Annotated in this window: 210 protein-coding genes and 5 pseudogenes (2 of these 215 running past the window's edge); 114 read left to right on the top strand and 101 right to left on the bottom strand. The window is 61.9% G+C overall.

What is annotated here, in order from left to right; translation table 11 throughout:
* The 3 genes from BXE_RS35640 to BXE_RS35630 form a co-directional block, all read right to left on the bottom strand.
* Positions 1-661, bottom strand: partial view of a quinone oxidoreductase family protein gene (locus BXE_RS35640; RefSeq protein WP_011492979.1) — the 5' portion only. 305 nt of this gene lie to the left of the window's left edge; 661 of the gene's 966 nt are visible here — the first part of the coding sequence; it begins with the start codon at positions 659-661; its stop codon lies beyond the left edge, outside the window.
* Between the two features lie 176 nt (positions 662-837).
* The gene (locus BXE_RS35635) at positions 838-1,668 is read right to left on the bottom strand and encodes an AraC family transcriptional regulator (RefSeq protein WP_040124304.1); all 831 of its coding nucleotides are present in this window, start codon (positions 1,666-1,668) and stop codon (positions 838-840) included.
* A 130-nt stretch (positions 1,669-1,798) separates the two neighbouring features.
* A complete protein-coding gene (locus BXE_RS35630) occupies positions 1,799-2,743 on the bottom strand; it encodes an AEC family transporter (RefSeq protein ID WP_011492977.1) in 945 nt (314 codons plus the stop codon).
* Between the two features lie 125 nt (positions 2,744-2,868).
* Here BXE_RS35630 and BXE_RS35625 point away from each other — a divergent pair, with 125 nt between their 5' ends.
* Positions 2,869-3,735: a LysR family transcriptional regulator gene (locus BXE_RS35625; RefSeq protein WP_040124306.1), complete on the top strand. Its 867-nt coding sequence runs from the start codon at positions 2,869-2,871 to the stop codon at positions 3,733-3,735.
* A gap of 12 nt (positions 3,736-3,747) precedes the next feature.
* Here the strand turns inward: BXE_RS35625 and BXE_RS35620 are convergent, their stop codons facing one another.
* Positions 3,748-4,413 (bottom strand): VC0807 family protein, encoded by a 666-nt coding sequence (locus tag BXE_RS35620; protein ID WP_011492975.1) that lies wholly within the window; start codon positions 4,411-4,413, stop codon positions 3,748-3,750.
* A gap of 239 nt (positions 4,414-4,652) precedes the next feature.
* On the opposite strand from BXE_RS35620, the gene BXE_RS35615 reads away from it, so the two are divergent.
* Positions 4,653-5,189, top strand: coding sequence for a GNAT family N-acetyltransferase (locus tag BXE_RS35615; RefSeq protein WP_011492974.1), 537 nt, complete (start codon positions 4,653-4,655; stop codon positions 5,187-5,189).
* A 92-nt stretch (positions 5,190-5,281) separates the two neighbouring features.
* Here BXE_RS35615 and BXE_RS35610 read toward each other — a convergent pair whose 3' ends face one another.
* Positions 5,282-6,019 (bottom strand): GNAT family N-acetyltransferase, encoded by a 738-nt coding sequence (locus BXE_RS35610; RefSeq protein WP_011492973.1) that lies wholly within the window; start codon positions 6,017-6,019, stop codon positions 5,282-5,284.
* A gap of 108 nt (positions 6,020-6,127) precedes the next feature.
* Between BXE_RS35610 and BXE_RS35605 the strand changes: the two genes are divergently transcribed.
* Both BXE_RS35605 and BXE_RS35600 read left to right on the top strand, forming a co-directional pair.
* Positions 6,128-7,651 (top strand): PLP-dependent aminotransferase family protein, encoded by a 1,524-nt coding sequence (locus tag BXE_RS35605; RefSeq protein ID WP_011492972.1) that lies wholly within the window; start codon positions 6,128-6,130, stop codon positions 7,649-7,651.
* A gap of 245 nt (positions 7,652-7,896) precedes the next feature.
* A complete protein-coding gene (locus tag BXE_RS35600; RefSeq protein ID WP_040125135.1) occupies positions 7,897-8,229 on the top strand; it encodes a hypothetical protein in 333 nt (110 codons plus the stop codon).
* Between the two features lie 43 nt (positions 8,230-8,272).
* Here the strand turns inward: BXE_RS35600 and BXE_RS35595 are convergent.
* A pseudogene (locus BXE_RS35595) lies at positions 8,273-8,620 on the bottom strand (aminoglycoside phosphotransferase family protein); the annotation flags it as partial.
* A 105-nt stretch (positions 8,621-8,725) separates the two neighbouring features.
* Between BXE_RS35595 and BXE_RS35590 the strand changes: the two are divergent.
* The gene (locus BXE_RS35590) at positions 8,726-9,313 is read left to right on the top strand and encodes a flavin reductase family protein (protein WP_011492969.1); all 588 of its coding nucleotides are present in this window, start codon (positions 8,726-8,728) and stop codon (positions 9,311-9,313) included.
* A gap of 24 nt (positions 9,314-9,337) precedes the next feature.
* Here the strand turns inward: BXE_RS35590 and BXE_RS35585 are convergent, their stop codons facing one another.
* On the bottom strand, positions 9,338-9,823 hold the full coding sequence (locus BXE_RS35585; RefSeq protein WP_040124309.1) for a GNAT family N-acetyltransferase: 486 nt from the start codon (positions 9,821-9,823) through the stop codon (positions 9,338-9,340).
* A gap of 368 nt (positions 9,824-10,191) precedes the next feature.
* Between BXE_RS35585 and thrS the strand changes: the two genes are divergently transcribed.
* Positions 10,192-11,400 carry a threonine--tRNA ligase gene (gene thrS, locus BXE_RS35580; RefSeq protein WP_049782328.1) on the top strand — a complete coding sequence of 403 codons (1,209 nt, stop codon included), beginning with the start codon at positions 10,192-10,194 and terminating at the stop codon, positions 11,398-11,400.
* A 244-nt stretch (positions 11,401-11,644) separates the two neighbouring features.
* Here thrS and BXE_RS35575 read toward each other — a convergent pair whose 3' ends face one another.
* Positions 11,645-11,917 carry a hypothetical protein gene (locus BXE_RS35575; RefSeq protein WP_040124310.1) on the bottom strand — a complete coding sequence of 91 codons (273 nt, stop codon included), beginning with the start codon at positions 11,915-11,917 and terminating at the stop codon, positions 11,645-11,647.
* A 212-nt stretch (positions 11,918-12,129) separates the two neighbouring features.
* Positions 12,130-12,939, bottom strand: a complete 810-nt coding sequence (locus BXE_RS35570; RefSeq protein ID WP_011492965.1) for a hypothetical protein — start codon at positions 12,937-12,939, stop codon at positions 12,130-12,132.
* A 233-nt stretch (positions 12,940-13,172) separates the two neighbouring features.
* On the opposite strand from BXE_RS35570, the gene BXE_RS35565 reads away from it, so the two are divergent.
* The 3 genes and pseudogenes from BXE_RS35565 to BXE_RS35560 form a co-directional block, all read left to right on the top strand.
* The gene (locus BXE_RS35565; RefSeq protein WP_011492964.1) at positions 13,173-14,300 is read left to right on the top strand and encodes an aminotransferase class V-fold PLP-dependent enzyme; all 1,128 of its coding nucleotides are present in this window, start codon (positions 13,173-13,175) and stop codon (positions 14,298-14,300) included.
* Positions 14,301-14,517: 217 nt separating this feature from the next.
* Positions 14,518-14,811, top strand: a complete 294-nt coding sequence (locus tag BXE_RS48305; RefSeq protein WP_011492963.1) for a WYL domain-containing protein — start codon at positions 14,518-14,520, stop codon at positions 14,809-14,811.
* Between the two features lie 176 nt (positions 14,812-14,987).
* Positions 14,988-15,410: pseudogene (locus tag BXE_RS35560) on the top strand (ATP-dependent nuclease); the annotation flags it as partial.
* A gap of 127 nt (positions 15,411-15,537) precedes the next feature.
* Here the strand turns inward: BXE_RS35560 and BXE_RS35555 are convergent.
* Entirely contained in the window at positions 15,538-16,506 is a 969-nt protein-coding gene (locus BXE_RS35555; protein WP_011492961.1) for a DUF5655 domain-containing protein, read from the bottom strand.
* A 666-nt stretch (positions 16,507-17,172) separates the two neighbouring features.
* On the opposite strand from BXE_RS35555, the gene BXE_RS35550 reads away from it, so the two are divergent.
* Positions 17,173-17,628, top strand: coding sequence for a hypothetical protein (locus BXE_RS35550; protein ID WP_011492960.1), 456 nt, complete (start codon positions 17,173-17,175; stop codon positions 17,626-17,628).
* A gap of 77 nt (positions 17,629-17,705) precedes the next feature.
* Here the strand turns inward: BXE_RS35550 and BXE_RS48300 are convergent.
* Both BXE_RS48300 and BXE_RS35545 read right to left on the bottom strand, forming a co-directional pair.
* A pseudogene (locus tag BXE_RS48300) lies at positions 17,706-17,818 on the bottom strand (methyl-accepting chemotaxis protein); the annotation flags it as partial.
* Between the two features lie 36 nt (positions 17,819-17,854).
* A complete protein-coding gene (locus BXE_RS35545) occupies positions 17,855-18,688 on the bottom strand; it encodes an AraC family transcriptional regulator (protein WP_040124316.1) in 834 nt (277 codons plus the stop codon).
* Between the two features lie 466 nt (positions 18,689-19,154).
* Between BXE_RS35545 and BXE_RS35540 the strand changes: the two genes are divergently transcribed.
* Positions 19,155-19,508 (top strand): hypothetical protein, encoded by a 354-nt coding sequence (locus BXE_RS35540; protein ID WP_011492957.1) that lies wholly within the window; start codon positions 19,155-19,157, stop codon positions 19,506-19,508.
* Positions 19,509-19,577: 69 nt separating this feature from the next.
* Here the strand turns inward: BXE_RS35540 and BXE_RS35535 are convergent, their stop codons facing one another.
* The gene (locus BXE_RS35535) at positions 19,578-20,693 is read right to left on the bottom strand and encodes an NADH:flavin oxidoreductase/NADH oxidase (RefSeq protein ID WP_011492956.1); all 1,116 of its coding nucleotides are present in this window, start codon (positions 20,691-20,693) and stop codon (positions 19,578-19,580) included.
* A gap of 39 nt (positions 20,694-20,732) precedes the next feature.
* Positions 20,733-21,521 carry an SDR family NAD(P)-dependent oxidoreductase gene (locus BXE_RS35530; protein WP_011492955.1) on the bottom strand — a complete coding sequence of 263 codons (789 nt, stop codon included), beginning with the start codon at positions 21,519-21,521 and terminating at the stop codon, positions 20,733-20,735.
* A gap of 231 nt (positions 21,522-21,752) precedes the next feature.
* Between BXE_RS35530 and BXE_RS35525 the strand changes: the two genes are divergently transcribed.
* The 4 genes from BXE_RS35525 (at position 21,753) to BXE_RS35510 (ending at position 25,908) form a co-directional block, all read left to right on the top strand.
* A complete protein-coding gene (locus BXE_RS35525) occupies positions 21,753-22,661 on the top strand; it encodes a LysR family transcriptional regulator (RefSeq protein WP_011492954.1) in 909 nt (302 codons plus the stop codon).
* Positions 22,662-22,871: 210 nt separating this feature from the next.
* The gene (locus tag BXE_RS35520; protein WP_011492953.1) at positions 22,872-23,618 is read left to right on the top strand and encodes a glucose 1-dehydrogenase; all 747 of its coding nucleotides are present in this window, start codon (positions 22,872-22,874) and stop codon (positions 23,616-23,618) included.
* Between the two features lie 53 nt (positions 23,619-23,671).
* Positions 23,672-24,505: an alpha/beta fold hydrolase gene (locus BXE_RS35515; RefSeq protein ID WP_011492952.1), complete on the top strand. Its 834-nt coding sequence runs from the start codon at positions 23,672-23,674 to the stop codon at positions 24,503-24,505.
* Between the two features lie 56 nt (positions 24,506-24,561).
* Positions 24,562-25,908, top strand: a complete 1,347-nt coding sequence (locus BXE_RS35510; protein ID WP_011492951.1) for an LLM class flavin-dependent oxidoreductase — start codon at positions 24,562-24,564, stop codon at positions 25,906-25,908.
* A 116-nt stretch (positions 25,909-26,024) separates the two neighbouring features.
* Here BXE_RS35510 and map read toward each other — a convergent pair whose 3' ends face one another.
* Together map and BXE_RS35500 are read right to left on the bottom strand one after the other, a co-directional pair.
* Complete coding sequence (map, locus tag BXE_RS35505; protein ID WP_011492950.1) at positions 26,025-26,792, bottom strand: type I methionyl aminopeptidase; 768 nt, start codon at positions 26,790-26,792, stop codon at positions 26,025-26,027.
* Positions 26,789-27,001 carry a ParD-like family protein gene (locus tag BXE_RS35500; protein WP_011492949.1) on the bottom strand — a complete coding sequence of 71 codons (213 nt, stop codon included), beginning with the start codon at positions 26,999-27,001 and terminating at the stop codon, positions 26,789-26,791. Before BXE_RS35500 ends, map begins: the two co-directional genes overlap by 4 nt.
* A 141-nt stretch (positions 27,002-27,142) precedes the next feature.
* Here BXE_RS35500 and BXE_RS35495 point away from each other — a divergent pair, with 141 nt between their 5' ends.
* Both BXE_RS35495 and BXE_RS47960 read left to right on the top strand, forming a co-directional pair.
* The gene (locus BXE_RS35495; RefSeq protein ID WP_148223042.1) at positions 27,143-27,535 is read left to right on the top strand and encodes an MFS transporter; all 393 of its coding nucleotides are present in this window, start codon (positions 27,143-27,145) and stop codon (positions 27,533-27,535) included.
* Positions 27,536-27,584: 49 nt separating this feature from the next.
* On the top strand, positions 27,585-27,719 hold the full coding sequence (locus BXE_RS47960; RefSeq protein WP_267886396.1) for a hypothetical protein: 135 nt from the start codon (positions 27,585-27,587) through the stop codon (positions 27,717-27,719).
* Here BXE_RS47960 and BXE_RS35485 read toward each other — a convergent pair.
* The 11 genes from BXE_RS35485 to BXE_RS35435 all read right to left on the bottom strand — a co-directional run bounded on the left by BXE_RS35485 (position 27,713) and on the right by BXE_RS35435 (position 39,754).
* Positions 27,713-29,197 carry a DHA2 family efflux MFS transporter permease subunit gene (locus BXE_RS35485; RefSeq protein WP_011492947.1) on the bottom strand — a complete coding sequence of 495 codons (1,485 nt, stop codon included), beginning with the start codon at positions 29,195-29,197 and terminating at the stop codon, positions 27,713-27,715. The genes BXE_RS47960 and BXE_RS35485 overlap by 7 nt on opposite strands.
* A gap of 192 nt (positions 29,198-29,389) precedes the next feature.
* On the bottom strand, positions 29,390-30,067 hold the full coding sequence (locus tag BXE_RS35480; RefSeq protein WP_011492946.1) for a glutathione S-transferase: 678 nt from the start codon (positions 30,065-30,067) through the stop codon (positions 29,390-29,392).
* A gap of 73 nt (positions 30,068-30,140) precedes the next feature.
* Positions 30,141-31,364 carry a dienelactone hydrolase family protein gene (locus BXE_RS35475; RefSeq protein WP_011492945.1) on the bottom strand — a complete coding sequence of 408 codons (1,224 nt, stop codon included), beginning with the start codon at positions 31,362-31,364 and terminating at the stop codon, positions 30,141-30,143.
* Positions 31,365-31,407: 43 nt separating this feature from the next.
* Positions 31,408-33,048 carry an AMP-binding protein gene (locus BXE_RS35470; RefSeq protein WP_011492944.1) on the bottom strand — a complete coding sequence of 547 codons (1,641 nt, stop codon included), beginning with the start codon at positions 33,046-33,048 and terminating at the stop codon, positions 31,408-31,410.
* An 87-nt stretch (positions 33,049-33,135) separates the two neighbouring features.
* On the bottom strand, positions 33,136-33,531 hold the full coding sequence (locus tag BXE_RS35465; RefSeq protein ID WP_011492943.1) for a RidA family protein: 396 nt from the start codon (positions 33,529-33,531) through the stop codon (positions 33,136-33,138).
* On the bottom strand, positions 33,528-33,971 hold the full coding sequence (locus tag BXE_RS35460; RefSeq protein ID WP_011492942.1) for an acyl-CoA thioesterase: 444 nt from the start codon (positions 33,969-33,971) through the stop codon (positions 33,528-33,530). Before BXE_RS35460 ends, BXE_RS35465 begins: the two co-directional genes overlap by 4 nt.
* Positions 33,968-35,176 (bottom strand): acyl-CoA dehydrogenase family protein, encoded by a 1,209-nt coding sequence (locus BXE_RS35455; RefSeq protein ID WP_011492941.1) that lies wholly within the window; start codon positions 35,174-35,176, stop codon positions 33,968-33,970. The genes BXE_RS35460 and BXE_RS35455 overlap by 4 nt, the downstream gene beginning before the upstream one ends.
* A 1-nt stretch (position 35,177) precedes the next feature.
* Positions 35,178-36,029 (bottom strand): enoyl-CoA hydratase family protein, encoded by an 852-nt coding sequence (locus BXE_RS35450; protein WP_011492940.1) that lies wholly within the window; start codon positions 36,027-36,029, stop codon positions 35,178-35,180.
* Between the two features lie 25 nt (positions 36,030-36,054).
* Positions 36,055-36,615 (bottom strand): MarR family winged helix-turn-helix transcriptional regulator, encoded by a 561-nt coding sequence (locus BXE_RS35445; RefSeq protein WP_007178468.1) that lies wholly within the window; start codon positions 36,613-36,615, stop codon positions 36,055-36,057.
* Complete coding sequence (locus BXE_RS35440; protein ID WP_011492939.1) at positions 36,612-37,385, bottom strand: SDR family NAD(P)-dependent oxidoreductase; 774 nt, start codon at positions 37,383-37,385, stop codon at positions 36,612-36,614. Before BXE_RS35440 ends, BXE_RS35445 begins: the two co-directional genes overlap by 4 nt.
* Positions 37,382-39,754, bottom strand: coding sequence for a bifunctional salicylyl-CoA 5-hydroxylase/oxidoreductase (locus BXE_RS35435; protein WP_011492938.1), 2,373 nt, complete (start codon positions 39,752-39,754; stop codon positions 37,382-37,384). The genes BXE_RS35440 and BXE_RS35435 overlap by 4 nt, the downstream gene beginning before the upstream one ends.
* 384 nt (positions 39,755-40,138) lie before the next feature.
* On the opposite strand from BXE_RS35435, the gene tcuA reads away from it, so the two are divergent.
* From tcuA to BXE_RS35415, 4 genes are all read left to right on the top strand, one after another.
* Entirely contained in the window at positions 40,139-41,620 is a 1,482-nt protein-coding gene (gene tcuA / locus BXE_RS35430) for an FAD-dependent tricarballylate dehydrogenase TcuA (protein ID WP_011492937.1), read from the top strand.
* 47 nt (positions 41,621-41,667) lie between these two features.
* A complete protein-coding gene (locus BXE_RS35425; RefSeq protein ID WP_233518995.1) occupies positions 41,668-43,164 on the top strand; it encodes an MmgE/PrpD family protein in 1,497 nt (498 codons plus the stop codon).
* A gap of 162 nt (positions 43,165-43,326) precedes the next feature.
* Positions 43,327-44,721 (top strand): MFS transporter, encoded by a 1,395-nt coding sequence (locus tag BXE_RS35420; protein WP_011492935.1) that lies wholly within the window; start codon positions 43,327-43,329, stop codon positions 44,719-44,721.
* Positions 44,721-46,166, top strand: a complete 1,446-nt coding sequence (locus tag BXE_RS35415; RefSeq protein WP_011492934.1) for an MmgE/PrpD family protein — start codon at positions 44,721-44,723, stop codon at positions 46,164-46,166. Before BXE_RS35420 ends, BXE_RS35415 begins: the two co-directional genes overlap by 1 nt.
* Before the next feature lie 31 nt (positions 46,167-46,197).
* On the opposite strand, the gene BXE_RS35410 is transcribed toward BXE_RS35415, so the two are convergent.
* Together BXE_RS35410 and BXE_RS35405 are read right to left on the bottom strand one after the other, a co-directional pair.
* The gene (locus tag BXE_RS35410; protein ID WP_011492933.1) at positions 46,198-46,926 is read right to left on the bottom strand and encodes a GntR family transcriptional regulator; all 729 of its coding nucleotides are present in this window, start codon (positions 46,924-46,926) and stop codon (positions 46,198-46,200) included.
* A gap of 96 nt (positions 46,927-47,022) precedes the next feature.
* Positions 47,023-48,393, bottom strand: coding sequence for an MmgE/PrpD family protein (locus BXE_RS35405; RefSeq protein ID WP_011492932.1), 1,371 nt, complete (start codon positions 48,391-48,393; stop codon positions 47,023-47,025).
* Between the two features lie 218 nt (positions 48,394-48,611).
* Between BXE_RS35405 and BXE_RS35400 the strand changes: the two genes are divergently transcribed.
* Complete coding sequence (locus BXE_RS35400) at positions 48,612-49,661, top strand: quinone oxidoreductase family protein (RefSeq protein ID WP_011492931.1); 1,050 nt, start codon at positions 48,612-48,614, stop codon at positions 49,659-49,661.
* Between the two features lie 25 nt (positions 49,662-49,686).
* Here BXE_RS35400 and BXE_RS35395 read toward each other — a convergent pair whose 3' ends face one another.
* Complete coding sequence (locus BXE_RS35395; RefSeq protein ID WP_011492930.1) at positions 49,687-50,916, bottom strand: GGDEF domain-containing protein; 1,230 nt, start codon at positions 50,914-50,916, stop codon at positions 49,687-49,689.
* 154 nt (positions 50,917-51,070) lie between these two features.
* Positions 51,071-51,985: a LysR family transcriptional regulator gene (locus BXE_RS35390; protein WP_011492929.1), complete on the bottom strand. Its 915-nt coding sequence runs from the start codon at positions 51,983-51,985 to the stop codon at positions 51,071-51,073.
* Positions 51,986-52,154: 169 nt separating this feature from the next.
* On the opposite strand from BXE_RS35390, the gene BXE_RS35385 reads away from it, so the two are divergent.
* The 4 genes and pseudogenes from BXE_RS35385 to BXE_RS35375 all read left to right on the top strand — a co-directional run bounded on the left by BXE_RS35385 (position 52,155) and on the right by BXE_RS35375 (position 57,394).
* Entirely contained in the window at positions 52,155-53,687 is a 1,533-nt protein-coding gene (locus BXE_RS35385; RefSeq protein ID WP_011492928.1) for a succinate CoA transferase, read from the top strand.
* 121 nt (positions 53,688-53,808) lie between these two features.
* Positions 53,809-53,963, top strand: a pseudogene (locus BXE_RS47455) (acyl-CoA dehydrogenase N-terminal domain-containing protein); the annotation flags it as partial.
* 624 nt (positions 53,964-54,587) lie between these two features.
* Positions 54,588-55,886, top strand: coding sequence for a sensor domain-containing diguanylate cyclase (locus tag BXE_RS35380; RefSeq protein ID WP_011492926.1), 1,299 nt, complete (start codon positions 54,588-54,590; stop codon positions 55,884-55,886).
* Between the two features lie 242 nt (positions 55,887-56,128).
* Positions 56,129-57,394: an IS256 family transposase gene (locus BXE_RS35375; RefSeq protein ID WP_011486526.1), complete on the top strand. Its 1,266-nt coding sequence runs from the start codon at positions 56,129-56,131 to the stop codon at positions 57,392-57,394.
* 131 nt (positions 57,395-57,525) lie between these two features.
* On the opposite strand, the gene BXE_RS35370 is transcribed toward BXE_RS35375, so the two are convergent.
* Positions 57,526-58,377 carry a class I SAM-dependent methyltransferase gene (locus BXE_RS35370; RefSeq protein ID WP_011492925.1) on the bottom strand — a complete coding sequence of 284 codons (852 nt, stop codon included), beginning with the start codon at positions 58,375-58,377 and terminating at the stop codon, positions 57,526-57,528.
* A 707-nt stretch (positions 58,378-59,084) separates the two neighbouring features.
* Positions 59,085-59,879, bottom strand: a complete 795-nt coding sequence (locus BXE_RS35365) for a hypothetical protein (protein ID WP_040124332.1) — start codon at positions 59,877-59,879, stop codon at positions 59,085-59,087.
* Positions 59,880-60,408: 529 nt separating this feature from the next.
* Between BXE_RS35365 and BXE_RS35360 the strand changes: the two genes are divergently transcribed.
* The 3 genes from BXE_RS35360 (at position 60,409) to BXE_RS35350 (ending at position 64,282) form a co-directional block, all read left to right on the top strand.
* On the top strand, positions 60,409-61,677 hold the full coding sequence (locus tag BXE_RS35360) for an AAA family ATPase (protein WP_011492923.1): 1,269 nt from the start codon (positions 60,409-60,411) through the stop codon (positions 61,675-61,677).
* Between the two features lie 5 nt (positions 61,678-61,682).
* Complete coding sequence (locus tag BXE_RS35355; RefSeq protein WP_011492922.1) at positions 61,683-62,348, top strand: RloB family protein; 666 nt, start codon at positions 61,683-61,685, stop codon at positions 62,346-62,348.
* Between the two features lie 254 nt (positions 62,349-62,602).
* Complete coding sequence (locus BXE_RS35350) at positions 62,603-64,282, top strand: ABC-F family ATP-binding cassette domain-containing protein (RefSeq protein WP_011492921.1); 1,680 nt, start codon at positions 62,603-62,605, stop codon at positions 64,280-64,282.
* A gap of 140 nt (positions 64,283-64,422) precedes the next feature.
* Here BXE_RS35350 and arsH read toward each other — a convergent pair whose 3' ends face one another.
* The 5 genes from arsH to adh form a co-directional block, all read right to left on the bottom strand.
* Positions 64,423-65,187: an arsenical resistance protein ArsH gene (arsH, locus tag BXE_RS35345; RefSeq protein WP_011492920.1), complete on the bottom strand. Its 765-nt coding sequence runs from the start codon at positions 65,185-65,187 to the stop codon at positions 64,423-64,425.
* A complete protein-coding gene (arsC, locus tag BXE_RS35340) occupies positions 65,187-65,609 on the bottom strand; it encodes an arsenate reductase (glutaredoxin) (protein ID WP_011492919.1) in 423 nt (140 codons plus the stop codon). Before arsC ends, arsH begins: the two co-directional genes overlap by 1 nt.
* Positions 65,606-66,691 (bottom strand): ACR3 family arsenite efflux transporter, encoded by a 1,086-nt coding sequence (gene arsB / locus BXE_RS35335; RefSeq protein ID WP_011492918.1) that lies wholly within the window; start codon positions 66,689-66,691, stop codon positions 65,606-65,608. The genes arsC and arsB overlap by 4 nt, the downstream gene beginning before the upstream one ends.
* A gap of 90 nt (positions 66,692-66,781) precedes the next feature.
* Complete coding sequence (locus BXE_RS35330) at positions 66,782-67,114, bottom strand: ArsR/SmtB family transcription factor (RefSeq protein WP_011492917.1); 333 nt, start codon at positions 67,112-67,114, stop codon at positions 66,782-66,784.
* A gap of 144 nt (positions 67,115-67,258) precedes the next feature.
* Positions 67,259-68,779 (bottom strand): aldehyde dehydrogenase, encoded by a 1,521-nt coding sequence (gene adh, locus BXE_RS35325; RefSeq protein WP_040124335.1) that lies wholly within the window; start codon positions 68,777-68,779, stop codon positions 67,259-67,261.
* 436 nt (positions 68,780-69,215) lie between these two features.
* Between adh and BXE_RS35320 the strand changes: the two genes are divergently transcribed.
* Together BXE_RS35320 and BXE_RS35315 are read left to right on the top strand one after the other, a co-directional pair.
* Positions 69,216-70,943: a methanol/ethanol family PQQ-dependent dehydrogenase gene (locus tag BXE_RS35320; RefSeq protein ID WP_011492915.1), complete on the top strand. Its 1,728-nt coding sequence runs from the start codon at positions 69,216-69,218 to the stop codon at positions 70,941-70,943.
* A 90-nt stretch (positions 70,944-71,033) separates the two neighbouring features.
* Positions 71,034-72,266: a c-type cytochrome gene (locus BXE_RS35315; protein ID WP_011492914.1), complete on the top strand. Its 1,233-nt coding sequence runs from the start codon at positions 71,034-71,036 to the stop codon at positions 72,264-72,266.
* A gap of 160 nt (positions 72,267-72,426) precedes the next feature.
* Here the strand turns inward: BXE_RS35315 and pqqD are convergent, their stop codons facing one another.
* The 4 genes from pqqD to BXE_RS35300 all read right to left on the bottom strand — a co-directional run bounded on the left by pqqD (position 72,427) and on the right by BXE_RS35300 (position 77,415).
* Positions 72,427-72,708 (bottom strand): pyrroloquinoline quinone biosynthesis peptide chaperone PqqD, encoded by a 282-nt coding sequence (pqqD, locus tag BXE_RS35310; RefSeq protein ID WP_011492913.1) that lies wholly within the window; start codon positions 72,706-72,708, stop codon positions 72,427-72,429.
* Between the two features lie 126 nt (positions 72,709-72,834).
* Positions 72,835-72,909, bottom strand: coding sequence for a pyrroloquinoline quinone precursor peptide PqqA (gene pqqA / locus BXE_RS44780; protein ID WP_007178434.1), 75 nt, complete (start codon positions 72,907-72,909; stop codon positions 72,835-72,837).
* A 270-nt stretch (positions 72,910-73,179) separates the two neighbouring features.
* Complete coding sequence (locus tag BXE_RS35305) at positions 73,180-75,153, bottom strand: sigma-54-dependent Fis family transcriptional regulator (protein WP_011492912.1); 1,974 nt, start codon at positions 75,151-75,153, stop codon at positions 73,180-73,182.
* Positions 75,154-75,450: 297 nt separating this feature from the next.
* Positions 75,451-77,415, bottom strand: a complete 1,965-nt coding sequence (locus tag BXE_RS35300; protein ID WP_011492911.1) for a sigma-54-dependent Fis family transcriptional regulator — start codon at positions 77,413-77,415, stop codon at positions 75,451-75,453.
* Positions 77,416-77,858: 443 nt separating this feature from the next.
* Here BXE_RS35300 and BXE_RS35295 point away from each other — a divergent pair, with 443 nt between their 5' ends.
* From BXE_RS35295 to BXE_RS35255, 9 genes are all read left to right on the top strand, one after another.
* Entirely contained in the window at positions 77,859-78,923 is a 1,065-nt protein-coding gene (locus tag BXE_RS35295; RefSeq protein ID WP_011492909.1) for an ATP-NAD kinase family protein, read from the top strand.
* Positions 78,924-78,963: 40 nt separating this feature from the next.
* Positions 78,964-79,947: a thiamine pyrophosphate-dependent dehydrogenase E1 component subunit alpha gene (locus BXE_RS35290; RefSeq protein WP_011492908.1), complete on the top strand. Its 984-nt coding sequence runs from the start codon at positions 78,964-78,966 to the stop codon at positions 79,945-79,947.
* Between the two features lie 87 nt (positions 79,948-80,034).
* Complete coding sequence (locus tag BXE_RS35285; protein ID WP_011492907.1) at positions 80,035-81,039, top strand: alpha-ketoacid dehydrogenase subunit beta; 1,005 nt, start codon at positions 80,035-80,037, stop codon at positions 81,037-81,039.
* A 3-nt stretch (positions 81,040-81,042) separates the two neighbouring features.
* A complete protein-coding gene (locus BXE_RS35280; protein ID WP_011492906.1) occupies positions 81,043-82,155 on the top strand; it encodes an acetoin dehydrogenase dihydrolipoyllysine-residue acetyltransferase subunit in 1,113 nt (370 codons plus the stop codon).
* Between the two features lies 1 nt (position 82,156).
* The gene (lipA, locus tag BXE_RS35275; RefSeq protein ID WP_011492905.1) at positions 82,157-83,146 is read left to right on the top strand and encodes a lipoyl synthase; all 990 of its coding nucleotides are present in this window, start codon (positions 82,157-82,159) and stop codon (positions 83,144-83,146) included.
* A gap of 118 nt (positions 83,147-83,264) precedes the next feature.
* Complete coding sequence (locus BXE_RS35270) at positions 83,265-83,711, top strand: SRPBCC family protein (RefSeq protein WP_011492904.1); 447 nt, start codon at positions 83,265-83,267, stop codon at positions 83,709-83,711.
* A 421-nt stretch (positions 83,712-84,132) separates the two neighbouring features.
* Positions 84,133-85,017: a manganese catalase family protein gene (locus BXE_RS35265; RefSeq protein ID WP_011492903.1), complete on the top strand. Its 885-nt coding sequence runs from the start codon at positions 84,133-84,135 to the stop codon at positions 85,015-85,017.
* A 145-nt stretch (positions 85,018-85,162) separates the two neighbouring features.
* Positions 85,163-85,675, top strand: a complete 513-nt coding sequence (locus tag BXE_RS35260; protein ID WP_011492902.1) for a phasin family protein — start codon at positions 85,163-85,165, stop codon at positions 85,673-85,675.
* An 84-nt stretch (positions 85,676-85,759) separates the two neighbouring features.
* Entirely contained in the window at positions 85,760-86,287 is a 528-nt protein-coding gene (locus BXE_RS35255; RefSeq protein ID WP_011492901.1) for a response regulator, read from the top strand.
* A 78-nt stretch (positions 86,288-86,365) separates the two neighbouring features.
* Here the strand turns inward: BXE_RS35255 and BXE_RS35250 are convergent, their stop codons facing one another.
* Both BXE_RS35250 and BXE_RS35245 read right to left on the bottom strand, forming a co-directional pair.
* Positions 86,366-87,154: an aldolase gene (locus BXE_RS35250; RefSeq protein ID WP_011492900.1), complete on the bottom strand. Its 789-nt coding sequence runs from the start codon at positions 87,152-87,154 to the stop codon at positions 86,366-86,368.
* Between the two features lie 18 nt (positions 87,155-87,172).
* A complete protein-coding gene (locus BXE_RS35245; protein ID WP_011492899.1) occupies positions 87,173-87,877 on the bottom strand; it encodes a haloacid dehalogenase type II in 705 nt (234 codons plus the stop codon).
* Positions 87,878-88,003: 126 nt separating this feature from the next.
* On the opposite strand from BXE_RS35245, the gene BXE_RS35240 reads away from it, so the two are divergent.
* Positions 88,004-88,855 (top strand): LysR substrate-binding domain-containing protein, encoded by an 852-nt coding sequence (locus BXE_RS35240; protein WP_011492898.1) that lies wholly within the window; start codon positions 88,004-88,006, stop codon positions 88,853-88,855.
* Here BXE_RS35240 and BXE_RS35235 read toward each other — a convergent pair.
* Genes BXE_RS35235 through BXE_RS35205 form a run of 7 tightly spaced genes read right to left on the bottom strand, consistent with a single transcriptional unit; the run spans position 88,852 to position 96,859 of the window.
* A complete protein-coding gene (locus BXE_RS35235; RefSeq protein WP_011492897.1) occupies positions 88,852-89,385 on the bottom strand; it encodes an NADH-quinone oxidoreductase subunit B family protein in 534 nt (177 codons plus the stop codon). The two genes, BXE_RS35240 and BXE_RS35235, sit on opposite strands and share 4 nt — an antisense overlap.
* Positions 89,385-90,932, bottom strand: a complete 1,548-nt coding sequence (locus BXE_RS35230; RefSeq protein WP_011492896.1) for an NADH-quinone oxidoreductase subunit C — start codon at positions 90,930-90,932, stop codon at positions 89,385-89,387. Before BXE_RS35230 ends, BXE_RS35235 begins: the two co-directional genes overlap by 1 nt.
* A gap of 3 nt (positions 90,933-90,935) precedes the next feature.
* The gene (locus BXE_RS35225; protein WP_011492895.1) at positions 90,936-92,396 is read right to left on the bottom strand and encodes a hydrogenase 4 subunit F; all 1,461 of its coding nucleotides are present in this window, start codon (positions 92,394-92,396) and stop codon (positions 90,936-90,938) included.
* A complete protein-coding gene (locus BXE_RS35220) occupies positions 92,389-93,048 on the bottom strand; it encodes a formate hydrogenlyase (protein WP_011492894.1) in 660 nt (219 codons plus the stop codon). The genes BXE_RS35225 and BXE_RS35220 overlap by 8 nt, the downstream gene beginning before the upstream one ends.
* Positions 93,049-93,999, bottom strand: a complete 951-nt coding sequence (locus tag BXE_RS35215; protein ID WP_011492893.1) for a respiratory chain complex I subunit 1 family protein — start codon at positions 93,997-93,999, stop codon at positions 93,049-93,051.
* Positions 93,996-96,005 carry a hydrogenase 4 subunit B gene (gene hyfB / locus BXE_RS35210; protein WP_011492892.1) on the bottom strand — a complete coding sequence of 670 codons (2,010 nt, stop codon included), beginning with the start codon at positions 96,003-96,005 and terminating at the stop codon, positions 93,996-93,998. Before hyfB ends, BXE_RS35215 begins: the two co-directional genes overlap by 4 nt.
* Before the next feature lie 20 nt (positions 96,006-96,025).
* Positions 96,026-96,859: a fused MFS/spermidine synthase gene (locus BXE_RS35205; RefSeq protein WP_011492891.1), complete on the bottom strand. Its 834-nt coding sequence runs from the start codon at positions 96,857-96,859 to the stop codon at positions 96,026-96,028.
* 292 nt (positions 96,860-97,151) lie between these two features.
* On the opposite strand from BXE_RS35205, the gene BXE_RS35200 reads away from it, so the two are divergent.
* From BXE_RS35200 to BXE_RS35180, 5 genes are all read left to right on the top strand, one after another.
* Entirely contained in the window at positions 97,152-97,913 is a 762-nt protein-coding gene (locus tag BXE_RS35200) for a YoaK family protein (RefSeq protein WP_011492890.1), read from the top strand.
* 226 nt (positions 97,914-98,139) lie between these two features.
* Positions 98,140-98,586, top strand: a complete 447-nt coding sequence (locus tag BXE_RS35195; RefSeq protein ID WP_011492889.1) for a hypothetical protein — start codon at positions 98,140-98,142, stop codon at positions 98,584-98,586.
* Positions 98,587-98,650: 64 nt separating this feature from the next.
* Positions 98,651-98,914, top strand: coding sequence for an HPr family phosphocarrier protein (locus BXE_RS35190; protein ID WP_011492888.1), 264 nt, complete (start codon positions 98,651-98,653; stop codon positions 98,912-98,914).
* Positions 98,915-98,984: 70 nt separating this feature from the next.
* Positions 98,985-99,758 carry a spermidine synthase gene (locus BXE_RS35185; protein WP_011492887.1) on the top strand — a complete coding sequence of 258 codons (774 nt, stop codon included), beginning with the start codon at positions 98,985-98,987 and terminating at the stop codon, positions 99,756-99,758.
* A gap of 179 nt (positions 99,759-99,937) precedes the next feature.
* Positions 99,938-100,135 (top strand): ribbon-helix-helix protein, CopG family, encoded by a 198-nt coding sequence (locus BXE_RS35180; RefSeq protein ID WP_007178408.1) that lies wholly within the window; start codon positions 99,938-99,940, stop codon positions 100,133-100,135.
* 84 nt (positions 100,136-100,219) lie between these two features.
* On the opposite strand, the gene BXE_RS35175 is transcribed toward BXE_RS35180, so the two are convergent.
* Positions 100,220-101,044, bottom strand: coding sequence for a fused MFS/spermidine synthase (locus tag BXE_RS35175; RefSeq protein WP_011492885.1), 825 nt, complete (start codon positions 101,042-101,044; stop codon positions 100,220-100,222).
* 310 nt (positions 101,045-101,354) lie between these two features.
* Between BXE_RS35175 and rpoD (BXE_RS35170) the strand changes: the two genes are divergently transcribed.
* From rpoD (BXE_RS35170) to BXE_RS35155, 4 genes are all read left to right on the top strand, one after another.
* On the top strand, positions 101,355-103,298 hold the full coding sequence (gene rpoD, locus BXE_RS35170; RefSeq protein ID WP_011492884.1) for an RNA polymerase sigma factor RpoD: 1,944 nt from the start codon (positions 101,355-101,357) through the stop codon (positions 103,296-103,298).
* A gap of 79 nt (positions 103,299-103,377) precedes the next feature.
* Positions 103,378-103,845 (top strand): 3-hydroxyacyl-ACP dehydratase FabZ, encoded by a 468-nt coding sequence (gene fabZ, locus BXE_RS35165; RefSeq protein WP_011492883.1) that lies wholly within the window; start codon positions 103,378-103,380, stop codon positions 103,843-103,845.
* Positions 103,846-104,131: 286 nt separating this feature from the next.
* A complete protein-coding gene (locus tag BXE_RS35160; RefSeq protein WP_148223041.1) occupies positions 104,132-104,623 on the top strand; it encodes a polyhydroxyalkanoate granule-associated phasin in 492 nt (163 codons plus the stop codon).
* 68 nt (positions 104,624-104,691) lie between these two features.
* Positions 104,692-105,489, top strand: coding sequence for a class I SAM-dependent methyltransferase (locus BXE_RS35155; RefSeq protein WP_040124343.1), 798 nt, complete (start codon positions 104,692-104,694; stop codon positions 105,487-105,489).
* 135 nt (positions 105,490-105,624) lie between these two features.
* On the opposite strand, the gene BXE_RS35150 is transcribed toward BXE_RS35155, so the two are convergent.
* The 4 genes from BXE_RS35150 to BXE_RS35135 are packed head-to-tail and all read right to left on the bottom strand — an operon-like array spanning position 105,625 to position 109,632.
* A complete protein-coding gene (locus tag BXE_RS35150) occupies positions 105,625-106,086 on the bottom strand; it encodes a Csu type fimbrial protein (RefSeq protein WP_040124345.1) in 462 nt (153 codons plus the stop codon).
* Between the two features lies 1 nt (position 106,087).
* A complete protein-coding gene (locus BXE_RS35145; protein ID WP_233518996.1) occupies positions 106,088-108,337 on the bottom strand; it encodes a fimbria/pilus outer membrane usher protein in 2,250 nt (749 codons plus the stop codon).
* Positions 108,338-108,368: 31 nt separating this feature from the next.
* Positions 108,369-109,094 carry a fimbrial biogenesis chaperone gene (locus tag BXE_RS35140; RefSeq protein WP_011492878.1) on the bottom strand — a complete coding sequence of 242 codons (726 nt, stop codon included), beginning with the start codon at positions 109,092-109,094 and terminating at the stop codon, positions 108,369-108,371.
* Positions 109,095-109,110: 16 nt separating this feature from the next.
* Positions 109,111-109,632 (bottom strand): spore coat protein U domain-containing protein, encoded by a 522-nt coding sequence (locus BXE_RS35135; protein WP_011492877.1) that lies wholly within the window; start codon positions 109,630-109,632, stop codon positions 109,111-109,113.
* A gap of 858 nt (positions 109,633-110,490) precedes the next feature.
* On the opposite strand from BXE_RS35135, the gene BXE_RS35130 reads away from it, so the two are divergent.
* The 3 genes from BXE_RS35130 (at position 110,491) to BXE_RS35120 (ending at position 115,249) form a co-directional block, all read left to right on the top strand.
* Positions 110,491-112,827: an alkaline phosphatase family protein gene (locus BXE_RS35130; protein WP_040124347.1), complete on the top strand. Its 2,337-nt coding sequence runs from the start codon at positions 110,491-110,493 to the stop codon at positions 112,825-112,827.
* A 177-nt stretch (positions 112,828-113,004) separates the two neighbouring features.
* Positions 113,005-114,480: a cytochrome-c peroxidase gene (locus tag BXE_RS35125; RefSeq protein WP_011492875.1), complete on the top strand. Its 1,476-nt coding sequence runs from the start codon at positions 113,005-113,007 to the stop codon at positions 114,478-114,480.
* Between the two features lie 97 nt (positions 114,481-114,577).
* On the top strand, positions 114,578-115,249 hold the full coding sequence (locus BXE_RS35120; RefSeq protein ID WP_011492874.1) for a hypothetical protein: 672 nt from the start codon (positions 114,578-114,580) through the stop codon (positions 115,247-115,249).
* Between the two features lie 64 nt (positions 115,250-115,313).
* Here the strand turns inward: BXE_RS35120 and BXE_RS35115 are convergent, their stop codons facing one another.
* A complete protein-coding gene (locus tag BXE_RS35115; protein ID WP_011492873.1) occupies positions 115,314-116,204 on the bottom strand; it encodes a 2OG-Fe(II) oxygenase in 891 nt (296 codons plus the stop codon).
* Between the two features lie 289 nt (positions 116,205-116,493).
* On the opposite strand from BXE_RS35115, the gene BXE_RS35110 reads away from it, so the two are divergent.
* A complete protein-coding gene (locus BXE_RS35110) occupies positions 116,494-116,937 on the top strand; it encodes a hypothetical protein (protein WP_011492872.1) in 444 nt (147 codons plus the stop codon).
* Positions 116,938-116,974: 37 nt separating this feature from the next.
* Here the strand turns inward: BXE_RS35110 and BXE_RS35105 are convergent, their stop codons facing one another.
* Positions 116,975-117,241 carry a hypothetical protein gene (locus BXE_RS35105; RefSeq protein WP_011492871.1) on the bottom strand — a complete coding sequence of 89 codons (267 nt, stop codon included), beginning with the start codon at positions 117,239-117,241 and terminating at the stop codon, positions 116,975-116,977.
* A 316-nt stretch (positions 117,242-117,557) separates the two neighbouring features.
* Here BXE_RS35105 and BXE_RS35100 point away from each other — a divergent pair, with 316 nt between their 5' ends.
* The 3 genes from BXE_RS35100 to BXE_RS35090 all read left to right on the top strand — a co-directional run bounded on the left by BXE_RS35100 (position 117,558) and on the right by BXE_RS35090 (position 119,277).
* Positions 117,558-118,061, top strand: coding sequence for a hypothetical protein (locus tag BXE_RS35100; RefSeq protein ID WP_233518997.1), 504 nt, complete (start codon positions 117,558-117,560; stop codon positions 118,059-118,061).
* A gap of 103 nt (positions 118,062-118,164) precedes the next feature.
* Positions 118,165-118,569, top strand: coding sequence for a carboxymuconolactone decarboxylase family protein (locus BXE_RS35095; RefSeq protein ID WP_040124349.1), 405 nt, complete (start codon positions 118,165-118,167; stop codon positions 118,567-118,569).
* Positions 118,570-118,626: 57 nt separating this feature from the next.
* Positions 118,627-119,277 (top strand): BON domain-containing protein, encoded by a 651-nt coding sequence (locus tag BXE_RS35090; RefSeq protein ID WP_011492868.1) that lies wholly within the window; start codon positions 118,627-118,629, stop codon positions 119,275-119,277.
* Positions 119,278-119,399: 122 nt separating this feature from the next.
* On the opposite strand, the gene phbB is transcribed toward BXE_RS35090, so the two are convergent.
* The 8 genes from phbB to BXE_RS35050 form a co-directional block, all read right to left on the bottom strand.
* A complete protein-coding gene (gene phbB / locus BXE_RS35085; RefSeq protein WP_011492867.1) occupies positions 119,400-120,122 on the bottom strand; it encodes an acetoacetyl-CoA reductase in 723 nt (240 codons plus the stop codon).
* A 97-nt stretch (positions 120,123-120,219) separates the two neighbouring features.
* A complete protein-coding gene (gene fabI, locus BXE_RS35080) occupies positions 120,220-120,981 on the bottom strand; it encodes an enoyl-ACP reductase FabI (protein WP_199577132.1) in 762 nt (253 codons plus the stop codon).
* A gap of 8 nt (positions 120,982-120,989) precedes the next feature.
* A complete protein-coding gene (locus BXE_RS35075) occupies positions 120,990-122,183 on the bottom strand; it encodes an acetate/propionate family kinase (protein ID WP_011492865.1) in 1,194 nt (397 codons plus the stop codon).
* Positions 122,180-123,583: a bifunctional enoyl-CoA hydratase/phosphate acetyltransferase gene (locus tag BXE_RS35070; RefSeq protein ID WP_011492864.1), complete on the bottom strand. Its 1,404-nt coding sequence runs from the start codon at positions 123,581-123,583 to the stop codon at positions 122,180-122,182. The genes BXE_RS35075 and BXE_RS35070 overlap by 4 nt, the downstream gene beginning before the upstream one ends.
* A gap of 8 nt (positions 123,584-123,591) precedes the next feature.
* Positions 123,592-125,394: a PHA/PHB synthase family protein gene (locus tag BXE_RS35065; RefSeq protein WP_011492863.1), complete on the bottom strand. Its 1,803-nt coding sequence runs from the start codon at positions 125,392-125,394 to the stop codon at positions 123,592-123,594.
* A gap of 411 nt (positions 125,395-125,805) precedes the next feature.
* The gene (locus BXE_RS35060) at positions 125,806-126,273 is read right to left on the bottom strand and encodes an acyl-CoA thioesterase (protein ID WP_011492862.1); all 468 of its coding nucleotides are present in this window, start codon (positions 126,271-126,273) and stop codon (positions 125,806-125,808) included.
* A gap of 77 nt (positions 126,274-126,350) precedes the next feature.
* Positions 126,351-127,283 (bottom strand): branched-chain amino acid transaminase, encoded by a 933-nt coding sequence (locus tag BXE_RS35055; RefSeq protein ID WP_011492861.1) that lies wholly within the window; start codon positions 127,281-127,283, stop codon positions 126,351-126,353.
* The gene (locus BXE_RS35050) at positions 127,280-130,879 is read right to left on the bottom strand and encodes an indolepyruvate ferredoxin oxidoreductase family protein (RefSeq protein ID WP_011492860.1); all 3,600 of its coding nucleotides are present in this window, start codon (positions 130,877-130,879) and stop codon (positions 127,280-127,282) included. Before BXE_RS35050 ends, BXE_RS35055 begins: the two co-directional genes overlap by 4 nt.
* A gap of 96 nt (positions 130,880-130,975) precedes the next feature.
* On the opposite strand from BXE_RS35050, the gene BXE_RS35045 reads away from it, so the two are divergent.
* From BXE_RS35045 to alr, 12 genes are all read left to right on the top strand, one after another.
* The gene (locus tag BXE_RS35045) at positions 130,976-131,881 is read left to right on the top strand and encodes a LysR family transcriptional regulator (RefSeq protein ID WP_011492859.1); all 906 of its coding nucleotides are present in this window, start codon (positions 130,976-130,978) and stop codon (positions 131,879-131,881) included.
* A 230-nt stretch (positions 131,882-132,111) separates the two neighbouring features.
* Positions 132,112-133,194 carry a LacI family DNA-binding transcriptional regulator gene (locus BXE_RS35040; RefSeq protein WP_011492858.1) on the top strand — a complete coding sequence of 361 codons (1,083 nt, stop codon included), beginning with the start codon at positions 132,112-132,114 and terminating at the stop codon, positions 133,192-133,194.
* Positions 133,195-133,387: 193 nt separating this feature from the next.
* The gene (locus tag BXE_RS35035) at positions 133,388-134,059 is read left to right on the top strand and encodes an isochorismatase family cysteine hydrolase (protein ID WP_011492857.1); all 672 of its coding nucleotides are present in this window, start codon (positions 133,388-133,390) and stop codon (positions 134,057-134,059) included.
* Between the two features lie 145 nt (positions 134,060-134,204).
* Entirely contained in the window at positions 134,205-135,770 is a 1,566-nt protein-coding gene (locus tag BXE_RS35030; protein WP_011492856.1) for an ABC transporter substrate-binding protein, read from the top strand.
* A 7-nt stretch (positions 135,771-135,777) separates the two neighbouring features.
* Positions 135,778-136,713 carry an ABC transporter permease gene (locus BXE_RS35025; protein ID WP_011492855.1) on the top strand — a complete coding sequence of 312 codons (936 nt, stop codon included), beginning with the start codon at positions 135,778-135,780 and terminating at the stop codon, positions 136,711-136,713.
* A complete protein-coding gene (locus BXE_RS35020; RefSeq protein WP_011492854.1) occupies positions 136,710-137,681 on the top strand; it encodes an ABC transporter permease in 972 nt (323 codons plus the stop codon). Before BXE_RS35025 ends, BXE_RS35020 begins: the two co-directional genes overlap by 4 nt.
* The gene (locus BXE_RS35015; RefSeq protein WP_011492853.1) at positions 137,678-138,520 is read left to right on the top strand and encodes an ATP-binding cassette domain-containing protein; all 843 of its coding nucleotides are present in this window, start codon (positions 137,678-137,680) and stop codon (positions 138,518-138,520) included. Before BXE_RS35020 ends, BXE_RS35015 begins: the two co-directional genes overlap by 4 nt.
* A complete protein-coding gene (locus tag BXE_RS35010) occupies positions 138,510-139,343 on the top strand; it encodes an ABC transporter ATP-binding protein (RefSeq protein WP_011492852.1) in 834 nt (277 codons plus the stop codon). Before BXE_RS35015 ends, BXE_RS35010 begins: the two co-directional genes overlap by 11 nt.
* A 187-nt stretch (positions 139,344-139,530) precedes the next feature.
* On the top strand, positions 139,531-140,700 hold the full coding sequence (locus tag BXE_RS35005) for a porin (protein ID WP_011492851.1): 1,170 nt from the start codon (positions 139,531-139,533) through the stop codon (positions 140,698-140,700).
* A gap of 69 nt (positions 140,701-140,769) precedes the next feature.
* Positions 140,770-142,893: a hydantoinase/oxoprolinase family protein gene (locus BXE_RS35000; protein ID WP_011492850.1), complete on the top strand. Its 2,124-nt coding sequence runs from the start codon at positions 140,770-140,772 to the stop codon at positions 142,891-142,893.
* Positions 142,890-144,740: a hydantoinase B/oxoprolinase family protein gene (locus tag BXE_RS34995; protein WP_011492849.1), complete on the top strand. Its 1,851-nt coding sequence runs from the start codon at positions 142,890-142,892 to the stop codon at positions 144,738-144,740. Before BXE_RS35000 ends, BXE_RS34995 begins: the two co-directional genes overlap by 4 nt.
* A 21-nt stretch (positions 144,741-144,761) precedes the next feature.
* Positions 144,762-145,934, top strand: coding sequence for an alanine racemase (alr, locus tag BXE_RS34990; RefSeq protein WP_011492848.1), 1,173 nt, complete (start codon positions 144,762-144,764; stop codon positions 145,932-145,934).
* A gap of 30 nt (positions 145,935-145,964) precedes the next feature.
* Here alr and BXE_RS34985 read toward each other — a convergent pair whose 3' ends face one another.
* The 5 genes from BXE_RS34985 to BXE_RS34965 all read right to left on the bottom strand — a co-directional run bounded on the left by BXE_RS34985 (position 145,965) and on the right by BXE_RS34965 (position 153,156).
* Positions 145,965-147,113, bottom strand: coding sequence for a porin (locus tag BXE_RS34985; protein WP_011492847.1), 1,149 nt, complete (start codon positions 147,111-147,113; stop codon positions 145,965-145,967).
* 432 nt (positions 147,114-147,545) lie between these two features.
* Entirely contained in the window at positions 147,546-148,397 is an 852-nt protein-coding gene (locus tag BXE_RS34980) for a 3-hydroxybutyryl-CoA dehydrogenase (protein ID WP_011492845.1), read from the bottom strand.
* A 34-nt stretch (positions 148,398-148,431) separates the two neighbouring features.
* Positions 148,432-149,619 carry a beta-ketothiolase BktB gene (gene bktB / locus BXE_RS34975; protein WP_011492844.1) on the bottom strand — a complete coding sequence of 396 codons (1,188 nt, stop codon included), beginning with the start codon at positions 149,617-149,619 and terminating at the stop codon, positions 148,432-148,434.
* Between the two features lie 58 nt (positions 149,620-149,677).
* Complete coding sequence (locus BXE_RS34970) at positions 149,678-151,369, bottom strand: electron transfer flavoprotein-ubiquinone oxidoreductase (protein WP_011492843.1); 1,692 nt, start codon at positions 151,367-151,369, stop codon at positions 149,678-149,680.
* Positions 151,369-153,156 (bottom strand): acyl-CoA dehydrogenase, encoded by a 1,788-nt coding sequence (locus tag BXE_RS34965; RefSeq protein WP_011492842.1) that lies wholly within the window; start codon positions 153,154-153,156, stop codon positions 151,369-151,371. Before BXE_RS34965 ends, BXE_RS34970 begins: the two co-directional genes overlap by 1 nt.
* A 382-nt stretch (positions 153,157-153,538) precedes the next feature.
* On the opposite strand from BXE_RS34965, the gene BXE_RS34960 reads away from it, so the two are divergent.
* A complete protein-coding gene (locus BXE_RS34960) occupies positions 153,539-155,176 on the top strand; it encodes a 3-(methylthio)propionyl-CoA ligase (RefSeq protein ID WP_011492841.1) in 1,638 nt (545 codons plus the stop codon).
* Positions 155,177-155,184: 8 nt separating this feature from the next.
* On the opposite strand, the gene BXE_RS34955 is transcribed toward BXE_RS34960, so the two are convergent.
* Both BXE_RS34955 and BXE_RS34950 read right to left on the bottom strand, forming a co-directional pair.
* On the bottom strand, positions 155,185-156,156 hold the full coding sequence (locus BXE_RS34955; protein WP_011492840.1) for an AraC family transcriptional regulator: 972 nt from the start codon (positions 156,154-156,156) through the stop codon (positions 155,185-155,187).
* Between the two features lie 332 nt (positions 156,157-156,488).
* On the bottom strand, positions 156,489-156,947 hold the full coding sequence (locus BXE_RS34950) for a BON domain-containing protein (protein WP_237712045.1): 459 nt from the start codon (positions 156,945-156,947) through the stop codon (positions 156,489-156,491).
* 789 nt (positions 156,948-157,736) lie between these two features.
* On the opposite strand from BXE_RS34950, the gene hpnI reads away from it, so the two are divergent.
* The 9 genes from hpnI (at position 157,737) to rpoD (BXE_RS34905) (ending at position 169,295) form a co-directional block, all read left to right on the top strand.
* Positions 157,737-158,942, top strand: a complete 1,206-nt coding sequence (gene hpnI / locus BXE_RS34945) for a bacteriohopanetetrol glucosamine biosynthesis glycosyltransferase HpnI (RefSeq protein ID WP_011492837.1) — start codon at positions 157,737-157,739, stop codon at positions 158,940-158,942.
* Positions 158,943-159,046: 104 nt separating this feature from the next.
* Entirely contained in the window at positions 159,047-160,468 is a 1,422-nt protein-coding gene (hpnJ, locus tag BXE_RS34940) for a hopanoid biosynthesis associated radical SAM protein HpnJ (RefSeq protein WP_011492836.1), read from the top strand.
* Positions 160,465-161,307, top strand: coding sequence for a hopanoid biosynthesis-associated protein HpnK (gene hpnK / locus BXE_RS34935; RefSeq protein WP_011492835.1), 843 nt, complete (start codon positions 160,465-160,467; stop codon positions 161,305-161,307). The genes hpnJ and hpnK overlap by 4 nt, the downstream gene beginning before the upstream one ends.
* A gap of 5 nt (positions 161,308-161,312) precedes the next feature.
* A complete protein-coding gene (locus tag BXE_RS34930) occupies positions 161,313-162,320 on the top strand; it encodes a lysylphosphatidylglycerol synthase domain-containing protein (RefSeq protein ID WP_011492834.1) in 1,008 nt (335 codons plus the stop codon).
* 311 nt (positions 162,321-162,631) lie between these two features.
* Positions 162,632-163,786, top strand: a complete 1,155-nt coding sequence (locus BXE_RS34925; protein ID WP_011492833.1) for a porin — start codon at positions 162,632-162,634, stop codon at positions 163,784-163,786.
* Positions 163,787-164,492: 706 nt separating this feature from the next.
* Positions 164,493-165,020, top strand: coding sequence for a flavodoxin family protein (locus BXE_RS34920; RefSeq protein WP_011492830.1), 528 nt, complete (start codon positions 164,493-164,495; stop codon positions 165,018-165,020).
* A gap of 359 nt (positions 165,021-165,379) precedes the next feature.
* On the top strand, positions 165,380-165,682 hold the full coding sequence (locus tag BXE_RS34915; RefSeq protein WP_040124359.1) for a DUF4148 domain-containing protein: 303 nt from the start codon (positions 165,380-165,382) through the stop codon (positions 165,680-165,682).
* Between the two features lie 277 nt (positions 165,683-165,959).
* Positions 165,960-167,120 (top strand): porin, encoded by a 1,161-nt coding sequence (locus BXE_RS34910; protein ID WP_011492828.1) that lies wholly within the window; start codon positions 165,960-165,962, stop codon positions 167,118-167,120.
* 288 nt (positions 167,121-167,408) lie between these two features.
* Entirely contained in the window at positions 167,409-169,295 is a 1,887-nt protein-coding gene (gene rpoD, locus BXE_RS34905) for an RNA polymerase sigma factor RpoD (RefSeq protein WP_011492827.1), read from the top strand.
* A gap of 153 nt (positions 169,296-169,448) precedes the next feature.
* Here rpoD (BXE_RS34905) and BXE_RS34900 read toward each other — a convergent pair whose 3' ends face one another.
* Entirely contained in the window at positions 169,449-169,790 is a 342-nt protein-coding gene (locus BXE_RS34900) for a DUF4148 domain-containing protein (protein ID WP_007178350.1), read from the bottom strand.
* Between the two features lie 314 nt (positions 169,791-170,104).
* Here BXE_RS34900 and BXE_RS34895 point away from each other — a divergent pair, with 314 nt between their 5' ends.
* On the top strand, positions 170,105-172,288 hold the full coding sequence (locus BXE_RS34895) for an FUSC family protein (RefSeq protein WP_011492826.1): 2,184 nt from the start codon (positions 170,105-170,107) through the stop codon (positions 172,286-172,288).
* A gap of 97 nt (positions 172,289-172,385) precedes the next feature.
* On the opposite strand, the gene BXE_RS34890 is transcribed toward BXE_RS34895, so the two are convergent.
* Entirely contained in the window at positions 172,386-173,900 is a 1,515-nt protein-coding gene (locus tag BXE_RS34890) for an acetyl-CoA hydrolase/transferase family protein (protein WP_011492825.1), read from the bottom strand.
* 96 nt (positions 173,901-173,996) lie between these two features.
* On the opposite strand from BXE_RS34890, the gene BXE_RS34885 reads away from it, so the two are divergent.
* Complete coding sequence (locus tag BXE_RS34885) at positions 173,997-174,770, top strand: FAD-dependent oxidoreductase (protein WP_011492824.1); 774 nt, start codon at positions 173,997-173,999, stop codon at positions 174,768-174,770.
* A 46-nt stretch (positions 174,771-174,816) separates the two neighbouring features.
* Here BXE_RS34885 and BXE_RS34880 read toward each other — a convergent pair whose 3' ends face one another.
* Positions 174,817-175,731, bottom strand: a complete 915-nt coding sequence (locus BXE_RS34880; protein WP_040125167.1) for a LysR family transcriptional regulator — start codon at positions 175,729-175,731, stop codon at positions 174,817-174,819.
* Positions 175,732-175,905: 174 nt separating this feature from the next.
* Here BXE_RS34880 and BXE_RS34875 point away from each other — a divergent pair, with 174 nt between their 5' ends.
* Positions 175,906-176,610: an SDR family NAD(P)-dependent oxidoreductase gene (locus BXE_RS34875; RefSeq protein WP_011492822.1), complete on the top strand. Its 705-nt coding sequence runs from the start codon at positions 175,906-175,908 to the stop codon at positions 176,608-176,610.
* Between the two features lie 24 nt (positions 176,611-176,634).
* Here BXE_RS34875 and BXE_RS34870 read toward each other — a convergent pair whose 3' ends face one another.
* Entirely contained in the window at positions 176,635-177,378 is a 744-nt protein-coding gene (locus tag BXE_RS34870) for an SDR family oxidoreductase (RefSeq protein ID WP_040124363.1), read from the bottom strand.
* 98 nt (positions 177,379-177,476) lie between these two features.
* On the opposite strand from BXE_RS34870, the gene BXE_RS34865 reads away from it, so the two are divergent.
* From BXE_RS34865 to BXE_RS34850, 4 genes are all read left to right on the top strand, one after another.
* Positions 177,477-178,388 carry an AraC family transcriptional regulator gene (locus BXE_RS34865; protein ID WP_011492820.1) on the top strand — a complete coding sequence of 304 codons (912 nt, stop codon included), beginning with the start codon at positions 177,477-177,479 and terminating at the stop codon, positions 178,386-178,388.
* Positions 178,389-178,552: 164 nt separating this feature from the next.
* Positions 178,553-178,960: a GFA family protein gene (locus tag BXE_RS34860; protein ID WP_011492819.1), complete on the top strand. Its 408-nt coding sequence runs from the start codon at positions 178,553-178,555 to the stop codon at positions 178,958-178,960.
* 84 nt (positions 178,961-179,044) lie between these two features.
* Complete coding sequence (locus tag BXE_RS34855) at positions 179,045-179,689, top strand: UdgX family uracil-DNA binding protein (RefSeq protein WP_011492818.1); 645 nt, start codon at positions 179,045-179,047, stop codon at positions 179,687-179,689.
* A gap of 145 nt (positions 179,690-179,834) precedes the next feature.
* The gene (locus BXE_RS34850; protein WP_007178325.1) at positions 179,835-180,146 is read left to right on the top strand and encodes a hypothetical protein; all 312 of its coding nucleotides are present in this window, start codon (positions 179,835-179,837) and stop codon (positions 180,144-180,146) included.
* Between the two features lie 77 nt (positions 180,147-180,223).
* Here the strand turns inward: BXE_RS34850 and trpS are convergent, their stop codons facing one another.
* The 3 genes and pseudogenes from trpS to BXE_RS47450 all read right to left on the bottom strand — a co-directional run.
* Positions 180,224-181,252 (bottom strand): tryptophan--tRNA ligase, encoded by a 1,029-nt coding sequence (gene trpS / locus BXE_RS34845; RefSeq protein ID WP_011492817.1) that lies wholly within the window; start codon positions 181,250-181,252, stop codon positions 180,224-180,226.
* A gap of 238 nt (positions 181,253-181,490) precedes the next feature.
* Positions 181,491-181,829: a hypothetical protein gene (locus tag BXE_RS34840; protein ID WP_011492816.1), complete on the bottom strand. Its 339-nt coding sequence runs from the start codon at positions 181,827-181,829 to the stop codon at positions 181,491-181,493.
* A gap of 248 nt (positions 181,830-182,077) precedes the next feature.
* Positions 182,078-182,288, bottom strand: a pseudogene (locus BXE_RS47450) (aldehyde dehydrogenase family protein); the annotation flags it as partial.
* Positions 182,289-182,324: 36 nt separating this feature from the next.
* On the opposite strand from BXE_RS47450, the gene BXE_RS46740 reads away from it, so the two are divergent.
* The 4 genes from BXE_RS46740 to BXE_RS34825 all read left to right on the top strand — a co-directional run bounded on the left by BXE_RS46740 (position 182,325) and on the right by BXE_RS34825 (position 185,285).
* A complete protein-coding gene (locus BXE_RS46740; protein ID WP_158340987.1) occupies positions 182,325-182,513 on the top strand; it encodes a hypothetical protein in 189 nt (62 codons plus the stop codon).
* Between the two features lie 28 nt (positions 182,514-182,541).
* Positions 182,542-184,473 (top strand): putative bifunctional diguanylate cyclase/phosphodiesterase, encoded by a 1,932-nt coding sequence (locus BXE_RS34835; RefSeq protein WP_011492815.1) that lies wholly within the window; start codon positions 182,542-182,544, stop codon positions 184,471-184,473.
* Between the two features lie 30 nt (positions 184,474-184,503).
* Positions 184,504-184,923 (top strand): hypothetical protein, encoded by a 420-nt coding sequence (locus BXE_RS34830; RefSeq protein WP_011492814.1) that lies wholly within the window; start codon positions 184,504-184,506, stop codon positions 184,921-184,923.
* A 137-nt stretch (positions 184,924-185,060) separates the two neighbouring features.
* Positions 185,061-185,285 carry a hypothetical protein gene (locus BXE_RS34825; RefSeq protein WP_011492813.1) on the top strand — a complete coding sequence of 75 codons (225 nt, stop codon included), beginning with the start codon at positions 185,061-185,063 and terminating at the stop codon, positions 185,283-185,285.
* A gap of 219 nt (positions 185,286-185,504) precedes the next feature.
* On the opposite strand, the gene BXE_RS46735 is transcribed toward BXE_RS34825, so the two are convergent.
* A complete protein-coding gene (locus BXE_RS46735) occupies positions 185,505-185,657 on the bottom strand; it encodes a hypothetical protein (RefSeq protein ID WP_158340988.1) in 153 nt (50 codons plus the stop codon).
* Between the two features lie 87 nt (positions 185,658-185,744).
* Here BXE_RS46735 and BXE_RS34820 point away from each other — a divergent pair, with 87 nt between their 5' ends.
* From BXE_RS34820 to BXE_RS34805, 4 genes are all read left to right on the top strand, one after another.
* Complete coding sequence (locus tag BXE_RS34820) at positions 185,745-187,436, top strand: purple acid phosphatase family protein (protein ID WP_040124368.1); 1,692 nt, start codon at positions 185,745-185,747, stop codon at positions 187,434-187,436.
* Positions 187,437-187,762: 326 nt separating this feature from the next.
* The gene (locus tag BXE_RS34815) at positions 187,763-188,203 is read left to right on the top strand and encodes a hypothetical protein (protein WP_011492811.1); all 441 of its coding nucleotides are present in this window, start codon (positions 187,763-187,765) and stop codon (positions 188,201-188,203) included.
* A gap of 200 nt (positions 188,204-188,403) precedes the next feature.
* Entirely contained in the window at positions 188,404-188,988 is a 585-nt protein-coding gene (locus tag BXE_RS34810; protein ID WP_011492810.1) for a nucleoside 2-deoxyribosyltransferase, read from the top strand.
* Positions 188,989-189,350: 362 nt separating this feature from the next.
* Positions 189,351-190,511, top strand: a complete 1,161-nt coding sequence (locus tag BXE_RS34805) for a porin (RefSeq protein WP_011492809.1) — start codon at positions 189,351-189,353, stop codon at positions 190,509-190,511.
* 185 nt (positions 190,512-190,696) lie between these two features.
* Here BXE_RS34805 and BXE_RS34800 read toward each other — a convergent pair whose 3' ends face one another.
* The gene (locus BXE_RS34800; protein ID WP_011492808.1) at positions 190,697-191,362 is read right to left on the bottom strand and encodes a DsbA family oxidoreductase; all 666 of its coding nucleotides are present in this window, start codon (positions 191,360-191,362) and stop codon (positions 190,697-190,699) included.
* Positions 191,363-191,638: 276 nt separating this feature from the next.
* On the opposite strand from BXE_RS34800, the gene BXE_RS34795 reads away from it, so the two are divergent.
* Positions 191,639-191,932, top strand: coding sequence for a DUF1330 domain-containing protein (locus tag BXE_RS34795; protein WP_011492807.1), 294 nt, complete (start codon positions 191,639-191,641; stop codon positions 191,930-191,932).
* A gap of 115 nt (positions 191,933-192,047) precedes the next feature.
* Here BXE_RS34795 and BXE_RS34790 read toward each other — a convergent pair whose 3' ends face one another.
* From BXE_RS34790 to BXE_RS34780, 3 genes are all read right to left on the bottom strand, one after another.
* Positions 192,048-192,899 carry a carbohydrate ABC transporter permease gene (locus BXE_RS34790; protein WP_011492806.1) on the bottom strand — a complete coding sequence of 284 codons (852 nt, stop codon included), beginning with the start codon at positions 192,897-192,899 and terminating at the stop codon, positions 192,048-192,050.
* The gene (locus BXE_RS34785; protein ID WP_011492805.1) at positions 192,896-193,786 is read right to left on the bottom strand and encodes a carbohydrate ABC transporter permease; all 891 of its coding nucleotides are present in this window, start codon (positions 193,784-193,786) and stop codon (positions 192,896-192,898) included. Before BXE_RS34785 ends, BXE_RS34790 begins: the two co-directional genes overlap by 4 nt.
* Positions 193,787-193,954: 168 nt before the next feature.
* Positions 193,955-195,187: an ABC transporter substrate-binding protein gene (locus BXE_RS34780; protein ID WP_011492804.1), complete on the bottom strand. Its 1,233-nt coding sequence runs from the start codon at positions 195,185-195,187 to the stop codon at positions 193,955-193,957.
* 335 nt (positions 195,188-195,522) lie between these two features.
* On the opposite strand from BXE_RS34780, the gene BXE_RS34775 reads away from it, so the two are divergent.
* From BXE_RS34775 to BXE_RS34765, 3 genes are all read left to right on the top strand, one after another.
* On the top strand, positions 195,523-196,296 hold the full coding sequence (locus BXE_RS34775) for an SDR family oxidoreductase (protein ID WP_011492803.1): 774 nt from the start codon (positions 195,523-195,525) through the stop codon (positions 196,294-196,296).
* A gap of 69 nt (positions 196,297-196,365) precedes the next feature.
* On the top strand, positions 196,366-197,448 hold the full coding sequence (locus BXE_RS34770) for an ABC transporter ATP-binding protein (protein ID WP_011492802.1): 1,083 nt from the start codon (positions 196,366-196,368) through the stop codon (positions 197,446-197,448).
* A gap of 100 nt (positions 197,449-197,548) precedes the next feature.
* Positions 197,549-198,412, top strand: coding sequence for a MurR/RpiR family transcriptional regulator (locus BXE_RS34765; RefSeq protein WP_011492801.1), 864 nt, complete (start codon positions 197,549-197,551; stop codon positions 198,410-198,412).
* Positions 198,413-198,442: 30 nt separating this feature from the next.
* Here the strand turns inward: BXE_RS34765 and BXE_RS34760 are convergent, their stop codons facing one another.
* From BXE_RS34760 to BXE_RS34750, 3 genes are all read right to left on the bottom strand, one after another.
* The gene (locus BXE_RS34760; protein WP_011492800.1) at positions 198,443-199,981 is read right to left on the bottom strand and encodes a Fic family protein; all 1,539 of its coding nucleotides are present in this window, start codon (positions 199,979-199,981) and stop codon (positions 198,443-198,445) included.
* Between the two features lie 188 nt (positions 199,982-200,169).
* Entirely contained in the window at positions 200,170-201,060 is an 891-nt protein-coding gene (locus BXE_RS34755) for an IclR family transcriptional regulator (protein WP_011492799.1), read from the bottom strand.
* On the bottom strand, positions 201,057-201,926 hold the full coding sequence (locus BXE_RS34750) for an IclR family transcriptional regulator (RefSeq protein ID WP_011492798.1): 870 nt from the start codon (positions 201,924-201,926) through the stop codon (positions 201,057-201,059). The genes BXE_RS34755 and BXE_RS34750 overlap by 4 nt, the downstream gene beginning before the upstream one ends.
* Before the next feature lie 258 nt (positions 201,927-202,184).
* On the opposite strand from BXE_RS34750, the gene BXE_RS34745 reads away from it, so the two are divergent.
* From BXE_RS34745 to BXE_RS34725, 5 genes are all read left to right on the top strand, one after another.
* On the top strand, positions 202,185-203,144 hold the full coding sequence (locus BXE_RS34745) for an MBL fold metallo-hydrolase (RefSeq protein WP_007178302.1): 960 nt from the start codon (positions 202,185-202,187) through the stop codon (positions 203,142-203,144).
* 54 nt (positions 203,145-203,198) lie between these two features.
* Positions 203,199-204,908: an FAD-dependent oxidoreductase gene (locus tag BXE_RS34740; RefSeq protein WP_011492797.1), complete on the top strand. Its 1,710-nt coding sequence runs from the start codon at positions 203,199-203,201 to the stop codon at positions 204,906-204,908.
* 63 nt (positions 204,909-204,971) lie between these two features.
* On the top strand, positions 204,972-205,211 hold the full coding sequence (locus BXE_RS34735; RefSeq protein ID WP_011492796.1) for a DUF2783 domain-containing protein: 240 nt from the start codon (positions 204,972-204,974) through the stop codon (positions 205,209-205,211).
* Positions 205,212-205,403: 192 nt separating this feature from the next.
* A complete protein-coding gene (locus BXE_RS34730; protein ID WP_011492795.1) occupies positions 205,404-206,732 on the top strand; it encodes an MFS transporter in 1,329 nt (442 codons plus the stop codon).
* An 85-nt stretch (positions 206,733-206,817) separates the two neighbouring features.
* On the top strand, positions 206,818-207,516 hold the full coding sequence (locus BXE_RS34725; protein WP_011492794.1) for a 4'-phosphopantetheinyl transferase family protein: 699 nt from the start codon (positions 206,818-206,820) through the stop codon (positions 207,514-207,516).
* 15 nt (positions 207,517-207,531) lie between these two features.
* On the opposite strand, the gene BXE_RS34720 is transcribed toward BXE_RS34725, so the two are convergent.
* Together BXE_RS34720 and BXE_RS34715 are read right to left on the bottom strand one after the other, a co-directional pair.
* Complete coding sequence (locus tag BXE_RS34720; RefSeq protein WP_011492793.1) at positions 207,532-208,371, bottom strand: hypothetical protein; 840 nt, start codon at positions 208,369-208,371, stop codon at positions 207,532-207,534.
* A gap of 12 nt (positions 208,372-208,383) precedes the next feature.
* Complete coding sequence (locus BXE_RS34715; protein WP_011492792.1) at positions 208,384-208,863, bottom strand: hypothetical protein; 480 nt, start codon at positions 208,861-208,863, stop codon at positions 208,384-208,386.
* A 409-nt stretch (positions 208,864-209,272) separates the two neighbouring features.
* Here BXE_RS34715 and BXE_RS34710 point away from each other — a divergent pair, with 409 nt between their 5' ends.
* The gene (locus BXE_RS34710; protein ID WP_011492791.1) at positions 209,273-210,499 is read left to right on the top strand and encodes a YbfB/YjiJ family MFS transporter; all 1,227 of its coding nucleotides are present in this window, start codon (positions 209,273-209,275) and stop codon (positions 210,497-210,499) included.
* Positions 210,500-210,545: 46 nt separating this feature from the next.
* Here BXE_RS34710 and BXE_RS34705 read toward each other — a convergent pair whose 3' ends face one another.
* Positions 210,546-211,019, bottom strand: a complete 474-nt coding sequence (locus BXE_RS34705; protein WP_011492790.1) for an Lrp/AsnC family transcriptional regulator — start codon at positions 211,017-211,019, stop codon at positions 210,546-210,548.
* A gap of 781 nt (positions 211,020-211,800) precedes the next feature.
* Positions 211,801-212,856, bottom strand: a complete 1,056-nt coding sequence (locus tag BXE_RS34700; RefSeq protein WP_011492788.1) for a LacI family DNA-binding transcriptional regulator — start codon at positions 212,854-212,856, stop codon at positions 211,801-211,803.
* Positions 212,857-213,052: 196 nt separating this feature from the next.
* On the opposite strand from BXE_RS34700, the gene BXE_RS34695 reads away from it, so the two are divergent.
* From BXE_RS34695 to BXE_RS34675, 5 genes are all read left to right on the top strand, one after another.
* Positions 213,053-214,078: a TRAP transporter substrate-binding protein gene (locus tag BXE_RS34695; protein WP_007178291.1), complete on the top strand. Its 1,026-nt coding sequence runs from the start codon at positions 213,053-213,055 to the stop codon at positions 214,076-214,078.
* A 62-nt stretch (positions 214,079-214,140) separates the two neighbouring features.
* Entirely contained in the window at positions 214,141-216,027 is a 1,887-nt protein-coding gene (locus BXE_RS34690; RefSeq protein WP_011492787.1) for a TRAP transporter large permease subunit, read from the top strand.
* Between the two features lie 102 nt (positions 216,028-216,129).
* Positions 216,130-216,669, top strand: a complete 540-nt coding sequence (locus BXE_RS34685) for a VOC family protein (protein ID WP_007178289.1) — start codon at positions 216,130-216,132, stop codon at positions 216,667-216,669.
* Positions 216,666-217,964, top strand: a complete 1,299-nt coding sequence (locus BXE_RS34680) for a ribulose-bisphosphate carboxylase large subunit family protein (RefSeq protein ID WP_011492786.1) — start codon at positions 216,666-216,668, stop codon at positions 217,962-217,964. Before BXE_RS34685 ends, BXE_RS34680 begins: the two co-directional genes overlap by 4 nt.
* Positions 217,961-219,343 carry a four-carbon acid sugar kinase family protein gene (locus tag BXE_RS34675; RefSeq protein ID WP_011492785.1) on the top strand — a complete coding sequence of 461 codons (1,383 nt, stop codon included), beginning with the start codon at positions 217,961-217,963 and terminating at the stop codon, positions 219,341-219,343. The genes BXE_RS34680 and BXE_RS34675 overlap by 4 nt, the downstream gene beginning before the upstream one ends.
* Here the strand turns inward: BXE_RS34675 and BXE_RS34670 are convergent.
* The 9 genes from BXE_RS34670 to BXE_RS34630 form a co-directional block, all read right to left on the bottom strand.
* Positions 219,340-220,140 (bottom strand): SDR family oxidoreductase, encoded by an 801-nt coding sequence (locus BXE_RS34670; RefSeq protein ID WP_011492784.1) that lies wholly within the window; start codon positions 220,138-220,140, stop codon positions 219,340-219,342. The genes BXE_RS34675 and BXE_RS34670 overlap by 4 nt on opposite strands.
* 154 nt (positions 220,141-220,294) lie before the next feature.
* Positions 220,295-220,450 carry a DUF3309 family protein gene (locus tag BXE_RS44770; RefSeq protein ID WP_007178285.1) on the bottom strand — a complete coding sequence of 52 codons (156 nt, stop codon included), beginning with the start codon at positions 220,448-220,450 and terminating at the stop codon, positions 220,295-220,297.
* A 153-nt stretch (positions 220,451-220,603) separates the two neighbouring features.
* Entirely contained in the window at positions 220,604-221,830 is a 1,227-nt protein-coding gene (locus tag BXE_RS34660) for a YbfB/YjiJ family MFS transporter (RefSeq protein WP_011492783.1), read from the bottom strand.
* A 93-nt stretch (positions 221,831-221,923) separates the two neighbouring features.
* Entirely contained in the window at positions 221,924-222,538 is a 615-nt protein-coding gene (locus BXE_RS34655) for a TetR/AcrR family transcriptional regulator (protein WP_011492782.1), read from the bottom strand.
* A 285-nt stretch (positions 222,539-222,823) separates the two neighbouring features.
* Positions 222,824-223,111, bottom strand: a complete 288-nt coding sequence (locus BXE_RS34650) for a DUF3303 domain-containing protein (protein WP_040125169.1) — start codon at positions 223,109-223,111, stop codon at positions 222,824-222,826.
* A 512-nt stretch (positions 223,112-223,623) separates the two neighbouring features.
* The gene (locus BXE_RS34645; RefSeq protein WP_011492780.1) at positions 223,624-223,908 is read right to left on the bottom strand and encodes a hypothetical protein; all 285 of its coding nucleotides are present in this window, start codon (positions 223,906-223,908) and stop codon (positions 223,624-223,626) included.
* Positions 223,909-223,996: 88 nt separating this feature from the next.
* The gene (locus BXE_RS34640; protein WP_011492779.1) at positions 223,997-224,269 is read right to left on the bottom strand and encodes a hypothetical protein; all 273 of its coding nucleotides are present in this window, start codon (positions 224,267-224,269) and stop codon (positions 223,997-223,999) included.
* A gap of 284 nt (positions 224,270-224,553) precedes the next feature.
* A complete protein-coding gene (locus tag BXE_RS34635; protein WP_011492778.1) occupies positions 224,554-225,222 on the bottom strand; it encodes a GntR family transcriptional regulator in 669 nt (222 codons plus the stop codon).
* Positions 225,223-225,338: 116 nt separating this feature from the next.
* On the bottom strand, positions 225,339-226,106 hold the full coding sequence (locus BXE_RS34630) for a glutaredoxin domain-containing protein (RefSeq protein WP_011492777.1): 768 nt from the start codon (positions 226,104-226,106) through the stop codon (positions 225,339-225,341).
* A gap of 250 nt (positions 226,107-226,356) precedes the next feature.
* On the opposite strand from BXE_RS34630, the gene BXE_RS34625 reads away from it, so the two are divergent.
* The 5 genes from BXE_RS34625 to BXE_RS34605 all read left to right on the top strand — a co-directional run.
* A complete protein-coding gene (locus BXE_RS34625; protein ID WP_011492776.1) occupies positions 226,357-227,244 on the top strand; it encodes a LysR substrate-binding domain-containing protein in 888 nt (295 codons plus the stop codon).
* Positions 227,245-227,398: 154 nt separating this feature from the next.
* Positions 227,399-228,298, top strand: coding sequence for a GntR family transcriptional regulator (locus BXE_RS34620; RefSeq protein WP_407668646.1), 900 nt, complete (start codon positions 227,399-227,401; stop codon positions 228,296-228,298).
* 220 nt (positions 228,299-228,518) lie between these two features.
* Complete coding sequence (locus tag BXE_RS34615; protein WP_011492774.1) at positions 228,519-229,502, top strand: ABC transporter substrate-binding protein; 984 nt, start codon at positions 228,519-228,521, stop codon at positions 229,500-229,502.
* 8 nt (positions 229,503-229,510) lie between these two features.
* Positions 229,511-230,374, top strand: a complete 864-nt coding sequence (locus tag BXE_RS34610) for an ABC transporter ATP-binding protein (RefSeq protein ID WP_011492773.1) — start codon at positions 229,511-229,513, stop codon at positions 230,372-230,374.
* A protein-coding gene (locus tag BXE_RS34605; protein ID WP_011492772.1) for an ABC transporter permease crosses the window boundary here: on the top strand, positions 230,371-230,686 show its 5' end (the start). Its footprint extends 443 nt past the window's final position; the window shows 316 of its 759 coding nt (coding positions 1-316); the start codon lies at positions 230,371-230,373; the stop codon falls past the right edge of the window. Before BXE_RS34610 ends, BXE_RS34605 begins: the two co-directional genes overlap by 4 nt.

Genomic DNA, 230,686 nt, shown 5'->3' with positions numbered 1-230,686 from the left:
AGGCCACGCCGCCGACCGTGTCATACACCACGTCCGCACCTGCGCCGCCGGTCAGCGCTCTCAAGCGACCGGTGACGTTTTCGTCGAACGGAACGTAGTCGTCGATCAGGCGGCCCGCCGGCGTATCCGCGTCGAGCGGATGACGGTCCACGGCGATCACACGGGCGCCGCGTGCCTTGGCGATCTGGACCACCGCGCCGCCCACGCCGCCGCCCGCGCCGATCACCGCGATGGTTTCGCCCGCTTGCAGATGCGCGTACTCGACCGTGCCCAGCCACGCCACCACGAAGTTCACGCCGATCGCGGAAGCTTCGGCATGGCTCAGCGTTCCGGGTTTGCGCGACAGTGCCGCGAGCGGCACCTTGATGAACTCGGCATGTGTGCCGTCGCGTGTGAAGCCGATGTCGCCACCCGTGCCCCACACTTGCGCGCCGAGCCATGTTTGCGGGCCGTCCACCACCACGCCGCTGAAGTCGCGCCCGGGCGTGCGGGGTAGGACCGTGTGTCCAAAATGTCCGGAGACGTTCTTGACGTCGCTCGGATTCACCGAGGCCGCCTTGACCTGTACCACGACGTTGTCCGCATCGGCTTGCGGAGTCGGCAGATCGACGTGTTCGAGCACCTCGGGGCTGCCAAAAGATTTGAACTGGATGGCTTTCATCGTATGTCGCTCCTTGCTGGATTCCGGGCTGTTTCGCGTAGCTAGTGAAACCTAGTCTAGATGACCGGCACTAAGGCGTCAGGACAAAGACTTTCGAATTTCGGACAAGGCGGTTTGGTGATCGCTCGCCCGCGTGGCGGTGCGGAATGCTCTGACGCTACGGACTGCCCAGGTGATCAGCGAAGATTGCTTTTCACCGGTTCGGGCGAGACGGCGTAAGCCGCTTCGCTCAGCGTGCCGTCCGGATCGAAGCCGGTTGGCGGCGCGCCCAGTTCGCGCCGGAACATGTCGCTGAAGCTGCTCGGCTGAAAACCGAGCGAGCGCGCGATGCTGCTCACCGGGCGTCCTTCGGCGAGCCAGGAGACGGCGACCGCCAGTTGCACCTGGCGGCGCCATTCGGCAAAGCCGACGCCCAGCTCCCGCGTGAAGAGTCGCGCCAGCGTTCGCACGCTCGCGCCGACCGATGCCGCGTGCTGCTCGAAACTGATCGCGATCGACGGGTTGTCGATCACCGCGCGGCATAGCGCTTCGAGCCGCCGGTCCGAAGCATCGGGCAGCGCGATGCGCAGCGACGAACGCGGCGCGTGTGCGAGTTCCAGCATGGCGAGACGGTAGGCGGCGTCCAGATAGGCTGGATCACGCGCGCCGGTGCCCTCGTATTCCGCGATCGAGGTGATCAGTTCGCGCAGCAGGCCGTTCACCTCGAACACGTCGCTGCGCCGGCTGAGATGGCCGACATTGCGCTCGTGAAGATAGAGGTTGCGCATCTCCACTTCGCTCATCATGTGGATGGAGTGCTGCGTGCCGGCCGGCAGCCAGACCGCGCGTTGCGGCGGCACGACCAGCGCTTCGCGCCCGACTTCCACCCACATCACGCCCGATACCGCGTACAGCACTTGCGCCCACGTGTGCGAATGCGGGTCGATGCGCAGCCCGCGCGGATAGTGCCGCGCGAGCGAACGGGCGTCGGCGTCGTCGTGGAGTTCGGGTGGGCGGGCTTTGGGCACGGCGGAGTTGGCTCGGGCTTCGCGCAAGAAGGTCGCGGACCGTGGCGGTCCGTGTTCGAAGCATAACGCGAGGCGCGCGCCGCCGGATACTCGCGCGCCGGCCGGCGCGCTCAGATGTGCTCAGATGCGCTCAGGTTCGATGGCCCATCAGCAGCAACAGCAACGACAGAGTGGCGATCGAGCCCACGGTCGACAGCAGGATCGTCCGCGAGGTGATGTGCGCTTCGCGTTCGTAGAACTCGGCGAGCATGAACGGGCCGGTGCCGGTGGGCAGCGCGGCCAGAACGACCGCCATTTCGACCAGCGTGGGCGGGAGTCCGAATACGCGCGCCGCGAACCACCACGTCAGCGCCGGCTGCACCAGCAGCTTGACGCCGGTCAGCAACCAGGAAATGCCGCGCGTGCCTGTCTCCGATGGGCGCTTCTCCGCAAGGAACAAACCGAGGCTCACCAGCGCGCATGGGCTCGCCGCGCCGCCCAGCAGCTTCAGGAAGGTCTCGACGCTGGCCGGCATCGCGACATGCAGACTGGCAAACAGCACGCCCACAAGCGGCGACACGATCAGCGGATTGCGCGCCAGCGAGCCCAGCACTTTCAGAGCGAGCTTGTGCGGCGTGCGCTCGCTCTGCAGGCCCACCTCGATCAGCACGATCGCGAACGCGAACAGCACGCAGGCGACGAGGATCGTGGCGATCGTGGTCGGCGTCAGACTGGCCGGGCCGAACGCGATCACGCCCAGCGGGAAGCCGATGTAACCGGTGTTCGGATACGAGGCCGCGATCGCATCCACGCTCGCGTCGGCGAGATGCCGGCCGTTTATCAGGCGCAGCGCGAGAATCAGCACGAACACGCTGACGCACGCAAGCGAAAATGTGGCGACGAAGGCCGGTTGATAGAGCTGTTGCCAGGTGGCGTGCGCCATGATGTCGAACAGCAACGCCGGCAATGCCAGCCAGACCACGAAGCGGTTCAGTTCCGACGCCGAGTTCGGCCCGAGCACGTTGCGCCGGCGGCATGCAAAACCCGCGAAAATCAGGCCGAAGACGGGAAGCAAAATTTCGAGGGTGGCAAGCATCGACGCGGGACGATTTCTGAAAAAATGGCAAACCGCCAGCGTAGTGGCTGGCGTTGATACAATCCAATACTGTTTTTTGTGCCCAACAATACCTTTTTTGCATTGTCATTTCGCGCGAGTGCATCGTGATCGATATCAAGCCGCTGCGCTACTTCGTGACGCTTGCCGAGACGCGCCATTTCGGCCGGGCGGCGGCGCGTCTGAACCTGTCGCAGCCGCCGCTGAGCCGGCAACTGGCGGCGCTGGAGGCGAGCGTCGGCGTGACGCTGGTCGAGCGCAGTCCGCGCAGCGTCACCTTGACGGCCGCGGGCGAGCGCTTTTACGCCGACGCGAAGGCGATTCTCACCGCCGTCGAACAGGCGGTCAGTAACGCGCAAGCCGCCGCGCAGGGCGAGGCGGGCAAGCTTGCCATCGGCTTCACGATGTGTGCGGCTTACAGCGTCGTGCCAGGCTATGCGCGGGTTTTCGGCGCCGCGTTTCCCGAGGTGGCGCTGAACCTGCGCGAGGTCGTCTCGAACGATCTCGCCGAGCAGGTGCTCGCCGGCCACATCGACGCGGCCATCATGTTCCCCAACGTGCCGGACAAGGGGCTTGCCACGCGCACGATTGTCAGCGAGCCGTTGTGCGTCGCGCTGTCGCGCAGCCATCCACGCGCCCGCGCGCGGCGCCTGAAGATCGCGCAACTGGCGGGCGAGCCGTTCGTGCTCGCGTCCGGGGAAGTGGCGCCCACTTTGCGTGCGACGATCCTCGAACATTGCCGCTCCGGCGGCTTCGAACCCGACATACGCTTCGAAGTGCAGTTGCAGCAAACGGTGCTGAGTCTCGTCGACGAAGGGGTGGGCGTGGCGCTCGTGCCGGCGTCGATGCGCAAGGCGCAACTCGCGGGCGTGGTGTTCCGGCCGCTGGTCGATGCGCCGTTGATCGAGCAGGTGCTGGCGTGGTCGCCGGCGAATCGCAATCCGTGTCTGGCGCGTTTTCTCGAACTGGCGTGATGGCGGTGCTGGTCAACTGGCCAGGTGATTTGCCTCGCTCACGGTGTCGTCCGGATAGCGCAGCGCATCGCGTTTGATGAGCCGGCGGCACCAGAAAGTCCAGGCCGTCAGGCCGGCATAGACGCCGTACCTCAGCACATTCGAGGCAATGGCCGAGCGCGGGTCGCCCGGCCATTGCCAGACGATCAGACTGCGCAGGACATTCTCGCCCGTCATGCCGATGCCCCACACGAGCGTCATCAGGCGGATATAGGCGACGAGCGTGGGCCGTTCGCGCCAGTGCCGCTCGAAGCTCCCGACGCTACGATAATCCTCGCGCGACATGGTCGAGCGGGCGAGATAAAACACCAGTGGCCGCGGCAGCGCGAGCGATACCAGGAACGACACGCCGACCATGCCGGATACCATCGGTTCTTCGATTGCTCGCAGCCGGGTGTTGCCGGCGAGGCTGATGCTCATGGCCAGAAGCGAGAGCACGATGCCGACCAGCACGATCGCGCTGAGCGCGTCGAAATGGCGATAGCGCAGCAGCTCCCAACTCATCCACGCGAGCAGCGGCAGCGCCGACGCAGCCTGCGCGCCGAGGTGGCCCCAGTGCGGGAAGGCGAGCCGGTAGGCAAGCCAGGGCAGGGCGACGTTGACGATCAACGCGGTGAGGTAGCGTGGGCGGAGTTTCATCGGCGGAGCGTGGTGAGCAGCGCAACGATGCGCGAGGCGCGCGACCTGGTATCGACGCGCTTATTGCGCCGATCCGGTTACGCAGACGTATCGGGGAGTGTATGGCGAAGTCTCCTCTCCTGCCATAGCTTGCGGCGTGCGCGATCAGGAATCTGGCCAGGCCCCTCACGCGGAAAAAATCTGCGATCATCGAGCGCACTGCTTGCCGGGCCACTCCAACCACTATCCGCTCCTACGCAATGTCCACCCGTCCCACGCTCCTCACCACCCCGCGCCTGTCCCTGCGTCCGCACACGCTCGACGATTTCCTCGATAGCTACGCGATGTGGTCCGATCCCGAGGTGATCCGCTACATCGGCGGCAAGCCCTTTACGCGCGAAGAAGTCTGGGCGCGTCTGCTGCGCTACGCGGGACATTGGACGATGCTCGGCTACGGCTATTGGGTCGTGCGGGACAAACAGAGCGGCCGGTTTCTCGGCGAAGTCGGTTTTGCCGACTACCATCGCGAGATCGAGCCGTCATTGATGGGAACGCCTGAAGTCGGCTGGGCACTGGACCCGGCCGTGCATGGCCACGGCTACGCGACCGAGGCCGTGCGTGCCGCGCTGGAATGGGCCGATCAGCAGTGGCCGGGTGGCGAAACGGCCTGTATCGTCGCGCCGGAAAATCTGCCGTCGCTGCGCGTTGCCCACAAGTGCGGTTATCGCGAGCAGCTTCGCACCACGTACAAAGGCAAACCGACCATCGTGCTGCGTCGCCCGGCACCTGCGGTCTGAGCCAGCGCGCGACAAGCGGTGAGCGCCGCCGCCGGCTACGGCCCGGTTCCGTCGAGCTAGCCGCCGTGCCGGCCGGCTCGACACGCGCCTTATTACGCGTCGTTGCTCGCCGCTGCCCGCTGCTGCGCGATCAGATCCGCCAGCCGTTCAACCTGCTGGCCTTGCGCATCGAAGTTGCCGGCATCGAGCCAGCGCGCGTAGCTCGGCCGCAGCGCGGGCCATTCGCTGTCGATGACTGAAAACCACGCGGTATCGCGATTGCGCTCGCGATACACGATCGCCTGGCGAAAGATCCCCTCGAACGTGAACCCGTAGCGCAACGCCGCCGCGCGCGAAGGACCGTTCAGCGAATCGCACTTCCATTCGAAGCGCCGATAGCCCAGTTTGTCGAACACTTGCGTCATCAGCAGGAACATCGCCTCTGTGGCGATGCGCGTGCGCTTCAGCCGCGGCGAATACGTGACGTGGCCGACTTCGATCACGCCGTTGGCGCGGTCGATGCGCATCAGCGCCAGCGTGCCGACCGCCTTGCCGGTCGCCAGATCGATTACGGCGTAGTGAAGCGGATCGGTGGACGCGGCGGCGCGCGTCAGATGCTCGCGATAAGCGGCGAGGCTCTCGAACGGACCCACTGTCAGATAGGTCCAGTCGCGACCATCGGCGGCGGAGCTGTACGCCTCGTACAAGTCCTCGGCATGACGCTCCACGTCCACCGGCTCGATCCGGCAATAGCGCCCCGCCAGCGGCTCGCGGCCGGGCGCCTGAGCGCCGTTCCAGCCCGGCACGGGGGCGCCGATCGGTTGTTCGAACGCGTTGCGTCTTGGTTGCATGGCTCTTCTCCTCCCGGTTGCGAATGATCGTCATTGACGGAGAACGATACGGCAAACGTGGTATGTTCAAAAGATCCACCGCTAACCCATTTGATAGATCCAGCCACGATGATCGAGATCATTGGCCCGCTCACGAGCCCGCTACGATCGGCGCCCGCCGGCAGCGGTGCGAAGCCGGAGCCGCTGCAAAAACAGTTGATCGAGCGCTTGCAGCGGGCGATTCTCACCGGGCGCTTGCCGGCCGGATCGCTGCTGCCTTCGTCACGGCTGCTCGCGGCGGAAATGGGCGTGTCGCGCAATACGGTGGTGATCGCATACGAGCATCTGGCCGCGGTCGGTTACGTGGTTGCGGACCAGCGGGGCACGCGCGTGAGTCCGCTCTCCAGCCCGTCCGCGCGCGGCGAGCCGCAAGCGCGGCCTGCCGCGCCGGACGTGGCCTACGCCGCGCGCGTCGGACAGTTCGCGGCCACGCTCAGCCACGCCGACAACACCTTGCCGCTGACGCCGGGCACGCCGGCGCTGGACCGCTTTCCGGTGACTGCGTGGCGGCGCGCGCTTGAACGCTCGATGGAGCGCGCGTTGCCCCTCGCGCTCGGCTACGGCACGCCGGCTGGCGAGCCGGCGTTGCGCGACGCGATCGCCGCGCACCTGCGCATGGCCCGCGGAGTGCGCTGCGAAGGCTCGCAGGTGGTGATCACCGAGGGCGCGCAGGAGGCGCTGAACCTGTGCGTGCGACTCTTCACCAATCCCGGCGACGTCGCGTGGGTCGAGGATCCCGGTTATCGCGGCGCGAAGGCCGCGTTCAATCAGGGCGACCTGACCACGCTGCCCATGCCCGTCGACGCCGAAGGCATGGCAGTGCCGGCCGATGCTTGGCGCACACAGCCGCCCAGGCTGATTTACACATCGCCCGCGCATCAGTATCCGACGGGTTCGGTGCTGTCCGTGGCGCGCCGCCTGGCATTGATCGCGCAGGCGCGGCAGAGCGGCGCCTGGCTGATCGAGGACGATTACGACGGCGAGTTTCGCCATACCGGCGAGCCGATCGCCAGCATGCAAGGGCTGGTCGAGGACGCGCCCGTGTTGTACGTCGGCTCGTTCAGCAAGACGATGTTTCCCGCGCTGCGGATCGGTTTCGTGGTGTTGCCGCGCGCGATCGCCGCGCATACCGCTGTCGCTTTGCAGGAGATGTTGCGCGGCGGGCACCGGCTGGAGCAACTGGCGCTCGCGCATTTCATCGAAAGCGGCGAGTTCGGGCGGCATCTGGGGCGCATGCGGCGCCTGTATCGCGAGCGCCAGCAGGCGTTGCGCGACGCGCTGACCGCGCATTTCGCGGCGTCGCAAATCCTCGGCGGCAATTGCGGCATGCATTTGACGCTGCGCCTGCCGGCTCGCATCGACGATCGGGTTCTCACTGAACGCGCGCTTGCCAAGGGGCTCAATCCGCGCGCGCTGTCCGGCTTCGCGTTGCAGTCGCGCGCCGAGACCAACGGGCTGGTGATCGGCTACGGCAATACGCCGGCCGGGCAACTTGCGCCCGCTGTGCATGCGCTGGCCGGGCTCGCGGGCGAGATGGACGGCAAGCCGAAGCGCCGGCGCACCGCGGCGTCGGCCGCGACACTTCGCGTATAACTTTTTGCGTTTGTCCGCGCGGCCCATGTCGCGCTATCGTGTCGCTTATGCGCGGCGATGTCGAGGTGTGCGAGACCACGGATCGCCCGCAACTCATGCCGCGCGCGCGGCACTGCAACATCGCGCGACATGCGGTGCTCCCGAGGCGATTCCTTGGGGCGTGCGCCCGCAGGCCGTGGTTGGCCTCGGCATGAAGAATGCCTTTGTTGTAGTTATCTATGACGATCTATCCGAACGGAGACGACATGAAGGAAATCGAACCGACCCCGTGGTTTGAGCTTGCGGCCCACACGCCCGTCCGTGAAGGCTGGTATGAGGTGCAATTGACGAGCGGGGACACGGCTTTTGCAAAGTTTGGCGACGGCGTATGGACCGAGAAACCGTTGCTCGTGTTTACGCACTGGCGCGGCTTGTCCGCCGATCCATCGAAAGCCGGCGATGGCGAAGCCGAGTCGATCGGCGCCGAGGCCACCGCCGCCCAAGGCGTGCGCGCCGCGTGGAACGCGTTCTTCCCTGGACTCGGCGAAGAACAGCACAAACCACTGGACGCCATACCCAACGGTAAAGCGCCCCACTGAGGAACACCGGGCGGCGGCTCGCGGGTTGCCGCCCTGATTTGCCTTATGTGCGCTTGAGCGCCCCGGCAGCCAGTCTGCCGATTTCCGTATCGATGTCCGGCATCTCGCCCGTTTCGAGAATCCACGCCGCGGACAAACCGGACCACGCCAGTATCCATTGCAGCAAACGGCGCCGGCCGAACTCGGCAATGCGCGCGACCCGTTCGATGCGACGCTCGAACCATCCCGGTATCAACGCCGCCTCTTCGTCGGGATTGCAGAAAATGTTCGCGTAGTCGAATACGCGTTCGCCGTAGAGGCCTTTCGGATCGATGGCCAGCCAGCCGCGCGGGCCGAAATCGAGTACGTTCCCGTGATGGATGTCGCCGTGCAACACCACCGGGTCTTGCGGCAGACGGTGTTTCATTCTCGCCTGGATCGGCGGGAATGGCACGCGCAGCGCGCATCGGGCCCCGACGCTACAATCGCTCTCATTCATCTGACGCGGAACATATGTATGAAAGTCACCCGGGAACCCGTGGCGTTGCCGCGGGCCACGCAGTTACTCAATCATGGACCGGTCACGATCATCACCAGCGCGTACGGCGGCCGCTCGAACGTGATGGCGGCGTCATGGGCAATGCCGCTCGACTTCAATCCGCCGAAGGTGGTCGTGGTGGTGGACAGCCGCACCCTCACGCGGCAACTGATCGAAGCAAGCGGCGTGTTCGGACTGCAATTGCCGAGCCGCGGATTCGCCGCGCAGACGCTGGCGGTGGGCACGAGTGCGGGCACCGAGCTCGACAAGTTCTCCGCCTTCGACCTGGAGACGTTCCCCGCGCAACAGATCGACGTGCCCATGCTCGCGGGTTGCATCACGTGGATGGAGTGCAAGGTGATTCCGGACGATAGCCAGCGTCACGATCTGATCATCGGCGAAGTTGTCGCCGCGTATGCGGATAGCCGCGTGTACTCGAATAACCGCTGGCACTTCGGCGACGATCCCGATTTGCGCACCTGTCACTATGTGGCCGGCGGGACGTTCTTTGCCACCGGCGATGCGTTCGAGGTGAATGCCGTGGCGAATGGCGCGGTGGATGAGTGAGGCCCAGACGAACTAACGCGCCGCTTACGCTTCACCCTCCGCAAACTTCTTGAGCGCATCTCCCGCCAACCGATAGCGCACCCATTCGCTTTGCGCGCTCGCGCCGATCGATTCGTAGAAGCCGATGGCCGGTTCGTTCCAGTCGAGCACGCTCCATTCGAAGCGGCCGCAACCGGTGTCGCACGCAATGCGCGCGAGGTGACGCAGCATCTGTTTGCCCGCGCCGCTGCCGCGCGATGCCGGCGACACATACAGGTCTTCCAGATAAAGCCCCTGTTTGCCGAGCCAGGTCGAATACGAAAAAAAGTAGACGCAAAAGCCGATGGGCTCGCCGTTCATCTCGCAGATCAGCGCCTTCGCACTGGCGCTTGCGGAAAACAGGCTCGCTTCGATGTCCTTCACGGATGCGACGACTTCGTGCTCCGCCTTTTCGTACACCGCGAGTTCGGTGATGAAGCGAAGAATCAATGCGGCGTCGGCTGCGCGAGCGGGACGGATATGGATAGTCAAGGTCAAGAGCTCGGTAGGTCGGTTGAGTTGCAGACCCGGGTTTCGCGAAGACGGGTGTTCTTCGGGTCAGACATGCATCGTATCGTTTAACGTGCCGTTCTGGCCAGAGCGTGTCGAGAATGCGATTGACGCGTCGTTGCAAAATCGTTTACTGTCGATTCATGGACTTCCACTCGATTCTCTTCGCTGCCGTCACCACCACGGCGACCACCATCACAGGCGGGTCGTCTGGAGGTTGCACGCGCTAGAAGCACGAAGCTGTGGCAAACCACCAAAGGCCTCGCCGGAAACGGACGGGGCCTTTGGCGTTTCTGGGACCTCCGTTTGCGGCGTCTATTCGCAGTATTCCGTTCAAATGGAGTAAGACCGTGAACGACATCGACCATCGTGTATCAGGCAATAAGCTCGACCTCTTTCATCAGCAGGAAGAAGGCGCCGGCATGGTTTTCTGGCACCCGCGCGGCTGGGAGCTGTATCGCGTGCTCGAAGATTATGTGCGCGCCCGCATGCGTCGCGCGGGCTTTCGCGAGATTCGCACGCCGCAATTGCTGGCGCGTTCCTTGTGGGAAAAGAGCGGGCATTGGGAGAAGTTCGGCGCGGCGATGTATTCGCTGGCCGATGCGGAAGAAGGCCGCGCGCTGTGTCTGAAACCGATGAGCTGTCCATGTCACGTGCAGGTCTTCAATCAGCGCGTACGTTCGTATCGCGAGTTGCCGGTCCGCTATAGCGAGTTCGGCGCGTGTCACCGTGACGAGCCGTCGGGTTCGCTGGAAGGACTGAAGCGTACGCGCGCTTTTGTGCAGGATGATGCGCATGTGTTCTGCACGGAAGCGCATATCGAAGCGGAAGTCGGGCGCTTCTGTTCGCTATTGCGTGCGGTATATGCGGACCTCGGTTTTCCTGACTTTAAGGTTGCGTTGGCGACGCGGCCGGCTAACCGTGCGGGCAGCGATGAAACGTGGGATCGCGCGGAAGACGCGTTGGCGAACGCAGCGCGTGCAGCGGGTCTCCAGTTCGACGTACTCGAAGGAGAGGGCGCGTTTTACGGGCCGAAGCTCGAATTTCATCTGACGGACAGCCGCGCTCGGAGCTGGCAATGCGGCACGATTCAGCTCGACTTCGTGCTGCCCGAGCGGCTTGACGCGGAGTTCGTCAGCGAACGCAACGAGCGCGAGCGGCCTGTGATGATCCATCACGCAGTGCTCGGCAGCATGGAGCGGTTTATCGCGATGCTGCTCGAGCATCACGAGGGATGGTTGCCGGTATGGCTGGCGCCCGAGCAAGTCGTGGTTGCGACGATTAGCGACGCGAATATCGCTTACGCGCAGGAGGTTATGCAGGCGCTCGATGAGGCGGGTGTCAGGTCGGTGCTCGACAGCCGGCCCGAGCGGCTGGAGAAAAAGATCGTCGACGCGCGGGAGAAGCAGGTGCCGCTTCTCGTCGTGGCGGGTTCGCGTGATGAGCGCGATCGAACGATCAGTATTCGCATGCGGGATGGCCAGCAAGTGACACTGTCGTTTGCCGATGGTGTCGGGCATCTGAGGCTGGCCGCGCGCCAAACCTGCGCCCACGCCTGAACTCGCAGCTGAAAGCAAGCAGGGAAACGAGACCCGTGCGGATCATCGTCGGGCTCGGATCGTACCCGTTGATGTCGGTTTATCCGCTCGAAACCCGTCACTCGGCGCAACGAGCCAGCGGCGGATTCCTGGAAGCGAAAACGCGCAGATAAATCTGCGCGCTATAACGTTATTCCCTCAACAGTCCAACGACGTCTGCCCACCACTCAATCAGCGACACGAGACTGTAATCAATCCGGTCAATTTACGCGCCGCCGAAAAATACGGGCTTCATTCCATCATTCGGATCGGGGCGAATGGAGCCTTGAATTTTATGTTCCAGGTGGGACACAGCGGTGCCGAACGAACGCAGGTGAGGATGGCTGCCTGACGCTGAAGTACCGTCAGCGACGCCGCCAACGCTAGTTTGTGCGGCCTGAGCATTGCTCGGAGCGACCGCGTCGTTCGATTGAGCAAAAGAGGATACGGCGGGAATCGCAAGAGCGGCTGCGACGATCAACGATTGAACGAGTTTCATGATGCTTACCTCCAGACTTTGTTTGTCCGCAAACACCCGTTTGCGTTTCAGTGATTGCAGTCTAGGCCGGGGGCCGCTCGCAATTAAGTGTCTGCAAAACAAAACAATGTTGTGGAAATAAGTACAAACCCTTAGAGCCGACCGCGGCGCGCGCAGCAGCTTGCGTTCGTCATCACACCAGTACTCACTCGTCGCCGATGTTTGCCGGGCGTTTAGCGCTTAGCCTCCTCTGGCCTGGAGCCCGCGGCCGCGGCAATGCGGCCCTGCGCCGGGACGAGTTGATCATCAGACGTCGCCACCAGCCACAGACGTGCGTGCTCCGCGATCTGGCGGTTATGGTCCTTCAGCGGGCCCAGCGCGGAGGCGGCCTTCCAGACCACCGAGCCGACGCGACTCTGCCTGCCTGACGGCGCGCCCACGAGCAGGCAGTAAGGTCCCAGCGGAAGCGATACAAACGGGAGTGCAGGGCTGATGCGCACGCGCCAGTCGATGAAGGGCGACTCGCTGATCAGCAGCGGTGTGGGCAAGCCGTAAAGCACGCTGAAATCGTACAGCGCCAGTTGTTCCGGCATGCCGGCGTAGATGCGCCGGATATCGTCGACAACGGCCGCGCGGATCTCGTCCTCGAACATGGGTTCTTCCGCGTAGCGGGCCAATGCCTCACGAGCCGCATGTTGATATGTGCTGAACAGGCCGAGTTCGATGCAGTCCTGCACGGCGCGTTGAACCTCCGCTACAGAACCGGCTTCCGCTGGTGTTCCCAACTGCGCGGCTCGCAGAAATCTGGCGAGTCCCGCTTCCTGGATCGCGGGACTATCCTTGGATGTGGATGTATCGTCCAGAGCGCTCTTGCCAAGGGGCACGTAGGTGTATTTCTCGGCTGCGAAATGCGATTTCTTGCCTTCGTCGAACTTGATCTCGCCATCGACGCAGTCCAGATAGCGAGTGCCGATTCGTCCATGCTCCCAAATCCAGTTTTTCAGGAACGGGCGTAGTGGATGCGGTTTTTCGTGTTCGGCCATTGGAACCTCCAGGTGTCCCAGTATAGTTCCAAGTGGAAGGTCGGCCCGTACAGGGCATGCCGATGGCTCAAACCGACGGCGTGGTTCTTTCCATCAAGTCAGGCGGGTTTTTCGCTCAGGCTTGGCGGCGGCCGGCGCAAAGGGCCGACATCACATGCCTTTGCCGCAGCCACAGGTGGCTTTCGTTAGAATCTGTTGTAGAAACTTATATTCGTTCATAACCGGAGACAAACGTGCCAGGCTTACTTCCCGATGTCGACCGCGAGGGGCTCCTCGAATATTCAGTCGTTTACACCGACCGATCACTCAATCATATGTCGCAGCTCTTTCAAGGAGTCATGCGCGATATTTCCAATTCTCTGAAGAAGGTCTACAACGCGAAGTCGGCCGTTGTCGTCCCGGGCAGCGGGACTTTCGGCATGGAAGCCGTTGCCCGGCAGTTCGCAACGAACAGGAAATGTCTTGTCATCCGCAATGGCTGGTTCAGTTATCGCTGGACGCAGATTTTCGACATGGGCGGCATTCCGTCTGAATCGATCGTGCTGAAGGCGCGCCCGGTCGAAGAAGGCAGACAGGCTGCCTATGCACCGCCGCCGATCGAAGAGGTGGTCGCGGCGATCAGGGAAAACAAGCCGGATCTGGTCTTTGCGCCGCATGTCGAAACTGCATCCGGGATCATGCTGCCGGACGCTTATTTGCGTGCGGTGGCCGACGCTGTGCATGCCGTCGACGGTATGTTTGTGCTGGATTGCATTGCGTCCGGTACGGTGTGGGTCGATATGAAGGCGAGCGGCGTTGACGTTCTGATCAGCGCGCCGCAGAAGGGATGGAGCGCGTCGCCTTGTTGCGGGCTGGTTATGCTTGGTGAGCTTGCTCGTGAAAGAATCGAAGGGACGACTAGCACTAGCTTCGCTTGTGATCTTCGCAAGTGGTTGCAGATCATGGAAGCCTACGAGAACGGTGGATTCGCGTACCACGCGACGATGCCCACGGACGGGCTTGCGACTTTGCGTGATGTTATGAAGGAGACTGAGGCTTATGGCTTCGATAAGGTGAGGGCGGAGCAGGTTGAGCTTGGGCGGCGGGTTCGGTCAGTTCTTGCGGATAGGGGGTTTAGGAGCGTGGCGGCTGAGGGGTTTGAGGCGCCGGGTGTTGTTGTTAGTTATACCGATGATGATGGGATACGGTCTGGGAAGAAGTTCGCTGATGCCGGGTTGCAGATTGCGGCTGGGGTTCCGCTTCAATGTGATGAGCCGCAGGATTTTAAGACCTTTCGGATTGGGTTGTTTGGGTTGGATAAGCTGCATGATGTTGAGGGGGCGGTGGGGAGGTTTGTGAAGGGGCTGGGTAGTATTCTTTAGGGTGGTTTTTTTTGCGGAGGATGTACGTGTTGCTCGTTATCTTAACCGCCTCGGGAGGAGGAACCAGAAACCTACCGGAGATGTTATGTACACTGTTCGGCCGTTGCGCTTATTCGAGTAACGGTATTGGTCAGGTAGCTATGGCAAATGTTGCCCGTGCGATATCGAATGGTTTCCTTCGTGCGAGCCGCCTTGCCGAACAAAAAATGAGGGCCGAGTGGAAAAATTAATATTAGAAGCTATTGCGAATAAGCAGTTAATAGAGTTCTATTACCGCAACCTCCAGCGCATTGCCGAACCTCATGTATATGGCGTTACGAATGGAGCTTGGCAAATTCTCGGCTATCAGACGGGGGGGCAAAGTAGCAACGGTGGCCTTCCTGACTGGAGGCGTTTTGACCTTAATCAAATATCACGGCTTACGATCCTCGCCCAAACGTTCCCCGGACGCCGTTCCATTCCGTCAGGAAAGCATAGCTCTTGGGATTCACGTATAGCCATCGTTGACTAGACCTCGGAGGCAAGCGCCAGCGGTTCCTACTGCGACACAAAACGAAACGGTCGCAGATTTCCACGCGGCGGCGCGCTCAGTTAGTGAATGATCTAGCGGTAGGCTGCTCTTCTGCTGTGAATCCGTATGTGCAAAGTCCTCGTTCGGCAAAAAAGCACAATAAGCTGGGATCCACAATGAAGATTCATACTGTTCGCATAAAAAACTTTCGCACGTTGAAAGACGTGACGATCCCCTTCGATACGATCACGACATTTATCGGGCCGAACGGTGCCGGCAAGTCAACTGTGCTTCGAGCACTCGACTGGTACTTTAACGGCAAACCCGGTTCGCTGACGGAAAAGGACTGCTCCTTCGGGGTGACTACTGAGAATGTCGAGGTTCAGGTCACCTTCACCGATCTCACCGACAGGGATCGCGAAGCACTTGGCAAGTATGTTCCGGCAGGAGTCAAAACCTTCACGGCATGGAAGCGCTGGGCGACTGACGGCTCTGAAGTGCTTTCGGCGAATGCGAAGGGGTTTCCTGAATTCACCGCGATCAAGGCCGCCAACGGTGCGACGGCAAAAAAGGATCTATACGCCAGTCTGCGCAGCAGCCGCTCGGATCGCCATCCGAACGTCTTTGGGTTGATGGCGGCCACCGCGCCGAGTTGATTCAGTCGGTCATAACAACGACCGGCACATATCTATCAAATCTATCGGCCTTCGTATGTGAGAACTCTGCTTACGCCTCGGTATAGCTGCGCTCAAGCAACGTCTTCGCGCGGTCGAAATCGGCTTGGCCGCGCAATGCCAGTTCGACGTCTCCAGTGCCCCAATGGCCGATCTGGCTAATATCTCGGGAAAAGCCTTCTTCTAAGGCGACCGTGCTGGGATCGAGCTTCAGGATGATCAGTATCCTGTTCGGGTACGGGATCGCGCATGCGAAATTCTTCAAGCGCCGAAACGCCGTATAGAGCTTTAGCCGTTTTTCCTGCACATCGTCCCCGAGACTCAGAAGAAAACTGGCGATACTGGCGTAGAGGTCACGTATTTCGGGGGACGCAAGCGCAAGCTGCTCTTCGACCGTCTTGTCCTTTCCCGTCGACTTCGGGGCCTCCGACGTGGAGACCCCCGCAGTCGCGGAGACCTGTTGTACCGGAGGGGCTGCGCTCGTAGCCGTTGACTCGCTCACGACGGTTTCAGGGGTGCTCTGAGCATTGACCAATTCAAGAAGCAGCAAATCATCTCCGAAAAGCTTGTATCGAATCAGCTCGACATTTCGCGGGATCTGTTGCACGGCGTGCTGGTCGTAGCGTGTGAAATCGGCTGCGATGCACAACAGGCGCGTGCCGGCCCATTCGATCTTATCTGCCTCATCTTTGCCAAGCTTGTCCATCACTAGCCAGCGGAACTCCGCTTGATGATCGAGCAGCCAGTCGAGGTAGTACAACCCTTGGTTTATGACGTTTTCGTTACTATGCCGTTTGTATTCGATAATGATCGGACAGCCGTTCTCGTCGAGACCTAGCGAATCGATGCGACCCCGATGGGTCTTGCCGGTCGTATATTCGCTGGCAAGGAAACGCGCGCCGAGCAACGTTTGCATGTTGGCTTCCATCAAGCTTTGCAAGTGTTTCTCCAGCCTCGCGACTTGGCTTGGCAACTCGCTCGCTGCTCCATTCAGGAGACGAAACAGCTGAATGTCGCTCATAAGGCTCCCCTCATTTTATTCGGAAATCTAAGCGCGCCATTATGGCGAATTTTCGCGCGAGGGTATATCTGGTGATCACATTGGTGGCGGGGTAATTTGCAGCCGATGCGTGGCGATTGACCGTCCGCATGCGTCGGTCAAGCAAAGCCGTAAAGGCGTCTTGGGCAAACGCCTACCTGTATGCGAAGCGGCCTCTTTCGACACTCAACTTACGAGTCGCATATGGTCGAGTTTGTTCGGCAGCTCAAAACCCATATAGTTTTGACAAATTGCGACATTGACTGATAAGCGCTCCCCACGATTGAAATGCTTGTATTGGCCGAATATCCGTTACCCCGGTCACAATTCGTCCTCGTCCCCACGCCCCAAATCAAATATTTAGCCCACACAGTTGACGGCAACCGGTCTGCCCTGATTTATAATTCTTGGGTCGTCGGCAAACATCCAGCGACCAGGTTTGGAAGCCTGTGCTTGAAACCGCACACCCGCCCAGGCGGGTCGTGCGTCTAACCCTGCACGTCTATATTTCAATGGGCGGGCTGTGGTGGGGGAGCCGCAAGGCTCGCCGGTTTGTTTCAAGCCCGGTCTTCCAATCCCGTCACGTGCCCGCTCACCCCTTTGCAAGCGAGTGTCGGGCGATCCAAGGAATCACCAGGGAGACGCACCATGACCAAGTCCATCAAAAACCAGGCAGCATCACGCCCGCCCGTCGACGCCCTCCAATACGAAAAACTCGCCCTATCCGCATTCCACTTATGCGACCGACAAGTAGGTCAATTGGACACCTTGATCACACTTGCGTCCTCAATATGTAGGAATCCTGCCATCACGAGCGATGAGAGAAAGCGTCGTCAGACGCTCCTTGAATTGCTGGTGGACACGGCCGAGCAGTATCAGCAGGAACTCGAATGCGACCGCGAGTTATTCCAGGTAATCGCACTCGACGCGAAGGGCGTCTCGCATAGCCGCATCACCGCACGCCATGCAGCCAACCTGCTGGCCGAAGCATCGCAGAGAGCGAAAGCCTCCGCCAACGCGCCACAGCCCAAAAGCGCATCATCAAAAAGTGCAGCCACGCTAAGACCCGACGCGACCCAGCAACCGGCCGCCGCGCCACACTAAGCGTCGCAAAACGTCAGCAATCGGCATGGGCGATAGACTGAACGATTAAAAGAAGGTGGCGCAACCGTACGCCACCGCTTGACCTGATTCGCCACCACGGCGAAGCCGCGGCCCGCATTGCCGGCGCGCGCGGCTTCGATCAAGGCGTTCAGCGCGAAAAGGTAGTCTCGCGATTGATCTCGTTGACATCGGGCGCGTGCATCGTCGTGACAGGCGCGCGAGTTCTTCAATTCTTCAACGGCAACCAGATCTCAAGCCCGCCCATCCCGCTGACGGGATCGAACTTCGCGTCATAGCGCTCGAAGTTCGGCGCATCGGCGGGAATATGTCCCGATGCCGGCAGCCACTGATTCCAGATCGTATTCCACGTGCGCCGGATAGTCGAAACATGCTCGCGATGGCTAAACACCGCATACCGCTGCGGCGAAATGCGCAAACGGCTCAACTCCGCAGGCAAAGCCGAGAAGTCGCTGACTTCAACGCCACACAGATAATCGATGTTGCCGTTGTCGTCCGCGTTATAGCAAACGCCATACGCCACATTGCCGACCTGCCCCGGCACCTTGCCGAAGTAATCACCAAAACGCTGCCACTGCGACGGAATCGCGGCACAGGTCTCGTTGGTGTAGCGCTCGTTCAGACCCGCGACAAGAAACGCTTTGCCGTCTTCAAAGCGCGGTGGTTCGAGACGGGTAAGCAGGGTTTCGTCCATTTTGATCGGCTCCACGAGGGCGAGATTGTCGAGATGACCACGCGCGCGCAGCGCGTCGGGCGTGAGCCCGAATTGCTCGCGAAATGCACGCGTGAATGCCTCGTGAGAACCGTAGCCGGCGTCGATGGCGACCGCGAGGATATCCGGTGCGCCGCTCGCCAGCCGACGCGCCGCTTCGCTCAAGCGACGCCCGCGCACATAGCGCATCACCGAAAACCCCGTGGCCGCTTCGAAAGCCCTCGCCAGATGAAAGCGCGACACGCATCCGCAGTTCGCGATCTCGTCGAGCGTCAACTCGCGGGCAAAGTGGCTTTCGATAAACCAGAGCGCTTTTCCAACCGGGTTCATATGGGCTCTCATGTCAGCATGGAACCAGCATAGCGGGACGTGGGTAGCCGCGTTTGATCGGGATTGCGGTTTTCAAATGCAAAGCATGACGAATGACTGCCGTCACTGTGAAACTCGTCTGCATCGCGAGACGTCAACGTACCTGCTCATCATAAACGACACGCGAGCAGTCTCTCTTTGAAGATGCGTTGTCGCGGATTCCGGGCGTTCTGCCATTCCCAGAGTCATCGTCGTGATTCAGTCATGTCTGGTGAAAAAGGCGGGTGTTTTCCTACAGATTGCTTCTCCATTGGTGGTGTGTTTGTAGGAGCAAAACGACGTCACAATTATTTAAGAATTATCGGATTTCCACACATTTGTATTTCCCTGAAAGTCACGGCGGCGGAGAAGGCGCGCTCGGGACGCGCGGCGTCGCCCAGTGCAAGCTTAATGCATTCAGAAATTACAAACGGTGCAGAGGATATTGATGGTCAAGCACACGCCTTATTCGATAATTGTGACCTATGCAGAAGATCGCCAACAGTTGATCGTGCAGGCAGTTGACCCGGCCAGGCTGACCACAATCGTCGCCGGAAAGCTCGAAATGCCGATATTGCTGGATGAGTTCGATTTCAAGCTTGACGACGCGTTCGCGCGACGGCTCGGAGCAGCCATGCTCAGCTTGATTGCACTAGGCCAGCCGGACATCAAGCAATACATGAGCATGACGTATGATCCAATCGACCAGGCGTCGAGGCAGTTCGGCGAGGGGATCAAGCTAAGTTTTGTCGTAGCTGTGACGCCAATCGCCGTTGGGCGTGATGCCCCGCGCAATAGTTGAAGCATCGCGGCCGGCAACGTGGCTTCCGTGTCGATAACATCAACTGAATCGCCGGCCGAAGGCGGCAGTTCACCGTGAGCCGAAGGTCGCCTGTGCAAAGATGCCCGAATTCCCCTGTGGCGCGGCGCGCCAGTAGGACGGCGGGACCCCGTCAATTGTGCCGCCCAGGTCCGCCGCGGCATGCCATCCCCATCGCGGATTGAAAAGCATGCCGCGTGCGATCGCGACCAGATCGGCGCTGCCCGAAGCGACAATGTCTTCGGCCTGTGTCGGCGCCGTGACCAGCCCTACGGCGATCGTGTCGACTCCGGCCTCCTCGCGAATGCGCTTCGAGAACGGTACCTGGTAGTTCGGAGCGACCTGAATCTTTTGCAACGGGGAGATGCCGCCGGAGGACGCCGTCACCCAGTCGATACCTCGCCGCTTCGCCTGCCTGGAGAATTCAACGCTCTGTGAGAGATCCCAGCCCGCGTCCATCCAGTCCGACGCGGATAGCTTGATACCCAGTGGCATACCGGAAGGCAACACTTCGCGCACCGCCTCTATCACCTCTAGCGGAAAGCGCATGCGATTCTCAAGACTCCCGCCATAGGCGTCGGTGCGCTCGTTGGCAATGGGCGACAGGAACTGGTGCAGCAGGTAGCCGTGGCCGCCGTGCAGCTCGATGCCGTCGACGCCCAGTCTCACTGCGCGCCGGGCCGCGGCCACGTAGGCGTTTCGCACACGGTCAAGCCCAGCCGTATCGAGCGCGACAGGCGCCGCTTCTTCAGGATGATGCGGCGTAGCCGATGGACCATATGGACGCCACCCCCCGGCCTCGGGCGTAAGCAGTTGCCCGTTTCGCCACGGCACCTCGCTCGATGCTTTCCGCCCGGCGTGCGAGAGCTGAAGGATCACGCGCGTAGGCGTGTGAGCGCGAATGCCGTCCACCACATGGGCGAGCGCCGAATGCGTCGCGTCGTCCCAAAGTCCGAGGTCCCCTGGCGTGATGCGGCCTTCAGGTTCCACGGCGGTCGATTCGATAAACAGCGTACCCGCTCCCGACAGTGCCAATCCGCCGTAGTGCATGACATGCCACGATCCGGCTCTGCCGTCGACGGCGACGTATTGGCACATGGGCGACACGACGATGGGATTCGGAACTTGCAGGCCACGCAGTTGCAGCGGGGAGAAAAGAGTGCTCATTTCGATTCCTGTGCGCTTGAACGCGCTGAAGATTAGCGGCTAGCTCGCTGTACGTCCGCCGTTGACCCGAACGATCTGCCCAGTGATGAAGCTGGCCTTCTCTGAGGCGACAAACACGATAGCCTCGGCGATTTCTTCGGGCGTACCGGCTCGCCGCAGAGGGACGGTGGCGTAAAAGGCGGCCTTGCCAGCGGGCGTGTTCGTAAGCCGGTCGAGCATCGCTGTCTCTGTTGGCCCGGGCGCGACGGCGTTGACCCTCACACCGTACGCCGCGGCTTCGATCGCCGCCGATTTCGTGATTCCCTCGACCGCGTGTTTGCTGCCGACGTATATCGACATGTTGCCCGCACCGCGTTCCCCCATCGTCGACGAGATGTTCACGATGCTGCCGAAGCCTTGTCGCTGCATCACGCGCAGCTCGTACTTCATTGGAAGCAAGGTGCCGCGGACGTTTGTATCAAACACCGAATCGTAGCTTTCGAGCGTCTGCCCGGTCAGCGGGCCAGGGGTTCCTTCGGTGCCCGCGTTGTTGACAGCCACGTCCAGACGGCCGAAGCTCTCGACCGCCTGCTCGACAAGCTTACTGACGTCTTCCTCGCTGCGAACGTCGGCTGCGACGAACCGCGCCTCTGCGCCCAGCGCGCGAAGCTCTTCGGCCAAGGCCTCGCCGGCGTCAGGACGGCGCCCGGAGACCACGACGCGACTGCCTAGTCGAGCGAATGCCAGTGCCGTTGCGCGGCCGATACCGGCAAGAGCGCCCGTGATCAGAACCACCGGCGGAAGCGGCGCATCCTGAGAGGACGCGAGTTGATGCTGTTCGGTGTCCATGTCGATTTCCTGTTAGGTGCATTGGAGCCATAGCTCGACGATGAGCGTTCGGACGTATGTGCCGTAGCCCATGCATGAAGCCCGTTGCGCGCTGCTGAGGCTGACTATGAGGCCATGACTGCCTTCCCGGAAGCCCGCATTGGCGGTTATCATTTATCCGGAAGCAGCATCAATCAGCCGAACTCGCGCTTCGTCCCAGTGACCGGCGGACCATAACCACGCAGGTGCCAGATGGACATCAACCAGCTCAAGATTTTTTCGCGGGTCGCGAGGCTCAAGAGTTTTTCCGGTGCGGCTCGCGAACTGTCAATTTCGCAATCGCAGGCGTCGCGCGCCGTCGCCGAGCTCGAGCAGGAACTGGGTGTCTCCTTGCTGGCTCGTACGACGCGCGCGGTGATTCCCACGGAAGAAGGAACGGAGTACCTGGCCCGCATCGAACCGGTTCTGGATCAACTCGAGGATGCGGAGCAAAGCGTCAGACGTGGGGAATTACGCGGTACGTTGCGGATCGGCATGCCCACCAGCGCGGGCGTACGGGAAATCATTCCGCTGATTCCCCCATTCGCGGAGATGCACGCCAAGCTATCAATACAGATCATTCTGGGTGACCAGAAGCAGGACCTTGTTCGCGACGCGGTGGACGTTGCGCTGAGGATGGGAACACTTCCAGACTCTAACGCTACAGCAAGGCTGCTAACGACCTATCCGCGGTTGATCGTCGCTTCTCCTGGATATCTTGAGCGTTTCGGGACGCCGGGAACACCCTCGGAACTGCAGGGGCACCATGTCGTCCACGGACCGGCGGGCGGTGTCGCCACTGCGTGGACCTTTTCTCGAGACGGCGCCGACGAATCCATCGCTGTCCGCCCTACGATTTCTTTCAACGACAACGAAGGTGTTGTCGCAGCTACGGCGGCCGGAATGGGCATCGCGTCGATCGGTCTATGGGCCTGTCGACGCGAGCTGGAGGAAGGAAGACTGGTGCGCCTCCTGTCTGGCTGGGACATGGTTCCGACGCGTGTGTATGCCTACTATCCGCTCGGAAAAGCGACCCGTTATCCGGCGCGCGCTTTTATTGATTACCTGTCCGTCAGGCTGGAAGGGATTGCCGCGGTCCTGGGCAGCGTTTCATCCAGATAGGCCGGATTACCCGACGGTTCTTCGGATGCCAGCTAATGCGGATGGCCATTGCGACGATGCGTCAATGACGGGGATTCATCCGCAACAGGGATAGGTGAAAACCGCTTGGACCAGCTAGTCGTCCTAACGTCCGCACTCCAATATTGGACCTGTGCCGAGGCAACGATAGGCGTTGTCCCGGAGCAACTTAATCCATTTTGAGGAGTTGTCATGTCCAGGCTAGCAGGCAAAGTCGCCATTGTCACTGGCGCATCCAAGGGAATCGGGGCAGCGATCGCGAAGGCGCTCGCTGCGGACGGCGCGAAGGTGGTTGTCAACTACGCCACTAGCAAGTCCGGCGCGGACGCGGTGGTTCAAGCCATTACCGATGCAGGCGGCCAGGCTGTGGCCACGCAGGGCGACGTGTCCAACAGTGCTCACGCGAAGCGTCTGGTCGATACTGCGATTGCCACGTATGGAAAGCTCGACATTCTGGTCAACAATTCAGGCGTCTACGAGTTCGGTGCCCTGAACGAAGTCACGGAAACGCAATTCCGCAGGATGTTCGATATCAACGTGCTTGGTCTGCTGCTAATGACTCAAGCGGCATCGGCACAACTTGGCGAAGGCGGCAGCATCATCAACATTGGCTCGGGCGTTACCGCCATCACGCCTCCAGGAACCGCCGTGTACACGGCCACCAAGGGCGCAGTAGACGTCATTACCGGCGTGCTCGCCAAGGAGCTCGGCCCGCGCAAGATCCGGGTCAATTCCGTCAACCCGAGCCTCACTGCAACCGAAGGGACGCAAAGCGCCGGAATGCTGGCCTCCGAATTCGAGGCGGGAATCGTTGCGCAGACGCCGTTGGGCCGCCTCGGTCAGCCTCAGGACATCGCCGATGTGGTGGCGTTCGTAGCTTCGGACGATGCGCGCTGGCTCACCGGCGAGAAAATCATCGCCGGCGGCGGACTCCGCTAGTCTGGCCCGACGACCGCCGCCCGCGCTCAATCTGCTCCTCAAGGAGAGTTGCAATGACCTACACACACGACACCGCCCCGACTCAATATGTCGAGGCCAATGGCATCCGCTTTGCTTATCGCCGCTTCGGCAAGGCTGGCGGTGTGCCGATCGTTTTCAACCAGCACTATGTCGGCACGATGGACTACTGGGATCCGGCAGTCACGGACGGTCTCGCGCAGACACGGGAAGTGATCCTGTTCAACAATGCCGGCGTCTCCAGTTCTTCGGGCGAGACCCCGACGAGTTTTCAGGAGATGGGCGCTAACGCGGTCGCGTTCATCCGCGCTCTCGGTCTGGCTCAGGTCGATGTGCTCGGCATTTCGATCGGCGGTTTCATTGCGCAGGAGATCGCCCTTCAGGGAGGCAACCTCGTGCGCAAAGTCATCCTCGTCGGCACCGGCCATCGCTCGCAGGACATGTCGCAAAGCCGCTCGGCGGAGATCTTTTCCGGCAGCTATGACCCGCCCGAACATTTGTGGCTTTCGGTCCATTTCGCACCTTCGGACGCCAGCCAGAAGGCCGGCCTTGCGTTCCTCGAACGCAAGCTTCGTCGTCAGGATCGCGACCCGGAAGTCAGCGAGCAGACCATCGCTGCACAGGGCGAGGCGATCGGAAAGTGGCATGTGCCGGACGATAATGCGCTGGAGTATCTGAAATCGATCGGGCAGCCCGTGCTGGTCGTCCAGGGAAGCAACGACGTCATCATTCCGACGAGGCATTCGTTCACGCTCCAGCAGAACCTGCCGAACGCGCAGCTGATCGTCTATCCCGACTCCAACCACGGGTCGATCTATCAGTATCCGCAGACGTTCGTCGCCAACGCGACAACCTTCCTCGACGCCTGAACCTGGCCGCCGACTCCTCAAAAGAGCCGGCGGCTCCTGATGCGATGGAGCGACAGATGGGCGAACCTCGCCAACTCCACCTCGGTGCCTTCATGCGACCGGCGGCGATCCACACGGGCGCATGGCGGTATCCGGGCGCCGACGCGTATGCGAACTTCAGCCTTGACCAGATGCGTCGCTCGATCCGGCGGCTGGAAGAGGCAAAGTTCGATGCCTTCTTCATGGCCGACCACCTGGCGCTATTGAACATGCCCATTGCGGCTCTTAGCCGGAGCCACACGGTGACGTCATTCGAACCCTTTACGTTGCTGTCGGCGCTGTCGATGGTTACCGAACGGATCGGATTAATCGCAACAGCCTCGACGACCTTCGATGCGCCTTACCACATTGCCCGGCGGTTCGCGTCGTTGGACCATATCAGTGGCGGGCGCGCCGGCTGGAACGTCGTGACGACAGCCAACCCCGACGCGGCCCTCAACTTCGGCTACGATTCGCAGAAGGATCACGACGACCGCTATGAGCTGGCGCACGAGTTCGTCGATGTGGTCACCGGTCTGTGGGACAGCTTCGCCGACGACGCCTTCATTCGCGACGCCGGGAGCGGGATCTTCGTTGACCCCGCACGAATTCATGCAATCGATCACAAGGGGCCGTCATTCAAAGTGCGCGGCCCGCTGAACATCGCACGGCCGCCTCAGGGTTGGCCTGTGATCGTTCAGGCCGGCGCCTCCTCCGCGGGGCGTCAGCTCGCGGCACAAACCGCCGAGGTGATTTTCGGCGCTCCGCCGACCATCGAGGCCGCGCGCAGCTTCAATGCCGATGTCCGTTCGCGCATGGCCGCCATTGGCCGCACGCCTGACACGCTGCGCTACCTGCCCGGCGCTTTCGTTGTCGTAGCTGACAGTATGGATGAGGCTGCCGAGCGCCGTGCGACGCTCGATAGCCTGATCCATTACGACAGTGGCATTGGCTCCTTAAATTCGATGCTTGGGTTCGACGTGTCTGGCTATGATCCCGACGGCCCCTTGCCGGATATCCCGGAGACAGAAGCCAGCCGCTCGCAGCGTGAGCGTATGGTCAATCTTGCCCGGGAGAAGGGCCTGACTATCCGGGAGCTCGCGCGAGCCGCCGGCAGCTATTCGGGCGTCGCCTTCGTCGGCACCGCGACATCGATCGCCGACGAGATGCAGGAGTGGCTGGAGACTCAGGCCTCGGACGGCTTTAACGTCATGTTCCCCTGGATTCCGGGCGGCCTCGACGAGGTGGTCGACAAGCTCGTCCCCGAGCTTCAGCGGCGGCGCTTGTTCAGGCGCGAATACGAAGGGCGGACATTACGCGAGCATCTTGGCCTTCCTCGACCTTCCAACCGCTTCTTTCCGGCCCAGCGCAACGCGGTCGTCTGATCTTACGATCTGCGCCGGTCAACGATCTGGCTGATTGTTTCTCCTGACTTCACGCTCCGGCTGCCTTCAGGCGTAGCACTGTTCGCGGATGGACATTGATTCTCTGGTCGGCTCGATCAGTTGGGTACCCTTTCTTCGGATCGTAGCGTTAAGACCTGTACGCCGTTTCGGGTCACGGCCACGGTGTGTTCGAACTGCGCCGACAGTTGCCCGTCGCGCGTGACCACCGTCCAGCCATCTTCTTCGGTTCTAACAGAATGTCGCCCCTGGTTGATCATGGGTTCAATGGTGAACACCATACCTTCGCGCAACAACAAACCCGTTCGCGGCTTCCCCCAATGCAGCACTTGCGGCTCCTCATGCATTTCACGCCCGATGCCATGCCCGCAGTATTCCCTCACGACCGAATAGCCATTTCTGCGCGCGTGCCGCTCAATAGCATGACCTACATCGCCGAGTCTGGCGCCGGGACGAACGGTCTTGATCCCTTTCCACATCGCTTCGTAGGTCACTTGCACGAGGCGTTTAGCCAGTGGAGACACCTCCCCCACGAGATAGGTCTTACTGGAATCAGCGATGTAGCCATTCTTCTCCAGCGTGATGTCGAAATTAACGATGTCCCCGCTTTGCAGGATGTCTGTGGTGGACGGAACACCGTGACAAACAACATTGTTGCGTGAAGAATTAAGCGCGTAGGCGTAGCCGTACTGGCCTTTGCTTGCCGGGCATGCGTTGAGTTCATTGACGATGAGGCTATCGACCAGATCGTTGACCTGCATGGTCGACATGCCGATCAGACTCATTTGATCCAGATAGCCAAATACATCTGCCAGCAGTTGGCCCGATTCCGCCATCAATGCGATTTCTTCGGGTCGCTTGGTCATGTCAACGCCACCTTGACGGCTTGCGTCACGACGCCTGCGGCTCTCAGTTCACGGGTAGCTATTTCATTGAAACTCAGCGTCGGATTCATTTCGCACAACATGCCAACCTTGATCCAGAAGGCCGCTTGTGCGTTGATCGACCGGCATGATACTGCGCTTGCCTTACGTATCTGATCGTGCAAGTCGTCGTCGATATTGACAATGCCCACATCACTCTCCATATATGATTCATATACGGATCATATATTCAAACTATCGTACAGGACAAGCGCTTTTTCGATATCGGATATGCGTGCGATCTCGGCTATCCGGCGCAGACTGTCACGCTCATTTCAACGGGCTTCGGCATCGTGACGCTTACAGTGAGACTGGCGATCGGCGTGGCATTTGTCGGCATTGGCTACGGAACGGAGAGCGATCTCGTCAGCTATCTCACGAGCAAATACTTCGGCAGGAAACACTTCGGCGCAATCTACGGCTGTCTGATCATCCTGTTTCTAAGCGGTGTGTCGATTGGTCCGCTCATGTACGGTACCGCCCGATCGATGTTCGGTTCCTACGGCCACGACTTGCTGCAGGTGAGCCGGATCATCGGGCCGGTGCTGACAACACAGATTTCTATCGCCCAGGCTGTCAGCCGTCAGGCGAGCCAGCTTCGGTCTCGCGCGGCGCAACTCATCAGGGAAACCGTGCAGGAGATTCTTGCGGACGAGCTTGCAGCGGACGCCGACGATATACGCTGAACGCGGCGATCAAGGTGCGTGTAGCTTCGCGCGACGGCTCGGAGCAGCCATGCTCAGCTTGATTGCACTGGGCCAGCCGGACATCAAGCAATACATGAGCATGACGTATGATCCAATCGACCAGGCGTCGAGGCAGTTCGGCGAGGAGACCAAGCCAAGTTGGCCGCAGCTGGCCGCTCAATAACTTTCGGTTGCAGTCTTATCCGTGGGCGACACTTGCTGACCGTGGCCACCTTCCTGAACCGCAGTTCCTCCTGCTCGCCCCGTCCGCAACAACACCCCACCCAAAATCCCCGCCGCCGCCGCAAAAATCGCCCCAAACAAAAACGCGACGTGATACCCGCTATTCAGCGCGGCCACGGCATCTCCAGACGACGCCTGCACCGCCTCACTCCGCGCCGCAGCGAGACTGGCCAGCACCGCGAGCCCAAGCGCCCCACCCATCATGAACGACGTATTGACGATCCCCGACGCGAGCCCTGAATCGCTCGGATCGACATCGCTCATAGCCGCCAGCAGCATCGGATTAAACGCAATCCCTGCGCCGAAACCAAGCAGCATCATCCCCGGCATGACATCTAGCACAAAGCTGCCGCCAACCGGCGCGCGAGCGAACAACGCAAGACCGCAAGCCGCGACCAGCAGCCCCACGGCCAGCGGAACACGCAGCCCGAAGCGCATCACCACACGCGCCGACAACCCAAGCGAAAAGAACCCCATGATCAGATTAGCCGGCAGGAACGCGAGCCCGACTTGCAACGGCCGATAGCCGAGCACCCTCTGCAGATACAACGCGGAAATAAAGAACCAGGCAAACATGGCAGCCGCCCACAGCACGCCGACCACATTCGCCGTCGCAACATTGCGCAAGCGAAATAAACCAAGCGGCATCAACGGATGCTGAACGCGCGATTCGATCACCAGGAACACAGCAAGCAGCGCCAACGCAGCGAACAGCAAGCCGAGCGTCTGCACCGAAGTCCAGCCGGCTTCATTCCCATTCACCACGGCGTACACGGCCAGCATCAACGAAACGGTGACGGATACCGCGCCGGCCACATCGAGCTTCTCTCCATGTGCATGACCGCGCGCGGACGGCAACAGCGCGACGCAAAGTGCATACACGGCAATACCGATCGGCAGATTGACGAGAAAGATCCAATGCCAGCTCAGCAGATTGGTGAGCAGGCCACCAAGCAGCACACCGATGCTGCCACCGCCCGCGCACACAAACCCATACACGCCCATCGCTTTCGCGCGTTCGCCGGGTTCGGTGAACAGATTCATGATGAGCGACAACGAAACCGCCGAGACGATCGCGCCTGCCACACCCTGAACGGCCCGCGCACACACCAGCAGCACCTGCGAGTTCGAAATGCCGCAAGCAAGCGACGCCGCCGTGAACAACGTAATGCCAATAAGAAACAACTTGCGGTGCCCATAAAGATCGCCGAGCCGTCCACCCAGCAGCAGGCAGCCGCCGAAGGTCAGCATGTACGCATTGACCACCCACACGAGCGACGTTTCGTTAAAGCCGAGATCCGCCGCGATGGACGGCAGCGCAACGTTCACGATCGTGGTATCGAGCACGATCATGAGCACGCCGAGGCACAGAACGATCAGTGCGATCCAGCGTTTGTTGCCGTGGATGGAATGGGTCATGCAGGCGGCTCCTTGGCCGTGGTCGATCGGATGCCGGACGCGTTGCTGCTGAAATTGGCACCGCGCCGAAAGAGACGGAATCCGGCGCAATGCCGACCAACCGGCTGGCAACTCGTTGACGACAATGGGATTTTCCAGTCTAGCATCCGCGACTTTCGAGCGACAACTACGAGTTCCAGGTCGCCGCGGACGTCAATCGCCGCCGAGCAGTTCGTATTTGCCGCCGCGCTCCAGCGCCCGCTGATAAGCGGGTCTCGCATGAATGCGCTTGAGAAAATCGACCACCGCAGGAATCTGCCCGTCCATCCCGCCGCGCGCCGTGGCGGCTTCGAGTGGAAAACTCATTTGCACGTCTGCCGCGGTGAAGTCGTTGCCGACAAACCAGCCGGTCTTGCTCAATTCCTGATTGATGTAGCCGAGGTGCAGCTTCAACTGCGGATCGATAAAACTCGATTGCAGCGTCGCGGCGATCTTGCGCGCTATCGGCCTGGCGAAGAACGGCATCGGCGCGCTGGCAATACGCAGCGCCACGAGTTTGAGCAGCAGCGGCGGCATTGCCGAACCTTCCGCGTAGTGCAGCCAGTAGGTGTAACGCAGCCGCTCCGGTGTGCCGGGCGCCGGCGCAAAACGTCCCTGCCCGTACCTGTCGATCAGATACTCGATGATCGCGCCCGACTCGGCGATCGTCTGGCCATCGTCGGTAATGACGGGAGACTTGCCGAGCGGATGCACCGCGCGCAGCTCGGGCGGCGCCAGCATCGTTTTCGGATCACGCTCGTAACGCTTGATCTCGTACGGAACGCCGAGTTCTTCGAGCAGCCATAGCACACGCTGCGAGCGGGAGTTGTTCAGATGATGGACGGTCAGCATGGGTCGAGAGATGTTGGCCAATGGAGTGTCACATCATAAGGAGGTTGTGCAGAGGCAGGCCTCTAGTCGCAATTCATGCGCGCGATTTGCCGCCCATCAATTGATTCGACGGCAGCGTTTCGTCTAGCAGCTTGCGCGCGCTTTCGATGCCGGCAACCGGCAATCCCTCGGGGTTCAGCAAGCCGACCTGCACGAGCACGGAAGCCTGATCCCAATAGATGTGCTCGTTATAGAGCTTGTCGCCGCGAAAACACACGACAGCCAGCATCGGCACCTCGAAATATTTACCGGTGGGCGCGACGCCGGGCAGCAACCAGTCGATCTCGCAGCTATGCGTGCAGCTAAAAACGAATTCATCGACGATGCGATCCGCGCCGATGGTGCGCGAAATCGGAATCAGCTTCGTATCAACGGGATTCGAGTTGACGAAGTGATGCGTATAGAAACGCTTGAGGTTGTCATGGCCGACACCGCCGGTCATGGTCGGAACGTGATTGACGTAGGGCTGCGCGACCATGGTCGGCATGACCGCATCCACGTCGCGGGTGGCGAACTCGTAATAGCAATGCGCTTCCCACAGCGCATTGAGATCGTAGGCCGGACCGAGCACTTTGCGCAGCAGCGCGAGCGTGCGCGAATACGCCATCATCGTGGCGGGCTTGTCGTATTGCGCACGCGCCGGCGCGGCGAACGCATGATCGCAATCCGGGTACACGTATTGCTCGATTTGCGGCCGCGTGCGCAACGCGGCGCTGATCCGTTCGCGGGTTTCGGGCGGGCAGTGCGAGTCGTTTTCAGGGAAGTGAAACACCATCGGGCAACGAATTGCCGGCACTTCGTCGAGATACGCTTCGAGGCCCACGCCGTAATAGCTGACCGCGCAATCGACGTCGGTACGCGCGGCGCTCAGGAACGCGAGCTTGCCGCCAAGGCAGTAACCCACCGCGCCGACTTTGCCCGCTTGTTCGGGCAGGGCGCGCAATGCCGCGATAGTGGCGGCGATATCGTCGACGGCGCGATCCGTGTCGAACTGGCCGAGATAGCGGAGCGCCTGTTTCATGTCGGCTTCGCCGTAACCGAGCGCGATGCCCGGTTTGATCCGCCAGAACAGATCCGGCACCAGCACCACATAACCTTCTTCAGCGAAGCGGTCGGCCATCGCCTTCATGGTGTCGTTGATGCCGAAGATTTCCTGCAGCAGCACGAGCCCCGGCCCGGACCCTTGCGCCGGACGCGCAACGTAGGCGTTGAACCGGCCGCCATCCTGGGCGACGACTTCGATGAAAGAGGCGGCCATGCGGTATGTCTCCCATGCAAATGGTTGCCGCGGAAAGCGCGGGCTAAGCGATCGTGCGCAACTCGAAACGTTTTAGCTTGCCGGTTTCGGTGCGCGGCAGTGTATCGACGAAAACGATCTCGCGCGGATATTTATACGGCGCCACGCTATTTTTCACGAAATCCTGCAGTTGCGCGATCAGTTTGTCGTCGGCGACGTAACCGGGATTGACCACGACGAACGCCTTGACGATCTGCCCGCGGGTTTCGTCCGGCGCGCCTATCACGCCGCATTCGGACACCGCGTCGTGTTGCAGCAGCACGCTTTCCACTTCGGGGCCGGAGATGTTGTAGCCGGCGGAGACGATCATGTCGTCGGCACGCGCCTGGTAGAACACGTAGCCGTCCGCGTCGAGATAGACGGAATCGCCGGGCAGATTCCAGCCGTCGCGCACGAACTTCTGTTGCCGTTCGTCGGCGAGATAGCGGCAGCCGGTCGGGCCGCGCACCGCGAGTTTGCCGATGGTGCCGGGCGCGACCGGTCGCATGTCGTCGTCCACTGCCTGCACGGCGTAACCCGGCACCGCGCGGCCGATGGCATGCGGGCGGATCTCGTCGCCTTGCGCCGAAATGAAAATGTGGATCAGCTCGGTGCCGCCAATGCCGTCGATCATGTCGATGCCGGACGCGTCGCGCCACAAACGCCGCGTCGAATCCGGCAAGGCTTCTCCCGCCGAGACGGTCTTCTTCAAGGTCGAGATGTCGTGATGCGCAACCAGCGGCGCCATTTGCCGGTAGAAGGTCGGCGCGGTGAATACGATGGTCGCGAAAAAACGCTCGACGGTCTGCAATAAAGTCTCGGGCGTGAGCTTCTCGATCAGCACCGTGGATGCGCCCACTCGCAACGGAAAGCACAGCAAACCGCCGAGTCCGAACGTGAACGCGAGCGGCGGCGTACCGCAAAAAATATCGCTCGACGTGGGCTTGAGCACGTAGCGCGGGAACAGATCGCACATGGCCAGCACGTCGCGATGAAAGTGCATGCAACCTTTCGGTGCACCGGTCGTGCCGCTGGTGAAGGCGATCAGGCAGACGTCGTCGGCGGCGGTGTCGCACGCGGTGAAGTGGTCGGGCTTGTTGATCGCGAGTGTGTCGAGCGAATCGGCGGCGTCGTCGTGGAACAGGCGCGTTTCTTTCAGGCCCGCGCAGTAGAACTCGTCTTGCGGATCGGTGCAGCGTGCCAGTTCGGCAGTCAGGCGGGCGTCGCACAACGCCGCGCCAACTTGCGCTTTATCGATGATCTGCTTCAGTTCCTTGGCACGCAGCAGCGGCATGGTCGGCACCACGACGAGGCCGGCCTTGAGTGCCGCGAGCGCGGTTACGGCCATATGCAGTGTGTTCGGGCCGCGCAGGAGAACGCGGTTGCCGGGCCGCAGTCCCATTTCGTCGACCAGCACGTGTGCGCTGCGGTTCACCAGGGCCAGTAGTTCACCATAACTCGTGGCGCGCGGCGTGCCGTCCACGTCGGACCAGATCGCGGGATGATCGCGGTGACCCGCTTCGATGGTTCTGTCGAGCAGCTCCGTCGCGCAGTTCAGGCGCGGCGGATAGGCAACGTCAGGGTTGTCGAGCAGAAAGACAGGCCATTGATCCTGCGGCGGAAGATTGTCGCGCGCGAAGGTATCGACGTGTGCTGACGGTTCCATCATGGTCTCCCGGGCGTTGAGCCGGCTGGATGCGCTGCGGTTGGCTTGGTGGTTTGGTGGGTTCTTTTCGCGTGCTGTGTTGCCCGGTTACTGCGGGACCACTGCGGTCGCCTCGATTTCGACTTTCGCTTCGTCTTCGATCAGCGCGACGACCTGCACCGCGCTCATCGCGATGTCGTAGTCGCCGATCAGCTCGCGAAACGCACGGCCAATATCCTTCAACGCCGCGAGATACTCGCGTTTGTCGGTGACGTACCACGTCATGCGCACCAGGTGCTCGGGCTTGCCACCCGCTTCGTGCAGAACGGCGAGCACATTTTTGAGCGCCTGGATGGCTTGCGCGGCGAAGTCGGTGGTCTGGAAACGCGCCTGTTCGTCCCAGCCGATCTGGCCGGCAATGAATACCTGCAGGCCGGTTGCCGAGACGCCGTTCGCGTAGCCACGCGGCTTGACCCAACCGGCCGGAAGAAGAGCTTTTTTCATGAGCGATGCGCCTCAATGGAATCGGGCTGCGGGGCGAACGTCGCGAGCGCGCTCGCGATGTCGGTGGGAATATCAATGGATGTGCCGCTTTCGAGCGAAGTCGTGACCAACACCTGTTTCGCGCGAAAACGGCTTTCGCCGTTGCAATGGCCGACGATCTCCAGGCTGATCGAGCGCCGGCCGATCGCTACGACGTGAAGCGTCAGCGTGATCGTTTCGCCCATCTGGCTCGGCCGCGAAAACTCGCAATCGAGTTTGACGATCGGCAAGCCAACGCGGCGCTGCGCAATCATTTGCGCGTAGTCGATATGCAGGCCCTCGTTGAACCAGTCTTCGACCAGCGCGTTAGTCATCACCAGATATTGCGGAAAGAACACGATGCCCGCCGGGTCGCAATGCGAGAAGCGGATACGCACGGGCCGTTCGAAAGACGCGCTCATCTGGTGTTTGCTCCGGCAGTCGCGGCAGCATGCGCTTTCAGCAGATCACGTCCGACGATCAGTTGCTGCACTTCGGTCGCGCCTTCGTAAATGCGCAGCGCGCGAATCTCGCGATACAGCATTTCGACGGCCGTGCCGCTTTGCACGCCCATGCCGCCGTAGAGTTGCACGGCGGCGTCGATCACCTGTTGCGCGCCTTCGCTTGCGTGCCATTTCGCCATTGCCGCTTCACGCGTGACGTTTTCGCCTTGATCGCGCAGCCATGCCGCGCGATAGACCAGCAATGCGCTGCTGTCGATGGTCAAGGCCATCTGCGCGAGTTTGGCCTGCGTCAGTTGAAAATCGCCGAGCGTCTGCCCGAACATTTTGCGCGACGCGGCACGCGCGACACCTTCGGCCATTGCATGACGCGCGAAGCCAAGCGAAGCAGCCGCCACCGACGTGCGGAAAATATCCAGCGTGCGCATGGCGAGCTTGAAACCTTCGCCGGGTGCGCCGAGCATCTGGCTGCGCGGCACGCGCGCGCCGGCAAAGTGCAGACGTGCGAGCGGATGCGGCGCGATCACGTCGATGCGTTCCGCAATCTCCAACCCCGGCGTATCCGCATCCACAACGAACGCGCTGATGCCGCGTGCGCCCGGCGCTTCGCCCGTTCTCGCGAACACCACGTAGAAATCGGCGATGCCGCCGTTGGAGATCCACGTCTTGTCGCCGTCGAGCACGTAGGCGTCGCCGTCTTCGCGTGCGGAGAGCGTCATGGCGGCGACGTCCGATCCCGCCTCGGGCTCGGATAGCGCGAACGCCGCGATGGCCGTGCCGTTGGCGACGCGCGGCAGATAGCGCGTCTTCTGTTCGTGCGTGCCGCCAAGCGAGATGGCGCCCGAACCGAGGCCTTGCATCGCCAGCGCGAAGTCCGCGAGGCCAGAGTGTTTGGCGAGCGTTTCGCGCAGCAGGCAGACGGCGCGCGTGTCGATCGTGTCGCCGTGGCCGCCGTAGGCTACACCGCCCACGCCGTATTTCAGCCAGCCCGCCGCGCCGAGTTCGCGCACCAGACGGCGGCAGGTGGCGTCCACGTCTTCGTGGTCTTCGTGCGCGAGGTTCGCGCGGCACCATGCTTCGATACCCGCGGCCAGTTCGCGATGGCGCGGCTCGAAGAACGGCCAGGCCAGCGCGCTATGCAGATCCAGTTCGGTGTTGGCGCTCAACTCAATCTCCCTCGAACACCGGACGCGACTTCGCCGCAAACGCGCTATATGCACGCTCGAAATCGCGTGTGCTCATGCAGATCGCCTGGGCTTGCGCTTCCGATTCGATTGCTTCGTCGATACTCATGCTCCACTCCTGATGCAGCATCTTCTTGGTGATGCCGTGCGCGAAAGTCGGACCGGCGACGAGATCGGCGGCGAGCTTGTGCGCTTCTTCAACCAACGCGGCCGGTTCGCATAGCCGGTTGTAGAAGCCCCATGCATGGCCTTCGTCTCCGCTTGCCGAGCGACCGGTGAACAGCAGTTCGGCGGCGCGCCCCTGGCCGATGATGCGCGGCAGGATCGCGCAAGCGCCCATATCGCAGCCGGCGAGGCCGACGCGCGAGAACAGAAAAGCGAGCTTGCTGCGCGCGGTGCCGAGCCGCATGTCGGACGCCATTGCGAGAATTGCGCCGGCACCGGCGCAAACGCCGTCGACGGCAGCAATCACCGGCTGCGGGCAATGACGCATGGCTTTGACGAGATCGCCGGTCATGCGGGTGAACAGCAGCAGTTCCGGCATGGGCAGATCGATCAACGGCGCGATGATGTCGTGCACGTCGCCGCCGGAGCAGAAGTTCTCGCCTGCGCCGTGAATCACGACGGCCTTGACGTCGGTCGCGTAGGTCAATTGCCGGAACAGATCGCGCAATTCCGCATACGACTCGAAGGTCAGCGGGTTCTTGCGCTCCGGGCGGTTCAGCGTGATCGTCGCGACCTTGCCGGCGACCGACCAGCCGAAGTGCCGCGCTTCGTAGCCGGCTAGCGTGAGGCGGTTGCCGGCCAGTAGCGCGTCGGCGTTGGATCGTGTCATGAGTGTCTCCTCGTTTCGATGCGGATCAGTCTTTCAGACTATCGAGCAGATGTTTCTTGAGTTTGCCGAGGCGCTGATGGGTACGCGATTTTTCATCGAGGCTCAAACCACCGAACAGTTCGACCACCCATTGCTCGTGCGCGACCGCCATCTTGTCGAACGCCTTGCGGCCTGCCGGCGTCAGGCACACGCTAATCGAGCGGCGGTCGTTCGGATCGGTGTCGCGCGACACCAGTCCTTCTTTTTCGAGCTGATCCGTAATGCCGGTGACGTTGCCGCCCGTCACCATCAAGCGGCGCGATAGCTCGGTCATCTTCAGACCTTCCGGATGACGCTCCAACTGCGCCATCAGATCGAAACGCGGCAACGTGGTGTCGAATTCGTTGCGCAGGCGCTTGCGCAATTCGGCCTGCACGAGGTTGGTCGTGGTGAGCATGCGCAGCCACAGACGCAAACCCATATGACTATCCGCGCCCGTGCTCATTTCGAGGTCCACGACGTTCTCCGCGGGTTTGGCGACGCCTTTGCGCGGCGGTTTCGTTTCAGCCGCTACCGCAGGCTTCTTGATGTTCGATGACTTGGTCACATGACTTCTCCACCAGAGATGGAAATGGATTGCCCCGTGACGGCGTCCGAGCCAGGCTGACACAGCCAGAGCACCGCATTGGCGACCTGGTCCGGACTCACGAAGCGATGTTGCGGATTCGAGCGAAGCAAGGTTTCGCGCGCCTGTTGTTCGGTGCGCGAAGTCTTGCTGGTGATCTGTTCAAGCGATGCGTGCAGCAGTTCCGTCTCCGTATAACCGGGACAAACCGCGTTGACTGTGACGCCTTTGGTCGCCACTTCCAGCGCGAGCGAGCGCGTGAGGCCGATCACGCCGTGTTTCGCGGCGCAATAGGCGGCGACGTAGGCGTAGCCGATCTGTCCCGCCGTGCTCGCCACGTTGACGATGCGGCCATGACCGCGTTCGAGCATGCCGGGCAACACCGCGCGCGTGCCGAGAAAGACGCCGGTGAGGTTGACGTCCAGCATGCGCTGCCAGAGCGCCAGGTCCGTATGCGTGAACGGTGCGGCTTGCGCCTGGCCTGCGTTGTTGATGAGGATGTCGACCGCGCCGGCCTCACGGAACGCGCTCTCGACCGAATCTTCCTGCGTGACGTCGACGCTGATGCAAGCCACCTCGCCCAACGTTTGGCATTTCTCGCGCTGCGCGTCGAGCCGCTCCGCATTGCGGCCCATCAAGGTGACGCGCGCGCCGGCGTGTAGCAGCGCCTGCGCGACCGCCGCGCCGATGCCGCTGCCGCCGCCGGTGACCACCGCGTGCTGTCCCGTGAGCGTTGATTGAAGTGTGTTCACGTGGTTCCTTCGGCGCGCTGCGCGCGTTCTTGCGGCGACAGACCCGCGTTCGCGGCAGCCTGGGCGCGCTCGCGTTCGAGATTCCGTTCGAGTTGAGACTTCGCCGCGGTGTAGGGCTTCGGCCAGGTCACGTCGAAATAGCCGATTTTCGCGGCTTCGTTCAGCGTCCACGCAGGGTTCGCCAGATGCGGGCGGGCAATTGCGCACAGGTCCGCGCGGCCTGCCGCGATGATGCTGTTCACGTGGTCCGCTTCGGAGATCGCGCCCACTGCGATCGTCGCGATGCCTGCTTCGTTGCGAACGCGGTCGGCGAATGGCGTCTGGAACATGCGCCCGTATACCGGTTTTTCATCTTTGCTGACCTGGCCCGACGACACGTCGATCATGTCGGCGCCGGCCGCTTTGAAGGCTCGGGCGATCTGGACCGCGTCGTCGGGTGTCGTGCCGCCTTCTACCCAATCGTTCGCGGAGATGCGCACGGAAATCGGCTTGTCTTGCGGCCAGACCGCGCGAATTGCCTTGAAGACCTGCAACGGGTAGCGCAGACGATTGTCCAGCGAGCCGCCATACTCGTCAGTGCGATGATTGGTCAGCGGCGACAGAAAGCTCGACAGGAAATAACCGTGCGCGCAATGCAGTTCGAGCCAATCGAAACCCGCTTCGGCCGACATCTGCGTGGCGCGGACGAATTGCGCCTCGATTTCGCGCAGTTCGTCTTGCGTGGCTTCGCGCGAATGCTGGCTGACGCCGCGCAGATATTGTTGCGGCGACGCCGAGACGAGCGGCCAGTTGCCTTCCGTGAGCGGCTGATCGATGCCTTCCCACGCGACGCGTGTCGAACCTTTCGCACCGGAATGGCCGAGCTGAATGCCGATCTTCGCATCCGACTGACGATGCACGAGATCCACAATGCGCTTCCAGGCGGTGAGATGCTCGGGTGCGTACATGCCGGGGCATGCGGGCGTGATACGCGCTTCAGGCGAGACGCAGGTCATCTCGGTCATGACGAGTGCTGCGCCGCCCATTGCGCGTGCGCCGAGATGCATCAGGTGATAGTCGCCGGCAACGCCGTCGACGGCCGAGTATTGCGCCATAGGCGACACCACCACGCGGTTTTTCAGCGTGACGCCACGCAAAGTGAAGGGCGTGAACATCGGCGGGACGGAATGCTTTTCCGGCGCGCGATCGACCCCTGAGCGCCGGGCGAGCCAGTCTTCGAAACCGGACAGATAGCCCGCATCGCGCTCGCGTAGATTCTCGTGAGAGATGCGCTGCGAACGCGTGAGCAGCGAATACGCGAACTGTTCCGGCTCGAACGACGTATAGCGGTCCACGTGCTCGAACCATTCCGTCGAATTGCGCGCGGCGTTCTGAATACGCAATACGTCGATGCTGCGTACGTCGGTGTAGTGCTTGAGCGCTGCGGCGAGATCGCCGGGATGCGCGCCGATGCTATTGGCGAGTTCAATCGAATCTTCGAGCGCGAGTTTGGTGCCGGAGCCAATGGAGAAGTGGGCCGTATGCGCGGCGTCGCCCATGAGGACGACGGGCGTGCGCGTGCCGTCCGCGTTGTCGCGCCAATGCACCCATTCCTCGTTGACGACACGTGGGAAGCGAATCCATTGTGACGAACCGCGCAAATGCGCTGCGTTCGAGAGCAAGGCGTTGCCGTCCAGATACTTCGCGAATAGCTTCTCGCAGAAGGCGATGCTGTCTTCCTTGCTCATCTCGTCGAGGCCGGCGGCGCGCCACACGCGCTCCGGCGTTTCGACGATGAAAGTGGAAGTCTGATCGTCGAAACGATAGGCATGCGCCTGGAACCAGCCGAATTCGGTTTCTTCGAAGGCGAAGGTGAAGGCGTCGAAAAGTTTTCTGGTGCCGAGCCACACGAAGCGGCAATCGCGCATGTCGACAGCGGGGCGATAGGTGTGCGCGTACTTCTGGCGGATCGCGCTGTTCGCGCCGTCGCAGGCAATGATGAGGTCGGCTTCGTAAGCGCTGTCGTCCGTGACCTGGGTTTCGAAAACCAGCTTCACGCCCAGTTCTTCGCAGCGCGCTTGCAGGATATTCAACAGACGCTTGCGGCCGATGCCGCAAAAGCCGTGGCCCGACGAACGGATTTGCCGGCCACGGAAATTAATCTCGATGTCGTCCCAGTGATTGAAGGCGTCGAGGATCGCATCGGCGCTGGGGGCGTCGGCGATGCGCAGATTGCCGAGCGTCTGGTCGGAGAATACGACGCCCCAGCCGAAGGTGTCGTAGGGGCGGTTGCGCTCGATTACCGTGACGTCGTAGGCCGGGTTCCGGCTCTTCATCAACAGACCGAAGTACAACCCGGCCGGGCCGCCGCCAATACAAACGATGCGCATGCTTGTTCCCCATATGTGGACGCCGCTGTGTGAGATTAATTTAGGCCTAGATAGTTTAGATGTCAAGTAAATGGAGAGGAGATGCGCAAGGGAGGCGGGGTAATGATCCGAAGGAATAACGTCCGTCACGCGAGGCGCCCCGAACTTCGGTAATGCGCCCAAGCCCTTTGGTTCCACGCACGTCCTTGCTCTGTATCAGGGAATGTACTGATTAGAGTACTTGTGTATACAGAAGTATTCTGAAAACCAGACTTCGATAACGCAATGCAATGTCCACCACGTGCCGGGGCGCCCCGATCGGATACCGCGGGCGTTTCCGCGTGCCGGCATGGACAGCTTGCGTGCCTGCTTGCTCTGCAACATGTCTACGAGAGGAGTGACTCAATGGCGGACTATGACGTGATCGTGGTGGGGGCCGGCAATGCCGCGCTGGCGGCGGCAGTGTCGGCGCGCGAAAACGGGGCCGCACGCGTCGTCGTGCTGGAGAAGGCGCCGCGCGCGATGCGTGGCGGCAACACCCATTGGAGCGGCGGCGTGTTGCGTTTCGCGTTCGAAGATCCGCGCGAAATCGGCCCGCTGGTACCCGGCGTCGAGAAAGAATTCGAGGATTTCTACGCGGGCATTCAGCCCTACACTCGGGACGACTTTCACGGCGATCTGATGCGCGTGACGAGCGGTCAGACGGATCCGGTGCTGTCGCGCGTGCTCGTGGACAACTCGAAAGAGACCGTGTTCTGGATGCACGAAACGGGGCAGATCAAGATGGAGCCGGCCGTCAGCCTGACGGGCGTGCGCAAGGGCAATCAGATCATCTGGGCGCGTGGGCTTGTGGTTCGCGCGGAGCATGAAGGCGTCGGGCTGTCGCGCAGCTGGTTTGCGACGGTCGAGCGGATGGGTATCGAAGTGCGCTATGGCGCCGCCGTGATGGCACTCCTGCAGGACGAAACGGGGCGCGTCTGCGGCGTACGCATTCGCGATGACGAAGGCATGCGCGAACTGCACAGCCACGCCGTCGTGCTCGGCTGCGGCGGCTTTGAAGCGAACGTGCAGATGCGCACGCAGCATATCGGTCCGCTCGTGGGCGGTGCGAAGGTGCGCGGCACGCCGCACAACCAGGGCGACGGCCTGCGCATGGCAATGGACATCGGCGCCATGCCGTGGGGGCAGTGGAGCGGCTGTCACGCAACGCCGATCAGCGCCGACTGGGGCAATTTCGCGCCGCGCGAAATGACGGACCGCAGCAACCGGCTGAGCTACCTGTACGGCGTCATGATCAACCGCAAGGGCAATCGCTTCGTCGACGAAGGTGAGGACGGCGCGATGTTCACCTACGCGAAGTACGGCCGCGCGATTCTCGCCGAGCCGGGCGCGAAGGCCTATCAGTTGTTCGATTCGAAGACGGTCCATCTGCTCGAACCGCGTTATTCGACGAGTGATCCGTTACAGGCCGACACGCTCGAAGCGCTGGTCGAACAACTTGATATCGACGACAAGCCGCGCGCGCTGAAAACCCTGCAGGAATACAACGCCGCAGCGCACGAGGTATCCGACGGTTTCGATCCGACCGGCAAAGACGGCCTCGGCACGCAAGGGCTCGGCGTGGACAAGACGAACTGGGCGCTGAAACTGGACGCGCCGCCGTTCTACGCCTACACCGCGACGGGCGGCATCACGTTCACCTTCGGCGGCGTCAAGGTCGACGAACAGGCGCGCGTGATCGGTACGGACTGGCGTCCGATCCCCGGCCTGACGGCCTGCGGCGAGATGGTCGGCGGCCTTTTCTACGATAACTATCCGGCCGGCACGGGCCTGGTTTCGGGCGCGACCTTCGGGCGGATCGCAGGCCGCACGTCAGCGCGTACCTAGCGCACGGCGGACATTCCGCAGCGAACGAACAGGCGAATGGAATGAACATGACATCACAGACAGCCTCTGAGATTCCCGACGAACGCGATATGCCGATCACGCTGCGTCTTGCGCATCGCATTCACGCGTTCGGTGCGGAGCACATCACGCCGCGCGCACTAGCGGTGGCGCGCACGGCATTCATCGATACGATTGGCGTCACGTTGGCCGGTTCGGCGGAGCCATGTGTGCGCATTCTGCTGGACACGCCGGGCGTCGCTGAAGCACCGGGCAAGTGTTCGGTATTCGGCACGGCCCGCAAGACGTCCGCGCTCGACGCCGCACTCGTGAACGGCACCGCCTCGCATGCGCTCGATTACGATGATTTCAGCCAGCCGATGGGAGGACACCAGTCCGTGCCGCTGATCTCGCCGCTGCTCGCGCTCGCGGAAGAGCGGCGACTGGGCGGCGAAGCGATCATCGCAGCCTACGTGATCGGCATTGAAACGGAGATCCGCCTTGCCCGCGCGGTCAATTACCATCACTACGACAAGGGCTGGCATCCGACTTCGACGCTCGGCGTGTTCGGCGCCGCCGCCGCTGCCAGCCATCTGCTCAAACTCGACGTGGACAAAACCGCCACGGCGCTTGCGATTGCGGCGTCGCTGGCAGCGGGGTTGAAGGCGAACTTCGGCACGATGGTCAAGCCATTGCATGTCGGCCATTGCTGCCGCAACGGCTTGCTTGCCGTGCTGCTCGCGGAACGCGGCTTCAGTGCGAACCTTACGGCCCTTGAGCACAAACAGGGCTTCTTCAACGCGTTCAACGGTCCAGGTACCTACGACCCCACGCGGATTTTCGAAGACTGGTGCGCGCCGCTCGAAATCGAAAGTCCGACAATGGGCCTCAAGCAGTTTCCCTGCTGCGGCAGCACGCATCCGGCGATCGCGATGGCGCTGGCGTTGGTTCGCGAAGACGGCGTAAAGGCCGACGACATCGAAGCGATTCATATCCAGCCGCATGCCCGCCGTTTGCCGCATACGGACAGTCCCGATCCGCAGACCTCGCTTAACGCGAAATTCAGCGTGCAGTACGCGGTTGCACGAGCGTTGCTGGACGGTGTGGTGCGTCTCGAGCATTTCGAAGGTGACGCACATCGCGATCCGCGCATCCGGCGTCTGCTTGCGATCACGCGCACAGACCCGCATCCCGGCATGCCGGAAGATTCGCCGCATCAGTTCGGCGCCGAAGTAACGGTGACGATGCGCGATGGCCGCGTGCTGTCACGCCGCGTCGACGATCTGATCGGCCGTGGCGGCGATCACCCGATGTCGGGCGAAGAACTGTGGGAGAAGTTTTCCGATTGCAGCAAGCGGGCGATCGGCTCCTCGGAAGCGCTGGCGCTTTATGAAAGGCTCGAATCGCTGGAAGCTGTGACGGACGTCAGCCAGCTCGCGCGGTTGATGACAAAGCGCACGTTGCCCGGCGGCGCTGAAGCCGAGCGCGACCTGAAGGTGGTGGCGGCGCCTCGCAACACTCTCGTGGAAACTTCGTGGGTGCCGTGACGGACGCGCAGTAACGGTTGGTTGTATTGCGGCACGAAGCAGGACCGCGGGTGACATTAAAACTACGGATGGAGACAAACATGCTGAACGCTTTCTTTGCGTTTGAGATAGCAGGTGCGGTTCGTAGTGGTCGCGAATGGGTCGCGGCGCGGGAGGTGTCCCGTGAATGACGAACTGATTGCCGCGCGGATCGACCGCTTGCCGGTGTCGCGTTTTCACCGGCGTTTGTTGCTTCTCGTCAGCCTGCCGTTTTTCTTCGATATCAGCGACATCTTCACCTTTTCGTACGCAGCGCCGGCGCTCGTCAAGGAATGGGGACTCACGATGTCGAGCATTGCAATGCTGACGTCGGCGGGCTTTTTCGGCATGTTTCTCGGCGCGACGCTGGGCGGCATGCTGTCGGACAAGATCGGCCGCAAGCGCGCGTTGATCTGCTACGTCATCGCCTATTCGGTGTTCTCGCTCGCCAACGCGCTCGCACCCGACATTCCAATGCTGATGATCACGCGCGTGCTGACCGGCGTCGGTATTTCGTCGGCGACGGCGGTCGTGATGGCGTACATCGCCGAACTCTTTCCCGCGAAAACGCGCGGTACGTGGCAGAGCTGGGCGATGGTCATTGCGCTGATGGGCATTCCGATCACGAGTTGGGTCGCGCGACTGGTGGTGCCGTCCGGCCCCGATGGATGGCGCTGGATTTTCGTGTGGGGCGCGCTCGGCATCGTGTTCCTGGTTTTCACGAAGCATTTCCCGGAATCGCCGCGCTGGCTCGCGCGCCAGGGCCGCATGGAAGAAGCGGACCGCACGCTGAGCCTGATCGAAGCCGAGGTCGTGCGCACAACCGGTCCATTGCCCGAGGCGGTCGCCATTAACCGGCCGGCTGAAGTGCGCGCGCCCTGGACGTCGATGTTCAAAGGCCAGTACATTGGCCGCACGATGACGCTGTGGGCGATCTGGATCTTCCAGACGCTCGGCTTTTACGGCTTCCAGGCGTGGGTGCCGACGCTTCTCGTCCAGCACGGCATCACGATCGTTCACAGCCTCACCTACATCACGCTGATCAACATCGGCGCGGTGCCCGGCGCATTGATCGCCGTATTTCTCGCCGACCGTTTCGAACGCAAGTTCAGCATCGCGGGGGCGGCCGCGCTGATCGCCGTGTTCGGGCTGCTGTACGGGCTGAGCTTCCAGCCGGTGCTGATCGTGTCGTTCGGGTTCCTGGTCGGCATGCTGATCCAGACCTTCGCCGCGCTGTGCTATGCGTACACGCCGGAACAGTATCCGACCGATATCCGCAATACCGGCGCCGGCTTTGCGTATGGGATGGGGCGGCTGGCGAACGTCGGCAACTCGTTCATCGTCGCGGGGATCTTCATGAACTTCGGTTACGTGTGGGTCTTCGTGTATATCGCGGGCGCATGGCTCGCGACTGCCGCCGTTACGCTGCTGTTCGGCGCACGAACGACGGGACGCCGGCTCGAATCGATCAACCCCGTGCTCGCGCAAGCGGCGGACAATCCGCTGGATGCGCCGATCCTCCGGCCGGGAGATCGTTGATGATTTCCGATTCGGTTTCAGACAAGGACGCGCGACTCGTGACGACAGCCGGTTCGCACGCAGCCGGCGAAACGCCGATCGCCCGCATGCTGGCGGAATTCGCCTGGGCACTGGAACCGTCGGCATTGACCGATGAACTTCGGCGCAAGGCGACGCATCACATCACGGACGCAATCGGCCTCGCGTTCGCGTCCCATCATTTTCCGTTTGCCGCGCCGGCGCTGCGCGGTTTCGAAGCGGCCGGCTCGCGCGGCGATGCCACCGTGATCGGCGCTTCGCAGACGCTCGCGCCGCGCGATGCCGCGCTCGCGAACGGCTTCCTGATTCACGGCCTGGATTTCGACGACACGCATCCGCTCAGCATCGTGCATCCGACGGTCGCCTGCCTGCCGGCGGCGCTCGCCGTGGGCGAAGCGGTCGACGCGGATTGGGACACGTTGCTCGCCGCTTACGTCGCCGGCATGGAGACGGCGATCCGGATTGGCGCGGCCGTGAAGGGCGGCTTTCATCACGCGGGTTTTCATGCGACCGGAATCGTCTCTCACTTCAGTTCGACGATCGTCGCCGGAAAGCTGATGGGACTCGACATCGCGCAACTGGTCGCCGCGCAGGGCATCGCGGCCAGCACCGCGTCGGGCGTGCAGGTGTTTCTGGAGGAGGGCGCGTGGACCAAGCGCATGCATCCGGGCTGGGGCGCGCTCGCGGGCATCACTGCGGCCCATCTTGCGCAGAATGGCTTTGCCGGCCCGTCACGGCCCTATGAAGGCCGTTTTGGGTTGTTCGATTCGCACTTGCAGCAGCACGCGGCCGAGGTGGATTGCGGGTCGATAGGCGCCGGGCTGGGCGAACAGTGGGCCATGCTCGGTACGGCGATCAAACCGTATCCGGTGTGTCACTTCATTCACGGTTGTGCGGAAGCTGCGCTGTTGCTGCAACCGGGTTTATCGAACGCCGCCGATATCGACGAAGTAATCTGCATGCTGCCCGCGCCGACCATGCCAATCGTCGCCGAACCGGCCGCGTCGAAGATCCTGCCGCGCAGCGACTATGAGGCGAAGTTCAGCACGCAGTTCGTTGTCGCGGCGTGCCTGCTGCGCGGCCGTTTTGGTCTCGCTGAACTGGAAGCCGGGAGTCTTGCCGATCCGCAAATTCTTCAACTGGCGAGCAAGGTGCGCTGCGTTGTCGATCCGGATACGGAATTCCCGAAGTATTTCTCGGGGCGTGTGACGGTTCGGCTCAACAATGGCAGTGAGCGGAGCGAATACGTGCCGGTCAATCTCGGCAGTGGCGCTCGCGCGCTCGACGAAAACGCGATTGCTGCGAAGTTTCGCGGAACCGCGGGGTTGCGTCTCTCGCCGGATAGAGTGGATGCGCTGCTCGAAGTGCTGCTCGCGCCGGGGCGGCGCAAGGTGCGATCGTTGATGCATCTTTTGCGCGACGCGTGAGCTGGCCGCGATTCAGCGCCCGGCCTCGTGCCTAGACGCGGGCGCCTGAACGCGCCGCGCCGCTCGCGTCCGCTTCGGCGCCGAATAGCATCTGCAAACGGAGTTCGGTGGCCGCGGCGACGTGCTGATGCGCGGTGCGCTCCGCACCGTCGGCATCGTGCTTCGCAATGCACGCGACGATTTCCTTGTTCTCCTTCAGCCCGCTTTTGATTCTTCCCGGCATCGAATAGGTCGTCGAGCCGAGCAGGCCAAGCGCGTCGATCAACACGTTCGAGGTCTTGTACAGGTACTCGTTATGTGCGGCCGCAACGATGATTTCGTGCAGCCGCCGATTCAGCGACGCCACCTCGTCAGCACTCTTCGCGCGTTCGAGTTGCCCGATAACCTGCTGCATCGAGAGGATTTCGATCGGCGACGCCTGTTCCGCCGCGAAGCGGGCAGCCGCGCCGACCAGCACCTTGCGCATCGCGTACAGTTCCATCACCTGTTTCGGCGACAGTTGCACCACGACGAAACCGCGAGGCGACGCGAAGCGCACGACGCCCTCGGCTTCGAGCCGTTTCAGGGCTTCACGCACCGGCGTGCGGCTGACGGCGAGACGCTCGGCGATATCGGTTTCGCGCAGCCGGTCGCCGGACGCGAGATGGCGGTCGCGAATCTCCTGACGCAACTGTGCGTACACGTATTGCGCCAGCGAGCCTTGCCCGAAATCCGTTGTCAGTTCGGCCTCGCCGATCGTTGCACTGGATTTTTCACTCACAGATCTAACCTTCGATGTCATTGTGTCCGGAACGGTTTGCCGTAGGGGCCGCCATACGGCAGACGGTACGACAAGTATAGTCGGCCACGGCGGCGCTCAGCGCAGGCACGCCATCAGCGCGCGGACGCTCAGAAGCCTTGGTGGCTGCGTGACCGACTTCAGCGTGTGGTCCGCGCGTTCATGACCGAGCGTGCTTTCCAGCAGGCTGCGCGCCTTCTTCGTCACCGCTTCGGCGTCTACCGGGCGGCTCCAGCTTCCGGGCGGGGCGTCGCAGCGCGAGGTCACAGTGCGGCCGTCCTTCAGATGCACCGTGATCTCTACGTGCATCTTGTCGAGCGCGCCGGAAATGCCCGGGTCGGCAGACAGTGTGAAGCGATTGAGCAGCGTCTGCGCGTCTTCGGCGAAACGGCGGCTGTTGGTGAACGACGCCGGGTCGACCTTGCCGTCGAGCAACGCAATCGTCGCCGTGTATTGCCACGAGAATTTGCCGTCGAGTCCGGTTTCCGGAAACGGCCTGTCGATGTACGGCATTGCCGGCGCATGCAATTCGATCCGCGTGATGTCGTCTGCGCGGAATGTGGCGGACGCGTCGATTTGTGCGCGGACGTCGAGCGCGGCCGCGATACCGAAGTGTGTCGCGAATTGCGATGGGAACAGCTTCCACGACGGACCCGGCACTAAAGCACGGCCCAGGCCGAGCGGCGCCAGCAGCGGTTCAGTTGTGAAACGTTCGCCGAAGTAGGCATGGCCCCAGCCGCGCGGGCCGCCGAGCGCGTCGGGGTTTGCGGTAAAACCGCGACGCGCGAGCAGCGCGGCTTCGAGACCATGTGCGGCGGCGTCGCCGCAATGCAGCGCTTTCGTTTGCGAGCCGATGTTGGCCATCACACCGCTACTGCGCGACGCAGCGATGCAAACCGCCGCCGTCGCGGACAAGGTGTCGAGCCCGAGCAGATCGGCGCATGCGAGCGCGGTCGCCAACGGCCCGACAATGCCCGGCGGGTGCAGGCTCAACTGGGCCGGCTCGATCTGCGCCGAGGATAGCCGCAGCCGCCCCTGCGCTTCGATACCCTTCGCGAACGCGCGCAGCAGCGCCTCGCCCTGTAGTTCACCCGACGTATGTTCCCGCTGCTCGGCTAGTGCGAGCAGCGCCGGAAGCAGCGGCGACACCGCATGATTGGGCGGATTCCACATCGGCTCGTAATCGAGCACATGCATTGACATGCCGTTGATGCGCGCGGCGATTGGCGGTGGTGCGCTAAACCCGTGGCCAATGACGGTGGCCGGCCCGGCGCATTCGGATTGTTCTTGCGACAACCGCGCCATGTGCGTCGGTCCCGGCTCCGATGCGCCGGCTGCAGCCACCGCGACGCCGTCCATCAGCAGCAACTGGCAGCGCTCGATTAACGCCGGATCGTCCGCAGGCCAGCCGAGGATGAGTTCCGTGAATTCGCGCGCAAGATGGGTCATGACGTCACGCCTCCATAAGTCCTGATGTCGCTGCGGCTGACGAGGCGGCACCCACTGTCGCGACACCCCGGTACTGACTAAAAGCGCTGACGTTATACAGGTTTTTCTGTTGAGTACGAGTGTATACCAATGTACTCTAGCGCGTAAAATGGTTTTCGGATCCCGGTTTTCGGCGTGCGGAGTTCTTTCCGCGGCCTTCGCGGCGGCGCCGTCCTGACATGCAGTGGAGAATTGATTTGAAAGCGATACGCATCGTTAACTATGGCGGCCCGGAAGTCCTGTTGCGGCAAAACATCCCCATTCCTGCGCCCGGTCCCGCTGATGTGCTGATCAAGGTGGCCTTCGCCGGCATCAACTTCATGGATGTTCACACGCGCCAGGGCAAGTACGCGAAGTCCACGACCTATCCGGTACGTTTGCCGGTCACGCTCGGCATGGAAGGCGCAGGTGAAGTCGTAGCGGTCGGTCGGGAGGTGACGTCGTTCGTGCCGGGCGATCGCGTCGCGTGGTGCATTGCATGGGGCAGTTATGCCGAGCTCGCGGTCGTGCCGGCGGCCCGTGTCGCGAGAATCCCGGATGCAGTCGGCTTCGATCTCGCCGCCGCCGCGATCTTCCAGGGATCGACGGCGCACTACCTCTGCCACGACGTCGGTCAACTTGCGCCGGGACGCACCTGCCTGATTCACGCGGCGTCCGGCAGCATTGGCCAGTTGCTCGTCCAGATGGGCAAGCGCGCGGGAGCGACGATTTTCGCCACGGCGAGTTCGGAGCAGAAAGCCGAGGTCGTGCGTCGGCTTGGCGCTGACCATGTGGTGCTCTACGACAACGGGCGCTTTGCCGATGCCGTACGTGAAGCAACCGGCGGGAAGGGCGTTGACGTGGTCTTCGATCCGGTGGGAAAGGTGACGCTACGCGACAGTTTTCGGGCGACGCGAACGCGTGGGCTCGTCGTGAACTACGGATCCGTGTCCGGTTCGCTGAGCGACCTCGATCCGATCGAACTGGGCGAATCCGGGTCGCTCTATCTGACGCGACCACGACTGGCGGATCATCTTGCCGATGCGCAATCCGTCCAGCGCCGTGCCGACGATGTGTTCACGGCTCTGCTCGACGGCTCGCTATCGGTTTCGATCCAAGGTTCTTACTCGCTCGATGATGTCGAAGACGCGCATGCAGCCCTCGAGGAGCGGCGTCAGATCGGAAAGGCCGTGCTCGATCTGGGGAAGCCGTTAAAGAAGGACTATGTGTTGGCTTCGGACAGCGCATAGCGAGAAGCGAGAAGTGGCAGCCGGATCAATCCACCAGCATTTCGTCGTCCCCACTATCTCCGTTACAGAGCGCCGCGACGCGCACACGGTTACGGCCTTCGCGCTTCGAACGGTAGAGCGCCTCATCGGCGCGTTGCAGGATTGTGTCGAGGGTGTCGCCGGCGAGGCTGCCGGTAGCGATGCCCACGCTCAGTGTCGGCTGGACCGCAAGCGTACCGAGCGTACCAAGCGCGCCAGTCGCATTCGCGAACGCGACGCGGATCCGCTCGGCAATCGCAAGCGCCTCGCCGCCGGCGGTGTGCGGCAGCATCACGACGAATTCGTCGCCGCCATAGCGTGCGAGCGTGTCGCCGGTGCGCAGGTCGTCGCGCGCGGTGGTCGCGAATAACCGCAGCACATCGTCGCCCGTCGTATGGCCATGTGTGTCGTTGATCGCCTTGAAGTGGTCGAGATCGATCACGATGAGCGACACGGTGCCCAACATCGTGTCGGCATGTCGCGCCATGCCGCGAGCGGCTGCCACCCGCTCATACGACAGGCGCAGGCCGCTGCGATTCAACGCACCCGTCAAGGGATCGCGCTGCGCATGGTCGAACAGCAACTGGTGGCTGCGTTCGGCGGCCATCAGCAGCAATGTGAAGCCGCGCAGCGTAATGAACACCTCGCCTGTCGCGGCCATCCATTGGTAGATCGGCGTGGGGGAAGAAAACAGTGTCGTGCCGCCAATCGCGCCCCGTGAGGCCATCGCTGCACGCACCGAAAACAGCAGGGCGGTCGCACCAAAGCATCCCGCGAGCAGCCACGCGGACTTGAGACGATGCCGCCGTGCCAGCCGCACTCCTTCGACCACGATTGCCGCGTCGAACAGCGCGAAGAGCACGGACTCGAATGCGATACGCTCGCGGAAGTCGCCCGGCGCGGACCAGAAGGTGAAGAGCAGTACTTGCGACGCAGCGATGACCACGATCAGCCACCAGGGCAGCGCCGGCCGCTGCGCGAAGGCACGCACGGACACGAGCAGTACCAGAAACGCGGCTACCGTCACAGCGTTCGCCAGTTGGACGGTCACGAAATCAGGCGCCATGCCGCGCAGCGCGACGCCGAGCGTTCCCAATCCCAGCAGCACATTGCTGAGGCCCCACCATGCCGGCCAGCGCTCAAACCGTTGTGTACCGTAGGCGACCAGCTGCAGCGCGCCGAGTACGAGACAGGCGACCGCAGTGACAACGTAAAGTGTCCGGATATCGAGAATCACCTTGCTACCCCAGGTAACGGAAACGCCTGTAGCGCCGGCTACAGCGGCAGCAACGGCATGACGCTTCGCGATGCTAGCAGCAATCGTCAGAGGTTACGCATGCAATGCAACTGCTCATTGCCCGGCCGCAAGTCGATAACGGCGCTCCAGGGGACTAAGGCGCGCCGACGCGCGCCTGTTTGCCCAACACTTCGTCGCAGATGGCAAGCCACGCGCGCGCCGCGTGTGACATGTAGCGATCCGGGGACCAGATGTGCGTGAGCGTCCAGTCGAGTGCGGGCTCCGTCACCCGCGCGATCGCGAGATTGCCGACGTCGAGGCGTGCCAGAAACGGTTCCGGCAGGAAGGTGGTGCCAAGCCCCGCGGCCGCCATCGCCGCAAGAAAGTCCCAGTGGCCGCTTCTGGCCACGACATGCGGCTCGATGCCGGCCTCCTGAAATGCCGCGTGAAGGCGACGGGTTAACGCAAATCCGTCGTCCAGCAGGATCAGCGGCTGGTCCTTCAGCGCGGCGAGCTTCACGGTGCGGCGTCCCGCCCACGGCATCTCGCGCGGTCCGACGGCCCAGATCGTGCAGCGCGCGATTACGCGAGTCGCGAGCTGCTCCTGGCTGCGTCCCGGCAATAGCACGGTTGCGCCTACTTCCAGTTCACCCGCAATCACCTTCTGTTCGAGCAACTGGCCACCGTGTTCGGCGAGCCGCAGTTCGAGCTTCGGGTAGCGTTGCTGAAAGGCCCTGACGGCGGCCGGGAAGAACAGGTTGCCCATTGGCGGCATACCTACCGTGAGCTGGCCACGACCGAGCTGCGCAACGTCGGCGACCTCCGTTTGCAGTTCGCGAATCACGGAAAGTGCCTGCAAGCCGCGCTCGTAGACCACACGCCCGACATCGGTGAGCTGCACCTGTCTGCCGTCGCGAATCAGAAGCGGTTGGCCGACTTCGTCTTCGAGCTGCCGCACCATCTTGCTGATTGTCGACTGGGTGACAAAGACGGCGGCCGCCGCCTGGGTGAAGCTGCCCAGCTGGACGGTTTCCACAAAGTAGCGCAATGCGCGGATATCGATCGGCATGTCCGTACCACGAGGTCATGAAAAAAACGACTGGAAATCATGACATTAAATCACGTTATGCATCGATGAATCTTCATTAAACTTGATGGCACATAGAGCCGGATAGGCGTCATTCACCGAACGGAATGGCGCCGCATCGGCATAAAGTCCCGTATCAAAGGAGGCAGAAGTGCTTGAGGAGCGGATTCGCCTGTCGCAGCTTCGCGACAGGATCGTGACGGCGGAGCAGGCCGCATCGCTGATTCACGACGGCATGACCGTCGGCATGAGCGGCTTTGGCGCCGCCGGCGACTGCAAGGCGGTCCCTCTCGCGCTCGCTGCGCGTGCCCGCGAGCAGTCGTTACGGATCACACTGATGACAGGAGCATCGGTGGGATACGAGGTCGACGGAGTGCTCGCCGAGGCGGGTGCAATTTCCCGGCGCATGCCTTTTCAGTCGGACAAATCCCTGCGCAACCAGATCAACGCCGGCGAGGCGATGTTCATGGACCTCCACCTGTCGGAAATGGCGGAGCAACTGCGAGACGGATTCCTCGGACCCGTCGATGTCGCCGTGATCGAAGCCGTGGCGGTTGGCGAGGCCGGTATCGTGCCGACCATGTCGGTCGGCAATTCGGCGGTGTTCGCCGCGCTCGCAAAGCAGGTTATCGTCGAGATCAACCTGGATATGCCGCTCGAACTCGAAGGGCTGCACGACGTCTATCTGCCGCTATCACGTCCCGACCGGGAGCCTATCCCGCTCACGAACGCGGCGCAAAGAATCGGCCTTCCGTATATTCCTCTGGACCCCACAAAGATCGCTGCGATCGTCGTCACGCGCAAGGGCGACAGCCCCAACAAGGTTCTGCCGCCGGATGCCGACACCACGCAGATCGCCGGACACCTGAGCGGCTTTTTCTCGCACGAGGTTCGCGCGGGTCGGCTGGGTTCCTCGTTGCAGCCGCTTCAGGCCGGCGTTGGCTCGATCGCGAATGCGGTGTTGCATGGGCTCGTCGATTCAGGTTTTAGCGGCCTGCGCATGTATTCGGAGGTGCTTCAGGACGGCGCCATCGAACTGCTCGACGCCGGGTGTGTCGACTTCGCGTGTGCGTCGGCGATCATGCTGTCGAGCGAATATCAGACACGCTTTTTCGAGGGACTGGACCGCTACCGGTCGCGCGTCCTGCTGCGGCCGCAGGAAATCAGCAATCATCCGGAAGTCATTCGCCGGCTGGGCGTCATTGCGGTGAACACCGCGCTCGAATGCGACATCTACGGCAACGTGAATTCGACGCATGTCGGCGGCACGCACATGATGAACGGCATTGGGGGCTCTGGCGACTTTGCGCGCAATGCGTACCTCTCCGTGTTCGTGACGAAGTCGCTGGCGAAGGATGGCGATATTTCGAGCATCGTGCCGATGGTGTCGCACGTCGACCATATCGGACAGGATATCGACGTGATCGTCACCGAGCACGGCTTGGCCGACTTGCGCGGACTGGCGCCGCGCGAACGCGCGCAGCAGATCATCACGCATTGCGCGGACCCGCTGTACCGCGACGCGCTGCGCGACTACGTGGCAAAGGCGGGCGCGCGCGGCGGACAGACACCTCATCTGATCGAAGAAGCACTCGCGTGGCACGCGCATTATCGCGAGCGCCACAGCATGCGGCTTATTCAGACCTCGCCGCCCGCTTCGCAGCCGATCCCCGAACCTGCCTGACAGCGCATGGTGGAGCGGATTTACTGCTTCCCATACGCCTGATATGCCGCGGCGTTCGTGGTTCACGAATGTCGCGCGCCCAACCCCTTCGCTATTCCAGTTCAGATCCGTGGAGAAAGTGATGACCTATGCTGCTCCAGTTGCCGATATGCTGTTCGTGATGAAGGAACTGGCCGGACTCGACGAGATCGCGGGTTGCCCGGCTACGAAGACGCCACGCCCGAGACGGTCCAGGCCGTGCTCGAAGAGGCCCCGAAGCTGTGCGATGAAGCACTCGGCGCATACGACGGCGCGGCGTTCGGCGCGATGAAACGGCACCTCGCGCAGGGGTAGCGGGCGTTTGCGTCCGTGGTGGACTATGTGCTCGCGAAACCGTGGCGGCGATGGGCAGAGTGGCCGCCGGCGACTCGCACCTCGCCTGCGGCGTGCGAGGCAGACATCGGTTGAATCTGCTATCGCAAACTGCAAGCAAAAAGTCGGATTGCAAATACCCTGATCGAAGGGATGGCGATTGGCCGAACCGAGCCACGCCTATGCAGATTGAATTAGGCTCCGTCTACCCACAGAAGACGTTTCTCGCGCCACTGCAAATCCAAAGGCGGCTTTCAAAAATAAAATGCCACCGGCACAGCCGGTGGCTTGAGCCGGTAAGCGCCTCAAACGCGCCCATAAAATCATGAACTGCCGTGCGCCGTTGGCTCCATAAAGAGCTTCATTCGGCCGTGCCGCTCGTATTCGTCCCGTTGATGCCGCACGCATGGGCCTGAACCATCTGCCTATCCAATCCGACCATGAAGACAAAATAGCCTCGAGCCTCTAAATACCATAAGTCTGGTTATGCAACAATTGCGACCAGGATACTCAAATAGATACGGTATAACGCTCTCGTAAGGTGAGACTATGTCCGAATGGCCCAACAAACCGCACGAGTTCATGGACGGCATTGTGATCAGCGTCGCCATAGTCGGGCGCGATGAGAACGGCGAACTTGTCGTCACCGCCGGCAATAACCACTTCTTGCAAATGATGGGCGGAGCGCATGCGGACAATCAGGCATTTCCCATCCCATTCGATACGCTGATTCCGGATTACGCGCGGCCTGCGTTACGCGAGAAACTCGAGGCGTGCTTTACGTCCCGCAGAGCGCAGGAAGTGGAGCAGGCTTACGACTTCCACAAAGACACGCGGTTGTCGCGCCTCTCGCTCGAACCGATCAGGCACGCGAACGGCGGCGGGGCCGTCGTCGAAATTCTCGTAACGGGTTTCGACATGGCGCCGAAAATGTATTTGACGCACGAAGGGGAAGTCAGCGCCTCGCGGTATCGCGCGGTGGTCGACTCGGCTTACGACGCGATTGTCACCATCGATCAGCAGCACAACATCACACTGTTCAACCGCGCGGCGGAGAATCTGTTCGGCTATACATCGGCCGAAGTGCTGGGGCGGCCGATCGAAACCCTGTTGCCGGAAAAATTTCGCGCGAATCATTCGCAGCACGTGCGGCAGTTCGCGGACTCACCGCTGACGAACCTGCGGCAGTCGACTCCGCCGCGCATGGACGAGAGCAACAGCGTGTACGGGCAGCACCGCGATGGTTCGATCATCCCGGTTGAAATCGCGATTTCTAAAATCGACGTGGACGGTGTGACGGAGTTCACGGCGGTCGTCCGCGACATTACCGATCGCGCCCGGCAAATGGAACTGCTGAAGAAGCAGGCCGTGACCGACGCGCTGACAGGCCTGCCGAATCGCCGCGAGTTTCTGGAATTCGTCGATAAAGTACTCGGCACCGACGATGTTCTGTCCGTGTTCATTCTGGACATTGATTTCTTCAAGAAGATCAATGACAGCTATGGTCACGATATTGGCGATGAGGTTCTGCGGGTGCTCGCGAAGGTTGGTATGTCGATTACGCACGGATCCAATCTGTTCGCGCGCTGGGGCGGGGAGGAGTTTGTCGCGGCATTGCCCGGCGCGGATGTCGGTCTCGCGCATAGATTCGCGGAGGAAGTGCGCGAGCGTATTGAGCAGCAGGATTTCGAGCATGCGTGGCATCTGAAGCCGATTCCGTTTACCGTTAGCATCGGCGTGGTCACGCGCGCGGAAGGCGAGCGCGACGTAGATGCGTTGATGAAGCGCGCGGATCGGGCGCTCTACAGGGCGAAGAAGTTGGGCCGTAATCGTGTTGAGGTGGGATAGGCGGTGGGTGTTCAGTGCGTACGCGGTCGGCACGGTGCCAATCAGGATCAGCATGACGAGACGCGAGCCCTTTTTACTGGCGTTTTAACCTTGAGCGATCGACTTGCCCACCGCTCTTGCCAGTGAGCTAAAGTCGGAAGTGGTGTACGGGGGAGTTGAGGCGGAAGGTTGAAGGCGGTGGAGGTTTCAGCTGAGAATCTGATTGTCGAAGTCGGAAACCAGCAAACAACAAACCATCCACCATGAGCAAGTTTACGGAAAAAGAAGTCATCGGTCTATCGGGTGCCGGTCTCGGCCTGGACGAGTTGGTCCGCCAAGGAGCACGGCAGGTGATTCAACAAGCGATTGAAGCGGAGCTGGCAGAGCTGATGGAGCGGTTCGCGAACGTCAAGACCATGCACGGGCAGCGCGCCGTGGTGCGCAACGGCTACTTGCCGGAACGCGAGGTATTGACGGCGGCCGGGCCGATTCCGGTGAAAGTGCCGAAGGTGCGCGATCGATCGGGATCAGGCGTGAAGTTCAATTCGTCGATCGTGCCGCCGTACGTGAGGAAGTCGCCCCGCGTGAGCGCCGCGTTGCCGTGGCTGTATCTGAAGGGCATCTCGACGGGCGACATGAGCGAAGCGTTGAGCGTGCTGTTGGGTGAGGATGCCAAGGGTTTGTCGGCGAATGTGGTGAGCCGGCTAAAGGCGCAATGGACCGAAGAACACGTAGCCTGGAGCAAGCGAGACTTGTCGAAATCGCGCTATGTGTACTGGTGGGTCGACGGCATTCACACCGGGCTGCGCAGCGAGAATTCGGACGGTCAATGCCTGCTGGTGATCATCGGCGTGAGGCCGGATGGGAGCAAAGAGCGCGTGGCGATCGGCGACGGCTACCGTGAGACGAAGGCGTCGTGGCTGGAGCTGCTGCTGGAGCTGAAAGCGCGTGGCTTGCAGGCGGGGCCATTGCTGGCTGTTGGCGACGGCGCAATGGGCTTCTGGGCGGCCCTGGAAGAAGTGTTTCCGGCCACGCGTGGCCAGCGCTGCTGGTTTCACAAGATGGGCAACGTGCTCAATGCGCTGCCGAAGTCGCAACAGGGGCGCGCGAAGGCGGACATGCAGGCGATCTGGATGGCCGCCACGCGCGCCGAGGCACATGCCGCGTTCGATCGTTTCGTGTCGATCTATGCGGCGAAATATCCGAAAGCAGCCGAAACGCTGAAGAAGGATCGAGACAGCTTGCTCGCGTTTTACGACTTCCCTGCCGAGCATTGGCAGCATCTGCGCACCACCAACGCGATCGAGTCGACGTTCGCGACCGTGCGGCACCGCACGACACGTACGCGCAATTGCGTGTCGCGACCAACCTTCCTCGGTCTGGCATTCAAGCTGATCGAGGAGGCTGAGAAGACTTGGCGCCGTATTAACGGCCCGGAAAAGATCAAGCTGTTGCTCGAGGGCATTGCCTTTAAGGACGGCGAACCGGTGCAAGACGATCGACCGGTTCAGCAGAAACGCGCCGCTTGAAATCGACCGCCATCAAAATGTTCGTACACCACTCTTGACGTTAGCTCCTTGCCAGTCGAAGGCGCCAACAATCAGGTGGGGGGCTACAACCCTTTGAGGTGACGCGTGGCAGTCGCAGAGAGGCGTTCTCGTCAGAAACCCTTCCAGTAATCCAGAAAACCGTCTTTATAGTGAAAATAGGTAGTTTGCAATTCGCTATTTATTTCTGCCACGGTTGCCTGTAGCTCTCTTAATTTGGAGCTCCCTTTCTTGAACAGGAACCAGCTCTTAGCCTGGGGCGAATACACGGAGGCGGCGTATCCCCACTGCTGCATCAATATTTCCATGCTCTTATTCGTATGGAGTGCGGTATGGACCATAGTATTGATATAGAACCAGTTCGGGTCCTTAGGAATCCTTTCGCAAACAACGGTGTGAAGCATGAGTACACCATCATCTGCTACCAACCCATTCACCTCGTCCAGCGCGCTCCGATCCAGCACGTGCTCGAACATAGCGCTGTTTACGACCAGCTTATACGTTTTCAAGTCGCCTTCATTGACATAACGAAGTGACTGGTCGCTGCTATGAACGTAACGGTCAAAGATTTCAATCTCGGTGCCAAAATACTTTTTTAGGCACCTGGAAAATGTACCGTAGCCCGCTGCGTAGTCGAGCGCATCATTGGCATCGACGACATTGTTCTTATTGAGCATCGTCAGCGCCAGAGCTTGATCTGCGTACGGAGGCTGATTGGTTGTTCGCGACTTGACGTCGGTTTCGAAAGCATGGTGCCAACTCGAATTGAGTTGCGACCATTGATCCGACGTCATTTCCTGATGTGTCCTGGAGATGACAAATCCGCAGTTACCGCATCTCCAGAAGTTGACAGTCAAGGTACCTTCGAAAGGGCTGCCCGGATAGGTTGGGTAGTCCTTTGAAAAGAAATAATGCGTATCCGATTGGCAGATGATGCAGCTGTGTTTTTCTACCGTGTTGGACATGAAGAGCCTCTTGCATGCGTTGTGCGGCAGTGTTCAGCCCTTGGCCTGACTTCATGGGAAGCATGTCTTTGCAACATGCAAAGGCGTACCTCACCCAGGTCGGGCGACAATGGACGAACACCGCAGGGATCTGGAAATAAAAGTAACAGCGGGTGGCGCACGCACTACGATCACTCCGTTGTTTTTTATCCTGTCAATTTACCCACTTTACGATTACCACTTTGACCGAGCCGGAGTTGTCCTCCCTCCAGCACGGCCGACTCCGACACCTATGGCCACCATTGCGCAGTATGGGAATAATGATCGACTTGCAAAGGGCGGAATAACGCAGGAAATGCCCGCTTCTTCGGAGGAATTAGCCAGTTGCCCTGGTTGTATGGTTCGGGTCTCTTATACTGGGCGCGTGAAGCAGTCTTGCACTGATCGTACCGTCAGCCGTTACTGCCGCTCCCTATTTCCTCCCAATCTCGGGGCAAGCTTCTGCTGGACCGCGACAACAGACGGAAGCGGCCGTCATGCCACGGTCATGCTATCGACGAGGCCCGCTTCGTTCAGATGCATGTGATCCATTCCGTCGATGACGTGGTCACCGACGTTCAGTGGTGACCATAACCCTGTTCTCCTGGTAGAACCTTCAAGGGACGATCGTGATCCACATGAAAGTCGACGCTCAACCGGCACTTAGCCGGCGATATACGGTTGAAGCGTCAATCCGTAGCAACGACGCTCGGCTCTGTAATTTTTGCGCGCTGAATCGTTGCTAGTCGCCTGGTGCCCCATTGCACGATCATCGCCAGGACTGAGGCCTCGGCGAAGGCCACAAGTGGACTCTGGTAAGGCAGTGAGAACGAGAGCGACAAACAAAATGCCGCAAACGAGAACCTGCCAAGCACCATGCCTCGAAGCAGCGAAATCACAAAGGCCGGCCCATGTGCACGGTGTGACGACACCGATAAAACGATTCCCAGCAGTGGGAATACTGCGAGCAGACCGCTCCATGCGGGGCCAGCCCAACCGGATAACGAGGTAACCAGCAGCGTCAGGACCGCGCCAGCAACCATCCTTCCTGTCAGGTCGGAGCGCGTAAGCGGCGCACCTGCTGCCCCGGCCGAGCTGCGCGGCAAGAACGACTGGCCGAAGCACATCGCAGCGAGGGCGGCGGTCGCGGCCCAGACAGGTGAAGTCGGCAACATTGATAAGCCATACGCGGAGATAAACCACGTAATGAGCCCGACGGCTAATGCTACCGGCCACGAACGCGAGCGGCAGGTCCACGCATATGCAAAATTGAATGCTTCTGACGCGAGGATTGCGGAAAGCGACAGCGTGGCAGCGCGCGCGCCGAAGCTCGGGCCATGCGCGAGCACAAGAATGAACAGAATCGGACCGGCAATCACAGGTAGACCAGCCAACCAGCCAGCAATAGATGGCCCCCACCATTTACCCGACATCGAAACGACAAGGACGAACAGCGGGACAAGCGTTAGTTTGAGCGCGAGCATGCCGAAATCGGGCGGATCTAAAGTGCGATCATAACCTCGTCCCCTATCGCGGGGTGTCACTGTACGGGCGAACGGCTGCTATGCGGACGCCGCGACGATGAACCGCTCATGGCCGCACCGCGTCCCACGGCCCTTTGCGACGATCGCAGCGGGCGCGCGCCTCATGCAAAGGGGCATGACTCGACCCACAAGAGACCGTACTCGCGCTACAAAGCGGTCACTCATGTGGAAACATTTCGGTCGAGCAAAACTCTACGAGGCAACGAGACCGTCCAGTTCGAGTTCAGCATCTGCCACATTTCTTGTTTCTGTTGTCAGTGAACTCCGATTTCGTGTCTCGTGGGCTCCACTCATCGGTATTCAGGCCAGCGTAAGCGCAGAGACTAGGGGTGCACTTGGGTAGCGCCTGACGAAGTTGCAGCCAATTTATCAAACCCACGCGTACCAGTTCGACGCGAATGCATGATTGAAATACATTGAAATTTTGCGGATTTTGTGCAAATATCGCCTTTATAATTGGAGGTGTGCCGTGCTGGTCGAATTTCGCGTCAAGAACTTCAGGTCGATCCGTGACGACTTGTGCCTGAGCATGGTGGCCAGCAAAGACAAAGAGAAAGCCACCACAAACACTGTCGAGACGGGGATTTCGGCGATTCCGACGCTGCTTCGTTCCGCCGTCGTTTACGGTCCGAACGCGAGCGGGAAATCGGCGCTCGTCAGCGCCATGCAGTTCGCGCAGGCCGTAGTTGCCACCTCGGCAACTTTGAAACCAGATCAGCCACTGAACTACGCTCCGTTCAAGTTGGACCCTATTACGGTCACCCAGCCGTCAGAATTCGAGTTTACGTTTATCCAGGACAAAGTCCGCTACCAGTACGGATTCGCCCTGCTCCCTGACAGGATTGCAGAAGAATGGTTGTATGTATATAAGGCACCAAAGCCGCAGACATGGTTCGAGCGAAAGGGACTCGCTGAGTCGGTGCACACCTATACCTTCGGGTCATCGCTTGTTGGGCAAAGAAAGGTCTGGCAGGTTGCGACGCGGTCGAACGCGCTGTTTCTCTCGACGGCTGTCCAACTTAATAGCGATAGTTTGCGTCCAATCTATGACTGGATAACGTCGCATCTGAGCATATTTGCTGCGGGTACTCAGCCGATGTTTGATTTCTCGACAAATCGTGCTGCGACTGACGACGGCAAAAAAATGCTGGTCGAATTCCTGAATGCGGCGGACATCGGAATCTCCGATCTCTCAACTCGCGTCCAGAAGCAACATGTGTTCAACGTAGAAATCAGCGAAAACGGCCCTCTGCACACAGTGTCAGAGCGGGAGGTACGTGTTCCGTTGTTCATGCACAGGTCTGCGAAGGCAAGCGCCATTTTCCAGATGGAGGAGGAGTCAACGGGCACGCAGCGCCTGTTCGCGTTTGCAGCGCCAATAATCGACGCATTGAAGGTCGGCCGTGCGGTGGTCGTTGATGAACTAGACGGGAGCCTACACTCTCATATCACAAGATTCCTGGTCCAATTATTCCATCTTCCGACGCGTGACGGCAGCGCGGCACAATTGATATTCACAACGCACGACACCTCCCTGCTCGATGCGAATATCTTTCGTCGGGATCAAATCTGGTTCATGGAGAAGGGGCAAGACCAGGTCAGCACTATCGTCCCGCTGTCCGAATTCAGTCCACGGAAGAACGAAGCCTTGGAGCGTGGTTACCTTTCCGGCCGATATGGTGCGCTGCCCATGATCGAGGACATTGAGGACTTTGATGACTTAGTGCAGAAGGACTAATCACTGTGGCGATTGACAATCATCCTCGTATCCGGCAAGCGAAGCACCTCGCTCGGAAAAAGGCGAAACGAGAAACGTACGACCGGATCCTGATAGTCTCAGAAGGCGAGAAAACCGAGGTCCTCTATTTTGAAGAGATTCGAAAGTATTACAAGCTAGCTACGACGCACGTTAAGGTCTGCCACAGCGAGTACGGCACTACACCGCTTCAGGTAGTCGAATTCGCTCTCGATCTGTGTGAGGAGACGCGTGAATGGGAGAAAGTTTTCTGCGTCATCGACCGCGACGATCATCCTGGATACGAAGACGCGCTGAACAAGGCGAAGGCCCACGACAAGAAGCTTCGAAATGAACTGAAACAACCGATAGAGGTTAGGGCTATTCCATCTAACCCGAGTTTCGAGTTGTGGTTGGTGCTGCATTTTGAGGGGGTAGAGCGGAATATACATCGCGACGAGGTCTTACGGCTGCTGTGTGATCGCTTTATACCTGGCTACGAAAAAGGTCGAAAAGGCATATTCGAAGTAACGCGCACTCGCCTCGAAACTGCTTACACTAATGCAGCTCGGATCAAGGCGAGGCAGGAGAGGCAAGATTTGCCTGGCATGGGTAACCCATCGACGTGCGTAGACGAACTCGTAAAGGTGCTCTGCGAACTTCGAGGGAAATGATCGGGGCCACTATATCTTCTCCGCTGGGTTCTGCTTTGGACTCGATGAGTTCATGGTTCCATGCGCAGAACGCAATCCCAAGACGCGGGCTGGGACTGCCAGGATTGTCGACGATTTGGGTCGCGAGGCTGAATGGTCGCTCCTGGCCGGGAACCCCGCAAAGCGAAAGCCGCTCTTCCCCCGCGCGCCCACAAAAGAAGCGGCCCTGTACCTCCGGTCGGCTATCATGCCTATCTTCTCCGAAGTAGCCCCTTATGATTTCCATCCGTAATGTCACGCTGCGCCGCGGCGTCAATGTCGTACTCGACCGCGCCTCCGTCACCTTCACCCCCGGCGAAAAGATTGGCCTTGTCGGCCGCAATGGCGCCGGCAAGTCATCCTTCTTCGGCCTTCTGAACGGCACGCTGCACGAAGACGGCGGCGAGTTCTCGATTCCCGCTGCATGGAAGATGGGCCAGGTCGCGCAGGAGATGCCGGAGACCGGGCAGAGTGCGACCGACTTCGTCATCGAGGGTGACACCGTACTGCTGGCCGCGCAGGCCGAAGTAGCCGCCGCTGAGGCCAGCGACGACGGCATGCGCATGGCGCACGCCTACATGGCCCTGCACGACGCCGGTGCACATGATGCCCCGGCCCGTGCCCAGGCGCTGATCCTGGGCCTGGGCTTCAGTGCCGCGCAGCTTAGCCAGCCGGTCAACAGTTTCTCCGGCGGCTGGCGCATGCGACTGCAGCTGGCGCGCGCGCTCATGTGCCCATCCGACTTGCTGTTGCTCGACGAGCCGACCAATCACCTCGACCTCGACGCGCTGGTCTGGCTGGAAGCGTGGCTCAAGCGCTATCAAGGAACCCTGGTCGTGATCAGCCACGACCGCGAATTCCTCGACGCGGTGACACAGGTGACGGTGCACGTCGACAACGCCAAGCTCGTGCGTTACGGCGGCAACTACAGCAAGTTCGAAGAGATGCGCGCTGAGCAACTGGTGTTGCAGCAGGCCGCGATGGCGAGGCAGGCGGACAAGATCGCCCACCTGCAGAAATTCATCGACCGTTTCAAGGCCAAGGCCTCGAAGGCGAAACAGGCGCAGAGCCGGGTCAAGGCGCTCGAACGCATGGAGAAAATCGCGCCGGTGCTTGCCGACGCGGAGTTTACCTTCGAGTTCAAGGAGCCGCTCAACGTCCCCAACCCGCTACTGTCGATGCTGGACGCGAGCTTCGGCTACCCGGCGCCGGCCGGCGCACCGCCGGGCACGCCGCCGACGGTCATCGTGCGCGGCATCAACCGGTCCGTGCTGGCCGGGCAGCGTATCGGCATTCTCGGCGCCAACGGCCAGGGCAAGTCCACTTTGGTGAAAACAGTGGCGCACGAGCTGGCGCCGATTACCGGCGAAATCAGCGAAGGCAAGGGCCTGAACATCGGCTACTTCGCGCAGCAGGAACTCGACGTGCTACGTCCTCTCGACACGCCGCTGGAACACATGATCCGCCTTGCGAAGGACACGCCGGCGCACATGCGTGCCCCCGGTCAGAGCGGCACCGAACAATCGCTGCGCACCTTCCTCGGCACCTTCAGTTTCAGTGGCGACATGGTTCATCAGGCGGTCGGCACGATGAGCGGCGGCGAAAAGGCGCGGCTCGTGTTGTGCATGATCGTGTGGCAGCGCCCCAACCTGCTGCTGCTCGACGAGCCGACCAACCACCTCGACCTGGCCACACGCGAAGCGCTGGGCATGGCGCTCAATGAATTCGAAGGCACCGTGCTGCTGGTCAGTCACGACCGGTCGCTGTTGCGCGCGGTCTGTGACGAGTTCTGGCTCGTCACCAAGGGTGGCGTCGAGCCCTTCGACGGCGATCTGGACGATTACCAGGAGTTCCTGCGCGACGAAGCCCGTCGCATGCGCGAGCAGGCTGCCGTGGAGCAGAAGGCCATCGCCTGAGCTAACTATTGCCCGTTCCAGTTCGGCATCTGCCGGAGCGCTCGCATCGAGTCGAGGGGGGACTTGGGCCGAACGCGAACCCCTACCCGCCGAAGCCTCCGAGATCCTCGCCAGTAAGCTCGACCCGCCCGCCGTGGCCGTCACTCCGTTTCGCTGTCGTCAGTGTCTGCATTGGCGGTCACCGCGTTCTGGTTCATGGCGGCGGCCGCCAGTGTCGTCGCCAGCTCCGGGTGCGTCTCCTTGCGCTCGCTGTAGCGATCGGTCAGGTAGTCCGAGCGGTCACGCACCAGCAGCGTGAACTTGTACAGTTCCTCCATCACGTCGACGACACGATCGTAATAAGCCGATGGTTTCATCCGCCCGTTTGCGTCGAACTCCTGCCACGCCTTCGCCACCGAAGACTGATTGGGGATGGTCACCATACGCATCCAGCGGCCGAGAATGCGCAGCGCGTTCACAGCGTTGAACGATTGCGATCCGCCGCACACCTGCATCACCGCGAGCGTGCGGCCTTGCGTCGGGCGAACGCCGCCGCTTTCGAGCGGTAGCCAGTCGATCTGGTTCTTGAATACCGCCGTCAGGGTTCCGTGACGTTCGGGGCTGCACCAAACTTGCCCTTCGGACCACTCCGAGAGCTTACGCAGTTCGACCACCTTCGGATGGTCGGCAGGCACGCTATCCACCAGCGGCAGGCCGTGCGGATCGAAAACCCGTGTTTGTGCGCCGAAATGGCGCAGGATGCGTTCGGCTTCGAGCGTGAGAAGCCGGCTGTATGAGGTGGCGCGCAACGAGCCAAACAGCAGAAGGATGCGCGGCGCGTGTGGCGAAACCGCGCGCGGTTCGAGTTTGCGCAGATCGGGCGTATCGAGGTGCGCAGTGCTGACGTTCGGCATGTCCTGTGTCATCAGGGAAGCCTCCGTCCTTCGCTATCGACTACCTGTTCGCCGTCCTCTTTCCTGAATGAACTTTTCTGCCCTACAGGGAGTATGTCGAGCACGACCTCGGAAGGCCGGCACAGGCGGACGCCAAGCGGCGTGACGACAAACGGGCGGTTAATGAGGATCGGATGTTCCATCATTGCATCGAGCAACGCATCATCGCTCAAGGACGTATCGTTCAGACCAAGCTCGGCGTAAGGCGTACCCTTTTCGCGCAGCACAGCGCGTACCGTCAGGCCGGCGCGAGCGATCAGGCCTATTAGTGTTTCCCGGTCGGGCGGGGTATTCAGATACTCGATGATTTCCGGCTCGATGCCCGCGTTGCGGATCATCGCCAGCGTGTTGCGCGACGTGCCGCACGCGGGGTTGTGATAGATCGTAACGCTCATAGCGGTTGTCCCTTGGTGTTGTGTCTGGCTTCGTACCAGTGCTGCGAGCGGTTGACAATGCCAACGACGAACAGCATTACCGGCACTTCGATCAGCACGCCGACCACCGTGGCCAGCGCTGCTCCGGAATGAAACCCGAACAGACTGATTGCCGTGGCGACCGCCAGTTCGAAGAAATTACTGGCACCGATCAGACTGGACGGTCCGGCGACACAATGCGCGACGCCGAGCTTGCGATTCAGCAGGTAGGCGAGGCCCGAATTGAAAAACACCTGTATCAGGATTGGCACCGCGAGCATGGCGATAACAAGCGGCTCCTCGACGATCGCCTGGCCCTGAAAAGCAAACAGCAGTACGAGTGTCGCGAGCAGTGCGCTGATCGAATACGGACCCAGCCGTGCGACGGTCTGGCGGAAATGTGCGTCGCCTTTGGCGAGCAGATGCCGACGTAGCAACTGGGCAAGGATGACGGGAATGACGATGTACAGCCCAACCGAAATGATCAGCGTGGCCCACGGCACCGTGATGGCCGACAGACCGAGCAGCAGCGCGACGAGCGGTGCGAAGGCCACGATCATGATGGAGTCGTTGAGCGCCACTTGCGATAGCGTGAAATACGGATCGCCCTTGCAGAGTTGTGACCATACAAACACCATTGCCGTGCAGGGGGCGGCGGCCAGCAGGATCAGGCCGGCGATGTAGCTGTCGAGCTGGGCAGCGGGAAGCCACGGCGCAAACACGTGGCGGATGAAGATCCAGCCGAGCAACGCCATCGAGAACGGTTTGACGAACCAGTTCACGAACAGCGTGACGCCGATGCCGCGCCACTGGCTCCTGACCTGGGTCATCGCCGAAAAGTCGATCTTGACCAGCATCGGGATGATCATCACCCAGATCAGCACACCGACCGGAAGATTGACGTGTGCCACTTCCATGCGGCCGATCGCCTGGAAGAAGTGAGGAAGCAACTGTCCGGCCAGAATGCCGCCGACGATGCAAAGCGCAACCCAGACCGTCAGGTAACGCTCGAAAAACCCGATCGCCGCTGGTGTGGCGCCGTTCGCTGTATCAGCGCTGCTCATTTGGTTCCTCTGCGCGCTTCTCGCGGATCGCGCGATAGAACCGGGTGCTTTCGCCCAGATTCTCCAACGACACATGGACGTGCATGCGCTTCATGGCTTGTCTGCGCAACAGTTCGGAAGATCGCTCGCGGCACAGGCCGCGCCGGCGCAGCAGTTCTCCGTGAGGAAGCCGATCACGCCCGTCATGGCGTCGAAGTTCGCGGTGTAGAAGATGAAACGCCCCTCTTGCCGCGGCTTCACCAGATCTGCATGTGAAAGATCCTTCAGGTGGAACGAGAGGCTGGAAGGGGAAAGCCCAAGGTTCTGGGCGATTTCACCGGCAGCCATACCATCGGGGCCAGCCACGACGAGCAGGCGGAAGATCGCAAGGCGCGACTCGTGGGCGAGCGCGCTCAGGGCGCGTACAACGAGGTTTGAGTCCATGCCTGAACATTAAACCATTCGTTTCTATATTTCAAGTATTGTTGAAATGAGGGGGCTGTTGAGACGGTGAGACTCGATATGCGAACGGACAATCAAGGATCACCGATCTGGAGCGGACCTCACACCGCTCCAGATCGTCATGCGTCAGAAAAAGCCCAGCGGCTGCTCGCTATAGCTCACGAGCAGATTCTTGGTCTGCTGATAATGGTCGAGCATCATCTTGTGCGTTTCGCGGCCAATGCCCGACTGTTTGTAGCCGCCGAACGCCGCATGCGCCGGATAGGCGTGATAGCAATTGGTCCACACGCGGCCTGCCTGAATCTGCCTGCCGAAGCGATACGCGCGTGTACCGTCGCGCGTCCACACGCCGGCGCCCAGGCCGTAGAGCGAATCGTTGGCGATTTCGAGTGCCTCTTCTTCGGTCCTGAACGTCGTGACTGACACCACCGGTCCGAAGATCTCTTCCTGGAAGATGCGCATCTTGTTGTTGCCGCGAAATACGGTCGGCTTCACGTAATAGCCTTTGCTCAACTCACCGCCCAGCGTATTGCGTTCGCCGCCAATCAGGCATTCGGCGCCTTCCTGTTTGCCGAGATCCACATAAGAGAGGATCTTTTCGAGTTGTTCCTGCGAAGCCTGCGCGCCGATCATCGTCCTGGGGTCGAGCGGATGTCCTTGCGCAATCGCCGCGACGCGCTTTAACGCGCGTTCCATGAAGCGGTCGTAAATCTTTTCATCGATCAATACACGCGACGGACAGGTACACACCTCGCCCTGATTCAGCGCAAACATCGCGAAGCCTTCGAGTGCCTTGTCGAAGTAGCCATCGTCCTGATCGACCACATCGGCGAAGAAAATGTTCGGGCTCTTGCCGCCGAGTTCGAGCGTCACGGGAATGATGTTCTGGCTCGCGTACTGCATGATCAGGCGGCCGGTCGAAGTCTCGCCGGTAAACGCGATCTTGGCGATACGCTTGCTCGACGCCAGCGGTTTGCCGGCTTCGAGACCGAAACCATTGACCACATTCAGCACACCCGGCGGCAGCAAATCCTGAATCAGTTCGATCAGCACGAGAATCGACGCGGGTGTTTGCTCGGCAGGCTTGAGCACCACGCAGTTGCCGGCGGCGAGTGCAGGCGCGAGCTTCCACACGGCCATCAGGATCGGGAAATTCCACGGAATGATCTGGCCGACTACGCCGAGCGGTTCGTGAAAGTGATAGGCAACTGTGTCGTGATCGATCTCGGAGAGCGTTCCTTCCTGTGCGCGAATGCAACTGGCGAAGTAGCGGAAGTGGTCGATCGCGAGTGGAATGTCGGCGGCGAGCGTTTCGCGGATCGGCTTGCCGTTGTCGATCGATTCGGAAAACGCGATACGCGAGAGGTTCTGCTCCATGCGGTCCGCAATACGGTTCAACACGTTCGCGCGCAGAGCAGGTGCAGTATCGGCCCAGGCTTTGCGGGCGCGGTGAGCCGCATCCAGAGCGAGTTCGATATCTTCTTCAGTTGAACGGGGAATCGACGTAAAGGGTTCGCCGGTGATCGGCGACACATTGTCGAAGTACTCGCCGCGTACTGGAGGAACCCACTCGCCACCTATGAAATTGCCGTATTGCCGCGCATACGGAAATTCGACATCGAGAAACTGCATATCCGCGTGATTCATGTGTGACGCCTCCAATGATTGTCCGGGTGGTGACGGAGAAAGCCTGCATTGACGTGACGTGACGTGACGAATGCGCATCGCGGCGACTCTCCATCCTGCGAAGCATTCAGCGAGAAGCGTGCCATTGGACGCGAGCGTGCGAAATGCATGGAGACGTGCGCGGTTCATACGCGCGCCGTTTGCCTGGTCGGCCGGGCAACTGTCATTTTTAGCAACACATGGGCGCTCGAATGCGTCACGGTGCAACACCGATGTCACGCGTCAAGGGCCGCTCTTTCTCGTGATTGCATCGCACGATCGTCGGCCATCGTGTCCCGAGGCCGCGTGGCTGCCAATGGCACGCGACTTGCCTTGAATGGCCCCGCAGCCAGTCTGCGTTCACTAGACGAAGGCGCCGCCGCACGGCCGCGCGTCGACAACTCAACAGGAGACAGGAATGAAAGCACGTTTAGCTTCGGCGACGCGGCCCACGGCGCTTGCAATGAGCGTGGCCGTTGCCGTCAGTCTGGTATTCGGATCGGCCGCAGCCGCCGACGATTACCCAGCCGTCACCTATGAGCGTTTGACAGCTGCGCAGAGCGACCCCGGCTGGCTCACGTACTACCGCACGTACAACGGCCAGGCGCATTCGCCGCTCAAGCAGATCGACACCGCGAACGTGAAGAACCTCAAGCAGGTCTGGAGCTACAAGTTTCCGGCGGATCTGCAGCAGGGTTTCGAAGCCACGCCGATCGTCAACGGACGCTACCTTTTCGTGACCACGCCGAAAGACAACGTCTATGCATTCGATGCGGCGACCGGCAAGCAGTTGTGGAAGTTCGAACCGAAGCTCGGTGCGGAATCGTTCAAGACGGCATGTTGCGACGTGATCAACCGCGGTGTGGCGCTGTACGGCAAGAATGTCTACGTCGCGATGCTGAGCGGCGACGTCGTCGCGCTCGACGCGCAGACAGGCGCGCTCGCCTGGCGCAAGCAGATGTTCGAGCCGGGTCTCGGCTACGCGTTCTCGCTGGCGCCGCTCGCGCTCGACGGCGCACTGGTGGTGGGTAGCGCAGGCGGCGAATACGGCGCGCGCGGTTTTATCGCGGCATTGAATCCGGATAACGGCAATGTGCTATGGAAGCGCTTCACGGTGCCCGCGGCCGGCGAGAAGGGCGCAGACACGTGGCCGAACGGCATGCAGGAACACGGCGGCGCGCCGGCCTGGCTGACGGGCACTTACGACGCAGCATCGAAGACCCTTTACTGGGGCGTGGGCAACCCCGGCCCGTGGCTCGCCGATCTGCGACCGGGCGACAACCTCTATTCCGATTCGCTACTCGCACTCGATCCGAAAACCGGCGATCTCAAATGGCACTACCAGTACACGAAACATGACACATGGGACTACGACGGCGTGAATACGCCGGTGCTCGCGACGATCAGGTATCAGGACAAGGAGTACGACGCCATCATCCACGCGGACCGCAACGGCTTCTTCCACGCGATCGATCGCGGCACCGGCAAGCTGATCTATGCGAAGCCGTTCGTGACGGCGACTTCGGTGACGGGTTATACCGCAGATGGCGCGCCGATTCAGGATGCGTCGAAATACCCGAAGGCCGGCACGACGATCGAAACCTGCCCGAGCTTCCTCGGCGGCAAAAACTGGTGGTCGATTTCATACGACCCGGACAAGCACATCGCAGTCGTTCCGGCTTTGCACGCCTGCATGTCGCTGTCGGGCAAATCGGTGAACTACATGGAAGGCTTGCCGTATCTCGGCGAAGGTTTCGAAATCAAACCGGAGCCCGGCAGCAAGGGTTATGGCGAGTTGCAGGCGATCAACGTCGACACGGGCAAGAAAGTCTGGAGCCACTGGAGCAAGCTGCCGTGGAACGGTGGCGTAGCGACCACGGCCGGTGGTCTTGCCTTTAGCGGCTCGCTCGACGGCCACCTGTACGCATTCGATGAAACAACCGGCAAGGTGTTGTGGCAGAGCCCGAAGCTGGCAAGCGGGATCGTCGCTCAACCTTCGGTGTTCGAGGTCGACGGCAAGGAGTATGTCGCCATTCTCGCGGGCTACGGCGGCGCGAATCCGATCTGGGGCGGGCCGATGGCGAAGGCGGCGGAGAAGGTCCCGCGCGGCGGCACGTTGTACGTGTTTGCGCTCAACCACGGCTGATATCCACATGGCTGTCACGACAGGCTGGCTACGCCCGCGCGGATTCAGCCGTCCGGTCGTGACGGTCCGGCCTCTTCTGGAAACAGGATCATGAAGACTCGACTCAATGGGTTCGCTATCGCCGGCGTCCTGCTGGCCACCGGCGCACTTGCACCGGGACTCGCCAGCGCAGATGTGCGCGTGTGCACGTTTCCCGGCAGCCCTTCGACCGCGCTCGACGAAGCGGTCACACGCGAAGCGTTTCGCACGGCCGGGATCGCGCTGTCGCTCGCTCCTGGCGGATTCGACAGTGGCGACGACGACGGCGTTTCGCTGAAGGAACTCAACGCGGCGCTGACGCGAAAATGCGATGTGATCGCCGGCTTTCCGCGTTCGACCGTTGCAGATGGCTCCGGCAGCAAACTGACTTTCTCGCGCGGCTATCTGCGCTCCGGCTATGTCAGCATCACCACGCGTGATTCGTCCACGCCCTCTGGTGAGAACGACGTGGTTGCGGCAACCTATGCAAGCCCTGCGCAACTGATTGCCGTGCAGCAACCGAACGTCAGGCTCGACCTGGAGAACACAGCGGAACTGACCGTCGACGCGGTGGCGAGCGGGCATGCGCAACGCGCGATCGTCTGGTATCCGGCGGTCGTGGCTTATACGATCAAACATCGCGAGCGGCACTTCCGGATCGTCAATGCCGCGTCGCCGTATGCCGACTGGCAACTGGTGTTCGCGTTCGGCAAGAACGGCGCGGCGTTGCAACCGCGAATCGACGCCGCGCTTGAAAAGATGGCGGCGGACGGCCGCCTGGCGGCGTTGTCCCGCCATTGGATTCTCCCGGAAGCGGCTCAGGCCAGCAGTTCGTCCGCGCCCGCTTTTGCCTATCGCGATGGCCCCGGCCGTGGCAGTGCGATGCGGCGTATGACATTGACATCCGGGCGCGCTTCGCAGCCGGGTCGCTTCATCAAGGTCGATGCGAGCACAACTACCGACGCGCCAGGCTTTGACCGCACGCAGGTCGCGCACGGCAAGACGCTGTACTCGAGTTCGTGCGCGAAATGCCACGGTCCCGATCTGCAGGGACTCAATGCGCCGGCGTTGCGCGGACCGGCTTTCGCGCCGGCAGCCAATGCGAAGCTGACTATCGGCGGGGTATATGGATACATGGCGAACAATATGCCGGCCGACCGCCCGGGCAAGATGAAACCGCAGGAGTATGCGGACATCATGGCTTTTCTGCTGTATTCCAACGGCTATAGCGCGGGCAGCACCAAACTGACCGACGACAACGCCAAGGCATCCACCACGCCGCTCAACGCGCGCATGCCGCAATAGCCCCGGCGTCTTCCTTCACCTCGTTGGCCGTGATGAAACGCGACGGCCCGGCAATTCCCCAGTCATTCAAGGGAAGCGCCGGGCCGTACCGGTTGAAGCCGACGAGGGCTCTAGCAGAACGCGCAGCGATAGGTGAGCTCAGTCATTTGGGGCGATCATGTCAGTCCAGCCAGCCGCGTTGCCGCGCATGGTCGATGAAACGGTACACGTCGGCGGCGAGATCGGACGCGCTGAACAGCTCTTCCAGTTCACCGATGATGTCGTCCAGCTCACGTGTCCCGTCGCAGCGCGTGAGAATTTCTCCCGCACTTGGATTGAGCTTGACCATGCCTTCGGGATACAGCAGCACGTACGCATCCTGAACGTCTTCCCACTGCAGGCGGAACATCGCGCGCAGACATGGCCTAAGAGCGGCGTCGTAGTCGTGGTGCGGGGCATTCATACGGGATAGGCCTTTTCGATCGCGTCGGGTGGTCTGAAACGGCTGGGCGTGACTTCGAGTCCGTGCGCGAGGCGCCGTCACGCGCACTCGTCTACAGCGAGAGGCGTGCGGCGTTTTATCGTTGCTTCAGCGATTGGCGATATACATCGTGATTTCAAAACCGAAACGCAGGTCGGAATAAGCGGGGGTGGTCCATTGCATGGCTGTCTCCTTGAGTAGAACATTTGATTGAGGAACCGCATGAGTCAAGCGGTCGAGCGGATTAACGCAAAGTCTGTGCCGGGTACATAAAAACATATGTGGAAGCATTCGGGTCGAGCTAAATGATTAGCATGACGAATGGGCAAGATATAAAAGGGAAGAACAGGTGCTCCACCAAATTTCGTGCTCGGCTCTCGCGCGGAGCGCGGAACACCTGTTCAATTCAGCCACAGCACTGTTGCAATTTGGAGCACGTGTGGCATGTGCGAGTCAGGCGGCGTCTTCGGCGTCGCTCAAGCCATGTGACGGCAGCTTTCTATAGATCGTGTTGCGCGAAATGCCGAGCGCGCGGGCGGCCGCCGACACGTTGCCGCCATGCTGCGCAACGGCTTGAGCAATGACGCTGGCGGCGACGTCTTCGAGACGCCCGCTCGGCAGCGGCAGCGTGTCGGCGTTGCCCGCGCACGCCGCGGCGGTGGTGCGCAAGCCGTCGAAGAAGTCATCGGGCAAGTGCTCGCGGCGAATCTCGCCGTCCTCATCGACCATCGCGGCGGCCGTGCGCAGGAGATTGCCGAGCTGCCTGAAGTTGCCAGGCCACGCGCACTGCTCGAACAGCGCCATTACGTCCGTGGCGACGCTCAGGCGCTGCCCTTCAGCGTTTTCGGAAGACGCGCATTGCAGCATCTTGTGGATGACGGCGGACAGATCCGTGCGCTCGCGCAGCGGCGGCAGTTTCACCACCATGCCATTCAGGCGGTAGTACAGATCCTCGCGAAACCGGTTCTGGGCAATCATTTCACGCAGGTCGCGGTGGGTCGCGCAGATGATGGCGATATCCACCGGTATCGACTTCGATGAGCCAAGCGGATTGACAAGGCGTTCCTGCAGCACGCGCAGCAGCCGTACCTGCAACGGATAAGGCATGTCGCCGATTTCGTCGAGGAATAACGTGCCGCCATTCGCTTGCAGCAGCTTGCCGCTGGCACCTTTGCGCCGCGCGCCGGTGAACGCGCCTTCCTCGTAGCCGAACAGCTCGGATTCGATCAGCGTTTCCGGTATCGACGCGCAATTGACCGCGACGAACGCGCCGCAGCGTCGCGGGGAGTCATTGTGAATCGCCTGCGCCAGCAGTTCCTTGCCGGTGCCGGTCTCGCCGGTGATCAGAATCGGAATGTCCTTGCCGATCACCTTGCGGACTTTGCCGATGACCGCCGCGATCTGCGGGTCGCCCGTGTCGAGATAGCTGAGCTTCGACAACGCACTCGCGGCCGGCGCCGGCGGTTCCACGCGGTGTGCCGTGCGTGGTTCGCGGCGTTCCTGTGACGGCCAGCTTTCATCGGTGCGCGCCGCGCGCCGGAATTCGACGTGCGCGCAGACCACCGATCCACTGTGCAGGTTCAGCGATAAATGCCGGGCCTCGCTGACGCGCAACTGGTCGATCAGTTGCGCGCTGGTGAGCCCGAATAACGACGGCAGTGTATGCGCGCGCAGGCCGGCGAGCGGCATGCCCAACTGGAATTGCGCGCTGCGATTGGCGGACAGGAAGCGGCCGTCGCAGGTGAACGCGACGATGCCTTCCATCAGCGTGCCGAGAAATTCAGGGCGGCCGTGAAAGGCGATTTGCAAGGTCTCGCGAAAGGTGTTGGTAAACAGATGATTTTCGATCATCTGCACCGACATTTTCGCCAGCGCCATAGTGTGCTGGTGATAGCTGCGATAGTCGCCAGTGACGTCGAGCACGCCGATCAGATCGCCATACGGATCGAGGATCGGCACACTGGAGCAGGTCAGAAAGCGATTGGCCGCCAGATAGTGCTGCTCGCCATGCACGGCGGTCGGACAGCGCTCTGCGAGCGCCGTGCCGATGGCGTTCGTGCCTTGCCGGTCCTCGGCCCAGTTGGCGCCCGGACGCAGCGCGACTTTCTCGGCGCGCCGCAGAAAGTCATCGTCGCCGATCGAATGAAGGACCAGGCCTTCGGCGTCGGTCAGCACGATCATGCTGTGCGTGTTGACGATCTGCTCATGCAGCGTTTCCATCACCGGCGTGGCATGCGCGCACAGCACACGGCTTTGTTCCAGCTTCAACGAGAGTTCGGCGGCGGGCAATACGTCATAGTCCGGCCGCATTGAAGCGCTCAAGCCGAAGGTCTCTGAGCGTTCATGGGATTTCTGAATCGACGGTGTGAGCCAGCCGGGCTCACGTGGCGCCATTGGCGTTACGGCGTGACAGACCTCATCGCGCATTGTCTCCTCCTGATCAGCCGCGGTCGTTTTGCCGGGGTCGTGCGGGTGTTACAACAAGCAAGTCCTATGCCAGCGTGGAGTGCGCTACGCAGCCGGATGTCTTTCCTGTCGCGGTACGACTGCCGCGCCCTGTCTCGCGCCGAAATGGCGTGTGCGGCTCCGACACGACGGGTAATGGGATGTTCATGCGGAAACGCATAACCGGCTTGATTTGAATCAAGGCCGGCAGGTCACACCGCATGCCGTGTCGGAGGAGTACCGAAGGACGGGGGCCGCCCGCAGTCCCAGGGAAAACATCTAGCAGCGGTGCGGCCCGACAATGCCCAACTTCGCGATACGCCGGTACAAGGTCGCGCGCGAGATCCCCAATGATTGCGCGGCGGCATTGGGCCGCCATTGATGCCGCGTCAGCGCTTCGACGATGCGCGTGCGTTCGTCGCGCGGGTCCTGCCGCGCGAATGCCGAAGTCAATGCGCGATTGCCCACGCCTTCGGGCTCCAGCAATGCGATGACGTCGGGCGCAATATGCCGCCATTCCACGCGCGCGGAATCGCACATCGCACAGGCGTAACGCAGTACGTTGCGCAACTGGCGAATGTTGCCCGGCCATGCGAAGGCCATGAGGCGTTCGGCGAGGCGCGGGTCGAGCGTGAGAACGTGGCCGGCCATTTGCGCTTCTTCTTCGAACACGGCCGCGATCACGTCGCCGATATCCGCGCGTTCGCGCAACGGCGGCATTGGCAAGCTGGCGCCGCTCAGCCGGTAGTAGAGATCTTCGCGGAACGATCCTTCGGCCACCATCTGCGCGAGATCGCGATGCGTGGCGCAGATCACGTCGATATCGACACGCACGGGCGCATCGCCACCGAGCGGCACGACTTCGCCTTCCGCCAGCACGCGCAGCAGCCGTGTTTGCAGATTGAGCGGCATATCGCCGATTTCGTCGAGAAACAGCGTGCCGGTATGTGCCTGCGCGATCTTGCCGCGAGCGCCGCGGCTGCGTGCGCCGGTAAAAGCGCCGGGCGCATAGCCGAACAGTTCGCTCTCGATCAGCGATTCGGGAATCGCGCCGCAATTCACCGCGATAAATGGCCGTGTCCGCCTCGCGCCGGAATCGTGCACGGCGTGAGCGAAGACTTCCTTGCCGACGCCGGTCTCGCCGAGAATCAGAATCGGCAGCCGTTTACCGATAATGCGCAACGCCACCGACGCGTTGTGTGCGATGCGAGCATCCGAGCTTTTCAGAAAGCGGCCCAAGGCGCCGAGATGCAGACCGTCCTGTGTCTCGCTGTGCGATTGCGGGCCGGCACCGGCCGACGTGCCGTTTGCCGCGCGTGAAGTGCGTTTGAGCGGCGCACGAATGCGCGCATACAAAGTGGCACCCGTCGCGCGCAGACGCAAGCAGACAATCGCATCGGTACGCGCGACGTCGTGCAGACGCACGTGGGCCGTGTCGAAGATATCGTCGATATGGCGTGGACCGTTCAACGCCGGAATGCATTCGCGCGCCTTGCGATTGGCGGCGACCAGATTGCCGCATTCGTCGAAAGCGATCAGCACCTCGGGTTGCGCTTCGACGAAGTTACGGCTCGAATGGCCGAACAGAATCCAATGCTGAGTGGTTTGATTGAGGAAATAGCCGTCCTCGATCAGGCCGGCACTCTGGCGCACCAGTTGAAACACGAGCCGCTGACTGTCGCGGTTATCCGGCGAGCGCACGGCGGAAGCGTCGAGCACGCCGATCATTTCGCCGGTCGGCGCGAAAATCGGCGCGGCGCTGCAGGTCAAGGTCGTGAAGGCGGCGCGGAAGTGATCGGTCTTGTGCACAGTGATCGGCGCGAGGTCGGTCAGCACGTTTGCCACACCACATGTGCCTTCTTCGCGTTCCGACCAGCATGAACCGATATACAGTCCCGCATGCTTGAAATCGCTGCGGCGTTCGCGTTCGATCCGGTAGTCGATCGTCACGCCGTGCGCGTCCGTGAGCATCACGCAATAATCGGCGACGCGAATCATGTCGTGCAGGCGGGTCAGGCACTGGCCTGACGCACGCAGGAAAGCTTCTTCCTTGCCCTGCACTTCGCGCAATTCAGCCGATGTAAGAACGCGTGGGCCGATCACCGCGCCGGGATCGAGCCGGTATTGTTCGAACGAACGCTGCCACGACGATACGAGGCGCGTGGAATCGGCGGGCGCGGGAAGCCGTCCTTCAATGGCGCCTCTCACGCGTTCAATGTGCTGGTTTTGCGAAACGTAGGGCATGGTCGGCTCCGGTCGAGCGACACACAGTGAGGTCAGGCTGTTCTTGTAGCACATCCCGCCAGATCAATCACATTGCAATGCAGCACGCGAGACGCGTGAGACGTTTGTCTCATCGGCGGTTGAGACGTCATCTCACATCGCTTCGATGCAGGTGGCGCGTGGGTTTGCACGATGCCTTGCGGAATCGATGCCGGACACCGAACGTCGCAGACCGTGCGTTTGAGACGCGCTGCGCATTGCGGCGCACGGGGTAAGCGGCGTACACGGCAACCCTCTTTGCGCACAAAACCCCTTTAAACAAGGCACTTTCGCGTTGTCCTGCGTTTATCTCGTCAAATTGGCATACCCCTTGCAGTGTCCTGCTCACGACAAAAGCGCCGTCGCCTGAACACGGCGCGCGCCTGATATGAGTCCGCGCAAGACGCGGGCAGGAGACAAGCCAAGTGCCATCGCCCATCACCGTCGGCGTGATTGCGAACCCCGCGTCGGGTCGCGACATTCGCCGCCTCACCAGTTACGCGTCCGTGTTTCCGACTGCCGAGAAGGCCAACATGGTCGTACGGCTGCTGGCGGGACTGGGCGTGCTTGGCGTGGATCGCGTGCTGACCTTGCGCGACCGGACCGGCGTCGCCGCGCTGCTGCTGCGTGCGCTCGATACCCATGCAGCGGTCGCCTCGCAGCAACGCTGGCCCGCGGTCGATTTCATCGATCAACCCATCACCGATAGCGCCGCCGATACCCATGCGGGTGTCGTCGCGATGCTGCGGGCCGGCGTCGAACTGATCGCGGTACTGGGTGGCGACGGCACGCATCGCGCGGTCGCCGCTCATTGCGGCAGGGTGCCGTTGCTGACTTTATCGACCGGCACCAATAACGCGTTTCCCGATCTGCGCGAGGCGACCGTCGCCGGTCTGGCAGGTGCGCTGGCCGCGTCCGGCGCGGTGCCGCCAGACGTGGCGTTCACGCGTAACAAGCGCCTCGTGGTGCGCTGCGTCGCCGGTCCTAACCTGGGCCGCGAAGAGATTGCGCTGGTGGACGTTTGCGTGAGCCGGCAACGCTTTGTCGGCGCTCGCGCTGTGTCCGACCCGGCCGATATCGACTCACTCTTTCTCACCTTCGCGTCGCCCGACGGTATCGGCCTTTCGTCGATCGGCGGCGCGTGGGCACCCGTCGAGCGCACGGCCTCGCACGGACTGCATCTGCGTTTTGCGCGGCCCGGCGAATCCGGCGTGCCGCTGGTCGCGCCGATTGCACCGGGTCGCGTCGAGCGGGTCTTCATGCGTACGTGCGAGCGTTTCGAAGTCGGCGGCTGGACACCGCTCGATGCCGAACACGGCACGCTCGCTTTCGACGGCGAGCGCGAAATCGAACTGGAGCGCGGCGACCAGTACGAAGTCTCGCTGGATTGGGACGGACCGCTCACCGTCGACGTCGAACGTACGCTGCGCTATTCGGCGTCGCGGCAACTGGTTCGTGAAGTGGCAAATGTGGTTGCGCATCAAACGTAGGTTGTAGGCAAGCAGTGTATTTATTCCAAGGAGACACACCATGTCGGTTTCAACAGAGTTGAGCAAGGACGAACTGCTGAAGGCGTATCGCATGATGCGCACGATCCGTGAGTTCGAGGAGCGCCTGCACGTCGAATTCGCGACCGGCGAAATACCCGGCTTCGTGCACCTGTATGCGGGCGAGGAAGCGTCGGCGGTCGGCACGATGCTGCATCTGAACGACGCGGACTACGTGGCGACCACGCACCGCGGCCACGGCCACTGCATCGCCAAAGGCGTCGACGTGCGCGGCATGATGGCCGAAATCTACGGCCGCAAGACCGGCGTCTGCCACGGCAAGGGCGGCTCGATGCATATCGCCGACCTGTCGAAGGGCATGCTCGGCGCGAACGGCATTGTCGGCGCGGGTGGTCCGCTGATTTGCGGCGCGGCGTTGGCGGCGAAGTACAAGAAGTCGGGTGGCGTGGGCGTGTGTTTCTTCGGCGACGGAGCCTCGAATCAGGGCGTGATTTTCGAATCGATGAACCTGGCTTCGGTGTGGCGGCTGCCTGCGATTTTCGTGGCGGAGAACAACGGCTACGCCGAAGCGACTTCTTCGACGTGGTCCGTCGCGACCGACAACATCGCGGATCGCGCGAGCGGCTTCGGCATGCCGGGTGTGATCGTGGACGGTTTCGATTTCTTCGCGGTGCACGAAGCGCTCGGCGAGGCGATCGAGCGGGCGCGTCACGGCGGCGGGCCGACGCTCGTCGAAGTGAAATTCTCGCGCTATTTCGGCCACTTCGAAGGCGATGCGCAAACCTATCGCGCGCCGGGAGAAGTGCAGAAACTGCGCGACGAGAAAGATTGCCTGAAGCGTTTCGAAGAGCGCGTGGTGCGGGCGGGCATGCTCAGCGCGGATCAATTGCGCGGCGTGGATGCGGAAGTAAAGACCTTGATCGACACAGCCGTGACCGAAGCCAAGGCCGCTCCGCTGCCGACTGCCGAAGACCTGCTGAGCGACGTCTACGTGTCCTATCCGTAACGCGCGCGCCGCAGACCTGAACGATTCGCAAACTTGCAGGGACCGAAGTCAGCGCGAGGCGCTCACGCCGGTCAACAGGAGACAGACATGGCACGCAAGATCACATTTTCTCAGGCAATCAACGAAGCACTGAGTCAGGAAATGGCCCGCGATGAAACCGTCATCGTGATGGGCGAGGACAACGCGGGCGGCGCCGGCTCCCCAGGCGAGCAGGACGCGTGGGGCGGCGTACTCGGCGTCACGAAGGGCCTGTTTCACAAGTATCCGGGCCGCGTGCTCGATACGCCGCTCTCCGAGGGTGGCTATATCGGTGCGGCGGTGGGCGCGGCCGCGTGCGGCATGCGGCCGGTGGCGGAGTTGATGTTCATCGACTTCATGGGCGTGTGCTTCGACCAGATATTCAATCAGGCCGCCAAGTTTCGCTATATGTTCGGCGGCAAGGCGGTGACGCCAGTCGTGATTCGCGCCATGCAGGGCGCCGGCTTGCGCGCGGCCGCACAGCACTCGCAGATGCTGACCTCGCTGTTTACTCACATACCGGGCCTGAAAGTGGTGTGCCCCTCCACACCGTACGACGCGAAAGGCCTGTTGATCCAGGCGATCCGCGACAACGACCCGGTGATTTTCTGCGAGCACAAGCTGCTCTATAGCCGCGAAGGCGACGTGCCCGAAGAGTCGTATGCGATTCCGTTCGGCGAGGCGAACGTCGTGCGTGACGGCGACGACGCCACGATCGTCACGTACGGCCGCATGGTGCATTACGCCACGGAAGCCGCGGAAAAGCTCGCGAAAGACGGTATCGAAGTCGAGGTGATCGATCTGCGCACCACGTCGCCGCTCGACGAAGACACCATTCTCGAAAGCGCCAACCGCACGGGCCGTGTCGTGGTAGTGGACGAAGCGAATCCACGCTGCTCGATGGCCACGGACATCTCGGCGCTGATCGCCCAACGCGCATTTCGCTCTCTGAAGGCGCCGATCGAAATGGTGACCGCGCCGCATACGCCCACGCCGTTTGCCGGCGTGCTCGAAGACATGTACATCCCTTCGGCCCGGCAGATTGCCGACGCCGTGCTGAAAGTGAGAGGTTGAGCGATGCCGGTTCATATGATCACGATGCCCAAGTGGGGCCTTTCGATGGAGCAGGGGCAGGTCAACGGCTGGCTCAAGTCGATCGGCGACAAGGTTGCCAAAGGCGAGGAAATACTCGACGTGGAGACGGACAAGATCTCGTCCGGCGTCGAGTGCGCATTCGACGGCATCTTGCGCCGGCAGATCGCACAAGAGGGCGACACGCTGCCGATCGGCGCATTGCTCGCTGTGGTGGCCGACCCGGAAACCGCGGACGCGGAGATCGACGCAGCGGTCGAAGCGTTTCAGCGCGACTTTGTCCCGGCCACTGCCGACGCCGGCGAAACCGGGCCGCAACCGGAAAAGGTTCAGATCGGCGGGCGCACCGTGCGCTACCTGAAACTGGGCGAAGGCGGCACGCCCGCGGTGCTGATTCACGGCTTTGGCGGCGACCTCAACAACTGGCTCTTCAATCATGCCGATCTCGCCGCGCATCGCACGGTGTGGGCGCTGGATTTGCCCGGCCACGGCGAATCGGGCAAAGCGGTCGAGACCGGCGGCGCGGAAGAATTGGCCGACAGCGTGATCGCGTTCATGGACGACCGCGGTATCGGTAACGCGCATCTGATCGGTCATTCGATGGGCGCGCTGGTCGCCATGACGGTGGCCGAAAGGGCGCCCGAGCGTGTTGCTTCGCTTTCACTGATCGCGGGCGCGGGGCTCGGCGATGAAATCAACGGCGAGTACATCGGCGGCTTCACGGAGGGTAGCAATCGCAATGCGCTCAAGCCGCAACTGGCCAAGCTGTTTGCCGACCCCACGCTGGTGACGCGCCAGCTCGTGGAGGACATCGTCAAGTACAAGCGGCTCGAAGGCGTGCAGGACACCTTACGCAAGATCGCCGCGTCCGCTTTCGACGGCGACGTGCAGCGCGTGGTCTATCGCAACCGGCTTGCGGAACTCGTTCCGCGCGCGTTGGTGATCTGGGGTGCGCAGGATCAGATCATTCCCGCTTCGCACGCACAGGGATTGCAGGGCGATATCCGCGTTCACGTGCTCGAAGGAAAAGGGCATATGGTGCAGATGGAGGCGGCCTCGGAGGTGAACCGCCTGCTCAACGACTTCCTGGGGCGTTGACATGGAAGCCGCCCTGCATGGCGATAGCGTCACGGCACTTGGCCAGCACGGCAAGCGCAGTGGCGACAAACTCGCGCGGATTCCGGTGAAGATCGTGCCGCTCGCCGGTGGCGATGCCTTGCCGAAACCGCCCTGGCTGCGTGCGAGGCCGATGATGAGCGAGACTGTCGCCAGCATGGCGGCGATCCTGCGCGAACATCGGCTGCATTCGGTTTGCGAGGAGGCAATGTGTCCGAACATCGGCGAATGTTTTGCACAGCGCACCGCCACGTTCATGATAATGGGCGGCATCTGCACGCGGCGCTGTGCTTTCTGCGACGTCGCTCACGGCCGGCCGGAGCCGCTCGACGAGGGCGAGCCGCGCAGGCTCGCCGCAGCGGTGGCGGCGCTCGGTTTGCGCTATGTCGTCGTGACCTCGGTGGATCGCGACGATTTGCGCGACGGCGGCGCCGCGCATTTTGCCCGCTGCATCGCGTTACTGCGCGAGCGTGTGCCGGGCATCCGGATCGAAGTGCTGACACCGGATTTTCGCGGACGTGTCGAGCGGGCAGTGTCCGAACTCTCCCAGGCGTGGCCCGATGTGTTCAATCACAACATCGAGACGGTGCCTTCACTCTATCGGGCCGCGCGCGCCGGCGCGGACTATCGTGGCTCGCTCGACTTGCTGGCGCGCGTCAAACAGGAGAATGGCGCAGTGTTGACGAAGTCGGGATTGATGGTCGGACTCGGCGAATCCGACCAGGAACTGCTCGGCACCATGCGCGATTTGCGCGCGCATCATGTCGATATCCTGACTATCGGCCAATACCTTGCGCCTTCGCGCTTTCATATGCCGGTGCGCCGATATGTCGAGCCGGGGCAGTTCGCTTCATGGCGCGACGAGGGTTTGCAAATGGGCTTTCGCGAGGTGGTGGCGGGACCTTTGGTGCGCTCGTCATATCACGCGGATCATGCCGCCGACGTGGTAACGACCACGGGCCAGGAGCGGTGATAGCGGATGAAGCCCGTTGCCGTCTACGGGTTTCCCCGGCGCATCATGATGTCGATATTGCTGTGGCCGGTTCGTCGTAGGAGTATGTCCAACTCCTTTAGTGAAAGGCGAACACACCATGACTACCGGAACCGTCAATCTTCATCGCGTCTTGCGCGCTATTCCCGAACGCGTGTACCGGGCATTCGTCGAACCCGATGCGCTGGCAAAGTGGCTTCCTCCTTACGGATTTACCTGTCAGGTGCATCACATGGAGGCGCGGGTGGGTGGCACCTTCAAGATGTCGTTCCGCAACTTCGGTACCGGTAACGGTCACTCGTTCGGCGGCGAGTACCTCGAACTGGTGCCGTTCGAGACGATCCGCTATACAGACCGGTTCGACGATCCAAACCTGCCCGGCGTGATGACCACTACCATTTCATTGCGACAGGTGTCCTGCGGAACCGGAGTCACCATCGTGCAGGAGGGCGTGCCCGAGGTCATTCCTGTCGAGATGTGCTACCTCGGCTGGCAGGAGTCGCTGGTTCAACTGGCAAAGCTGGTGGAGCCCGAGATTCTTGGCTGAGCGCGCCGGCGCAAGACGTGCGCGCGGCGAGGAATCAGGGGCGCTTCGCCGCGCGCAAGGGACGTGCCGCGCCGAAGGCCCCGTTTCCAACCAGATAGCGCGCACCGCCGCCGAGCATGCGAGCCGCCATCGCAGCACACGACCCCCGCCATCGCATGAGGGATCGCCCGAGATCCGTTCACATAGCTCACCCTCCAGGCACGACGCATGCGGAGTCCGAAGCGCAGGTGTCTCTCATGCGTTCCTGCGCGCGTATTACGCCAGGGCAATCGCTCTGAGACCAGGGTTGGCGACATTCCGCACATGCGTTCGTCATCGCCCGCACGACCGCTTTCCAGTCAAGCGTCCGCCGCAAGACGCTCCTTTGCCTCTTCAGGTGAAGAGCGGCGGCGGCTCCACCCTCATGTTTTGGAGAAATGCGATGTTTGTGCACAATAAACGGCTTCAGTACACCGTCCGCGTGGCCGCACCCAACCCCGGCCTTGCGAATCTGCTTCTCGAACAGTTCGGCGGCCCGCAGGGCGAACTGGCCGCAGCGTGTCGATATTTCACACAGGCGGTAAGCGAGGACGACCCGGGTCGGCGCGACATGCTGTTCGATATCGCGACGGAAGAACTGAGTCACCTGGAGATCGTCGGTTCGATCGTCGCGATGCTCAACAAGGGCGCGAAGGGCCGGCTTGCAGAAGGCGTCGAGCAGGAAGCGGAACTGTACCGCTCGCTCACCGGAGGCGGCAACGACTCGCACATCACCGCGCTGCTTTACGGTGGCGGCCCGGCGTTGACCAACTCCGCGGGCGTGCCGTGGACAGCCGCGTACATCGACACGATCGGCGAGCCGACTGCGGATCTGCGATCCAATATCGCCGCGGAAGCGCGCGCAAAAATCGTCTACGAACGGCTGATCAACGTGACCGATGATCCGGGCATCCAGGAAGCGCTCGGGTTTCTGATGACCCGCGAGATCGCCCACCAGAAGTCGTTCGAAAAAGCCTTGCATTCGATCCAGCCTAACTTCCCGCAAGGCAAATTGCCGGGCGTTCCGGAATTCACGAACGTCTACTACAACATGTCCGATGGCGACGATGCGCCGCGCGGTCCGTGGAATGAAGGGCCGGGCTGGGACTTCGTCGAGAACCCCGAGCCGGCGGTCGACGGCGGCGATGGCCTCGCCAGCGTTCAGGTGTCTGAAGAGGAAGTTGAAGTGTTGAGCGCAATGGCGGCGCGCACGGCTTCTGCAACCGGAATCGACCCCGTCACCGGTGCCGACCTCGGCGCCGGGCAAGATGTCGCGGTAACGAAATAAAGCCCTGGCGGCAATGATGGTCGTCAGTTAAATGACGGCGACGGCGCAACCTGTTCGGTCTTCAGCGTAGCGCGAAAAGCACGGACAGGTTGTCCTCGAAACGCCGCATGCCGGCGCTGCGCGCGCCTCACACAACGGAGCCTCTATGTACCCCGATACCACGAACCAGTTCTCCGCGCATCAAAATGAAACGGCCATCGACGCAGCTTTTGCCTGCACGAACGAGCTTTTCGCAGGCCTCGAGAAAGTTGCAGAACTCAATGTCCAGACTATTAAAACCTCGCTATCCGAGCAGCAGGCGCTAGCCGACGCGGCACTTTCTGCCCGATCGGTGAGCGAGGTATTCGATCTTCAGTCGCAACAGTTACCGGCCGCGGTGACGAAGACCTTCGCATACTGGCGGCATATGGAAGACATTGCCGCTCAAACGCGAAACGACCTTGCCTCGGCGGTGCGGGAGCACTTCGGAAGTTCGCTTCAGACCTTCGCGAAGATGTTCGACTTCGCCTCGATCGGATTCGACGCCCGGGAGATGCTCGGCAAGTCGAGCCAGTTCGCGATGGCGCAATCAGCGAACGCCGCCGCGCAACGGGTGGCGATCGTGGACAGCTCGGGCAAGGTGCTTTCTCCGGAAGGCGTTCGGAGCGATCTGCATTAGCCGGGAACGGGTGGCCGCAGGCGAGCGTTGCGTCCTTATCGGGTAGCAGTTCCGGGCCATTGTGTGAACAGTGCGAGAAAACGTATGAACTCCAATCTTGAAGACCGGGAACGCGAGAATGATCCCAACGCGAGCCAGAGCGGCCGCCTGCAGAACGGGGCGCCTATTCGGGTACTCGTCGTCGACGATTCGCGCCCGTCGGCAGACGCTCTTAGCGCCTACCTGCAAGCCGGCGGAATGAGCGTGCGAACCGTCTATCACGGCTCGGACGCACTTAAAGAAGCGCGAGCGTGGATACCGGACTGCATTGTTCTGGATGTCGCCATGCCGGGTCTATCCGGCATCGGCGTGGCGGTGGCGCTTGGGAGAATCGAGGCGACCGGTAAAATTCCTCTTCTGGCCTACACCGCATTCGATACTGCCGATTACCTCAGGGAAATGAGTGAGGCCGGTTTCGACGCCGTATGCCGCAAGCCTGCCGAACTGACCCAACTCGAAGGCATGATCTTCAGATTGCTCGGCCATGAAACAGTGGATGGCCGTCGGGTTGTGTCATCTACTGCCGCGCTTGCGCCGGCCGATCCGGGCTCGGACACGATCGAACGGCATTAGCGTTGTAAAAAGGACGCGACGGACTTTCATGCCGAGCCATACGAAGATCCGCCGTCTGTCACCAAAACGCCAGCACGCTCACTTGTCGAACGCAATTCCGCGCCTATGTAGTTCCCGCATACCGCTGTCGAGGTGCGCGCGAGCGCTGTCTTTATCTCCAACGCGCATTTGCTCGTAAGCGCGCTGCGCGACATCGTGAGGCACGGGCTTGAGTGCCCGATTGGCGCTCATCGCCTTGAGTTGCACCTCTGCTGCGCGTTCCAGGTAATACAGGTCGTCCCACGCTTGCGCGATGCTCGCGCCCGCCACCATCACGCCGTGATTCTTCAGAAAGACGATGTCCGCATCCCCCATCGCCGCCGCGATACGGTCCCCTTCCGATTCGTCCAGTGCCAAACCGTTGTAATGCTCATCGACCGCGGTGCGGCCGTAAAACTTCAATGCCGTCTGCCCGAGCCACAGCAGCGGCGGCCCCTCCAGCAAACAGAGCGCTGTGGCGTTCGGCATGTGCGTGTGAAACGCCGCTTTCACGCGCGGCATCAACCGGTGCAATCGGGCATGGATATAAAACGCAGTTGCTTCCGGCTTCCCTTCACCGTCGACCACCTGTCCGTCGACATCGCAAACCAGAAGTCGCGATGCGGTGATTTCGCCGAACGCGTAGCCATACGGATTCACAAAGAACAGGTCGTCGTGGCCAGGGACAACGGCCGAGAAATGATTGCAGATCCCTTCCTCCAGGCCATGCAGTGCCGCGAGCTGAAAGCACGCGGCCAGTTCGATACGAGCCTGCATGACAGCGTCTGAATCGAGTCGCACGTTGCGTGACGCCGCCGGGGAGCCGACGGATAAAAGTGTATGCGCCATGATCGTTGCCTCTGAAATTTACCAGCCAAGCGAAGTGAACAGCGGCGGCACCTGATCGAGTGTCGTGAGCGTTGCGTCGGGCGTGTAGTCGGGCAGCAAGGTGCGGCCCGTTCCGCGATCGATCCAGACGCAGCGAAAACCGATATCGCGCGCGGCGGCGTGGTCCAGATGCGGACTCGCACAAATATGCACGACGTCGTCCTTCGTTACGCCGAGTTGCTCATGAGCATAGTCGAAGAGTCTTCGCACCGGTTTGTACGCGCCGGCCTGCTGCGCGGTTATCACGCGGTCGATATGGCCGCCAAGCTGCGCGACGTTGCCTGAGATGATGTCGTCGTCGGTATTCGACACGATACAGAGGCGATAGCCCTCCTCCTTCAGCCGCCGCAACGTGGAGACGACTTCGGGAAACGGCGGCATCGCGGAGATGCCGTCGGTCAGCACGCGAACGTCGTCCTGAGCGCTGTGCAGACCGAGTTCTTCCAGCGCGAGCCGCAAACCGTCGCCGGCTACCTTGCGGAACGAGCGATGCGGCGGTGTTTGCTCCAGCGCATGTTCATGCCGGTCATAGACCTCGATCAGTTTTGCCGGATCGACGTGATTGCCGTGTTTCGTCCGGAGAATTTCATCGACCGCGGCGCGCAGGCCTTCGTCCCATTGAATCAGCGTGCCGTAGCAGTCGAAAGTGAGCCACAGCGGGCGGTTTGTGTTCTGAAGTGACATGATCTGCTCGCAAAAAGACGGGTTCGGGTGTTCATCTGTGCTCAGCTTAGTCAAATTGGACGTTATTTGAAAATTAAATTAAAATCTAAGTGTCAGTTGCATTTCAAATAACGAAGCGAGCGGATCATGCTGGATCTCGAACTGTTGAACACCCTGATTTGCGTTGTCGACGAGGGTAGTTTCACGCGCGCGGGCGAGCGTGTGCACCGGACACAATCCACGGTGAGCCAGCAGGTGCGCAAACTGGAAGAGCTGGTCGGCCGAACTCTGCTGCTGCGCGATCGCACCGGCAATCAGGTCACGGCGACCGAGCACGGCGAGTTGCTCGCCCAATACGCGCGCCGGCTGCTCGCGTTGGCGCAGGAAGCGCAGGACGCGCTGGTCAGCGACGTGGAGCTGACGCCGGTTCGCATCGGCGTGCCGGAGGATTTCGACGCGCGGCGCATGTCGGCAATGCTGTCGGGTTTCGTCAAGGCAAAACCCGGCGTGCGGCTGGAGACGGTTGCTGGAATGAGTGTCGATCTGCAACGCAAGCTGGCGGCGGGCGAGATCGAGATCGCGTTGGTCAAGCGCGAACCGGGCAGTGGCGAGTGCCTCGCATCCTGGCCGGAATCGCTGGTCTGGGTGCGGGGCGGGAACGTCGAATTACCGGAAGAGTCGGCGGATGAACCCATTCCGCTAGCGCTGTTTCCTCACGGCTGCGTGTACCGGCAACGCGCGATTCGCAGCCTCGACAAGGCACTCCGGCGCTGGCGCATCGCGTTTGGAAGTCAAAGTCTGACTGGCATTCAGGCGGCGGTTTCGTCGGGGCTCGGGGTTTCGGTGTTGCCCACGTCGGCGGTGCTTCCTGAGCATCGCCTGTGCGCGGGCTTGCCGCAGTTGCCGCCCACGGAGCTTGCGCTCGTGACCTCTGGTGGCGTGCTCAATGCGCTTCAACTGGCATTGGTCGAATTCCTGAGGGCGGAGATCAAGGTTTAAGGGCTGCGTGGAGCGGTCGAATGCCCGGCACGAAGCGCAGTGAGAATCCCCCTCAGGATATCAATGGGCGGCGGCGGACATCCAGGGATCGTCACGTCGACCGGAAGGAGTGTCGAGAGCGGCCCGCAGACGGCATAGCTGTCCCTGAACACGCCGCCCGTGCACGCACATTCACCGGTGGCGACCACCAGTTTGGGATGAGGTGTCGCCTCGTAGGCCTGCCACACGGCTTCCCTCATGTTCAGCGTCAACGGGCCGGTAACGAGCAGCATGTCCGCATGGCGGGGACTCGCGACGAAGCGGATGCCCAGGCCTTCGATGTTGTAATAGGGATTGCTGAGCGCATTGATTTCCAGCTCGCAGCCATTGCAGGAGCCTGCGTCGATTTCGCGGATGCACAGGGCCCGCCCGAGCACATCGAGGATCTCCTGCTGGATCTGCCGGCTCTCCGTATGCCACGAGTCGTCGGCTTGCGGCACCCGTTCGTTGGGCGTGCCGGTCCGCGCGATCTGTTTGAGAAGTTGCCACATTACAGGTCGTGTCCCGCGTAGTTCAGATTGAACGACTTGTTGATCAACGGGAAATCGGGAACGATATTGCCGATGATCGCGTGTTCCAGCGCAGGCCAGTTCTGCCATGACGGGTCATGGCAGTGGCAGCGGGAAAGGGTGCCGCCGGCGCCGGTCTCGAGGGCGACGAACACGTCGCCGCGCCAGCCTTCGATCCAGCCCACGCCACGCGCCGGCGACCCGCGCTGTTCGAGTACCGTGACGATGTCTCCTTCAGGCAGACCGGCGAGCAGGGTCTGGATCAACCGGATCGATTCATAGATTTCACCGAAGCGGACCGCGACGCGGGCCGCCACGTCACCGCGCGCGTCGCTGACCATCTGCACCGGCACCTCGTGATAAGGCGCGTACGGGTGATCGACACGTACGTCGGTTTTCCGGCTGCTTGCCCGCGCCACGAGTCCGCACACGCTGAAGTGCTCCGCCACTTCCGCGGAGAGAATCCCCGAGCCCGCGAAGCGATCCTGGAGTCCCGACTGATCCTCATAGATGCGCTGCATCACGCGAACTTCCGTATCGATCCGCTCACACTGCGTCTGTATTGCCGTGATGAAACGCGAGTCGATATCCTTCGACACACCGCCGGGCACGATCCGGTCCATCAGATAGCGATGCCCGAAAGCCTGGTCGTTCACGCGCAACCAGTCTTCCTTCAGCCGGGAGAACTGCGCGAGGCCGTACGCGAACCCGGCGTCGTTGCCGAGCGCGCCGAGGTCGCCGAGATGGTTGGCAATGCGCTCGCGTTCGAGCAGCAGCGCACGCAGCCACTGTGCGCGCGGCGGAATCCTTCCGTCCAGCGCGCGCTCCACGGCCATGCAATAAGCCCACGAGAAGGCCACAGTCGTGTCTCCTGCAATTCGCCCCGCGAGCCGATAACCCAGCAGCAAAGGCGTCCGTTCGAACAGCTTTTCGATGCCGCGATGGGCATAGCCGAATCGTTCTTCAAGCCGCAGTACCTTTTCGCCGACCACCGAGAAGCGGAAGTGCCCGGGCTCGATCACGCCGGCGTGGATCGGCCCTACGGCGATTTCGTGGACACCGTCGCCATCCACGCGAACAAAGGGATAGTCCTCCTCTCCAGACTGGAACCGTTCCGCGCCCGAGGACAGTTTTTGCAGCGGATGGTAGTCGCGCGGCCAGTTGCCGTGATTCAGCCACGGCCGGCTGTCCGCGGCGCCAATCGCGCGGAGCCCGAGCAGATCGAAGACAGCGCGTTGCATGCGCGCCGCGCAGGGAAACACCGTCGAGAGATCCGGATATCCCTGCGCGGCCACCGGCGCTTCGAGCCAGAGAATGCCGTCTTCCAGCGCGTAAGCGGCGGAGATCGCAAACGTGCCGGTTGCCTCTTCGTTGCCCCACAGAGAGATCAGCCGTCCGCCGTTTTCACGCGCGGTCCTGGCCGTTCTCATCCATGTGTCGGGATCGACTCGCGCCAGAAATGCGGACGACCGGCCGGCGAATGCCGACAGGCGTGTCTGGTTGGGAAGCCCGAATGCCTCGATGCGCATGCGTTACCCCGCGATCATGGCCGCCGCTTGCCGATACCACGTTGCAAGATACGGAGGAATGTAGAGCCCCAGCATCAGGCCGATGCCGAGATGGACGAACACCGGCAGCAGCGCCGGCGAATGTTCGAGAGGCTTGACGCTCGTATCGCCGAACACCATGCCCTGCACGCGCGCGAAGATCGCCGCGAACGCCACGGCAAGGGCGAGCAGCAGAAAGGGTGTGGCCCACGGCAGCTTGCGCATCGCGGTGGTCAGGATCAGGAACTCGCTGGCGAAGACGCCGAATGGCGGCATGCCGAGGATCGCGAGCGTGCCGAGCATCATCCCCCATCCGACGGTTGGGCTGACGCGCAACAAGCCGCGAATGTCGTCGATCGTCTGGGTGCCGGCCTTCTGGGCCGCATGCCCGACGGTGAAGAAGATCGCCGACTTCACCAGCGAATGCACCGTCATGTGCAGCAGGCCCGCGAAGCTCGCAATGGGGCCGCCGAGCCCGAAGGCGAACGTCATCAGGCCCATATGCTCGATCGACGAATACGAAAAGAGCCGCTTGACGTCTTTTTGCCGGAACAGCGAAAAGGTCGCGACCAGCACCGAGACGAGCCCGAAGCCGATCAGCAGGTTGCCCGGCAGGCCGTTGTGGAGCGCGCCGTCGGCCAGCACCTTGCAACGCAGCACCGCATACAGCGCGACATTGAGCAGCAGGCCGGACAGCACCGCCGAAATCGGCGTGGGGCCTTCGGCATGCGCATCGGGCAGCCAGTTGTGCATGGGCACGAGGCCGACCTTGGTGCCGTAGCCGATCAGCAGGAACACGAACGCGAGCGAAATGATGGTCGGGTCGAGACTTCCTTTGACCGCGTTCAGACTGGTCCAGAGCAGCGCTTCGTCGCCGCCGAGCTGCCGGCTCGCCGCGAGATAGAGCAGGATCGTGCCGAACAGCGCCTGTGCGATGCCGACGCCGCACAGAATGAAGTACTTCCACGCGGCTTCGAGGCTGGCCGCGGTGCGATATACGCTGACGAGCAGCACGGTAGCAAGCGTGGCGGCTTCCATCGCGACCCACAGAATGCCCATGTTGTTGGTGAGCAGCGCGAGCAGCATCGCGAAGATGAACAGCTGGTACATGCTGTGGTAGAGGCGCATGCGCGGGCCGGTCATCCTGCCGCGGTCCCGTTCGATGCGCATGTACGGCTTCGAGAAGATCGACGTGGTCCAGCCGACAAAGGCCGTCAGCGCGACCAGAAATACATTGAGCGGATCGACGAAGAAGAGCTTGCCGAGCGCGAATGCAGGTCCGTGCGCCACGGTTTGCGCGGCGAGCAGCGCAGCGGCGGCAAAGGTCAGGAAACTGAACCCGACATTGAGTTCCGCCGCCACGTGGTGTTGTCCCACGAGCGCCAGACTTGCGCCCGCGAACAGCGGGATCGCGAAAACCAGTAGCAGTACCCAGGCTTCAGTCATCTTTGAGTTTTTCAAGGTGATGAATGTCCAGACTGTCGAACTGCTCGCGAATCTGAAACATGAACACGCCGAGAATCAGAAGGCCGACCAGCACATCGAGCCCGATGCCGAGTTCGACGATCATCGGCATACCGTTCGTCGCCGCCGCCGCGGCGAAAAACAGGCCGTTTTCCATCGAGAGGAAGCCGATTACCTGGGGAATCGCCTTGGCGCGCGTGATCATCATCATGAACGACAGCAGCACGCAGGCAAGCGCAATGCCGAGCGTGCCGCGCGCGACCGACGACGCAAGCAGACTGACCGGCGAGGCAACGTTGAACGCGATGATCACGAGCACGATGCCCACCAGCAGTGTGGCGGGAATGTTGAGGAGCGGTTCGACATCCGTCCGGACATTGAGCCGCTGCACGAGCTTGTAGAGAATCCAGGGAATCAGGCCGACCTTGAGCACGAGGGTCAGGAGCGCGGAAATGTAGAGGTGCGAGTCGGCGGTCACGTATCCGAGTACCAGGTTGGCGGATACGAGCGTCAGGCCTTGCAGTGTGTAGAGGTGGATCAGTGACAGGATCCGGCGCTGGCTGAGCATCGCAAACGACAATAGCAGCAGGATGGCGGCCAGAAAGTTGATGATCTGCGTGGCGAATCCGTGCATTCATGCCCCCAGCAGAAAATGAACGAGCATCCCGATGACGGCCAGCAGGAAGGCCGTGGCGAGAAACTCGGGGACGCGGAAAATGCGCATCTTCGCGTTGCTCGTCTCGACTATCGCGAGCGCCGCGCCGCCCACCAGAAGCTTGACGAAGAGCGCGGGGATCGCGAACAGCAGCGCCGTCGGATTGCCTGCCTCGGCAATCCCCCACGGAATGAACAGCGCAACGCCGATACACGAGTACGCGAACAGCTTGAGACTCGCGGCCCATTCCATCAGCGCGAGATGGCGGCCCGAATATTCGAGGATCAACGCCTCGTGGATCATCGTGAGTTCGAGATGGGTGGTCGGGTTATCGACAGGCAGACGCGCGTTCTCGGCGAGCGACACCATCGTGAACGCGATGCCCGCGAAGGCAAGGCTCGGATAGATGGCCAGTTCGCGGTGACTGAGCGTGGCCACGATGCTGGTCAGCAAGGTGGACTGCGTGATCAGCGATGCCGAGAACAGGACCATCAGCAACGCGGGTTCCGCGAGGAAGCCCACCAGCATTTCGCGGCGCGCGCCGAGCGTGCCGAACGCGGTGCCGATATCCATCGCGGCCAGCGAAAGCGTCACACGGGCCAGCGCGAACAGGCCGACCAGCGCGATGGCGTCCGCGGCAGGCGAGAGCGGCAGGTCGGTGGAGAGCGTCGGCACGATCGCGCAGGCGAGTGTCATGCATGCCCAGACCACATACGGCGCGCCACGGAATATCGGGCTCGCGTGGCCGGCGACCACGGACTCCTTGTTGAACAGCTTGTGAAGCATGCGGTACGGCTGCCAGATGCTCGGCGCGCGGCGGTTTTGCAAGCGGGCGCGGCACATGTTGACCCAGCCCGTGAGCAGCGGAGCGGCCGCCAGCGCAAGCAGGATTTCGAGCCCCTGCGAGATCAGTCCGGAGAGCGTGATCATCGTCTCACCAGCATCAGCAGCACGATCAGCACGATGAAGCTATGCATCAGGTACATGGCAATGCGGCCGGTCTGAAGCCGCCCGGCCAATGCCGCGATGCGCATGATCAGCCGTTCCAGCGGCGCATAGATCAGGGTCCACGCGCGGTCCGTCACGGTGACGCTGTACACCGGGTGTGAGTCGAACGGCGAAGGAAGCCGGCGCTCGATTTTGAATAGCGGCGTGAAGATTTCGCGGATGGGTTGCCCGAACCCTTCGGCGGTGTCCTGCATGCGCGCGGTCACGAACGGATAGCCGCAGGCCCACGGCGCCGCGCGCCTCAGGCGCCCGTGGTAGAGGCGGCGGACCAGCAGCCAGGCGAGCCCGCAGCACGCGCAGAAAAACAGCAGAAAAACCGCCGGCATATAGCTGGCCCGGTCTACGCTGGTGGGCGCGAGCAGCAGCCAGCCATTGCGCGCCACGGCCTCGCCGATGCCGGTTCCCACCAGCATACGGGTGACGCGGTCCAGCACGGCCACGAACTGCACCGGCAGCAGCCCGAGCAACACGCATATCGCCGCCAGCCAGACGAAGCCGACGCGCTCCCAACGGCTCGCGTCGCGCGCTTGCGCCAGCTTCGTCTCTCTCGGTTGACCCAGAAAGACAATGCCGAAGAACTTCACCATCGTATAGCCCGCTAGCGCGGCTACCAGCGCGATCAGCGCCGCGACCAGCGGCACCACCATGTTCAGGAACGGGTTCGGCAAGCCCGGCGTGAACAGAAAGCTCTGCAGCAACAGCCATTCGGAGACGAAGCCGCTCAACGGCGGCAGCCCGGCGCTCGCAAACGCGCCCACGAGCGCCGCCCATGCGGTCCACGGCATCACGCGGATCAATCCGCCCAGCCGGCCGAGATTGCGTTCGCCGGTGGCATGCAGCACGGAACCCGTGCCGAGAAACAGCAGGCTTTTGAACGTCGCATGGCTGGCGATCTGGTAGAACAGCGCCGTCAACGAGAGCGCGGCGAGCGTGTTCATGCCGTACGCGCGAAACAGGATCGCCAGTCCCATGCTGACGAACATCAGGCCGATGTTATCGATCGACGAATAGGCGAGCAGCCGCTTCATGTCTGTCTGGATCGCGCTGAACACGACGCCGAACAGGGCGGTGAAGAGTCCGAGCGCCAGCACGAAGACTCCCCACCACCACAGCTGGACATGCAGCAGGTCGAATACCGTGCGCAGAATGCCGTAGAGTCCCGCCTTCAGGATAAAGCCGCTCATGAGGGCGGACACCGGTGACGGCGCGGCCGGATGAGCCTCGGGTAGCCACACATGCAGGGGGAACACACCCGCCTTTGCGCCGAAGCCGAATAGCGCCAGCAGGAATGCCGCGGAGGCCCAGAATACGTCGAGATGCTGTTGGCGCATGTTGGCGAACGTATAGTCGCCGGTATTGGCTTGCAGCAGGCCGAAACACAGCAGGAGCGCCAGCGCGCCGACATGGGAGATCAGGAAGTAGAGGTAAGCGGCTCGACGGATCTCCGCGATGCGGTGATTGGTCATGACAAGGAAAACTGCCGACACGGTCATCGTTTCCCACGCGACCATGAAGCTGTACGCGTCGTCTGCCAGTAACAGCGTCGCCATGCTCGCGAGGCACACGTGGTATTCGAAGCAGAGTAAGCCGGGCGGCGTGCCTTCACCCTTGCGGAAATAACCGGCGGAGAACGCGCTCACGCCCGTGCTCACCATGCCGAGCACCGCGAGGAAATACGCCGACAGGCCATCCAGCCGGAGATGAAAAGGGAGCTCGGGCAACCCGAGCGGCAGGATGATTTCCTGCGGACCGGCGAAAACGCCGGTCAGGCCCAGCCCGAACAGAGCCAGGCCAAACACTGCGCCGACCGGAAACAGCCCGTGCGCTACCACGCGCGTCCGTCGCAGGCCGGCGAGCCCCAGAACGCTGACGGCCAGCCAGCCCACGATGACCAGCAGTACGTAGTGGATGACCAGCAGGTGTTCCATCGCCGTAGTCTCCGGGACTGTCAGATGTCGTGTTCGACGGCAGGCTCGCCGGATGAAGGGTATCCCGAAAGAGACTCCTCCCGGTAATGATGTTCCATTCTTTTGACGTGGCGACACAGGTCGAGACCCAGCGATGTCGTCAGGGCCTTCGCGCGGGCATGAAGGTCGTCCCACGCCGGCACGGTTCTCCGCTTGAGGCCAAGAGCAATGACGTTAGCCCCGCACTGCGCCGTGGTGCGGAGCAGGTTTGCGTCGCACGCCCGGCGCATCCGGGCGAGGTGCGTGGTGAGCCGGACGTCATTGTTCAGCAGGTTTGACACGAGAACCCCTTTGTCGCGCAGCGCCGCACGGCAGGAATCGTAAAAGGACTGGCTGGACAGGGCGGCGGGCAGACCCGTTGCGTCGAAGCCGTCGAGCAGGATCACGTCCGCGATGCCCGTGCTGTCCGACAGATACGCCGCCGCGTCCGCATGCACGATGCGGAATCTTGCCGAATCGGGCGGGACGAAAAAACGTTCACGCAGCGCGATCACGTTCGCGTCGATTTCGACCGTAGTGACCCGCGCCGAGGGAAACTTCCGGAAGCAGTATTTGGACAACGATCCTCCGCCCAGCCCCACGATCAGGATGTCTTGCGGCGCGGGGTGGAAGAGCCCGAAGGTCATCATGGCCCGCGTGTACGGGAGGTCGAGCTCGAACGGGTCGCGCTTGCGCATCGAGCTTTGTATGCCCAATGGACCGAAGCGCAGCGACCGGGTGCGCAACCCGTCGCTTACCACGGGTACGGGATTTCCGGGCGGCCCTTTCAACAGTTCCGCCAGCGCCTGCCTGAAGTGATGGTGATTGGCCGACAAATCAATCGTCTCCGGAAACTGCCTGGGCCGGGTATCCGCGTTGAATCTGCCGGGCCGGAAGGTGCATCGGGTTACCAGTTTATGATAATGGCGTTATCATCCTAGCAGCTTTATCGAGATGGTTCCACCGATGCCGCTGCGGCGACATCCGCGGAAAAACGGCGCCGCGTCCTTCCGGGGCATTGACAGCGCGGGCCTCACCTACGCATGGAATTTCAGAAACAGCTTGCCGCACCGGCTCCCGCTTGAACCGGCGCGGCTCGGCGCATGCAACCACGGGAGTCGATACCTGATGCCAGCAGACTATTTCCGGACCCTCACGGGGAAGGACCGGACTGTCAGGGGCGACCGGCAGCTCGGTTTTTCGCTTGCGTTCGTGGCCGGCGCGACGAATGCCGGCGGTTTTCTCGCGGTGAAGCAATACACGTCGCATATGAGCGGCGTGGTATCCGCGATTGCCGACCAGGCTGCATTGGGCGACTTTTCACTGGTCCTGGCGGGCGCCGGGTCGCTGATCTCGTTTCTGCTGGGCGCCGCCTGTTCGGCGGTGCTCGTCAACTGGGGGCGGCGCAGGCGGCTGAATAGCCAGTATGCTTTGCCGCTGCTGATCGAAGCCAGCCTGCTTCTGTGTTTCGGGCTGCTCGGCAGTCACCTCGCCTTGTGGGAAACGCTGTTCGTGCCGGCAACCGTCGTACTCCTTTGCTTCATCATGGGTTTGCAAAACGCCATGATCACCAAGCTGTCCGGTGCGGAAATCCGTACCACTCACATGACGGGCATCGTGACCGATATCGGCATCGAGCTCGGCAAGCTCTTCTACTGGAATTCCTCGCGCGATGACATCGCCGCGCCCAGCGTGCTGGCGAATCGCGCGAAGCTGAAAGTGCACGGGACGATGCTGGCCCTGTTCCTCGTTGGCGGACTCACGGGCGCGGTGGGCTTCAGGCATGTGGGGTACGCGGCGACCACGCCGCTCGCTGCACTATTGATCGCGCTGGCGATCGTGCCGCTGATCGACGATCTGCGCGGACGGATCTATCGGCTCGATCGCTAGCGCGGTGGCTGGCTGCGGCCTTCTGACGCTCCCGCTCGCCGTGCCCGAGGCCATCGTCAGGGTGGCAACGGTCTACCTGACGTTGATGCACATATTATGATAATAAGATCATCATCAGAGTGCGCTACAATGATAATGCTGGATATTGACCGGCGCCCTTCATGTTTCCGAACCTGAATGCCGGGATCGTGTGAGACGGGCGGCGCTGCGTTGGAGGGGAATTGACGTGATTGACACCAGTATTTCGCTTTTGTCCCATGACTACACGCACCGGTTCTTGCGAGACCTGATGGGCCGTCACGGACTGATTGTCATCGGTGTGGGCAGGGCAGGCGAGCGGGGATTTCAGATGCTGTACCGGTTCTCGGACATCTGCGACAGCCTGGAAGATTGCGGGATCAATGTCATTTTCGTCTATCAGAAGGAATCGGCCCGTCATGTCCACGACACGACCTCGCTTTTCGGGGCGCGATACAGGCAGCGGCCCTGTCTGTTTCTGGACGACGACGGCAAGTTCTTTCGTGCTCCACTGCGTCCAAAATCGCTTCGGGCGGTTCATCTGGATCGCGATATGAAGCGGCTCGGTACCGTCGACATTGCGGTGCGGGACGACGAATGGGACCCGCAGTTACGCGCTTTCCTTGCACAGAGGGCCGCAAGCTCCATGCATTGAGTGCTGCGATGGTGTCCGGGCGCAGGGCGCCGGCTGTGACGGTTTACGTGCAAAGGGGGGTGGGTTGGTCGAGGCATCGATTCAGATAAATGGCCGGTGGGGGCTGAACGGGCACGAATCGGCGAGGCTCGCGGTGAGTGCTGCCCGGTTTGCCAGCGATATCGTCTGCATGGCGAACGGCCGGTCCGTGAACGGCAAGGACGTCATGTCCGTCATGTCCCTTCGGGTGAGGCGAGGCACGCTCGTACGCATCCTGATTACGGGGCCCGACGAAATCGCCGCGCTGGAGGCCCTGTCCGCGGTTCTGCATGCGCAGGTGTCCTCCTGATCCGCTTCAGGCGGGGCACTCCACTCCACGCGCACTCGCCAACTGATCACGCCACGACTCACAGCCGATCATGCTCAAGATAGGAAAGAGAAATCCGAACAAGCCACTGGTGATTGAAAACGACCAGGTGGTGTCGTTGTACTTCGACGCGCGTGGCGTCCAGAGCACGATGTTGCGGCACGATCCGTATGCGCTCGCGTTGGGTTACACGCGGACCATGATGGGCTTTCTGCTGTTCCGGCCGTCCCCATGCCGTATTTCAATGATCGGTCTGGGCGGCGGTTCGCTGGCGAAATACTGCTATCGCCATTTGCCGGACACCGCCATCACCGCGATCGAAATCAATCCCGATGTCATCGCGCTGCGTGACCATTTTCACGTGCCGCGCGACGACGGGCGTTTCACAGTGGTCTGCGCAGATGGTGCGCAGTATGTCGCCGTGCCGGGTCACCGGCCCGACGTGCTGCTGGTGGATGGCTTCAATGCGGACGGCCTGCCGGCTAGGTTGGGCAGCAGCGCGTTCTACGAAGCCTGTCGCCGCAGACTGAGCGACGACGGCGTGCTGGTGGCCAATCTGGTGACGGACGAACCCGACTTCCACCGCTACCTCCGCGCGCTCTGGGAGGTGTTTGCCGGCGCGGTTGCTCTGGCGCCGTCTGAAGGTAGCGAGCACAACGTCACCGTTTTTGCGTGGAAAGGAGCGGGTGGACTTCCGTCATTCGCCGCAATGCTCGATCGGGCGCGCGCGCTTCAGGCGCGGCACGCGGTCAATCTCCACGCCACGGCCACGCGCATCGAATACGGCAAAAAATTCAACTGGAGTCGATATGGACGGACGGCTTGAGTGAAGTTGTCCGCTATTCGCAGACGGTTTCATCTCTGCGGACCGGACGGTTCGAGCGGGTGCGCTCTTGCGGAAGGACGGCAGGACGCGGCAACGAGGGCGGCGCCTTGATGGCGCGAAGATGACTCGGGAGCCGCCATGTATTATAATCAAATTAACATATCTGGACTCTGCCCGTCATGGAAACGAAAAGCGCTCGGCTCACGATTTTAATCGATCCTGTGAAGAAGGAAGCGTTCGAGAAACTGTGCGCAGCGCAGGACCTGACGCCCTCGCAGGTGGTTCGGCAATTGATCCGCGATTACCTTGAGCAGCACGGCGTCAGCTACAAGACAAAGAGCGCCATTGGTGCGCGTCCACGCCGCAAAACTGCCTGAATCAGGGCAGTTTTCAAGTTCCCACCCTGATCCTTGAGAGTCGCTTCGCGTCGTCGCGCGCGGGTGGCGACTGCACCGTCGCTGTCAGCACTCGCCCGGCTCAGAATTCTGTTCAGATCTCCAGTTCATGGCGAGACTCGTGCCTTGCTTCAGTCGGCGCGCGGTCGCGAGCAGGTTCAGCGGATGGTCCGTTGCAAGGGTGCGCGCACGTGCGAGTAGTGCATCCCGGGACGGAAGCTTCGCCGCTCCCTTCCATGCAAACATCGTGTAATTGCAACTGTCCTCTGCCATAAAAATGGAGAGCGAGTCACCAAACGCTGAACGCGCCTCTTCCAGATAATAGGGAATGAGAGGGTCGTCCTCGACGAAATTGGCGACGAGCACTCCATCGTCCGCAAGCCGCGCGTGGCACGCCGAGTAAAACGCTGCGTTACCCAACTGCGCGGGCATGCCGTGTGCCAGAAAGCCATCCACCAGAATCACGTCAGGGCGCGCGTCGCCGCTCCTGACGTATTCCGCTCCGTCCGCACAGATCACCTCGAATCGCTCGTTGTCCGGCGGGATATGGAACGTGTCGCGCAGCGCGATCACGGCGGGGTCGATTTCGATGGCCACTATCCGTGTGTCCGGAAGATGCCGGTAACAGAACTTGGCCAGCGACCCTCCACCCAGACCGATCATGGAAATTCTGCTGGGCGTGGGCTTCAGCAAAAGAAATCCCATCATTGTGCGGGTATAGCCGAGCACGAGTTTGTGCGGATCGCGCCGGGACATGAAGCTCTGCGTGGCCAGCAGATCGAAGTGCAGCGACAGCGCATTGGCCGTTTCCAGCACAACGGGCGTACCGTCCGCGGGCGGCCCGGCAAGAAACTTCATATAGGCGTTGAAGGACGCGTGCGAGTGATCCATGCAGTTGCCTGGGCAGCGTGTAGGTCTGGCTCTTCAGCCTCGTGATAACGGGAGCGCCTCTGCGCCACTCCCGCCCGGCCGGCAATCATGTCACATGGCTAACCGGATTCGCAGATTATGATAATGATATTATCACGTCAGTCATTTCGGCCGCCACTGTGTGACGGGTCATGGGCAAGGGACTTTGGCATCTGGGCGGAGCCAGTCGATCGGACGCGCGGCGCGTGCCCTTGACATTGCATCCCCACCGAAAATTGGCGGGACACGGGCTGCGTGCTGATCCGGACGTGATACTCAAAGGAGCGACGGCGTGACGAAGAGGGTGGTGAAAAGGCGTGCACTGGACGTGGCAGCAAACGATCTCGGCATGCAGGACGAATCCGGCAAAGAAAATGAAAATGAAAGCGGCCGCGCAGACCTGAAAGCGCTGATCAAGCTCGGCACCGAGCGCGGCTTTGTCATTCGTGGGGAAATTAGCGATTGTCTGCCCGAGCGTCTCGCGCAACCGGATGCGATCGAGAACGTGGTCAGAGCGTTCAGTGAAATGGGCATTGCCGTGTTCGAGCAGGCGCCGGACGCGGAGTCGATGATCATGAACGATCATCCGGCCGCGGTTGCGACCGACGAGCAGATCGAGGAAGAGGCCGTAACGGCGATCTCGAGCGTGGACGCGGAGTTCGGCCGCACGACCGATCCCGTGCGCATGTACATGCGTGAAATGGGCACCACGGAGCTGCTCACCCGTCAGGGCGAGATTGCCCTTGCGCAACGAATCGAAGAAGGCCGCAACGGCATGATCCGGGCCATATCTTCGTGCCCGGCAACGATAGCGGAGATCCTGGCGATCGCTGACGGCGTTGCCTGCGGCGAAACGGCCATCGACGAGTTCGTCGACGGTCTGGTCGATCCGGCTGCAACCGCGACGGACGACATGATCGCGGTGCCGGAAGATTCACTCGGCGCCACTCCCATGTTCGACGACGACCAGGGCGACGAAGACGATGACGGCGCTGAAGCCGAACCTGCCGATCAGCACATCGAGACGCTGAAACACGACGCGCTCGCCAAATTCGCGAAAGTGGCGGACTGGTTCAGCCAATTGCGCGACGCCTATGAAACGCAAGGCTACGGTTCCGCACGCTATCGCGCCGCACAGGCAGCGATCGAGGCTGAACTGATGACGATCCGTTTCACCGCGCGCACGATCGAACGCTTGTGCGGCGCACTGCGGCTATCCGCCGACGAAGTCCGAACCATCGAGCGGGAAATCGCGCGGATCGCAGTAGAGCGATGCGGCGTGCCGCGCGACACGTTCATTGCGCATTTCCGCGGCAATGAGACCGACCCTGCGTGGGCGCGGCAACTCGCTGCGGCGGGGCAGCCATTCAGCAGCGTGCTGGAACGAAACCTGCCGGCGATCGGGCTGGAGCAGGAAAAGCTGCTGGCCCTGCAGAAGCGGGTCGTACTGCCGCTCGACGAGTTCCGCGAGGTCTGTCGCGCGCTGAGCGCAAGCGAGGCGAAAACGCTGCGCGCGAAAGGCGAAATGATCGAGGCGAATCTGCGGCTGGTGATCTCCATTGCCAAGCGCTATACGAATCGCGGGCTGCTGTTTCTCGATCTGATCCAGGAAGGCAATATCGGGCTGATGCGCGCCGTGGACAAGTTCGAATACCGCCGCGGATATAAGTTCTCCACGTACGCGACCTGGTGGATCCGGCAGGCCGTCAGCCGGTCGATCGCGGATCAGGCGCGCACCATCCGGGTTCCCGTCCACATGATCGAGTCGCTCAACAAGCTCAAGCGGATTTCGCGCAAGATCCTGCAGGAGACGGGAAATGAACCCGACGCCGCTCTCCTCGCGCAGTTGATGGAAATGCAGGAGCAGAAAGTTCGGGCAATGCTGCGAATCGTCAAGGAGCCGGTTTCGCTCGACGCATCCGTCGGGGAAAACGACGATACCTCGATAGGCGATCTGATCGAAGACTCCGCCGCCATTCTGCCCGACGACGCGGCGCTCCACGCCGGCATGCGGGACGCCATCAGCGAGGCGCTCATGACGTTGACGCCGCGCGAAGCGAAGATTTTGCGTCTGCGTTTCGGTATTGAGAGCAGCAGGGATCACACACTGGAGGAACTCGGAGAACAGTTTGAGTTGACGCGCGAGCGGATTCGTCAGATTGAAGTGAAGGCGCTGCGCAAGCTGCGGCATCCGGCCCGATCCGCGCGCCTGAAGTCGTTTCTGGATGAAGGCTAGATGGCACGGGCAGAATGATGAAACCGTGCGCCGGCATCCAGACCCATCGCCGTACGGCCAATGCGTGAGCAGAAATACCATGAGCACCGAAAAAATCAATCTCGACATTCACAAGATTCTCACGCTGCTGCCGCATCGTTATCCGATTCTGCTCGTCGATCGGGTGCTCGAACTCGAGCCGCACAAGCGCATCAAGGCGCTGAAGAACGTGTCGATCAACGAGCCGTACTTCATGGGTCACTTTCCGAGCCGTCCCGTGATGCCGGGCGTGCTGATTCTCGAAGCGCTCGCGCAGGCCGCGGCGCTGCTGACGTTCTCGGAAGAACCGCACGATCCCGGCAACACGCTGTACCTGTTCGTCGGCATCGACAATGCGCGCTTCAAACGCGTAGTCGAGCCGGGCGACCAGCTGATCCTGAACGCAACGTTCGAGCGGCATATGCGCGGCATCTGGAAGTTCAGGGCGTGCGCGGAAGTGGATAATGTGGTTGCGGCGTCAGCGGATCTGATCTGCACCGTGCGCAACACTGATGCGGACGCACGGTAGTTAGCACGGCGCTGCACCGTCATGCGTCCAGTGAGTCCCCAGGCCGGATAGCGCTCCGGCGGCCGTTAGCCCTGTTTTCCACTCGGGCGGCTGGACCTCGGGTTCGATATATGTTGCATTGCACCATAAGGCGGCCTATGCTGGGCCAGCGGGTTGGACTTGCGAGGCTTGTACCCTTTTGTTTCCGGCAGCGACGTCGATCCGCGTGATATTCGATTCATTCGCTCGCGCTTTCGCCTGCGTCAAGGCAATTTGCCACGTCAACAGTCATCAAGGGAGCATTTCCATGACGCCATCTACATCGCACTCGCTCCTTGCGGACCTGTCCGCTACCTGGTTGCAGGCCGTCACAGCAGCCGGAGAGATGTTCGCCGCTACCGCGCAGGTAGTGGGGCATCGCACGACGCGCATGGCGTTTGCCGGCCCCATTCCGAGCGAGCGCGACCGCAACGAATTCAGTCTCATGAGCGAGGAGAAGAAAGAGGCCGCGGCGGAATCGCTCCAGGCCTTCGGGCTCGGCTTTCTGAACCTTGCTATGGTGGTTGCCGTCGATACAAGCAGCCACGTGTGGGCAACGTCCGCCGCGGCCGTCGCACTCGCGTCGAGCCAATCACCGTCACAGTGGATCGAGCGCCAGACCGCCCTGAACGGACTCGCGGCCGATGTGCCCGCCAACCCATTGCGTTTGGCAAACATGGCTGCGCGTGTGATGCAGGAAAGTCTCACCCCTATTCACCATCGTGCAACCGCCAACGCGAAGCGTCTGGGTGCACTTTGAGCGCTGTGGTCTCACGCCGTCCGGTTAAAGCTGCGCGGCGGGACAAGCCCGCCGAAGCGACTAACGTCGTGTCGAATCTCGACGGCGTGTCGGAAACGATGTTGTGGACCCTGTATGACCGGGCGTGCGAGTCGGGACGGTCCGATGGTGTTTTGACGGACCACGACAGCGTCCGGATATGCGAGGCGATCGACTACGACTTTGCCGGCCGGTTCGGTAGTCCGGACGGCTCATTCGCCGTGCGGGCAGCGGAAATCGATCATCTGATCATGCGCTGGCTCGAGAGCCACCCCGACGGCGTGGTCGTTTCGCTAGGCGAAGGCCTGGAAACACAGGCGCACCGTGTCGATAACGGCCGGATGCAATGGCTCACGGTCGATCTTCCTGCCGCCATCGAATTTCGCGAGAATTTTCTGAAGCCCTCGAAACGGTTCCACCACATTGCGGCGAACGCGCTCGACCTCGCGTGGGCCAATGAAATAGAGCCGACCGCCGACGTGTTCATAGTGGCACAAGGGCTGTTCATGTATCTCGAGCCTACGGCCGTAAAGCGCCTCTTTGCGGACCTGGCCGCCCGCTTTCCGAAAGCGGAACTCGTTTTCGACGTGATCCCGCAATGGTTTTCCTCGCTAACGATGTGGGGCGTCATGAAGACCCCTCGCTACCTGCTGCCGCCTATGCCGTGGGGTATCGACGCCGACAATATCGGCGCTTGTCTACGCGAATGGTCTTCGGGCGTGGAAACCGTCAGATTGCTCGAATACCGGGCACCGCGTGGCTGGCCGAAAGTGATGGAAGACCTGCTTTGCATGAACCCGGCGAACAAAAGGTATCTTCCGTGTCTCGTGCACGTCACGTTTGCGTGAAGGAAACGGGCATAGCACGTCATTCCTCGTGGCGGACGATTCGGGCAAGCGCCGTTTTTCGCGCAACGCTCCCTTTGCTTCATGCACCCGTCTTTCCGGCGATTCGTAATCCTTGTGAATTGCGCCGGCGGTGCATCAATACGTGACCGTCACGGTCAATGTGTCGCTGTACGATCCCACGCTCGCGGTTGCCTGAGCGGAAGAAATGCGTCCATATACCGTGGATGCCTGGGTGGCACCGCCAGACGTCGCAACGACGTTTCCGGAAATCAAACGGGTGCCCGAGCTTCCATCGCCCCAGATCGTCGTTCGGGTGTTGTCGACATAAACGTTGTAGTTAAGCGTCTGACCGCCTGACACCAGTTTCCTCGCCAGATAGGCTCCGCTCCCCGTGGAAGCACCGATCGTGTACGTCACGGTTGCGGAACCGGTGCAAGTCACACTCACCGAACCCGTGCCGTCAGCGTTGGCATTCGCGAGCGGATTGTAATTTCCAAACGCCACTCCACTCGCTGAAACCGTGCAGGTGGGATCCGCGTTGGCGCTCGCGCAGGCAGATATCGCCAATGTCAGTACTGCAACCTCGAGCATTTTCATTTCATTCGCCGCAAACAAAAGGACCCACCGTCGGGAGCACGATGGGTGAAGCAGGCGCCAGCGCCTTTGCCGTGCAACGCCTCGCGCCCCAGGTCGCGGTCACACTGGCCGGTAGCACAATATCCGGCATGAACACCTCGCCATTGCGAGCGACTTGCTGGCTCGCCTGACCCTCGGCGCCAACAACTGCGCCCGCAGGGATTGGCAGATTGTGTTCGTCAACCAGGATAATCGTTGCGCCTGTCACTTTCTTCGCGTCAAACCTGATCAGATACCCGCCCTTCTGCGGCGGAGTCACTATCCGTTCCGAAAGATCGAGCGCCACATCCAGTGGAATTGCCGCGTCGTCAAGGCGAATACGGTTCTCTTCATAGGCAACCAGGTTGGGAAGCATGGCAATGCCGCTGCTGTCCGTGTGACCGATCACCCGGTTATTCGAATAGACGTCGACGGTTTGCCTGAGCGGCACTTCGGCCATTGCGAAACTGCCGTCGATCCACCGTGTGGGCCGCACAATGCCGCCGAGCATCGCAATTCCGCCTGTCGCTTCAGCCTGCTCGTTGAACTGGCCGGCCATATGGTTGGCACCAAGCTCGATTTGCCCGAGCTTGCTCAGATAGGTCACGCCGACATCCTGCGAATCGTCGTTGATGAAAGTGGTGCGCGCACGATATCCCCAACCGCCCTCGAGATCCGGTGCCCGGAAAACTTCGAGGTTTGCCGTCGTATCATGAGCGCCGAAATTAATCTGACTGGTCGCGACCGATTGATGCCCGTATGGAATGACCCACAGCGCGCCGGCCGTCAGCGTCCGTATGCTCGACAACGCCTTGCTGACGCTCAGCGACAGGCTGCCGTAACGGCGCATGTCGAATGTCAGGCCAGTGGCTACCGCCTCGATGTTCGGCAAATCACGATTTGCATCGTTCAGATAGCTCAGAGAAAACGAGATGCGGGGGCCGAGCGAAATGCTTCCTTGCGCCAGGAACTCATGCGAAGCGGGGCGGTTACTGCTACCGTATCCGAGTTGCCAGTAGTTCCTGGTGGTGATCGTGTCGCTGACAGAAATGCCAAAGCCCGGTGACTGATGCGATAACTGCACCTGGACCAGTGCACCCGAACCATACTGCGACGTGCTGCCGGCCACACTGGCGCTCAGAACCACGAAATTGAATAGAGGAATAGTCGATCCAACACCCACGTCCTGATTCCGGGCGGTGGCTTCGGCATGCGTTTCGGCAGTCATGTATCTGAACCCATAACGATAGGTGCCGGAAACGAAGCCGTCCGCATAGCGGCTGCCGGCAAGACCGTAGTTTTCGCGCTGCAAGCCCGCCTCGAACGATCCAGCATGGGTGCCCTCCCGCAACATAAGCGGGCTGTTTATAAACGGCTGGGAGATGACCTGCTGCCGTCCGAGTGCATCCTCGACGACCATCTGCACATTGCCTTGCCCTGTGAAAACCGGAACGTTGCTCAGCGCGAAGGGCCCGCTATTCACATTGGTCGACGCGCGCAGCACGCTGTCGACATAGATGTTCACGGTTGACGGCGCTTGCGCAACACCAGAAAGCGTTGGCAATGGTGTCGGGATGACATCGGGCCGGATCGAAAAGTTGGTGTTGTACTGTATTCCGCCGAAGTAGACCTGATTTGACCAGTTGCTCGATACCGTCGTTGAATCGCCCAGCGTCAGCGTGGCGATCGAATCGGGAAAATCTTTGACATATCTCGTGTCGAGCCGGTAAAGAGAATTGATCGCGGCCGTCTGCCGATAAATCTCCCGATACTGGAACTCTCCACCCGCCACGCCAAACACATTTGCGTCGAGGAGCGCACCAAAATTACGATAAACGGCGGATCTACTGTAAGTCAGATCGTAGTTCAGATATCCGCCCACGGCCGGCGCCTGCACATTACGACGCGGCTGTCCGCCTATGCTGGCAGTCGTCCCGTTGAACGCCGAACCGCTTGCCACGATGCGAAGGGTCTGGGTCGCATCGTCAAACGCCACGTGCGTGTCCGGCAGATTATCGATGCGGCAGTATTCATTCCCGCCAACGTGCAGGACTTCCGCGTGGGTCACGCTCAAGCGGACTACGGGGAGCAGCTGGCTGGCAATAAAGATCTTACCGTCGCTCGTTCTGAGCACATTTGCGAAGTCTGCAACCTCCTTGCCGTTGACCGTGACTGCGACAACCTCGGGCGTAATGACCGGCGCGCTGGTTTGCGCACGGAGGTCCGACATCATGACCGAAAGCAGTAGCCCGCATGCGAGTCCGCTATTCAGACTCCGCATCGAGTACTTCTTCACTTTGCCCAACTGGCGTGAGTATTTTCAGTGTAATGCGACCAAGGCTGCCGCCGGTCACGAGCGGCCACTCTTTCCGTTGTTGCGGCAGAATGTACGCCGGGTCGCTGTTGATGATTCGCGACGTGCCCTTGTCGTCGACAATGGCGAATCCGTTTATCTTGATGTGCGTGTCGCCGCTATTGTCCGCGACCAGAACATATTGCGAGCCTTTCCTGATCAGATGCCAGCTCACATGCACGTTTTTTTGCAGCGGATTGATGAATACCGGAATGCTGACTCGCAGCACTGTTCGCAATCCAAGTTTTTCGCCGCTCGCTGTTTCGTCGGGTATTTCGTCCACTATCAAACGATAGCTTTGCTCTTTCGCCGTTTGCGTGACCGAGCGCAGGCCAAACCGCAGGAACTGCTGCTGTCCGGGCTTGATGGTGAATATGGGGGGATTGAGAATGACTTCGTCCGTATCGACCTGAGTCTCGACGTGCCCATCGGTACTCCACTTCACCGCGTGCACCTGCAGGCGAAGATCGCTTTCGCCCTGGTTGGTCAAACGCAGAATCGACATCGGCTTGCTCGAAGTGAGATCAAATGTGATCGGGCTGGCGATGAAAGAACTCGCCGACGCATTCAGCGCCGGGTAGACGCAGGCCAGCAGAAATACGATGGCCCGCGTTGCCCACCTGGTGTTGCATAGCATGGGCGCCAACCTTCTATCAGAAGGTAATGGTGGCGGTCACCGTATCGCTGTACGTATCCACGTGGAGAAGGCTTTGACCCGCCGGAATTTCCGTATATACGGTCAGCACGTGCTGGACACCGTCTTCGATTGCGGCAAGCTCGGCGGCCGCCGCATAGCCCCAAGGCGTCGTATAGGTGGGCTCCTGGTAGAGGTTGTAAGCCAGAAGGTCGGTGGTATTGGTCGCGCCAGCGAGATGCCGGATCGGCACAGCGGATGTGCCCGTTTCGTGGTTGCCGCCGTCGAGCGCAATGAGTGCACCTGTGCCGCCGTTGGTGCAGGTGTACGTGACGGACGCGGTGGCGTCTCTCACCGGGGCCGTGGCATTCGCAGTGACCGGGTCATATGTGTTGGTGAATCCTGTGGCGCCGAGCGTGCAACTTGCAACAATGGTCGCGGTGTTCGTCAAGGTGGCGGTGGCATTGCCCGCTGCCGTGGCGCTTGCCGAACCAACCAGAGCTGCTGCGAAAACGAGCGTTTTGAGTTTGAATGCGTTCATGCTTTTAATCCTGCTGGGTTATAAAAAGATTCTGTCACCGGATCGAACGCCACGGTCATTCTGATACGCATCGGGCATCCGGGAAAAACGTATTTACTTTGATAATTTCAACGTGGGCATCATTCGCCAGACGCGACTCTCCCCGGATTGCCGATAGCGGATACCGTCGAATAGAACGGAACTTCCGGCCCTCTGTTTTTTTGCGGCGAGTACGAAAATTAATGCAAAGACGGGCACCGTGGATTGACCGGAATCGAGCCCAAGGCCATTAGCGGACCGGGGAGTTATTACCGATTAATTTATTCTTCTGTTATTAGTATTCTGCTGAACGGAGAGTAGTCTTATTTGTAACCGGATGTTAGTTAATATTGGGTCGAAAATCTGTTCAATCGGTAGCTTTCAACACAGAAAGCTTGCTGTACATGCGCTGGCGCTCCGCCCCGAATTATGAAAATAGTTTTCTGAACACCGGAATAGTGTTGCTTTTTCGTCTGACAAAAAGTTTTTACCAATAAAAGGCAGCGAACCCGCGCAATTTCGGGGCGCGTTCCGGGACACGAGATCGGCGTGAGCGGTTCACGAGTTTTCATGACGGCAACTCAATGCCGGAGCCGGATACTGACAAATTTTTCTTTTGCTTACGATATGAAAGAAATATACGGCAATATTTTCCGGCGCTGCTGGATAAATTTCAGTTTGATGAAAATATCGATTTCCGCTGTTCGAAATATTCCATGAAAGTAAATGTAATGAAAGTTCCCCTTCACGGGAGATAAATACGCCGACTCGATAATCCCCTGTCGCCTGCCTGCAAGAGGCGCAAGAAAGCAGTACAACAACCTACAGGGGCTCCCCACAATGTCGGTCAATTCGATAAGACGTACTACTCCTCTTCTAACCTCGATCGCAGCAGCATGCGTTCTGGCCGCCTGCGGAGGCAATAGCGACAACTCGCCGTCCGCGAGCACTCCGCCACCGGCACCGACGACGGTCTCGGGCGTCGTCGCCGCTGCCGGCTTCGTGCCGGGCAGCACGAGCGGTGACCCGACCGTTCACGCCGGCTACTATGCCGGCGCCACGGTGTGCATCGACGCGAACGGCAACGGCAAGTGCGACGCTTCGGAAGTCACCGCGACGACGGACAGCAAAGGTCACTTCACGCTGCAGTCCAACGCCACCGGCCAGTTGATCGCCGACGTGAGCACCAAGGCCACCAACACGGCGACCGGCGCAGCCGTTGCCAGCCACCTGGTTCTGCGCGCCTCGGCTGCGCAGATCGCCGACCAGGGCTCGACGAATGTCGTGATCAGCCCGATGTCGAGCGAAGTGCAACGTCTGGTCGAAGCGAACGGCACGACGTACGCAGTCGAGAAGGCCAACCTGGTCACGCGCCTGAGCGCGCCGGCTCTGGGCGCTTCGTCTGTGACGGTAGCCGCTGCGGACGTGCTCAGCGACGCCAGCAAGCTCTCGGGCGCCGAGCAGCAAACCGTGCTGTTCGAAGAGAACCAGCTCGCGAACCGCTATACGTACGCAACCACCAAACTCGACCGTGGCGATCTGTACCCCGACAACCTCGCCGTGCCGGGCGGCGACCCGTCGCTGGTCGGCGCCGCGGGCGTGACCACTCTGACCGCCGTGAAGTCGACCGTGCAGCAGGCGCCTATCACGTTCGCGCAGGCACAGCAAGCCGCGTTCAACGTGGAAGGCATCCCGCGCTACGACAACGTCTTCGTCATCATGCTCGAGAATCACAGCGTGGCGCCGGTTCCGGGCACCCCGGGGATTCTCGGTTCGGCGAGCGCGCCGTTCATCAACCAGTTCCTGACCGGCAACAGCCAGTTCACGACTTACTACTCGACGGGCAATCCGAGCGAGCCGAACTACACGGCGCTCGGCGGCGGCGACGACTGGGGTATTACGGACGACAACTGGTGGGGTTGCGGCGCCGGCACGAGCGGCGGCAACGCACCGACGGACGTGGCGTTCGCAGGCGGCAGCGCTTCGGACGGCCAGCCGCTGGTTGCGACCGGCGTACTGCCTCCGCAGGACGGCACCCATCTGTCGGGTTTCACGAACGCGACCTGCACGACAACCGGTTCTATCGCCAATCACAACATCAAGAGCCAGCCGAGCCTGTTCACGCTGCTGTCGCAGACCGGCATGACCTGGCGCACGTATAGCGAATCGATGAACCCGGGCCAGGACCCGCGTGCGGACAGCATTGCGGACACCGCGGTCAGCGCTGTCTATACCGGCCCCGGCGCCAACGGCACTGCGTTCACCATCCCGAACGGTCTCTACAAGACCAAGCACCACCCGGGCATGGCTTATCAGGATGTGCGTAACCTGCCGGAATTCCACGCCGACAACCGTACCATCTTCGGCACGCAGTACAACGCCACGGCGCTGGCGCAATCGAAGGCCTACCCGATCCCGACCGGCTACAACTTCGACCAGTTCAGTACCGACCTCACGAACGGCGACGTGGGCAATGTGAACTTCATCATGCCCGACCAGTGCGACGACATGCACGGTGTCGGCTCCGATCCTTCGTGTGGCAGCGGCTCCGCGCAGATCGTCCAGCGTGGTGACGACTACGTGCGCCAGGTGGTCACGAAGATCCAGGCTTCGCCGCTGTGGGCGAACAAGCAACGCAAGGTGGCCATCGTCGTGATGTTCGACGAAGGCGAAGGTAGCTCCACCTCGTGCTGCGGCTGGAACCCGGTGACGTCGAACGACGGCCAGGCACCGCTCACGTTCGCGAACGGCAAGTTCACGCCGACGCCGACGACGCTGTACAACGGCGGCAACCACGGTCACGGCAACTCGGTCTTCGGCGTGGCGACGAACCAGGCGAACCCGAACATCGTCGACAGCGACGCGTACAGCCACTTCTCGCTGGTGCGCACGCTGCAGGACATGTTCCAGATCGGCGACCCGGCGCAGCCGCAAACGTACATCGCCCGTGCGAAGTACACCGAGTCGTTCATCGCGAGCAACATCCTGAACCTGCCGGAACTGGCAGGCAGCGCGGATACGCACCTCGACTCCGTGCGGCCGATGAACCATGCCTTCATCACGCCGGCAACCTACACGCAGAAGCTGAACCCGGTCGACGTGACGGGTACGTCGCTGGCTTCGCGTCAACCTGGTCCGGACGCAAGCCAGACCAACGTGTGGGCGCTCGCCAAGTAAGCACGCGGCGCGCAGGAGGCGGTGAATCGTCTCCTGCATCGGCAAGTGCGTAATCGCTCCCTGCCGGGCCGTGTTTTTTGCGGCCCGGCATTTTCCGTTCTGTCCGTCCCATTGCCAGGGGGCCCTTCGGCCCTGCCAGGACCGCCCGGCAATCGGACTCAGGCAAAAAAACTTGATATGCGAAAAATCTCCCTGGGCGTGATCTGCGCGCTCTCATTGATATTGACCGCCTGCGGCGGCGACGGTGGCAGCGACAGCAGCAGCGCCGGCACCGACCCGAGCCAGCCCGCATCGGGCGGCGTGGCGCCGCCGGCCAAGGTGACCCTCAGCGCGGCGGCGCAAGTCGGCCAGCAACTGTTCTTCGACCAGAATCTGTCGGGCAACAAGAACATGTCCTGCGCGACCTGCCACAGCCCTCAATACGCGTATGGACCGCCCAACAGCCTGTCCGTGCAGCTCGGCTCCGATCCCTCGGTGGCCGGGCAGCGCGCCGTGCCTTCGCTGCGCTACAAGTCCATGACGCCGCCGTACAACGATGTCGCCGACAACCCGGACGGCATCACGCAGAATGCGCCCGGCGGCGGCTTCATGCTGGACGGACGTGCCACGACGCTTGCCACCCAGCCGGCCCTGCCGCTGCTCAATCCGCTCGAAATGAACAATGCGTCGGCGGGCGCCGTGGTGCAGACCGTGAAGAGCGCGTCCTACGCGGCGCTGTTCCAGCAGGCATTCGGTGCGAACGTGTTCTCCGACGCGAACGCCACCTTCACCGACGTCGGTCTCGCCCTGCAGGCCTATCAGCAGGAAGACCCGAGCTTCCAGCCGTACGCGAGCAAGTTCGACCTGTATCTGTCCAACAAGGTGGGCGGCACGCTGACACCGGCGGAACTGCGCGGCCTGCAGCTCTTCAACGACACCGACGGCGGCGCGGGATGCGTTGCGTGCCACTATGCCGGCGCCAACTTCAACGGCTCGGTCGCGCTCATGACCGACTTCACCTATCAGGCGATCGGCGCGCCGCGCAACGACAGGCAGATCTGGGACAACCCCGACCCGATCCCGAGCAACGACGACACGTCGTATTACGACATGGGTCTTTGCGGTCCGCTGAACAACCTCCACACGCCAGGCACGGCCAGCAGCGGTGCCGGCCCGGATCAGTTCACCGGCGTCAATGTCCCCGACCCGTACTGCGGCCGCTTCAAGGTGCCGACGCTGCGCAATGTCGCGACGCGCACGGTGTTCTTCCACAACGGCGTATTCCACTCGCTCGTGCAGGTGCTGAATTTCTACAACACGCGCGATACGAATCCGGAGTACTGGTATCCGAGCACCGGCGGCGATCCTGCCCACGTAACGCAAAACCCGTCCTATGCGCTGTTCCCGACAGCTGCGTCGGGTGCGACGGCCACGCTCTTCAACGATCTGCCCGTGGCCTACCAGGGCAATATCGACGAAGAACTGCCAATGGGCAAAGGCCAGACTGACGCCGGCGGCACGACTGCGGCAGACGGTGCGCTGCCGCGTCCGGTTCACTCGACACCGCAGTTGACGCAGCAGAACATTGCAGACCTGATCTGCTTCCTGAACACGCTCACCGACGGCTATCAACCGCCTGCGACGCCGCCCACCAGCGGCTCGTGCGTGAACTGACGAAATTGATGAGCCTGGCGCGCGACCGGCCCGAAAGGGCAGGCCGCGCGCCCCATTCTGTTCGTACCTTAGCAACCCAACCTGAGCAACACACACCATGACGCGACGTGTCACCTTCGCCCGCTTTGCTTGCAGCACACTCTCCCTGATCGCGCTGACCCTGTTCGCCGGCTGCCATGACAAAACCCAGGACCTGAGCCAGGAGAATTTCACGGCCACGGTCAATGACTTCCTCGCCCAGCGCGGCCACTTGTGCCTCGCCAAGTACGACTGGCCGATCTACGCAACGACGGACGACCAGGCCGCCGGTACCCGCGACGCGGTCCAGATGCCGGTACTCGAAAAACTCGGTCTCGTGGCGGGCAAGGACGTGGTGGTCGAACGCACTGACAGCGCCGGCAAGAAGATCACCGCGAATGCTCGCCAGTATCAATTGACGGCCGAAGGGCAGAAGTACTATCTGCACATTCCGGAAGTGATCGCGACCGCCAACTCGCGCGTCACGCACCCGGCCGATTTCTGTGCGGCCACGCTCACGCTCGACAAGGTAGTGGGTTGGGAGCGGCCGACGCAGGTGGAAGGCAAGACCGCGACTTCGGTTATCTATACGTACAAGATCGATCCGGCGCCGTGGGCCAAAGACGCCGACGTACAGCGTGTATTTCCGATGATCAAGCGCGTGATCGAAGGCGCGGGCACGATGCAGTTGCGCGAAGGCGTGCATCTGACGTCGAACGGCTGGGTCGCCGACGAGGTCTTCCAGCGCTGAGCTGAAACCCATCCGGCGAGGCGGGCGCCTCGCCGCCCGCCGGATGATGGTCAGGCCTGAGCCGTTACGCCTGATCGCGCGGCACGAAGCGCCGGGTGCGGATCCATTTGGTGGCCACCCACTTCTCGCCCGCCCGCAGCGGTGTGCTCGTATGCAGCGAGCTCGGATCGGCTAGCCCGAACCGGTTGCCGTATTCGAAATAGAGCGCCTGGCCGCGCCGCGGCACCACCGACCATCCGGTTTGCGGGAACATGGTTTCACCGCCGCCTTCCACGTCGTTCAGATACATCAGCAGCGTGCCCACGCGTTGCCCGCTGCGCGCAATCGACTCCCGATTCGCAGGGTTGCCCGCGATCAGATAGTCGACGTGCGGCGTCGATTCGGCACCCGCTTCGTAGTGCAGCAGTTGCAGGCCTTCGCCGTTCTCGACAGGCAGACCCGTGAGCTCGGCGATCCGCGCTTCCAGGCGCGCGATCAGCGGCGTCTCGCCCAGACGAAAAAACATCCCGTCGCTGCTGCGGTGGCCGGCTACGACGTTACGGCCGGTCACGGGATCGACCACGGTCGAACGGCTCAGACGCGGCCGCGCGAGCGCGATCAGTTGCTCGCATTCGTTTGCACTCAGAAAATCGTCGAGCAGTACCGCGGCCGGCCGCTGCATGCGCGAAATCACGCGAGTCTTGCGCTCGCCGAGCCGGATCAGCGGTCCGTCCGGCACGCGCAGCGGCTCCGGTTCGTAAGCAACCGGCGCGGCGCCGATTTCGAGTGTCTCGCCCGGCAGCGGGGTGCCGTACAGGAAAGACGAAGCGACCGCGTTGACCATCGCCGACGCGAGTTCGACTGCATTTTTTCGATCGACCAGCTCGCGCACAATCGCCTGTGGGGCAACGCCGCGCGTGAGATTCTGGGCGATCCAGTCGCGCACTTCGGCGGGAAAACTAACGGTTATGGACATCGGGGTGTCGAGCTATGGGCTGGAAGGATGAATCGCAGGTGAGTCTTGCTGTGGAAAAAACGTTGCGAGCCCGACTGAATGATGTCGGCTTGCAGCACATCCGGCTGCAACTTCTCGAGTCATCCAGGCGAGCCCGAGCCGACATTTTTCCACGTAACTATGGCGCTCGGGTGACGGAAAAAAATTAAGCACGCACAGCAGCAATCCGCGTCGCGTTCCCAGGGCCTGATTTTGTGCGCGGATAAACGGTATATACTGTTTATATCGTTTTTAACTCTGGAGACTTTCTGTGACCGCACCGAGCATCAAAAAACCATCCAAGAAGACATTTCATTTTCCCAAAGGCGCGACCAGCAATCCCGCGGATGAGGGCGGGAGCGCCGCGGCCGACGCGACCGTAGCCACGAAGAAACGGAATACGACGGCCAAAAAAGCGGCGAAGCAGCGTGCGCCGGCAACAGCCGAAGCCACGCCCGTCAAAGCCGCAGTGGAAGTGAAAGCCAAACGTATCAAGAAGGAAAAGGTGGTGCGCGATAGCTTCACCATGCCGAAGTCGGATTACGACAAAATTGCTGCGTTGAAGCAGAAGTGTCTGGCAGCGGGAGTATCGGTGAAGCGAAGCGAAATTCTGCGCGCGGGTTTGCTTCTGCTCGAATCGGCAACGCCGAAGCGGCTGCTGGAAGTCGTGTCCGCCGTAGAGCAGGTCAAGACCGGCCGTCCCGCCAGATCGTAGGTTTGTTCGTTGAGTGCCAACCCGGCATGCTGCTTTCTCAGCGACGTCGAATGCCGGAGCCGTTAACCGGCCGCCCCGCCGGATAGCGGCTTTCGAACGTCTGATGCATGCGCTTCAGCAGCGAGAGGTATTGTTGGCCCTGAGGCGTGAGCACGATTTCTGCCGCTATCGCATTCGCTTCATCCCAAAGCCGTTCGAATTTGTCGCGGGCAACGCTGCCTGGCAGCCCGGACGCAATCAGTTCCGCAAAATCCTGGTCGATTGCCTCGGGTGAACGGACAGACTTGGCGGCATCTTCGGACATCTCGTGAACACTCCAGGGAAGTGAAGACCGCGCATACCCAACTGGCCGGTCCGCACCGGCGGACCTCCGGGATGAGTACTGCCGGAGCCTGTTTGCCACAATACAGTGCATCCCGCGGAGCCGCGCGCAGGTTTCGCGCAGAGGCTCTCGCCCGCTTGCAATGAGCAGAGGATGTTGATGCATTGTTGAGGAGCGCGGCTGAAACGTCAACGCCACTCCTTCGCTGCCCGGCGCTGTTTCGACGCTAGTCGCCGAACGTCCATCCGGGCGCCGGCGCGCTCTTTTCGCTCGTTGATGTAACTCAACCGGAGCGGCGATGCCGGAAGCTATGCTGGTTCCCGCGAGGCTTCGGGATGAAGCGATGGGAGGCATCATGAACTGCGCGCGCGAACGTGAATGGAAGCGGCATCGTCGGTTGATCCGGGCGTTTCGGCTCGTTGCCTTGAGCGGATTGCTTGCGGCCGCCGTCACGTGGGCGGGTTCCGTCTACGACCATCCACTGGACCCGGCAATCATGGCTGGCATGGCGGCGCCCGAGTGCGCCGGAGTGCGCGCCATCGCGGCCGGTTCGCTGCGACCGGCGAGCCAGCCGGATGACGATATCTGCCGCTCCTTCTTTCTCTATCGAACGACGTTTTCGGATGCGACGGACAACGCGCGTGCTTACGTCGATTCCATCGCGCGGGACCGGGCCGATGAATTCAGGCAACTGATCGGCTACGTGTTCCTGTTATCGCTCGCAGGGGTCGGCGTGGCGTTTGCGTTCGCATTCGCGTTTCGCTCCGTGCACGGCCACTATTGGCATTCCAGGCGACGCTAGAGCAATGTAATGCGAGCGACAGGATCTCCTGTCACGCAGAAAGCGTATTCACATGGACGAGGCGCGACAAGCGTGCCATCCCACCCATTCAAGGCGGCGAATCATGGAAACGAACTATCCCGAACGGCATCATGAATTGCAAACGGTACTCGGCAAGATGCGGCGCGAGATTGCCGGTCCGATGAGCGGCTTCGAGCATCTGCACAAGGAAGCCGTTGCAGGCGGCGAACTGTCGGGCAAGCACAAGGAGCTGATCGCGCTCGCGATCGCCATCGCGCTGCGTTGTGACGACTGCCTCGCCTGGCACGTACACGATGCGATGCGGGCGGGTGCGTCGCGGCAGGAAATTCTCGAAACCGTAAGCGTCGCCGTCATGATGGGCGGAGGGCCCGCCGTGGTGTACGCGTGCCACGTATTCGACGCGATCGAGCAGTTCGAAGGCCGTGACGGCGGTTTGCCATCGGCTTCCGGATTTCTGTCGGCGGGTGTTGGTCGCGGTGCTGCCTGACGGTGAAAGCCAGTCGTCGTTCACGCGGATGACCATGAGCAATGAAAGGAGAGCGCAATGAAAACGGACACGCAGTTGCAGGAGGAAGTTGCGGACGAATTGGCGTGGGACCCGGCGGTGTCCTTGACGGACATCGGTGTCGACGTGAACGACGGCGTGGTCACGCTGTCCGGCCATCCCGCCAGTTATGCGGAAAAGCTGGCTGCCGAGAAGGCGGCGAAGCGGGTGGCGGGCGTGAAGGCGGTAGTCCTGAGAATGGATATCCGTCTGCCGCACAGCGACGTCAGAACGGACGAGGACATTGCGAACGCTGTCCGGTCGATTCTGAAGTGGACCGTTGGAGTGTCGGACGTCAACGTTCAGGTGGAAGTCGACAATGGCTGGGTGACGTTGCGAGGCAGGCTCGACCGCGCCTATCAGCGTCATCTCGCGGCGCGCATGATCAACCCCATGCGTGGCGTGACGGGGCTGTCGAATCTCATCGAAGTGCATGAGCGCCCGGCGGGGGACGATATCGGCGACAGCATCCGCAAAGCCCTCGTGCGTCATGTCGAGCGCGAAGCGGATCACATCGGCGTCAGCGTGCGTGACGGCACGGTCACGTTGACCGGAAAAGTCGGCTCCTATGCCGAGCGGTCGATCGTGCGCGGAGCCGCCTGGGGGGCGCCCGGCGTGCACGCGGTCAACGATGATCTGACCATCGGATAGCCATACGCCTGTTGCGAAAACGGGCGCATCGCGGAGAAGAAATTCCGTCGATTCGCCCGCAATAGCGGTACTCAATGGCAATACGTTTGCCGGAGCCTGGTGTTGCGCGACTCAGGCCAGGCTCACGCCATATATTTGCCGCCGTTGATCGACAGCGTGGCTCCGTTGATGAACGCCGCTTCATCGGCAACGAGGAAGACGACGCCGCGTGCAATTTCATCTGGAGTTGCCAGTCTTCCCGCCGGTACACCGCTGACGATCGTTTTCAGAATCTCATCCGGCACACCGTGCACCATGCCCGTATCCGTATAACCCGGGGCGATCACGTTGGCCGTAATGCCTCGGGACGCGCCTTCGAGCGCGAGCGCCTTGGTGAAACCTATGAGGCCCGCCTTTGCGGCTGAATAGTTCGTCTGGCCAAATTGCCCGGAAAGCGCATTCACCGAACTGATATTCACGATCCGTCCAAAGCGGCGCTCACGCATGCTTTCTATGACAGCCCGGCACGTATTGAAGCAGCCGCCCAGATCCACGTCGATGACACTGCGCCATTGCTCCAGCGTCATCTTGTGCAGCGTGCTGTCGCGGGTGATGCCGGCGTTGTTCACCAGAATATCGATCGGCCCCGATTGCGCGACGATCTTCGCAACCGCTTGCTGAGTGGCATCGAAGTCGGCCACGTTCCAGCCGAAGATGGGAATGCCGGTTTCCTTGTGGAATGCATCTGCTTCGGCATCGTTGCCGAAATAGTTGGCAATCACCGAATAGCCGCCGCTTTGCAACTGTTTCGCCGTTGCCGCCCCGATTCCGCTTACTCCGCCAGTAATCAATGCTGTTCTTGTCATCGCATGCTCCTTTTGGAAAGCTTAAAAAGCTTGTATCTATCGAGTGCCAGATGAAATCCCATGATCTGGACAATCACCGCACACGGCTCCGATCGGCTCATGCCGTGATATGGAAGCCCGCGTCCGCATAGATGGTGGATCCCGTCAGTGTCATGCCGGCCTCGCTCGCGAGCACGGTTGCAACTCGGCCGATTTCCTCGATCGTGACAAGATGCTTCGCCGGCGTATGCGAGCGGACGTCGTCGAGCAGCGCGTCGAAATGGTCGATGCCGGAGGCGGCGCGTGTTTTGACTGCGCCCGCCGAAATGGCATGGACATGGACGCGGCGTGCCGCCAGATCGACGGCGAGATAGCGCACGCTCGATTCGAGCGCGGCCTTGACGGGGCCCATCACGTTGTAGTGATCGACCGCACGCTCGGCGCCCAGAAAGCTCACGGTCATCAGGCTGCCGCCGTCGGGCATCAACGGCAGCGCAAGCCTTGTCATGCGGATGAACGAATGGCACGACACGTCCATCGCGAGTGCGAAACCCTCGGCCGAGCAGTCCACCAGGCTCGCATGCAGGTCGTCGGCGGGTGCGAAGGCGATCGAATGAAGTACGAAGTCGAGCCGCCCCCACTCTTTCGTGATCCGCTCGAAGACCGCTTCCAGTTGGCCCGGAACGCGCACATCGCAGGGCATGACAAGAGGTGACTGAAGCGTCTGCGCAACCGGACGGACGAATGGTTCGGCCTTGTCGTTCAGGTAGGTGACAGCCAGCTCCGCGCCGGCGGCGCGAAACAGCGTCGCGCAACCGGTGGCGATGCTGTGCTCGTTCGCAATGCCAACCACCAGCCCGCGCTTGCCTGTCAGATCGATGATGGAGTTCATGATTTCAATGCCTCGTTGTGCAATACGGCAATCGCCTCGTTGGCGATGATCTGCTCTTCGTCGGTGGGCAGCACGAGCACCGTTATCTGGCTGCGGGCGCTGCTGATCACGCACGCATTGCTGTCGTTCGCGTCGCGATCGAGTTCGATGCCCAGCCACGCGAGGCGCTCGCATACGGCAAGGCGCACGGCGGGTTGATGCTCGCCGATTCCGGCCGTGAAGACGAGGCTATCCAGGCCGCCCAGCGTGGCGGCGAGCCGCGCGGCCTCGCCTGCAATACGAAAGGCGAAGAGTTCCAGCGCTTCGCGGGCCTCCGGCCGGTGGCTCGCTTCCAGTTCCCGGCTGTCCGCGCTGATGCCGGAGACACCGAGCAGACCGGACTGCTCATACAGCATGTGCTCCACTTCCTTGACGCTCAGACCTTGCTGTTCGAGCAGATGCAGCACGACGCCCGCGTCGAGCGCGCCGCATCGCGTGGCCATTGGAATGCCGTCGAGCGTCGAGAAGCCCATGCTCGAGTCGCGACTCGCGCCGTCCTCGAATGCACACAGGCTTGCGCCGCTACCTAGGTGGGCTGCGATGACCTTGCCGCTTGCGAGTTGCGGAAACTGCAGTTCGAGCTGGCCGTGAATGAACTGATAGGACAGCCCATGAAAGCCGTAACGCTTGATGCCCTTGTCGAAGAGCCCGCGTGGAATCGCGAAGCGCTGCACGAGAGCGGCTTGCGTGCGGTGAAATGCCGTGTCGAACGACGCGGCCTGCAACAGATGAGGCCGAAGATGCCGGATCGCACGAATCAGCCGCACGCTCTGGGGCTGATGCAGCGGCGCAAGCGGGACCAGTTCGGTAATCGCCGCAAGCGTTTCGTCGGTGATGGCGACGGGGCCGGCGAAGCGATCGCCGCCATGCACGACGCGATGACCGACCGACACGAGATCGTCGAGCGAAAAATGCGTGGCGAACCAGCCTAGCGTTTCGTCGAGCACGTCGTGCAGATCTTCGGTGACGGCAGACTGCAGTGCGATGTCTAACGTCTCGCCGCCGTTCACGAGGTGCAACTGCAAGGGCTTATGCCGGAAATCGATCATGCCCTGGCCGATTCTCGTGGCTTCACCGGCAACAACGCGGAACAACCCGATCTTGACCGTCGAAGAGCCGGGGTTGAAGGTGAGGAGAAGCGGGGCGTTCATGATTGAAGCAGATCGCCCATGCTGCTTTCGGCGACGAGCCTCGCAAGCGCGACCGATGCGAGGCGTACCCGCAGGCTATCGGCGCGGCTCGTCAGGATGACCGGCAGCCGCGCGCCGACAATGAGACCCGCGGCGTCGGCGCCGGCAAAATACACCAGTTGCTTCGCCAGCATGTTGCCGGCTTCCAGATCCGGAACCAGCAGGATGTCCGCCTGGCCGGCCACCGGCGAGTGGACACCCTTGGTCGTGGCCGCGGCGAGGCTGATTGCATTGTCAAAGGCGAGCGGGCCGTCGACGAGAGCGCCGCTTATCTGGCCGCGTGCGGCCATCACGGTGAGCGCGGCCGCGTCGAGTGTGGTCGGCATGGCCGGATTGACGGTTTCAACGGCGGCGAGCACGGCGACTCGCGGCTGCTCGACGCCCAGAACATGCAGCAGGTCGATCGCGTTCTGGCAGATGTCGCGCTTCTGCGCGAGGGTCGGCGAAATATTGACCGCCGCATCGGTGACGATCAGCGGTTTGGAGTATGCGGGCACATCCATCGCATAGACATGGCTGATGCGCCGGCCGGTTCGCAGGCCCGATCCGGAAGCGACGACCGCGGAGAGCATTTCGTCGGTGTGCAGCGAGCCCTTCATCAACGCGGCGACCTTGCCGGCCGAGCCGAGTTCGACGGCGCGCGCGGCGGCTGCGTGGCTGTGCGCGACCGCCTCGATTGTGATGCCCGCGAGGCTCACCTGAGCGGCTTCGGCGGCGGCGCGGATTTTTGCTTCAGGCCCGATGAGTACCGGATCGAGCAGGCCTTCGTCACGCGCCTCGAAGACCGCCTGAATCACATCCGGTGAACAGGGATGCACGACAGCCGTGCGCAGTGCGGTATGGTTGCGCGCTTCGCGGATGAACGCCTCGTAACGATCGTGCCGGCGCACGGTCACTTCAGGCTGAAGCGTGGGATGCCAGACAATCGGCGCGGACGGTGCGATCACCGTGGCCGTGCCGAGCAGGACAATGTCGCCCTTCTGGTTCGTGCAGCGCGTGTCGAGCAGGACAATCCGTTTGTCGGGGCGCTTTTCCTTCACGGTTACCGTGGCGGTGATCGTGTCGCCCGGCGTCACCGGACGGCGGAACTGCAGGTCCTGATCCAGATAGATCGTGCCGGGGCCCGGCAGCCGGGTGCCGAGCAGCGCGGAGATCAGGGCGCCGGTCCACATGCCATGAACGACGATATGGCCGAACATGTCGGTCGAAGCGAAGCTCGCATCCGTGTGTGCGGGATTGACATCGCCCGAGACAGCGGCGAACAGATCGATGTCGAGTTGCCCCGCTGTCCTCACGAGCGACGCGGATTCGCCAATCGCCAGTTCGTCGAAGGTCCGGTTGTGCAATAGCAGATCGTTCACGATTCCCCCTAGTGCTGGAAAATGTAGGTGCCTGGGGCATCCGGAAGCTCGTCGGCGCTCGGGTCGGCGCCGATGGCCGGTGGCGCGACGAGCTCCGGGCTCGACCTGGCTTTGAGCCAGTCGGACCAGACGGGCCACCACGAGCCTTCCTGCTGCGTGGCAGCGGCCGTCCATTCATCGGGGCTCACGCGCAGATCGTCGGCGGTGGTTTCCCTGATTCTGAATTGCCGGTGCGGATGGCCCGGCTCGCTGACGATCCCCGCGTTGTGACCGCCGCTCGTCAGCACGAAGGTGATTTCCGTGTCGGACAGATCATGAATCTTGTAGACCGAACGCCACGGCGCGATGTGATCGCGCTCGGTGCCCACCACGAACATCGGCACCCGGATGTTGTGAATCGAAACCGGCCGCCCGTTCACCTGATACCGGCTGGACGCGAGGTCGTTGTTGAGGAACAGCTGACGCAGATATTCGGAGTGCATGCGGTACGGCATGCGGGTGGCATCCGCGTTCCAGGCCATCAGATCGATCATCGGCGCGCGCTCGCCCAGCAGGTAGTCGTGCACGATCCGCGACCAGATGAGGTCGTTCGATTGCAGGAGCTGGAACGCGCCGGCCATTTGATGCGCGCCCAGATAGCCCTGCGACCACATCATGCTTTCGAGGAAATACACCTCGCTGTCGTCGATGAAGAGCTCCAGCTCGCCAGGCTCGGTGAAATCCGTTTGCGCCGCGAACAGCGTGACCGATGCCAGCCGGTTGTCGCCCGAGCCTGCCATTGCTGCCGCCGCGATGGACAGCAGCGTGCCGCCGAGGCAATAGCCGGTTGCGTGGATCTTGTGGTCCGGGACGATCTTCGAGACGGTGTCGAGCGCGGCCATCACGCCCAGTTGCCGGTAGTCATCGAGGCTGAGGTCGCGGTCGTCGGCGTCGACGTTGCGCCACGAGACGCAGAACACGGTGTGTCCCTGCCCGACCAGATAGCGGATCAGCGAGTTATGCGGCGACAGGTCCAGGATGTAGTACTTCATGATCCACGCGGGAACGATCAGCACAGGCTCGGCAACCACCTCGTCAGTCGTGGGGCTGTATTGGATCAGCTCGATCAGGTGATTGCGAAAGACAACCTTGCCCGGCGTCGCGGCAAGATTGACGCCTACCTTGAACTGTTCGAGGCCTACGGGCGGCGTTCCGCTCGCCTCGCGCATCGCGTCTTCAAGCGCGTTGCGTGCACCCTGAACCAGGCTCATGCCCGCTGTCGACATGGCGCGCTGCGACACCTCCGGGTTGGTGAGCAGAAAGTTGGTAGGCGCGAGCATATCGAGCAATTGGCGCGCGACGAACGACACGACGTCTTCATGATGATGAGTGGTGCCGGGCACCTCGCGCGTGGCCGTATTCCACCATTGCTCAGTGAGCAGGAATATCTGCTGCCACAGCCGGTATGGTTCGGTCTGCCATGCCTGGGCGCGAAAGCGGTCGTCTTTCGGCGACGGTTCCGCCAGCGTGGGGGCGTACACGCCGGAGGAGACATGGGCAAGATAGTCGGCGATACGTCGCGCGTTCAACGCGCACAGCGACGCGAGTTCCAGTTGCTTGCCGGGCGCCGCCGCGAGATGGATAAACCAGTCGGAGAGTGCTGCGCCGAGCGCGGCGGGCGACAGACCCGCCGTCAACCGCGCGGTCATGGCTTCCTTGGCGTGGTCCAGTTCCCGGAACGGCGCGGCAGAAGCGGAGACGGCAGAACTGTCCGGCACTGCATGATGTTCTGCGCGAGGTTCTGCGAGAGCCGGCTTGGAGCGAGTGTCCATCTGAGTTCCTTTTGATTGCCCTGCGCGCGGCGGCATGGCCGAACGAACTGGCGACAGCAGGACAGCTATTGCGGAAGAATGGCGGCGAAACGAGGACTGCCTGTGACAGCAGCCGTTCCCCGACACGACGATATTGCGGGCGCCTTCAGGAGCGTGCTCTTATGCTCCATGATTGTGCGCCGCAACAAGATCGTGAGTGTTGACTGTAGCGTTGCCCTAAACGTCGCCGTTGATCTGTGTCAAGAGACGATCGGGCGGCTTTTTTCCCGCGCAAGGTGCAGGTGAACGATAGTTTTTATAGGGGACCCTGCTGCCTTGATTCCGTCATATTTGCGCTGTACGGAAGGTGTCGCGAGCGGCAATTCAACGCGCTCGACGAGCGCGGGTCCGTGCCTTGCGGACCTGGTGCGGTTAGCCGATGGAATTCGTCTCGGGCATGGACATGGGGCCCGCGGCAGAAAGCGTGGAAACGGCGTCGTTGGGCGGCAAAGGGCGAGGCTTTCGCGTCGGGTCGGTCGCGACGAAGGTGAGGGTGGCCTCCGTCACCTTGACGACGTCGGCCGCCATGCCCATGCGTTGAGCGAAGACCTCCACGTTGACGGTGATCGACGTGCGTCCTTCGCGGACGATATCCGCATAGAAGCTCAGGAGATCGCCGATAAAAACAGGCTGCCTGAACGTGAACGAATTGACCGCGATGGTGACGACGCGGCCGTTCGCGCGCCGGCTGGCGGGAATCGATCCGGCAATATCGACATGCGACATGATCCAGCCGCCGAACACATCGCCATGTACGTTGGCGCTCGACGGTTGAGGCACGACGCGCAGCACGGGCATCGCGTTGGCGGGAAGACGTTCTGGGAATGAGGAAGCGGGCATGGCGGGCTCGTGTCGTAATCGTGTCGTAAGTGAGCCGGAAGCGGCACGGCAGCGCCCGGCTCCGGCAGATCTCGGGCTCAGCGCACCACACGCGTCAGCCAGTGCGCGTAGCGTTCCGATTTGCCGGCAACCGCGGCGAAGAACGTTTCCTGCAGCGACGCCGTGATCGGTCCACGCTCGCCGTTGCCGATCACGCGATCGTCGAGTTCGCGAATGGGCGTGACCTCGGCTGCCGTGCCGGTGAAAAAGGCTTCGTCGGCGCAATACATTTCGTCGCGGGTAATACGCTTTTCGACGAACTGAAGGCCCTGATCCCGCGCGATTTCAATCACCGACGCGCGCGTGATGCCGTCGAGGCACGACGCAAGGTCCGGCGTATACAGCACGCCGTTGCGCACGATGAAAACGTTCTCCCCGGCGCCTTCGGACACATAGCCTTCCGTATCGAGCAGCAAGGCCTCGTCGTAACCGTTACGGGTGACTTCGCGATTGGCCAGAATCGAGTTGATGTAGTAGCCGCTGGCCTTGGCGCGGACCAGCGACACATTCACATGATGGCGCGATAGCGACGACGTCTTGACTCGAATGCCGCGCGCGAGTCCTTCCTCGCCGAGATAGCTGCCCCAGGGCCACGCGGCGATGCCGACGTGAACGGTGTTGCCGCGCGCACCGAGGCCCATCTGTTCGCTGCCGAGCCATACGAGAGGACGCAGATAGCATGCTGCCAGCTGATTGCGGCGCACCACTTCCAGCTGCGCGTCGCGAATCGTCTCCACGCTGAAGGGGATGGCCATTTCGAAGATCTTCGCGGAATTGAAGAGTCTTTTCGTGTGGTCGTCGAGCCGGAAAATCGCCGGACCCGCGGCGGTTTCGTATGCCCTGACGCCTTCGAATACCGCCATGCCATAGTGGAGCGAATGCGTCAGAAAGTGGAGTTGCGCATCGCGCCACTGCACCAGTTCTCCATCCAGCCAGATCACGCCATCACGGTCATGCATTGTCGATTTCATAACGCCTGTTCGAAAGGTTGAGAAAATGAAACGGGCGGCGCGCCGGCCGCATCGGCGCGGTATTCGGCAAGCCAGCGTTCGCGCTTCGTTGCCGCGGCGAGCACATTGCGCTCCTTGACGTGACCGAAGCCGCGAATCTCGTCCGGCAGATTGGCGAGTTTCATTGCCGCGTCGAAGCGGGCGGTGTCGAGCGTTGCGCAGAACTCGTCGACCAGCGCGAAGTACTGTTCGATCAGCTCACGCTCGTTGCGCCGCTCTTCTGTCTTGCCGAATACGTCGAATGCCGTGCCGCGCAGGAACCGGAATTTTTCGAGCACGCGGAACATCGTGAGCGTCCATTGCCCGAAGCGTTGTTTTTTCAGGTGGCCGTGTTCGTCGCGTCTGGCGAGCAATGGCGGCGCGAGATGGAACGCGAGCTTGTAATCGCGGCCCGGCTCGCCTTCGAACTGCGCGCGCAGCTTGTCCATATAGGCCGGGTCCGCATAGAGACGGGCCACTTCGTACTCGTCCTTGTAGGTCATCAGTTTCGCCAGATTGCGCGCGACCACCGGCGTGAGACGAGCCTTCGACCCGCGCGCGACAGCCGCTTCCTTCGCGCGCAGCTGCTCTACGGCTTCGACATAGCGCGCGGCATAACGCGGGTCCTGATAAGCGCTCAGCCGTTCGACGTTGCGCTCGATCAGCCGGTCCAGCGATTCGGGCAACTGCACGACAATGGCCTGCTGCTTGCCGGCTGGCGGCGTAAAAATATCCACGGCGGCTTCGCCGTGCTGCGCGACATAGCGGCCCCACTCGAACGCCAGCCGATTCTTTTCGACGGCCACGCCATTCAGCTCGATCGCGCGATCGAGACTTTCGTAGCTGAGCGGTAGCCAGCCGCGTTGCCACGCGAAGCCGAGCAGCAGAGGATTGGCATAGAGCGTGTCGCCTAACAGCGCGAGCGCGAGACGATTGGCGTCGATGAAGTCGCAGTCTTCGCCGATGCTTGCGCGCAGATCCTGCTGTGTCTGATCGGCCGGAAAACTCCAGTGCGGATCCCGCACGAACTGCGCGGTCGGCGTGGCGCCGCTGTTGACCGCCGCTTTCGTCAGGCCGCGCTGCGTGCGTGCCAGCACCTCGGCGGAAGCGGAGACGATCGCATCGCAGCCGAGAATCAGGCGCGCTTCACCGGCCGCAATCCGCGTGGCGTGCAATTGCTCGGGGGCCGCGGCGATCTGCACATGACTGAGCACGGCGCCGCCTTTCTGTGCGAGCCCGGCCATATCGAGCACGGTGACACCCTTGTTTTCGAGGTGGGCCGCCATGCCGAGCAAGCCGCCGATCGTCACGACGCCGGTTCCACCCACGCCTGTCACCAGCACGCCATACGGTTTGGATAGCGAAGCAATCGTGGGTCGAGGCAGCGCGGCGAAATCGGGCAACGCGGCCGTGGTCGAATGTTTAACGGGTTTTTTCACCTGAGCGCCTTCCGCCGTGACGAAACTCGGGCAGAAGCCTTTCACGCACGAAAAATCCTTATTGCACGACGACTGGTTGATTTTGCGTTTGATACCGAGCGACGTTTGCAACGGCTCGACCGACAGGCAGTTCGATTCCACCGAGCAGTCGCCACAGCCTTCGCACACGGCGTCGTTGATAAAAGCGCGCTTCGCCGGATCGGGATAGGTGCCGCGTTTGCGGCGCCGGCGTTTTTCGGTCGCACAGGTCTGGTCGTAGATCAGGATCGACGTACCCGCCACCTCGCGCAACTCGCGTTGCAAGCGGTCGAGTTCGTCGCGGTGATACACCTTCACGCCTTCTGGAAGGCGAACGTTCGCGTCGTATTTCTCCGGCTCGTCGGTCACGATCAGCACGTGCTTCGCGCCTTCGGCAACGACCTGAAACGCGATCTGCGGCACGGTGAGCACACCGTCCACCGGCTGGCCGCCGGTCATCGCAACCGCGTCGTTATAGAGCACCTTGTAGGTGACGTTCGCGCCGGCCGCAATCGAAGCGCGAATCGCGAGCAGACCCGAATGAAAATAGGTGCCGTCGCCCAGATTGACGAACACGTGACGCTCGTTGGTGAAATGCATCTGGCCGGTCCACGCGACGCCTTCGCCGCCCATCTGGCTGAAGGTTTCCGTCTTGCGATCCATCCACATCGACATGTAGTGGCAGCCAATGCCGGCCAGTGCGCGCGAGCCTTCCGGCACGCGTGTCGACGTGTTGTGCGGGCAGCCCGAACAGAACCACGGTTGCCGCTCCGTCACGGAACGCGGCGTGGCCGCCTCGCGCTCCTTGGCCTCGATCACGGCAACGCGCGCATCGATCCGCGCCCGCAGGTCGGCGGGCAAATCGGCTTTGGCGAGGCGCCGGGCGATCGCTTTCGCGATTAGGGCGGGCGACAGTTCGTAGTGCGCGGGCAGGAGGGTCTGGCCGCGCGGCACCGACCATTCGCCGCCTGCGTCGTCGCGCTGGTCGAACTTGCCGAACACCTTCGGGCGCACGTCGTCGCGCCAGTTATAGAGCTCCTCTTTGAGCGCATATTCGAGAATCTGGCGTTTTTCCTCGACCACCAGAATTTCATCGAGCCCGGTTGCGAAGTCGCGCGCGTTCTGCGCGTCCAGCGGCCATACGCAACCCACTTTCAGCACGCGTATGCCGATGCTTGCGCAGGTTTCGTCGTCGAGCGAAAGGTCGGCGAGCGCCTGCCGCACGTCGAGATACGCCTTGCCGGCGGTCATGATGCCGAGGCGCGGATTGGGGCTGTCGATCACCACGCGGTTCAGCCTGTTAGCGCGAATATAGGCGAGCGCCGCATACCACTTGTAGTTGAGCAGGCGCGCTTCCTGCGCGAGCGGCGGATCGGGCCAGCGGATATTCAGGCCGCCTTCGGGCATCTCGAAGTCGTCCGGCAGGACGATCTGCAAGCGGTCCGGGTCGATGTCGATCGACGCGCTCGATTCGACCACGTCCGTCACGCATTTCATCGCGACCCACAGACCCGCGTAGCGGCTCATGGCCCAGCCGTGCAGACCGTAGTCGAGATACTCCTGCACGCTTGCCGGATACAGCACCGGAATCCCGCTCGCCACGAACATGTGCTCGGATTGATGCGCAACCGAGGACGACTTCGCCGCATGGTCGTCGCCCGCTAGCACCAGCACGCCGCCGTTCGGATCGGTGCCGGCGGAATTCGCGTGCTTGAAGACATCGCCGGTGCGATCCACGCCCGGTCCCTTGCCGTACCACATGCCGAATACGCCGTCGACCTTCGCGCCCGGCCAGAGATTGAGCTGCTGCGTGCCCCACACGGCGGTCGCCGCGAGATCCTCATTAACCCCCGGCTGGAATACGACGTCGTGTTCCTTCAGATGCTTCTTCGCTTTCCATAGACCCTGATCGAGCGCGCCGAGCGGCGAGCCGCGATAGCCCGACACGTAACCCGCGGTGTCGAGGCCGGCGCGGCGGTCGCGCGCCTTCTGCAGCATGGGCAGCCGCACCAGCGCCTGCGTGCCGCTCATATAGACGCGGCCTTTTTCCAGCGTGTATTTGTCGTCGAGCGATACGTCGGCAAGCGCGTCAAGTAGCGGCGGCGTTAGCGGGGCGTTCATGGTGAAGTCTCCGGCGGCTTTATTGGAAGCGGAGTATAGGAAGCGGAATTTCCAACGTAAAATCACGAATACCGAATCCTGCTATTCGAAAAACAGATGTCAAAAGACGTTACCCTGCGGCAGATGCGTTACTTCGTGGCGGCAGCCCAGAGCGGACAGTTCTCGATGGCGGCGACGGCCGAGCACGTGTCGCAATCGGCGATTACCAATGCCGTGCTTGCATTGGAGGAAACCCTGGGTACGCGGCTCTTCGAACGCCTGCCCCAGGGCGTCACGTTGACGCCAGACGGGCACGATTTTCTGAACCACGCAAGGCACATACTCGATTCGGTGCGCGACGCGGTCTACAAGGCGCCGTTCCGCTCGCACGATCTGAAAGGCACCGTGCGCATTGCGGCTTCGTATACGGTGCTGGGCTATTTTCTGCCGGAATTGATGGCGCGGTTTCGCGCGACGTACCCCGACATCGTGATCGATCTGCTCGACCTGGACCGTGAATCGATCGAACAGGCCGTGCTCGCCGGCAACGTCGATCTCGGCGTTGTTCTGCTATCGAATGTCGAAAATATCCGGCGTTTCCGCCACCATGTGCTGATCCGCTCGCGCCGGCAGTTGTGGACCTCGCCTACCCATCCGCTCGCGCAGCTCAACGCGCCTTCGCTCGCGGATATCGCAAGTTATCCGTACATTCTGATCACGGTAGACGAAGGTGAGCAATCCACGCTGCGTTACTGGAAGCAGAATGATGTCGAGCCGAATATCGCGTTTCGCACCAGCTCGATGGAGGCGTTGCGCGGTCTGGTCGCGCATGGCTTCGGCGTGACGATTCTGTCCGACATGGTGTTTCGTCCGTGGTCGCTGGAAGGCAAGCGGATCGACGCGCGGCCGATTCTCAACGCCATTCCGCAGATGGATGCGGGCATGTTATGGCGCAAAGGCGCGACGCTGGATACGCCGGCAGTGGCGTTCCAGCAGTTCCTCATTCATGCATGCGGGAGTTGAAAGCCGGGCGTGATCCGGCGGAGGAAAATGACGGCGAGGTGCCCGAATCGATGCTGGCGAATCCTGCCATATCTGTTTTTCGCATGCCCAGGCGGTGGTTTTTCCTCTGCGCCGACAGTGACCGGCTCGCGCCGCAAACCCGCGCCGACATGGCCAGAGCCGGGACGCACTATAATCGGCCGGATGCATCGATTCATTGAGAATCGGTCGACGACCTTCCGCCTTCCGTCATGCCCAAACAGAGAGCCAGCAAACCCGTTCAGCCTGCATTGCGCAGCCGCAAATCCCCGCAGGGATCGCCCACCGTGCAGGACGTCGCGCGTCTCGCGAAGGTGTCGGTCGGCTCGGTGTCGCGTGTGCTCAACGGCCGCGAGAATGTGGCGCCGGCCATTCAGGAGGCGGTGCGCGCCGCGGTGGCGGAGTTGAATTTCGTGCCGAACGTGGTGGCGCGCAGCATGCGCAAGGGCAGTTCCAGCGCGATTGGCTGCCTGATTTCCGACATCACCCAGCACACCGCCGCACAGATGGTGAGCGCGGCCGAAGAGCGCCTGCGGGCTAGGGGCTTCGAGATTCTGATCGCCAATTCCCATTACGATCTCGAACGCGAACGGGCCATTCTGTCGAGTCTCAAGCAGCGCCGCATCGACGGATTCATCGGCGCGATTTCCGACGACGAGACGCCTTCCTATTTCAACTTCCTGCATACCCTGAATATGCCCGTCGTGCTGTGGGAGCGCGACGCCCAGGGCGAGTTCAATTCGGTGCTGACCGATCACGCCGACGGCTGCCGTCAGGCCGTGCGCTATCTGGCTTCGCTCGGCCATCGCTCCATTGCGCTCGTGGCCGGCCACGAAAACACGTGGGTGGGCCGCGAGATGGTGCGTGGCTATCAGGCCGCGTGCGAGGCCGCCGGCATCGCGCCCGATCCGAAGCTCGTGCTGCGTACCAGCGCATTCGACAAGGACGTCTGCCGCGCGCTGCTCACCGGTCCCGGGCGGCCTACCGCCATCATCGCCACGTTGAACGACGTGGCTATCGTGCTCGAAGTCGTGCGGGAAACTGGGCTGTCCATTCCGGCCGACCTGTCGGTGATTTCCATCGGCGAGCACGAGTATTCGGGAATCGCGTCGCCGGCGTTGACCGTGGTGACGCAAAACCCGCGCGACGTCGGCGGCGAAGCAGCGGACATGATGTTGCAACTGATCGACGGCTCCGCGCCGTCCGGCATTCGCCGCTCGAAACATCCCATGCGGATGATCGTGCGCGAGTCGTGCGGCGCGCCTCCCAGCCTGACGCGCCGCAAAAAGCGCTAGCCGGATTCGATTCCCAGGGTTTGTCCGACCGCAAAGTTGCTTGACAGCGGGTTTTTCGTCGCCGACATTGCGTGCATGGCGTGTATGAATCGATTCACCGAACTCGGGACGCGATATGGACGACAGAAAAAACGGGTTACAGTCGAGGCGGGACAACGACGAGGGAGGCGGCCGCGCAGGCCGTCGACGGTTTATGAGAACTGCGGGCGTGCTGGCCGGCGCGGTGGCGACCGGACTCGGTCTTGATGGCTGCGGAGACGGCGGGATCAGCGCCGCGTCCGCGCAGAGCGTGGGTGCGCAGATTCCGGCGATCGTGCCCGCGCAAACCGCGCTGGTGATCATGCATTATCAGACCGACATTCTGGGGCTCTTTCCGTCTGTCGCGCCCACGCTGCTCGCCAACACGCGCAAGTTGTGCGATGCCGCGCGGGCCAAAGGCGTCAGCGTCTACTTCGCGAAGATCCAGTTCAGTCCGGGCTATCCGGAAGTCAGCCCGTTGAACAAGAACGGGCAAGGGCTCAAGCAACTCGGCCTTTTCATCAATGACAAAATCGCGCCGGAGCTCGGCCAGCAGGCCAGCGAACCGCTCATCATCGGGCATCGTGTCAGCGTGTTTTTCGGCACCGATCTGCAGGCGCGGCTTTCCGCGCAGGGTATCGATACGCTGATCATGGCCGGCATTGCGTCGACCGGCGTCGTGCTCTCGTCGGTCGGCTATGCCAGCGACGCGGATTTCCGCTTGTACACCGTGAAGGATTGCTGTTACGACCCGGACCAGGTGGTGCACGATCACCTCTTCTCCACCGCATTCGATTCGCGCACCACGGTGCTGTCGCTCGCCGACGCGTCGTTGCTGCTCGCCTAGAGCAGCCGCAACACGCGCCGAACCTGCCAGCCAGGGTTTCCGATATTTTTGAAAAGTTGACTCTCCGCGCCAACCTCACTATTGTCTGTGAATCGATTCACTAAAATATACTGGGTAGCGCGGCATTGAAAAAGCAGAGGATTTCATGACTTTCAGCAACAGGCGACGACAACTCCTCCGTGCGGGCGCCGCAGGCATGGCGGGGCTTTCGCTGCCGCTCGCATTCGAAGGCCGCGTTTTCGCGGCGCAGGCAGGAGTGCTCTCGGTTGCCATTCCGAGCAATCCGCAAACGCTCGATCCGATCAACCAGCCGAATCACGATGTGATGGCGATCAACCAGTTGATCTTCGAGAATCTGGTCGGCATCGACGCGCGCGGTCAGCGGGTCCCGCAACTGGCGCGCGCCTGGACGATTTCGCCTGACAAACTGACGTACACATTCGATCTGCAGCGCGGCGTGAACTTTCAGAACGGCCAGCCTTTCACGTCCGCCGACGTGAAATACAGCTTCGACTACGTGCTGAATCCCGCGAACAAGGCGTTCCGCCGGCCGTTCTGGACCGTGATCGATTCGGTCAGCACGCCGGATGCGAATACCGCCGTGATCCGCCTCAAGCGTCCTTACCGGCCGTTGCTCGACTACATGTCGAAGTACATGGGCATTTTTCCGGTAGGCAGCCGCGAGCAACACCCGGCCGACTATTTCAAACAGACACCGATCGGCGTCGGCACCGGCCCGGCGATCTTCGTGCAGTCCAAGGCGAACGACTTCGTCGAACTGAAGCGCAATCCGGCTTACTGGGGCAAGGGCGAGCCGCATTGGGACAAGGTGGTGTTCCGCATCATTCCGGAAGAATCGTCGCGGCTTGCGTCGCTGATGTCGGACCAGACGCAGATCATCAGCGCGCCGCCGGCCCAGACGTTCGCGCAAATCCGCACCTCTGCGGGCCTCGCGGGCGACAGCCGTCCATCGCCGACCAGCCCGCTGATGATGTGCCTGAACCACCGCAAGGCGCCATTCGACGACCCGGCGTTTCGCCGAGCCGTTTCGCTCGTGCTGGATCGGGGCAAGATCTGCCGCGATCTGTGCTACGGCGCGGTGAAGGCGAGCAGCATGCCGTTTGCGCCGGAGTCGCAGTGGTACGACGCAAGCTCGGCCGGAAGCCTGGCGTTCAATCTGGAGCAGGCGCGAGCGGCGTTGAAAAGCTCGAAATACGCGAGCGGCGCGTCGTTCGATCTGCTGTACGTGCAGCCTGCGTATCTGATCGATACATCGTCCACCGCGCTGTTCATTCAGGCGCAACTGGCGTCGCTGGGTGTGCGCGTCAATTTGCGTCCGCTCGATTTCGGGCAGATGATCTCGCAGGTGCTGGTCGGCAACCACGCCGCGGCGCTGACCGGTTTCATCGCGCCGCCGGAGCCGACGTATCTGCTCAATGCGCTGTTCCGGCCGACCGAAAGTCTCTGGAAAGCGAGCGGCTACGAGAGCGCAGAATTGCTGAAGCTGATCGACGACAGTTATCGGGTCGACGATCCTGCCGCCCTGAAGCCGATTCTCGCGAAACTTCAGCAGGTGCTGGCGCGCGACTGTCCGGCGGTCTGGATCGGCGCGCTGGAAGTGCAGAACCTGTGGCGCAGCAACGTGAAGGATTTCCAGGTGAACACCGGCTTCTCGCTGAAGCTCGACAACGTCTATCTCGCGAAGGCATGAGGTCGATATGAAAGCCGTTTCGAGGCTGTTTTCGTCTGTGCTCGTGCTGCTGGTGGTGAGCGCATTGCTGTTCGCAATGTGTCGCGCGACACCCGTGTCGCCCGCGCGTCTGACGTTGGGCAGCGACGCAAGCGTCGAACAGATCGCCGCGTTCAATCATCAATATGGACTCGACCGGCCTGTCGCCGCGCAATACGGCACGTGGCTGAACGGTGCGCTCGCGCTCGATTTCGGCAAGTCGTACGTGACCGGCAACCCGATCGGCCCGCAGATCGCCGATACGTTGCCGAATACCGTCGAACTCGTCTCGCTGTCGTTCGTGTTCACGATCTTCGTGTCGATCGTGCTCGGCACCGTGGTGGCGCTGAAAGAGAACAGCGGCACGGACCATCTGCTGCGCGCCGTGGCGATCGTCGGCTTATCCGTGCCGTCGTTCTGGCTGGGGTTGCTGCTGATCCGCTATGTCGCCTTGAAGACCGGCTGGTTTCCCGTGGGCGGCCTCACGCCCTGGTCCGACGGCCCGGCGGCTCATCTGCTCGGGCTGGTGTTGCCCGTGCTGACGATGTCGGTGTACTACATCTCCGTGCTGAGCCGGCTGGTGCGGGCGAACATGGTCGATGCGCTCTCGCAGGATTATGTGCGAACCGCCAGAGCGCTCGGTTTGTCGCCGTCGCGTATTCGCCTCTATGCACTGAAGAACGCGTTGCCGTCGCTGGTGAGCACGGCGGCGATGAGTTACGGCTACATGTTCGGCTGGGCATTGATCGTCGAGCAGATTTTCAATCTGCCGGGTGTTTCGCGCGCTTTGCTCACGGCAATCTTCCAGCGCGACTATCCGACGGTGCAGGCCATCGTGCTCGTGATCACGACAATCTTCATCGCGTCGAACACGTGCGCCGACGTACTGCATGGCTATCTCGACCCGAAGGCGAACAGAACATGATGGCTGATTCATCTCTACCCAACGTGCAACACAAGCCGCATGCACTCGGCACGTGGCTCGCATCGGCCGGCCGGCTGCTGCGCGCATTGATGCATGAACCGGCCGGTGCGATCGGTCTCGTCACGATCGTGCTACTGGGCGTGATTGCGTTGTGCGCGCCGTGGCTGCCCTTGAAAGATCCGCTGCAGCTCTATATCGAACATCGCCTGGAAGCGCCGAGCGCTGCGTTCTGGCTCGGTACCGACCAGGTGGGCCGCGACATTCTGAGCCGTACGATCTGGGGCGCTCGCGCGTCGCTGTCCATCGGGCTCTGCACGGTCGCGATCGGCCTCGTGCTCGGCACGGGCATCGGTCTCGTGGCAGGCTACAAGGCCGGCTCGTGGCTCGACGAAACGCTGATGAAAGTGATGGAAGTGCTCGCGTCGATTCCGCTGTTGATCTGGGCAATCGCGCTCGTTGGTATTACCGGCACTGATACGCTGCATGTCGGCGTGCTGGCCATTTCGAATGAAACCAAGCTCGTGCTGCTGATCGGCGTGCTGTACGCGCCGGGTCTTGCGCGGCTCACCCATAGTCTGGCGAAGGCCGAGTCGCAGGCGGAGTATGTCGCCGCACGGGTTCTGCAAGGCGCAAGCGGGGCGCGCATCATGTTCTCCGATGTTCTGCCCAACATCATCTCGCCGGTGCTGATCCAGGCTTCGCTGCTGCTCGGTGTGACGATCATCGTGGAGGCTTCGCTCAGTTTCATCGGACTCGGCGTGCAACCGCCGACGCCGAGTTGGGGCGCAATGCTCTCCGACGCCCGCGCACTGATTTTCACCGACAACTGGTGGGTCTCGGTATTCCCGGGCGCGGCGGTGTTCGTCAGCGTGCTCGCCTTCAATCTGTTCGGCGATTCGATGCGCACCATTCTCGATCCACGACGGCGCAATGCGCATGCGGCGAATGCGCCGGGAGCGTCGCTATGAACGAAGCGCTTCTGTCGATTGAGAACCTGCGCGTCACGTTCGGCTCGGGCAAGACCCATACCGAAGTGTTGCATGGACTCGATTTGCAGGTGGGACGCGGCGAGGCGGTCGGTCTCGTCGGCGAATCGGGTTCGGGCAAGAGCGTGGCTTCGCTGGCCGTGCTCGGCTTGCTCGGCAGCGCCGGGCGTATCAGCGGCGGCCGGATCGTGCTCGACGGCGAAGACCTGGGCCATGCTTCGGAGTCGCGCATGCGGGTGTTGCGCGGGCGGCGCGTCTCCATGATCTTTCAGGATCCGGCAACGGCGCTCAACCCCGCCTTCACGATCGGCGCGCAACTCGCCGACGTGATTCGCGCCCACCGTCCGCTGCGCGGCCGCGCGATCCGCGATGAAGTGCACTCGGTACTCGCGCGCGTCGGCTTCAAGGACCCGCGCACAACAGAGCGCGCGTATCCGCACGAACTGAGCGGCGGCATGAAGCAACGCGCGATGATTGCCGCCGCGATTGTCTGCGAGCCGGCGCTGCTGCTCGCGGACGAACCCACCACCGCGCTCGATGTGACCGTGCAGGCGCAGATCGTCGAGTTGCTGAGAACGCTGGTGGACGAGATGGATCTCGGCCTCGTGTTCATCACGCACAACCTGGACCTGGTGGCGGAACTGTGTTCGCGCGCCGTCGTGCTGAAACAGGGGCATGTGGTCGAAGCCGGTCCGGTGGAGGACATCTTTCTGCGGCCGTCGCACGACTACACGCGGCATCTGATCGCGAGCATTCCGCGTTTGCCGGTTGCGCGTGATATGGGCCGCCATCAACCTGAGGAGCCGCGCAATGTCCGCTAATGTGCCGAACGCCGCTCCGGCCGCGCAGCCAGTCTTCGCGCTGCGGGAGGTCGGCAAGTCCTATGCGCTGGCGCGCTCTCCGCTCGAACGCTTGTTCAACCGGCGGCGCTTTCATGCGGTGTCGGGCGTGAGTCTCGAGGTGGCGAAGGGTGACGCGCTCGCTATCGTCGGCGAAAGCGGCAGCGGCAAATCGACTGTTGCGCGCATGATGGTCGGTCTCACTGCGCCGACCACCGGCTCGATCTGTTTCAGAGGCGACGCGTTGAACACCATGACGCGTGCGCAGAACGCGACGTTTCGTCAGCGTGTGCAGATGGTGTTCCAAAGCACGACGAACTCGCTGAACCCGCGCAAGACGATTGCCACCACGCTTGCGGAAGCGATCGGCAACGACGGCGTGCCGGTGCGCCAATTGCTCGACATGGTGCGGCTGCCGGCATTCGTGCTGGCCCGCTATCCGCATCAGCTGTCGGGCGGTCAGCGGCAGCGCGTGGGCATCGCGCGGGCACTTGCGCGCCGTCCGGAACTGGTCGTTGCGGATGAACCGACTTCCGCGCTCGACGTATCGATCCAGGCGGAGATCATCCGGCTATTGCGCGATCTTCATCAGAGCGCGGGTGTTTCCCTGGTCGTGATCAGTCACGATCTGGCGCTGGTCGGCGAGTTGTGCCAGAGGGTGGTGGTGATGCGGGAAGGTCGCGTCGTGGAAGCTGGAGCCGTGGATCAGGTGCTGTTCGAGCCACGCGAGCGCTACACAGCCGAGTTGCTGGCGGCGATCCCGAAGGGCATCGGCCGGCACGCCGTAGGAGTGGGACCAGAGTGAGTGCCAAACCACCAACTCTGGTCGACACAGGAGAGGCGGTCCGAGGAGTAAAGAAGAAGATCCGGATCAGGCAGTGAGCCGACCCACCTGGGAATTTTTTTAAACCTTCGGTGAATCGATTCATTTGCTATTGTCAATCGATCGCTAGCCGACCGGGGTGTCGCGATTCCTTGTTTGGAGAAGAGCGGTGAAGGAAAAGTTATTCATCATGGCGGCTCTCATGGGCGGGAGCGGTCTCGTTCATGCGCAGAGTTCGGTCACGCTGTACGGGATCATCAACGAGGCTATCACCTACTCGTCGAACCAGGGCGGCCATAGCGCGGTGCAGTTGACCGGCAACGGCGAGTACGGCAGCCGCTGGGGACTGCGAGGCGCCGAAGACCTGGGCGGCGGCACCAAGGCGATCTTCACGCTGGAGAACGGCTTCAATCCGGTCAGCGGCGCGCTCGGACAGAACAACCGCATGTTCGGCCGCCAGGCTTTCGTGGGTTTTTCGAATCCGAACTACGGCACGCTGACGTTCGGCCGCCAGTACGACGCGATCGTCGGCACCTTGCAGACCATGACGTCCAACGGTGCGTGGGGCGGCGTGATGTTTTCGCATCCGTACGACAACGACAACACCGACGACTATTTGCGCGTCAACAACTCCGTCAAATACGTCTCGCCGAATCTGAAGGGCTTCACCGGCACGGCAATGTACGCGTTCAGCAACGCGCCCGGCGCGTTTGCCAACAATCGCATGTGGTCGGTAGGCGGTATCTATTCGCAGGGTGCCTTTTCGATTGCGGCGGCGTATTCGCTTTACGACCAGCCGGGCGTGAACACCACGGCGAACGTGAACACCAATGGCGCGATTACCTGCTGCGATGCGCCGATCACGTCCAAACGCGAGCAGATTGCGGGCATCGGTGCCTCGTATGTGATCGGACCGGCCAAGCTGAGCCTGATGTACAGCAACGCGATCTACAACAACGTGGGCACGACGCTGACGAGCGGCATCAACTATCGCTTCAACAACTATGAAGCGAATGCGCGCTTCACGCTCGACCCGACGCTGTTCTTCGGCATGGCCTACACGTACACGAGCGACGACATCACCGGCGGTCCTGGCGGTCCCACGCAGGTGCACTGGCATCAGGTCAATCTGCTGGTCGACAAGTTCCTGTCCAAGCGCACCTCCATCTATACCGAGGTGATCTATCTGCGTGCGGCCGGCGGCGGCTTTTCCCGGCCGACGGGCGGACCGTTGCCGGCGACTTCGAACGGTCTGCTGGCCTCGCAGATTCAGACCATGTTGCCGTCTTCGGGACAGAACCAGGCGGTGGTCAGCGTCGGGCTCGTGCACAAGTTCTAGCAGCACTGCTTTTACCGGCGCAAACCGGCAACGCGTTTGCGCCGCATCGACTAACAAGTAAGGTGTGTAATGACTGAAAGACTTTACCGGGCCGGTGTCGATATCGGCGGGACCTTCACGGATATCGTCGTGATCGGCGATGACGGCGTGATTCATACCAGGAAGGTTTCGTCCACGCCTCAGGACTATGGCATCGCGATCGTCGCGGGCTTGCAGGCATTGCTGGCCTCGCTCGACGCGCAACCGCGCCAGATAACCGAACTGGTTCATGCAACCACCGTCGCCACGAATACCGTGCTCGAAGGCAAGGGCGCGCGCACGGCGCTGATCACCACGCGCGGCTTTCGCGACGTGGTCGAAATTGGCCGCCTGCGCGTGCCGATGCTCTACAACCTCGCGTATCAGAAGCCGGCGCCGCTCGCGAAACGCCGGCACCGTTACGAAGTGGACGAACGGCTGCTCGCCGATGGTTCGGTCGAGACGCCGCTCGACGATGCGCAGGTGCTGGACATCGCGCAACGTATCGCCGACGAGAAAATCGAGGCGGTGGCGATCAGCCTGATTCATGCGTACGCGAATCCCGACCACGAAATCCGTATTCGCGATCTGTTGCGCGGCGTGCTGGGCGACGCCGTTTATCTGACCTGCTCGCATGAGATCCTGCCGGAGATCCGCGAATACGAACGCACCAGCACGACCGTCGTCAACGCGTATCTCGGGCCGGTGGTGGTCAGCTATCTGCATTCGCTGATCGACAAGCTGCGCGGCATCGGCATGGCCGGCCCCGTGCAGATCATGCATTCGAATGGCGGCGTGATGAGCGCGGCCTCCGTCATGCAGAAGCCGGCTACGATCATCGAGTCCGGTCCGGCGGCCGGGGTGATCGCGGGCGCCTCCGTGGCGGCCGCGTCGGGTTACGCCGATTGCATTACGGTGGACATGGGCGGCACCACGGCGAAGGCGGCCATCATCGAGAAGGGCGAGCCGGCGCGCACCACCGAGTACGAGGTCGGCGCGGGTATCAACGTCAGCAGCAAGCTCGTGAAGGGTGGTGGCCACGCGGTGAAGCTGCCGTTCATCGACGTCTCGGAGATCGGCGCGGGCGGCGGCAGTCTGGTGCGTATCGACGCGGGCGGGCTCGTCAAGGTCGGCCCCGATTCGGCGGGTTCGGTGCCCGGTCCCGTGTGCTACGACGCGGGCGGCACGATTCCGACGCTCACGGACGCCGTGCTGACGCTCGGCTATCTGAACCCGGAGTTCCTCGCCGGCGGCGAGTTGCGCATCAATCAGCAGAAGTCGCTCGACGCAATGCGCACGCAGATTGCCGAGCCTACGCACACGGATCTGTACGAAGCCGCGTATGGCGTTTTCTCGATCGCGGCCTCCACGATGACGCGCGCGGTGAAAGCCGTGTCGACCTATCGCGGCCGCGATCCGCGCGAGTTTGCGTTGTTCGCTTTCGGCGGCAATGGGCCGGTGATCGTTCATGCGATCGCCGATCTGCTCGACATGAAGACGGTGATCGTGCCGCCGAGCCCCGGCGTATTCAGCGCGCTCGGCCTGCTGTTCTCGTCGACACAACACGAGTTCATGCAAACGATGTTCTGCCGCCTCGATCACTCCGCCGCGGTGGAATTGGGCAACGCACTCGAAGACCTCGTAGCGCGGGCCACCGCGGATATGGCGGCCGAGGGCAACGCCTTCGACGATATCGCCGTGACGTGCGCGCTGGATTTGCGCTACACGGGTCAGGCGTACGAGTTGACTGTGCCGATCGAATGGCGCGCCGGTCAACCGCTCGACATTGCGCCGATCGCCGCCGCGTTTCATGCGGAACACGAACGCACCTACGGTCATGCGTCGGCGGACGAGGTCATCGAGCTCGTCAATCTGCGCGCGGTCGGTTCGCTGCGCTCGCAGAAAGACCGCGCCTACGACGCGCAACGCGCCGGCGGCAGCCGGGCGAATGCGTCGGGTACGCGCGTACCGGTGCGGCGCCGGGCGTATTTCGGCAAGACCTTCGGCTTTATCGACACCCCGGTGATCTCGCGTGCCGATCTGCGCGCCGCGCCGATGAGCGGCCCGTTGATCGTCGAAGAGTACGACTCGACCTGCGTCGTGCCGCCGAATGCCGACGCGTGCGTCGATGCCCACGAGAACATTGTCATCACGTTTCTGGAGCAATCCGTATGAGTACCCAACAGGCCGCTTCGGCGGGCACGGATGCCATCACGCTTGAAATCGTCAAGAACGCGCTCGGCTCGATCGCTGACGAAATGGCGCTGGTCGTGCTGCGCACGGCGTATTCGCCGATCGTGCGCGATTCGATGGACTTTTCCACCGCGGTGTTCGACCGCGCCGGCCGCGTGATTGCGCAGGGCCTGACCTTGCCGATTCACCTCGGCGCGTTTCCGGCCGCGATGGACAACGTGGTGCGCCGTTTCGGCACGGCCGGCAAGCCCGGCGACATCTACATCATGAACGACCCGTATACGTCGGGCGGCATGCATCTGCCGGACGTGTATCTGATTCAGCCGGTGTTTTACGCGTCGCGGATCGAAGGCTATGTGGCGACCATCGTCCACCATGCCGACATCGGCGGCATGGCGCCGGGCAGCATGGCGATCGGCGCGACCGAAATCTACCAGGAAGGTCTGCGGATTCCGTTGATGAAGCTGTGCGATGCCGGCAATGTCAACGACGCGCTTCTCACGCTGCTGGAGACGAACTCGCGCATGCCGGGGCAGTTGCGCGGCGATCTGCGCGCACAGTTGGCGTCGTGCAAGGCGGGGGAGCGGGGGCTCGTGCAGTTGCTCGACAAGTACGGCGCGGACGGATTCGGCAGCCTGGTCGAAGCGCTGCACGATTACGCGGAGCGTCTGACCCGTCAGGCCATCAGCACGATGCCGAATGGTGAGTATCGTTACGAGGATTTCATCGACGGCCTGGGCGATACGCCTGTGCCGATCGCGTTTCGCGTCAAGGTCACGGTGGCGGACGACACGATCCGCATCGACTGGACCGGCACCGATGCGCAGGTGCAAGGCGCGATCAACGGTCCGTTCGCGACCACGCAATCGGTCGCGTATGCGGCGGTGCGCTGCGCGATCGGCGTGGATGTGCCGAACTGCGAAGGTTTTTCGCGGCCCGTGCAGGTCTACGCGGAAAGCGGCTCGATCGTGAATCCGGTTGAACCGGCGGCGTGCGCGGCGCGCGGGATCATCGCCTACCGGATGTTCGACGTGTTGCAAGGCGCGTTCGCGCAGATCGTGCCGGACACCATTCCGGCGCTGGGCGAAGGCGGTCCGTCGGTCGTGTCGATTTCCGGGCGCAGTCTGGATGGCGAGGGCGGCGCACGCGGCGGCAACTGGCTGATTACCGATGGCGTGCTCGGCAGCTGGGGCGGTGGCCGCAACGACGGCTGCGAAGGCATTGCCAATCCGCTCGGCAATCTGTCGAACCAGCCGGTCGAATTGATCGAGGCCCGTCTGCCGCTCAAGATCACCGAGTATGGATTCGTCACGAACTCCGGCGGCGCCGGCCTGCATCGCGGCGGCCTTGCAATGCGCCGCGCTTATGAGTTGCGCAGCGACCACGCGTTGCTCGGACTGCGCTCGGACCGGCGCGCGCATCGGCCGTCGGGCTCGCATGGCGGGCTGAGCGGATCGCCGTCGCTCAATCTGCTGACGCGTGACGGTCAAAGCACGTTGCTGCCGACCATGCCGGGCACGGTGACGGCATTGCGCAAGGGCGATCGCTTCTGCCATATCGCGGCGGGCGGCGCGGGTCATGGCGATCCGTTGACACGCTCGCCGCAAGCCGTACGCGAGGACGTGCTGGACGAGCGCATCACGGCGCAATTGGCGCGTGACGTATACGGCGTCGTGCTCGAAGGTGCGGCTCTTGAGATAGACGAGCGGCTCACCGCCGAGATGCGTACGCGCCTCGCGACGCTTTCCTGGCAGGAGCGCGTCGCGAGGCAGGAAGCGCTGTTCCTGCAATCGACCGATGCCGATGTTGCGGCTATCGGCAAACTCTGACCACGACAGGGTGCATTGACTATGTCTGTTCCGATCATCGAACCCGCCGCCGATGCGCAAGGTGTGCGCTTGCTGCGTCCCAGTTGGGCCGAACTCGACTATGGCGCCGTCGCGGCGAATCTGGCGGTCGCGCGCGAACAGGTGGGACGCGCCACGAAAATCTACTTCGTCTGCAAGGGCGACGGATTCGGCTTTGGCGCCGCGAAGGTTGCGCGGCTGGCGGCGCAAGCGGGTGTCGATGGCTTTTGCGTCGGCAGTCCGGAAGAGGGCGTTACGATTCGCCGTGCGGGTATCGACCGCGACATACTGCTGTTTGCTTCGACCCTGCCGGAAGATGCAGCGCAGGTCGCGGCGTTGGGGCTCACGGTGACGATCCAGAGTCGGGAAAGCCTGCATGCGTTCATCAACGCAGGCGTGGCGGTGGATGCGTTCCTGGAGATCGATCCGGGCTTCGGGCGCTTCGGCTTTCTGCCGTCGCAATGGCAAGCCGCGTTCGCGGCGCTGCGCGATCAGTCGACCGTGCGGCTCAAAGGCGTGTACACGCATCTGAGCTCGCCGGAGAGCGAAGACGTGACGCGCCAGCAGGCCGGCGTGTTCGATGCGGCGCTGGCCGACGCGCGCGCCGCGGGCTTCGATAACCTAACGACGATGCTGGCAAGCTCGCGGGTCATGCTCGCGCATCCGCATCTGGCGTATCAGGCAGTCGATCCCGGGCGGCTTCTATACGGTGCGCTCGACGCGGACTGGATGGCCCGCGCGCCGTTGCGGCCCATGTTGCGGGCCGTGCGTGGGCGCATCATTCACGTTCAGGAGCACCCGGCCGGAGCCACGCTCGGGATTGGCTATGCGGAACCGATCCGGCTCGAACGGGGCGTGCGTATCGGTGTCGTGCCGATCGGTTTCTGGGACGGGTTGAATCATGTGCCGCCGCTGGGCCGCGTGCTGGTGCACGGACAGCCGGCGCGCATTCTTGGGCGCCGCTCTTTCCAGCATACCGTGATCGATATCACGGAGATTGCCGCGGCCCGGACCGGGAGCGTGGTCACGTTGCTCGGTCAGGACGGCGACCAGTCGATCACGATCGACGAGATGGCGGAAACGTTGCGGCTGCCGGTCATGGAGTTGATTCCCCGGCTGGCGAGAAGTCTGCCCCACGTCGAAGTGAAAACGGCGGATCCGGCGGGCAACAACTGACACCCGTCGCCGGATCCACCTCATACGGCCTTAGAACATTTTGCGGATGCCGACTGCCGCGCCAACGTTGTTGGTGCGCCCAACGGTGTCGACTACGCCGGTAGCCGGGTTGGTCGAGCCGGGGTAGTCGGCGGCAAATGCGCCGTTGCCGCGCGCGAAGTCCACGGTGCCATACACTTCCGTATGCTTGGACAGCGAGTATTCGGCGAGAACGGTGGCGGAGTAGTTGATACCCGAACCAAGCGTGCCGTCGATCCGTTCGGCATTGCGAGCGTGACCGTAGTAGCCGGCCACGGTGATCAGCAGCGGTGCCGTGGCTTGCCAGTTGCCGCCAATGTAGAGCGTGTCGTCGATACGGTTCGGGCTGCTGCCCGGCAGTTTCGGCGCGCCCGCTTGCTGCATGTTGGCGTCGGTCGTGCCGCTGCGATCCTGCGCGCGCAACCAGCCGGCCAACAGGCGCACGGTAGGCGTGATCTGATACGCGCCGCTGACGTGCAGCATGTTGATCTTCGCGCCATTGACCAGGCTGCCGTTTGCGGACGTCACGGAGGTCTGCTGGAAGCCTGCGTCGAGCGATGCAGGACCGTGCGTATACGTCACTTCCACGCCATACGTGCTGCCGAGGCCGACCGCGCCAGCCTGATTGCCGAAGCCGTAGATGGCATCAATGCTCAGGCCGTTGAACGATGCCTTGTATTTGACCGAGTTGTTGATCGTGAGGTACGGACCGATACCATTCCACGCCCAGCTGTCCTGCCAGTAGTCGCCAACCGTCAACGGGTCGAACACGTCGCCCATCGTGTCGTAGAGCGGCGCATATTGATTGCCGAAGGTCAGCGTGCCGTACTTGTCGCTCGCCAGACCCACATACGCTTGCCGGCTGAACAGCGTGTTGGCCTGGTGAAGTTGTCCGGAGTTGAGTTCGAAGCCGTTTTCAAGGCGGAAGATCGCGGACAGGCCGCCGCCCAGATCTTCAGTGCCCCTCAGGCCCCAGCGGCTGTGAGTTTCCGGGCCGACCGTCATGCTGACCAGGTCTTTGCCGTCCGGGCCGGCATTCGTCTGATATCGGAGTGCCGTATCGACGAGACCGTACAGCGTGACCGAGCTTTGGGCGAACGCCGGTGACGCGGCAAGGACGAAGAGGGAACCTACGGCACTGGAGATTACGACTTTTTTCATCAGACGGATGTCCTGAATATGATTGATTATCTGACCACCTCAAATGCCCCTGAAAGCTTGCTGGGTGAGGCTGTAACCGGGAGCATAGTCGGCCGGTTTTTTGCCTCATATCGCAGAATATGGATTGGTTCCTTCCAGAATCAGGAACAATAACGCGACCGCGTATTTCTGATGGAGATGCCGCGACGTGCAGCAAGCCGGCGTGCGGTTCGACGCCGCAGGCCCGGCAAATCGACGTTAGCCGATCGACGATCGGTCCGCTTTTTCAGCCCACAACGTGTCGCCAAAAAGCGACGATTTGCGCCCTGTCCGGCATGGCGCCGACGTTGCGGTTGCAGGCGTTTTTGTTATTGATGGGCGCGTGGCCGTTCGCGGCGTAACGGCTCGATGCGCCCATTGATTCGGGCAATAGCTGATTGCTCTGCCGAATGGTCAGTCGTAGCGGTAGACGCCCTGACCGACTTTTCGCCCGAGACGGCCAGCCGCCACTAACTCGCGCAGCAACGGGCTCGCTCGGTACTTCGAATCGCCGAAGTCCTTCAGGAAGACATCGAGGACCGAAAGGCACACGTCAAGTCCAATCAGATCCGCGAGTGCCAGAGGACCGATCGGATGATTCGCGCCGAGTCGCATGCCGAGGTCGATCTCCTCTGCTGTGGCAATGCCTTCGGCGAGCACGAAGAACGCTTCGTTGATCATCGGCACCAGAATGCGGTTCACCACGAAGCCCGGCGCGTTCTTTACGCTGATCGGCGATTTGTCGAGTTTGACTGTCAGCTCACGCACGGCTTCGATCGTGGCTGTGCTGGTCTGTACGCCGCGAATGATTTCGACGAGCGGCAGGAGCGGCACCGGATTGAAGAAGTGCATGCCGATAAAGCGCGACGCGTCGGTAAGCGCCGCTCCGAGCGCGGTGATCGAGATCGACGACGTATTCGACGCGATGATCGCATCCGGCCGCGCCACCGATTCGATCTGCCGCAGGATGCGGATCTTCAGATCGGTATTTTCCGTGGCGGCTTCGATCACGATGTCGACGGCAGCGAGGCGTTGATAGTCGGTGGACGTCTCGATTCGCGAGAGGGCGGCCTCTTTCACCGCAGCCTCGAGTTTTCCCTTGGCTACCAGCCGGTCGAGGCTACCCGTCAATGTGGCGATGCCCTTTGCGAGCGCTGCCTCGGTGACGTCGATCAGCACTACCTTCAATCCTGCGACGGCGACGACCTGAGCAATGCCGTTGCCCATCGTGCCCGCACCAATTATCCCAACGGTGTTGATTGTCATGGTTATTCCTTGTCAGCAACGCGACACAATTTCTCTATTGTAGGTTCTCGAATATGGCCGCAATACCCTGGCCGCCTCCGATGCACATCGTAACCAATGCATAGCGCCCTTTGATACGCTGCAATTCATATAGCGCCTTGACGGTAATCAGCGCACCCGTCGCTCCAATCGGATGGCCGAGCGAAATGCCGGAGCCGTTCGGGTTGACCTTGCGCGGATCGAATTCGAGTTCCTGCGCCACCGCGCACGCTTGCGCGGCAAAGGCCTCGTTCGCCTCGATCACGTCGAGATCGCCGATGCCGAGGCCGGCGCGCTGGAGCGCAAGGCGCGTTGCGGGCACCGGGCCAATGCCCATATAGAGAGGATCGACGCCGGCATGCGCATATGACACGAGCCGGGCCAGCGGTTTCACGCCACTTGCGTCCGCCGCTTCACGCGACATCAGCAGAACGGCGGCCGCTGCGTCGTTGATGCCGGACGCGTTGCCAGCGGTCACCGTGCCGTTTTCCTTCTGGAAGACGGGCCGCAGTCCGGAAATCTCAGCGGGATCCAGTTGCAGACGCACATGTTCGTCGGTATCGAATACGACGGGCCGGCCTTTCACGGTGCGAGTTACCGGAAGGATCTGATCCTTGAAGCGCCCCTCGGCGATCGCATGGGCGGCGCGCCGATGCGACTCGACTGCGAGCGCGTCCTGTTGTTCACGCGTAATGCCATACTTCTTTGCGACATTCTCTGCGGTAACGCCCATCGGGACCGTGTGGAATGGATCGCTCAACGCGCCGAGCATCATATCGATCAGGCGCGCGTCGCCCATTCGCGCGCCAAAGCGTGCGTCGGGCGCGATGTACGGTGCCCGGCTCATGTTTTCCACGCCACCGCCGATCGCGATGTCGGCATCGCCGAGCAGAATCGATTGCGCGGCAGAGACGATGGCCTGCAAACCCGAGCCGCACAGACGGTTGACATTGAACGCCGGTGTCGTTTGGCCGACGCCGCCGTTGAGCGCTGCCACGCGCGCGAGGTAAAAGTCTTTGGGTTCGGTCGCTATCACATTGCCGAATACGACCTGGCCAACCTTGTCTCCCGCAACGCCGGCGCGCGCGAGAACCTCGCGTACCACGAGCGCTCCGAGTTCGGTGGGCGCAACGTCTTTGAGGCTTCCGCCAAACTTGCCGATCGCGGTGCGCACACCGCTGACAACAACAACTTCTCTCTGCACTTGAAACTCCTGGATTCACTTGAACGCGCGCCTTGCCAGCAGCTTGCGCGTGCGGAAGTTACATGTTCGGGTAGTTCGGACCGCCGCCACCCTCGGGCGTCACCCACACGATGTTCTGTGTCGGGTCCTTGATATCGCACGTCTTGCAATGCACGCAGTTCTGCGCGTTGATCACGAGGCGTTCGGTGTTGTCGTCGTTCTTCACGAACTCGTACACTTGCGCCGGGCAATAACGCGACTCCGGACCGGCATAGGTCTGCCAGTTCACGTTCAATGGCACGGACGGATCTTTCAGCGTCAGGTGTGCGGGCTGGTTCTCTTCGTGGTTCGTGTTCGAGATGAACACCGATGAGAGACGGTCGAACGTCAGCTTGCCATCAGGCTTCGGATACGTGATCGGCTTGCATTGCGAAGCCGGTTTGAGCATCTCGTGATCCCAGTGCTGATGATGCAGCGTCCACGGCACATTGCCGCCCAGCAGCTTCTGTTCGATGCCCACCATCAGCGTGCCGAGGTACAGGCCCTTGCTCATCCACTGCTTGAAGTTACGCGCGCGGTGCAGTTCCGTGTGCAGCCACGAGGTCCTGAAGCTCTCCGGATAGGCGGTGAGTTCATCGCTGGTGCGTCCAGCCTGCACCGCTTCGAACGCCGCTTCAGCGGCCAGCATGCCAGTCTTGATCGCCGCATGCGAGCCCTTGATCCGCGATGCGTTCAGGAAGCCCGCATCGTCGCCGACCAGCGCACCGCCCGGGAACACCAGTTTCGGCAGCGACATCAGGCCACCCGCCGTGATGGCGCGCGCGCCGTACGACACACGCTTGCCGCCTTCGAGCACCGCGCGGATCGCCGGATGCGTCTTGTAGCGCTGGAATTCCTCGAACGGCGACAGGTACGGATTCGTGTAGCCGAGGCCTACCACGAAGCCCACCACCACCTGGTTGTTGTCCATGTGATAGAGGAACGAGCCGCCGTAGGTGTCGCTCTCCAGCGGCCAGCCGGCCGTGTGCATCACCAGACCCGGCTTGTGCTTCGACGGATCGATTTCCCACAGTTCCTTGATGCCGATGCCGTAGACCTGCGGATCGACGCCTTCACGCAGCCTGAATCTGTCGTTCAGCTGACGGCCCAGGTGCCCACGCGCGCCTTCACAGAAAAGCGTGTACTTCGCGTGCAGTTCCATGCCGAGCTGGAAGTTTTCGGTCGGCTGGCCGTCCTTGCCGATACCGAGGTTGCCGGTCGCGACGCCTTTGACCGAGCCATCGTCGTTGTACAGAATCTCGGCTGCGGGAAAACCCGGAAAAATCTCGACGCCCAGTGCTTCGGCCTGCTGACCCAGCCAGCGCGTCACGTTCGCGAGACTGATCACGTAATTGCCGTGGTTTTTGAAGTTATCCGGCAAAGCCCAGACCGGCACGCTCTTCGAACCGGTTTCGGTCAGGAACAGGAAACGGTCTTCGGTCACATCCACCGTCAGCGGTGCGCCTTTTTCCTTCCAGTCCGGGATCAGCTCGGTCATCGCGCGCGGATCCATCACCGCGCCCGAGAGGATATGCGCCCCGATCTCCGAGCCTTTTTCCAGTACGCACACGCCAATTTCAGCGCCTTGTTCCGCTGCCAGCTGCTTCAGGCGGATCGCCGCGGACAGGCCGGCCGGGCCGCCGCCGACGATCACGACGTCGTATTCCATCGACTCGCGCGGACCGTACTGCTCAATGAGACTTGCGGGGGTCATTGATTTGTCCGTGCCCATCAGAACTGATCTTCAGACAGCGCCAGCACGCTCTCGCCACCCTTCGCACTGACAATCGACGCTTCGAGCGCCGACGCCAGCGGCAGCACATGCTCGGCATAGAACTGCGCGGTCGCGATCTTGGCGCCGTAGAACGAAGGGTCTTCGTCACGCTTCTCTGCCGCCACGAGCAGCGCACGCGCCATCTGCCAGCCGCCGAGCACGATGCCGGCAAGCTTCAGATACGGCACGCTGCCGGCGAACACCGCATTCGGATCGCTCTTCGTATTCGCAACCACGAACTCGACCACCGCACTCAACGAGCGATGACCCTGCGCGAGATACTTCTTCATCGACGCGAACGCCGGGCCTTGCTGCGCGCCGAGCGCCTCAACCGTTTCAGCCACCCCGGCGAGCAGCGACTTCGCCACCTTGCCGCCGTCGCGCACCGTCTTGCGGCCGATCAGGTCGTTGGCCTGAATTGCGGTCGTGCCTTCGTAGATAGGCAGAATGCGCGCGTCGCGGTAGTACTGCGCGGCGCCCGTTTCCTCGATGAAGCCCATGCCGCCATGTACCTGCACGCCGAGGCTCGTCACATCGATCGACAGTTCCGTGCTCCAGCCCTTCACGATCGGCACGAGGTATTCGTAGATCGCCTGGTGTTCCGCGCGCGTGGCTTCGTCCGCGTGACGGTGCGCGATATCGCAATGAGCCGCGGCCACATAAGCGAGCGCGCGCGATGCTTCAGTGAGACCACGCATGGTCGCGAGCATGCGGCGCACATCGGGGTGCTGAATGATCGCAACCGGCTGTTTCGCTGAGCCATCCACGGGACGGCTTTGTACACGGTCTTTCGCGTATGCCACCGCCTTCTGGTAAGCACGATCCGACACGCCCACACCCTGCATGCCCACCGCAAACCGCGCCGCGTTCATCATGATGAACATGTACTCGAGACCGCGATTCTCTTCGCCGATCAGATGACCGGTCGCGCCGCCGTGGTCGCCGAACTGCAGCACGGCAGTCGGGCTCGCCTTGATGCCGAGCTTGTGTTCGATCGACACGCAGTGCACGTCGTTGCGCTCGCCGAGCGAACCGTCTTTGTTGACGAGAAACTTCGGCACGATGAAGAGCGAAATGCCCTTCACGCCTTCGGGTGCGTTCGGCGTGCGCGCCAGCACGAGATGGGCGATGTTCTTCGCCATGTCGTGCTCGCCCCACGTGATGAAAATCTTCGTGCCGAACAGTTTGAACGAGCCGTCGCCCTGCGGCTCGGCGCGCGTGCGCACCAGCGCGAGATCGGAGCCGGCCTGCGGCTCGGTCAGGTTCATCGTGCCGGTCCATTCGCCGGAAATCAGCCTGGGCACATAGGTCTGCTTCTGCTCCTCGCTGCCCGCGGTGAGCAGCGCCTCGATCGCGCCGTCGGTGAGCAGCGGGCACAGCGCGAACGACAGGTTCGACGCGTTGAGCATCTCGATACAGGCTGTGGCAATCAGCTTGGGCAGCCCCTGGCCTTCGTAGTGGACCGGATGCTGCACGCCTTGCCAGCCACCTTCGCCGAACTGGCGAAACGCTTCGCTGAAGCCGGGCGTTGCGGTGACCACGCCGTCTTTCCAGCTGCTTGGATTGCGATCGCCTTCGACATTCAGCGGCGCCAGCACTTCGCTGCACAGTTTCGCCGACTCTTCGAGCACGGCCTGCGCGGTGTCGAGGTTCGCATCTTCGAAGCCCGGCAGCGTCGCGATGTGTTCGAGACCGGCCAGTTCTTTCATCACGAACAGCATGTCCTTGATGGGTGCGCTATACATCTCCGTCTCCTTGGTATGGATATGCAAACGAGCGGCCTGCCACACGAAACCTGAAATTTCGGGCGCGGGCAGCGGCTCGGACGACTAATCGTACTGCCTCCACCCCATGCGCCCGATGGCGAAATCTGCCGTTTCATTGACAAAGTGTGCCGTTCTTTCATCGGCAGAACACGCAGGGCCGGTCTGGCCCGGAATGGCAGGTTCTGTCAATGAATCGGCCAAGCTTGCTAGTGTTGAATGAAGCGGGTCAATCTAGAATAGACCAAAGATGCAGCGTAATGCCGCCCTCAGCGAGGTTTGCGGCCGGCTGGCCTTGTTTGTCAGGCCGGCGGTCAATACCTTCCAGAACGTCGCGAGTGAAAACCCTTCCGGAGACAAGCACATGGACCTGTTTGGCCAGATGATGTACGCGCCGTTACTATTGTCGTCGTTGCTCCAGCAGGCGGCGCGGCACTCCAGCAAGGTCGAGATCGTGTCGCGCCGTGTCGAGGGCGATATTCACCGCTACACCTATCGCGACTGCCATATCCGCGCCATGCAACTCGCGAATGCGCTGACGGCGCACGGCATCGAAGCAGGCGATCGCATCGGCACGCTGGCATGGAACGGCTATCGCCACATGGAGTTGTACTACGGCGTGTCCGGTATCGGCGCCGTCTGTCATACCATCAATCCACGGCTTTTCACTGAGCAGATCGCCTTCATCATCAACCACGCGCAAGACCGGTTCATCTGTTTCGACATGTCGTTCGCACCGCTTGTCGAGCAGATTGCTCACCAGTGTCCGCTTGTGGAGAAGTGGATCATGTTGTGCGACGAGTCGGCATTGCCGGAGACATTCCCCGTGCCGCTGGTGAGCTACGAGACGCTGATCGGCGCGCAGCCTCAGGAATTCGACTGGCCCCGGTTCGACGAACAACGTGCCGCGGTGCTGTGCTACACGTCGGGGACAACCGGCAACCCTAAAGGCGTGCTGTATTCGCATCGTTCGCTCAGCCTGATGGCCTACGCGTCGGCGTTGCCGGACACGCTCTGTCTGTCCTCGACGGACACCGTCGCCCCCGTGGTGCCGATGTTCCATGTCAATGCCTGGGGTCTGCCGTTTTCGGCGCCGCTAGTGGGTGCAAAGCTCGTGCTGCCCGGAGCGAAACTCGACGGCGAATCGTTGTGGACGCTGTTCGAGCAGGAAGGCGTCACCTTTTCGGCAGGCGTGCCGACTATCTGGTTGGGCCTCGTCGACTACATGCGGCGTGCAGGCAAGCGCAGCGCGCACTTCAGGCGCGCAATCGTCGGCGGATCGGCGTGCCCGCCGCAACTGGCTTCGTCGTTGCGCGAGCTCGGCATCAAGGCGGTGCATGCGTGGGGTATGACGGAGCTGTCGCCGCTGGGCACGGTCTGCTCGCCGTCGCATGACTACGCGGATAAAACCACGGAGGAGCAGAAGTGCATCGACGCGAAGCAGGGGCGCGTCGTGCCCGGCATCGATCTGAAGATAGTCGGGTCCGGCGGAGCGGAACTGCCGTGGGACGGAAAGTCGGCGGGCGATCTGATGGCACGCGGCCACTGGGTGCTGGATCGCTACTACGGCGCCGGGCAAACAGCACTGGAGGACGGCTGGTTTTCAACGGGCGACGTTGCGACAATCGATCCGGACGGCTATATGCAGATCACGGATCGAAGCAAGGACGTCATCAAGTCCGGCGGCGAATGGATTTCGTCGATCGAACTCGAACACGTTGCGATGTCTCATCCCGAGGTCGAATCAGCGGCATGCATTGGTTGCGAGCATCCGAAATGGGACGAGCGTCCGGTGTTGATTGTTGTAAAGCGTCCCGGCAGTACGTTGAGCGCGCAACAATTGTTAGCGTTCTACGAGGGCAAGGTCGCAAAGTGGTGGATTCCGGATGACGTTGTATTCGTTCCCGAGATGCCGTTGACCGCCACGGGGAAGCTCCAGAAACTGGTTCTCAAGCAGCGCTTCGGCCGCTATCTCGTCGATGCGGCGAAGCCATCGGCATAGCCTTCGCGTCAAACCATCTTGCGGTATGCCTGCGGCGTGCTGCCTGTCCAGTGGCGGAACGCGCGGTGAAACGCGGTTGGGTCGTCAAAGCCGACCTCGTAGGCAATAACGCCGATTGCGTCCGCCGAACGCGTGAGACGCTGGATAGCAATGTCGCGGCGCAGTTCGTCCTTGATGGCCTGGAACGTCGTTCCTTCAATCGACAGGCGGCGGCACAGTGTTCTCACAGAGTAGTGCAGATCCTGTGCGACGATTCCAATCGTGGGAATTGCCGGAAGGCAGCCCGCAATGTATTGACGAACCTGGTGGCAGACCATCTGTTCGGCAAACGACACGAAGATCCAGTCCTCCGGTGCGCGCGCCAGAAACTTCTTCAGATCGGATTTGTGCTGCCGGATGGCCATGTCGAGATATCTGGCCTCGAACGACATGCAGGTCTGCGTACAACCGAAATGCACCGGTCCTGGGAACAGATAGAGGTGGTCGGTTTCCCGTGATGGCCGAGGGAAATCGAACTCCACTTCGACCAGAGGAATTTTCTGCCCGATTAGCCACGACGCCACGCCATGCACGAGCTTTAACATCAGTTCCTGCCCAAGCGCATTCTGAAACCTGTTTGCCTCGTTCGCTACGAGTTCGATCCGGCAAAGCGAGTCATCGCGCCGCGACTTCACCGTGAAGTCGTCGAGAATCAAATGGAAGAACTGGCCGAACCGATGCATCGCGACATCCAGTCGAGGTGCGTCGAGCAGACTGAGGCAGAGATACTTGAGCGTGCCATTGCGCAATGGCCGGCTAAAGATGCCCGGCATTTCGTCGTCGTATTCGGCCGCAAGCAAACGATACAGCGTGGAGAACTGCTCCTGCGTGACGCGCGCGCCCGGCCTGTGCAGCAATGCGTGCGGAATGCCGGATCGCTCCGCCAGCCTCTCAATGGCCAAGGGGTCCGCACCGGCTAGAAAGCCGTTGACCAGAGACATTGATACGGTAGCCGAAAGCGAGTTCAAGGAGCCGGTACAGGTGGGTGCAACTGTTGTGAGGTTATGCGTGGCTCATTCTGTCATAGGTTGGAACCGAATGCGAATGGGAGCGATGGCGGAGCCGGGATAGGCGCCTTGCCGGGCCGGAAGCGGCTTGGGGGGCTTCTGGTTCGGCGCCGCAGTTTCAGCGGCGGCCGACACGCTGGTTGATCCAGTGGCGATGGCGCGCTCACTGGCGGGTTGCCCGGCGCAGGGGAAACACCGGGCAATCCGTACCTTGCAGTGTTCGTCTGGCGGCAGCAGGAAGATGTGCTGCGTGCCGCCGCGCAAGCTTAGTTACCGGGTTGGAAGACCTTCAGTCGATTGTCGACGCGCTGAACACCGGCAGTGTTTTGCGCAACGGCGACGGCGCGACTGATCTGTTTGTCATCCGGCATGCTTCCGACCAGCGAGACGACGCCGTCTTTCGCGAGAACCGACATTCCGGACGAGTTAAGTCCTTTGGTCGCAGTCAGAGCATGTCGAACATTTTTTTGCAGCAGATGATTCTGGGCGCGACGGGCTTTCGCGCTGGACGGCGGAGCGCTCACGGGAGCGCTCACAGGGGCGGACGAAGCGATATCGTCGGACGCTGCGGTCTGTGCAAACGCCGAAACCGAAATGATTGAAGCGACACACAATGTGATCGTCTGGACGACTGCTGATTTCATAAAGACTCCGGGAGAGCTTTGCAGGGTGAATATCGACAGCGCTTGTAACAAGGTCGCGCTTTCGTGGAAAGTTGCCTTCACATCATTAATGCACCGGGCGGCGCGCCGCATCTGGTAATCGTCATTCTAGGGGGATGGTTACGCTGTATTCGTCGATATCGCAGGAAGGGACTGTTGCCGAAACCTGAGTCAATTGGACGCCATCGCATCGAGAAGAATGTCTGAATGGGGCTGCTTTCAGAAGGTCATTCACACTTCGCGTGGCCGTCCGGTTTGGTGCGGCATTCAAACCACTTTCAGCGACGCACGCGTTGGTGATCCCGTCGGAGCCTGGTCATAACGGGAAGCACCCGATACTGGATCGATGTGTCAACCCGCCGCGCCAAATAATTCCAGGAAAAGTGTTTTAGCCGCTGCGGCGTTTATTCAGAGCGATGCTGCATTTAATATGCGGTCGCGCACCGCGTGGAGTGCCTGAAGTCCTGATGTCTGCCTGACTCAAAGGATCTGGCAGGTGCCGTTCTTAACCAGTTGCCGAAAACACCCGCAGCGCGATTGGCGCCGCATCTGGCAGCCTGTTCCCACTCCTCGGCGAAGCCACCAATAAGGCAGTTGAAAGAAGCATTGCTCAAGATCAATAAGAAAGGGAACGCGTCTATCTCACCATCACGAAATCCGATAAAAATTGACGTTTGCCTTCCGATAGTCCGCATGCACTACACGCGTCCCGATCGATCGTTGATGGCGGATATCGAGTTGTCGAGTTGGCGATCAACGAATGAATGAGCGTATGTTCTCGCGCGCTGGTGGCCGCGCCTCGATTCGTGCGTTGCGGCGGCCGGCGGTGGAAGTAGCATGGGGTACTGTTCGATGATGCAGGTTGTCTTGTCCGCTTGCCGGTGGCCGCTGGCAGCGCTGTGTTGCATGGCTACGTTATACGCAGTGGTTGCCGCGGTCGCGACTCCGTTTCTGCGCGCGACCCGCGCGAATAGCAACCGGTTTCAGCCATACGCTGGAATGGCCGACGGCGTCAGTGTATTGAAACCTTTATGCGGTGCGGAGCCGAGGTTGTATGAGAATCTCGCCACGTTCTGCGAGCAGACGCACCCACGCTTCCAGATTCTGTTCGGCGTGTCGTCGCCTGGCGACGCGGCCGTTCCGGTTGTAAGGCGTCTGCAGGCTGCGTATCCATCGCGCGATATCGAACTCGCCATCGATTCGCGAGTACATGGCAGCAATCTGAAGGTGAGCAATCTCATCAACATGGCTGAGCGGGCCAAATACGACGTGATCGTGATCGCGGACAGCGATATCGCGGTCAACCCTGACTATTTGAGTACCGTTTCAGCGCCGCTGGCCGATCCGGGCGTCGGCGTGGTGACGTGTCTTTACGTGGCGCAGAGCATTGGCGGTTTCTGGCCTCGTATTGGTGCGCTTTTTATCAACGAGTGGTTTGCGCCGTCCGTGCGGGTGGCGCATGCGGTCGGCTCCCGCCGGTTTGGCTTTGGGGCGACGCTCGCCTTGCGGCGCACTACGCTCGAGCGCATCGGCGGCTTCCATGTACTCAAAGACTGCCTCGCCGACGACTATTGGCTCGCCGAGCACGTCCGCAACCTCGGACTTCGTACGGTACTGTCCCCCGTGATGGTCGCGACCGACGTCATCGAACCGACATTCGCGACATTGTGGATGAGAGAAACGCGCTGGTTGCGTACGATCAGGTCAGTGAATCAGCCGGGCTTCGCGTCACTGTTCATTACGTTTGCCACGCCGTGGCTTGTGTCCGGCGCATGGTTGGCGTTAGATTTTCATTCGGGCGTAGCGGCGGGCGCGCATCCGTGGGCGGCAATGGCAATGGCGGTCAATTCAGCCGTTGGCGTGGCCGCGCGGATAGTGCTGCACGCACGGGGCGCGCGTCATTCGCATTCGTTCTGGCGCGACCTGCCGCTCGTGCCGCTGCGCGATATGTTATTGGCGTTGCAATGGCTCGCCGGAGCATTTGGTTCGCATGTCGTGTGGCGTGGAGCGCGCGTGCCGGTTGCACCGTCCACTAACCCGATCAATCCTCAGTTATGAAGGCGCTGGATTTCACCGATGCATCCGATGGCCTCTGACATTACATACGTTTCGCGCCGGCGGCGCGAAATTTTCCTTATTGAACGCAAGTTGCCGGAGCAATCATGAAAGCGCTTTTCTTGCAGGCGCCGTCGTACGACGGCTTCGATGGTGGCGCGGGTTCGCGCTATCAGGCCAAACGTGAAGTCCGTTCGTTCTGGTATCCCACGTGGCTCGCGCAGCCCGCCGCACTCGTGCCCGACAGCCGCGTGCTCGATGCACCGGCAGATGGTCTGTCGGTCGGGCAAACGCTGGACATTGCCGAGCAATACGATCTGGTGGTGATCCACACCAGCACGCCGTCCTTTCCCACCGACGCCCTGTTCGCCGAAGACCTGAAGAAGCGCAAACCGTCCGTACTGATCGGCATGGTGGGCGCCAAGGTCGCCGTCGATCCGCACAATTCGCTGACGGCTACCGAAGCGATCGACTTCGTCTGTCGCGAGGAATTCGACTTCACCTGTCAGGAAGTCGCCGAAGGCAAGCCGTTCGCGCAGATCAAAGGTCTGAGCTATCGCGCCGCCGACGGTTCGATCGAGCACAACGAAGCACGCCCGATCCTCGAGAACATGGACGAGTTGCCGTTCGTCGCACCGGTCTACAAGCGCGATCTGAAGATCGACAACTACTTCATCGGCTATCTGAAGCACCCGTACGTGTCGATCTACACGGGGCGCGGTTGCCGCTCGAAGTGCACGTTCTGCCTGTGGCCGCAAACGGTGGGCGGGCATCGCTACCGCACGCGCTCGGTGGAGAACGTGCTGGCGGAAGTGAAGTGGATTCGCGACAACATGCCTGAAGTCAGGGAGATCATGTTCGACGACGATACCTTCACCGACTTCAAGCCGCGTGTCGAAGAAATTGCCCGCGGTCTTGGTCAACTGGGCGTGACGTGGTCGTGCAACGCGAAAGCGAACGTGCCGTACCCGACGCTGAAGATCATGAAGGAAAACGGCCTGCGCCTGCTGCTGGTCGGCTACGAATCGGGCGACGACCAGATCCTGCTGAACATCAAGAAGGGTTTGCGCACGGATATCGCACGCCGTTTCAGCGACGATTGCCGCAAACTCGGCATCAAGATTCACGGCACCTTCATTCTCGGTCTGCCGGGCGAAACGCAGGACACGATCCAGAAGACGATCGAATACGCGAAAGAGATCAATCCGCACACGATCCAGGTATCGCTCGCGGCGCCGTATCCCGGCACGACGCTCTACAACCAGGCGGTGGACAACGGCTGGCTCGAAGAGAACAAGGTGATCAACCTCGTGAGCAAATCGGGCGTGCAACTGGCGGCGATCGGCTATCCGCATCTGTCGCGCGACGAGATTTACCATCAGCTCGAAAACTTCTACAAGCGTTTCTATTTCCGGCCGTCGAAGATCTGGGAAATCCTGCGGGAGATGCTGACAAGCTGGGACATGATGAAACGGCGCCTGCGCGAGGGTGTCGAATTCTTTCGTTTCCTGCGCGCCCACGAGGCATGATCCTCAATGATCGCATGCGTCAGAGAATGCTGATCATTACGGCGGACGATTTCGGCCTGCATCCTCGCGTGAACGAGGCGGTTGAACTCGCCTACCGGCATGGCGTATTGACCGCGGCGAGCCTGATGGCAGGCGCGCCCGCTGCAGAGGATGCGATAGCGCGCGCCCGATCGCTTCCGGGTCTGTGCGTGGGCCTGCATCTGGTCCTCGCCGATGGCATGCCTGTGTTGCCACGCGAGTCGATTCCCGCGCTGGTGGACGGGGAAGGCCGGTTCGGCAGCAACATGGTGCGCGACGGTTTCAGGTTTTACTTTCTACCGCACGTCCGCGCACAACTTGCCCTGGAGATCCGTGCGCAGTTCGAGGCGTTTGCGAAGACGGGCCTGCCACTCGATCACGTCAACACACACAAGCATTTTCACCTTCATCCAACGGTGCTCTCGCTGATCATCGAGATCGGGCGTGACTTCGGAATGCGCGCAATGCGGTTGCCGGGCGAGCGCAATGCGCCGCTCTGGTTGCGCCCGTGGATGAGCCTGGTGCGCGCGCGACTCGACCGCGCGGGCATTGCTCACAACGACTATGTGATCGGCCTCGCCGATACTGGACACATGAACGAGTCGGCATGGCTCGCCGCGCTCGAAAGGCTGCCCGGTGGCGTCGGCGAGATCTATTGTCACCCGGCCACAGCGGGCGACGCGCCCTTGACGCCGGGCATGCAGTCCTACCGTCATGCGGATGAACTCGACGCGCTGCTGTCCCCGCGCGTGGCGGAGGCGATCGGCGCCGCGGGTGCGACGCGCGGCGGCTTTGCCGACCTGCTCGCACTACGCGTGTAACCGGTATGAAATGGCTGCGTTGGATAGGATTGCCGGCCGGTATCGCGACACTCATCGCGCTCGTGTTGCATGAAGGTGCAGGCGACATCATGCACGTCATTGCCGGCGCCGGGTTCGCGTTGCTGTTGTTAGTGCCATTGCACGCATTGCCGCTATTACTCGACGCCTACGCGTGGAGCCTGTTGCTTGGCAAGCGTGCGTCGCTGCCGTTTCTCTGGTGGGTCGCGACTGTGCGCGAGGCGATTAGCCGCCTGTTGCCGGTGGCGAGCATTGGCGGCGAGATCATCGGCATCGGACTCGCACGCTGGCGTGTGCCGGACGCGAGCACGGTCAGCGCGTCGGTAGTCGTCGAGGTGCTGGTCACGATGGCCGTGCAATACGCGTTTTCCGCGCTTGGGCTCGTACTGATCGCCACATCGACGCATCAGGTCAGCGCGATAAAGACGATTGGGCTCGCACTGGCGCTTTCGTTACCGCTGCCGGTTCTCACGGTTGCACTCATTCGCCGCGGCCGGGTATTTCACAGGATCGAGCGCTTTGCCGCGAAACTGCTGGGTGACGCGCACCCATTGCTGCGCGATATCGACGGAAAGCGCCTCGATGCGGATATCGATGCATTGATGTCCCGCACGGGTCTGCTTGCAAGCGCTTTTCTCTGGCAATTCGCGGGCTACGCGTCGGGCGCGCTCGAAACATACTGGGCGCTGGCCATGCTGGGGCATCCGGTGTCGGTGAGCGGTGCGTTGGCAATCGAGGCACTGACACAGGCCGTGCGTCATGCGGCGTTTATGGTGCCGGCCGGTCTCGGTGTGCAGGAAGGAGCCGTGCTGCTTCTCGCGGTCGTGGTCGGCGTGGATCGGGAGACGGCGCTATCGCTGGCGCTCGTCAAACGGGCGCGCGAAGTGATATTCGGCTGCGTTGCGCTTGCTTCATGGCAGGTGGCTGAAATCGCGCGTGCGCGCAAGGGCCACAACAAGCTCCTTTGCCGGCAGCTACCGAATGTGCGCGACTGAGGTTCGACCCGATTCCGTGTGGCAGGCATGGATGCCCGGCTAGTGTGTGTTTTCGATGAATTGGTCGTGGCATAAGAACAACACCACGCGATCAGGTAAGGCGGTGACGGCGTCCAGGATTGCATTGAAAATCGTTTGATCACATGGACTTATCCGCGCCTTCCGGATCTTGCTAATTTGAGGGAGGCACTGTTGCGGGATGCGTGACTAAAGGCTCAAACCGCGGGCGTAGACTTCATTCGTCACACAACATGCGTCACTTGCCGTGAGGCAGTGGAACGCAATTCTATGCACGTATCGGAGTCCAGATCATGAGAAAGTCATTAATTGTCGCGGGAATCGTGAGTTTGTTCGCCGTGACCGCTCACGCTCAAAGCAGTGTCACGTTGTACGGTTCTCTGGATGCCGGCCTGGTTTATTCCAACAATCAGGGTGGCCACAGCGCCTGGCAGGAAGGCAGCGGCGTAGTGTCGAATACGTATTTCGGCCTGCGCGGTAATGAGGACCTCGGCGGCGGCCTGCATGCGATCTTCACGTTGGAGAGCGACTTCAACCTGAACAATGGTCAGTTTCAGGACGGCAGCACGATGTTCAATCGCCAGGCCTATGTCGGTCTGAAGAGCGATCAATATGGCCAGGTCACGCTGGGCCGTCAATATGACTCCGTGGTCGACTACCTCGCACCGATTTCGGCGGCGGGCGCCGGCTTCGGTAACAACCTGGCCGCTCACCCGCTCGATAACGACAACCTCGATAACTCGTTCTCGCTGAAGAATACGGTCAAGTACTCGAGCGCGAATTACGCGGGCTTCCAGTTCGGTGGCCTCTATGGCTTCAGTAACGGCGCAGGAGACTTCTCGAATAACCGCGCATGGAGCGTGGGGGCGTCGTATGCGAACGGCCCATTCAACGTTGCCGCCGCCTATCTGCAGTTGAACAACTCGGGCGCAACGTCGGCCGGCTCAACCTCGGTGGGGGCGGGCGAGGCGAACATCGGCGCGGCGCTGCAACGTACCTATGGTGTTGGCCTGAACTATACCTACGGCCCGGCGGTGGTCGGATTCGTCTGGACGCATACGCAGCTTGACGGCATCGGCGCAGTCAGCAACGGCTTCAGCGGATCGAATTTCGCCGCGGGACTGCCGGGCACCAATCTGCACCTGGACAACTACGAGATCAATGGCCGCTATGCGCTGACGCCGGCGTTGGGCATCGCGGCAGCCTACACGTACACGGACGGCAAGGTATCGGGTACGGGAACGGGCGACCCGAAGTGGCACACGGTGTCGCTCGAAGCGGACTACTCGCTTAGCAAGCGCACGGACGTGTATGCGGGCGGTGTCTATCAACACGCATCGGGCGAACTCGGTAACGGTGTTGCGAACGTCGCTGTCGTGAACGGTGTGTCGCCGTCGTCGAATGGCAATCAGGTGGTCGGTACGATCGGCATGCGCCATCGTTTCTAGGACGCGAGTTCGTATCGGACGACGTGGATTGGTGATCCACGCGTGAATGAACATCGAAGCCGATACCTTATCGGCTTCGATGTTTCTTGCGGCCAATTGCGCCGCGCCGGTTATACGGCAGCAGACATAATCAAGGTGGAAAAGCATAGATGACGCAAACGCCAGTTCAGCCCGCACCTTCACGTGATAAGGGTGCGCGCTCCGTCAGCGGAGCTACGTCTGGAGAGTGTGTCGTATGCGACTCGCACGATCTGACGTATGCCTACGGGGCCGACATGCATGAGTCGCTTTGCTTTTCCAGCAACGAGCAGGCGCGTTCGGCGCACATCGAGGTCGCGCTAGCGGCTACTGTCGCCTGCAAAGACTGTGGTTTTGTCTGGGCAGTCAGATAGTTTCGGCGATCGTCCGAAAGAAACGTAGTCGTCGATTACCTACCAGACGATTCAACACGAACGGGCGGTGAGCAATAGGGCGGATCGAGAGACGATTGCGCGGCGTGCTGCGGCCGACCCCTGTTCTGCATTCCTCCGCTTGCTGAAGGTTACGTAATACGAAAGACCTCTGCGCGGTTTTGTCGCAGGGGTCGTGGTTCATTGCCTCCGAGTCGCTGCCTGACAGGTTGACCTGGATCATGCTGCGAGGTCATTGGCTCTTTAAGCTGAAGCTGTGCGTATCCACGCCGGATGACGCATGAAGGAGGAGAGCCATGTCGGATCAATACAAAATTCTGGTCGTCTATTACACCCGTAGCGGTACGACTCGCCGCATTGCGGAAATGCTCGCACTCGAGCTCGGCGCAGATATCGAACCCGTTCGCGAGACGGAAAAGCATGCACTTCGCAAGGGCGTGCGCGGATATTTGCGCTCGCTCGTAGACATACTGTGGCGCCGTCCTGTCGATGTCATGCCGCCCATACACCGCTTGCAGGACTACGACGCCGTTGTAGTCGGCTCTCCGGTGTGGGCCGGTTTCGCGTCTGCGCCGGTAGAGACGTGGTTAAAGCATAACGGCGCGTGCGTCCGGCATATCGCGTTCTTCTGCACGCTCCGCAAGCGGGGCAGCGACTCGGCATTCGACCAGATGGGCGAAGCGTCGGGCAAGTTCGCAATCGCAACCTGTGCCTTTGATGCGTCCGATCTGCGGCGCGGCTACGACGGAACACTGCGCGCAAAGTTCGAAGCGCAAATCTGCCGCCGGCTCGATACGCTGCTGGCAATGGAATGTGCGGCATAGTCCGCATCGCGCGTTGCAGCCCCGGCATGACGGATGGAAGGCAACGGGAAGTGGGCGCAAGTAAGGCGTGATCTGCATACCGTCGGCGGCAACAGTTCGTCGCACGACTGACTGCGGCGACCGACGATCTGCATGACGACATCGGGGCGTGCGCCGCAGGCGAGGTGCCGTCGGATTCGTTGAACGCTGCGTGAGTTCGAGCCGCGGCTATTGCGATTTGCGTCTAAACATCGCGTTTTCGGCAACAATTCTTTCCACGTGCGGCGGTTAACGATTCGCAGGGACATGGCTAGACTGCGCGAGCCTGTACTAACACTCGCTGTTGCTCAAACCATCCAGTCTCCACGAGGTTCTTCGACATGAAGTCTACGTTCGCACACGGCGTGCTCGTCGCGTCCGTCGCGCTTGCCGCCGCTATTCCCACCCTTGCGTTCGCGCAATCGACGGCTCCCCTTACGCGCGCTCAGGTAAGAGCCGAACTGGTTGAACTGGAGCAGACAGGATGGCGCCCCGGCGCGGGCAGCGACCCGCATTACCCGGAAGACATCCTTGCGGCCGAAGCAGCAGTCGCCGCACGTCGCGCCGTCGGCCATACCGGTGCGCAGGCCGGCTACGGTGCGGATGACCAGGGCACGTCGGAATCAGGCGGACCCCGGAAATAGTGTCTGCCGCGAGCAACACGCCGGGGCGGCCATAACCGTTCAGCCGTTGCTGATGTCTGCCGGTGCCTTCTCTGTCAACGATTTACGGTTGCAAGCCAGGTTGTTGCGCTGGTTGGAAAGGACTCTTCCGATTTCGCGGATACGCGAAGAAATTTGGATCACTTAACGTTTGGCATCGATCAATCGATGGCTTCACGCCGTAGCGCGTGGCAGACATGACTGGTCGACAAAAACGAAGGTATTCAAAACATTCAACGGAAGGGGATTAGCGGTGGTGATGAAACGAATCGGTGTAGCGCTGCCCGCAATCATGATTGCGACAGCCGTGCATGCACAAAGCAGCGTGACGCTGTATGGCAAGATTGAAGACGGCTTCAATTACACGACCAATGCGAGGGGTAATGACGGATACCAGATGCAAAGCGGCTATGACTACGGGAGCCGCTGGGGCCTGAAGGGCACCGAAGATCTCGGTGCCGGGTATCACGCCGTGTTCCAGCTCGAAAGCGGCTTCGACGTGAACACCGGCAAGATGTCGCAAGGCGGCAGGGAGTTCGGCCGCCAGGCGTATGTCGGCATCGCGTCGGATCAATACGGCACGTTGACGGTCGGACGCCAGTACGACCCTAGCGTGGACATGTTCTCGCCCATGACCGCGAATGGCAACTGGACGGGATATCTCTTCTCGCATCCCTACGACAACGACAACACCGACTATTCCTTCCGCGTCAACAACGCGATCAAATACGTTACGCCGACCATTCACGGCTTTACTGCCGAAGGCATGTACGCGTTCAGCAATCAGGCGGGCGGCTTTTCGAATAACCGGTTGTACGGCTTTGGTGCGCAGTACCAGAACGGTGGCCTGCAGATCGGTGCGTCGTATCTCAAGCTGAACAATGCGAGTTCCGCCACGGTTGCGTCCGCCAACTCGTCCGGGGCGGTGACCAGCGACAATACCTTCAATGCGCGGTCGCAGCAGAACATCGGCATCGGCATCAACTACACGATCGGCAAGGCACTGGTGGGCTTCGCGTATTCGCATGTGGATGTCTACGATCCGACGGCGAACGCGTACTTCACGGGCACCACGCAGCCAGCTGGCGGTACATGGAACGCGTGGAAGTTCGACAACTTCGAAGTGAGCGGCTTGTATCATTTCACGCCCGCGCTCTACCTCGGTGCGTGCTATACCTATACGCAGGCAAGCCTTTCCTCGACTGTCGGGAAATTCGATCCCAAGTGGCATCAGCTTAGTCTGAAGCTCAATTACGATCTGTCGACGCGGACGTCGGTGTTTCTCGAAGGCGCGTATCAACACGCGGTCAGCGCGAATACGGGCACCGATTTCGACTTTGCCAATATTCCCGGCTCGGCCGACGTTTCCTCGGGACGTAACCAGATGGTTTATCGCCTTGCACTGTTGCACATGTTCTAACCGGCCAGTTTAAAACTGCTGGGTGTCCAGTCTGCCTTTGCCGCCGCCCTGACCGGCGTCGGCGAAGGTTTCCGGCACATTGCAGCAGGCGCCTGCATCGCACCATTGTTGTGTAATCTGGAACTGATGTTCTTTCGATGTCCGATTGATCCCGTTCTACAAGGCTTCTAGAATTTTTAGCTGAAGCACTGGGCCTACGCCCATATCAGGCGCCGTGCCAGTGTGTCGGCGCCACCCAACGCATGCGGCTACGCGCGTCGACCTTGCTTGTGGAGGCATGCAGCCAGGATGGAGAAAGCGGTGCACGTGTCGATGGAACAAGACTCAAGGGAAATGCAGTTGCGCGCGTTGATGAAGCTCGGCAAGGAGCGCGGCTTCCTGACCCACACCGAGATAGTCGACCACCTGCCGGATTGCGTTGCACAGGCAGACGCCATTGAAGGAATCGTCAAAGCGTTTAACGACGTGGGCATTGCCGTGCGCGATTTTGCGCCCACCGGCGACGCGCTTCTGCTGGGCGACGCTGCCCAGCAATCAGCCCCGGACGACGTCGCCGAAGACGAAACGGCCACGGCGCTGACAATCGCCATATCCGAACCCGGTCCGGCAGCGGATCCGATGCGCGCCTATCTGCGCGAAATGGGCGCGACCCCGCTCCTGACGCGCGAAGGCGAAATTGCCGTCGCGCGTCGTATCGAAGCCTGCTTGCGGGAAATGCTCGAGGTGATCGCCTTGCGCCCCGCGACGGTCGACGCGATACTCTCGCGCGCGGATCGTGTCGCGGCGGGCGAACTCGATATCGACGATCTGGTTGACGGATTCCTCGAACAGCAGCCCGACGAAATGCTCCCGGCAATGCAGGGTGCGACGGCGGAGGGCGCCGCGGGCAGCAAAGCCGACAGCGGTGTTCCCACCAGCGCCAGCGAATCAGCGGGCGCGATCGAGGCCGATGAAGCCCGTATCGCCCGATTGACGGCGGGCTGCAATGCGATCTTTTCGCAGGTGCGCGAACAGCTTGCATCGTGGCGGGCAGCGGTTGCCGGAAGAACCGGTCAGCGCGAAGAGGCACAGTCCACGCTCGTTCTGATCGCATCGACACTCGGGCAGATCCGTTTCAGCGCACGGACAATCGGCGAACTCAGTGCCGACGTGCGGCGGGCGGTCGAGGAGATTCGCGGAATCGAGCGAAACGTTTTGCGGCTCGCCGTGAATCAAGGCGGCATGGCGCGCGACATGTTCGTCGAAACCTTCGTCGGAAGCGAAACCGATCCTGAATGGCTTGCACGCGCAGCCGCAGCGGCGCCGGCGTGCAGCGCGGCGTTGATGCGCTGCGCGCCTTCGATTCACAGCCAGCAGGAAAAACTCGCACAGATCGAGGCGCGCGAAGGTTTGTCGTTGCAGGAGCTGAAATGGATCAGCAGAAAGATGAACGTGGCGGACCGTGAGCTTCAGGACGCGCGCCGCGCGATGATCGAAGCGAACTTGCGGCTCGTCGTTTCAGTCGCAAAGAAATATGTTCAGAGCGGCATGCCGTTGCTCGATCTGGTTCAGGAAGGCAACATCGGCTTGATGAAGGCCGTGGATCGTTTCGAATACCGGCGTGGCTTCAAGTTCTCCACGTACGCCACCTGGTGGATCCGTCAGTCGGTCTCGCGAGCCATAGCGGACTACGGCCGTACCATACGCGTACCGGTTCATATGGCTGACGCCATGCACCGCGTCAAGAGGGTGGCGGGCGAGATGCGCCAGGAAACCGGCCGCCCGGCCCGCTCCAGCGAACTCGCGGCGCGGCTTGGCATGAGCGAGGAAAAGGTGCGCAGCGTGCAGCGAGTTACGAGGCAACCGGTATCACTCGATGTCCCGATCGGCGAAGAGGCGGACACCACGCTCGGTGAAATGGTCGAGGACTCATCCACGCTGGCGCCGCTCGACGCATTGCTGCAAGCCGATCTGCGCGTGGCCATCGACGCGGCGCTCGGCGTTCTGACGCCGCGCGAAGCGAAAGTGATCAAGCTACGCTTCGGTGTCGATGCGGTTTCCGAACATACGCTGGAAGAACTCGGGGACCAGTTCGATGTCACCCGTGAACGGGTTCGTCAGATACAGAACAAGGCATTGCAGAAGCTGCGTCATTCCGATGGTATCAGCACGTTGAAAAACTATCTCGATCACTGAGCCGTTCGCGGCAACGTGAGCCGCTTGCCATCCGGCTCATTTTTCGCGAGCCGAAGTTATCCAGCACCGACAACGCCTGCGGCGCGGCGACCCTCACGGCCCCGCGCCCCTCACGGCCCCGCGCCCCCTGATCGCACTGTTCGCTTTAGTGCTTTAGTGCTTGCTGTAAAGCGATTGCCTATCCGGGCCGGCCACCGGAATCACAGCGGGGACCACAGCGCGGCTTGTGCCCGTCGCCGAGGTGCCGCCGGTCGAACCGCCGTATGCGTTTGCGGACGCCCGCTGCGCCGCGACTTTGGCTTCAGCCGCCTGGATGTCGGCGGGGTACGTCGGATCTTCGCCGCGTGCCGGGTTATAGCCGGCCTTTTCCAGTTCGACGAGTTCGGCGCGCACCTGGGCACGCGTTACCGGCTGATTGGACTGCTGGGCGAAAGTGATTGCCGGCGCGGAAAGAATGGCGGCGACCAGAACGACCGGGAAAACTGACCTGAACATCATGGACCTCACATGTATCTGATTGATGTGGCCAATTTTATCAAGCACGACGTAATAAATTATCCGCCTCGCGTGGAACGGACCCTTGGTGAATGAGGATGGATCGCACAGGCCGATTTCATCTGCGGGTGGGCAGGGGAATGGTGTGTATGGGCCATTCTGGTGCATTGTTACCCTGGCGACAAGGGACGTTCCTTGCAAACCTGCTTAATAGACGTATTTGACAGTCCTAGAATCAAAGTCTTTCCCTTGGCGCCGGATGAGGCCACGACGCGGTGCAATTCCGCAACGGGCAACCACCGCCGCGCTTTCCTATGGATATCCGATATTCACGTAGTCCGTCATTGAGCCAAAGAACAGACGTTTCGCGCTGGCTGAGGCTGGCGAGAAAGGCATCGTCCCATTGGGCGCTCAACGACGGGCTGATCTGGCTGCATCTGTTCAAGACGGTTGCGGCGGCGCTGCTCGCGCTGGGCATTGCCATGCTGCTCGACCTCCAGCAGCCGCGCACCGCAATGACCACGGTCTTCGTTCTGATGCAGCCCGTCAGCGGCATGGTGCTCGCGAAGAGTTTCTATCGGGTGATCGGCACAGCCGTAGGCACTGTGTTTGCGATTCTGCTGGCCGGCGTCTGTGTGCAGGATCCGGAGTTGTATTTATTCGGCCTCACCTGCTGGATAGGCGTGTGCACAGCGGCGGCGGTCCGAAACCGCCACTTTCGCTGGTACGGCTTCGTACTGGCCGGTTATACGGCGGCGCTGATCGGTGTTCCGGCGCTGATGCAGCCCAATGCGCTTTTTCTGGCCGCCTTGACGCGCGCTGCCGAGGTATCGATCGGGATTCTGTGTTCGAGCGCGGTGAGCGCGCTCGTCTTCCCGATTCAGGCGACGACCACGCTCTTCCGCACACTGAAACAGCGGACTATCGAGTTCACCGATTTCGCCGCAGGCGTGTTGTCGACGGCATTGCCGGTAGATCTGTTCGAGAAGCGGTTTGCGGCGCTTGTCGACGAGATCGTCGGATTCGAGGCGACGCGCACCTTTGCCTCATACGAAGACCCCGACATGCGCGCCCGGGCAGCGCGGCTAGCGCGCCTGAATAGCGACTTCATGAATGCATGCGCTCGCCTGCATGCACTGCACCAACTGCTCAAGCGCTTACGCGGCAGCGGCGCCGCTGAAACGATTGCGGCCATTTCCCCGTTTCTTGATGAACTGTCCGTGCTGCTCGTGGACGTCGGCAGGAAGGTGCAGAAAGGCGAGCCCGAGATGCCGGAGCTAATGGAGCGCATCAAGGCGTTCCAGACCGGTCTCGCGCGGCGTGCGCGCGAAACGCAGCGGGAGATCGAACGGGTCGCGCCGCGTTCCATGCTGGATTACGTCACGGCGATGGAACTGGTCCACCGGTTCGTCGGTGAATTCCTGTCGTACTGCGATATCTACCTCTCGCTCGCCAACTCGCGCAAGCATGTGCTGGACAAGTCGCGCGCGCGGTACGAGCCGCAGACCAGTCCATACGTCGTGGGACTCGCATTCGTTCGCACGGTCGTGGCGGTCGGCGCCGCAAGCTGGTTCTGGATCGCCTCCGGCTGGCCGGGTGGCAGCTTTCTGGTAACGGGCGCGGCCATCACCTGCGCCCTGAGCTCGACCTCGCCCGTGCCGCCGAAATTCACCTTGCAGATTGCCGCCGGGGCCGCGCTCTCGCTTCTCTTCGGTTGCGTGTTCCTGTCTTACGTCTACCCGAAGATCGACGGCTTTCCGCTGTTGTGCGCCGCGCTTCTGTTGCCGCTCGGCCTCGGCGCGTTTCTCATGGCGCGGCGGTCAACGGCGGCCTACGGTGTCGGCTTCGCGGTTTTCTTCTGCCTGCTGGCCGGCCCCGATAACGTGATCGACTATGCGCCCGACGTTCTCATGAACAACGGGCTCTCCATTCTCGTGTCGATGCTGCTGTGCGCAGTCGCATTCGCGGTGATCTTTCCGCCCCAGATGCCCTGGCTCGTCGAGAAGATCAAGCGTCATTTGAGGGGGCAAATCGCAATGGCGTGCACCGCGCCGCTGCCGGGTCTCGACGGGCGTTTCCAGTCGAGCACCCACGACCTGATGTCACAATTGCGCACGCTGCTCATCACGCAATCGCATCGGCACCGCGACGCCTTGCAATGGATGCTGGCAACACTCGAAGTGGGGCACGCCACCATCGACCTGCGCGGCGAGTTGCAACTGGCGACCGGCGTAAGTGGCCGCACACCAAAGCCTCGCTGGCTGGCGTCGATTGATATGGCGGTGCGCGCGCTGCCCGTGCTGTTCGATCAACCCAATGCGAAGCATCTAAGAAGCGCGCTGGCGACCGTCAACGTGGCAATCAGCACGGCACAGACGCATCTGGAAGAACTGGAGCCTCATACGGCGGAGCGCTACCGCATGCTGAGGATTATCGGTTGCCTGCATTTCGTTCGGACCGCACTACTGGATCGCGATGCGCCGTTTCCGCGCGACTGAGCGCGCGGACTCGAAGCTATGCCCTGAACATCGACACGTCGGCGTTCAGGGCATGATCCAGTCCCACGGTTCGTAGCGCACCTGGTACGCGATTTTCTCAGGGCTTCATGGAACCCGTGCGGATATATCGCTCATGCCACGCGAGCGATTCATCCAGAAGGTGCGGAGTGTGCTTGCCGAAGCTGCTGGAGCAGGCGCGCTGGAAGTAGTCTTCGAGAAGCGGACGATAGTCCGGGTGCGCGCAGTTCGCAATCACCTGACGCGCGCGCTGCTTCGGCGACAGGCCGCGCAAATCGGCAAGACCCCGCTCGGTCACGATCACCGAGACGTCGTGTTCGGTATGGTCGATGTGGCTCGCCATCGGCACGATCCGGGAAATGTCGCCGCCCTTCGCGGTGCTGGCGGACATGAAACAGGCGAGATAACCATTGCGGGCGAAGTCGCCCGAGCCACCGATGCCGTTCTGGATGCGGCTTCCCATTACGTGAGTCGAATTGACGTTGCCGTAGATGTCCGCTTCGATCATGCCGTTCATGGCAATGCAACCGAGGCGCCTGACGAGTTCCGGGTGATTGCTGATTTCCTGCGGCCGCAGGACGATGCGCTCGCGCAAACGGTCGATTTCCTCAGCAAAACGCAGCGTCGCCGGCGGGCTCAACGAAAGCGCGGTGGCCGAGGCGACGCTGAGTGTGCCGTTCTCGAGCAAATCGAGCATGGCGTCCTGAATCACTTCGGTGAACGCAGTCAGTCCTTTGAAGCCGGCTTCCGCCAGTTCCGCCAGCACGGCATTCGTGATGTTGCCCACGCCGGATTGCAGTGGCAACAGCCCCGCAGGCAGCCTGCCGTGAGCCACTTCATGACGCAGGAATTCGATCAGGTGCCCGGCAATCTGCTTCGACGTGGCGTCGGGTGGGGAGAAACTGTTGCTCCGGTCCGGCGCATCGGTTTCGACGATCGCGACGACCTTGTCCGGATCGCAACGCAGGTAGGTCTCGCCGATCCTGTCGCCGGGCGTGAGTAACGGAATGGGTACGCGGTGAGGTGGCAGTGCCGTGCCGTAGTAAATGTCGTGCATGCCATCCAGCCCGGCCGGCTGACGCGAGTTGACTTCCAGAATCACTTTATCGGCCAGTTCGAGCCATGTCTTGTTGTTGCCGACAGATGACGACGGAACCAGCAGTCCGTCTTCGCGGATGCCGCTCACTTCGACAATGGCGACGTCTATCTTTCCGAAGAAACCGAACCACGCGTGCTGGGCGACGTGGCTCAGATGAAGATCGAGGTATTCCATCTCGCCCGCGTTGATTTTGTCGCGCAACAAGGGATCCGACTGATACGGCAGCCGCATGGTGATGCCGTTTGCGCGTGCCAGTACGCCATCCAGTTCCGGCGCGGTCGACGCTCCCGTCAGCACGTTGATCCGGAATGCCTCGCCACGCGCATGCGCGGCTTCGATGCGACCTGCCAGCGCGCCAGGCACCGCTTTGGGATAGCCCGCTCCCGTAAAGCCGCTCATGGCGACGGTCATGTCCGGCTGAATGAACGAAGCCGCCTGGTCGGCGCTGCAGACGCGCGCAAGAAGCGCAGAAGAAAGAATGCGAGGGGAGCTCATGATTCGGATTCGCCTGACGGAGGATGGACAATCGCGGGTAGCGCGCGCGCCGGCTGCAATGGGGATGTCTTCGGCAATCCCGGCAGGACACCCCGCATGATCGCAGTGAAGTGGCGGACGGTAGAAGAGACGGTAGCGCGCATCGCTTGCGCGGCAATTGACTCATATCAAGGCAGGCGGGGCCAGGCGCGGCTGTCATGGTGCTCGTCATATTGGACGCCGCAGTACAGCGGCCTTTGTTTCGTCGAATTCGGTATCGACGATGTCGACCGCTCCTATCCTGCGCTGGCGTGCCTGGTCGGACGCGGCAAGATGAGTGTGGAGGGCAATGGCAAGGCACTCATCGTGCAGCGCAATGCCAACTCGCACTTCCGGGGCTACGCGATCTTGCGCGTTCCGCCTGGCTGGGTGGAGCGTCGCTTCGATTTCACATCGCCTAAAGCCGTTCGCGAAGGGTTGATACGCGAGTACTCGGGATTTGCCGACGAGATCCTCGATCTGTTTCGAGCCAGTAACGAGCATTTTGCAATACGGCCGATCCATGCCCTGCCTGTAGGGCACTGTTGGACGCATCGAAAAGGTCTTACGCTGATCGGTGATGCGGCGCATGTCATGTCACCCTTCGGCGGAGAAGGCGTGAATAACGCCATGCTCGACGCGGCCGAACTTGCGCGATTGCTGGCTACGGACTCGCCTTGGGACGACGCCGTGATGGAATACGAGGCGTCGATGTTCGCGCGTGTTGCAGAGTCCGCTGAAGGTTCCGCCGAAGGAGCCGCGACGTTTCTATCGCACGACGGGCAGGCGCTCACGCTCGAACTCTATCGTCGTCACCGGTCGGCGCACGAGGCGTCCGCTGGCGCTGGTTGAAGTGAGCGGATGAGGGCAACGCTTTCCCGAAACCGATCATGTGCGTTCAGAGCGGTACCCGCTGACGACACACGGTGAGAACCAGTTGCCGAAGCCAACGATGAACAGGGTCATTCTCCAAACGGGGATGCCACATTTGAGAAATCGTAAAGCGATCAGTCGCCACAGGAAGCTCAAAAGAACAGACGGCAATGGATAAGTCGTACTGGCTGTTCATGAAAGACGCAGGCAGCAGCGCTATCAGATCGGACGCTCTAGCCACCGCCAATGCTGCGGGAAAGCTTGGCACGATCGCTACGGTTGTTCGTTCAAAACCTGACAGGGCAATTGCAGCGTCAAGCGAGTCGATGATCTGGCGGCCGTGCGGGGCGACCACGTGGCCAAACGCTGCGTACTGCCCGATGGTCACTTCCTGTTCCGCTTCGAGCGGATGCCCGTTTCTGACAACGCCCAGATAGCGGTCCCGAAACAATGCCTGGACGCGGACCTCCGGCCCCATTCCTTCCAGTACGCCAATCTCAAGATCGGCGGAGCCGTTCCGCAGATATTCCGCGTTCCTTTCCGATCTGGACGAAAAGTGCAAACGCACATGCGGCGCAAGTGCAATCACTTCAGCAATCAGCGGTGCACCGAACGCTTCCACGAAAGCTTCATTGGCACGAATCTTAAGCGTTCTACGCAGCGTTGAAAAATCCGGCGTCGCCGGCGACGGCTGGAGCAGGGAACGCGCCTCACGAACGATATTTTTCGTCTGCTCCCGAATCCCCTCGGCATAGGCGGTCAGCACCATCTGGCGCCCGGCCCGGACGAGCAAGGGATCGCCAGTCGCAGCGCGAAGACGGGTAAGCGTGCGACTCATGGCCGAAGCGCTCAAATGCAACGACCGGGCGGCGCGCGTCACGTTTTTCTCGGTGAGCAGCGCATCGAGCGCGAAAAGGAGGTTGAGGTCCGGTTCAGGCATCTCTTGATCGTAGTTAGCAGAGTTGAGGTATGGCGTCTGATGCATGGATGAGTTGCATTCAGCGCGGCTTCCGCCATCCCCCGTGTACCACTATATTGGTTTGTGCGACTCACTCAAGAGGAGCGCTCCCGCTGCTTTCATGCTCGGGGGTGGCCTCATTTACCGGAGCTACCGATGCAAGACACACCTTCGCAGAAAACCGTTCTCATTGTCGGTGCCTCCCGCGGCCTTGGATTGGCAATGGTCGAGGAATATCTGAAGCGCGGCTACCGTGTCATCGCCACCGGGCGAGCCGCCTCGACAGAAAAGCTTCGGCGGGCCGCCGAAGCCTCTGCCGGCGCGCTCGAAGTGGAAACTGTCGATATCACGGTTCCGGAGCAGGTTGCAGCTTTACGCGCCCGTCTTGCCGATCGGCGCATAGACGTGTTGTTTGTGAATGCAGGCGTCAAGAACGACGACCGTGAAACGATAGCGGACGTTTCGACCGAGGAATTCGTGCGGGTGATGGTAACGAACTCGCTGAGTCCGATGAGAGTCATCGAAGCGTTTCAGGATCTCGTGCCGCCGACGGGAACTATCGGTGTCATGTCATCGGGGCAGGGCAGTATCACCAACGCCACCAACGCGAATTATGAAGTCTACAGGGGGAGCAAGGCCGCGCTCAATATGTTTATGCGTACGTTCGCGGCCCGCAGCGCCGGGTATCCGCGGACCCTTCTGATCATGGCGCCCGGCTGGGTCCAGACAGACATGGGTGGTCCTACGGCGCGCCTGACCATTGAAGAAAGCATTCCGAACCTGGTCAACACGATCGAGGCTTATGAAGGACGCGCCGGCTTGCATTACCTCGACTATCTGGGAAAAACCGTTCCCTGGTGACGGACCGCGCAACGCAATTTCAGCTCACCGTGAATTGGCCCATGCTATAGCGTCGGCGCCGGCGGCGATCCGAGCGGGACTCGATGGGTCGTTCGCTGCGTGCCATACCGCTTCCGCTACGTCGAGCGAGCGCGTGACCGCCGTCTCCTGCTGCCAGTGGTCGAAGACGCGCTGCGCCAGGGCCGCGTAAGCTTCGGGAAACCCCCCTTGCATCCGCGACTGCGCGTTTTCGCCGAAGCGCGTCTCTGGCGCCCGTCCCGGCAGAACCAGGCGCACTCGCACATTGAACGGTTCGAGTTCGAGAGCAACGGATTCGGAGAACGCGTTGATCGCCGCCTTGCTGGCGGTGTACACGGAGAGCAGATGGAGCGGCCTCAATGTCACGCTCGACGTGACGTTGACGATAACGCCTTCCTTCCGTTGCCGGAACTGCGGCAGAACCGCCTGGGTCATGGCGATCGTGCCGAGCGTGTTCGTTTCGAAGACTTCGCGCGCGGTCTCCATCGACGTGCCTTCGAGCGCGTTCAGCACGCCAATTCCCGCGTTGTTGACGAGGACGTCGATCGGCCCGGCCGCATCCACCGCCTGGCGGATGCTTTCCGGATCCGTGACATCGAGCGCGAGCACTCGCAGACGCTCCGAGGGAGGCAGAACATCCGCTCGCGGCGTGCGCATCGTGGCGATGACGCACCAGTCGCGGTCGAGGAAATAGCGAGCGGTTTCGAGGCCGAATCCGGACGAACATCCGGTGATCAGGACGGTTTTCATGGCGACTCCTGTAGAACGTGGCAGTACCCACACCATAAGTCGTCACCGCCGGACTTGCTACAATCGAGCGTCCAGGTTTCATTAGAAGGAGTCCGGTTATGGTCGACCCGCTTGCGGAGGTCGTCACGCTGCTCCAGCCGGTCGCCGCCTTTTCGAAGGTCGTCAGCGGCGCGGGTCGCTGGCGCGTTCACCGCTCGGAAGCCGGACAACCGTTCTACTGCGTGATTCTCGACGGATCATGCCGCCTCGTCACCAACGGGCGCGAGCCGATCATCCTGCAGACCGACGACTTCGTTCTGATTCCGGAGGTGTACGACTTCACGATGTCGAGCCTCGAGCCGCCCGAAGCCGAGGGTGTCGATACCGTGCCTGTGGCGCTGCTCGATGGCGGATTCAGGCTTGGCGACGGAAACGGGCCGTCTGACGTTCAACTGCTGGTAGGCCATTGCGTGTTCGGTTCACCCGACGCGGCCTTGCTGGTGTCGCTTCTCCCCGACTTCGTGCATGTTCGCGGCGAACGCAGGCTGGCCACGCTGGTGAAGCTCGTGCGGGAAGAGTCTCGCGAGCAGCGTCCCGCGCGGGACGTCGTCCTCGCCCGTCTGCTGGAGGTTCTGTTCATCGAGGCGCTGCGGTTGGCGGGAACCGCGGCGTCGCCCGGCCTTGTGCGCGGACTCGGCGACGCGCGGCTCGCCCTTGCGATACGTCAGATGCACGAGAGTCCCCAGAAGCGCTGGACGGTTGCGCAACTGGCGAATACGGCAGCACTTTCACGCTCGGCGTTTTTCGAGCGCTTCAGCCGCGCAGTGGGCGTCGCTCCGATGGAATATCTGTTGTCCTGGCGCATGGCGTTGGCCAAGAAGTTGCTGCGACGAAAAGAAGGCGGCGTCGCGAATGTTGCTGAACGTGTCGGTTACAGTTCGGCGAGCGCATTCAGCGTCGCATTCACCCGCCATGTCGGACTACCGCCGACTCAATACGCACAGCAGCAGATGGACACGCCAGCGCCGTAATGCGAGCGGGGTGAATGCCTGTATGCCGAGGCTTCGACTTCAACCAGGATTACGGCTCGCCGATTGCTGGCAGATGGCGAGCGGGTACGTGCAGTCTCGACATCGATCCCGTATCGTCGAGACTGTGGACGAGCGTGAGAATGGTTTGCAAAGGAGGGTATGTAATGACAGCAAGCGAAGCCTTCGAAGAAACCGGCGGATGTGCGTGCGGCTCAGTGCGATTCCGTGTCAGCGCGCAACCGAGGCGAGTGTCGATTTGCCACTGCATGACCTGTCGGCGCATACACGGCAATGTGTTCGGCGGTTATGCCATGTTCGAGCGCAGCGCCGTGGAATTCACCGGCCCAACTCAGGCGTGGCAGAGTTCGCCTGGCGCTCGCAGACATTTTTGCCCCACGTGTGGCTCGGCCGCGTTCATGGAATTCCTCGATAGCGACGAACTGGATGTGCCGCTCGGCGGCTTCGATCGCGTGGGTCTTTTTGAGCCGGTCTACGAACTCTGGTGTTGCCACAAGGAGCCGTGGCTGCCTGTGGGCGTGCGCACCGAATACGAAGAGGGCAGGCCGAAGTAGCACGCGAATGTGCGCGGCGCAAGGCCCGTGGATTGATCGGCCGGGTCCGCGCCTTGCTGGCGACGCAGGCGGAGATTGCCGACTATGGCCGACGACAAACAAACCAGACGTTCGCGTAGCAGCGCTCAATCCGATCCGGATGTCGAGCGCGACCAGCAGCCGGCGACATTGGACGAATGCCGCCGCTGCACGTTATGGCGTAACGCGACGCAGGCAGTGCCCGGCGAAGGACCGCGGCGCGCGTCGATCATGCTGGTCGGCGAGCAGCCGGGGGACGCCGAAGATCTGCAGGGCAGGCCTTTCGTCGGACCGGCTGGCGCATTGCTGGATAAAGCGCTCGAAGAGGCCGGACTGAAGCGTAAAGACGTCTACGTCACGAATGCGGTCAAACATTTCAAATGGACGCCGCGCGGCAAGCGCCGCATGCACAAAACGCCGGGGCAGCGAGAGATCGAGGCATGCGGATACTGGCTTGAACAGGAACTGCGCACGGTAAGGGCACGCGTGATCGTTGCTTTGGGCGCCACGGCGTTAAAAGCGGTACTGGACGATTCACATGCGCGGTTACAGGACGCGCTCGGCAAAACGATCGGGCACGGCGAGCACCTGGTCGTGGCGACCTATCATCCGTCATTCGCACTGCGCGCGCCGGATCCCGAAACCCGTCGACATGTCTATGACACAATCGTTGCGGCGCTCCAGACGGCGGACAAGCTAGGGCATAAGTGATCGCACTCGCGTCGGCCAGTCGGCTTGGCGCGGGTCGCATAACGTACCCCCTCGCGCTGGACTCCCACAATCAGACCCGGTAGTCTGAGCGTGTTGGACATAGTTTGGCGATGCTGTTCCTGACCGACAACGTGGGAGCCGAAACATGGAAGTGAGCACAGAAGCGCTTGTTGACATGCTGAGAGAAGTCGAAGCCGACGACCCGATCGACTACGCCGACCTTCCTTTCGGAGAGCAGGAACTCCGGCGTCTTGTGATGACCTCTCTCGTCGAGCGCCACCACCAGGTCGAATCCGGCAACCTGTCGGTGTCCGACATTCACGCGCTGTATCTGCTGAGTACCGCCAAGCTCGTGCTCGAAAACACGGTGCTTCACGCGAGGTTGCTTCTGCTTCAGGGGCAGCGGGTCGATGTCCAGTCGCTGCTGGCTCCGTTCACCCTGAAAGGCAAACCGTAGACCGGCAAGGCGGGCTCCCGGCTATACGGCACCGCGTCCCGCCTCGCCCCGCGGCGCCTCGCCCCGCCGCGCTTCGCTCAGCTCTGGAAGTAATTCAGGCCGAGCGCGCCTTTCACTTCCGACACGGTCGCGCCTGCCACTTCCCGTGCCCGCAGGGTCCCGCGGCGCAGCACGTTCAGCACCTCTGCGCGGTCCGCTTCGAATTCGCGGCGGCGCTCGCGAATGGGGGCGAGCATCGATTGCAGCTGCTCGTTGAGCACGCGCTTGACCACGCTGTCGCCGAGACCGCCGCGGCGGTAGTGCGCCTTGAGCTCGTCGACCTTCGGTACGTCCGGCTCGAAGGCGTCGAGGAACGCGAACACCACGTTGCCTTCCACCTGGCCCGGGTCGCTGACGCGCAAATGGTTAGGGTCCGTGTACATGTTGTTCACGGCCTTGGTAATTTCGTCCGGGCTCGCGCCCAGCGTAATCGCATTCCCCAGCGACTTGCTCATCTTGGCTTTGCCGTCGATGCCCGGCAGCCGCGCGACGTGTGAGAGCACCGCTTCGCATTCGACCAGCACCTGTTTGTCGACTGTGTTATTGAAACGGCGCACCAGTTCATTGGTTTGTTCGATCATCGGCAACTGATCGTCGCCGACAGGTACGCGCGTCGCCTTGAACGCGGTGATGTCGGCGGCCTGGCTGACCGGATATGTCAGAAAGCCGGCGGGGATGTCGCGCTCGAAACCGCGAAGCACGATTTCCGCCTTGATGGTCGGGTTGCGCTCGAGGCGCGCGACCGTCACGAGATTGAGCAGATACTGGGTCAATTCCGCGAGTTCCGGCACCTGCGACTGAATGAAAATAGTCGATTTGGCCGGGTCGATACCGACCGCGAGATAGTCGAGCGCGACTTCGATCACGTTTTCAGTGACTTTCTGATGGCGGCCGACGTTGTCGGTCATGGCCTGCGCGTCGGCAAGCAGCAGGAATTGCTGCGCCTCGTGCTGAAGCTGCACGCGCGAGCGCAACGAGCCGATGTAGTGGCCAAGATGCAGCGGGCCGGTGGTGCGGTCGCCGGTGAGGATGATGGGTGGATTCGTGGTCTGGTTTGCGTCTGTCATGGTCTGGGTTCTGCGTTTGTCGATACCACCAGCCGTCAGCGCGCAGAAATGAAAATGCCGCCAGGACTGGCGGCATCACGTTTCGATGGTCGAGTGGAAACGGGCCGCCTGGGTCAGGCGCGCCACCAACAATTCAGCGTGATCGGCTTCGTATTCATGCAGAGAGTATAACGCGGCGGCTCGCCGTGCCGTCAACGGCGCCCCGGATTGCGTTGTTGGCCGGCGTGTCGCGCCACTCCTAGGCCGCGGAGAAAACGACTGCCGCGGCGTTCTCGACCTGCGTGAAAGTGCGAACGAAGCGGTAGGCCTGGCCGCCAATCTCCATCTCGTTGACGCCCGAGCGGGTCAGTTCCAGCATGTCATTGGCGAGCGGAATGGCAATAGTGCCGAGCTTCTTCATTTCTTCGAGCAGGCCGGCCGGATCGCCCAGGTAGACGGTGCAGGCGTCGGCCGTATGGCGCGTCATTACCACGCTTGCCGCCTTGTCGAGCGAGAGTTCGAGATATTCGACCAAGGTCTGCAGCGACTCCGGCACGGGTTCGTGAGACCCGTTCATCGATGTATTTGCGGCTGTCATCTTGTGGTCCCCCATCGCGCCAATGTACGGGCAGGCCGCTGGAGATCAGCGGTGCATCCACTATACGGCATCGTACATCGATACTCGACTCATCCAGAAGGTCTTGCACGATACCGTCGGGCTTTGGGAGCTCGGACACGACGGAGTTTGTCCGCCACCTCAAGGCGATCAGCCTGGCGCAAATGGTCAGAAAACGCCAAGCACCGACTTGGGTTCGAGAAACGCTTCGAGCCCGGACGTGCCGTATTCACGCCCTCCCGCTGTTTGTGGCTGACCGTTGGGCCGACGGTGGTTTTCGGATCGCGTGGATCGCCGGCCTGAATATGTGCGACCTCTTCCTGCACGCGCGTTTCGAAGTCCGCGAGCGATGCCGCGGCACCAGAATGCGAGTGCCCGCGATACAGCCTGCCCGCTGTTCATCAACCCGGCCTGAATGGCGAGAGACACGGCTTGATCGAACCGGATTGCAGGCGCTCATCGACATGATTCGCAAACATGCCGATGCATACCGTGATCACGCGGGGGCGGCAAAGCGCAAGCCGCGTGTTGCACGATGAGCCCGCCAAGCCACGAATCGCGCCGATCCGTAATTTTTTCTTCCTCTCGATGACCCGGCCATTTCCTCAGTCGAATAAACCTGCTACTTTACGTTTTTCGCAATACCTGCAAACACGCCGTTTCTGATCCATCAACCACTAAAAATGCGCAGGTCATGGCTTTCAGCGAACCAGGGTCTCCATTTTTCAGGTGGGTCGTCTCTTCCTCCCAGAGTCTGAGCGCGGACAATCGGCAGATATTGCTGGCCAACCTGTTCACGCGAACCTCGTCGATCGTGTTTGCGTCGGTCTGTGAAATCAGCGTCTGCGCAACTGCTTACTACCTTCATCCACGCCCCCTTTACGCCGTTTGGGGCAGCGCAGTCGTCGCGTTGCTGATCGCCCGGCTCGCGTTGATCTGGTTGTGCTGCTCGCGCAGTGCCAGCAGCGAGCCGACCCCCACCTCGGCATTTCTGTTTGCGAGCCTGCTCTGGAGCGCGCTGTTCGGTTTCGGCGCGCTGCTCTGCAATGTCAGTGGAGATCAAACGCTATTCCTGCTCGGCAACGTGTGCGCAGTGGGCGTTATCGGCGGATTGGCCGGACGGAATGCGGGTACGCCCCGGCTCGTCATGCTGCAGATCACCTTTATTCTTTTGCCATTGGCGCTCGGCGCGGCGCTCTCTCCCGGTTCAGGCAAACTGGTGCTGCTGTTTCAGGCTCCTTTCTGCGCCGCCGGCTTTTTTACGGTTGCGCTGCGCAGCAATCGCGACACGGTGGCGTTGCTTCTGGCACGGGAAAGCAGCCATCGTCTCGCTCATCACGACAGCCTCACGGGCTTGCCTAACCGCGCGCGTCTCAGCGAGCTGCTGCTGGAGCGCACCGAGATGGGCGCGGTCAGCAGAGACCAGTCGTTTGCTGTTTTACTGATCGATCTGGACGGATTCAAGGCCATCAACGACAGTCTCGGCCACGCGGCCGGCGATCAGATTCTTCAGGAAGCGGCTATCCGATTGCGCGAAGTATTGCCGAGCGGCGATCTCGTCGGGCGCCTCGCCGGCGACGAGTTCGTGGCGCTTTGCGATGGCGCGGGGCAGGCGCGCGACGTCCGGATTCTCGCGGATCGCATCGTGAAAACACTGGCGCGCCCGTTCGCGCTGCGCGAGGCGCTGGTGCATATCGGCGCGAGCGTAGGCGTCTCGCTCTATCCCGACCACGCGAGAACCGGTCCGCAGTTGCTGATTTGCGCCGATCGCGCTTTATATGCCGTGAAACGCAGCGGCAAGAGCGCGTTTGCCATTTTCGATGGCACCAGGCACGCGTCGGATGAAAGCCTGAGCCTGCTGCGCAGCGATCTGGAAGGCGCGCTGCATTCGTTCAGCGGCTTGCGCATGGAGTATCAGCCCATTGTCGATCTCAGCAGCGGCGCGGTGTGCGGCCGCGAGGCGCTGATACGCTGGACCCACCCGACCCGCGGCGAACTCCCGCCCTCCTCATTCATTCCTACTGCCGAACGCACAGGCCTTATTCTGGCGTTGGGACAGTGGGCTTTGCTGCAGTCGTGCAAGGAAGCGGTGACCTGGCGCGACAAGGTCACCGTCGCCGTCAACGTGTCGCCGGTGCAATTGAGGGAGGAGTCGTTTGCTTCGACTGTCGCGGGGATTCTTCGCAAGACCAGACTGCCGCCGCAGCGTCTGAATATCGAGGTCACGGAAACCGTATTGTTGAATGACGACGTCGTGACCCGGCGCAACGTCGCGCGGCTGCGAGCGTTGGGCATCGGCCTCGCACTCGACGATTTCGGCACAGGCTTTTCGACCATGTCGACCCTCGTGCGTTTCTCATTCGACGAGCTCAAGATAGACAGCTCATTCGTCAAGGAGTCCGTGCATCGTCGGGAATCCGCCGCGGTGGTACGCGGGATCGTGGCATTGGCGCGAGAAATCGGCTTGCCGACTACGGCGGAAGGCATCGAAACGCAGGAGCAACTGGACTTCGTGCGCGTATGCGGATGCACGCATGCTCAGGGTTTTCTGCTTGGCAGGCCGGTGCAAGGGCATGAGATCGCGCAGATCGAAGAAAACACTGCCACACATTCCGCGAAGGAATGAGCGCTCATCAATTCCGGCATGGAGGCCGATATGGAACCGACCTTGCAATTCCAGCTGCGGATTACCGTCTCGCCGGAACTGGCCGACGTTTTACGCGCTGACCCGGCGTGCGCGTCGCATGGCGCGCTTCGCGAGGTGCTGCGCCGACACGACGCGACATTGAAATGCCAGTTCGACGCCTTCGCCGACTATGTGAGCGAAGCGCAACGGCAGGGCACGGAGAACTATCCGCTTTATCAATGGACCCGCGAGACAATCGGGAACCCGGAGAAGAAAGCCAGGTACTTACGGTCGTTTACTGTCTACGTGAACGGCAGCGAAGTTTACGGCAAGGATGTTACGGATACGATGGAGAACGAACTATTGGAACTGGTCAGCGAAGATGGAATACAGCGCGTTTCCAGATTCGATACCAACCCGGCGAATAATCCGCAGCCGCCGGGGCGCTAGCATCACGCCTGCCGGACTTGAAGGTTTGCGGCGTCTCCGCGCGGCGTCGGCTAAACGTCATTGTCCATTTTACATTTGACGACAGGGCGTCAAGTTCATGAGAGGATAGAAGCTCACTTTTTCTCGAGGAGAGCGAGATGGGACTCTTGGACGAAGCAGGAAAGATTGCGGGGGCGATCGCCGCCGTTGAAGCGGCAGAAAAAGTGGATCCCGAAGCGGGTTTGCTTACAAAAGGCATCGCCGCCGTTGCCGGTTTTGAAGGTGCCGGTAAGCTGGAATCAATGTTGGAAAAGAAGGACGACGATAAGCAGGACGTTGCCGACGATACCCAGCCCACCGACGACACGAATCCGCAGACCTGAGCGCACGTTTGTTGCCGGCGCATGATCCGCAATGGATGCATGCGCCGGCTTCTCTTTGGCACGCTTTGCCGGTCGCCGCCGAATTCCAGTTTGCGCCGTTGAGCTAACGTTCGCGCATGTCTGCAAAATCAATTATCTGGCCGCGTGAGAAGGTTGCGGCGCATGCCATTGGAAAACTATTTCCGATCACGGCGTTTATTCAGGCGTCGCACTGAAACACTAAAAACCCGACTTCTGCGCGAATGTTTTTTGGAACGGGCCGTCCGTCTTCCAGTCGCGGTATATATCGGTCTGCCAAGCTGTTAGCCGTTCGATTTTCAATGTTTCAATGCGGAATGGGTGCGTGAGATTGTCCGCTTTCGGTGCTTTCATCCGAGTGTCATAGCCTGTCGACTAGGATGGCTCGTCGCCAGGCTCATGAGCCCGCGTCCTTCCACTTCCGCACAAAAAACACCAGACATGTCGAACAGAAAAATCGCTAAGGCTTCACCGGCCGATCAGGGTGCTTCCATCGTCTCGCGTCGTGGGTTTCTGAAGCTGGCCGGCGCGTCCAGTCTCGCTACCGCAGCGGGCACGCTCTCATCGGCGGCGCGTGCGGCCAACAGCGCACCCGACGGCACACCGGAACAGATCCACCTGACATGGGGCAGCGATCCGGCCAGCGAGGTCACGGTGTCGTGGGCGTCGCTTGCGCCCGCGCTGAACCCGCAGGTCCGCTTCGGCGGGGCGGGTGCGGCGAAACATACGGTGCACGGTGTTCAGTCCACCTACACGGACGGCCTCAACGGCGAAGTCGTGTTCGCCTATCACGCGCGTCTGCGTGATCTGAAGCCCGATACGAGCTACGAATACCAGGTGAGTGCGGAGAACGACAGCAATGCGGCTCAGCCTTTTACGGCGAGCTTCCGCACGGCGCCGCGCGGGCGTGCGCCGTTTCGCTTTACGAGCTATGGCGATCTCGCGACGCCTAACACAGGCTGGGTGCTGTCGTCGCCGCAAAGCCGCTTCGCTGTGCAGGCGGTCGAGCGCTTTCAGCCGCTGTTCCACCTGCTCAATGGCGACCTGTGCTACGCCAATCTGAATCCGGCGCATCAGCCGGACGTATGGCGCGACTTCGGCAACAACTGCCAGACGTCGGCGTCGAACCGGCCGTGGATGCCGTGTCCGGGCAACCATGAACTCGAGTTCAATAACGGCGAGCAAGGGCTCGCTTCATATCTCGCGCGCTATACGCTGCCGGATAATCACACGCGCTTTCAGGGCCGCTGGTACAGCTTTCGCGTGAGCTCCGTGCTTTTCGTTTCGCTCGATGCGGACGACGTGGTCTATCAGGATGCGGCCGCCTTCGTCGCCGGCCCGGATGCGCTGGTGCCGGTTGCCAGCACGGGCAATCCGCCCATTCAGCCCGGCACCTCGCTCTATGTGCGCGGATATAGCGCCGGCGAGCAGACGCGTTGGCTCGAGAAGACGTTGCGCCGCGCGGCCGAAGACGACGAGGTCGACTGGATCGTGGTTCAGATGCATCAGGACGCGCTCAGTTCATCGAAGACCGGCAACGGCTCCGACAAAGGAATTCGCGAAGCCTGGTTGCCGCTCTTCGACCGCTACGGCGTGGACCTCGTGCTGTGCGGTCACGATCACGACTATGAGCGCAGTTACCCCGTGCGTGGCTGCAATCACAACAAGGGCACCGACATTGCGACGGGTCGTCCGGTGGACACGTTGCAGCCGAAACCCGTGATGTCGGCGATGTCTTCCGGCGCGTCCACGTTCGATACGAGCCGCGGCACGATTCACCTGATTCTCGGCGGCGGCGGCACGAGCGCGCCGCTGGACGTCTATGGCGTGGATGCCGGCACGGGGTTGCCGCAAGCGCGTATTTTCACGCGGCCCAACCGCCCGGTGGCCGGTACGACGGCAGGCACGTTCGTACGCGCGGGCGCGGACGCCGTGGAAGACGCGATCTGGTCGGCGCAACGCGATACCGGCACCGGTTATGGCATTGCCGTGTTCGATCATGATCCGGGGCATCCGGGCGGCGAGACCACGATTACGATGAACTACTATCACGCGCCCGGCGCGGATCAAACACCGACGCAGAACTACGAACTGTTCGAAACCATCGAGCTGAAGAAGACGCGGCACAGATAAGATTCGAACAGGTGGTTGGCGGGCTGACGATCTACGGCAGCCTGCGAGTACTATCGGCACGAAAGCCGGATGATTAGCTATCCGTAAGATGGCTGAAAAAGACCGGCGGCCTTCTCCTCCCATATCAGCCAGCGGCTTTCAAAGCACGGGTCGTGCAGCGCACCAGCGTGCCCATAAGGCGTCGCATTCCACCAGCGAAATACCCCCCTCCTCAAACCCCCGGATTATTTTGTTACACGTCTTACGGATGTGAAGTGACGTGGTTACAAAAACCTTTCAAAAGCACGGCTATACTCGGCGCCGTCCCAAACAATGAAAGGACTTTTATGTCGAACAGAATCCTCCGGATGGTTGCCGTTGCAGTGCTTACCGCTTCGGCATCGTGGTCGGCGCTGGCCGGCGATATGAATAACGCGCTTGGCGGCGCGCTTGGCGGTGTCGCCGGCGCGGCAGTGGGTGGCGCATTGGGCGGCAGCACCGGCGCCGTGCTCGGCGGCGCAGTCGGCGGTGGCGCGGGAGGCGCGGTCACGTCGAGCCGCAGGGAGCGCACGGGCGCGATTATCGGCGGTGCGCTCGGCGGCGGTGCGGGCACGGCGGCGGGCAATGCGATGGGCGGCCGCGGCGGCGGTCTGGTCGGCGCTGCATTAGGCGGCGGTGCGGGTTCGGCGCTCGGCGGCAACCTCTCGCGCTCCAACTCGTATGCGGACGACTATTCCCGCAGCTACCGGCCGCGCAAGCGTCATCACAAGCATCGGCACGACGACTGAATGGCAGCCGTAGGGGCGAGCGCGTTCACAGGCCAACTGCTGGCCCTTGCTCCGACTGCACCGGGAAGTAACCCGACCGACACGCTCCACATTGACTTTGCTTCGCCCGTCGTTATCGTAAACGCTCCTGGCAACCGGGCGCCGACACGCTCGTTGCCGGAGTACCTCACGATTCCGCCATCCTCAGGGGACGCAAAACGATGCTACGGGTGTATTGCGCAGGGCCGCTCTTCAATGCCGCCGAGCGATCGGAAATGGATTCGATCGCAGCCACATTGGAGGCTGCGAGTTTGACGACATTTCTTCCGCATCGCGACGGTCTGGAGTTCGCGAAGCTCAAGCCCGAGCTCGAGAAACTCGGCGCCTCGGTCGAAGAAGCCGCGCATATCCTCGACCGAGCAATCTTCAGTCTGGATACGTACCAGTTGCTCAGGCGCTGTGATGCGGTCGTCGCCAATCTCAACGGCCGCGTTGCCGATGAAGGCACGGTTGTCGAGGCGTCGCTTGCGTGGCACGCGGGCAAGCCGCTGGTGCTGTTCAAAGCCGACGCACGATCCATGCTCAGCGGCTCCGACAATCCGATGCTCACCGGTTTAGGCGGTTTCGAGGTGGTCGATCAACTGGCTGCTCTGCCGCAGGCGATCCTGGATGCCGTCGCGCGAGACCGCGCCCGCAGAGTCGAAGAGACATTGGAGAGCGGTGAAGAGATCGCTTCGCTTCGCGAGCAGGGTGGCGAATTGAGCACGCTTGCAAAGACGTTGTATAGCACTTTCAAAAAACGCTGACTCGCGGCGCATACCGGAAAACGTTAAGCTTCGTCCCCTCATTGTTCTTTTCGCGCCACGGGGCTAATTTTTTTGACACCCCATTTATTTTCATCGCCCTATGATTGGACTGCTCGTTTTCCGCCGCACTGGCTGGTACGCGTTCATTGAGCCGATTTGAAAACCATGCAATAAATCAGCGCGCACAATGGCCAGGCCATTGAAATGACGTGGCGCGCAATAATCAAAAAACAACACCTTATGCTTCTCGCAGTTTGCGCAACAACGGATGCAAACGTATTGCATGTGCGGTCATGGCGCTGGTGGAAAGAGCAATTGAGCCCCTCAATTACTGCTTGATCACGATCACGGAGCCAACAAGTATGAAAAAGTCTTTACTCTCGGTCGCGCTCTTCGGCGCATTTACGATGTCGGCGCATGCGCAAAGCAGCGTGACCCTCTACGGCCTCATCGATACTGGATTGGTTTACACGAACAATCAGCTTGGGCACAGTAATTGGCAGGAAGTGACCAGTTCGACGCAGAACACGGTGTTCGGTCTCAAGGGTTCGGAGGATCTGGGGGGCGGCTTGCACGCGGTCTTCAAACTCGAGCAAGGCTTCCTGCTGAACAATGGCGCCCAGGCATTCTCCGGTGACGGTTTCGGCTCTCAGGCATGGGTCGGCCTGCAAAGCGATCCTTTCGGTACCTTGACGTTCGGCCGCCAGTTCGACGTGATGAACGACCTCGTCGGACCGCTCACGGCGGAATTCAACACGTGGGGCGGTAGCATGGCCGCGCATCCGTTCGAAAACGACAACCTTTCTGCGAATTCCGTCGTCATCAACAACTCGGTCAAGTACGCGAGCCCGACTTACCGCGGCGTCACGTTCGAAACGATGTATTCGTTCAGCAACAAGGCGGGCGACTTCGGCAATAACCGGTCATACGGCTTTGGCATTTCGTATGCGCAGGGTCCGCTGAATCTTGCTGCGGGCTACCTGCAACTGAACAACGCGGGCGACGGCAGCGGCGCGGTGACGTCGGGCGATGCAAGCGCGAACTTCCTCGCGCAACGCCAGCGTATCTGGTCGCTGGGCGGCAATTACACGTTCGGGCCCGCTACGGTCGGGCTGGTCTGGAGCCATAGCCAGATCGACAACGCGTCGGGCGTGTTCTCCTTCGGCACGGGCAGCTACCTCGGTGCGGGCGATACGTCTGCCGGATCGCTGAACGGCTCGTTGCGCCTCGACAATTACGAAGTGAACGCCAAGTACGCGCTCACGCCGGCGGTGACCGTATCGGGCGCGTACACGTACACGCATGGCGCATATAACGGTTCTTCGCCGGGATGGAATACGGCCATGCTGCAGACCGACTACGCGATCAGCAAGCGCACCGACTTCTATCTTGAAGGCGTCTATCAGAACGTGCACGGTGCGCCTGCCGACTCCGTACTTTCGCATGCCATGATCAACACGTTGTCGCCGTCGGCGACCAACACGCAAGTGGCGGTTACCGTGGGTATGCGTCACGCGTTCTAGGCAGCCCGGCGTCGAGTGATGTGTCAATACGTATGCCCGGCATCTGCCGGGCATACGTCATAGTGCAGGCGCGGGGTTCGAGGCCGTCAGTCAACCGGAACGGTCCGGTTCAGAAGCGCCTCAGAAGCGCAGCCGTTCCATCTTCCAGCGCGCGCGGCGTTGCCGGCGCGTGGCAATGCGCGGCCTTACGTGTCCTGCAAAGCGTCGTTCTTCGCTTCGGCCAGAATCTGCTGGATGACTTGCTCGAAAGTTTCCACGGGTTGCCCGCCGCTCACCAGGTAGCGGCGGTTGAAGATAATGGCCGGCACCGACTGGATGCCCATCGCCTCGTTATTCCGCTCCTCCGCCCGAACTTCCGCCGCGTATGTTCCGTTTTGCAATACGTCGCGAGCCTGCGCGGCGTCGAGCCCCACGGATTGCGCCGCTTCGATCAGCACTTCGTGGTCGCTCGTGTCCTTGCCTTCGGAGTGGTAAGCCCGTAGCAGCGCCAGCTTGAGCGGCAGCTGCTCGCCTTTGATACCGGCCCAATGCAGCAGACGGTGCGCGTCGAACGTGTTGTAGACGTGCGTGCGCGGGCCGAACGTGAAACCGACGCTCGCACCGCGCTCGCGGATCGCCGCGTGCGTTTCGGCGATCTGCTCCGGCGTACGCCCGTATTTCTTGCCGAGATACTCGACAATGGTCTCGCCGTCCGGCCCCATGTCCGGATTCAGCTCGAACGGGTGCACGACGATTCGCGCGTCGACCGCGTCGCCAAGGCGCGATAGTGCGAGCTGGAGCGAGGAGAGGCCGATTGCGCACCACGGGCATGCGATATCGGAGACAAAATCGATGGTGAGCGCTTGTGTCATCGGGGTGTTCCTGGTGCCATGCGAGATAGTTGCGGTGGAGATAATCCGTTGCGTGCCGGCTCCGGTTCGAGAGCGACAACTGCAAACAGCGTAACCGGAATTGCCGGTATTTGCAGGCCTTCGTTCGAGACGGCATGCAAGCCGGGGTCTTACAATTCACCACCGCAATGCCGACGATTGACCCTGCGGGCAACGGGGATGCCGGCAAGCGTCATAATCCGTCTTTGCCGTCGTGCACGACAACGACTGCTTTTCCAACGTTGAAAGGAGCTTCAAATGAGCAAGGGATATTGGGTGACGTCATACCGCGCAACGAAGGACGCGGCAAAACTGGCCGCGTATGCGCAGCTCGCCGCGCCTGCCGTGGCGGCTGCCGGCGGCAAGTTCATCGTGCGTGGCGTGGCGGACGAGGCCCGTGAGCAGGGCTTGAAGGAGCGTACGGTCGTCATCGAGTTTCCGACCTACGAAGCGGCCGTCGCCGCCTATGAAAGCGATGCCTACAAGAAGGCGCTGGAGGCGCTGGGCGATGGCGTCGAGCGCGACCTGCGGATTGTGCGCGGCACGGAGTAACACGAAGCATGAAGCGAGCGCGACCCGTTACACGGGCTCGCGCTCCGACAAACGCGGCAACGCCGCACGACGAACGCGATGGCAGGCCGCCACCCGCCGTGCCTTCCCGCAGAAGCTACTTCACCGCGCCCAACGCGAGTCCCTTCACCAGATACCGCTGTAGCCACGCGAACACAACCGAAACCGGCAGCGTCGCGCAGAGCGTGGCGGCCATGACCAGATGCCACTCCACCACGTATTTCCCGGCAACCATGTCGGTGACCTGCACGGTCAGCGTCTTGTTTTCCGGCGAGCGGATCAACGTATAAACCACAGCGAACTCGTTCCACGCGTTGATGAATGTGAAGATCGCGGTGACGACAATCGCAGGCACCGCGAGCGGCAGGAACACCTTGAAGACCGCCTTGGTCCGTCCGCATCCTTCGAGCCACGCAGACTCTTCCAGATCGCGCGGCACCGTCTGAAAGTACGAAGACAGCATCCACACGGCGAACGCGATATTGAAGGCTGCGTAAGACACGATCACGCCGATTCTGGAGTCCACCAGGTTGCCGTCGCCATAAGGAATCATCGCCGCCAGCCGGAACAACCCGACCACGAGCAGAATAGGCGACAGCATCTGCGTCACGAGCAGAAACTGACGGTAGAAGCCGCGTCCGCGAAACGGAAATCTCGCCAACGCATAAGCGGCCGGCAGACTGACGGCCAGCGCAAGCGCGGTCGACAGCAAGCTGATCACCGTGCTGTTGCGCAGCGCCACGCCGAAATTGGCAGCCACCCACATGTCGGAGAAATTGCTCCACTGCCAATGCACCGGCAGCCACCGCGCCGGGTAGACAAATATCTCTGACGCCGGCTTCAAAGCGGTGAACAGCATGACGGCAAACGGAAACAGCACCACCACGACCAGCGGCGACAGCGCGAGCCAGCACCACAGCGAACGCTTCATCTTGATGCTGAGACTCATGACGGATCTCCTTCTTTCGCGGGCTGCAGGCGCAGATAGGCGATCGAGAAAACGAACAGCATGACGAGCATGATCAGCGAGACCGCCGCGGCTTCGCCGGGCCGCCCCAGCCGGAAACCAAGCTCATAGAGATACGTGACGAGGATATGCGTGCTGTTGTCCGGGCCGCCCTGTGTCATTACCCAGATGATCGGAAAGGAGTTGAACACGTAGATCACGTTCAACAGAATCGTCATGTTGATGAACGGCCGCAACAGCGGCATGGTGAGCTTGCGAAACTGCTGCCAGGCGCTCGCGCCGTCCATGCGCGCGGCTTCATAGATATCGCCGGGCACCGAGGACAATCCGCCGAGCAGAATCGTCACCGTAAACGGGATCGACACCAGAATGCCGACTGCGATTTCGACCGGAAACGCGAGTTCCGGCGTGGCCAGCCAATGAATCGGACCGCTGATCAGGCCCAGCCTCTGCAACGTCACGTTGACCATGCCGTAGTCGTCGTTGAAGGCCCAGCGCCAGACCACGGCGGTCATGGTCAGCGAGACGGACCACGGCAGCATCACGATCGTGCGCGCCACGCCGCGTCCATAGAAATCCTGGTTCAATACCAGCGCGACGGGCACCGAGATCAGCACCGTGCCGCCGACCACGCACACGGTCCAGACAAGGGTTCGTTTGGCGGCTGCGAGAAACGCGGGGTCGCCGAAGATCGTGTAGAAATTCTGCAGGCCGGTGAAGTCGCGAATTGCGCCGAAGCGCGAGACCTCGTGCAGCGATTGCCACACGATGTTGAAGATCGGATAGCTGATGATGAAGAGCGCCAGTATCAGGCTCGGCGCTATCAGCAACCAGGGCGCTTGCAGGCGCGAAGAAGCGGAACGGCTCATGCGTGCTCGATCGTAAGACGCGGCCGCGTTGATCGGCGGGCGCGACGGGATGGGCCAGATAGTGCATTACGACCGGAACGCGCGCCGCCTTTCCGGTGGCGGCGCGCGTTCCGTGTTCAGCAGATCGCGACGGGATCGGTACGATTTCAGCAGGAGGTCATTGCGCGATTACTTGCCGAGCGACTTGTTCGCCTGCGTGGCCGCCGCATTCAATGCGTCGGCCGGTTTCGCCTTGCCCAGGTAGATCGACTGCATGGCGTCGGTCACGGCTTTCGCGGTGTCTTCCCAACCCGTCACCGTCGGCGCAAAGCGGGCCGTGGGCAGCAACGCGACGAACGCCTTCGTGTCCGGATCGTTGAACGCCGGGTCGGTGGATTCAGCCTTGGTGGTCGGCAGGAAGCCTTCGGTCGTGGTGAACTCCACGCGCGGTTCCTTCGTGAACAGATAGTCGAGGAACTTCCATGCCGACTTCTTCACCTTCGAGTTCCTGAACATCACGATCGAGTCCGTGACCGCGTACGTGGCGTGCGTCGTGCCCATCGGAATCGGATCGATGCCGTACTTCAGGTTCGGCGCTTCCTTCCTGATCTGTTTCGACAGGAACGGCGCCGAAATCACCATCGCAACGCGGCCTTGCTTGAAGAGGTTCTGCACGTCTTCGCGGCTGTAGCCGGTCACGCCGGGTTGCGTCAGACCCTGGTCGATCATCGATTTGTACAGCGTCGCCGCCTTGATGCCGGCCGGCGAATTGAACGCCGCCTTGTTGTCCTTGCCCACCACGTCGCCGCCATTGGTCCACAGCGCGTAGTAATAGTAGACGTCCGTTTCGATTTCCTTGCCTTGCAGACCGAAACCGGCAATGCCCTGCGCCTTCAGTTTCTTCGACGCATCGATCACGTCGTTCCAGGTCTTCGGACCGTCGGGATAGCCGACCTTCGCGAGCAGGTCCTTGTTGTAGTACAGCGCGCGTGCCGAAGCGGCGATCGGCAGGCCATACACCTTGCCGTTGATTTCACCCGGGGCGAGGAACGGACCGATGAAGCGGCTCTTGAAGCTTGCGTCCATATAACCGTCGAGCGGTTCCGCGACGTCGTCCTTCACGAAATCGAGTAGCCAGCGTGTGCCGACGATCGCGAGGTCGGCGTTGGCGTTACCGGAAATGTCCGTTTGCAGTTTCTGTTGCAGCGTGTCCCAGTTCACGTCTTCGATCTTGATGGTGGTGCCGGGATTGGCCTTCTCGAAGTTGCGGGCCATCTTTTCGAAGTACGGCGCGGTTGCGTCGCTGTAGTGCGCGACGGTCACGCGGACCGTGTCGGCGTGAGCCGCGACGGCGATACCTGCAAACGCGAGCGCCACGGCAACTTTGCCGAGCGCGAGGGAAGCACGGGCATGCAACGACATTTCTCTCTCCTGTGTCGAACGGAGTGGGCGTTTTAGCGCTTGCTCCGGTCCCATCCAGCGATGGTGGGGTGGTTTGGCTGCCGTCGCCGGCGGCTTTGGGTTGAATTGTTTGAAAAAATCCTACATGACGCAAAATAGGTTGTCACGTAGGGTCTGCCATATTTTTTCGCAGCCGGTTTTGTGCATAAGATGCTGTAAAGCAGGGAGTTTCTGTGTAATGTGAAGTCACGGATACCCAATCTTTGGGATGGTCAGGCCGCCTCATCAAACCAGGTTATGTAAGAAATTTACAAGCTAATCGGGTGCTGGCGGCGCGGTCGATGAACGAGGCGGACATGAATCGTACGGTGTTGGTAACGGGCGCTTGCGGCGGCATCGGCAGCGTGTTGTGCAAGCGTTTCGTGGAGCAGGGCGATACGGTGCTGGCGCTCGACATCGACGCCGCGGCGCTGAACGCGTTGACCGCACAACTCGGCGAGGCGCATGTCACGCCGGTCGCGGTCGATCTCGGCGATGCCGCCGCGGTGCAGCGGGCAGTGGCCGCGGCAGTCGAGGTGCGCGGTCCGGTCGACGTGCTGGTCGCCAACGCCGGCGCGGCACAAGGTCTGACGCTGGCCACGACGGATGCCGCGAGCTGGCAGCGCGACATTCATCTGAATCTGAACGGCACGTATCACACGGTTGAAGCCGTGCGCGCGTCCATGATCGAGCGGCAGCGGGGCGTGCTGGTGCTGATCGGCTCGGTGAACGGCATGGCCGCGCTCGGTCATCCGGCCTACAGTGCGGCGAAGGCCGGGCTCATCGGTTATACGAAGGCGCTCGCGCTCGAACTGGGCCGCTACGGCATTCGCGCCAACATCGTGTGTCCGGGCACGGTGAAGACGCAGGCGTGGCAGGCGCGCGTCGAGAAGAATCCGCAGGTCTTCGAAGACCTGAAAAAGTGGTACCCGTTGCGCGATTTCGCGACGCCCGACGACATTGCCGACGCGGTACTGTTTCTCGCCTCGCCGATGGCGCGCGTGATTACCGGCGTCGCGTTGCCGGTGGACGGCGGCCTGATGGCTGGCAACCGTCTGATGGCGGAAGAACTGACGCTCGAATCGCTCTGAACTGCCTGAAGCAACCCGCGGGCAGGCACGCACGAGATCGACTCAACGAAAGAAGACGACGAGGACAGCATGGCAGCAGTGCAACTGAGCGGCATCTTCAAACGCTACGGCGATACGCAGGTGGTGCACGGCATCGATCTGGACATCGAGGACGGCGAGTTCGTGGTGCTGGTCGGGCCGTCGGGCTGCGGCAAGAGCACGTTGATGCGGATGGTGGCGGGGCTCGAAGAGATCAGCGGCGGCGATCTGATGATCGGCGGCGCGCGCGCGAATGGTCTCGCGCCGCAGCAGCGCAATATCTCGATGGTGTTCCAGAGCTACGCGCTGTATCCGCATCTGTCCGTCTATGAAAACATTGCGTTCGGGCCGCGGATTCGCAAGGAGTCGGCGGCGAGTTTCAAGCCGCGGATCGAAGCCGCTGCAAAAATGCTGAATCTCGGCGGTTATCTGGACCGCTTGCCGCGCGCGCTGTCGGGCGGTCAACGGCAACGCGTGGCAATGGGCCGCGCCGTGGTGCGCGAGCCGTCGCTGTTCCTGTTCGACGAGCCGCTGTCCAATCTCGACGCCAAACTGCGCGTGCAGATGCGCACGGAAATCAAGGCGCTGCATCAGCGGCTGAAGAACACGGTGATCTACGTCACGCACGATCAGATCGAAGCCATGACGATGGCTGACCGCATCGTCGTGATGAACGCCGGGCGTATCGAGCAGATCGGCCGTCCGCTGGAGCTGTACGATCATCCGGCGAATCTGTTCGTGGCGAGCTTTCTCGGTTCGCCGTCGATGAATTTTGCCGAAGGTATGATCGTGAGCCGCGCGCAAGGCGAGGGCCTCGCGCTGAAACTCACGGACGGCGGCGAGATCGTGCTGGAGCGCGCACCCGCATCGGCCGCGGTCGGCGCGAAGGTCACGCTCGGCGTGCGGCCGGAGCACATCGAGACGATGGTGCAGACACCCGACGCCACGATGGAAGTCGAAGTGGTCGAGCCAACTGGCGCGGAGACCCACTTGTACGGGAAAATAGGCGGCAGCACGTGGTGCGTGACGACTCGCCAGCGCTCGAAGACCGAGCCCGGCGAACGCGTTGCGCTACGTTTGCCGGCCGGGCATATTCATCTGTTCGATACGGAGAGTGGACGCAGGCTGGTCTAACCGCGTGTTGCCGTTTGAGGCCGGGCCGCCCCAAGTTTTCTCGCCCCTCGGGGGCCTGGCGCGAAGCGACAGGTCTGGGAGCGCTTTTAAGGAACACCGGGTGTCCGCACCGAACTTGATTCCCCACATTCGCAGCGCACTTGCCAATTTGCGGCCCGCCGAGCGCAAGGTCGCCGACATGGTATTGAGCGACGTCGACTTCGCAATGCGCGCGAGCATCACCGAACTCGCGCAGCGCGCGGAGGTGTCCGAGCCTTCCGTCACGCGGTTTTGCCGCGCGATCGGCGCACATGGCCTGCGCGACTTCAAGATGCAACTGGCGCAGAGCGTGGCGGGCGGCGTGCCCTATGCATCCACGGCCGTGGCGCGTGACGACGACGTGCAGACGCTGATGGACAAGGTGGGCGAGGCGGCTATCGGAGGCATTACGCATGCTCGCGGCGCGCTGGACCCTGCGGTGGTCGAGAGTGCGATTGCGGCGTTGTCGAGCGCGCGGCGGGTGTTTTTCTTCGGCGTGGGTTCAGGCTCGGGGCTGGTCGCGCAAGATGCGGCGTTGCGGTTTCTGCGGCTCGATATTGCGTCTACCGCATTCACGGACGGGCATCTGCAGCGTCTTTACGCGGGCCTGATGGAGCCGGGCGACGTGGCCTTTGCGATTTCGCATTCGGGCCGCAGTGTGGAAGTGAACGAAAGCATCCAGATTGCCAAGGAACGCGGTGCGACCACGATTGCGCTGACCAATGTCGGCTCGCGCCTCGCGTGGCTGGTGGATATTCCGCTGCTGCTGCGCGTGCCGAGTCCGATCGATCCGAATACGCCGGGTGTGTCGCGACTCGTGCATCTTTGCATCATGGATGCGCTGGCAATTGGCGTCGCGCTCAAAGCGGGGCCGAAGACGCTGGAAAAGATGCGGCATGCGAAGGCGCGGCTGGCGTCGCATGCGCCGGAGGCGGCGGGGGAGTGAGGGATTGCCTGATCCGGTGCTTGCCGTGGATCAATGGCTCTTGTCGTCCGCAAATGCTTCGGCAACAGCCTCTACTATCTGCGCGCCCAACTCCGGCCGTTCGTCGAGAAGCGGATACCGCTTGCGCAAATTGTTCGAAATGCTATTTCCGTTTTGCCGGACACTGCGAATGATCCCGTCCAGATCGTTGTCGGGCGCCTCCAGAAAATCCTTGATGGCGCGCCGTGCTTTGTCGTTCGCCTGCAGAAAGCGCGCTTCCGTGCGCATTTCGTGCGCTAGCGTCGCGTCGATCACGTCGGCGAGATAGCCGACGTGCGCAGTTAGATCGGGATAGCGCCAAGCCGGCAATGCATCCTCGTAAGCGTGAAAATGCAGGTTGTATTCAACGCCGTCTTCCGCAATTTCGGTTTTTCCGAACGTGTACTGATCGGCATAGTGTTTCATCAGCGGGCGCGAAAAACGCTCCAGCACCTTGTCGTAGGCGGCGCGATCACGCGTGCTGTGCGTGATCGTTGCTGACACCGGCAAGATGATCGGCGCCGGCACGGCGCCGTCACGACGCAAAATGTCGTTGATCAGAAATCGCGAGATGCGGCCATTACCGTCGGCCATAGGGTGCGCATAGACAAAACCGAACGACGCCGCGGCCGCGCGGACGAGAGGCGCGCGACCCGCCGTTCGTTCGAGGAAGCGGGTGAGCCCCGCGAGCATGACCTCGATGTGCTGCCAGGGCGGTGCAATGTAGTCGACTACAGGCTGATAGCGCGCGACGTGCCCCACGTACACCGGCGACCGGCGGATCCCATAGCGCAGCGCGGACTGCCCGAGTATGCCGCGTTGCAGGACGTTGAGCGTGCCGGCGTCGAATGGATTGGCGTGTTGCCCGCATTCGCTTTCCATGACGGCGGCGAAGCGGCGGATGCGATCCTCGTTATCCTGCTCGTGTTCGATCAGGAAACTGGCGCGGCTCTCCTTGACTGTCAGCCAGACGGCGCTGCGCAGGATCAGATCGATGCCGTAGTCCGCCTCCAGTTCAGCGAGCGGTGCGGCAAGGTCGTAAGTTTCGGCCCGCTGGACCGCTTCGACCCGTCGGATTACCGGGCAGAAATCGCGATTGCCCGGCAGATTGTCACGCACACGCCAGCGCGTGTTGTTGATCGACGCGCCGACGACGAATTCCTCCGGGTTCAGGGCATCGACGTAATTGCCTTTGGAGACGCCGGGCGCGTCCAGCGGCGCCGGCATCAGCCATTCATAGAAGAAGCAGGCGCGGCGCGCATACGCGCCGGTGGGTTCGCGGGCGATCCATGCCTCCAGTTCCTTGCGCACCGAGGGCAGCGCATACAGCCGCGCCAGGAATTCCAGATGAATGCCCTCATGCCTGAAGGCGAAGGTCAGGTTATCGGTCAGGCTGGCGGTCGGACGATAGGGTTCGGGATAGATTTCCCGCCGGATGTCGCCGTCGGTCGAAGTGGAGCGGGCGCGGCCAATTTCACTTTGGACGGCGAACGGGTGAACCGGCACGACGCCGCACTTGCTGGACAGCCATTGATAACCGATCTGCGGCATGATTTTCGGTCCGTACTCGTCGGGGAAGGCGGAAGTCGCGCCCGGTTTTCGCTCAGTTTTGATTACTCGACTCTCAAAACGATTAAAAAACGCGTGTTTTTCAGAAAAACGATTATAAGGCGTGGCGCATCATTTCGCTTAATCGGTTCCCAAAACGATTACAAACGGGCAGTTTTCAAAAAAAACGATTACTCCGCTGCCGCCATCCACCCGAAGCGCCGCGATAACCTCATCGTCGCGGCGCGCAGCGTCTGCGCCGGCCCGCCCGCCAATTCGCTATCGAAACTGCCGCTCGGCCCCATCAACGCCAGAACCAGACAGATGCTGCCCGTATGATCCAGCACCGGAGCGGCCAGTGTGTCGATGCCCGGCACAGGCCGGCTGAGCGCCGTATCGATCCCGTCCGCGCGGACTTGCGCCAGACGCTGCGCGTAGGCTCGAGTCAGCGGCGGCGCGGAGGCTGCGTCCATGCTGCCCCGGACCTCGCCTTCGCCTGCTGACGCCGCTTTCCCCGCAAAAACATCCGCCGCGTTGGCACCCGCGAGGCGCAAATGATCCTGCGCCAGCAAACCGGCGCGCACGTCGTCCGCCACATAGGCGGCAAACACGCGGCCTATCGCCGTATTCACCAGCGACATCACCGTCCCGACCCGCAAGCTCACATGCAGCGGCCGCGCCGACTCCTCCAGACGCACGACGGTCGGCCCAAGCGGCCCGAGCACGGCCATCGCCACGCTCATGCCCGTCGATGCCGCGAGCTCGACCACCTCGGGCTCCGCTTCGCGCGTCGGCGACAGGCGCTGCAAGCCGATCAGACCCAATTCCAGCGCGAGCGGCCCGGCTTCGAAACAACCGGACGCATCCCGGTCGAGCAAGCCGATTTTCAGCAGGCTCACCAGGTGCGGAAACGCCTTCGCCGGCGGCATGCCCGCCGCCGCCGCGAGGTCCCGCAAGCTCAACGGCCGCGCCGCCGCGACCAGCGCCGCCAGCAACTCGCCGGTGCTATCCAGCGACTGGATGCCGCGCTGCGGTTTCGCGTCGGCGGAAAGGGTGTGAGGCGTGTCGAGAGGATCGGTCACGATGCGAACGAGGCTAACAGGGAGGGCTCGGCAACCAACTGGGCGCCGATGTCGCGCGCCGCGGCAAGCAGCGCGCGCGCAATCGGGCCGCCGGCGGCGACGTCGATGGCGCCGGTCGAGCCGATCACCGTGAGCGCGAGCGACAGGCGGCCGTCGGGGTCCAGCACGGGCGCGCTCAGGCTGCTGATGCCCGGACTCGGCGCATCCACGCTGCTTTCCAGTCCGCGCGCGCGGATTGCGTCCAGCGCGGCCTCGAAGGCGGCGCTTTCGTCAGGCTGCGTGATCGCGCGATTCGCGGCGCCGGACTGATTCGCCCACATGGCATCGCGCACGTCGCGCGGCAGGAACGCGCAAAACACACGTCCCGTGGATGTGGCCGGCAGCGACATCACCGTACCCACATGCAGATTGACGTGCAACGGAAAGCCCGCGTGCTCATAGCGAACGATGGTCGGCCCTTGCGGCCCGGCAATACAGATCGCGACGCTAAAGCCGATGGCTTCGGCCAGTGCGGCCGCGCGCGGCACGGCGGCACGAAACGCCGGCTGGGTCTGCAGATGCAGCAAACCGAGCCGCAGCGAGAGCGGCCCGGGTTCGTACCGGCCCGACAGTTCGTCGCGCTTGATCAGACCCAGCCGGCTGAGGCTCACCAGATACGCATGCGCCTGCCCCGGCGCGATCTGCGCGGCGGCGGCGAGGTCGGACAAGGCGAGCGGAGCGCGCGCCTGCGCGAGCGCCAGCAGTAGGCGGCCACCCACCTCGACGCTTTGGATGCCGCGCTGCGTCTTGCCGCCGTGCGCCGTGTCGCGGCCGCTCGCGCCTTTGCCCGTGGCCGGTTTCGCTGCTTTGCTCACACCCGCGCTCATCCGTGAAAAGGGTCCATGTTAACCGAAGGCCCGTGTCTCCCTGAATTCATCCTAGACCTCTCTGGATTTGCGTATAGCGATACATTTCGCTATTGACAAATAAACTGACGCCGTCCTAAGATGCATTCACCCCGCCACACCGGCGCAGTCACAGAGTCAAAAACGGGGCGAGACAATCCTCCAATACCGTCAGCCCGCGCGGCATACGCGCAGCCGGCCGTCTCGCCTCACGTCCAACTTTTGAGGGAGACACGCATCATGGCAAAGGCATTCGCATCCCAGGCCGATCTGGAAGTCAAGAAAGTCACGTGGACCAAATTGTCCGAGAACGCCTACGCGTACACCGCTGAAGGCGATCCGAATTCCGGCGTGATCATCGGCGACGACGGCGTGCTGATCGTCGACACCACCGCCACGCCGGCTATGGCGCAAGACCTCATCGCGAAGATTCGCAGCGTCACGGACAAACCGATCAAATACGTCGTGCTGTCGCACTACCACGCAGTGCGCGTGCTCGGCGCGTCGGCGTATTTCGAGGAAGGCGCGCAGGAAGTGATCGCGAGCCGCGGCACGTACGAGATGATCGTCGAGCGCGGCGAGGCGGACATGAAGTCGGAGATCGAGCGCTTCCCGCGTCTGTTCGCCGGTGTCGAAACGGTGCCGGGCCTGACGTGGCCGACACTCGTGTTCGAAAAGGAAATGACGCTGTTCCTCGGCAAGCTGGAAGTGCGCATCGCGCATCTCGGCGCGGGTCATACCAAGGGCGATACGGTGGTATGGCTGCCGTCGCAGAAGGTGCTGTTCTCCGGCGACCTGGTCGAATACGACGCGGCCTGCTATTGCGGCGACGCGCAGCTCGAACAATGGCCGGCCACGCTCGAAGCGCTGCGCGCGCTGAAGGCCGACAAGCTGGTGCCGGGCCGCGGCCCCGCGCTGACCACGCCGGAAGACGTCAACAAGGGCCTGGATTACACGAAGGACTTCGTTACCACGCTGCTGCAACAGGGCCGTGAAGCCGTCGAGCAGAAACTCGATCTGAAGGCCGCGATGGCCCACACCCGCAAGGCGATGGACCCGAAGTTCGGCCACGTCTTCATCTACGAGCACTGCCTGCCGTTCGACGTATCGCGTGCGTTCGACGAAGCGAGCGGTATCACGCATCCGCGCATCTGGACCGCGCAACGCGACAAGGAAATGTGGGACGCGCTGCAAGCCTGACAGCGACCGGCACACAGCAAGACAAAGCAGAGCGGAGAAGGACGGAGACACAAGATGAGCATCAACTACCAGACGCTGTCGTTCGACTATCGGCCGTGCCGCGAACAGAGCGCGCAAGGCGGCGCGGACCAGGCGGCGTATCCCGTGATCGTGGTCGGCGCGGGCCCGGTGGGTCTCGCTACCGCGATCGATGTCGCGCAGCAGGGCGTGCCGGTCGTGCTGGTCGACGACGACTGTTCGCTATCCACCGGTTCGCGTGCGATCTGCTTTTCGAAACGCTCGCTCGATATTTTCGACCGCCTGGGATGCGGCCAGCGAATGGTGGACAAGGGCATCAGCTGGAATGTCGGCAAGGTGTTTCTGAAAGACGAGCTGGTGTACACCTTCAATCTGCAACCGGAAGCGGGCCACAACCGGCCCGCGTTCGTCAATCTCCAGCAGTATTACGTCGAAGGCTTTCTGCTCGAACGCGCGCAGGAGATGCCCAATCTCGAGATCCGCTGGAAGAGCAAGGTGGTCGGCGTGCAGCAAGACGGCACGCCCGGCACTCAAGATGCCGGCGTGACGCTGACGATCGATACGCCCAACGGTCAATATGCGTTGCGCGGCCGTTATGTGGTCGCCGCCGACGGCTCACGCAGTCCGATCCGCAACCTGATGGGACTCGACAGCAAAGGCGTGACGTTCAAAGATCGCTTCCTGATCGCCGACGTCAAGATGGAAGCCGAGTTTCCGACCGAACGCTGGTTCTGGTTCGATCCGCCATTTCATCCGAATCAATCGGTACTGCTGCATCGTCAGCCGGATAACGTGTGGCGGATCGATTTCCAGTTGGGCTGGGACGCCGACCCAATGCTGGAAAAAACGCCTGAGCGCGTGATTCCGCGCGTGCGCGCGCTGCTCGGGCCGGATGCGAAGTTCGAGCTGGAATGGGTCAGCGTCTATACGTTTTCGTGTTTGCGCATGGATCGTTTCCGGCACGGCAACGTGCTGTTCGCCGGTGACTCCGCGCACGGCGTATCGCCGTTCGGCGCACGCGGCGCGAATAGCGGCGTGCAGGACGCGGAAAACCTCGCATGGAAACTGGCAATGGTGCTCGAAGGCAACGCCCCGGACGCTTTGCTCGACACCTATGCGAGCGAACGCGAATTCGCCGCTGACGAAAACATCCGCAATTCCACGCGCTCTACCGATTTCATCACGCCAAAGAGTCCCGTGAGCCGTGTGTTTCGCGACGCGGTGCTGAAGCTTGCCCGCCATCACCCGTTTGCGCGGCAATTGACCAACAGCGGCCGGTTGTCGGTGCCGGCGGTGTTGCGTGATTCTCCGCTGAATACAGCGGACAGTGACCCTTTTGAAGGCGCGATGGTGCCGGGCGCTTCGTGCGCGGATGCGCCGGTGCAGGTGGCGGGACAGCCGGCGTGGCTGCTGCAGCAACTCGGCCAGCAATTCACGGGTCTGTTGTTCTGCGGCGAGCAGAGTGTCGATCAGGCCACCCGGGCCACCCTGGATGCGTTGCGTAGCGGGCCGATTCCGCTGAAGCTGGTGGTGGTGACGCGTGACGCCGCACAGTTCGGCGCGTCCGCAGGCGTTCAGGTCGCGCACGATATCGAAGGGCTGGCCCATGCGCGTTATGACGCAAAGCCGGGCACGTTCTATCTGATCCGTCCGGACCAGCATGTTTGCGCGCGTTGGCGGAAAGTCGCCGTGGGCGACGTCGAGTCTGCATTGAAACGCGCGTTGTGCGTCGAAGGCACGGCTTGAACGTGTAGCAAAAGCGGCCCGCGCAGCACGTGCCGCATCAGCAAAAAATAGCAGGAGACAGACATGACACTGAACACACAACCGAATCTCGCCCGCCCCGACGATTTCTATGAGGCGTTGATCGATATGCATCGGGATCTGGACGACGCACAGAGCCAGTCGGCCAATGCGCAACTGATTCTGCTGCTTGCCAACCATATCGGCGATCACGCCACATTGATGGAAGCAATGCGGTATGCCCGCGAGGGCGCGATCGACATTGCTCCGGTTAGAGACGTGCAGTCGCATTCGCTGGCGGCCTGAAACGGGTCCCGGCGAACCCACGGCCGGCAGGAGTAAAGAAAAACCGCGCGGCCATTCGAGCCACGCGCAATCCAGCACGGTAGCGCGGCACTCCGACAACCGCGCCTGCCGTTTCAGTAGCAGACCACAACGCGGCGCATCAAGACGCCGGACCCAATGGGTCCGTTGGACCACCACGTTTGGAGATAACCTATGAGCCAATCCCTCGCCCCCGCGCTCGAGCCGGGTGCATCCGCCGCCGCGCACGACGATCTGCTGTATCGCAAGGTTTCGCTGCGGATCATTCCGTTTCTGTTTCTCTGCTACGTCGTGTCGTTTCTCGATCGCATCAATATCGGCTTCGCGCAGTTGCAGATGAAGCACGACCTCGGCTTCAGCGATGCAATGTACGGGCTCGGTGCGGCGGTCTTCTACGTGGGATACGTGCTGTGCGAAGTGCCGAGCAACATGCTGCTCGCGCGCTTCGGCGCACGCCGTACGTTCACGCGGATCATGCTGCTGTGGGGGATTGCATCGGTGGGCATGATGCTGGTGTCGAAACCCGCGCACTTCTATGCGCTGCGCTTCATGCTCGGCGTGTTCGAAGCGGGCTTCTTTCCCGGCATCGTGTTGTATCTGACCTACTGGTATCCGGCGCGGCGGCGCGCGGCCGTGCTGTCGATCTTCTTTGCGGGCGTGGCGGTAGCGGGGGTGCTCGGTGGCCTCGTGTCCGGCTGGATCATGCGTGACATGGGCGGTGTGCTGGGCTTGTTCGGCTGGCAATGGATGTTCGTGATCGAGGGTGCGCCTGCCATCGTGCTCGGTCTGCTTGCCGCGTTCTATCTGGTGGACGGCCCGCAGCATGCCACGTGGCTCACGGCCGCGGAGAAAGCGCAGTTGATCGCGCAACGCGACGAAGACCGCCGTCCTTCGTCCGCGGCGCATTCGTCGCGCTCGTTCGTGCAGGCGTTGCGTAATCCGCGGGTCTATCTGTTTGCGTTTATCTATTTCTCACTGACCTGCGCTTCGCTGACGCTGAACTTCTGGATGCCGCTGATGATTCGCGACTTCGGCGTGCATGACGTTCTTGCAATCAGCCTGTACACGGTGATTCCCAATGCAATCGGCGCGGTGGGGCTGATTCTGATCGCGCGTCATTCGGATCGTCGTGGAGAACGTCGCCGGCATTTCGCGGTTTGCACGATTGGAGGCGGTGTGGCGCTGTCGTTGCTGACGCTTCATCTGAGCAGCTTTCCCGCGATGCTCGCGATTCTCTCGCTGGCCGCGGTGCTGATCTTCGCGGCGTTGCCGATCTTCTGGACGGTGCCCTCTGGCTATTTGTCCGGCACTGCGGCGGCGGCCGGGATTGCGCTGATCAGCAGCATCGGCATTACGAGCGGGATTGTCAGTCCGTGGGTGATCGGTCTGATCAAGACGCACACCGGCAGCATGGACAACGCGCTGTATCTGCTGACCGCGCTGCTGTTCGTCAGCGGCGTGGCGCTGTTGCTCGGCGTGCCGAAGGACGTCAAACACGTCTGAAGACGCGTGCCGGTGCGGACGGGATTATCGGGTACAGTCGTGAATATTCTGTTGCGACCGCCTATAGACCGTCCGAACCTTTGCGATGCATTCCATCGACCCTGTTCCGCTGCCGCACGACGGTCCGCCCGACATTGCGTTGTGGCGCATCGATATCGACTTCACTATGCCGCTGGACGCCCCGGCTTTCGCATCTCTTGGCGACGACGAACGCACGCGAGCCCGCAACTTTCGCCGCCATGAAGACGCATTGCGTTTCGCCGCCGTGCGTGCGGCGCTGCGTGAACAACTCGCGCAGCGCCTGGAAATCGCCGCACATGCCGTGCGTTTTGCGCTCGATGCCAACCACCGTCCCCATCTCGCGGATTCGGATCGCTTCGATTTCAACGTCTCGCATGCGGGCGCACATGGACTGATTGCAATCTCGGCGGTTCGGCGCGTGGGTGTGGATATCGAGCAGCACAGCGACAAATTCGACTGGCATTCGATTGCGGGCCTGACGCTCGATCCGCAAGAAGCCGCGTGGATCGAAGGTCTCGAAGCGGGTCGGCAGACCGCTGCGTTTTACGACGCGTGGGTCGCCAAGGAAGCCCTCGTCAAAACAACGGGCGCAGGCATCTCACGGGGATTGCAACGTCTGAATGTGCTGCCGCGTGACAGCATGCGCGTGACGCTGCGCAATCAGATTCCCGACGACATGCGTGAAATCGGCGCGTGCTGGCTTGCGGCGCCGCACGCTTATGCCGCGTGTCTCGCGTGGTCGGCTACCGCGTTCGGACGATAGCAGCCGCCCGGCGCGTTATGCGTTTGCCTCTCCAAATGCCAAAGCCTTCGGCCAGCCAAACGTGTGCACTTGAATGAGCGGTTGCGCAAGTGCGACCGCTGCGCGAATCTTGCCGGCCATCGGCACGTCGAGCACATGCCAGCGGCCATATTCCGCGAGATCGAACGTACCGGTTGCAATGGGGCTGAACAGCAGATCGATATCGACGGGTGCGTAACGCAATGCGTTGCAAAGACTGCCATAGCGGGCGCGCCGGCGCGACGCTTCCGGCGTTTCGTCAGGCGCCGTGCCGGGAGAGGGCACGACGACACTCAATCCAAGCGTTGCCGATGCAACGCCGATCACGATCCAGATGCCGCCGTACGCGATATCGATCGTGATGCCGCGACCGTCGCGAGGATGACGCGCGCGCAGTTTCTCGCTGCCGTCGTCTTGCAGATCGACGGCGTGCGGCTCGCAGTCGAACAGGTTCCCGACGATCCAGCGCACCACCACGCGCGCGCTGATAAAGCGTTTGCGCAATGCGGCGTTGGGATGCAGGCGTGCTCGCTCGCGCTCGGTCTTCGAGAGCCAGCTATCGCCTTCCTGCACCGGAACGGGCAACCATTCGCAGCGGAATCGCCAAAGATGCAACTCGCCTGCGCGCGGCGCGGCGACGTTATGCGGATGGGTGCGTGACAGCGGATGGCACTGGAATGCTGGTGCCACCGTCGCGCCGGTAGCGTGTTCGATGGGAGCGGGATGCACGGCAGGCTCGCCGACGGTACGTTCAACTCCGTCTTCAACGCCGCGTGGCTCGCCGCTGTCGCGCACGCGCGAAGTCGCCAGGCAAACCTGGTCGGGTTCCATTGGCATAGGCAGGCTTCCTCAATGCATGTACGTGACGCGGCGCGCTTGCACGTCGAGTTCCACCCCGGCGTCGAGCAGATCGATGGCGAACCAGCGGATCAGCTTCAGAACGCCACTTACCGCGGGCGCGGGCAGCCATTCGTTCAACATGCGCAACGCGGCGCCGCTGTGAGTTTTTTGCAGCAGGGCGATGGTTTGCAGAATCACCGCTTCGTCTTTGCCGAGATCGCTGGCGCAGCGGCAGCGCATGTCGAGCGGCCGATACGACACGTGCATCAGCGAACGCATCAGCAGATCGAAGTGTTCGATGCCGTCCTGACGCAAGCCGACGCCGCTGAGAATGTCGCGCCAGTGCACGGCGCCGCTCGCCGTTTCGCAAGCGGGCCGCAGCCACGTGCGAACGGCACTCAGGACGGTGCGATCGGGGGCGTCGGCGGTATCGGTCGGATGATCGTCGATCAGTTCCGCGCGGCCGGTATGTTGAGAGCGAAAGTTCATCGATGCTCCTGGGTGGACACGGTCCAATGAATCGCGCCGGCCGGATGGCACGGATGCCGCGTCGCAGGCCAGCGCATGTCGTGCAACGGATGGGCGATGACACAGAGTCTGCGTCGGGTGCTTATGTCGGGTGCCGGCATCGGCGCTTGCGTCACCTTGAACCGGATGAGTGGCATGATGAGCTATTTTTCTTCTAAATGCAAATCATTCGCATTTAGAAGAGGCCCGCCGTGGATTTGCGCCCCACGCCCTGCGCGAAATGCAGACGGGGCGAGTGGTGAATGGGCGATTTCGTAACGCAACTAACGGTCAACCCCGCCCGGCGTCCCCGGATATGATGGCGAAGTGCCGGCTTCAGCCTTGCCGGTACAAGCGGCTTGCAGCCTCCTTGCCCACTTCCGCTAGAGAAATGCCGACAAAAACACTCGACGCATCGACCTCCAGGCCCACCGAAGCGGCGCGACGCCTCCCCACGCTGGCGCTCGCCGCGGCCCTGTCGCTGGGAAGCGCGATCGCGCTCGGGCTGGCCCGTTTCGCGTACGCACTACTGTTGCCGTCGATGAAACTCGACCTCGGCTGGAGCTTCGCTCAAGCCGGCGCGATGAACACCGCCAACGCGCTGGGTTATCTGCTCGGCGCGCTGGCTTTTCCTCGCCTTGCGCGCCGCTGGTCGGCCGGCACACTGTTCGGCGGCGGTTGCGTGGCGACCGCGCTCCTGATGGCCGGCAGCGGCCTGTTTGCCGACACGCACTCGCTGCTCACGTTGCGCGTGGTCACCGGCGTGAGCAGTGCGGCGATTTTCATCAGCGGCGGCGTGCTGGCGGCGCGGCTTGCGTCGGCGAGGCCGCGCGATGCGGGGCTCGTGCTCGGCCTGTATTACGGCGGCACGGGCTGGGGCATCGTGGCGTCGTCGGTGCTGGTGCCGTTGACCATTTTCAACGTCGCGCACGGCTGGCAGTTCGCGTGGTTCGCGCTCGCGCTTGCATGTGCGGCGTTCGCCACGGTGGCTATCGGCGCCGCGCGAAAAATCGAAAGCGTACACGCGACTGCGGCGTCGCCTGGACACTCATACACTGCCACCGCGGCGCCCCGTTGGCCGCGCTTCAGTCCGGCGCTGGCGGGTTACGGATTGTTCGGCGTCGGCTATATCGGCTACATGACGTTTATCGTGGCGCTGCTGCGCAATGCGGGCATGAGCGCGGTTGTCGTCACGGGCTTCTATCTGCTGCTCGGCGTGGCGACCGTGGTCTCGGCGCGTGTGTGGTCGAGTCTGCTCGACCGCATGCGCGGCGGCCAGGCGCTCGCGGTGCTCAATACTTTGCTTGCCATCGCGACGCTGCTGCCCGCGTTGTTCACGCAGCCGTGGGTGGCGTTCGTGTCGGGTCTGCTGTTCGGCGCGACCTTCCTTTCCGCCGTGGCGTCGACCACGGCCTTCGTGCGCCACAATCTGCCCGCGAGTCACTGGGCCAAGGGCATCAGCGCGTTCACGATCGTGTTCGCGTTCGGGCAGATCGTCGGGCCGATGGTGATCGGCTGGGTCTCGGACGGCGCGGGCCTCGCGCGCGGGCTCGTGTATTCCGCGCTATTGCTCGCGGCGGGCGCGGTGCTGGCGGCGTGCCAGAAGCCGCTGCGTTGAAAGTGAGCGCGCGCAGGCACGCACGCAGGCACGCACGCGTCGCGTCTTACACCTGCACGGACGGGATGCTTTTCATGCAACGCAACGCGAACATCGAGCGGCTATGACGGATGCCGGCGATCTTGTAGAGCTTCTCGCGCAGAAAGCGCTCGTAGCCCGCCGTGCCGTCCACCGCGACCTTCACCAGATAGTCGTAGTCGCCCGACACGAGATAGGCTTCCAGCACTTCCGTGAGCGTGGCCAGCTCGGCGCCGAAGCGGGCGAGGGCGTCGTCGTCGTGACGGTCGAGCGTTACCTCGAGCAGTACGACGTCCGCGAAGCCGAGCTTCTGCTGATCGAGTAGCGCCACGTAGCCGCGAATGTATCCATCGGTTTCCAGTTGACGCGTGCGGTTCCAGCAGGCGGTGGTCGACATGCCGACCAGCTCCGCCAGTTCGGCATTGCTCAGGCGCGCGTTTTTCTGCAACTCGCGCAGGATCTTGCGATCCTGGTTGTCGAGCGGGCGGTTTCGGGCGGTCATGGACTAATTCGGAAGAGTGTTCTGTAAAAACTAATTCTAGCGGAAGATCATCCCGGCGTCGCGTATAAGGGCCGCTGCTTTAAGAAGCCTATCCAGCGTGCCTCCGGTTATATTTTCAGGGTGCATTCATGCCCGGAACAACCGTCCGGGCTGCGGGCCTCGCGTCCGCGGCCTCATGCGGCCACAAGCTGCCAACCGGTGTCTCGCTGCCTTCACAGGAAGGCGGCACGCGGGCGAATTCCGGCGTTACCAGCGCCGGAAGGCGCGCTCGCCGGGCATGAACGCATGTTCCTGATCGAAGGTTTTGCACGCGTGTTTGCGTTGAACGTGGCGTCCGGCGGCAATTTCTCCCGCCTTCGAAGCGTTTTTACAACGGCCTAAGCGGCAACGCGCCGTGAATCGACTGATGGTAGTTCGCGGGTCGGCATGGCGCGCTGAAGGCGCCATTCCTTGCAGTGCACGCGGAAAGATATCTGCGCCCGCGCATCGGCATGCGGGGCGTCGCGCGGACGCGCGAAAGGCGACGCCCGAACATGGAGGTCGCCTTTCGTACCGCAGTCGAACGAAGCTCAGTTCAACTGCGTAACGGGTCAAGTCGTCAACGGTTAATGGAAGATGAGGTACAGGATAACCAGCACGATCAACGGAACGCCAAGCAGCCAGCCGAGAAGGTAAGGCATGGTGAGATCTCCTTTCGTATCGAAGTTTGAATACGAAGGTGATTGAGCATCCCGCGTGCCTGACGTACGGTGTCCGGACACGCGCCGCCGTCACGCCTCTTTCAAGGCAGATTCTCGCGCAGAACAATGCTGAACTGCACCGGCTTCACGTCGCTCAATGCGTCGCGTTTTTCGCGCACGTTGCGGAAAATGCGCAGACAGTTTCCCACCATAGCTTGAGGCGTTTGCGTGATCAACGCGTCCATCGTGCCGTCGATCAACAACGCGCGCGTATCAGGCGTCAAGCCGTGACCGACAAACAGGATCTTCTGCTCCGAGCGCGCTTCCACGATCGCGCGCGCCACGCCGTCCGACCCGCCGCCGCTGTTGTAGATGCCGGCGAGATCGGGATGCTGTTCCAGCAGCTTGCGAGTCTGCATGTAGTTGCGCTCGCTATCGTCGTGTCCCTCACGCAATCCGATCACGCGCACCTGTGGGAACATCGATTCGATCAGATGCAGAAATCCGATCTCGCGTTCCTCGTGCCCGCGATAGTTGAGGCTGCCCGCGAGCATCGCGATCTTCCCGCTCGGCCGGGGGCCCATGAAACGCCCGAGCAGCAATGCCGCCGTGCGTCCTGCCGCGCGATTGTCGATACCCACATAAGCCAGCCGCCGCGCATTCGATAAATCCGAAATCAACGTAATGGCCGGCACGCCCTGGTCCGCCAGCGCATTCACGGCATCGCGCACCACGGGATGTTCGAGCGCCATGAACACCACGCCGTCCGCACGCTGTCCGTAGTGCAGCAGACGGTCCGCCAGTTCCTTCGGGTTGAAACTCTCGACGTAATGCACTCGGCACTTCATGTCCAGCGCGTTCCACTGATCGTGGGCGAAGTCGATGTAGTCGCCGAGCATGTGCAGGTAGCGATTGGTGCCGGCGGGCAGCAGGAACGCGATGCGCATCGGCTTCGAAGCCGATGCGACGGGCGCCTCCGGCGTGAGCAGATAACCGAGTTGCGCGGCCGCTTGCAGTACGCGTTGCGCCGTGACGGCGCGCACGCCCTCGCGGCCATTGAGCACGCGATCCACCGTAGCGGTCGAAACACCGGCGGCACGCGCAATGTCGGGAATGCGGGCGCGCGCGGCGGCGGTGAGGTGAACCGTGTCGGACATAGCCGTCCTTCGCAGAATGAATCCATCAAAACACATCAAGTTCGCGGTTTGACAGCAGTGACCGCGCACGCCTAGTCTTGCAGCTATCACGCGACGACTCAACACCGGCGACTGGAAATCAAGGTGCGGCGAACGGGCGATGATGGTTTTTGATGGATTCGACAGTTACATCAATTATAAGCAAGGAGACGCTCAAATGACCAATCTCGCGAGACGCACCCTGCTGCGCGCGGCAGCCGCCGTGCCGGTAGCCGGCGCACTGGGCTTTCCGGCGATCGTGCGCGCGGCGTCCGGCCCGGAGTTCGTGTTCAAGTACGGCAACAACCTGCCGCTCACGCATCCGCTGAACGTGCGCTCGCAGGAGGCCGCGAATCAGATCAAAGAGGCGTCGAAAGGGCGCATGGAGATCCGGATCTTCCCGAACAACCAGTTGGGCGGCGACACCGACATGCTCGCGCAGGTGCGCAGTGGCGGCATCGAGATGTTCACGCCATCGGCGCTGGTGGTGTCGACGCTGGTGCCGTCGGTTGCGATCAACGCGGTGGGCTTTGCGTTCAGCGACTACAACCAGGTGTGGGGCGCTATGGACGGCAAGCTCGGCGCCTACGTGCGCACGGCGATGCAGAAGGCCGGCCTCGAATCGTTCGAGAAGATGTGGGACAACGGCTTTCGTCAGACCACCACCAGCAACGGTCCGATCACGAGCGCGCAGAACATGCGCGGCCTGAAAATTCGCGTGCCGGTGAGTCCGCTCAGCATCGATATGTTCAAAGGACTCGGTGCGGCGCCGACGAGTTTGCAATTCAGCGAGGTCTATTCGTCGCTGCAAACGCATATTGTCGATGCGCAGGAAAATCCGCTGCCGATCGTGCAGGTCGCCAAGCTCTACGAAGTGCAGAAGTACTGTTCGCTGACCAATCACATGTGGGACGGCTACTGGTTCGTGCTGAACCAGCGCGCGTGGCAACGCTTGCCCAAGGATCTGCAGGGCATTGCCAGCGACGCGTTCAACCAGTCGGCGCTCAGGCAGCGCGAAGACGTGCGCAAGCTGAACGAGGCGGCGGTTGCGGATCTGCAAAGCAAGGGTCTGTCGATCAACCGTCCCGCGCCCGATACGTTCCGCGCGGCGCTGCGGCAGGCGGGGTTTTACGCCGAATGGAAGAACAGGTTCGGCAATCAGGCGTGGGACCTGCTCGAACAATCGGTCGGCAAGCTGGCCTGATCGTGCTGCATACGGGCGAGTCAGAGACAAAGCGCGGCGAGCCGCCGCGAGGAGGCAGCAGGATGTCGAATCACGCATTGAATCCGGCGGACGCGGGCGTGCCGCTGCACGCGGCGAGCACGCCGCGCCGCTGGTTGAGGAGTTTCGATCGCGGTCTGATTGCGCTCGTCGAAGTGTGCGCGGCGGCGCTGCTCGCGGTGGAGATCGTCGTGATGCTCGCGGGCGTGATGTGCCGCTACGTGCTGCATCAACCGCTCGTGTGGTCCGATGAACTGGCGGGCATTCTGTTCCTGTGGCTCGCCATGCTCGGCGCCGTGCTCGCGTTGCGGCGCGGCGAACATATGCGGATGACGGCACTGGTCAGCCGCCTGTCGCCGCAGCGGCGCGCGTTCGTCGATACGCTGGCGATCGCCGCGTCGATCGCATTGCTTGCGCTGTTGATCGCTCCCGCCTACGACTATGCGTCCGGCGAGGCGGCGATCGTGACGCCCGCCCTGCAGATCAGCAATGCGTGGCGCGCGCTCGCTTTGCCGATCGGCGCAGCGCTCATGCTGCTGGTCGGTCTGATTCGCCTCGCCCAGGTGAGCCGTGTGCGCGACGTCGTAATCGTGCTCGCGATCACGGCCGTACTGGCCGCGATAGCCATGTTCGCCGGGCCGTGGTTTCAGACGCTCGGCAAAACCAATCTCGTGATCTTTTTCGTGGGCGTGGTGGCGATCGGGATCTTTTCGGGCGTGCCTATCGGCTTTTCGTTTGCGCTCGCCACGTTCGGTTATCTGGGCCTCTCGACCTTCACGCCGCTCGAAGTCGTGGTCGGCCGCATGGACGAGGGCATGTCGCATCTCGTGCTGCTCGCTGTGCCGCTGTTCGTCTTTCTCGGCTTGCTGATCGAGATGACCGGCATGGCGCGCGCGATGATCGAGTTTCTCGCGAGCCTCGTCGGCCATGTGCATGGCGGACTGTCATTCGTGCTGATCGGCGCGATGTATCTGGTGTCGGGCATTTCCGGTTCGAAAGTGGCGGACATGGCGGCGATCGCGCCCGTGCTGTTCCCGGAGATGAAAAAACGCGGCGCTTCCGAAGGCGATCTGGTCGCGCTGCTCGCCACGACCGGCGCGCAAAGCGAAACCATTCCGCCGAGCATTGTGCTGATCACGATCGGTTCGGTCACGGGTCTGTCGATCTCCGCGCTCTTCACCGCGGGCATGCTGCCAGGCGCGGTGCTCGCGCTGATTCTGTGCGCGGTGGTGTGGTGGCGCTATCGCAAGGAAGACCTGAGCGGCGCGCAGCGTTTCAGCAAGCGGCAGATCGGGCGTCTGTTCATCGTGTCGCTGCCCGCGCTGGCGTTGCCGTTTGTGATTCGCATGGCAGTGGTCGAAGGCGTGGCGACGGCAACCGAGGTGTCGACCATCGGCATTGCCTATTCGATGCTGATCGGCCTGCTGGTGTACCGCCGCTTCGAATGGCGGCGGCTGGGCCGCATGCTGGTGGATGCGGCCACGTTGTCGGGCGCGATCCTCTTCATCATCGGCTGTGCGACTGCAATGGCGTGGGCGCTGACGCAATCCGGCTTTTCGCAGGATCTTGCGCAAGTCATGGGCTCGATGCCCGGCGGCGCGTACGGTTTTCTGGCGGTTTCGATTGTCGTGTTCGTGATGCTCGGCAGCGTGCTCGAAGGCATTCCCGCGATCGTGCTGTTCGGGCCGCTGCTGTTTCCTATCGCGCGGCTCGCGGGCGTGCACGAAGTGCATTACGCGATCGTCGTGATTCTCTCGATGGGCGTGGGGCTCTTTTCGCCGCCGTTCGGCGTGGGCTACTACTCGGCGTGCGCGATCAGCAAGGTCAATCCCGACGCGGGCATTCGTCCGATTGTCGGCTATATGGGCGCATTGCTCGTCGGCCTGATTCTGGTCGCGGCGATCCCCTGGATTTCGATCGGGTTTCTCTAACCGGATCCCTCTGGTTTCCTAACGGGTTCGACCTTCGGGCGCTGCGTTTCGCCGCGCCGGGGCGTCGCTCGTCTTTCAACCCCGCAGTATCGGGAGAGTTTCATGAGTCGTTTCTTTGGCGAAATCCGGCAGGCAGGCTACGTGGTGCGGGACATCGAAGCCGCAATGGACTACTGGAGCCGCGTGCTCGGCGTAGGTCCGTGGTTTTATAACGAACGCGTGCCGATTGAAAACTATACGTACCGCGGGCAAACGTACGAGGTGCATAACTCGGTTGCGCTGGCGAACTCGGGACCGTTGCAGGTGGAATTGATCCAGACGCGTAACGACGCGCCGTCGATGTATCGCGACTTTCTCGCCGCGGGCCACACCGGCTTGCAGCACAACGCGTACTGGACCACCTCGTTCGACGCGGATCTCGCCCGCTTGCAGGAGCAGGGTTTCAAGGTTGCGATGAGCGGCGAAGTGGGGCGCAACGGGCGCTTTGTCTACTTCGACACGGAGAATCATCCCGGTACGGTGATCGAGTTGTCCGAGATCGCCGGGCCGAAAGGCAAGCTCTTCGACATGATCTATGCGGCGTCGCGCGACTGGGACGGCCGCGAGCCGGTGCGCCGCTTTCCCGATCTGGGCACGCTATGAGCGGGATGCTGCAAGCGCGCGCCGTCGACGAAGATACGCTCGAGGCCGACTATCTGATCGAAACGCCGCTCGATCCCGCGCGCGTCGCCGACGTGATGGCCGGCGAGCAGTCGAGCGGCACCTTCGTGCGCGTCGCCAACGAATCGGATGCGCTGCGCGCGCGCAGCCGCGCGAGCGTGTTGCGCATTGAAGAACTCGAGGCGGCGGCGCGGCCCAGCTTGCCGAACGCATGGCTCGAGCGCCAGGGCACGCCGGGGCCGTGGCGGCGCGCACGCATCACGCTGTCGTTTCCGCTCGCCAATATCGATGCGAATCTGCCCACGCTGGCCGCGACCGTTGCCGGCAATCTATACGATCTCGGTGAAGTGACGGGCGTGCGGCTGTTGTCGCTACGTCTGCCGGCTTCATACCGTGCGCGTTTCGAATTGCCCCGGCATGGCGTAGCAGGCACGCGCGCGCTGACGGACGTGAAGGACAGGCCGATGATCGGCACCATCATCAAGCCGAACGTCGGCTTGAGCGCGGCGGAAACGGCGGCACTGGTGCGCGAGCTGTGCGAAGCGGGCGTCGATTTCATCAAGGACGACGAGGTGTGCGCGAATCCCGCGCATGCGCCGCTTGCCGAGCGCGTGCGGGCGGTGATGTCCGAAGTGCGCCGCTACCGCGAGCGCAGCGGCCGGCCGGTGATGGTCGCCTTCAATATCACCGACGACCTCGACGCCATGCGCCGTCACGCGGAACTGGTCGAACGCGAGGGCGGCAGTTGCGTGATGGCGAGCATCAACTGGTGCGGCTTTTCCGCGATCCAGTCGCTGCGCCGCACGACGCCGCTGGTGCTTCACGCGCACCGCAACGGCTACGGCATGATGTCGCGCGATCCGGCGCTGGGCATGTCGTTCCAGGCGTACCAGACGTTGTGGCGCCTGAGCGGCGTCGATCATATGCACGTGCACGGCCTCGCCGGCAAATTCGCCCAGAGCGACGCCGAAGTGATCGAGTCCGCTCGCGATTGCGCGACGCCGCTCGCCGCCGGTTGCGACGATGCCGTACTGCCGGCGTTTTCTTCAGGGCAGTGGGCCGGCACCGTGCAGGCGACCTTCGACGCGGTGCGCTCGACCGACCTGCTGTTCATGTCGGGCGGCGGCATTCTCGCGCATCCGGACGGCCCCGCCGCGGGCGTGACGAGCGTGCGTCAGGCGTGGGCGGCCGTGCAGGCCGGCACCCCGCTGCCGGTGTACGCCGAACATATGCCGGAGTTGCGGCGCGCGCTGGCGTTTTTCGGCGGCCGTGCATGAACGCTACACGCGACACGGAACAAATGACCGGCAACGTGGGCGAGATAAACGGCAATGGTCCGGCTTACGCTTTCTATGGCGACGACTTCACTGGCGCGACCGACACGCTGGCCCATCTCGCTCGCGCGGGTTTGCGCACCATGCTGTTCTTCGCGCCGCCGGATGCCGCGCGTCTTGCGACGCTCGGCAGGCTCGACGCCGTGGGCGTGGCGGGCGCCGCGCGGACCATGCCGCCCGCTGCGCAACGGCAAGAACTCGAGCAGGTCGGCGCCGCTTTTGCCGCACTGGGTGTACGGGTGATGCACTACAAAGTGTGCTCGACATTCGATAGCGCGCCGGAAACCGGCAGCATCGGCGTGGCGATTCGTACGTTGCGCGACTACTGTGCGAGCGAACTCGTCGCGGTGATCGGCGGTCAGCCCAATTTGCGGCGTTATTGCGTGTTCGGTGAACTGTTCGCGGCAGCCGGCGCGGCCGATGGCGCGCAGTCGGTCTATCGTATCGACCGCCATCCGACCATGAGCCGCCATCCTGTTACGCCGATGAACGAAGCGGACTTGCGTGTGCATCTCCAGCGACAGGGCGTGCAAAACGTGCAATCGATCGACTGGCGTTGCCACGCCGCGGGCGACGCCGGGCTCGAAGCGGAAGTGCGGCGCCGGCTCGAATCGAAACCCGACGCGTTGCTATTCGACGTTCTCGACGATTCGCATCTGCAAGCGATTGGCCGCGTGATCGCGCGTTATGCCGCGGTGTCGGCGCCGTTGCTCGCGGTGGGGGCTAGCAGCGTCGCGCAGGCGTATGCATTGGCGCGCGAGAACCCCGCCGAACCTGCCGATGCGGAAAACCGCACCACGCCGCCGCTGGCTCGTGCGCGCGGCCCCGTATTCGTGCTGGCGGGCAGTCTTTCACCATTGACCGAGGTACAGATCGGTGCCGCGGAGTCCTATCTCCGTGTAGAACTCGACCCGCTGCAAATGACCGGCGAAGCAGCGTCCGACTATCTGGCGGAGCGCGTGGCGGCGATCACAGGCCCTTTGCGCGACGGACGCAACGTACTCGCGTTCACGACGCGCAGCCCGTCGGGCGAAGGCGTCGCGTTACCGCAACTCGCGCATGCGTGTGCGTCGCTGTTGCAGAAAGTGCTATGCGCCGTACGATTGCGCCGCATCGGCATTGCGGGTGGCGACACGTCGAGTTTTGCCGTGCGAGCGCTCGGCGCGTGGGGACTGTCGTATCTTGCGCCGTTATCGGCGGGCGTTACCGTATGCCGTCTCCATGCCGATCGCGTGGAACTCGACGGCATGGAGGTCATGCTCAAAGGCGGGCAGATGGGCGATACGGATCTGTTCGAGCAACTGCTCGCCGGCAACGGCTAACCGTTGTCGTCGAAACCAGGGTAGAGCGTCATGCCGCCGTCCACGAACAACGTCGTGCCGACCACGTAGTCGCTTTCATCCGAGGCGAGCCAGACAGCGGCCTTGCCGATGTCCTGGGATTCGCCCACGCGGCGGTAGGGGATCAACTTCAATAGTTTCTGCAACGCGGCGTCGGTGTCCCATGCGTCCTTGTTGATCGGCGTGCGGATCGCGCCCGGCGCAATGGAGTTGACGCGAATGCGTTCCGGCGCGACCTCCTGTGCAAGGGACTTCATGAACATCTGAACGCCGCCTTTGGACGCCGCGTAATTGACGTGCCCGGCCCACGGAATGACCTCGTGCACCGAGCTCATGCAGATGATCTTGCCGAGCGCTCTGGAAGCGGGCCGCGGGCCGCGTCGCCGGAATTCCTTCACGGCCGCTTGCGCGGTCAGGAACTGGCCGGTCAGATTGGTCGACAGTACCTGCTGCCAATCGTCCAGCGTCATGTCGGCGAATGCACTGTCCTTCTGCATGCCCGAATTCGCGACCACGATATCGACGCTTTCGAAGCGCGCGCGGCACGCCGCGAACATCGCCTCGACCTGCGCCGGATCGGAGACGTCGGCTTGAACCGCGAGCGCGGCGCCGCCTGCTGTTTCGATTTCGCTGACCAGTTGTTCCGCCGCTTCCCCATGCGAGTGATAGTTGACGACGACGGCAGCGCCCGCACCCGCGAGTGCTGTCGCAACACCGTATCCAATGCCCGAACTGGCGCCCGTGACTAGAGCAACCTGATTCGCGAGTAACTTTTCCATCGCTTCCCCCGGTGTGACAAGATGGGAATCCGTGCCGACCGCCGACATAGAGAGGCCGCCGGATATCCGCGCAGCGAACTGCAAAGATATGCGGCGGCCTATTACCCGATTTCAACAAATGAGCCGATGCCGTGACACGCTACGGCGGTGTCGGCTATATGACGCCGACCACCAGCAGCACGATCACGACGATCACGATGAGGCCGATACCGCCGGTCGGACCGTAGCCCCACGAACGGCTGTGCGGCCACGACGGGAGCGCACCGATCAGGAGAAGAATCAGCACCACTAGAAGAATAGTTCCCAACATATGAATGACCTCCGCCTGGTTGATAAGACCTGCCTTTACGACAGCCACGCAAGGCGCGCTTGCGCGCGCGCTGCGTAAGGCAGTATCGATGTCATGGTTGAGCAAACCCCGTGCCCGAGGCGAAAAGATCGAAGCGGAAACGCCTTGAGCCGGTCACTGTGCGGTGTTGCGCGCGGTGCCGCTACGCGAAATCACCAGATCCGCGACGAACGCGAGAGCGAGCGCTATCGCTCCGCAAGTGAAGATCAACGCGTAATCGTTATGCGTATGCGAGAAAAGGTACGAGTAGCCATATCCGCCGAGTGCCTGGAAGAGCGCGAAGGCTGTCGTCGCGCGGCTCCATGCGGCGCGTTGTTCGGTGTGATCGTGCGGCACGAGTTCGTGAATGCGGCCGAGCACGAGCGGCACGATGCCCGGCGTGAAAATACCCAGAATCACAGTCGAGACGGCGAGTGCCACGGGGTTGCCTGAAAAGGCGAGCAGGGCAACGGCAGCCGCTTGCAGAAGCAGCCCGGCGCGATACGCCTTGCCGAAGCCGATGCGATCCGCAATGTTGCCGCAGATCACCGGGCCGACGATCGCAGCGAGGCCATACAGCACCCAGTAGTTCGCACCGGTTGCAGAGCCGCGTCCCAGACCGCGAGCGACGTAGTCGACGAGCAGCACCATCGCCGGGACGAGGCCGAGCGCGTTCGCCGCGTATTGCGCGTACAGCACGCGCAGCGTCAAGCCTTGGGGGCGCACCGCGTGATGCGCGCCGGACGGCACCACAGCCGCGGGCGGATTCGTTGCGGGCCAGCCGAACCAGCTCACGGCGGTCAGCGCCAGCGCCAATACGCCGAGGCCGATCCACGTGGTTTGCAAGCCGAAGTGGAGCAGCTTCGGAATCAAGGTGCCCGATGCCGCGATGCCCAGCCCGAGCCCGAGAAAGATCATGCCGCTCACAAAGCCACGGCGCGGCACCGGAATGTGCGGAAGAATCGATGTCGCCACCAGCACCATGATCGCGCCGCCGGAAATGCCCGATAACAAACGCCACGCAAAGAACCAGCTGACCGAAAGCGGATACGCGCAGGCGAAAAAGGCGGCCGTCACCACCGCCATCAGGATGCGCAACGCGCTGCGGTTCGACAGCGCCGATGCAAGCGGCCTGCCGATCAACGCACCGACCAGATAGCCGGCGAAGTTTGCCGCACCGAGCGTCACCGCTTGCGACGAGGTTAACCAGTGCTCCTGGATCAGCGAGGGAATCAACGGCGTGTACGCGAAGCGGGCGAGGCCGATCGCGACGAGACTGCCGCACAGTCCCGCGAGCGTTGCAAAGAGCGCGCGGGCGTCGAGTGAGACAGGACTGGCGGACGTTATCGGTGCAGCGGACATGACGGTTCCTTTACCGGTGCGCGCGGTGGCCGCGTCACTGCCGGATGTCGGTGGTGAATCGAGGGAAGGGGCGCGCCTTGTCAGGCGCCTGACTCAGACGTTCGTGTGTTTCGCCGGTAGGGCAGGCAAACCGAGCAGCAGCAAAGCCGGCGCAATCGCGCCAATCAGCAGCGCCGGTTGCGGATCGACCCGCGCGAGAACGCGAACGCCGATCAACGTGGCCAGCAGATGGGTGGCCGCGTCATCGGCGGAAACGACGGCGGTGATTTCACCGTTCTCGCTGGCCGCAACCATGCGGCGGTAGAAAAACGCTCGGACTTCGGCGAATTCCGTGGCGACGATTTCACGGAATGCTTCGTCATCCGATGTAGTTTCAAGCGCCGAATTGACTAGCATGCAGCCGCGCTTGCCGGGATCGGCTAGCGTGCGCTCCAGGATCTCATGGAAGAACAGGGTGACCCCTTGAGCCGGCGACACAGTGCGCTCCAACCGGCTGATCCGCTCGCGCAACGTATGTTCGAGGTAATGCTCGAGCGCGCGCAGATACAGCGCGCGCTTGTCGCCGAATGCGTTGTAGAGGCTCGGCTGCGTCAGGCCGGTCGATTTGACCAGGTCGCGCGTGGAGGTGGCCTCGTAGCCCTTCGTCCAGAAAGCCGCGCTGGCGGCTTCCAGCACCTCGTGTTCATCGAATTCGCGGGGTCTTGCCATGATGAAAATCCCTCCTGCGTTGCTGACGACCATTCTGTATCAATCGATATAGAATTCGATTATATATCGACTGATACAGAATGCAAGAGGAAGATCCGGTGGTGGCTCTGGAGCGCGCTGCGGCGCGGTGGAAGGGCGTCTACGGGTGGTTGCCGGCCGGGCGTCAGTGCGGTTTGCGGGTGGCCGATCCGCACCGGCGGCACGAGCCAGGCGAGGCAAGATTCGCGGAACGGCAGCAGTTGCCCGCTCGGAAGCGGTGCGGCGAGTCCGGCGCTCATGGTGTGCCTACTTGCTGCGCGCCGCCAGATGTTTGCCGAGGGCGGCGCCCAGATCTTCATCGGTCATGGCCGGGAAAATGCTCATGGTGAGCAGGTCGCCCCATTCGAGCGCGAGCGCCGAGATGCCGCGCGTGTCTTCCGCCTCGACTACCGCAAAGCCGTGCAATCCGCCGATAGCGTGCCAGCGCCCCAGCAGTTTGACACCGTCAGGCGTATTGCCGCCGGTCTTCATGAAACGTTCGATGACGGAATGCTCAGCGGTCGGCAGACCGTTCCATTGGACGATAAATTTCATTGCGCGTCTCCAGTCCGAATTGGCGATGCCGGCTCGTGGCGCGCTGCCATCGTCGCTGATGGTGTGCGGCGCATCGTGGATGCGGTGCGCCGCGCTCACTCCTGCGCCAGCAAGCTGTCCGGATGGTGTGTGCTATTGGCGGACGGCGATAAAAAACCACGTGGCGTCCTAAGCATCATAGGCGAGCGAATGATGGCCGGCGTCGCTACGTGCGGACATTCACCAGGCTAAAAGAACCGGTTCAGTTTCAGCGGCGTAGAGCGACGAGAATTCGTTCGGGGCGCGAATACATTGCGTGTCGTGAGGCTTGTCGGCTAGCGCCGCTCCGCCAAAAAAACGGGCGGCATGCCGGCGTGAATCGCCGGCTGCCGCCCGGGTGTGTCGTGAAATGTGTCGTGAAATGTGCTGAGGTCTCCTCGCACAATCAGTATAGGAAATCCGTGCGCCGCTCACCGGCCGATGACGACCGGCCGGCCGTAGCGAGGCCCCCCGGCCCCCGCTACGTCGGGCGGTTACACGCTGGCGTAGTTGGCGCCCCAGAGCGACGGGCTGACGTTCAGGTGCAGCGGCACGAAACCCGCGCCAATCACGCCGACGTTGTTGAGTGCGGCGACGTTGACGTATTGCATCTGGTTGAGGTTCTGGTTGACCGAGACGTTGACGTTGGCGATGCCGCTGAGGCCAGCCACCGGGGGCAGGCCGGGCACGCTGCTGCCGGTGCCGCCGGCCACCGCCGACATGGCGCGGCGGTCGAGCTCGCGGGTGCCGGACAGATCGCGAATCATGAGGGATGACATGGTGCTTCTCCAAAGGTGCGCGCAGGACGCGGGTAAGCGGCGGGAAGTGAGGCGCAGCGGGAAGCCGTGCGCCTCGCCGCGTCACGTATTACACGTGGATGTTGTTGCTCGTCGAGAGGTAGGGGTTGACCGTCGAGTTGATGCCGGAGGCGAACGCGACATTGTTGCCGTTGGCGTTCTGGAGGTTCAGTTCGTTGTTGATGAGCTGGGTGGCGTCGACCTTCTTGCTGTTGTTCGGGGCGAAGACGGGGCTGAAGTTGTAATAGGAGGTGGAGGGGCCGAAGCCGCCGCGCACGGCGCTCATGGCCTTGCTGTCGAGTTGTTCGGTGATGGACAGGTCCTTGATGGTCAGCGTGTTCATGGTGAATCTCCTGGAGGTAAGGGTCGGGGTGTTGAGGCTGGTTGCGAGCAACTTGTCTGCTCGGGAGTCACTAATGCACGGGCTGTGCCAGATTTATTCAAGGCTCCTGATAAATTTTCAGGAGGCTTGCTGCATAAGGGGTTCGCGTCGCAGTACCGTCATGGCGCAGGCACACTACGCGACCAGACGATAAACGGCTGACGGCGCACGCCCGACAAATCACGGATTCTGTTGGAAATCGCCCGACACGGATCGCGGCGAAAGGTGCCGACATCGCTCGGCCTTCAGACTTCGAGAATGCGAAGCCGCTGCAAGGTGTCGAGCTGGAATTGCAGACAGTGTGCGCGATAGTCGCGGCACAAACGCTCGGCCGTCGCGCTGTCGCCGGCGCGGACCGCCTCGACGATCGCTCGATGCCGTGCCTTCGGCAGATCGGCCAACGCGCTGAGCCGCAACGTGAGATCGCGTACGCGCCGGATCTGATCCCAGCATTCGTTGACGATCTGCGTGAGCCGCGGGTTGCCGCAGAGTTTCAGGAGGTGGGAGAAAAACGCCTCGTCGGCGCTGGCCCATGCCGCGTAGTCGTTCTTCTGGTGCGCGCGGTCCATTGCGTTGCACAACTGGTCCAACGGCTGCAATTCTTTTACGCGCAGATTCATGCTCGCGACAACGCCGGCCGCGGTGGCTTCCAGGCTGCTTTGCACCTGATGAATCGCTTCGATGTCGGGCAGCGAGACCTGACGCACACGAATGCCGTGGCGCGGCACGATCTGCAGCAGGTTTTCCTTCTGCAAACGGACCAGCGCTTCCCGCACGGGCGTACGGCTCACGCCGAAGAGACTCACCAGGTCGCGTTCGAGCAACTGCATGCCGGGGCGAAATTCGTCGCTCAGGATTTTGGTGCGCAGTTGTTGATAGACCGAGTCAGTCGATTTTTCGCGCAGCGTGGTCATGTGATTCAGTCTCGCCGACGGGATGAAGGCGATTCTGCCACGCGAAAGTGGGGATGGGTTGGCGTTTGTCTTTTTATGTGGCGGCGCACAACCTGGACGACAGGGATTGCGTGCGCCTATCTGTCCCAGACTTCATCCGGTAGGGGCAAGCCCGCGAGATCTTGCGCGCTCAGCGGCCGGTCGACCTGGATTCCTTCGCTCTCGAGCATCAACATGACCTGGCGGGTATGCTGCGCGCTGTGCCAGGCCGTGCGCTCGAGCACCTCGTGCATGGGGCGCCGTCCGTAGTAAGTCGGCACGTCGTAGCTGAGCGAACGGTCGGTCTCGTCGTTCCACCACGCGGTGAGGCGCGCCTTCACACTCTCGCCCCACTGAGCGATGTCATCCGGCCCCCAGTGTGTGGGCGGCACCTCGTCGAATCCCTCGAACAGCAGTTCGATCTGCTGCGCGGCTTCGATCCCCATCTCCGCCACGCGAAACACATGAAACGTCAGTCCCGCCGGAGTCCGGTTGCGATTCCTGAACGGCTCGCGAAAAGCGGGGCCGCTGAACTGCCGCGTATATCGCGCGTTCGATTCGAGCACGAGTTCGAGGCGGCTGACCAGTTCCGCCGGCGGCAACGGCGTGATGATCTTCGTTTTCAGATCCAGAAATTTGATCACGTCGTTGATGGACTGACAGAACGTAAATTTCGACCCAAGCGCGACTACCGGTACGCTGCGTGCGCCCAACGCGGTCAATTGCGCGAGGCCGTCGGGATCGTTGTGCACGTCGATGGATTCGAATTCGATGCCCTGGTTCGCCAAAAACTCCTTGGTCCGCAGACACGACGAACAGCCGGGCTGCCAGAAAACCTTGATCTTTGCGTGGGTGGCCGTTTGCATCGCTCGCTCCTTGTGGACGGGGCACCTCGGTTGGGTCCGTCGCTTCATGCCATTGTTGCCGGGTGCTGCCCGGACGCAAAGCAGTGCTTGGCCATGCCGCCATCGCGAACCACGATGACGAGGCACGGCCGGCGGCCGTTTCGGTACACTGGCTGAAATCGCTGCCGTTCACGTGGATCATGGCGAATGCCGTACGCCATACCGCGTCTGGCCGGCATCGGCGGAACATTCCAACTATTCGCGGGGCGCCATGCCGACACTCGATCCGCTTTCGCTCAGACTGTTTGTCAGCGTCGCCGAGGCCGGCACCATCGCGGCGGCGGCCGAGCGCGAACATATCGCGGCGGCGGCCGTCAGCAAGCGCATCAGCGAGATCGAAGCGACCTTGGGTGTCGCGCTTCTGCGGCGTACCAACAAGGGCGTGGCGCCCACTGCCGCGGGCGAACGGCTGGTCGTGCTCGCGCATCGCGCGCTGCACGAGCTCGACGACATTGCCGTGCAGATGCGCGACTACGCGAGCGGCGTGAGCGGACTGATCCGGCTGGCGGCGAATGTGTCGTCCGTCGTGCAGTTTCTGCCGCGCGAGATCCAGGCGTTTGCCGCGCAACATCCGCGAATCCAGATCCAGCTCGAAGAAAAAGCCAGCGCTGGGGTGGTCAAGGCCGTCGCGGACAACGCCGTGGATATCGGCATCTTCACCTCGGTGCCGCACGGCTACGAGGTGCAAACGTTCCCTTATCACCGCGACTTCCTGACACTCGTGGTGCCGGGCGGGCATACGCTCGCGCAAAAGCAGGCCGTCGCCTTCGCCGATACGCTCGACTTCGAATACGTGGGGTTGCCGCCCGATACGGCGATCAGCCAGCAACTTACGCGCGCGGCGCATGCACACGCGCGGCCGGTGAATCTGCGCATTCAGGTGACGAGCTACGACGCACAATGTCTGATGATTGCCGCAGGGCTCGGACTCGGCGTCATGCCTCACGCGGTCGCGCAGCAGCAGGCAGCGAACCTCGGCCTCGCCACGGTCGCGCTCACCGACGCATGGGCCGAGCGCGAACTGCTGATCGCGGTGCGATCTCTGGAGGCATTGCCGGTGGCGTGCCGCATGCTGGTCGCGCACTTGCGCGGCGCGTGAGCGAACGTCACGCCCGGCGCGTATATTGCGTTAAGCGTTTCCCTTCATGTCATGGTGCGGCGCGCGATGCTAGCATCAAGCGAAGGCGCGTTGCGTGCGAAGCCGGACCGGACGAGTCTGGGCAAGGCCGGGCGGCGCAGACACGCTTGCTGTCATGCCGGATTGCCGCGTCCGCTCAGGCGCCGCCAGGAGAACCGTTGTGCCAGAACGCAAATCGGCCACGCCAGCGCATGCGATCAAACCCGCCGCCGGAAAACGCGCGCCAGCGGGCGGCAAGCCAAACGCCGGCACTGGCCGTGCCGTGAAAACCGCTGCGTCGCAAACACCGAAGCAAGCTCCGCGGGCTCAGCGTGCTGCTGCGCACGAGCCCCAATCCGTTGCACAAACCGAACCGCGCAACGGCAACTCGTCGCAACAGGCGTACGAGCGCCTCCGGCACAAAATCATGGAAAGCGAACTGACGCCGGGCTCCTATCTGCTCGAACAGGAACTCGCACTAATGCTCGGCGTGAGCCGCACGCCGATCCGTGAAGCGGCGATTCGCCTGCAGGGCGAAGGTCTCGTGGAAATCGTGCCGCGTCATGGCATCCGTATCGTTCCCACGTCGGTCTCCGACATCAGCCACATCTACCAGGTCCTGACCAGTCTCGAATCCACCGCGGCGGCGTTGGTCGCGGCGCGCAGCGGCGTCGATCTGAGTCCGCTCGAAAGCGCCTGCCGGAAAATGAGCGAGGCACTCGCCGAGCAGGACATGCAGGCATGGGCGCTCGCCGACGAGGCGTTTCACGAAGCGCTCGTTCAACTCGGCGGCAACGCGCGGCTTGCGCAGGTGGTCATGAATTGCCGCGACCAGGTACATCGCGTGCGACGCTTCACGCAGCGTCTACGGCCGCATCCGCAGCCAAAAAAATCGATTGATGAGCATTACGAAATCATTGAAGCGATTCGTCGCGGCGATGCAGCGCGTGCAAGCCGTCTATATCGCGCACACCGCGAGCGCGGCTGGCGCGAGCAGACTGCCGTGCTGCAGCAGCACGGCATCCACCAGGCGTAAAAACTGATCAATACGAGCCGGCATGACGGGTAAACCCAGTCGTTGTGAGCCGTCATCGTTCTGTACTTTTGCAGATTTAATGCATACATTAACTTACACAGTGATCGGGCGAAGTCGGACTGATCAACCCGTTCGCTGACCCGTCGCCGGCGTCACGGCGCGCGGCGGCATAACGAAAATGACGGACGTCAACCGTCAATCGTGGATGGAGACACACCACATGGATGCGATACGCAAAGTCGTGCGGGGTATCTGTCTGGGCGCGACACTGACGCTTGCGAGCGTTGGCGCTCACGCCAGTTCGCTGACGGTGACGCACTGGGGTGACGGCATGTACGGCGTGCCTTTCGCCGTCGCGCTCGACAAAGGTTTCTTCAAGGAAGAGAAAGTCGACGTCACCGGATTCATCACATCGGAAGGAGGCGGAACCAGCATTCGCAACGCGATGGCTTCCGACATTCCGTACGGCGAGGTGGCGTTGCCGGCGGCCATTGCGGCGGTGAAGCAGGGAGTCGATCTGACGATCGTGCACGGTGGCGTGCAGAGTCTCGGCGATCTCGTGTGGGTCGAATTGAAGCAAGGCTCGATCACCGGTATCAAACAGATGAAAGGCAAGACGATCGGCTACAGCAGTCCCAAATCGACGACCGACATGATCTCCACGATCGCGCTCGACCGCGTCGGCCTGCTCGGCCAGGTGCAGCGCAAACCGGTGGGAAGTTCGAGCGGGATGCTGACGTCGCTGCAGCAGGGTGCGATCGATGTCGGCTACATGACCGAGCCGTCATATAGCGCAAAGAAAGATGGATTGAGAATTGCGTTTCGCTCGAACGACGTGGTGCCGAATGAAACGCAGACGGTCGGCATTGTCCGCACCGATTATCTGAAGGCGCATCCCGATGTGATTCGCGGCATTATCGCAGCGCGCCGCAAGGCCGTCGTCTACATGGCGGCGCATCGCGCCGAGGCCGCGCAGATTCTCGCCAGGGAGTACAAGATGGACCCGGCGGTCGCCGCGTCGGCGATCAACAACGTGCTCGACGCTGATCCGAAATACTGGAGCGAAGGCAGCTTCGACTACAAGGGCATGGACGAAGTACTGAAAGGCCTCGTGCTGGTCAAGGCCATTCCGGAAGGTCCATTCGACTGGTCGAAGATCGTCGATGAATCGATGCTGCCGGCCGATCTGCGCAGCAGGAAGTGAGGTCTTCGATGAGCGCGCTATCCCGCCATAAAGCCAATATCTCGGTGGTCGCTCCGAGCACGCTGTCGCCCGACGGCAAGCGTATTCAGGCTACGCTCACGGACGTCACCCGAATCTATCAGGGCAGCCAGGGCAAGCCGCCGTTTCACGCGCTGGGGCCCGTGAGCCTTGAATTGCGAGTGGGCGAGTTCTTCTCGGTGGTCGGTCCATCCGGCTGCGGCAAGTCCACGCTGCTCGACGTGCTGGCCGGCCTGAACCCGGCGAGCGGCGGCACGGTGACGTTCGAAGGCAAGCCGGTCGGTGCGGAAGTGCCGGACGGCGTGGCCGTCGTGTTTCAGGAAGACGCGAGTTTCCCGTGGCTCAATGTATTCGACAACGCAGCGTTTGCCGCACGGCAGGCAGGCGTCGCTGAAACGGAAGTGCGTGAGCGGGTCGATCATGCACTGTCGTTCATGGGCCTGAAATCGTTTGCCCGCGCATATCCGGCGCAACTGTCGGGCGGTATGCGGCAACGCGTTTGCATTGCCCGCGCAATGGTGGTGCGGCCGCGCCTGATGTTGCTCGACGAGCCGTTCGGCGCGCTCGACCAGCAAACGCGTCTTCTGATGGGTGACGAAACCCTGAAGCTGTGGCGCGATACGGGCGCGACCGTGCTGCTGATCACCCATTCGATCGACGAAGCCGTGTTGCTGTCCGACCGCATCGGCGTGATGTCCGCGTGTCCCGGCCGTTTTATCAGAACGATCGAAACCGGGTGGCCACGCATGCGCGACAGCACGACCGCGCTCGACGCGCGCTTCGGCGAACTGACGGCGCAAGTGTGGGGCCTGTTGCGCGAAGAAGCATTGAAAGCGCTGGGGAGCCGGCAATGAATACCGCCGCGCGCTGGCGGCTCGGCCTGGTCGTGGGATTGATCGTCTTGCTGGAGATTGCGAGCCGCGCAGCGTGGATCGATCCGATCTCTTTCATTCCGCCGTCGCGAATGGTGGTGAGCGCCGTTCAATTGCTGTTGTCGGGGCAGTACACCACGGACATTCTGCAAACTCTCGGCAGCGCATTGCTTGCCGTCGCGCTGGCGGTGGTGGTGGGCTTCGTCGGCGGCGTGCTGCTGTTCCGGTTGCCGCGTGTCAGGCGCGTGCTCGATCCGCTGTTGCTCTCGTATTACGCGGTGCCGGTGTTCGTGC

This window comes from Paraburkholderia xenovorans LB400, assembly GCF_000013645.1.
Taxonomy (GTDB): Bacteria; Pseudomonadota; Gammaproteobacteria; order Burkholderiales; family Burkholderiaceae; genus Paraburkholderia; species Paraburkholderia xenovorans.
This window is presented reverse-complemented; position numbering and strand designations above follow the sequence as displayed.

Excerpts from the sequence above, each read along its gene's own strand:
- BXE_RS34815 (WP_011492811.1), top strand. The coding sequence starts at position 187,763 with ATGTCGAACAGAATCCTCCGGATGGTTGCCGTTGCAGTGCTTACCGCT.
- BXE_RS34960 (WP_011492841.1), top strand. The coding sequence starts at position 153,539 with ATGGACCTGTTTGGCCAGATGATGTACGCGCCGTTACTATTGTCGTCG.
- BXE_RS34675 (WP_011492785.1), top strand. The coding sequence starts at position 217,961 with ATGAACGCTACACGCGACACGGAACAAATGACCGGCAACGTGGGCGAG.
- BXE_RS34965 (WP_011492842.1), bottom strand. The coding sequence starts at position 153,156 with ATGTATAGCGCACCCATCAAGGACATGCTGTTCGTGATGAAAGAACTG.
- BXE_RS34660 (WP_011492783.1), bottom strand. The coding sequence starts at position 221,830 with ATGTCCGCTGCACCGATAACGTCCGCCAGTCCTGTCTCACTCGACGCC.
- BXE_RS34730 (WP_011492795.1), top strand. The coding sequence starts at position 205,404 with ATGAGCCAATCCCTCGCCCCCGCGCTCGAGCCGGGTGCATCCGCCGCC.
- BXE_RS35200 (WP_011492890.1), top strand. The coding sequence starts at position 97,152 with ATGCCAGCAGACTATTTCCGGACCCTCACGGGGAAGGACCGGACTGTC.
- BXE_RS35330 (WP_011492917.1), bottom strand. The coding sequence starts at position 67,114 with ATGGACTCAAACCTCGTTGTACGCGCCCTGAGCGCGCTCGCCCACGAG.
- BXE_RS34820 (WP_040124368.1), top strand. The coding sequence starts at position 185,745 with ATGTCGAACAGAAAAATCGCTAAGGCTTCACCGGCCGATCAGGGTGCT.
- BXE_RS34610 (WP_011492773.1), top strand. The coding sequence starts at position 229,511 with ATGAGCGCGCTATCCCGCCATAAAGCCAATATCTCGGTGGTCGCTCCG.
- BXE_RS35175 (WP_011492885.1), bottom strand. The coding sequence starts at position 101,044 with ATGGATCACTCGCACGCGTCCTTCAACGCCTATATGAAGTTTCTTGCC.
- BXE_RS35235 (WP_011492897.1), bottom strand. The coding sequence starts at position 89,385 with ATGTGGCAACTTCTCAAACAGATCGCGCGGACCGGCACGCCCAACGAA.
- BXE_RS35370 (WP_011492925.1), bottom strand. The coding sequence starts at position 58,377 with ATGTCCAACACGGTAGAAAAACACAGCTGCATCATCTGCCAATCGGAT.
- BXE_RS35160 (WP_148223041.1), top strand. The coding sequence starts at position 104,132 with ATGACGCCATCTACATCGCACTCGCTCCTTGCGGACCTGTCCGCTACC.
- BXE_RS35225 (WP_011492895.1), bottom strand. The coding sequence starts at position 92,396 with ATGACTGAAGCCTGGGTACTGCTACTGGTTTTCGCGATCCCGCTGTTC.
- BXE_RS35265 (WP_011492903.1), top strand. The coding sequence starts at position 84,133 with ATGTTTGTGCACAATAAACGGCTTCAGTACACCGTCCGCGTGGCCGCA.
- alr (WP_011492848.1), top strand. The coding sequence starts at position 144,762 with ATGTCTGTTCCGATCATCGAACCCGCCGCCGATGCGCAAGGTGTGCGC.
- lipA (WP_011492905.1), top strand. The coding sequence starts at position 82,157 with ATGGAAGCCGCCCTGCATGGCGATAGCGTCACGGCACTTGGCCAGCAC.
- BXE_RS35600 (WP_040125135.1), top strand. The coding sequence starts at position 7,897 with ATGAAGGAAATCGAACCGACCCCGTGGTTTGAGCTTGCGGCCCACACG.
- BXE_RS35525 (WP_011492954.1), top strand. The coding sequence starts at position 21,753 with ATGGACATCAACCAGCTCAAGATTTTTTCGCGGGTCGCGAGGCTCAAG.
- BXE_RS35140 (WP_011492878.1), bottom strand. The coding sequence starts at position 109,094 with ATGCTATGCAACACCAGGTGGGCAACGCGGGCCATCGTATTTCTGCTG.
- BXE_RS34745 (WP_007178302.1), top strand. The coding sequence starts at position 202,185 with ATGGCAAAGGCATTCGCATCCCAGGCCGATCTGGAAGTCAAGAAAGTC.
- BXE_RS34750 (WP_011492798.1), bottom strand. The coding sequence starts at position 201,926 with ATGAGCGCGGGTGTGAGCAAAGCAGCGAAACCGGCCACGGGCAAAGGC.
- BXE_RS35470 (WP_011492944.1), bottom strand. The coding sequence starts at position 33,048 with ATGGAACCGTCAGCACACGTCGATACCTTCGCGCGCGACAATCTTCCG.
- BXE_RS35480 (WP_011492946.1), bottom strand. The coding sequence starts at position 30,067 with ATGCTGACCGTCCATCATCTGAACAACTCCCGCTCGCAGCGTGTGCTA.
- BXE_RS34640 (WP_011492779.1), bottom strand. The coding sequence starts at position 224,269 with ATGAACACGCTGACCATCAAGGACCTGTCCATCACCGAACAACTCGAC.
- BXE_RS34855 (WP_011492818.1), top strand. The coding sequence starts at position 179,045 with ATGGCCGACGACAAACAAACCAGACGTTCGCGTAGCAGCGCTCAATCC.
- BXE_RS35095 (WP_040124349.1), top strand. The coding sequence starts at position 118,165 with ATGGAAACGAACTATCCCGAACGGCATCATGAATTGCAAACGGTACTC.
- BXE_RS34810 (WP_011492810.1), top strand. The coding sequence starts at position 188,404 with ATGCTACGGGTGTATTGCGCAGGGCCGCTCTTCAATGCCGCCGAGCGA.
- BXE_RS35090 (WP_011492868.1), top strand. The coding sequence starts at position 118,627 with ATGAAAACGGACACGCAGTTGCAGGAGGAAGTTGCGGACGAATTGGCG.
- BXE_RS35305 (WP_011492912.1), bottom strand. The coding sequence starts at position 75,153 with ATGCGCGATGAGGTCTGTCACGCCGTAACGCCAATGGCGCCACGTGAG.
- BXE_RS35575 (WP_040124310.1), bottom strand. The coding sequence starts at position 11,917 with ATGAAACTCGTTCAATCGTTGATCGTCGCAGCCGCTCTTGCGATTCCC.
- BXE_RS35285 (WP_011492907.1), top strand. The coding sequence starts at position 80,035 with ATGGCACGCAAGATCACATTTTCTCAGGCAATCAACGAAGCACTGAGT.
- BXE_RS34995 (WP_011492849.1), top strand. The coding sequence starts at position 142,890 with ATGAGTACCCAACAGGCCGCTTCGGCGGGCACGGATGCCATCACGCTT.
- BXE_RS35380 (WP_011492926.1), top strand. The coding sequence starts at position 54,588 with ATGTCCGAATGGCCCAACAAACCGCACGAGTTCATGGACGGCATTGTG.
- BXE_RS35350 (WP_011492921.1), top strand. The coding sequence starts at position 62,603 with ATGATTTCCATCCGTAATGTCACGCTGCGCCGCGGCGTCAATGTCGTA.
- BXE_RS35555 (WP_011492961.1), bottom strand. The coding sequence starts at position 16,506 with ATGAGCGACATTCAGCTGTTTCGTCTCCTGAATGGAGCAGCGAGCGAG.
- BXE_RS35535 (WP_011492956.1), bottom strand. The coding sequence starts at position 20,693 with ATGAGCACTCTTTTCTCCCCGCTGCAACTGCGTGGCCTGCAAGTTCCG.
- hpnI (WP_011492837.1), top strand. The coding sequence starts at position 157,737 with ATGATGCAGGTTGTCTTGTCCGCTTGCCGGTGGCCGCTGGCAGCGCTG.
- BXE_RS35075 (WP_011492865.1), bottom strand. The coding sequence starts at position 122,183 with ATGAACGCCCCGCTTCTCCTCACCTTCAACCCCGGCTCTTCGACGGTC.
- BXE_RS35150 (WP_040124345.1), bottom strand. The coding sequence starts at position 106,086 with ATGAAAATGCTCGAGGTTGCAGTACTGACATTGGCGATATCTGCCTGC.
- BXE_RS35280 (WP_011492906.1), top strand. The coding sequence starts at position 81,043 with ATGCCGGTTCATATGATCACGATGCCCAAGTGGGGCCTTTCGATGGAG.
- BXE_RS34725 (WP_011492794.1), top strand. The coding sequence starts at position 206,818 with ATGCATTCCATCGACCCTGTTCCGCTGCCGCACGACGGTCCGCCCGAC.
- BXE_RS34875 (WP_011492822.1), top strand. The coding sequence starts at position 175,906 with ATGCAAGACACACCTTCGCAGAAAACCGTTCTCATTGTCGGTGCCTCC.
- BXE_RS34625 (WP_011492776.1), top strand. The coding sequence starts at position 226,357 with ATGCCGACACTCGATCCGCTTTCGCTCAGACTGTTTGTCAGCGTCGCC.
- BXE_RS35365 (WP_040124332.1), bottom strand. The coding sequence starts at position 59,879 with ATGCTCGCGCTCAAACTAACGCTTGTCCCGCTGTTCGTCCTTGTCGTT.
- BXE_RS35450 (WP_011492940.1), bottom strand. The coding sequence starts at position 36,029 with ATGACACGATCCAACGCCGACGCGCTACTGGCCGGCAACCGCCTCACG.
- BXE_RS34760 (WP_011492800.1), bottom strand. The coding sequence starts at position 199,981 with ATGCCGCAGATCGGTTATCAATGGCTGTCCAGCAAGTGCGGCGTCGTG.
- BXE_RS35015 (WP_011492853.1), top strand. The coding sequence starts at position 137,678 with ATGAACGAAGCGCTTCTGTCGATTGAGAACCTGCGCGTCACGTTCGGC.
- BXE_RS34690 (WP_011492787.1), top strand. The coding sequence starts at position 214,141 with ATGTCGAATCACGCATTGAATCCGGCGGACGCGGGCGTGCCGCTGCAC.
- BXE_RS35605 (WP_011492972.1), top strand. The coding sequence starts at position 6,128 with ATGATCGAGATCATTGGCCCGCTCACGAGCCCGCTACGATCGGCGCCC.
- BXE_RS35570 (WP_011492965.1), bottom strand. The coding sequence starts at position 12,939 with ATGGCCGAACACGAAAAACCGCATCCACTACGCCCGTTCCTGAAAAAC.
- BXE_RS34915 (WP_040124359.1), top strand. The coding sequence starts at position 165,380 with ATGAAGTCTACGTTCGCACACGGCGTGCTCGTCGCGTCCGTCGCGCTT.
- BXE_RS35115 (WP_011492873.1), bottom strand. The coding sequence starts at position 116,204 with ATGTCCATAACCGTTAGTTTTCCCGCCGAAGTGCGCGACTGGATCGCC.
- BXE_RS34615 (WP_011492774.1), top strand. The coding sequence starts at position 228,519 with ATGGATGCGATACGCAAAGTCGTGCGGGGTATCTGTCTGGGCGCGACA.
- BXE_RS34735 (WP_011492796.1), top strand. The coding sequence starts at position 204,972 with ATGACACTGAACACACAACCGAATCTCGCCCGCCCCGACGATTTCTAT.
- BXE_RS34785 (WP_011492805.1), bottom strand. The coding sequence starts at position 193,786 with ATGAGCCGTTCCGCTTCTTCGCGCCTGCAAGCGCCCTGGTTGCTGATA.
- BXE_RS35405 (WP_011492932.1), bottom strand. The coding sequence starts at position 48,393 with ATGACCCATCTTGCGCGCGAATTCACGGAACTCATCCTCGGCTGGCCT.
- BXE_RS35245 (WP_011492899.1), bottom strand. The coding sequence starts at position 87,877 with ATGTCACTTCAGAACACAAACCGCCCGCTGTGGCTCACTTTCGACTGC.
- BXE_RS35125 (WP_011492875.1), top strand. The coding sequence starts at position 113,005 with ATGCGAAAAATCTCCCTGGGCGTGATCTGCGCGCTCTCATTGATATTG.
- BXE_RS35400 (WP_011492931.1), top strand. The coding sequence starts at position 48,612 with ATGCAGTGGAGAATTGATTTGAAAGCGATACGCATCGTTAACTATGGC.
- BXE_RS34840 (WP_011492816.1), bottom strand. The coding sequence starts at position 181,829 with ATGACAGCCGCAAATACATCGATGAACGGGTCTCACGAACCCGTGCCG.
- BXE_RS34655 (WP_011492782.1), bottom strand. The coding sequence starts at position 222,538 with ATGGCAAGACCCCGCGAATTCGATGAACACGAGGTGCTGGAAGCCGCC.
- BXE_RS35415 (WP_011492934.1), top strand. The coding sequence starts at position 44,721 with ATGATTTCCGATTCGGTTTCAGACAAGGACGCGCGACTCGTGACGACA.
- BXE_RS34715 (WP_011492792.1), bottom strand. The coding sequence starts at position 208,863 with ATGAACTTTCGCTCTCAACATACCGGCCGCGCGGAACTGATCGACGAT.
- BXE_RS35300 (WP_011492911.1), bottom strand. The coding sequence starts at position 77,415 with ATGCCCTACGTTTCGCAAAACCAGCACATTGAACGCGTGAGAGGCGCC.
- BXE_RS35100 (WP_233518997.1), top strand. The coding sequence starts at position 117,558 with ATGCCGGAAGCTATGCTGGTTCCCGCGAGGCTTCGGGATGAAGCGATG.
- BXE_RS35185 (WP_011492887.1), top strand. The coding sequence starts at position 98,985 with ATGCTCAAGATAGGAAAGAGAAATCCGAACAAGCCACTGGTGATTGAA.
- BXE_RS34980 (WP_011492845.1), bottom strand. The coding sequence starts at position 148,397 with ATGACAATCAACACCGTTGGGATAATTGGTGCGGGCACGATGGGCAAC.
- BXE_RS34885 (WP_011492824.1), top strand. The coding sequence starts at position 173,997 with ATGATCGCAGTGAAGTGGCGGACGGTAGAAGAGACGGTAGCGCGCATC.
- BXE_RS34910 (WP_011492828.1), top strand. The coding sequence starts at position 165,960 with ATGAAACGAATCGGTGTAGCGCTGCCCGCAATCATGATTGCGACAGCC.
- BXE_RS34925 (WP_011492833.1), top strand. The coding sequence starts at position 162,632 with ATGAGAAAGTCATTAATTGTCGCGGGAATCGTGAGTTTGTTCGCCGTG.
- BXE_RS35540 (WP_011492957.1), top strand. The coding sequence starts at position 19,155 with ATGGTCAAGCACACGCCTTATTCGATAATTGTGACCTATGCAGAAGAT.
- BXE_RS35030 (WP_011492856.1), top strand. The coding sequence starts at position 134,205 with ATGACTTTCAGCAACAGGCGACGACAACTCCTCCGTGCGGGCGCCGCA.
- BXE_RS35390 (WP_011492929.1), bottom strand. The coding sequence starts at position 51,985 with ATGCCGATCGATATCCGCGCATTGCGCTACTTTGTGGAAACCGTCCAG.
- BXE_RS35010 (WP_011492852.1), top strand. The coding sequence starts at position 138,510 with ATGTCCGCTAATGTGCCGAACGCCGCTCCGGCCGCGCAGCCAGTCTTC.
- trpS (WP_011492817.1), bottom strand. The coding sequence starts at position 181,252 with ATGACAGACGCAAACCAGACCACGAATCCACCCATCATCCTCACCGGC.
- BXE_RS35510 (WP_011492951.1), top strand. The coding sequence starts at position 24,562 with ATGGGCGAACCTCGCCAACTCCACCTCGGTGCCTTCATGCGACCGGCG.
- arsC (WP_011492919.1), bottom strand. The coding sequence starts at position 65,609 with ATGAGCGTTACGATCTATCACAACCCCGCGTGCGGCACGTCGCGCAAC.
- hpnJ (WP_011492836.1), top strand. The coding sequence starts at position 159,047 with ATGAAAGCGCTTTTCTTGCAGGCGCCGTCGTACGACGGCTTCGATGGT.
- BXE_RS34775 (WP_011492803.1), top strand. The coding sequence starts at position 195,523 with ATGAATCGTACGGTGTTGGTAACGGGCGCTTGCGGCGGCATCGGCAGC.
- BXE_RS35530 (WP_011492955.1), bottom strand. The coding sequence starts at position 21,521 with ATGGACACCGAACAGCATCAACTCGCGTCCTCTCAGGATGCGCCGCTT.
- BXE_RS35035 (WP_011492857.1), top strand. The coding sequence starts at position 133,388 with ATGAGAACTGCGGGCGTGCTGGCCGGCGCGGTGGCGACCGGACTCGGT.
- BXE_RS34835 (WP_011492815.1), top strand. The coding sequence starts at position 182,542 with ATGGCTTTCAGCGAACCAGGGTCTCCATTTTTCAGGTGGGTCGTCTCT.
- BXE_RS35180 (WP_007178408.1), top strand. The coding sequence starts at position 99,938 with ATGGAAACGAAAAGCGCTCGGCTCACGATTTTAATCGATCCTGTGAAG.
- BXE_RS34620 (WP_407668646.1), top strand. The coding sequence starts at position 227,399 with ATGCCGGATTGCCGCGTCCGCTCAGGCGCCGCCAGGAGAACCGTTGTG.
- BXE_RS35055 (WP_011492861.1), bottom strand. The coding sequence starts at position 127,283 with ATGAAATCGACAATGCATGACCGTGATGGCGTGATCTGGCTGGATGGA.
- BXE_RS35630 (WP_011492977.1), bottom strand. The coding sequence starts at position 2,743 with ATGCTTGCCACCCTCGAAATTTTGCTTCCCGTCTTCGGCCTGATTTTC.
- BXE_RS34970 (WP_011492843.1), bottom strand. The coding sequence starts at position 151,369 with ATGGGCACGGACAAATCAATGACCCCCGCAAGTCTCATTGAGCAGTAC.
- BXE_RS35375 (WP_011486526.1), top strand. The coding sequence starts at position 56,129 with ATGAGCAAGTTTACGGAAAAAGAAGTCATCGGTCTATCGGGTGCCGGT.
- hpnK (WP_011492835.1), top strand. The coding sequence starts at position 160,465 with ATGATCCTCAATGATCGCATGCGTCAGAGAATGCTGATCATTACGGCG.
- BXE_RS34790 (WP_011492806.1), bottom strand. The coding sequence starts at position 192,899 with ATGAGTCTCAGCATCAAGATGAAGCGTTCGCTGTGGTGCTGGCTCGCG.
- BXE_RS34805 (WP_011492809.1), top strand. The coding sequence starts at position 189,351 with ATGAAAAAGTCTTTACTCTCGGTCGCGCTCTTCGGCGCATTTACGATG.
- BXE_RS44770 (WP_007178285.1), bottom strand. The coding sequence starts at position 220,450 with ATGTTGGGAACTATTCTTCTAGTGGTGCTGATTCTTCTCCTGATCGGT.
- hyfB (WP_011492892.1), bottom strand. The coding sequence starts at position 96,005 with ATGGAACACCTGCTGGTCATCCACTACGTACTGCTGGTCATCGTGGGC.
- BXE_RS35000 (WP_011492850.1), top strand. The coding sequence starts at position 140,770 with ATGACTGAAAGACTTTACCGGGCCGGTGTCGATATCGGCGGGACCTTC.
- BXE_RS35435 (WP_011492938.1), bottom strand. The coding sequence starts at position 39,754 with ATGCGCATCGTTTGTATTGGCGGCGGCCCGGCCGGGTTGTACTTCGGT.
- BXE_RS34650 (WP_040125169.1), bottom strand. The coding sequence starts at position 223,111 with ATGAAATTTATCGTCCAATGGAACGGTCTGCCGACCGCTGAGCATTCC.
- map (WP_011492950.1), bottom strand. The coding sequence starts at position 26,792 with ATGACCAAGCGACCCGAAGAAATCGCATTGATGGCGGAATCGGGCCAA.
- BXE_RS34930 (WP_011492834.1), top strand. The coding sequence starts at position 161,313 with ATGAAATGGCTGCGTTGGATAGGATTGCCGGCCGGTATCGCGACACTC.
- BXE_RS35020 (WP_011492854.1), top strand. The coding sequence starts at position 136,710 with ATGATGGCTGATTCATCTCTACCCAACGTGCAACACAAGCCGCATGCA.
- BXE_RS34865 (WP_011492820.1), top strand. The coding sequence starts at position 177,477 with ATGGTCGACCCGCTTGCGGAGGTCGTCACGCTGCTCCAGCCGGTCGCC.
- BXE_RS35050 (WP_011492860.1), bottom strand. The coding sequence starts at position 130,879 with ATGAACGCCCCGCTAACGCCGCCGCTACTTGACGCGCTTGCCGACGTA.
- BXE_RS34850 (WP_007178325.1), top strand. The coding sequence starts at position 179,835 with ATGGAAGTGAGCACAGAAGCGCTTGTTGACATGCTGAGAGAAGTCGAA.
- arsB (WP_011492918.1), bottom strand. The coding sequence starts at position 66,691 with ATGAGCAGCGCTGATACAGCGAACGGCGCCACACCAGCGGCGATCGGG.
- BXE_RS35025 (WP_011492855.1), top strand. The coding sequence starts at position 135,778 with ATGAAAGCCGTTTCGAGGCTGTTTTCGTCTGTGCTCGTGCTGCTGGTG.
- fabZ (WP_011492883.1), top strand. The coding sequence starts at position 103,378 with ATGAGCACCGAAAAAATCAATCTCGACATTCACAAGATTCTCACGCTG.
- BXE_RS35270 (WP_011492904.1), top strand. The coding sequence starts at position 83,265 with ATGACTACCGGAACCGTCAATCTTCATCGCGTCTTGCGCGCTATTCCC.
- BXE_RS35250 (WP_011492900.1), bottom strand. The coding sequence starts at position 87,154 with ATGGCGCATACACTTTTATCCGTCGGCTCCCCGGCGGCGTCACGCAAC.
- BXE_RS35465 (WP_011492943.1), bottom strand. The coding sequence starts at position 33,531 with ATGAAAAAAGCTCTTCTTCCGGCCGGTTGGGTCAAGCCGCGTGGCTAC.
- phbB (WP_011492867.1), bottom strand. The coding sequence starts at position 120,122 with ATGACAAGAACAGCATTGATTACTGGCGGAGTAAGCGGAATCGGGGCG.
- BXE_RS34670 (WP_011492784.1), bottom strand. The coding sequence starts at position 220,140 with ATGGAAAAGTTACTCGCGAATCAGGTTGCTCTAGTCACGGGCGCCAGT.
- BXE_RS35105 (WP_011492871.1), bottom strand. The coding sequence starts at position 117,241 with ATGTCCGAAGATGCCGCCAAGTCTGTCCGTTCACCCGAGGCAATCGAC.
- tcuA (WP_011492937.1), top strand. The coding sequence starts at position 40,139 with ATGGCGGACTATGACGTGATCGTGGTGGGGGCCGGCAATGCCGCGCTG.
- BXE_RS35060 (WP_011492862.1), bottom strand. The coding sequence starts at position 126,273 with ATGCCCGCTTCCTCATTCCCAGAACGTCTTCCCGCCAACGCGATGCCC.
- BXE_RS34800 (WP_011492808.1), bottom strand. The coding sequence starts at position 191,362 with ATGACACAAGCGCTCACCATCGATTTTGTCTCCGATATCGCATGCCCG.
- BXE_RS35475 (WP_011492945.1), bottom strand. The coding sequence starts at position 31,364 with ATGGCCGCCTCTTTCATCGAAGTCGTCGCCCAGGATGGCGGCCGGTTC.
- BXE_RS34830 (WP_011492814.1), top strand. The coding sequence starts at position 184,504 with ATGGAACCGACCTTGCAATTCCAGCTGCGGATTACCGTCTCGCCGGAA.
- BXE_RS35040 (WP_011492858.1), top strand. The coding sequence starts at position 132,112 with ATGCCCAAACAGAGAGCCAGCAAACCCGTTCAGCCTGCATTGCGCAGC.
- BXE_RS34770 (WP_011492802.1), top strand. The coding sequence starts at position 196,366 with ATGGCAGCAGTGCAACTGAGCGGCATCTTCAAACGCTACGGCGATACG.
- BXE_RS35550 (WP_011492960.1), top strand. The coding sequence starts at position 17,173 with ATGACCAAGTCCATCAAAAACCAGGCAGCATCACGCCCGCCCGTCGAC.
- BXE_RS34695 (WP_007178291.1), top strand. The coding sequence starts at position 213,053 with ATGACCAATCTCGCGAGACGCACCCTGCTGCGCGCGGCAGCCGCCGTG.
- BXE_RS46735 (WP_158340988.1), bottom strand. The coding sequence starts at position 185,657 with ATGAAAGCACCGAAAGCGGACAATCTCACGCACCCATTCCGCATTGAA.
- BXE_RS35215 (WP_011492893.1), bottom strand. The coding sequence starts at position 93,999 with ATGATCACGCTCTCCGGACTGATCTCGCAGGGGCTCGAAATCCTGCTT.
- BXE_RS34870 (WP_040124363.1), bottom strand. The coding sequence starts at position 177,378 with ATGAAAACCGTCCTGATCACCGGATGTTCGTCCGGATTCGGCCTCGAA.
- BXE_RS35130 (WP_040124347.1), top strand. The coding sequence starts at position 110,491 with ATGTCGGTCAATTCGATAAGACGTACTACTCCTCTTCTAACCTCGATC.
- BXE_RS47960 (WP_267886396.1), top strand. The coding sequence starts at position 27,585 with ATGCTCAGCTTGATTGCACTGGGCCAGCCGGACATCAAGCAATACATG.
- BXE_RS35425 (WP_233518995.1), top strand. The coding sequence starts at position 41,668 with ATGACATCACAGACAGCCTCTGAGATTCCCGACGAACGCGATATGCCG.
- BXE_RS34700 (WP_011492788.1), bottom strand. The coding sequence starts at position 212,856 with ATGTCCGACACGGTTCACCTCACCGCCGCCGCGCGCGCCCGCATTCCC.
- BXE_RS35135 (WP_011492877.1), bottom strand. The coding sequence starts at position 109,632 with ATGAACGCATTCAAACTCAAAACGCTCGTTTTCGCAGCAGCTCTGGTT.
- BXE_RS34710 (WP_011492791.1), top strand. The coding sequence starts at position 209,273 with ATGCCGACAAAAACACTCGACGCATCGACCTCCAGGCCCACCGAAGCG.
- BXE_RS34825 (WP_011492813.1), top strand. The coding sequence starts at position 185,061 with ATGGGACTCTTGGACGAAGCAGGAAAGATTGCGGGGGCGATCGCCGCC.
- BXE_RS34705 (WP_011492790.1), bottom strand. The coding sequence starts at position 211,019 with ATGACCGCCCGAAACCGCCCGCTCGACAACCAGGATCGCAAGATCCTG.
- BXE_RS34680 (WP_011492786.1), top strand. The coding sequence starts at position 216,666 with ATGAGCGGGATGCTGCAAGCGCGCGCCGTCGACGAAGATACGCTCGAG.
- BXE_RS35610 (WP_011492973.1), bottom strand. The coding sequence starts at position 6,019 with ATGCAACCAAGACGCAACGCGTTCGAACAACCGATCGGCGCCCCCGTG.
- BXE_RS34900 (WP_007178350.1), bottom strand. The coding sequence starts at position 169,790 with ATGTTCAGGTCAGTTTTCCCGGTCGTTCTGGTCGCCGCCATTCTTTCC.
- adh (WP_040124335.1), bottom strand. The coding sequence starts at position 68,779 with ATGAATCACGCGGATATGCAGTTTCTCGATGTCGAATTTCCGTATGCG.
- rpoD (WP_011492827.1), top strand. The coding sequence starts at position 167,409 with ATGGAGAAAGCGGTGCACGTGTCGATGGAACAAGACTCAAGGGAAATG.
- BXE_RS35615 (WP_011492974.1), top strand. The coding sequence starts at position 4,653 with ATGTCCACCCGTCCCACGCTCCTCACCACCCCGCGCCTGTCCCTGCGT.
- BXE_RS34685 (WP_007178289.1), top strand. The coding sequence starts at position 216,130 with ATGAGTCGTTTCTTTGGCGAAATCCGGCAGGCAGGCTACGTGGTGCGG.
- BXE_RS34740 (WP_011492797.1), top strand. The coding sequence starts at position 203,199 with ATGAGCATCAACTACCAGACGCTGTCGTTCGACTATCGGCCGTGCCGC.
- BXE_RS35520 (WP_011492953.1), top strand. The coding sequence starts at position 22,872 with ATGTCCAGGCTAGCAGGCAAAGTCGCCATTGTCACTGGCGCATCCAAG.
- BXE_RS34635 (WP_011492778.1), bottom strand. The coding sequence starts at position 225,222 with ATGACCACGCTGCGCGAAAAATCGACTGACTCGGTCTATCAACAACTG.
- BXE_RS35220 (WP_011492894.1), bottom strand. The coding sequence starts at position 93,048 with ATGCACGGATTCGCCACGCAGATCATCAACTTTCTGGCCGCCATCCTG.
- BXE_RS35240 (WP_011492898.1), top strand. The coding sequence starts at position 88,004 with ATGCTGGATCTCGAACTGTTGAACACCCTGATTTGCGTTGTCGACGAG.
- BXE_RS34860 (WP_011492819.1), top strand. The coding sequence starts at position 178,553 with ATGACAGCAAGCGAAGCCTTCGAAGAAACCGGCGGATGTGCGTGCGGC.
- BXE_RS35260 (WP_011492902.1), top strand. The coding sequence starts at position 85,163 with ATGTACCCCGATACCACGAACCAGTTCTCCGCGCATCAAAATGAAACG.
- BXE_RS34645 (WP_011492780.1), bottom strand. The coding sequence starts at position 223,908 with ATGTCATCCCTCATGATTCGCGATCTGTCCGGCACCCGCGAGCTCGAC.
- BXE_RS35545 (WP_040124316.1), bottom strand. The coding sequence starts at position 18,688 with ATGAACCCGGTTGGAAAAGCGCTCTGGTTTATCGAAAGCCACTTTGCC.
- BXE_RS34985 (WP_011492847.1), bottom strand. The coding sequence starts at position 147,113 with ATGAAAAAAGTCGTAATCTCCAGTGCCGTAGGTTCCCTCTTCGTCCTT.
- BXE_RS34780 (WP_011492804.1), bottom strand. The coding sequence starts at position 195,187 with ATGTCGTTGCATGCCCGTGCTTCCCTCGCGCTCGGCAAAGTTGCCGTG.
- arsH (WP_011492920.1), bottom strand. The coding sequence starts at position 65,187 with ATGACACAGGACATGCCGAACGTCAGCACTGCGCACCTCGATACGCCC.
- BXE_RS35460 (WP_011492942.1), bottom strand. The coding sequence starts at position 33,971 with ATGAGCGCGTCTTTCGAACGGCCCGTGCGTATCCGCTTCTCGCATTGC.
- BXE_RS35230 (WP_011492896.1), bottom strand. The coding sequence starts at position 90,932 with ATGCGCATCGAGGCATTCGGGCTTCCCAACCAGACACGCCTGTCGGCA.
- BXE_RS34630 (WP_011492777.1), bottom strand. The coding sequence starts at position 226,106 with ATGCAAACGGCCACCCACGCAAAGATCAAGGTTTTCTGGCAGCCCGGC.
- BXE_RS34920 (WP_011492830.1), top strand. The coding sequence starts at position 164,493 with ATGTCGGATCAATACAAAATTCTGGTCGTCTATTACACCCGTAGCGGT.
- BXE_RS35065 (WP_011492863.1), bottom strand. The coding sequence starts at position 125,394 with ATGGACACTCGCTCCAAGCCGGCTCTCGCAGAACCTCGCGCAGAACAT.
- BXE_RS34795 (WP_011492807.1), top strand. The coding sequence starts at position 191,639 with ATGAGCAAGGGATATTGGGTGACGTCATACCGCGCAACGAAGGACGCG.
- BXE_RS35290 (WP_011492908.1), top strand. The coding sequence starts at position 78,964 with ATGTCGGTTTCAACAGAGTTGAGCAAGGACGAACTGCTGAAGGCGTAT.
- BXE_RS35045 (WP_011492859.1), top strand. The coding sequence starts at position 130,976 with ATGTCAAAAGACGTTACCCTGCGGCAGATGCGTTACTTCGTGGCGGCA.
- BXE_RS35145 (WP_233518996.1), bottom strand. The coding sequence starts at position 108,337 with ATGATGTCGGACCTCCGTGCGCAAACCAGCGCGCCGGTCATTACGCCC.
- BXE_RS35485 (WP_011492947.1), bottom strand. The coding sequence starts at position 29,197 with ATGACCCATTCCATCCACGGCAACAAACGCTGGATCGCACTGATCGTT.
- BXE_RS35620 (WP_011492975.1), bottom strand. The coding sequence starts at position 4,413 with ATGAAACTCCGCCCACGCTACCTCACCGCGTTGATCGTCAACGTCGCC.
- BXE_RS35590 (WP_011492969.1), top strand. The coding sequence starts at position 8,726 with ATGAAAGTCACCCGGGAACCCGTGGCGTTGCCGCGGGCCACGCAGTTA.
- BXE_RS35120 (WP_011492874.1), top strand. The coding sequence starts at position 114,578 with ATGACGCGACGTGTCACCTTCGCCCGCTTTGCTTGCAGCACACTCTCC.
- BXE_RS34890 (WP_011492825.1), bottom strand. The coding sequence starts at position 173,900 with ATGAGCTCCCCTCGCATTCTTTCTTCTGCGCTTCTTGCGCGCGTCTGC.
- BXE_RS34880 (WP_040125167.1), bottom strand. The coding sequence starts at position 175,731 with ATGCCTGAACCGGACCTCAACCTCCTTTTCGCGCTCGATGCGCTGCTC.
- BXE_RS35315 (WP_011492914.1), top strand. The coding sequence starts at position 71,034 with ATGAAGACTCGACTCAATGGGTTCGCTATCGCCGGCGTCCTGCTGGCC.
- BXE_RS34720 (WP_011492793.1), bottom strand. The coding sequence starts at position 208,371 with ATGCCAATGGAACCCGACCAGGTTTGCCTGGCGACTTCGCGCGTGCGC.
- BXE_RS35320 (WP_011492915.1), top strand. The coding sequence starts at position 69,216 with ATGAAAGCACGTTTAGCTTCGGCGACGCGGCCCACGGCGCTTGCAATG.
- BXE_RS35255 (WP_011492901.1), top strand. The coding sequence starts at position 85,760 with ATGAACTCCAATCTTGAAGACCGGGAACGCGAGAATGATCCCAACGCG.
- BXE_RS46740 (WP_158340987.1), top strand. The coding sequence starts at position 182,325 with ATGCCGATGCATACCGTGATCACGCGGGGGCGGCAAAGCGCAAGCCGC.
- BXE_RS34955 (WP_011492840.1), bottom strand. The coding sequence starts at position 156,156 with ATGTCTCTGGTCAACGGCTTTCTAGCCGGTGCGGACCCCTTGGCCATT.
- BXE_RS35515 (WP_011492952.1), top strand. The coding sequence starts at position 23,672 with ATGACCTACACACACGACACCGCCCCGACTCAATATGTCGAGGCCAAT.
- BXE_RS34895 (WP_011492826.1), top strand. The coding sequence starts at position 170,105 with ATGGATATCCGATATTCACGTAGTCCGTCATTGAGCCAAAGAACAGAC.
- pqqD (WP_011492913.1), bottom strand. The coding sequence starts at position 72,708 with ATGAATGCCCCGCACCACGACTACGACGCCGCTCTTAGGCCATGTCTG.